195 protein-coding genes, 3 tRNA genes and 2 pseudogenes (1 of these 200 cut by a window edge) are annotated in these 230,686 nt (G+C 60.3%); 105 read left to right on the forward strand and 95 right to left on the reverse strand.

The genetic code is table 11. The annotated features are described in order from the left end of the window. Positions 1-64: 64 nt before the first annotated feature. From ACXR0M_RS09615 to ACXR0M_RS09630, 4 genes are all read right to left on the reverse strand, one after another. Positions 65-1,243 carry a PepSY-associated TM helix domain-containing protein gene (locus ACXR0M_RS09615; RefSeq protein ID WP_458831680.1) on the reverse strand — a complete coding sequence of 393 codons (1,179 nt, stop codon included), beginning with the start codon at positions 1,241-1,243 and terminating at the stop codon, positions 65-67. A 77-nt stretch (positions 1,244-1,320) separates the two neighbouring features. Further along, positions 1,321-3,822 (reverse strand): TonB-dependent siderophore receptor, encoded by a 2,502-nt coding sequence (locus ACXR0M_RS09620; protein WP_458831681.1) that lies wholly within the window; start codon positions 3,820-3,822, stop codon positions 1,321-1,323. Between the two features lie 87 nt (positions 3,823-3,909). After that, positions 3,910-4,911 carry a FecR domain-containing protein gene (locus ACXR0M_RS09625; protein ID WP_458831682.1) on the reverse strand — a complete coding sequence of 334 codons (1,002 nt, stop codon included), beginning with the start codon at positions 4,909-4,911 and terminating at the stop codon, positions 3,910-3,912. Continuing rightward, positions 4,911-5,411 (reverse strand): sigma-70 family RNA polymerase sigma factor, encoded by a 501-nt coding sequence (locus ACXR0M_RS09630; RefSeq protein ID WP_458831683.1) that lies wholly within the window; start codon positions 5,409-5,411, stop codon positions 4,911-4,913. Before ACXR0M_RS09630 ends, ACXR0M_RS09625 begins: the two co-directional genes overlap by 1 nt. Positions 5,412-5,739: 328 nt before the next feature. Here ACXR0M_RS09630 and ACXR0M_RS09635 point away from each other — a divergent pair, with 328 nt between their 5' ends. Beyond that, positions 5,740-7,620 carry a methyl-accepting chemotaxis protein gene (locus tag ACXR0M_RS09635; RefSeq protein WP_458831684.1) on the forward strand — a complete coding sequence of 627 codons (1,881 nt, stop codon included), beginning with the start codon at positions 5,740-5,742 and terminating at the stop codon, positions 7,618-7,620. Between the two features lie 135 nt (positions 7,621-7,755). On the opposite strand, the gene ACXR0M_RS09640 is transcribed toward ACXR0M_RS09635, so the two are convergent. From ACXR0M_RS09640 to ACXR0M_RS09660, 5 genes are all read right to left on the reverse strand, one after another. Then, positions 7,756-8,223, reverse strand: coding sequence for an SRPBCC family protein (locus ACXR0M_RS09640; RefSeq protein ID WP_458831685.1), 468 nt, complete (start codon positions 8,221-8,223; stop codon positions 7,756-7,758). 22 nt (positions 8,224-8,245) lie between these two features. Beyond that, positions 8,246-11,638, reverse strand: coding sequence for an amino acid adenylation domain-containing protein (locus tag ACXR0M_RS09645; RefSeq protein WP_458831686.1), 3,393 nt, complete (start codon positions 11,636-11,638; stop codon positions 8,246-8,248). 13 nt (positions 11,639-11,651) lie between these two features. Continuing rightward, entirely contained in the window at positions 11,652-12,581 is a 930-nt protein-coding gene (locus ACXR0M_RS09650) for a diiron oxygenase (protein ID WP_458831687.1), read from the reverse strand. Further along, positions 12,578-13,354 carry a DUF3050 domain-containing protein gene (locus tag ACXR0M_RS09655; RefSeq protein WP_458831688.1) on the reverse strand — a complete coding sequence of 259 codons (777 nt, stop codon included), beginning with the start codon at positions 13,352-13,354 and terminating at the stop codon, positions 12,578-12,580. The genes ACXR0M_RS09650 and ACXR0M_RS09655 overlap by 4 nt, the downstream gene beginning before the upstream one ends. A 711-nt stretch (positions 13,355-14,065) precedes the next feature. Then, a complete protein-coding gene (locus tag ACXR0M_RS09660) occupies positions 14,066-14,776 on the reverse strand; it encodes a GntR family transcriptional regulator (protein WP_458831689.1) in 711 nt (236 codons plus the stop codon). Between the two features lie 195 nt (positions 14,777-14,971). On the opposite strand from ACXR0M_RS09660, the gene lapG reads away from it, so the two are divergent. Together lapG and lapD are read left to right on the forward strand one after the other, a co-directional pair. Beyond that, entirely contained in the window at positions 14,972-15,664 is a 693-nt protein-coding gene (gene lapG / locus ACXR0M_RS09665; protein WP_458831690.1) for a cysteine protease LapG, read from the forward strand. Positions 15,665-15,678: 14 nt separating this feature from the next. Next, entirely contained in the window at positions 15,679-17,625 is a 1,947-nt protein-coding gene (lapD, locus tag ACXR0M_RS09670; protein ID WP_458831691.1) for a cyclic di-GMP receptor LapD, read from the forward strand. Between the two features lie 461 nt (positions 17,626-18,086). Here the strand turns inward: lapD and ACXR0M_RS09675 are convergent, their stop codons facing one another. Together ACXR0M_RS09675 and ACXR0M_RS09680 are read right to left on the reverse strand one after the other, a co-directional pair. Then, positions 18,087-18,425 carry a tryptophan synthase subunit beta gene (locus tag ACXR0M_RS09675; RefSeq protein ID WP_458831692.1) on the reverse strand — a complete coding sequence of 113 codons (339 nt, stop codon included), beginning with the start codon at positions 18,423-18,425 and terminating at the stop codon, positions 18,087-18,089. A 147-nt stretch (positions 18,426-18,572) separates the two neighbouring features. Continuing rightward, positions 18,573-34,205 carry a LapA family giant adhesin gene (locus ACXR0M_RS09680; protein WP_458831693.1) on the reverse strand — a complete coding sequence of 5,211 codons (15,633 nt, stop codon included), beginning with the start codon at positions 34,203-34,205 and terminating at the stop codon, positions 18,573-18,575. Between the two features lie 357 nt (positions 34,206-34,562). Between ACXR0M_RS09680 and ACXR0M_RS09685 the strand changes: the two genes are divergently transcribed. The 11 genes from ACXR0M_RS09685 to ACXR0M_RS09735 all read left to right on the forward strand — a co-directional run bounded on the left by ACXR0M_RS09685 (position 34,563) and on the right by ACXR0M_RS09735 (position 49,335). Beyond that, entirely contained in the window at positions 34,563-35,915 is a 1,353-nt protein-coding gene (locus ACXR0M_RS09685; protein ID WP_458831694.1) for a TolC family outer membrane protein, read from the forward strand. A gap of 42 nt (positions 35,916-35,957) precedes the next feature. Then, positions 35,958-38,114: a type I secretion system permease/ATPase gene (locus tag ACXR0M_RS09690; RefSeq protein WP_458831695.1), complete on the forward strand. Its 2,157-nt coding sequence runs from the start codon at positions 35,958-35,960 to the stop codon at positions 38,112-38,114. Next, positions 38,104-39,471 carry an HlyD family type I secretion periplasmic adaptor subunit gene (locus ACXR0M_RS09695; protein ID WP_458831696.1) on the forward strand — a complete coding sequence of 456 codons (1,368 nt, stop codon included), beginning with the start codon at positions 38,104-38,106 and terminating at the stop codon, positions 39,469-39,471. The genes ACXR0M_RS09690 and ACXR0M_RS09695 overlap by 11 nt, the downstream gene beginning before the upstream one ends. A gap of 589 nt (positions 39,472-40,060) precedes the next feature. Continuing rightward, positions 40,061-40,957 (forward strand): TauD/TfdA dioxygenase family protein, encoded by an 897-nt coding sequence (locus ACXR0M_RS09700; protein ID WP_458831697.1) that lies wholly within the window; start codon positions 40,061-40,063, stop codon positions 40,955-40,957. An 18-nt stretch (positions 40,958-40,975) separates the two neighbouring features. Continuing rightward, a complete protein-coding gene (locus ACXR0M_RS09705; protein ID WP_458831698.1) occupies positions 40,976-42,001 on the forward strand; it encodes an ABC transporter substrate-binding protein in 1,026 nt (341 codons plus the stop codon). Between the two features lie 5 nt (positions 42,002-42,006). After that, complete coding sequence (locus ACXR0M_RS09710; RefSeq protein WP_458831699.1) at positions 42,007-42,867, forward strand: ABC transporter ATP-binding protein; 861 nt, start codon at positions 42,007-42,009, stop codon at positions 42,865-42,867. A gap of 20 nt (positions 42,868-42,887) precedes the next feature. Further along, on the forward strand, positions 42,888-43,754 hold the full coding sequence (locus ACXR0M_RS09715) for an ABC transporter permease (protein ID WP_458831700.1): 867 nt from the start codon (positions 42,888-42,890) through the stop codon (positions 43,752-43,754). A 198-nt stretch (positions 43,755-43,952) separates the two neighbouring features. Then, positions 43,953-44,870, forward strand: coding sequence for a LysR family transcriptional regulator (locus ACXR0M_RS09720; protein WP_458831701.1), 918 nt, complete (start codon positions 43,953-43,955; stop codon positions 44,868-44,870). Between the two features lie 225 nt (positions 44,871-45,095). After that, complete coding sequence (locus ACXR0M_RS09725) at positions 45,096-46,634, forward strand: MFS transporter (protein ID WP_458831702.1); 1,539 nt, start codon at positions 45,096-45,098, stop codon at positions 46,632-46,634. A gap of 26 nt (positions 46,635-46,660) precedes the next feature. Next, positions 46,661-47,731: an HlyD family secretion protein gene (locus ACXR0M_RS09730; protein ID WP_458831703.1), complete on the forward strand. Its 1,071-nt coding sequence runs from the start codon at positions 46,661-46,663 to the stop codon at positions 47,729-47,731. After that, positions 47,728-49,335, forward strand: coding sequence for an efflux transporter outer membrane subunit (locus tag ACXR0M_RS09735; RefSeq protein ID WP_458831704.1), 1,608 nt, complete (start codon positions 47,728-47,730; stop codon positions 49,333-49,335). Before ACXR0M_RS09730 ends, ACXR0M_RS09735 begins: the two co-directional genes overlap by 4 nt. On the opposite strand, the gene ACXR0M_RS09740 is transcribed toward ACXR0M_RS09735, so the two are convergent. From ACXR0M_RS09740 to ACXR0M_RS09760, 5 genes are read right to left on the reverse strand one after another with little or no spacing between them, the layout of a single operon-like run. After that, complete coding sequence (locus ACXR0M_RS09740) at positions 49,332-51,518, reverse strand: lipase family protein (protein ID WP_458831705.1); 2,187 nt, start codon at positions 51,516-51,518, stop codon at positions 49,332-49,334. The two genes, ACXR0M_RS09735 and ACXR0M_RS09740, sit on opposite strands and share 4 nt — an antisense overlap. Before the next feature lie 12 nt (positions 51,519-51,530). Continuing rightward, on the reverse strand, positions 51,531-52,343 hold the full coding sequence (locus tag ACXR0M_RS09745; protein ID WP_458831706.1) for a hypothetical protein: 813 nt from the start codon (positions 52,341-52,343) through the stop codon (positions 51,531-51,533). 12 nt (positions 52,344-52,355) lie between these two features. Next, entirely contained in the window at positions 52,356-53,090 is a 735-nt protein-coding gene (locus ACXR0M_RS09750; RefSeq protein WP_458831707.1) for a hypothetical protein, read from the reverse strand. A gap of 35 nt (positions 53,091-53,125) precedes the next feature. Next, positions 53,126-53,977: a DUF4123 domain-containing protein gene (locus ACXR0M_RS09755; RefSeq protein ID WP_458831708.1), complete on the reverse strand. Its 852-nt coding sequence runs from the start codon at positions 53,975-53,977 to the stop codon at positions 53,126-53,128. Further along, the gene (locus ACXR0M_RS09760) at positions 53,974-56,040 is read right to left on the reverse strand and encodes a type VI secretion system Vgr family protein (RefSeq protein WP_458831709.1); all 2,067 of its coding nucleotides are present in this window, start codon (positions 56,038-56,040) and stop codon (positions 53,974-53,976) included. The genes ACXR0M_RS09755 and ACXR0M_RS09760 overlap by 4 nt, the downstream gene beginning before the upstream one ends. A 349-nt stretch (positions 56,041-56,389) precedes the next feature. Between ACXR0M_RS09760 and ACXR0M_RS09765 the strand changes: the two genes are divergently transcribed. From ACXR0M_RS09765 to pgaD, 15 genes are all read left to right on the forward strand, one after another. After that, entirely contained in the window at positions 56,390-57,985 is a 1,596-nt protein-coding gene (locus tag ACXR0M_RS09765) for a glycosyltransferase family 39 protein (protein ID WP_458831710.1), read from the forward strand. A 56-nt stretch (positions 57,986-58,041) separates the two neighbouring features. Continuing rightward, positions 58,042-58,281 carry a DUF2789 domain-containing protein gene (locus tag ACXR0M_RS09770; RefSeq protein ID WP_458831711.1) on the forward strand — a complete coding sequence of 80 codons (240 nt, stop codon included), beginning with the start codon at positions 58,042-58,044 and terminating at the stop codon, positions 58,279-58,281. Positions 58,282-58,369: 88 nt separating this feature from the next. Beyond that, the gene (locus tag ACXR0M_RS09775) at positions 58,370-58,615 is read left to right on the forward strand and encodes a type II toxin-antitoxin system Phd/YefM family antitoxin (protein ID WP_207849345.1); all 246 of its coding nucleotides are present in this window, start codon (positions 58,370-58,372) and stop codon (positions 58,613-58,615) included. Continuing rightward, positions 58,605-58,886, forward strand: coding sequence for a type II toxin-antitoxin system RelE family toxin (locus ACXR0M_RS09780; RefSeq protein ID WP_458831712.1), 282 nt, complete (start codon positions 58,605-58,607; stop codon positions 58,884-58,886). Before ACXR0M_RS09775 ends, ACXR0M_RS09780 begins: the two co-directional genes overlap by 11 nt. Positions 58,887-59,029: 143 nt before the next feature. Beyond that, entirely contained in the window at positions 59,030-59,458 is a 429-nt protein-coding gene (locus tag ACXR0M_RS09785) for a MarR family winged helix-turn-helix transcriptional regulator (protein ID WP_458831713.1), read from the forward strand. Beyond that, the gene (locus ACXR0M_RS09790) at positions 59,455-61,518 is read left to right on the forward strand and encodes an FUSC family protein (protein ID WP_458831958.1); all 2,064 of its coding nucleotides are present in this window, start codon (positions 59,455-59,457) and stop codon (positions 61,516-61,518) included. The genes ACXR0M_RS09785 and ACXR0M_RS09790 overlap by 4 nt, the downstream gene beginning before the upstream one ends. After that, entirely contained in the window at positions 61,515-61,724 is a 210-nt protein-coding gene (locus tag ACXR0M_RS09795; protein ID WP_458831714.1) for a DUF1656 domain-containing protein, read from the forward strand. The genes ACXR0M_RS09790 and ACXR0M_RS09795 overlap by 4 nt, the downstream gene beginning before the upstream one ends. Then, positions 61,721-62,608: an efflux RND transporter periplasmic adaptor subunit gene (locus ACXR0M_RS09800; RefSeq protein ID WP_458831715.1), complete on the forward strand. Its 888-nt coding sequence runs from the start codon at positions 61,721-61,723 to the stop codon at positions 62,606-62,608. The genes ACXR0M_RS09795 and ACXR0M_RS09800 overlap by 4 nt, the downstream gene beginning before the upstream one ends. Continuing rightward, on the forward strand, positions 62,605-64,047 hold the full coding sequence (locus ACXR0M_RS09805; RefSeq protein ID WP_458831716.1) for an efflux transporter outer membrane subunit: 1,443 nt from the start codon (positions 62,605-62,607) through the stop codon (positions 64,045-64,047). The genes ACXR0M_RS09800 and ACXR0M_RS09805 overlap by 4 nt, the downstream gene beginning before the upstream one ends. A gap of 93 nt (positions 64,048-64,140) precedes the next feature. Next, on the forward strand, positions 64,141-64,776 hold the full coding sequence (locus ACXR0M_RS09810; RefSeq protein ID WP_458831717.1) for an NADH:ubiquinone oxidoreductase subunit N: 636 nt from the start codon (positions 64,141-64,143) through the stop codon (positions 64,774-64,776). A gap of 317 nt (positions 64,777-65,093) precedes the next feature. After that, positions 65,094-66,599: a YdgA family protein gene (locus ACXR0M_RS09815; protein WP_458831718.1), complete on the forward strand. Its 1,506-nt coding sequence runs from the start codon at positions 65,094-65,096 to the stop codon at positions 66,597-66,599. 244 nt (positions 66,600-66,843) lie between these two features. Further along, positions 66,844-69,324 (forward strand): poly-beta-1,6 N-acetyl-D-glucosamine export porin PgaA, encoded by a 2,481-nt coding sequence (gene pgaA, locus ACXR0M_RS09820; protein ID WP_458831719.1) that lies wholly within the window; start codon positions 66,844-66,846, stop codon positions 69,322-69,324. A 12-nt stretch (positions 69,325-69,336) separates the two neighbouring features. Next, positions 69,337-71,334 carry a poly-beta-1,6-N-acetyl-D-glucosamine N-deacetylase PgaB gene (gene pgaB / locus ACXR0M_RS09825; RefSeq protein ID WP_458831720.1) on the forward strand — a complete coding sequence of 666 codons (1,998 nt, stop codon included), beginning with the start codon at positions 69,337-69,339 and terminating at the stop codon, positions 71,332-71,334. Between the two features lies 1 nt (position 71,335). Next, on the forward strand, positions 71,336-72,691 hold the full coding sequence (pgaC, locus tag ACXR0M_RS09830; RefSeq protein WP_458831721.1) for a poly-beta-1,6-N-acetyl-D-glucosamine synthase: 1,356 nt from the start codon (positions 71,336-71,338) through the stop codon (positions 72,689-72,691). Beyond that, positions 72,688-73,200 carry a poly-beta-1,6-N-acetyl-D-glucosamine biosynthesis protein PgaD gene (gene pgaD / locus ACXR0M_RS09835; protein ID WP_458831722.1) on the forward strand — a complete coding sequence of 171 codons (513 nt, stop codon included), beginning with the start codon at positions 72,688-72,690 and terminating at the stop codon, positions 73,198-73,200. Before pgaC ends, pgaD begins: the two co-directional genes overlap by 4 nt. Before the next feature lie 129 nt (positions 73,201-73,329). On the opposite strand, the gene ACXR0M_RS09840 is transcribed toward pgaD, so the two are convergent. Next, on the reverse strand, positions 73,330-74,853 hold the full coding sequence (locus tag ACXR0M_RS09840) for an FAD-dependent oxidoreductase (protein WP_458831723.1): 1,524 nt from the start codon (positions 74,851-74,853) through the stop codon (positions 73,330-73,332). Positions 74,854-74,991: 138 nt separating this feature from the next. Between ACXR0M_RS09840 and ACXR0M_RS09845 the strand changes: the two genes are divergently transcribed. The 5 genes from ACXR0M_RS09845 to ACXR0M_RS09865 all read left to right on the forward strand — a co-directional run bounded on the left by ACXR0M_RS09845 (position 74,992) and on the right by ACXR0M_RS09865 (position 78,824). Beyond that, positions 74,992-75,552 carry a YbhB/YbcL family Raf kinase inhibitor-like protein gene (locus tag ACXR0M_RS09845; RefSeq protein WP_458831724.1) on the forward strand — a complete coding sequence of 187 codons (561 nt, stop codon included), beginning with the start codon at positions 74,992-74,994 and terminating at the stop codon, positions 75,550-75,552. 88 nt (positions 75,553-75,640) lie between these two features. Further along, positions 75,641-77,326, forward strand: coding sequence for a vWA domain-containing protein (locus ACXR0M_RS09850; RefSeq protein ID WP_458831725.1), 1,686 nt, complete (start codon positions 75,641-75,643; stop codon positions 77,324-77,326). Positions 77,327-77,355: 29 nt separating this feature from the next. Continuing rightward, entirely contained in the window at positions 77,356-77,937 is a 582-nt protein-coding gene (locus ACXR0M_RS09855) for an RNA polymerase sigma factor (RefSeq protein ID WP_458831959.1), read from the forward strand. Then, positions 77,934-78,530: a hypothetical protein gene (locus ACXR0M_RS09860; protein WP_458831726.1), complete on the forward strand. Its 597-nt coding sequence runs from the start codon at positions 77,934-77,936 to the stop codon at positions 78,528-78,530. The genes ACXR0M_RS09855 and ACXR0M_RS09860 overlap by 4 nt, the downstream gene beginning before the upstream one ends. A gap of 21 nt (positions 78,531-78,551) precedes the next feature. Continuing rightward, complete coding sequence (locus ACXR0M_RS09865; protein WP_458831727.1) at positions 78,552-78,824, forward strand: hypothetical protein; 273 nt, start codon at positions 78,552-78,554, stop codon at positions 78,822-78,824. Positions 78,825-78,902: 78 nt separating this feature from the next. Here the strand turns inward: ACXR0M_RS09865 and ACXR0M_RS09870 are convergent. Continuing rightward, a tRNA-Arg gene (locus ACXR0M_RS09870) sits at positions 78,903-78,979 on the reverse strand. Between the two features lie 444 nt (positions 78,980-79,423). On the opposite strand from ACXR0M_RS09870, the gene gabD reads away from it, so the two are divergent. From gabD to ACXR0M_RS09885, 3 genes are all read left to right on the forward strand, one after another. Next, positions 79,424-80,866 (forward strand): NADP-dependent succinate-semialdehyde dehydrogenase, encoded by a 1,443-nt coding sequence (gabD, locus tag ACXR0M_RS09875; protein WP_039772984.1) that lies wholly within the window; start codon positions 79,424-79,426, stop codon positions 80,864-80,866. Between the two features lie 184 nt (positions 80,867-81,050). Next, the gene (gene gabT, locus ACXR0M_RS09880) at positions 81,051-82,328 is read left to right on the forward strand and encodes a 4-aminobutyrate--2-oxoglutarate transaminase (protein WP_458831728.1); all 1,278 of its coding nucleotides are present in this window, start codon (positions 81,051-81,053) and stop codon (positions 82,326-82,328) included. 131 nt (positions 82,329-82,459) lie between these two features. Next, positions 82,460-83,671 carry an HDOD domain-containing protein gene (locus tag ACXR0M_RS09885; RefSeq protein WP_458831729.1) on the forward strand — a complete coding sequence of 404 codons (1,212 nt, stop codon included), beginning with the start codon at positions 82,460-82,462 and terminating at the stop codon, positions 83,669-83,671. A gap of 138 nt (positions 83,672-83,809) precedes the next feature. Here ACXR0M_RS09885 and ACXR0M_RS09890 read toward each other — a convergent pair whose 3' ends face one another. Then, positions 83,810-84,799: a GGDEF domain-containing protein gene (locus ACXR0M_RS09890; RefSeq protein ID WP_458831730.1), complete on the reverse strand. Its 990-nt coding sequence runs from the start codon at positions 84,797-84,799 to the stop codon at positions 83,810-83,812. A gap of 237 nt (positions 84,800-85,036) precedes the next feature. Beyond that, entirely contained in the window at positions 85,037-86,221 is a 1,185-nt protein-coding gene (desA, locus tag ACXR0M_RS09895; RefSeq protein WP_458831731.1) for a delta-9 fatty acid desaturase DesA, read from the reverse strand. A gap of 146 nt (positions 86,222-86,367) precedes the next feature. Between desA and dibA the strand changes: the two genes are divergently transcribed. The 6 genes from dibA (at position 86,368) to ACXR0M_RS09925 (ending at position 92,829) form a co-directional block, all read left to right on the forward strand. Next, positions 86,368-88,287, forward strand: a complete 1,920-nt coding sequence (dibA, locus tag ACXR0M_RS09900; RefSeq protein ID WP_458831732.1) for a phosphodiesterase DibA — start codon at positions 86,368-86,370, stop codon at positions 88,285-88,287. A 299-nt stretch (positions 88,288-88,586) separates the two neighbouring features. Then, positions 88,587-88,769: a sulfur starvation response protein OscA gene (oscA, locus tag ACXR0M_RS09905; protein ID WP_034151822.1), complete on the forward strand. Its 183-nt coding sequence runs from the start codon at positions 88,587-88,589 to the stop codon at positions 88,767-88,769. Positions 88,770-88,900: 131 nt separating this feature from the next. Then, positions 88,901-89,914 carry a sulfate ABC transporter substrate-binding protein gene (locus ACXR0M_RS09910; RefSeq protein ID WP_226499753.1) on the forward strand — a complete coding sequence of 338 codons (1,014 nt, stop codon included), beginning with the start codon at positions 88,901-88,903 and terminating at the stop codon, positions 89,912-89,914. 217 nt (positions 89,915-90,131) lie between these two features. Next, complete coding sequence (gene cysT, locus ACXR0M_RS09915; protein ID WP_458831733.1) at positions 90,132-90,950, forward strand: sulfate ABC transporter permease subunit CysT; 819 nt, start codon at positions 90,132-90,134, stop codon at positions 90,948-90,950. A gap of 13 nt (positions 90,951-90,963) precedes the next feature. After that, positions 90,964-91,836, forward strand: a complete 873-nt coding sequence (gene cysW / locus ACXR0M_RS09920; RefSeq protein WP_458831734.1) for a sulfate ABC transporter permease subunit CysW — start codon at positions 90,964-90,966, stop codon at positions 91,834-91,836. A 3-nt stretch (positions 91,837-91,839) separates the two neighbouring features. Then, positions 91,840-92,829 (forward strand): sulfate/molybdate ABC transporter ATP-binding protein, encoded by a 990-nt coding sequence (locus ACXR0M_RS09925; RefSeq protein ID WP_458831735.1) that lies wholly within the window; start codon positions 91,840-91,842, stop codon positions 92,827-92,829. A gap of 112 nt (positions 92,830-92,941) precedes the next feature. Here ACXR0M_RS09925 and ACXR0M_RS09930 read toward each other — a convergent pair whose 3' ends face one another. Beyond that, positions 92,942-93,469, reverse strand: coding sequence for an Mpo1 family 2-hydroxy fatty acid dioxygenase (locus tag ACXR0M_RS09930; protein WP_458831736.1), 528 nt, complete (start codon positions 93,467-93,469; stop codon positions 92,942-92,944). A gap of 82 nt (positions 93,470-93,551) precedes the next feature. Between ACXR0M_RS09930 and ACXR0M_RS09935 the strand changes: the two genes are divergently transcribed. Then, entirely contained in the window at positions 93,552-94,229 is a 678-nt protein-coding gene (locus ACXR0M_RS09935) for a Crp/Fnr family transcriptional regulator (RefSeq protein WP_458831737.1), read from the forward strand. A gap of 123 nt (positions 94,230-94,352) precedes the next feature. Here ACXR0M_RS09935 and uraH read toward each other — a convergent pair whose 3' ends face one another. Continuing rightward, positions 94,353-94,763, reverse strand: a complete 411-nt coding sequence (gene uraH / locus ACXR0M_RS09940; protein WP_458831738.1) for a hydroxyisourate hydrolase — start codon at positions 94,761-94,763, stop codon at positions 94,353-94,355. Between the two features lie 11 nt (positions 94,764-94,774). Further along, positions 94,775-95,260: a GlcG/HbpS family heme-binding protein gene (locus ACXR0M_RS09945; protein ID WP_458831739.1), complete on the reverse strand. Its 486-nt coding sequence runs from the start codon at positions 95,258-95,260 to the stop codon at positions 94,775-94,777. A gap of 136 nt (positions 95,261-95,396) precedes the next feature. Between ACXR0M_RS09945 and ACXR0M_RS09950 the strand changes: the two genes are divergently transcribed. Both ACXR0M_RS09950 and ACXR0M_RS09955 read left to right on the forward strand, forming a co-directional pair. After that, on the forward strand, positions 95,397-96,077 hold the full coding sequence (locus tag ACXR0M_RS09950) for a heavy metal response regulator transcription factor (RefSeq protein WP_458831740.1): 681 nt from the start codon (positions 95,397-95,399) through the stop codon (positions 96,075-96,077). After that, positions 96,067-97,452, forward strand: coding sequence for a heavy metal sensor histidine kinase (locus ACXR0M_RS09955; protein WP_458831741.1), 1,386 nt, complete (start codon positions 96,067-96,069; stop codon positions 97,450-97,452). The genes ACXR0M_RS09950 and ACXR0M_RS09955 overlap by 11 nt, the downstream gene beginning before the upstream one ends. A 131-nt stretch (positions 97,453-97,583) precedes the next feature. Here the strand turns inward: ACXR0M_RS09955 and ACXR0M_RS09960 are convergent, their stop codons facing one another. Continuing rightward, complete coding sequence (locus ACXR0M_RS09960; RefSeq protein WP_458831742.1) at positions 97,584-98,588, reverse strand: AraC family transcriptional regulator; 1,005 nt, start codon at positions 98,586-98,588, stop codon at positions 97,584-97,586. A gap of 100 nt (positions 98,589-98,688) precedes the next feature. Between ACXR0M_RS09960 and ACXR0M_RS09965 the strand changes: the two genes are divergently transcribed. Next, positions 98,689-99,762 (forward strand): fatty acid desaturase, encoded by a 1,074-nt coding sequence (locus ACXR0M_RS09965; RefSeq protein WP_458831743.1) that lies wholly within the window; start codon positions 98,689-98,691, stop codon positions 99,760-99,762. Between the two features lie 129 nt (positions 99,763-99,891). Here the strand turns inward: ACXR0M_RS09965 and ACXR0M_RS09970 are convergent, their stop codons facing one another. Genes ACXR0M_RS09970 through ACXR0M_RS09980 form a run of 3 tightly spaced genes read right to left on the reverse strand, consistent with a single transcriptional unit; the run spans position 99,892 to position 103,927 of the window. After that, positions 99,892-101,502, reverse strand: a complete 1,611-nt coding sequence (locus tag ACXR0M_RS09970; protein ID WP_458831744.1) for an arylsulfatase — start codon at positions 101,500-101,502, stop codon at positions 99,892-99,894. Positions 101,503-101,516: 14 nt separating this feature from the next. Further along, positions 101,517-102,332 carry an ABC transporter ATP-binding protein gene (locus ACXR0M_RS09975; RefSeq protein ID WP_458831745.1) on the reverse strand — a complete coding sequence of 272 codons (816 nt, stop codon included), beginning with the start codon at positions 102,330-102,332 and terminating at the stop codon, positions 101,517-101,519. Continuing rightward, entirely contained in the window at positions 102,329-103,927 is a 1,599-nt protein-coding gene (locus tag ACXR0M_RS09980; RefSeq protein WP_458831746.1) for an ABC transporter permease, read from the reverse strand. The genes ACXR0M_RS09975 and ACXR0M_RS09980 overlap by 4 nt, the downstream gene beginning before the upstream one ends. A gap of 390 nt (positions 103,928-104,317) precedes the next feature. Here ACXR0M_RS09980 and ACXR0M_RS09985 point away from each other — a divergent pair, with 390 nt between their 5' ends. Continuing rightward, entirely contained in the window at positions 104,318-105,331 is a 1,014-nt protein-coding gene (locus ACXR0M_RS09985) for an ABC transporter substrate-binding protein (protein ID WP_458831747.1), read from the forward strand. A 122-nt stretch (positions 105,332-105,453) separates the two neighbouring features. On the opposite strand, the gene ACXR0M_RS09990 is transcribed toward ACXR0M_RS09985, so the two are convergent. Further along, positions 105,454-106,374, reverse strand: coding sequence for a LysR family transcriptional regulator (locus ACXR0M_RS09990; protein ID WP_458831748.1), 921 nt, complete (start codon positions 106,372-106,374; stop codon positions 105,454-105,456). 181 nt (positions 106,375-106,555) lie between these two features. Here ACXR0M_RS09990 and ACXR0M_RS09995 point away from each other — a divergent pair, with 181 nt between their 5' ends. Further along, the gene (locus tag ACXR0M_RS09995) at positions 106,556-107,476 is read left to right on the forward strand and encodes a TauD/TfdA dioxygenase family protein (RefSeq protein WP_458831749.1); all 921 of its coding nucleotides are present in this window, start codon (positions 106,556-106,558) and stop codon (positions 107,474-107,476) included. Between the two features lie 105 nt (positions 107,477-107,581). Here the strand turns inward: ACXR0M_RS09995 and ACXR0M_RS10000 are convergent, their stop codons facing one another. Both ACXR0M_RS10000 and ACXR0M_RS10005 read right to left on the reverse strand, forming a co-directional pair. Next, positions 107,582-109,198: an alkaline phosphatase family protein gene (locus tag ACXR0M_RS10000; protein WP_458831750.1), complete on the reverse strand. Its 1,617-nt coding sequence runs from the start codon at positions 109,196-109,198 to the stop codon at positions 107,582-107,584. Positions 109,199-109,412: 214 nt separating this feature from the next. After that, complete coding sequence (locus ACXR0M_RS10005; RefSeq protein WP_458831751.1) at positions 109,413-110,357, reverse strand: LysR family transcriptional regulator; 945 nt, start codon at positions 110,355-110,357, stop codon at positions 109,413-109,415. Between the two features lie 165 nt (positions 110,358-110,522). On the opposite strand from ACXR0M_RS10005, the gene ACXR0M_RS10010 reads away from it, so the two are divergent. Continuing rightward, positions 110,523-112,883 (forward strand): TonB-dependent receptor, encoded by a 2,361-nt coding sequence (locus ACXR0M_RS10010; protein WP_458831752.1) that lies wholly within the window; start codon positions 110,523-110,525, stop codon positions 112,881-112,883. A 17-nt stretch (positions 112,884-112,900) separates the two neighbouring features. On the opposite strand, the gene ACXR0M_RS10015 is transcribed toward ACXR0M_RS10010, so the two are convergent. Continuing rightward, positions 112,901-113,272 (reverse strand): hypothetical protein, encoded by a 372-nt coding sequence (locus ACXR0M_RS10015; RefSeq protein WP_458831753.1) that lies wholly within the window; start codon positions 113,270-113,272, stop codon positions 112,901-112,903. 191 nt (positions 113,273-113,463) lie between these two features. Here ACXR0M_RS10015 and ACXR0M_RS10020 point away from each other — a divergent pair, with 191 nt between their 5' ends. The 11 genes from ACXR0M_RS10020 (at position 113,464) to ACXR0M_RS10070 (ending at position 122,336) form a co-directional block, all read left to right on the forward strand. Continuing rightward, positions 113,464-113,619, forward strand: coding sequence for a hypothetical protein (locus ACXR0M_RS10020; protein ID WP_458831754.1), 156 nt, complete (start codon positions 113,464-113,466; stop codon positions 113,617-113,619). Positions 113,620-113,923: 304 nt separating this feature from the next. After that, on the forward strand, positions 113,924-114,724 hold the full coding sequence (locus ACXR0M_RS10025; protein WP_458831755.1) for an energy transducer TonB: 801 nt from the start codon (positions 113,924-113,926) through the stop codon (positions 114,722-114,724). Between the two features lie 45 nt (positions 114,725-114,769). Continuing rightward, complete coding sequence (locus ACXR0M_RS10030) at positions 114,770-115,495, forward strand: MotA/TolQ/ExbB proton channel family protein (RefSeq protein WP_458831756.1); 726 nt, start codon at positions 114,770-114,772, stop codon at positions 115,493-115,495. A 1-nt stretch (position 115,496) separates the two neighbouring features. Next, positions 115,497-115,898 (forward strand): ExbD/TolR family protein, encoded by a 402-nt coding sequence (locus tag ACXR0M_RS10035; protein ID WP_003220570.1) that lies wholly within the window; start codon positions 115,497-115,499, stop codon positions 115,896-115,898. 279 nt (positions 115,899-116,177) lie between these two features. Further along, positions 116,178-116,759 carry an alpha/beta hydrolase gene (locus tag ACXR0M_RS10040; protein WP_458831757.1) on the forward strand — a complete coding sequence of 194 codons (582 nt, stop codon included), beginning with the start codon at positions 116,178-116,180 and terminating at the stop codon, positions 116,757-116,759. A 57-nt stretch (positions 116,760-116,816) separates the two neighbouring features. Beyond that, a complete protein-coding gene (locus ACXR0M_RS10045) occupies positions 116,817-117,737 on the forward strand; it encodes a sigma 54-interacting transcriptional regulator (protein ID WP_458831758.1) in 921 nt (306 codons plus the stop codon). A 254-nt stretch (positions 117,738-117,991) separates the two neighbouring features. Next, on the forward strand, positions 117,992-118,789 hold the full coding sequence (locus ACXR0M_RS10050) for a MetQ/NlpA family ABC transporter substrate-binding protein (protein WP_041071133.1): 798 nt from the start codon (positions 117,992-117,994) through the stop codon (positions 118,787-118,789). A 593-nt stretch (positions 118,790-119,382) separates the two neighbouring features. Further along, positions 119,383-120,048, forward strand: coding sequence for an amino acid ABC transporter permease (locus ACXR0M_RS10055; RefSeq protein ID WP_458831759.1), 666 nt, complete (start codon positions 119,383-119,385; stop codon positions 120,046-120,048). Then, complete coding sequence (locus ACXR0M_RS10060; protein WP_458831760.1) at positions 120,029-120,688, forward strand: amino acid ABC transporter permease; 660 nt, start codon at positions 120,029-120,031, stop codon at positions 120,686-120,688. The genes ACXR0M_RS10055 and ACXR0M_RS10060 overlap by 20 nt, the downstream gene beginning before the upstream one ends. Continuing rightward, positions 120,685-121,467 carry an amino acid ABC transporter ATP-binding protein gene (locus ACXR0M_RS10065; RefSeq protein ID WP_458831761.1) on the forward strand — a complete coding sequence of 261 codons (783 nt, stop codon included), beginning with the start codon at positions 120,685-120,687 and terminating at the stop codon, positions 121,465-121,467. The genes ACXR0M_RS10060 and ACXR0M_RS10065 overlap by 4 nt, the downstream gene beginning before the upstream one ends. Continuing rightward, positions 121,464-122,336, forward strand: coding sequence for a transporter substrate-binding domain-containing protein (locus ACXR0M_RS10070; protein ID WP_458831762.1), 873 nt, complete (start codon positions 121,464-121,466; stop codon positions 122,334-122,336). Before ACXR0M_RS10065 ends, ACXR0M_RS10070 begins: the two co-directional genes overlap by 4 nt. Positions 122,337-122,435: 99 nt before the next feature. Here ACXR0M_RS10070 and ACXR0M_RS10075 read toward each other — a convergent pair whose 3' ends face one another. After that, positions 122,436-123,632, reverse strand: coding sequence for an AAA family ATPase (locus ACXR0M_RS10075; protein WP_458831763.1), 1,197 nt, complete (start codon positions 123,630-123,632; stop codon positions 122,436-122,438). A gap of 201 nt (positions 123,633-123,833) precedes the next feature. On the opposite strand from ACXR0M_RS10075, the gene ACXR0M_RS10080 reads away from it, so the two are divergent. Genes ACXR0M_RS10080 through ACXR0M_RS10090 form a run of 3 tightly spaced genes read left to right on the forward strand, consistent with a single transcriptional unit; the run spans position 123,834 to position 129,048 of the window. Further along, a complete protein-coding gene (locus ACXR0M_RS10080) occupies positions 123,834-124,937 on the forward strand; it encodes an efflux RND transporter periplasmic adaptor subunit (protein ID WP_458831764.1) in 1,104 nt (367 codons plus the stop codon). Continuing rightward, positions 124,934-125,998 (forward strand): efflux RND transporter periplasmic adaptor subunit, encoded by a 1,065-nt coding sequence (locus ACXR0M_RS10085; protein WP_458831765.1) that lies wholly within the window; start codon positions 124,934-124,936, stop codon positions 125,996-125,998. The genes ACXR0M_RS10080 and ACXR0M_RS10085 overlap by 4 nt, the downstream gene beginning before the upstream one ends. Continuing rightward, positions 125,995-129,048, forward strand: coding sequence for an efflux RND transporter permease subunit (locus tag ACXR0M_RS10090; RefSeq protein WP_458831766.1), 3,054 nt, complete (start codon positions 125,995-125,997; stop codon positions 129,046-129,048). Before ACXR0M_RS10085 ends, ACXR0M_RS10090 begins: the two co-directional genes overlap by 4 nt. Before the next feature lie 83 nt (positions 129,049-129,131). Here ACXR0M_RS10090 and ACXR0M_RS10095 read toward each other — a convergent pair whose 3' ends face one another. The 12 genes from ACXR0M_RS10095 to ACXR0M_RS10150 all read right to left on the reverse strand — a co-directional run bounded on the left by ACXR0M_RS10095 (position 129,132) and on the right by ACXR0M_RS10150 (position 141,531). Then, positions 129,132-129,761, reverse strand: a complete 630-nt coding sequence (locus ACXR0M_RS10095) for a class I SAM-dependent methyltransferase (RefSeq protein ID WP_458831767.1) — start codon at positions 129,759-129,761, stop codon at positions 129,132-129,134. A 171-nt stretch (positions 129,762-129,932) separates the two neighbouring features. After that, complete coding sequence (locus ACXR0M_RS10100; protein ID WP_458831768.1) at positions 129,933-130,577, reverse strand: methionine ABC transporter permease; 645 nt, start codon at positions 130,575-130,577, stop codon at positions 129,933-129,935. After that, a complete protein-coding gene (locus tag ACXR0M_RS10105) occupies positions 130,567-131,688 on the reverse strand; it encodes a methionine ABC transporter ATP-binding protein (RefSeq protein WP_458831769.1) in 1,122 nt (373 codons plus the stop codon). Before ACXR0M_RS10105 ends, ACXR0M_RS10100 begins: the two co-directional genes overlap by 11 nt. A 2-nt stretch (positions 131,689-131,690) precedes the next feature. After that, positions 131,691-132,500 (reverse strand): MetQ/NlpA family ABC transporter substrate-binding protein, encoded by an 810-nt coding sequence (locus tag ACXR0M_RS10110; RefSeq protein ID WP_458831770.1) that lies wholly within the window; start codon positions 132,498-132,500, stop codon positions 131,691-131,693. 126 nt (positions 132,501-132,626) lie between these two features. Further along, positions 132,627-133,979, reverse strand: coding sequence for an LLM class flavin-dependent oxidoreductase (locus ACXR0M_RS10115; RefSeq protein ID WP_458831771.1), 1,353 nt, complete (start codon positions 133,977-133,979; stop codon positions 132,627-132,629). After that, complete coding sequence (locus tag ACXR0M_RS10120; RefSeq protein ID WP_458831772.1) at positions 133,979-135,172, reverse strand: SfnB family sulfur acquisition oxidoreductase; 1,194 nt, start codon at positions 135,170-135,172, stop codon at positions 133,979-133,981. Before ACXR0M_RS10120 ends, ACXR0M_RS10115 begins: the two co-directional genes overlap by 1 nt. A gap of 22 nt (positions 135,173-135,194) precedes the next feature. Continuing rightward, the gene (locus ACXR0M_RS10125; protein ID WP_458831773.1) at positions 135,195-136,436 is read right to left on the reverse strand and encodes an SfnB family sulfur acquisition oxidoreductase; all 1,242 of its coding nucleotides are present in this window, start codon (positions 136,434-136,436) and stop codon (positions 135,195-135,197) included. A gap of 390 nt (positions 136,437-136,826) precedes the next feature. After that, positions 136,827-137,591 (reverse strand): hypothetical protein, encoded by a 765-nt coding sequence (locus tag ACXR0M_RS10130; RefSeq protein WP_458831774.1) that lies wholly within the window; start codon positions 137,589-137,591, stop codon positions 136,827-136,829. 463 nt (positions 137,592-138,054) lie between these two features. Beyond that, complete coding sequence (gene tcyN / locus ACXR0M_RS10135) at positions 138,055-138,804, reverse strand: L-cystine ABC transporter ATP-binding protein TcyN (protein ID WP_458831775.1); 750 nt, start codon at positions 138,802-138,804, stop codon at positions 138,055-138,057. Between the two features lie 4 nt (positions 138,805-138,808). Beyond that, on the reverse strand, positions 138,809-139,474 hold the full coding sequence (gene tcyL, locus ACXR0M_RS10140) for a cystine ABC transporter permease (RefSeq protein WP_458831776.1): 666 nt from the start codon (positions 139,472-139,474) through the stop codon (positions 138,809-138,811). Beyond that, entirely contained in the window at positions 139,474-140,274 is an 801-nt protein-coding gene (tcyJ, locus tag ACXR0M_RS10145; RefSeq protein WP_458831777.1) for a cystine ABC transporter substrate-binding protein, read from the reverse strand. The genes tcyL and tcyJ overlap by 1 nt, the downstream gene beginning before the upstream one ends. Positions 140,275-140,538: 264 nt before the next feature. Then, on the reverse strand, positions 140,539-141,531 hold the full coding sequence (locus ACXR0M_RS10150; protein WP_458831778.1) for a D-cysteine desulfhydrase: 993 nt from the start codon (positions 141,529-141,531) through the stop codon (positions 140,539-140,541). A 190-nt stretch (positions 141,532-141,721) separates the two neighbouring features. Between ACXR0M_RS10150 and epsC the strand changes: the two genes are divergently transcribed. Continuing rightward, positions 141,722-142,648, forward strand: coding sequence for a serine O-acetyltransferase EpsC (gene epsC / locus ACXR0M_RS10155; protein WP_458831779.1), 927 nt, complete (start codon positions 141,722-141,724; stop codon positions 142,646-142,648). 453 nt (positions 142,649-143,101) lie between these two features. Beyond that, positions 143,102-145,063, forward strand: coding sequence for a choline transporter BetT (gene betT / locus ACXR0M_RS10160; protein WP_458831960.1), 1,962 nt, complete (start codon positions 143,102-143,104; stop codon positions 145,061-145,063). 23 nt (positions 145,064-145,086) lie between these two features. Here the strand turns inward: betT and ACXR0M_RS10165 are convergent, their stop codons facing one another. Next, complete coding sequence (locus ACXR0M_RS10165) at positions 145,087-145,347, reverse strand: hypothetical protein (protein ID WP_458831780.1); 261 nt, start codon at positions 145,345-145,347, stop codon at positions 145,087-145,089. Between the two features lie 395 nt (positions 145,348-145,742). On the opposite strand from ACXR0M_RS10165, the gene ACXR0M_RS10170 reads away from it, so the two are divergent. After that, a complete protein-coding gene (locus ACXR0M_RS10170) occupies positions 145,743-145,925 on the forward strand; it encodes a type II toxin-antitoxin system HicA family toxin (protein ID WP_458831781.1) in 183 nt (60 codons plus the stop codon). Then, complete coding sequence (locus ACXR0M_RS10175; RefSeq protein ID WP_458831782.1) at positions 145,922-146,386, forward strand: type II toxin-antitoxin system HicB family antitoxin; 465 nt, start codon at positions 145,922-145,924, stop codon at positions 146,384-146,386. The genes ACXR0M_RS10170 and ACXR0M_RS10175 overlap by 4 nt, the downstream gene beginning before the upstream one ends. A 106-nt stretch (positions 146,387-146,492) precedes the next feature. On the opposite strand, the gene ACXR0M_RS10180 is transcribed toward ACXR0M_RS10175, so the two are convergent. Further along, on the reverse strand, positions 146,493-147,530 hold the full coding sequence (locus ACXR0M_RS10180) for a LacI family DNA-binding transcriptional regulator (protein ID WP_458831783.1): 1,038 nt from the start codon (positions 147,528-147,530) through the stop codon (positions 146,493-146,495). Between the two features lie 203 nt (positions 147,531-147,733). On the opposite strand from ACXR0M_RS10180, the gene ACXR0M_RS10185 reads away from it, so the two are divergent. From ACXR0M_RS10185 to mgrA, 3 genes are all read left to right on the forward strand, one after another. Continuing rightward, positions 147,734-149,956, forward strand: coding sequence for a TonB-dependent receptor (locus ACXR0M_RS10185; RefSeq protein ID WP_458831784.1), 2,223 nt, complete (start codon positions 147,734-147,736; stop codon positions 149,954-149,956). Between the two features lies 1 nt (position 149,957). Beyond that, positions 149,958-151,277, forward strand: coding sequence for an LLM class flavin-dependent oxidoreductase (locus tag ACXR0M_RS10190; protein WP_458831785.1), 1,320 nt, complete (start codon positions 149,958-149,960; stop codon positions 151,275-151,277). A 90-nt stretch (positions 151,278-151,367) separates the two neighbouring features. Next, positions 151,368-152,405 carry an L-glyceraldehyde 3-phosphate reductase gene (gene mgrA, locus ACXR0M_RS10195; protein ID WP_458831786.1) on the forward strand — a complete coding sequence of 346 codons (1,038 nt, stop codon included), beginning with the start codon at positions 151,368-151,370 and terminating at the stop codon, positions 152,403-152,405. A 159-nt stretch (positions 152,406-152,564) separates the two neighbouring features. Here the strand turns inward: mgrA and tauD are convergent, their stop codons facing one another. From tauD to ACXR0M_RS10230, 7 genes are all read right to left on the reverse strand, one after another. Next, positions 152,565-153,407, reverse strand: coding sequence for a taurine dioxygenase (gene tauD, locus ACXR0M_RS10200; protein WP_458831787.1), 843 nt, complete (start codon positions 153,405-153,407; stop codon positions 152,565-152,567). Between the two features lie 145 nt (positions 153,408-153,552). After that, positions 153,553-154,386 carry a taurine ABC transporter permease TauC gene (gene tauC, locus ACXR0M_RS10205; RefSeq protein ID WP_458831788.1) on the reverse strand — a complete coding sequence of 278 codons (834 nt, stop codon included), beginning with the start codon at positions 154,384-154,386 and terminating at the stop codon, positions 153,553-153,555. Then, positions 154,383-155,177, reverse strand: a complete 795-nt coding sequence (gene tauB, locus ACXR0M_RS10210) for a taurine ABC transporter ATP-binding subunit (protein ID WP_458831789.1) — start codon at positions 155,175-155,177, stop codon at positions 154,383-154,385. The genes tauC and tauB overlap by 4 nt, the downstream gene beginning before the upstream one ends. A 15-nt stretch (positions 155,178-155,192) precedes the next feature. After that, a complete protein-coding gene (gene tauA / locus ACXR0M_RS10215) occupies positions 155,193-156,170 on the reverse strand; it encodes a taurine ABC transporter substrate-binding protein (protein ID WP_458831790.1) in 978 nt (325 codons plus the stop codon). Positions 156,171-156,594: 424 nt separating this feature from the next. Then, positions 156,595-158,178: a glutamate--cysteine ligase gene (gene gshA / locus ACXR0M_RS10220; RefSeq protein WP_458831791.1), complete on the reverse strand. Its 1,584-nt coding sequence runs from the start codon at positions 158,176-158,178 to the stop codon at positions 156,595-156,597. A gap of 318 nt (positions 158,179-158,496) precedes the next feature. Next, a complete protein-coding gene (locus ACXR0M_RS10225) occupies positions 158,497-158,880 on the reverse strand; it encodes a PaaI family thioesterase (protein ID WP_458831792.1) in 384 nt (127 codons plus the stop codon). Further along, positions 158,880-161,204 carry a Tex family protein gene (locus tag ACXR0M_RS10230; RefSeq protein ID WP_458831793.1) on the reverse strand — a complete coding sequence of 775 codons (2,325 nt, stop codon included), beginning with the start codon at positions 161,202-161,204 and terminating at the stop codon, positions 158,880-158,882. Before ACXR0M_RS10230 ends, ACXR0M_RS10225 begins: the two co-directional genes overlap by 1 nt. Before the next feature lie 360 nt (positions 161,205-161,564). Between ACXR0M_RS10230 and ompR the strand changes: the two genes are divergently transcribed. Together ompR and ACXR0M_RS10240 are read left to right on the forward strand one after the other, a co-directional pair. Continuing rightward, a complete protein-coding gene (gene ompR / locus ACXR0M_RS10235) occupies positions 161,565-162,305 on the forward strand; it encodes an osmolarity response regulator transcription factor OmpR (protein WP_123470549.1) in 741 nt (246 codons plus the stop codon). Between the two features lie 111 nt (positions 162,306-162,416). Continuing rightward, positions 162,417-163,730 (forward strand): ATP-binding protein, encoded by a 1,314-nt coding sequence (locus ACXR0M_RS10240; RefSeq protein ID WP_458831794.1) that lies wholly within the window; start codon positions 162,417-162,419, stop codon positions 163,728-163,730. Between the two features lie 109 nt (positions 163,731-163,839). On the opposite strand, the gene rimK is transcribed toward ACXR0M_RS10240, so the two are convergent. Then, complete coding sequence (rimK, locus tag ACXR0M_RS10245; RefSeq protein ID WP_007949201.1) at positions 163,840-164,745, reverse strand: 30S ribosomal protein S6--L-glutamate ligase; 906 nt, start codon at positions 164,743-164,745, stop codon at positions 163,840-163,842. Next, positions 164,742-165,221, reverse strand: a complete 480-nt coding sequence (gene rimB, locus ACXR0M_RS10250; RefSeq protein WP_102354676.1) for a retropepsin-like aspartic endopeptidase RimB — start codon at positions 165,219-165,221, stop codon at positions 164,742-164,744. The genes rimK and rimB overlap by 4 nt, the downstream gene beginning before the upstream one ends. A gap of 217 nt (positions 165,222-165,438) precedes the next feature. Here rimB and ACXR0M_RS10255 point away from each other — a divergent pair, with 217 nt between their 5' ends. Further along, positions 165,439-165,843 carry an RNA-binding S4 domain-containing protein gene (locus ACXR0M_RS10255; protein WP_458831795.1) on the forward strand — a complete coding sequence of 135 codons (405 nt, stop codon included), beginning with the start codon at positions 165,439-165,441 and terminating at the stop codon, positions 165,841-165,843. Between the two features lie 133 nt (positions 165,844-165,976). Here the strand turns inward: ACXR0M_RS10255 and ACXR0M_RS10260 are convergent, their stop codons facing one another. Next, positions 165,977-166,777 carry a phosphatase PAP2 family protein gene (locus ACXR0M_RS10260; protein ID WP_458831796.1) on the reverse strand — a complete coding sequence of 267 codons (801 nt, stop codon included), beginning with the start codon at positions 166,775-166,777 and terminating at the stop codon, positions 165,977-165,979. A 105-nt stretch (positions 166,778-166,882) separates the two neighbouring features. Here ACXR0M_RS10260 and hslO point away from each other — a divergent pair, with 105 nt between their 5' ends. Next, complete coding sequence (gene hslO, locus ACXR0M_RS10265; RefSeq protein WP_458831797.1) at positions 166,883-167,785, forward strand: Hsp33 family molecular chaperone HslO; 903 nt, start codon at positions 166,883-166,885, stop codon at positions 167,783-167,785. Between the two features lie 181 nt (positions 167,786-167,966). Further along, positions 167,967-169,508, forward strand: a complete 1,542-nt coding sequence (locus tag ACXR0M_RS10270; RefSeq protein ID WP_458831798.1) for a phosphoenolpyruvate carboxykinase — start codon at positions 167,967-167,969, stop codon at positions 169,506-169,508. Positions 169,509-169,730: 222 nt separating this feature from the next. Here the strand turns inward: ACXR0M_RS10270 and nadS are convergent, their stop codons facing one another. The 6 genes from nadS to ACXR0M_RS10300 form a co-directional block, all read right to left on the reverse strand. Then, on the reverse strand, positions 169,731-170,018 hold the full coding sequence (gene nadS / locus ACXR0M_RS10275; protein WP_115076185.1) for a NadS family protein: 288 nt from the start codon (positions 170,016-170,018) through the stop codon (positions 169,731-169,733). 2 nt (positions 170,019-170,020) lie between these two features. After that, entirely contained in the window at positions 170,021-170,335 is a 315-nt protein-coding gene (locus ACXR0M_RS10280) for a type II toxin-antitoxin system RelE/ParE family toxin (RefSeq protein ID WP_458831799.1), read from the reverse strand. 111 nt (positions 170,336-170,446) lie between these two features. Beyond that, positions 170,447-170,743, reverse strand: a complete 297-nt coding sequence (locus tag ACXR0M_RS10285) for a hypothetical protein (RefSeq protein WP_458831800.1) — start codon at positions 170,741-170,743, stop codon at positions 170,447-170,449. A gap of 326 nt (positions 170,744-171,069) precedes the next feature. Then, entirely contained in the window at positions 171,070-171,246 is a 177-nt protein-coding gene (locus tag ACXR0M_RS10290) for an antitoxin PaaA2 family protein (protein ID WP_458831801.1), read from the reverse strand. A gap of 47 nt (positions 171,247-171,293) precedes the next feature. Continuing rightward, positions 171,294-172,421: a lipase family protein gene (locus ACXR0M_RS10295; RefSeq protein ID WP_458831802.1), complete on the reverse strand. Its 1,128-nt coding sequence runs from the start codon at positions 172,419-172,421 to the stop codon at positions 171,294-171,296. 95 nt (positions 172,422-172,516) lie between these two features. Further along, complete coding sequence (locus ACXR0M_RS10300; protein WP_458831803.1) at positions 172,517-172,804, reverse strand: hypothetical protein; 288 nt, start codon at positions 172,802-172,804, stop codon at positions 172,517-172,519. Between the two features lie 280 nt (positions 172,805-173,084). Between ACXR0M_RS10300 and ACXR0M_RS10305 the strand changes: the two genes are divergently transcribed. The 4 genes from ACXR0M_RS10305 to ACXR0M_RS10320 all read left to right on the forward strand — a co-directional run bounded on the left by ACXR0M_RS10305 (position 173,085) and on the right by ACXR0M_RS10320 (position 177,819). Then, a complete protein-coding gene (locus ACXR0M_RS10305) occupies positions 173,085-173,588 on the forward strand; it encodes a polysaccharide deacetylase (RefSeq protein WP_458831804.1) in 504 nt (167 codons plus the stop codon). Between the two features lie 393 nt (positions 173,589-173,981). Further along, the gene (locus tag ACXR0M_RS10310) at positions 173,982-175,910 is read left to right on the forward strand and encodes a RecQ family ATP-dependent DNA helicase (RefSeq protein WP_458831805.1); all 1,929 of its coding nucleotides are present in this window, start codon (positions 173,982-173,984) and stop codon (positions 175,908-175,910) included. 222 nt (positions 175,911-176,132) lie between these two features. Further along, positions 176,133-177,356, forward strand: coding sequence for a 3-hydroxyacyl-CoA dehydrogenase (locus ACXR0M_RS10315; protein WP_458831806.1), 1,224 nt, complete (start codon positions 176,133-176,135; stop codon positions 177,354-177,356). A gap of 31 nt (positions 177,357-177,387) precedes the next feature. Further along, positions 177,388-177,819, forward strand: a complete 432-nt coding sequence (locus tag ACXR0M_RS10320; protein WP_458831807.1) for an acyl-CoA thioesterase — start codon at positions 177,388-177,390, stop codon at positions 177,817-177,819. A 64-nt stretch (positions 177,820-177,883) separates the two neighbouring features. On the opposite strand, the gene ACXR0M_RS10325 is transcribed toward ACXR0M_RS10320, so the two are convergent. The 3 genes from ACXR0M_RS10325 to fdhD form a co-directional block, all read right to left on the reverse strand. Continuing rightward, on the reverse strand, positions 177,884-178,363 hold the full coding sequence (locus ACXR0M_RS10325; RefSeq protein WP_458831808.1) for a glycine zipper domain-containing protein: 480 nt from the start codon (positions 178,361-178,363) through the stop codon (positions 177,884-177,886). A gap of 290 nt (positions 178,364-178,653) precedes the next feature. Beyond that, positions 178,654-181,002: an FdhF/YdeP family oxidoreductase gene (locus ACXR0M_RS10330; RefSeq protein WP_458831809.1), complete on the reverse strand. Its 2,349-nt coding sequence runs from the start codon at positions 181,000-181,002 to the stop codon at positions 178,654-178,656. Next, positions 180,999-181,838 carry a formate dehydrogenase accessory sulfurtransferase FdhD gene (gene fdhD / locus ACXR0M_RS10335; protein ID WP_458831810.1) on the reverse strand — a complete coding sequence of 280 codons (840 nt, stop codon included), beginning with the start codon at positions 181,836-181,838 and terminating at the stop codon, positions 180,999-181,001. Before fdhD ends, ACXR0M_RS10330 begins: the two co-directional genes overlap by 4 nt. Before the next feature lie 193 nt (positions 181,839-182,031). Here fdhD and lysM point away from each other — a divergent pair, with 193 nt between their 5' ends. Continuing rightward, positions 182,032-182,472, forward strand: coding sequence for a peptidoglycan-binding protein LysM (gene lysM, locus ACXR0M_RS10340; protein WP_458831811.1), 441 nt, complete (start codon positions 182,032-182,034; stop codon positions 182,470-182,472). 102 nt (positions 182,473-182,574) lie between these two features. Here lysM and yrfG read toward each other — a convergent pair whose 3' ends face one another. Next, positions 182,575-183,237: a GMP/IMP nucleotidase gene (yrfG, locus tag ACXR0M_RS10345; protein WP_458831812.1), complete on the reverse strand. Its 663-nt coding sequence runs from the start codon at positions 183,235-183,237 to the stop codon at positions 182,575-182,577. Between the two features lie 88 nt (positions 183,238-183,325). On the opposite strand from yrfG, the gene nudE reads away from it, so the two are divergent. Together nudE and cysQ are read left to right on the forward strand one after the other, a co-directional pair. Continuing rightward, positions 183,326-183,892, forward strand: coding sequence for an ADP compounds hydrolase NudE (nudE, locus tag ACXR0M_RS10350; protein WP_458831813.1), 567 nt, complete (start codon positions 183,326-183,328; stop codon positions 183,890-183,892). A gap of 11 nt (positions 183,893-183,903) precedes the next feature. Then, positions 183,904-184,731 (forward strand): 3'(2'),5'-bisphosphate nucleotidase CysQ, encoded by an 828-nt coding sequence (gene cysQ / locus ACXR0M_RS10355; protein ID WP_458831814.1) that lies wholly within the window; start codon positions 183,904-183,906, stop codon positions 184,729-184,731. 147 nt (positions 184,732-184,878) lie between these two features. On the opposite strand, the gene ACXR0M_RS10360 is transcribed toward cysQ, so the two are convergent. From ACXR0M_RS10360 to rfbC, 4 genes are read right to left on the reverse strand one after another with little or no spacing between them, the layout of a single operon-like run. After that, a complete protein-coding gene (locus ACXR0M_RS10360) occupies positions 184,879-185,334 on the reverse strand; it encodes a thioesterase domain-containing protein (protein WP_458831815.1) in 456 nt (151 codons plus the stop codon). Continuing rightward, positions 185,331-186,716 carry a sigma-54-dependent transcriptional regulator gene (locus ACXR0M_RS10365; RefSeq protein ID WP_458831816.1) on the reverse strand — a complete coding sequence of 462 codons (1,386 nt, stop codon included), beginning with the start codon at positions 186,714-186,716 and terminating at the stop codon, positions 185,331-185,333. The genes ACXR0M_RS10360 and ACXR0M_RS10365 overlap by 4 nt, the downstream gene beginning before the upstream one ends. Continuing rightward, positions 186,713-188,521, reverse strand: a complete 1,809-nt coding sequence (locus ACXR0M_RS10370; protein ID WP_458831817.1) for a sensor histidine kinase — start codon at positions 188,519-188,521, stop codon at positions 186,713-186,715. The genes ACXR0M_RS10365 and ACXR0M_RS10370 overlap by 4 nt, the downstream gene beginning before the upstream one ends. Before the next feature lie 42 nt (positions 188,522-188,563). Further along, entirely contained in the window at positions 188,564-189,109 is a 546-nt protein-coding gene (rfbC, locus tag ACXR0M_RS10375) for a dTDP-4-dehydrorhamnose 3,5-epimerase (protein ID WP_458831818.1), read from the reverse strand. Positions 189,110-189,255: 146 nt separating this feature from the next. Here rfbC and ACXR0M_RS10380 point away from each other — a divergent pair, with 146 nt between their 5' ends. From ACXR0M_RS10380 to ACXR0M_RS10420, 9 genes are all read left to right on the forward strand, one after another. Further along, positions 189,256-192,168: an aminotransferase gene (locus ACXR0M_RS10380; protein ID WP_458831819.1), complete on the forward strand. Its 2,913-nt coding sequence runs from the start codon at positions 189,256-189,258 to the stop codon at positions 192,166-192,168. 233 nt (positions 192,169-192,401) lie between these two features. After that, positions 192,402-193,508 carry an agmatine deiminase gene (aguA, locus tag ACXR0M_RS10385; protein WP_458831820.1) on the forward strand — a complete coding sequence of 369 codons (1,107 nt, stop codon included), beginning with the start codon at positions 192,402-192,404 and terminating at the stop codon, positions 193,506-193,508. Positions 193,509-193,753: 245 nt separating this feature from the next. After that, on the forward strand, positions 193,754-193,966 hold the full coding sequence (locus tag ACXR0M_RS10390; RefSeq protein WP_458831821.1) for a hypothetical protein: 213 nt from the start codon (positions 193,754-193,756) through the stop codon (positions 193,964-193,966). A 281-nt stretch (positions 193,967-194,247) separates the two neighbouring features. Next, positions 194,248-194,916, forward strand: coding sequence for a DsbA family protein (locus ACXR0M_RS10395; RefSeq protein WP_458831822.1), 669 nt, complete (start codon positions 194,248-194,250; stop codon positions 194,914-194,916). 295 nt (positions 194,917-195,211) lie between these two features. Continuing rightward, positions 195,212-196,498 (forward strand): OprD family porin, encoded by a 1,287-nt coding sequence (locus tag ACXR0M_RS10400; RefSeq protein WP_458831823.1) that lies wholly within the window; start codon positions 195,212-195,214, stop codon positions 196,496-196,498. Between the two features lie 231 nt (positions 196,499-196,729). Further along, on the forward strand, positions 196,730-197,476 hold the full coding sequence (locus ACXR0M_RS10405; protein ID WP_458831824.1) for a 2OG-Fe dioxygenase family protein: 747 nt from the start codon (positions 196,730-196,732) through the stop codon (positions 197,474-197,476). Positions 197,477-197,555: 79 nt separating this feature from the next. Beyond that, positions 197,556-197,933, forward strand: coding sequence for a GNAT family N-acetyltransferase (locus ACXR0M_RS10410; protein ID WP_007952618.1), 378 nt, complete (start codon positions 197,556-197,558; stop codon positions 197,931-197,933). Continuing rightward, positions 197,930-198,646 (forward strand): AzlC family ABC transporter permease, encoded by a 717-nt coding sequence (locus ACXR0M_RS10415; protein WP_458831825.1) that lies wholly within the window; start codon positions 197,930-197,932, stop codon positions 198,644-198,646. The genes ACXR0M_RS10410 and ACXR0M_RS10415 overlap by 4 nt, the downstream gene beginning before the upstream one ends. Beyond that, positions 198,625-198,942, forward strand: coding sequence for an AzlD domain-containing protein (locus tag ACXR0M_RS10420; protein ID WP_003220702.1), 318 nt, complete (start codon positions 198,625-198,627; stop codon positions 198,940-198,942). The genes ACXR0M_RS10415 and ACXR0M_RS10420 overlap by 22 nt, the downstream gene beginning before the upstream one ends. Here ACXR0M_RS10420 and ACXR0M_RS10425 read toward each other — a convergent pair. After that, on the reverse strand, positions 198,859-199,785 hold the full coding sequence (locus tag ACXR0M_RS10425) for a LysR family transcriptional regulator (protein ID WP_458831826.1): 927 nt from the start codon (positions 199,783-199,785) through the stop codon (positions 198,859-198,861). The two genes, ACXR0M_RS10420 and ACXR0M_RS10425, sit on opposite strands and share 84 nt — an antisense overlap. A gap of 570 nt (positions 199,786-200,355) precedes the next feature. Here ACXR0M_RS10425 and ACXR0M_RS10430 point away from each other — a divergent pair. After that, the gene (locus tag ACXR0M_RS10430; RefSeq protein ID WP_458831827.1) at positions 200,356-200,766 is read left to right on the forward strand and encodes an MbcA/ParS/Xre antitoxin family protein; all 411 of its coding nucleotides are present in this window, start codon (positions 200,356-200,358) and stop codon (positions 200,764-200,766) included. Next, positions 200,763-201,443, forward strand: a complete 681-nt coding sequence (locus ACXR0M_RS10435) for an RES family NAD+ phosphorylase (protein ID WP_458831828.1) — start codon at positions 200,763-200,765, stop codon at positions 201,441-201,443. Before ACXR0M_RS10430 ends, ACXR0M_RS10435 begins: the two co-directional genes overlap by 4 nt. A 51-nt stretch (positions 201,444-201,494) precedes the next feature. On the opposite strand, the gene ACXR0M_RS10440 is transcribed toward ACXR0M_RS10435, so the two are convergent. Next, positions 201,495-201,770: a DUF3077 domain-containing protein gene (locus tag ACXR0M_RS10440; protein ID WP_458831829.1), complete on the reverse strand. Its 276-nt coding sequence runs from the start codon at positions 201,768-201,770 to the stop codon at positions 201,495-201,497. Positions 201,771-202,257: 487 nt separating this feature from the next. Here ACXR0M_RS10440 and ACXR0M_RS10445 point away from each other — a divergent pair, with 487 nt between their 5' ends. Both ACXR0M_RS10445 and ACXR0M_RS10450 read left to right on the forward strand, forming a co-directional pair. Next, on the forward strand, positions 202,258-202,575 hold the full coding sequence (locus tag ACXR0M_RS10445; RefSeq protein ID WP_458831830.1) for a transcriptional regulator: 318 nt from the start codon (positions 202,258-202,260) through the stop codon (positions 202,573-202,575). After that, positions 202,565-202,849, forward strand: coding sequence for a helix-turn-helix domain-containing protein (locus ACXR0M_RS10450; protein WP_186620725.1), 285 nt, complete (start codon positions 202,565-202,567; stop codon positions 202,847-202,849). Before ACXR0M_RS10445 ends, ACXR0M_RS10450 begins: the two co-directional genes overlap by 11 nt. 221 nt (positions 202,850-203,070) lie before the next feature. Here ACXR0M_RS10450 and ACXR0M_RS10455 read toward each other — a convergent pair whose 3' ends face one another. Together ACXR0M_RS10455 and ACXR0M_RS10460 are read right to left on the reverse strand one after the other, a co-directional pair. After that, the gene (locus tag ACXR0M_RS10455; protein WP_458831831.1) at positions 203,071-203,721 is read right to left on the reverse strand and encodes a hypothetical protein; all 651 of its coding nucleotides are present in this window, start codon (positions 203,719-203,721) and stop codon (positions 203,071-203,073) included. 687 nt (positions 203,722-204,408) lie between these two features. After that, positions 204,409-204,564 carry a hypothetical protein gene (locus ACXR0M_RS10460; protein ID WP_458831832.1) on the reverse strand — a complete coding sequence of 52 codons (156 nt, stop codon included), beginning with the start codon at positions 204,562-204,564 and terminating at the stop codon, positions 204,409-204,411. Between the two features lie 534 nt (positions 204,565-205,098). Here ACXR0M_RS10460 and ACXR0M_RS10465 point away from each other — a divergent pair. Further along, the gene (locus ACXR0M_RS10465; protein ID WP_458831833.1) at positions 205,099-206,916 is read left to right on the forward strand and encodes a retron Ec67 family RNA-directed DNA polymerase/endonuclease; all 1,818 of its coding nucleotides are present in this window, start codon (positions 205,099-205,101) and stop codon (positions 206,914-206,916) included. A gap of 849 nt (positions 206,917-207,765) precedes the next feature. Here ACXR0M_RS10465 and ACXR0M_RS10470 read toward each other — a convergent pair. Beyond that, complete coding sequence (locus ACXR0M_RS10470) at positions 207,766-208,587, reverse strand: hypothetical protein (protein ID WP_458831834.1); 822 nt, start codon at positions 208,585-208,587, stop codon at positions 207,766-207,768. 376 nt (positions 208,588-208,963) lie between these two features. On the opposite strand from ACXR0M_RS10470, the gene ACXR0M_RS10475 reads away from it, so the two are divergent. Beyond that, complete coding sequence (locus tag ACXR0M_RS10475) at positions 208,964-209,698, forward strand: DUF2971 domain-containing protein (RefSeq protein ID WP_458831835.1); 735 nt, start codon at positions 208,964-208,966, stop codon at positions 209,696-209,698. 87 nt (positions 209,699-209,785) lie between these two features. After that, positions 209,786-210,121: a hypothetical protein gene (locus ACXR0M_RS10480; protein ID WP_458831836.1), complete on the forward strand. Its 336-nt coding sequence runs from the start codon at positions 209,786-209,788 to the stop codon at positions 210,119-210,121. A gap of 137 nt (positions 210,122-210,258) precedes the next feature. Here the strand turns inward: ACXR0M_RS10480 and ACXR0M_RS10485 are convergent, their stop codons facing one another. The 9 genes and pseudogenes from ACXR0M_RS10485 to ACXR0M_RS10525 all read right to left on the reverse strand — a co-directional run bounded on the left by ACXR0M_RS10485 (position 210,259) and on the right by ACXR0M_RS10525 (position 217,937). Then, the gene (locus ACXR0M_RS10485) at positions 210,259-210,687 is read right to left on the reverse strand and encodes a DUF6988 family protein (protein WP_458831961.1); all 429 of its coding nucleotides are present in this window, start codon (positions 210,685-210,687) and stop codon (positions 210,259-210,261) included. Beyond that, positions 210,661-210,831, reverse strand: a pseudogene (locus tag ACXR0M_RS10490) (integrase domain-containing protein); the annotation flags it as partial. The gene ACXR0M_RS10485 and the pseudogene ACXR0M_RS10490, both read right to left, overlap by 27 nt. Before the next feature lie 905 nt (positions 210,832-211,736). Further along, positions 211,737-213,065 (reverse strand): tyrosine-type recombinase/integrase, encoded by a 1,329-nt coding sequence (locus ACXR0M_RS10495; RefSeq protein WP_458831837.1) that lies wholly within the window; start codon positions 213,063-213,065, stop codon positions 211,737-211,739. A gap of 165 nt (positions 213,066-213,230) precedes the next feature. Beyond that, positions 213,231-213,306 (reverse strand) — tRNA-Thr (locus ACXR0M_RS10500). Positions 213,307-213,725: 419 nt separating this feature from the next. Continuing rightward, entirely contained in the window at positions 213,726-214,961 is a 1,236-nt protein-coding gene (locus tag ACXR0M_RS10505) for a methyltransferase (protein WP_458831838.1), read from the reverse strand. Beyond that, complete coding sequence (locus ACXR0M_RS10510) at positions 214,942-215,631, reverse strand: ABC transporter permease (protein ID WP_003220713.1); 690 nt, start codon at positions 215,629-215,631, stop codon at positions 214,942-214,944. The genes ACXR0M_RS10505 and ACXR0M_RS10510 overlap by 20 nt, the downstream gene beginning before the upstream one ends. Beyond that, a complete protein-coding gene (locus tag ACXR0M_RS10515) occupies positions 215,628-216,323 on the reverse strand; it encodes an ABC transporter permease (RefSeq protein WP_458831839.1) in 696 nt (231 codons plus the stop codon). Before ACXR0M_RS10515 ends, ACXR0M_RS10510 begins: the two co-directional genes overlap by 4 nt. A 77-nt stretch (positions 216,324-216,400) precedes the next feature. Further along, the gene (locus ACXR0M_RS10520) at positions 216,401-217,150 is read right to left on the reverse strand and encodes an ABC transporter substrate-binding protein (RefSeq protein ID WP_458831840.1); all 750 of its coding nucleotides are present in this window, start codon (positions 217,148-217,150) and stop codon (positions 216,401-216,403) included. 13 nt (positions 217,151-217,163) lie between these two features. Next, positions 217,164-217,937, reverse strand: a complete 774-nt coding sequence (locus tag ACXR0M_RS10525; protein ID WP_458831841.1) for an ABC transporter ATP-binding protein — start codon at positions 217,935-217,937, stop codon at positions 217,164-217,166. 552 nt (positions 217,938-218,489) lie between these two features. Here ACXR0M_RS10525 and gabP point away from each other — a divergent pair. Next, complete coding sequence (gabP, locus tag ACXR0M_RS10530; protein ID WP_458831842.1) at positions 218,490-219,881, forward strand: GABA permease; 1,392 nt, start codon at positions 218,490-218,492, stop codon at positions 219,879-219,881. Positions 219,882-219,947: 66 nt separating this feature from the next. Here the strand turns inward: gabP and vapC are convergent, their stop codons facing one another. The 5 genes and pseudogenes from vapC to ACXR0M_RS10555 form a co-directional block, all read right to left on the reverse strand. Beyond that, entirely contained in the window at positions 219,948-220,358 is a 411-nt protein-coding gene (vapC, locus tag ACXR0M_RS10535) for a type II toxin-antitoxin system tRNA(fMet)-specific endonuclease VapC (RefSeq protein ID WP_458831843.1), read from the reverse strand. Beyond that, positions 220,358-220,588, reverse strand: a complete 231-nt coding sequence (gene vapB, locus ACXR0M_RS10540; RefSeq protein ID WP_458831844.1) for a type II toxin-antitoxin system VapB family antitoxin — start codon at positions 220,586-220,588, stop codon at positions 220,358-220,360. The genes vapC and vapB overlap by 1 nt, the downstream gene beginning before the upstream one ends. Before the next feature lie 164 nt (positions 220,589-220,752). Then, positions 220,753-221,205, reverse strand: coding sequence for a hypothetical protein (locus ACXR0M_RS10545; RefSeq protein ID WP_458831845.1), 453 nt, complete (start codon positions 221,203-221,205; stop codon positions 220,753-220,755). Positions 221,206-221,211: 6 nt separating this feature from the next. Further along, positions 221,212-221,625, reverse strand: a complete 414-nt coding sequence (locus ACXR0M_RS10550) for a hypothetical protein (protein ID WP_458831846.1) — start codon at positions 221,623-221,625, stop codon at positions 221,212-221,214. 28 nt (positions 221,626-221,653) lie between these two features. Continuing rightward, positions 221,654-221,774, reverse strand: a pseudogene (locus ACXR0M_RS10555) (alpha/beta hydrolase); the annotation flags it as partial. Positions 221,775-221,886: 112 nt separating this feature from the next. On the opposite strand from ACXR0M_RS10555, the gene ACXR0M_RS10560 reads away from it, so the two are divergent. Then, positions 221,887-222,336 carry a carboxypeptidase regulatory-like domain-containing protein gene (locus ACXR0M_RS10560; protein WP_458831847.1) on the forward strand — a complete coding sequence of 150 codons (450 nt, stop codon included), beginning with the start codon at positions 221,887-221,889 and terminating at the stop codon, positions 222,334-222,336. Between the two features lie 69 nt (positions 222,337-222,405). Here ACXR0M_RS10560 and ACXR0M_RS10565 read toward each other — a convergent pair whose 3' ends face one another. The 6 genes from ACXR0M_RS10565 to ACXR0M_RS10590 form a co-directional block, all read right to left on the reverse strand. Next, complete coding sequence (locus ACXR0M_RS10565; RefSeq protein WP_458831848.1) at positions 222,406-222,879, reverse strand: hypothetical protein; 474 nt, start codon at positions 222,877-222,879, stop codon at positions 222,406-222,408. A 95-nt stretch (positions 222,880-222,974) separates the two neighbouring features. After that, positions 222,975-223,050, reverse strand: a tRNA-Phe gene (locus ACXR0M_RS10570). Positions 223,051-223,153: 103 nt separating this feature from the next. Beyond that, positions 223,154-223,426, reverse strand: a complete 273-nt coding sequence (locus ACXR0M_RS10575; RefSeq protein ID WP_101156793.1) for an oxidative damage protection protein — start codon at positions 223,424-223,426, stop codon at positions 223,154-223,156. Continuing rightward, positions 223,423-224,490 carry an A/G-specific adenine glycosylase gene (mutY, locus tag ACXR0M_RS10580; RefSeq protein ID WP_458831849.1) on the reverse strand — a complete coding sequence of 356 codons (1,068 nt, stop codon included), beginning with the start codon at positions 224,488-224,490 and terminating at the stop codon, positions 223,423-223,425. The genes ACXR0M_RS10575 and mutY overlap by 4 nt, the downstream gene beginning before the upstream one ends. After that, on the reverse strand, positions 224,487-226,712 hold the full coding sequence (locus tag ACXR0M_RS10585; protein WP_458831850.1) for an AsmA family protein: 2,226 nt from the start codon (positions 226,710-226,712) through the stop codon (positions 224,487-224,489). Before ACXR0M_RS10585 ends, mutY begins: the two co-directional genes overlap by 4 nt. Positions 226,713-226,790: 78 nt before the next feature. Continuing rightward, a complete protein-coding gene (locus ACXR0M_RS10590; protein ID WP_458831962.1) occupies positions 226,791-227,195 on the reverse strand; it encodes an acetyl-CoA sensor PanZ family protein in 405 nt (134 codons plus the stop codon). A 319-nt stretch (positions 227,196-227,514) separates the two neighbouring features. Here ACXR0M_RS10590 and ACXR0M_RS10595 point away from each other — a divergent pair, with 319 nt between their 5' ends. The 4 genes from ACXR0M_RS10595 to ACXR0M_RS10610 all read left to right on the forward strand — a co-directional run. Further along, positions 227,515-229,179 (forward strand): OFA family MFS transporter, encoded by a 1,665-nt coding sequence (locus tag ACXR0M_RS10595; RefSeq protein ID WP_458831851.1) that lies wholly within the window; start codon positions 227,515-227,517, stop codon positions 229,177-229,179. A gap of 272 nt (positions 229,180-229,451) precedes the next feature. Further along, complete coding sequence (hisB, locus tag ACXR0M_RS10600; protein ID WP_007909204.1) at positions 229,452-230,045, forward strand: imidazoleglycerol-phosphate dehydratase HisB; 594 nt, start codon at positions 229,452-229,454, stop codon at positions 230,043-230,045. Further along, entirely contained in the window at positions 230,045-230,683 is a 639-nt protein-coding gene (gene hisH / locus ACXR0M_RS10605) for an imidazole glycerol phosphate synthase subunit HisH (RefSeq protein WP_458831852.1), read from the forward strand. Before hisB ends, hisH begins: the two co-directional genes overlap by 1 nt. Beyond that, positions 230,684-230,686: the start of a DUF2164 domain-containing protein gene (locus ACXR0M_RS10610; protein WP_458831853.1), read on the forward strand. 258 nt of this gene lie beyond the right edge of the window; the window shows 3 of its 261 coding nt (coding positions 1-3); its start codon is at positions 230,684-230,686; its stop codon lies beyond the right edge, outside the window.

The following is a 230,686-nucleotide window of genomic DNA, read 5'->3' on the forward strand; positions in this document are numbered from 1 at the left end:
AGAACCCCTGTCTGTTAACGCAGACAGGGGTTTTGTCGTTTCAGGGCGAGGCAAAAACCATATATCAAACTGCTTTACGAGCTTTGCTGATGCGCCGAGCCTGCCACTTGCGCCACCAGATGTAGACGCCAGTCCCAGACAGCCCCGCAATCAGAACACCCAATACAGCGATTATCACCTGCCCAGTAAAGCCAATGATCCGTCCGCCATGTATTGGTAACTGCAATCGATAAAACCGTTCTCCCAAAGTCCCTTGCCCGGCGATCTCCTGTCCTAATAATCGTCCATCCGTGCCGTGAAAGAACAACCAGGATTTGCCGTGGGCCTCAGTGTCATGCTGTCCAAACCCGGCGCCGTAGAAGTTGTACTCAAAGCTGTAATACAACTCGCCGATCGCAGCCGTCAGGCCTAACCTTTTCCCTTCCTGGATTGCCCGCTCGTACACCTGTTGATAACTCAATTGCGTCACACCCAATTCAGAAGGCGGCATTCGTCCGCGGGCCTCATAGACGCTCGGTTCAATCGGCGAAAATAACGACACCGTCGGTTTGAATACCTGACTCGGCAGGTTCATCGCCACACTGCTGACTGCAATCGGCAGCAGCAACAACCACAGCCACAATCCACCCGCCCGATGCAGATCGAAGTTGAGCCGGTACGCATGTCCGCCTTTGATCTTCCATGCGGTCGACCACTTCTTCCAGAACGGTTTACCGCGCGGTAGCGTCAACCCCAGCGCAATGAAGCAATCGATCACCCAGGCGATGGCCACCAGCCCCATCAGCCACAATCCCCAGTTCCCTGATAGCGTCAGGTTGTAGTGAAACTCGAGAATGAACGGGATGAGGTTCTCTCGCGCAAAGCAGCACTCGCCCCAGTAACGTTGCCCTTTCTGCTCGGCATTTACCGGGTCGAGATAGAACACCTGATTGCGCTCATCAAACGGTTTGCCCGTCGCCGGATCATTCCGCGGCACCGCCGCCAATAAGGCGGTATGCCCCAATTCATCCGGATACTCCATGTACCACACCTGCAACTTCGGGTGCGCGGTTTGCACGGCATCGACCAACGCCCCGGGAGGCAAGCGCTGACCTTCGGCAGCAGCTTTATAAAATTGCGGATTCAGCCACTCATCCAGCTCATGATTGAACGCCAGAATGCTTCCCGTGATCCCGGCCAGCAGCAAAAACACCGCCGTCGCCAAGCCGATATAGCGATGCAACAACACTAACAATGCGCGCATGAAAGATTCCCCACAGAGACGACAAAGCCAGCCCCTGAACATTCAGGGGCTGGCTTTTTTGTGCACAAGACAAAGACTTAGAACTGGTAGCTGACCGTAGCAGCGACGTTGCGCTCTTCGCCCATGTAGCAGAAGTTCAGACTCGCGCAGGAGGCGACGTAGGACTCGTTGGTCAGGTTGTTAGCATTCAGGCGCACGTCGACGCCCTTCAAGCCGACCTTGCCCAGGTCATAGCCGATCGATGCGTCGAACAGCGTGTAGGCCGGCACCTTAATGGTGTTCTCGGCATCTGCCCAGCTGTAACCGACGTAGCGCACACCTCCGCCGAGACGCAGGCCATCAAGTGCCGCGCTATCGAATTTGTAGTCGGCCCACAACGACGCCATGTGCCGCGGTGCCTGCGTCGGCGAGTTGCCTTTGTTCTCGATCACAGCGGTCGGCGTGCTCAGAGTGCTGACCATTGACTTCGAATACTCGATATCGGTGAAGGTATAGCTGCCAAGGACTTTCAGGTTGTCGGTCAACTGCATGTGCGCCTCCAGCTCCAGCCCCTGCGAACGCACGGCGCCGACAGCGCGGTAGAAGTTTTCCTGCGGCAGCTTGGTCGCCAGATTTTCCTGATCGATACGGAACAGCGAAGCAGTGAACAGATTGTCGGTGCCCGGAGGTTGGTACTTCAGGCCGACTTCCCATTGCGTGCCGTCAGTCGGCGGCAGCGGATTGCCGGCGCTGTCGGCATACGAGTTCGGGTTAAACGACTCGGAATAGCTGATGTACGGCGCCAGGCCGTTATCGAACAGGTACAGCGCGCCGGCGCGGCCGGTAAGTTTGGTGCGGCGGTCATTGATTTCGCTGCCAGCAGGGCGCCCTGCTTCGGCGATCCGGTTTTCGTCGGAAGTCTCGACCCAGTCCTGACGCAGGCCCAGCGAGAAGCGCCATTGGTCCATTTCGATCAAGTCCTGCAGGTACACCCCGGTCTGCTCCAGGCGCCGCAAGTAACTGGTCTCACCGTACATATCGATCGCCGAGTTACCGTAGACCGGGTTGAACGCATTGATCGGCGCCAGGCCGCCGCTGGTCCAGTCGACCACGGTCTTGCGCCGTTGATAGTCCGCGCCCATCAACACCGTGTGTTTGGTGGCACCGGTGAAGAATTCGGCCTGCAACATGTTGTCGACGATGAACGCATGCAGACGCTCATCGCCGCCGGTGTAGTAGCGGTTCAGTTCGTTACTGGTCGGCGTGGTCCAGCCGTAGGCGTAGACCTGATCCATATTTACTTTGGAGTCGAGGTAACGGAAGTTCTGACGCGCCGTGAAAACATCGTTGAAGCGATGTTCGAACTGATAGCCGAATGACTGCTGATCCCGCGAATAGCCATCAACCCCCGGCTCGCCCTCGAAGAAGTGCGGCGAGATACGATTGCCGTTGCGCTGATGAATCGTGCCGTCCGCCGGCACGCCACCGTGGTAGCCGCCATCCGGATCGTGCTGCAGATACGCCTGCAGCGTCAGCGAGGTGTCTTCGGTGAAATCGATGCTCAGGGTCGGCGCGAGGGCGAAGCGCTTTTCCTTGTTGTGGTCGAATTGCGTGTCAGACTGATCCGTCAAACCGGTCAGACGATAGGCAATGCGCTTGTCGTCATCGACCGGACCACTGAAGTCAAAACCGACCCCGCGCTGACCCTGAGTGCCGACCGTGGCCTGCACCTGATGATAAGTCTCGTACAACGGCTTTTTGCTGGTCAATGCCACCAGGCCGCCGGGGGAACTGCGGCCATACAACACCGACGAAGGACCTTTGAGGATATCCACACGCTCGAGGAAATACGGATCGACCTGCATGGTGCTGTACGTCCCGCTGTCACCCATCGACTTGAGCCCGTCGAGATAGATGTTGTCCACCGAGCCGTCGTTGAAACCGCGCATCGCCACATAATCGTAGCGATGCGTCGCGCCGTAAGGGTTGGTCAGCACGCCGGGGGTATAGCGCATCGCCTGGGAAACGGTTTGCGAGCCCTGATCGTCCATTTGCTCGCGAGTGACCACGGACACGCTTTGCGAGGTTTCCAGCAACGCGGTACTGGTCTTGGTGGCGATCTGGCTGTGGGTAGCGTTGTAGCCCTCCATGCTGCCGAGTGCGTTGCCGAGGGCGAAGCCTTTGATATCGGTGGTCGGCAGCGCCAGGGCGTTGCTGTCGCTGACGGCATGCAGGGTGTAACTGCTCCCGTCCTGACTGACCGCCTCCAGACCCGAGCCACCGAGCAGATGGCTCAGCGCCTGATCGGTAGAATATTCACCCTGCACACCCGGAGATTGCCGCCCCTGCGTTTGTTGCGGGGTCATCGACAAGGTGATGCCGGCCTGACGCGCGAACTGGTTCAGCGCTTCGCCCAGCGGGCCGGCGGCAATGCTATAGCGCTGACTGCTCGCTTCACTGGCAGTGGCCGCGAGGCTCAGGCCGGGCACTACCGCGGCGCCCAGAACAGTGGAGAGCAGGGCGGCGCGAACGGCATGGCGCAACAGGCCAGATTCGGCGGTGTAACGCAGAGATTTCTTACAGGTAATGCGGACAGTCATCGTCGGTTTCCGTGGCAAGTCGCAAAGGCTGAATTGAAGTGCTTAATGACCAAGCCGGACTTGCCGCGAAAACCCGCCAAAATAATTTCAGGTCACGGCTTCCAGCGTGACCCACCAACGGCTGCGATAGCGCAATTGCACCGGCAGCGTCTGCGGCAGAACGGCCAGCAGCTTGTCGGTGTCCTCCAGGCGGAATACCCCCGACAGACGCAGATCCGCCACGGCAGACGCACAGGACACGAAGCCCGGACGATAACGTCCGACCTCTTTGAGAAAATCGCCCAGGCGCATGTTGCGCGTCACGATCAAACCGTCGACCCACGCACCCGCGTCCATATCCAGTGGCGGCGCCGGGCGCACCTGCTGGTGATTGATCAGATAGCTCTGCCCGGCGAGCGCTTCCACCGCAGTGCCGCCGCTGCGGATGGCGACGCGCCCGCTGGTGACGCTCAGCCGCGTGCAATCACCGTCCTGGCGCAGGATGAAACGCGCATTGGTCGGCTCGTATAGGCCGTGACGGCTTAGTACGCGAAGTGGTCGGTTGAAGGTCGCGCCTTCATCGTTGCCGCCGCAGGTGACGATGATTTCGCCGCGGGTGAGTTTGATCAGCCGCTGTTGTGCGGTGTAATCCAGATCCACCGCGCTGGCCGTGTTGAGTTCGATCCGGGTGCCGTCGGGCAACTGGAAGCTGCGGCGCTCGCCGGTCACCGTGGCGTAGTCGGCGCGCCAAAGCTGCCAGGCCGCGGTGTCCTTGGCCAGCCAGGCGGCGGAACCCATGAGCAAGGCGCCGGACAACAGTTTCAAGGCCTGCCGCCTTCCGAGTCCTTGCGCGCTGTTTTCCAGGGTATTGAGCGCCACATGAGCGCCGGGCACGGCGCGCAGGTTATGGCTCAGTTCCGCCTGCAGCGACTGCACGCGCTGCCAGGCCAGTTCGTGCTCGTGATGCTCGGCACGCCAGGCTTCGCACTGGCGGCTCAGGCGCGGATTGCCGTGATTGTTGCGGAGCCGCAGCAGCCAGTGAATGGCTTGTTTGACCACCTGTTGTGGCGGCTCGGCGCGGCGTTCGGCGTAGACGTTGTCCATAGGCATCAATTGGCGTACCGCAGCACGTAGCAGTGATACAGCGCGTCGGCGACGTAACGTTCCACCGAGCGCAGCGACAAACCCATCTGCTCGGCGATCTGTTTGTGGCTCAGACCTTCGCACTGCGCCAGCAGAAACACCTGACGCACTTTCGGCCGCAAGCCCTCAAGCATGCGCGCGATGCTTTCGAGCAATTCGATGACCAGGGTGCGGGCTTCGGCACTCGGCGTTTCGGCTTCAGGCAAATGGGCGATGGCGTCGAGATAGGCGCGTTCGATTTCTTCTCGGCGCCAGTGATCGATCACCAGACCGCGAGCGATCGTACGCAAAAAAGCCCGCGGTGCCTTGAGTTCCAGACGTTCGCTGCGCTGCAACAGGCGCACGAAAGTGTCCTGCGCCAGATCCGCCGCATCCGCAGCATTGCCCAGTCGCGCCCGCAGCCAGGCGTTGAGCCAGCTGTGATGACTACTGTAAAGCGCCTGCACGGCAAACTCGGGAGAGGACATGAACGCGACAGCCTGTACGTCACAAATGATAATTAGTCGCATTTTTAACAAGGACTGCACATTTTGCAACCTTCGCTCCAATAGCAGTCCTCAATTTGCTCCTGGCGAACGCTCTGGTACGCCGTTCGGCGGGAAACCTGCACAAAGGTCATCCATTTCCCACACAGCCCTAAGCTTTCTCCGAATCGTGCCGACAGCATGGTGAGACATGCGTGCACCAAAGTAGAGCGGCCCTCAGAAAGCTGCCTGCCAGCCATTGGATATTTGGAGCTACATGGATGTTGCATCCCGAAACGCATCCCCACTTTTGCATAAGAAGTCCCATGAAATGAATCTCAAGTTCAGCCATAAAATCCTGTTGGCCGCCTCGGGCGTTGTGGTCCTGGCGTTCGCGTTGTTTACGCTCTACAACGACTATCTGCAGCGCAACACCATTCGCCAGAACCTCCAGTCTTCCGTGCAGCAGGCCGGTGATCTGACCGCCAGCAGCGTGCAGAACTGGATGAGCGGGCGAATCCTGGTGCTGGAAAACCTCGCACAGAACGTCGCCCATCAGGGCAAGGACGCGGACTTCCCTGGCCTGGTCGATCAACCAGCGTTCACCTCGAACTTCCAGTTCACCTACGTCGGTCAGGCCAACGGGGTGTTCACCCAGCGCCCGGACGCGAAGATGCCGGACGGTTACGACCCGCGTCAGCGCCCGTGGTACAAGCAGGCCGTTGCTGCTGACAAAACCATGCTGACGCCGCCTTATATGGCTGCTGTCGGCGGGCTGGTGGTGACCATCGCCATGCCGGTGAAAAAGAACGGCGAACTGCTCGGCGTCGTCGGCGGTGACCTGAGCCTGGAAACCCTGGTGAAGATCATCAACTCGGTGGACTTCGGTGGCCTGGGCCATGCATTCCTGGTCAGCGCCGACGGTCAGGTGATCGTCAGCCCGGACAAGGATCAGGTGATGAAGAACCTGAAGGACATCTATCCGAATTCCAGCGTGCGCATCGAGAAGGGCAACCAGAACGTGGTGCTCAACGGCCAGGAACGCATCCTGTCGTTCACCCCGGTCAACGATTTGCCGAATGCTCAGTGGTACATCGGTCTGTCAATCGATCACGACAAGGCCTACGCGGCTCTGAGCCAATTCCGTACCTCGGCGCTGATCGCCATGTTCGTCGCCGTCGCGGCCATCGCGCTGCTGCTGAGCCTGCTGATCAACGTTCTGATGCGTCCGCTGACCACCATGGGTCGTGCGATGCAGGACATCGCCCAGGGCGAAGGCGACCTGACCCGGCGTCTGGTGGTGACGGGCAAGGATGAGTTTGCCGTACTGGGCAGCTCGTTCAACCAGTTCGTCGAGCGCATTCACGCGTCGATTTCCGAAGTGTCGTCGGCCACCCGTCACGTGCACGATCTGTCGCAACGGGTGATGGCATCGTCCAACGCTTCGATCATCGGTTCCGACGAACAAAGCGCCCGCACCAACAGCGTGGCCGCCGCGATCAACCAGTTGGGCGCCGCCACTCAGGAAATTGCGCGCAACGCTGCCGATGCTTCGCAGCACGCCAGCGGTGCAAGCGAGCAGGCCGACGACGGTCGTCAGGTGGTGGAGCAAACCATCCAGGCGATGACCGAGCTGTCGCAGAAAATCAGCCTGTCGTGCACCCAGATCGAAACCCTCAACGCCAGCACCGACAACATCGGCCACATCCTCGATGTGATCAAAGGCATCTCGCAGCAGACCAACCTGCTGGCGCTCAACGCGGCGATTGAAGCGGCGCGTGCCGGTGAAGCCGGCCGTGGTTTTGCGGTGGTGGCGGACGAAGTGCGCAACCTCGCGCACCGCACCCAGGAGTCGGCGGAAGAGATCCACAAGATGATCACCTCGTTGCAGGTCGGTTCGCGTGAAGCGGTGACCACCATGAACGCCAGCCAGGCGTCCAGCGAAGAGAGCGTTGAAGTGGCGAACCAGGCCGGCCTGCGACTGGTCAGCGTGACCCAGCGCATCGGCGAGATCGACGGCATGAACCAGTCGGTGGCTGCCGCGACCGAAGAGCAGACCGCCGTGGTGGAAACCCTCAACGTCGACGTCAACCAGATCAACCTGTTGAACCAGCAGAGTGTGGCCAACCTCAACGAAACGTTGAAGGATTGCGATGCGTTGTCGCAGCAGGCCAACCGGTTGAAGCAGTTGGTGGACAGCTTCAAGATCTGACCGCGTTATCGTTCATCGCGGGCAAGCCCGCTCCCACAGGATTTCTGGCGTACACAACATTTGTGACCGACCTGAAACCTGTGGGAGCTGGCTTGCCAGCGAAAGCGGCGGTGCAATCACCGCAAGACGGAAGCCTTAAACAAACAGCCTCAGCACATTCCCCATCGCATCATCGGCAAAGCCCTGCACGAAGTCCTTGAACCCCGGCAGCGCCTCTTCCCCGCCTGACGCCGGCTCGGCAATGATCGTCCAGGTCGCCCGCGCCTTCCCCGTTCCCAGCGATTCCACATTCATCGCCGCCCACAGATTGGCCACCCCCAGCGTGTTGTAGATGGTGGTCCAGGTCATGCTTCGCGCCTGCTCATCGCGGGAGTTGAGCTGTTCGACCACCACATTGCCGTCCTTGAAGATTTTCTTGCGCAGCGAAGACACGCCATCGCCAGTCATTTCGGTGTGCGACAACGCCGGGATGAAACGTTCGAAAGCGCCGAAGTTGCCGACCACCGCCCAGACCTGCGCCGCGTCTGCCGGCACTTCCACCGAAGACACAACGTGGCAGCCGTGGGGGTTTTTGATCAGGGTGTCGGGTTGCAGGTTGCTCATGGTGTTGCTCCTTGTGGTTGCACTAGATGAAGTTGATCTGTTTCAGGTAATCGCAGCCGCGACGCAGCAGCGCCGGGGACTTTTCCGGGTACCGCGCACCCATCTGCCGCACGCCGGCCTGGGCGTTGGCGTGACCGATCAGGGAGATGTCGCCGATGTCTTCCTCGAAGCCGTTGAGGTAGAAACCGAGCACGCCGAACAGCGCGTTGTCGGCATCGACCCGGCCCAGTTGCTGCTGCCAGTCGGCGACGCTGACCAGCGCGAACTCGCTGCCGGTTTCGCGGAACGAAGCGACATAGGCGTCCCAGCTCAGCGGCTCGGGGTTGTGCAGGTTGAACACCGCATGCTCGGGCGAATAACGGCTGGCGTGGAAGGCGATGAAGCGGGCGAGAAAGTCCACCGGCATCAGGTCGAAATTCAGCGCGAAGGCCGGCACCTGACCGAGCTGGATCGAGCCTTTGAGCATCAGCATCAAACGGTTTTTGTGCGGCTGGCAGACGCCGCTCAGACTGTTGAAACTGATGTTGCCGGGACGGTACAGATTGACCCACACCCCGCGCTCGCGGGCGCGTTCGAGGATACGCTCGCCAACCCATTTCGACAGGTTGTAGCCGTTGCGAATGTAGATCGGCGGCGTCGCCGCGGCGGGCAATTCGAGCACTCGGCCTTCGCCATCGACGGTGCTGGAAGCCGACAGCGTCGAGACGAAGTTGAAGAGCTTTTTGCTGCGCCCTTCGCACAGACGCAACAGCTCGAAGATCGGCTCGACGTTATCCGCGGCCAGCGACTCGTAATCGAGTACGTGATTGACGTTGGCGGCGTTGTGCACCAGCGCGCCGAACTCGCGATCGAGGCGCTGATAATCGGCGCCGGCCAGGCCCAGTTGCGGGCGGCTGATGTCTGCCGAATAAACCCGCACCCGACTCAGGTCCAGATGCTCCAGACGGTTCTCGCGCACCGCTTGGGCGAAGCGCTGCGCCGCCGTTTGCCCGCCACCGTCACGCACCAGACAGGCCACTTCGCTGGCGCCCCAACCGAGCAGCGCTTCGACGATGTGCACGCCGACAAAACTGTTGGCGCCGGTGACGATTACCTTGTGCACATCGCCGAGACGACTGATTGGCAGCGGCTCGATGTCCAGCGGGCGCTCGGCATCGGCCATGGCCTGGGCGCTGAGTACCGCACTGTCATCGGTACCGCGCACCAGTGTCGCGAGCTTGCTGATGGTCGGCAGTTCGATGAAGCGATTGATCGAGATGCTGCGCCCGAACTCTTCACGCAAACGCAGCAACATCCGCGACAGCAGAATCGAGTGACCACCGAGGTTGAAGAAACTCTCGTCGGTGGAAATATCGTCGACCGGCAGCTCCAGCAATTCCGCCCAGATCTCCAGCAACAGCGCTTCATCGGCATTCGCCGGCAGGCATTTCGCGCCGCTGTGCTGCACGCTCACCGGTAGCGCCAGCAAGGCTTTGCGATCGACCTTGCCATTGCTGGCAAACGGCATCTGCGGTAACTCGGTCCAGGCCACCGGTTGCATGTAGTCCGGGAGAAACTGCCGGGCATGGGCCTTCAACGCATCGCGAGCAGCGTCTGATTGCGCCTGGGCGAGGAACGCCAGGATCCGCCGCTGACTGTCGATCACCACCGCCACCTGACGGTACAACTGGCTCTCGCGCAGGCAGCGCTCGATCTCTTCCGGCTCGACCCGGAAACCGCGGATCTTCACCTGATTGTCACGCCGTCCGCACAGCTCGATCCCGTGTTCACCCCACTTGGCCATGTCGCCGCTGCGGTAGGCGCGCAAAGTCTCGCCGTGCGGCAGTTGCAGGGTCAGATAGCGCTCGGCGGTCTGCTGCGGATTATTCAGATAACCGAGGCAGACACCGGGGCCGAGGATGAACAATTCGCCGACGCTGTGCTCCTGCACCGGTTGCAGATCATCGTCAAGAATCAGCACCTGACTGTTGGCAATCGGCGCGCCGAGGCTGCGGTTGCTGTCACCCGGTTGCAGTTGCCGGGCGGTGATCAGCACCGTGGCTTCAGTGGGGCCGTAGAGGTTGTGCAGCTTGCCCTGGCGGGTCAGTTGCTCAATGACGAAGGGCTCGCAGACATCGCCGCCGGTCATCACCTCAACCCCCTGCAATTGCTCCAGCGGCAGGATGCTCAGCAGCGCCGGCGGCAGGAACGCGTAGGTCAATTTCCGACGGCGGATCAACGCCACCAGTTGCAGCGGATCGCGGCGTTGCGTGTCGTCGGGCACCACCAGTTCGGCGCCTTTCAGCAGCGTGGGAAAGATATCGATCAGCGACGAATCGAAGCTCAGCGAAGAGAACTGCAACACCCGACTCTCGGCGCGCAACTGCACGTAATCGGCATACCACACGGTGAAGTGCGCAAGGTTCGCCTGACTCAGCAGCACGCCCTTCGGATGGCCGGTGGTGCCGGAGGTGTACAGCGCCATGCACGGCGCGTCGAGCTCGGGGCGCTGGCACATCAGCGCCTGGTCGAGATCCGCGTCGGCGCTGTCGATACGACTGACGTCCAGCCCGGGCATCGACTCGCTGAGCGGGTGCTCACCGTCGTGCAGCAACAACACCGCGCCGGCGTTTTGCAGGATGTATTGCTGGCGCTGCAACGGATGGCTCGGTTCCAGCGGCAGGTACACCGCGCCACTGCCGAGCACTGCCAGAATCGAGGCGAACAGCGCCGGACTTTTCGCCTGGCAAATGCCGACGATCCATGGCTGCGGATGCTGTTCGAGCAGCGGCAGCAACCGTTGCTGAATCGCAAGGCTTTGCGTGTGCAACTGGCGATAGCTGAGCGACTGCCCGCCCAGGTGCAGCGCCGGTCGCTCGGCATGCTCGATCAGGCTGCGTTGCAGGCGTTCGATCAGTGGCGTCTGTGCCTGTCGCAACAACGCCGGATGCGCCGTGGCGTTACGGCGATGGACGTAAGCCAGACTGTCGAGAAACAGCAGGTCTTCCACTTGTTCAAAGTCGGGCGCCTTGGCCGGCCTCGCCTGCTGCAAGTACCCGGCGTCGCGAGAGAAACGGCTGACCAGCAGCGCGACCTCGTCGACCACCTGCGTCAGCACTCGCTGGCGCAGTGCCTGGCCGTTGCCGCTCGGCTCATCGCCAATCGGCACGCGGCTGATCAGTGACGAGCCGAGGAAGCACAGCAGGTCGAGGGTTGGCAGACCGCCGATGCCCGACGCACCGATCCCCAGGCGCAGATGCAGGTGCGGGATGGCACACAGATCGCCGGCGCCGATAAAGCCGTCGTCGACGATCAGATCCACCGTCGATTGCCCCGCAGCACTGCGCAGCACGCTGTGGCCGTGGTGTTCGAGTTCCTGCGCCAGGTCGGTCATCGCCTGGCTGGCGCCAATCAGCAAAATGTCGAGACGTCTCATGTCGACCTCCTCATCAATCCAGATAGTCACGCAAGGCGTGCTGCACGCAGGGCGTATCGAGCAGCGAGCTGTTGTGGAAAAACCGCACGATGTTGCCCACCAGCGGATGGTGACGATTGATCGGGAACGCCAGCCCGGACATCTCGTCCTTCAGTGAACGGCGCACCGCATCGCTGACCGGCAAGGCGTCGATCAGGCGCAGATCGAAGGACTTCTGAATGTCGTTGGTCAGGTAATGGCCGATGAACACCGGCAGGATCTGCGCAATGGTTTCCCGGTCGGCGTCACTGGCGGTGTGCCAATAGATGCGCACCATCCGCGCCCAGAAGCTGGAGTGCCGGCCCTCGTCGAGCAGGTGGTCGGCCATCAGGCCTTTGATCGACGGCTTGACCGTATCGTCCCGGGCGAACGCCGCGACGTCACCGGTCACGGTGTTCTCGGCGATGGCCACGCAGATCAGTTCCACAGCACTGCGCAGGTGTTCCGGCGCCAGACTTACCGCTGCCGGAATCGCCCGGCTGAGTTCGATTTCAGCGGGCAGTTCGATCGGCTCGATACCGGTCATGGCCACGGTCTGCTGCATGAAATCCATCGCCACCAGCGCGTGGTAATCCTCGTCCACCACCACGGTCATGGCGTCGTAGCGACAGGCGAACGGGAAGGCCACGGCAAAGCGATTCTTGGCGATGCTGCGCGCGGTCTTGTCGACGATCTCGGTTTCGAAAATCACCACGTCGTTGATGAACTTGTACAGCGTCTGCACCAGGGCGAAATCCCGTTGTTGCGGGCACTCGCGCAGGAAGGTTTCGCTGAGTACCAGGGGCTGGCGGCTCAGCGGGTAGATCAGGCGTTCATCGTCTTCCAGCACGCGCCGTGGCCGGGTGCGGATGGTCGCGCGGCTTTCCCAGGTATCGGCGAAGGATTGGTAGTCGGCGGCGTTCATTGGGCCACCTCCGCCAGCGGCTCGTGCATGCTCAGACGCAGGCCGTCCCACAGGGCGATGCGACTCTCCACCGCCGCGATGGCGCTGGCATAGACCTCGGCTTCACGCTGCGGATCGCCATCGACCAGGCGCTCGAGCAGTTGCTCCGCCGCCGGGCCGTGATCCTCGGAGTCGACCTCGATATGGCGCTGCAGGTAATAGCGAAAGGTCGGCGCCTGTTCGATGCCGATTCCCCAGTCATCGAGAATGCGCTGGAACATCGTCGGAATGACGCTCTCCCGGCCATGCAGAAACGCCGCGGCGACGCTATGCCCCGGCGCATGCAACGCCGTGCGCAGGGTGTCGCGGACAAACTGCGCGGCGGCTGGATCGACCTCGACGCTTTGCAGGGCCACGTCGTAACTCACGCCCTCCAGCTGTAGTGCGACAAAACGCTCTACCGCTGTTGTGCTTGCCCCGATCTCACGCATGGCGTCGAGGTACAGTTCGAAATGGCTGTAATGACCCTGGCTCAGGCGATCGTCCGACTCTTCGCCGAGCACGATTTCGTTGATCAGGCGCGCGGCATGCGGATCGCGCGGCGGCAACCAGGGCAGACGCGTGCAGGTCAGCTCCTGTTGCAGGCGCTTGGTCAGTGACATGAAATCCCACACGGCGAACACGTGGGTTTCCATGAAACGACGCAATACCGGTAACGAAGTGATCTCGGAAAAGATCGGATGAATACTGAGTTCGGCTTTCTTCAGGGCGAGTTGGTTCTTAGTCGACATCATGATGTCCTTTATCATTGATATGAAATGGAACGGCTCTTTCAACTGCGCAATCAATGGGGCGATAAATGGCGGGGGGTGTCTGGGCGTGTGTTGACCTCGTTATATAGGTTGAACGGTATGTCTGATGAACTCTGTTCTATTGTCGGATATGGCAGGTGGTCCGGCCCAGCGTGGCCGGGCTTTGACTTGCCGACGGAGCAGAACTTATACGGCGAATAATTAATTAACAAGAATTAATTTGATTATTTTAAGTTGAGTGTTTTTCAAGTATGAGTTGTTCTTATAAAACTCTTTGAAGAAGTTTTATTTGGGCGTAGTTACTCCTTTCGATCAATAAAGATCAAAATCGAACAAGCAGAGTGAATGCCTCACTCGAAGTAACTTTTTACTGGCTGAAGTTAATATCTTTCATGGGGCGGAAGTTGGCCGGGAACGGCGCCGTGACTTCCTTTTTCCCGTGACAAGGCTCCTTCCGTAGGTTCCTGTTGCGGGGATTGCACCGACCGTGTGGTGCATCGCCCGTTCTATTGGGGTTGGCCGTTCAAGAGTGCGGGTAAATCGGCGCCACGGCTATGGCCGGTTTTTCATCGACAGTGAGCAGGATTCGAGCCGGCTGGCGCAGGGAGAGTAGAGCGGGGAGATCGGTCTGCCACCTTGATTCGGGGCAGACCGACGGGGGATTTGTAAGCAGGTTATTCGACGCTTGGAGCTTCAGTAAGCAGATTTGCGCGCTTGCGCGGCCGGGGTAGCGAGGTAACGGGTAATGACCTCGACGCCGCGATTGAGGTGCTGCTTGAGCAATTCGACGGAATGTTCGACATCACCTTCACGGGCGGCTTGCAGCATGGCCCGGTGGTCGTCCTGGGACAGCTTGCCCAGGCCCATGGCCTCGAGATTGAAACGCAGGAAGCGTTCCTCTTCGTTGAGCCCGTCTTCCACCAGACGCAGCAGACGCTTGTTCGGCGCCTTGCTGTACAGGGCCATGTGAAACAGGCGATTGAGCCGGCCGATCTCGGCGTAGTTGTGTTCGGTTTCAAGTTCGGCAATGTAACCGGCGGCGAGCTCGAATTCGGTGCTGGCCAGCAGCGGGATCGACTGGCGCAATGCCTCGGATTCGAGCAGGATCCGCAACTCATAGGTTTCGGTTGCATCACCCTGAATCAGCGCGGCCACTACCGCCCCTTTATGCGTGGTGACGCTCAGCAACTGCTGGGCTTCGAGCTGGCGCAGTGCCTCGCGCACCGGCATGCGGCTGACCCCGAACAGGTCGGCGAGGTCCTGCTGGCGCAGAGCGGTGCCGCACGGCAGACGACCGTCGAGGATCGCCGAGCGCAACGTCTCTTCGATGATCGAACGGGCGAGGTGTGCGGGAATCGGTCCATCGACTTTGATGCTGTCCAGCGGTTTGGGCTTCTGTGTCACGACTACGCACCCTGCCTGTCGACTGAATTTGGATCCAAATGACACTAGTGACTGCTCTACAAGATGTCAAACCGTGTAGAGGTACTCCGTCACAAAAGTTTAGCTCGATAGCGATGATCTCATGGTGCCATTGTTTTTTGGCGGGCTAAGCTTCACCATCAAACGCCTTCTTTCCTGCCTCCTGGAAAACCTGCTGTGGCGGTACGTTTCGCGATCCCCCGGACTCTGCGCTGGCTAGGCTGCGCACTGTTGCTGGCCGGCGTCATGCTGGGCGGCCTGCAGGCCGATTGGGATTTTTCCGCGATCAGCCGCAAAGCCACGGCGCTGTACGGACCGCTGGGCGCCGGCCAGCAACGGATCGATGCCTGGCAAAACCTGCTGGCCACGCAGAAACAGGTCAGCGAGATGGAAAAGCTCAAGGTGGTCAACCTGTTCTTCAACAAACAGGTACGTTATGTAGAAGATATCGATTTGTGGGGGCAGGTCGATTATTGGGAGACGCCCATCGAGGCGCTGTGGAAAGGCGCCGGCGATTGCGAAGATTATGCGATTGCCAAGTATTTCAGCCTGCGCCATCTCGGTGTTTCCAGTGACAAACTGCGCATCACCTACGTCAAGGCTCTGCGCCAGAACCGTGCGCACATGGTGCTGACGTATTACGCCACCCCCGATGCCATGCCGCTGGTGCTCGACAGCCTGATCGATCCGATCCAGCCGGCGTCGCAGCGAACCGACCTGTTGCCGGTCTACTCTTTCAATGCCGAAGGTCTGTACCTGCCGGGGGCCAAGGGCAACAAGAAGGTCGGTGACACCAAACGCCTGTCGCGCTGGCAGGATGTGCTGAAGAAAATGCAGGCCGAAGGTTTTCCGGTCGAAACGACTAACTAGGAGCACGCGCTCAGATGTCTTTGTTCAAACAGCTGTTGATCGCTATCTGTCTGTTCCTCGTGGTCGCCTTCACCGGCAGCTTCATGGTCAGTCTGGAGAGCTCGCGCACCCAGTACGTCAATCAGCTGCGCTCCCACGCCCAGGACGCCGCCACAGCTCTGGCGTTGTCACTGACACCGAATATCGACGACCCGGCGATGGTCGAGCTGTTGGTCAGCTCGATTTTCGACAGTGGCTATTACGCGAGCATCCGCGTGGTCGACCTGAAGACCGACCAGACCATCGTCGAGCGCAGCGGGATTCCGGCGGTGAGCAATGTGCCGGACTGGTTCGTCAAACTGATTGGCCTGGAACCGGCTGGCGGCGACGCGCTGGTCAGCCGTGGCTGGGAGCAGGCGGCCAGAGTCGAGGTGGTCAGCCACCCGATGTTTGCCGTGGCCAAGCTGTGGCAGAGCGCCTTGGGCAGCCTCGGCTGGCTGCTGCTGTGTGGCGCGGTCAGTGCGGTGCTCGGCGCGCTGCTGTTGCGCCGGCAATTGCGCCCGCTGGATTACATGGTCCAACAATCCCACGCCATCGCCCGCCGCGAGTTTCTCAGCCTGCCGGAGCTGCCACGGACCCCGGAATTGCGCCGCGTGGTGCAGGCGATGAATCAGATGGTCGAGAAGCTCAAGGCGCTGTTTCAGGAGCAGGCCGAACGCAGTGAAAAACTGCGTGCCGAATCCTATCAGGACAACCTCACCGGCCTGGCCAACCGACGTTATTTCGAGATGCAGCTGCACAACCGGGTGAGCAACCCGGAACAGGCCAGTTCGGGTTATCTGCTGTTGTTGCGGGTCAAGGATCTGGCCGGACTCAACCAGCGTCTGGGCGGGCAGCGCACCGATGCACTGCTCAAAGCGGTGGGCGAACAACTGTCTCGCGAATGCGCCAAATACCCGGAAACCCAGAACCTCGTCACCCGGATTCGCGGTGGTGAGTTTGCCGTGCTGGCGCCGGGGCTGGTACGCGAGGAAGCGCTGCAGCTGGCGCAGAACCTCGACAGTGCGCTGAGCAGCCTGCACGCCACCGGCGCCACCGATGTGCCGGCCGTGGCTTCCATCGGCCTCGCACCGTTCGCCCACGGCGATTCACCGCAAGCGGTGCTGACCCTCGGCGATCAGGCGCTGGCGCAGGCCGAGGGCCAGGGCGAGCAGAACTGGGCATGTATCGATCAGAGCCTGGTGGCGGAGGTCGGCGACGATCACCATGCCTGGCATCGCTTGCTCGATCAGGCGCTGAATCAACAGCGTTTCGAGCTGTTTTTCCAACCGGTGGTGGCCGCACAGGATCCGCAACTGGTGCTGCACTACAAAGTGCTGTCGCGGCTGCTGGATGATCAGGGCCAGACCATTCCGGCCGGACGTTTCCTGCCATGGCTTGAGCGTTTCGGCTGGACCGCGCGCCTGGACCGATTGATGCTCGAGCGCGTGCTGGAGCAGATGAAAGAGCACGAGGACTCGCTGGCACTGAACCTGTCCTCGGCCACCCTGGCCGATCCGCAGGCGCTGAACAAAGTCTTCGAGATCCTGCGGGCGCACTCCAACCTCGGTGAGCGTCTGACCCTGGAAATCGGCGAGGAGCAATTGCCGGAACAAGCGGTACTTGAGCAATTGACCCGGCGCCTGCGCGAATTGGGCTTCTCCCTGAGTCTGCAGCGCTTCGGCGGACGCTTCAGCATGATCGGCAACCTGGCGCGCCTGGGGCTGGCGTACCTGAAGATCGATGGCAGCTACATTCGCGCGATCGACCAGGAAAGCGACAAACGCCTGTTCATCGAGGCGATCCAGCGTGCAGCGCACAGCATTGATCTGCCGCTGATTGCCGAGCGGGTCGAGACCGAAGGGGAGTTGTCGGTGATTCGCGAGATGGGCTTGTATGGGGTGCAGGGGCAGTTGTTGGGTGAGCCCAAACCTTGGCGGTGAGTCATTGCAAAAGCAACCCTCACCCTAGCCCTCTCCCAGAGGGAGAGGGGACTGATTGGGGAATATTGACGTAATACGCCGACGTGAAAGAGCTCCGCTGAATCCACAATCGACCCGATCTCTCAGGTCGATGTATATCGCCAGCCACCTCGGTCGGCCCCTCTGCCTAAAGGCGACTGATTGGGGAATATTCAGGACGTATGCCGAGGTGAGCGATTTGTTTTGAATCCACAATCGACCCGATCTCTCAGGTCGATGTATATCGCCAGCCACCTCGGTCGGCCCCTCTGCCTCAAGGGGACTGATTGGGGGATATTCCGGCCGTACGCCGCCGTGAGCGATTGGCTTTGAATCCACAGTCGACCCGATCTCTCAGGTCGATGTATATCGCCAGCCACCTCGGTCAGCTCCCTCTCCCTCCGGGAGAGGGCTGGGGGGAGGGGCTTTTGACGTTGGCGTAATCAGATCAACCCGCTCTCTTCCTCATCAATCAACTGGCTCAACCCGCCCAGCGCTTCCCGTGCCTGGGTCCGGTCCATCAACTTGGCCTGCGCCGCCGCCGGCAGGTCGGTGACGCGGATTACGCCTTTCTGGGTCAGCACCTGAATCAGGTCGTCGAGTACCCGAATCATCTCGAAGTCGCTCTGCTTGAGCTGTTTGAGGCTGTTTTCCACGGCCGCGTTGGCGAACCACGCCTCGACTTCATAGTTGTCCGCCGGCAGCGTTTCCGTGGCTTCGGCGTAGGCCGCAGCTTCCACGCGAATCAACTGACCCTGCGCATCACGTTGCACGTAAAACATTGAGCATCCCTCAGAAAGAACCAGCGTCATGCTGTCAGCAGCATAGGCCAACTGCACGCGAGTATGCGGTGCGGCGACGAAATCGTCACCGGCCCGATAGCCGCCAACGTGACGGCCGCCCCGGAGGGCGGCCGTTTGATTCACGTATCAGCTGTTGTTGTGGTCGACCTTGATGGTCGGATCGCTGCCGGCAATCAGGTTGTGAATGTTGGCGCTCGACCAGTTGTTGCCTTCCAGTTTGATCGTCACGTCCGGCGTTGCCGCAGCGGCGTCGGCCGAGTTGAACTTGCCCGCCGTGCTGACTTGCAGCGACGACGTGCCATCGACCGTGGTGATTTTCAGGAAGTTGTCGATGGTGCTGCCGGACTCGCCCTGCAACAGATCACGCAGGTCGATGCGGTCGCCTTCGCTGGCGTTGAAGTCCTTGATCACGTCGTTACCGGTGTCGCCGGCCTTCCAGACGAAGGTATCGGCACCGGAACCACCGATCAGGATGTCGTTGCCCTGACCGCCGATCAGCGTGTCATTGCCGGAACCGCCGAGCAGGATGTCATTGCCTTTGCCGCCATCGAGCACGTCGTTGCCGCCCTGGCCGAACAGGATGTCATTGCCGGCACCGCCCAACAGGGTGTCGTTGCCGTCATGCGCGCCGGACACATCGAACAGCTGATAGTGCTCGGTGATGAACTGGTGCACGTTGCTGGTGGTGACTTTGCTGACGTCGACGCCGGTCTGCTGTGCAACGAATGCCTGCATCGCCTGGTAACCCTCGCCGGCAACGCCGTTGAAGCTCACCAGATCGCCGAACAGAATGTCGTTGCCCTCGCCACCGCTGACGGTGTCGCTGCCCGGCATTGTCGCTTCGGTGTGGCCGATGATCGAGTTGGCCAGATCCTTCGGATCGATATTGGTCTGCGGTGTGTGATCCGAGTCGTACGGTTTCAGATCGTTGAGACTGACACCGCTGTTGATGCCGATGGCCTCGACGTTCGACAGACCGCTGAGCAAGGCGAAGCCGCTGTTGGAGTTAGTCGTGGTGTAGTAGTCGGTACTGTTACCGCTGCCCGCCAGACCGGAGAACTCGTAGGTGCCGTCGCCTTGGGCGTGCAGCGTGCCGAAGTTCTGGTACGACCAGTTGTTGCCGGATTTACTCCACACCGTTACCGAACCGTTGGCGCTGATGTCGATCTGGTGCGTGCTGTCCGGGGTCAGGCTGACCGCGGTCCCCAACTTATAGTTGGCGGTGGTGATCAGGCTGTCGAGCGTCTTGTTGCCGTACAGGTACGGGTTGGTTGATTCGCCAGTCTGATAGTAGGTCGGCTGACCATCGGTGATGAAGTACGTCAGGTTCTTCGCACCGGTGTTGGCGACCGCTTCAGGGCTCTGGAAGAAGTTCGCGGTGGTCTTGAACACATCCTCATAGTTGGTGCCGCCGCCGGACGTCATCGAATCCAGCACGGCCTTGAGCTTGGTCAGCGCGTTCGGGTCGTTGAGGTTCACCGACACCGACTTGTTGACCTGGGTATCGAAGTCCACCAGGAAGATGTTCACCGTGCCCGAGTTGCCACCCATGCTCTGCTTGAGGGTGTTGAACACCGAGGTCAGCGAGTCCTTGGCGGCGTTGATCGACGTCGAGCTCATGCTGCCCGAGCTGTCGACCATGAACGCGATGTTGTAGTTGGTGCCCGGCACCACAGTCAGACCACCGATGTCGGCGACCATGATGTCGTTGCCATCGGTGCCGTTGAAGGTGTCGTCGCCTGAGGTACCGACCACGGCGTTATACACCGCCGGCACCACGCTGACCGGAATGGCCGCGGTGCTGCTGGCCGAGCCGCCGACCAGCTCGGTCGAGGTCGAAGTCACGGTCAGGTTGAACTGGCCGTTGTAGTAGGTCGGCGGGGTCACGGTCAGGCTGCCGAGGTTCCAGCCGGTGACGTTGGCCTCGCCGTTGCTCGCGGTGACGGTGAAGCTGTGGCCGTGGCCGTCGGAGAGTACCGAGCCGACCGGCGCACCGCTGATCTTCACGCTCAGGGTTTCCGAGCCGTCGGTGTCGGTCAGTGCGGTGTTGATCGCCGACAGTTTCACCGTGGTGCCTTCGGCGCCGGTGTTGAGCTTGTAGCCGTCGTAATAGCCTTCGCCGTTGGTACCGTGCAGGTCGGAGACGGTCACGCCGGAGTTCACCAGATCCTGCACGCCGGTGTAGATCGGCACGCCGGCGCTGCTCAGGTCGATTGGCGTGCTGCCGTTGACCGACAGGTTCACGTCATAGCTGCCCGGGCCGCTCTGGTTGTGGTGGTAGATGTCCAGGGTGTAGTAGCCGCTGGTGGTCGGGGTGAACGAACCGTTGATCGTGCCGCCCGCACCCCAGGTACCGGCAGCCACGTTCTTGCCGCCGATGGTGATCAGCAGGCTGTCGTCGGCCACGCCACTGAAGCTGTAGGTCTTGCCGGCTTCCAGATAGATCAGGCCCGAGGTTTTCGAGGCGGTGCCGGCGGCCACGCCGCCGTCCGACTGGACGTTGGTCACGCCGGTGCTGGAGTTCGGGGTGCCGGCGCCGTCGATCACGTTTTTCAACGTGGTCGAGTCCGCGCCGCTACCGCTGGTGCCCAGACCGGACAGGCCGGTCCAGACTTCCTTGATCAGCCCGGTGGACTTCACGCTGTTGTCGGCGACGCTGACGGTCGGCGCATCCGCCACTGGGGTGATGTCGATCTTCACCGTGCCGGTGTTGCCCAGCAGTTGACCGTCGGTTGGCTGGAACTTGAGCTGCGCGTAATCGGCCTGGTTGTTGCCCATGCCGTTACCGCCGTAGCCATTGACGCCCGACTCGTTGGCATCCGGCATGAAGCGCAGTTTGCCGGCGTCGATGTCAGCCTTGCTGAAGGTCTGGTTGTTGGCGACGTCTTTCCAGGTCGAGCCGTCCAGGTACTGCAGTTTGCCTTCGCCCGGCAGCTGGGTGATTTTCACGCCCAGGCTGCTGGCCGGGCTGTCGACGTCGGTCACCCCGAAGGTCGACCAGCCGAGGATCAGCGGGGTGTCTTCGGTGCCGGTGACGTTGACCGGGGCCGCGACCGGCGCATCGTTGACCGCCACCACGTTGACCGTGGTGGTCGCAGTGTTGGAGTAGTTGCCGCCATCGGTCACGGTCACGGTGATGATCCGCGGCACGGTGCTCGGGTCTTCACTGCTGTTGGTGAAGCTGATGTTCTTGATGGCCTGCATGTAGTCGGCCAGCGTCGCGTTGCCCGACAGAGTCAGGGTCACGGTGCCGTTGGTGCTGTTGGCATTGATGGTGATGCCATTGACGCTATTGCCCAGGTTCAGCGCATCGCCGTCCTGACGGTTGGTCAGCACGATGGTCGCGCCGGTCAGCATGGTGCTGTCCGGATCGGTGATCGTCAGGTCAGTGTCGGCAATCGACACGCCGGCGCCCGGGGTGTTTTCGGTGAAGGTCACCTTGTAGTCGGCACCGGTCGCGCCGCTGGAGTTGTTGGCGTCGAGGTCGATGACCGGTGGCGCATCGTTGTCGATGATCGAGGTGCTGACGCTGCCGTTGGTGCTGCTGACGGCCAGGTTCTCGAAGTTGCCGCCGGTGGCCGAGTCGATCTTGACCACGAAGTTTTCAGTGCCTTCGGTGATCTTGTCATCGATGGTCGCGACGTTGAACTGCGCGCTGCTGGCGCCCGCCGGAATCTTCACGGTGTACACGCCGGTGAAGTCCGAGCCGTCGGCGGCGGTGCCGCTGTAGACGATTTTCAGGGTCACGTCGGTTTGCGCCGGGTGCGTCAGGCTGACCGTGTAGCTGGCGGTCTGGCCTTCGGTCACCGAGCTGCTGCCGGTGATGCTGACGGTGGTGGTGTCGATGGTATCGGCGACGCTGGTCACCGCCGGCGTGGTGCTCGGTACCAGATTCTCGAAGTTGCCACCGCTGGCGTTGGTGATGGTTGCCTGCACGGTGCCGGCGTCTTTGTAGACGTCGTCCGCTGGCGCCGGCACGGTCACGGTGCCGGTGGTCTTGCCGGCGTCGATGGTGATCACCGAACCGTTCGACAGGGTCACGGTCACTGGCGAGCCAGCGGCGTTGCTCAGGGTCGCGGTGTAGGTGATCTGCCCACCTTCGTTCACCGCCGGGGTCGCGCTCAGCGACAGGCTGGTGGTGTCGACGGTGTCGGTCACGGTGGTGCTGACCGGAGTCTTGTCGGCTACCAGGTTCTCATAGTTACCGCCGCTGACGTTGGTGATCGAGTTGGTCAGCGGTGCATGACCGGTCAACACGTCGTTTGGCGCAATGGCGGTTACGGAGCCAGTGGTCTTGCCGATGTCGATGGTAATGGTCTGGCCGTTCGACAGACTCACGGTGACTGGCGAACCGGTGACCGGCGCGCCGACAGTGGCGGTGTAGGTGACGGTGCCACCTTCGGCCACGGTACCGGTGGCAGTGAGTTTCACGCCGGTGGTGTCGATGGTGTCGGTGACGCTGGTCACGGCTGGCGTGGTGCTCGGCACCAGATTTTCGAAGTTGCCACCGGTGGCGGACTTGATCGTTGCCTGCACGGTTCCGGCGTCTTTGTAGACGTCATCGGCTGGTGCAGGGACGGTCACGGTGCCGGTGGTTTTACCGGCGTCGATGGTGATCACGGCGCCGTTACTCAACGTCACGGTGACTGGTGAGCCGGCAGCGTTGGTCAAGGTTGCGGTGTAGATGATCGAACCGCCCTCGGCCACGGTGCCGGTCGCGGACAGCGACAGGTTGGTGGTGTCGATGGTGTCGGTTACGGTGGTGCTGACCGGAGTTTTGTCGGCTACCAGGTTTTCGTAGTTGCCGCCGCTGACGTTGGTGATCGCGTTAGTGATCGGCGCGTGGCCGGTCAGCGCATCGTTCGGCGCCGTGGTGGTCACGCTGCCGGTGGTTTTACCCACTTCGATGGTGATGTTCTGGCCGTTGGCCAGGGTCACCACAACCGGCGAACCGGTGACTGGCGCGCCGACGGTCGCGGTGTAAGTCACAGTGCCGCCTTCCGCCACCGAGGTGTCGGCGGTCAGCTTGACGGTCGAGGTGTCGATGGTGTCGGTGACGCTGGTCACGGCTGGCGTGGTGCTGGTCACCAGGTTTTCGAAGTTGCCGCCGGTAGCGGACTTGATCGTTGCCTGCACAGTGCCGGCGTCTTTGTAAACGTCGTCTGCTGGCGCTGGAACAGTCACGGTGCCGGTGGTTTTACCGGCGTCGATGGTGATCACGGCACCGTTGCTCAACGTCACGGTGACTGGTGAGCCGGCAGCGTTGGTCAGGGTCGCGGTGTAGACGATCGAGCCACCTTCAGCCACGGTACCGGTCGCGGACAGCGACAGGTTGGTGGTATCGATGGTGTCAGTGACGGTGGTGCTGACCGGAGTCTTGTCGGCGACCAGGTTTTCGTAGTTGCCGCCGCTGACATTGGTGATCGCGTTGGTGATCGGCGCATGACCGGTCAACACGTCATTTGGCGCGGTGGTGGTCACGCTGCCGGTGGTTTTACCCACTTCGATGGTGATGTTCTGGCCGTTGGCCAAGGTCACCACAACCGGCGAACCGGTGACTGGCGCACCGACAGTGGCGGTGTAAGTCACGGTCCCGCCTTCTGCTACCGAGGTGTCGGCAGTCAGTTTGACGGTCGACGTGTCGATAGTGTCGGTGACGCTGGTCACGGCCGGGGTGGTGCTCGGTACCAGATTTTCGAAGTTGCCGCCGGTGGCGGACTTGATCGTTGCCTCAACGGTGCCAGCGTCTTTGTAGACGTCATCGGCGGGTGCTGGGACGGTCACGGTGCCGGTGGTTTTGCCAGCGTCGATGGTGATTACGGCGCCGTTCGAAAGGGTCACGGTGACAGGCGAACCGGCAGCGTTGGTCAGGGTGGCGGTGTAAACGATCGAACCGCCCTCGGCGACCGAGTTGGTAGCGCTCAAGGACAGGTTGGTTGTATCGATGGTGTCGGTCACAGTAGTGCTGACCGGGGTTTTGTCAGCCACCAGGTTTTCGTAGTTGCCGCCGCTGACATTGGTGATCGCGTTGGTGATCGGCGCATGACCGGTCAGCGCATCGTTCGGTGCAGTGGTGGTCACGCTGCCGGTGGTCTTGCCGACTTCGATGGTGATGTTCTGGCCGTTGGCCAGGGTCACCACAACTGGCGAACCGGTAACCGGCGCGCCGACGGTCGCGGTGTAAGTCACGGTGCCGCCTTCTGCTACCGAGGTGTCGGCAGTCAGTTTGACGGTCGAGGTGTCGATGGTGTCGGTGACCTGAGTCACCGCCGGCACGCTGCTTGGTACCAGATTTTCGAAGTTGCCACCGGTAGCGCTGGAAATGGTCGCTTCGACTTTGCCGGCGTCCTTGTACACGTCGTCAGCCGGAGCCGGAACGGTCACGGTGCCGGTGGTTTTACCGGCGTCGATGGTAATCACCGCGCCGTTGCTCAAGGTCACGGTGACTGGAGAGCCAGCGGCGTTGGTCAGGGTCGCGGTGTAGACGATCGAACCGCCCTCGACGACCGTATTGGTGGCGCTCAGGGACAGGTTGGTGGTGTCGACAGTATCGGTGACGTTGGTCGAAACCGGAGTCTTGTCGGCGACAAGGTTTTCGTAATTACCGCCGCTCACGTCAGTGATCGCGTTGGTAATCGGCGCATGACCGGTCAACGCATCGTTCGGCGCCGTGGTGGTCACGCTGCCGGTGGTTTTACCCACTTCGATGGTGATGTTCTGACCGTTAGCCAGGGTCACCACAACCGGCGAACCGGTAACTGGCGCGCCGACAGTGGCGGTGTAGGTCACGGTCCCGCCTTCCGCTACCGAGGTGTCGGCGGTCAGTTTGACGGTCGAGGTATCGATAGTGTCGGTGACGCTGGTCACCGCCGGCGTGGTGCTCGGCACCAGGTTCTCGAAGTTGCCGCCGGTGGCGGATTTGATTGTTGCCTCAACGGTGCCGGCGTCTTTGTAGACGTCATCCGCTGGCGCTGGAACAGTCACGGTGCCGGTGGTTTTGCCGGCGTCGATGGTGATCACGGCGCCGTTGCTCAACGTCACGGTGACTGGCGAACCGGCAGCATTGGTCAGGGTCGCGGTGTAAACAATCGAGCCGCCTTCGGCCGCGGTACCGGTCGCGCTGAGCGACAGGTTTGTGGTGTCGACGGTATCGGTCACGTTAGTGCTGACCGGAGTTTTGTCAGCCACCAGATTTTCGTAGTTACCGCCGCTCACGTCAGTGATCGCGTTCGTAATCGGTGCATGACCGGTCAACGCATCGTTCGGTGCAGTGGTAGTCACGCTGCCGGTGGTTTTACCCACTTCGATGGTGATGTTCTGGCCGTTGGCCAGGGTCACTACAACTGGCGAACCGGTTACCGGAGCACCAACGGTCGCTGTGTAGGTGACGGTGCCACCCTCTGCAGCGGAATCGGTCGCGGTCAGTTTGACCGTGGTGGTATCGATGGTGTCGGTCACATTGGTGACCGCCGGAACGGTGCTTGGCACCAGATTCTCGAAGTTGCCGCCGGTAGCGGACTTGATTGTTGCCTCAACGGTGCCGGCGTCTTTGTAGACGTCGTCAGCCGGAGCCGGAACGGTCACGGTGCCGGTGGTTTTACCGGCGTCGATGGTGATCACGGCGCCGTTACTCAACGTCACGGTAACCGGCGAACCGGCAGCGTTGGTCAATGTTGCGGTGTAGATGATCGAACCGCCCTCAGCGACCGAGTTGGTGGCGCTCAGGGACAAGTTAGTGGTGTCGACAGTGTCGGTGACGTTGGTCGAAACCGGAGTCTTGTCGGCGACAAGGTTTTCGTAATTACCGCCGCTCACGTTGGTGATTGCGTTGGTGATCGGCGCGTGGCCGGTCAACGCATCGTTTGGCGCAGTGCTGGTTACGGAGCCCGTAGTCTTGCCGACTTCGATGGTGATGTTCTGACCGTTAGCCAAGGTCACCACAACCGGCGAACCGGTGACTGGCGCACCGACAGTGGCGGTGTAAGTCACGGTCCCGCCTTCTGCTACCGAGGTGTCGGCAGTCAGTTTGACGGTCGAGGTGTCGATGGTGTCGGTGACGCTGGTCACAGCTGGGGTTGTGCTGGAGACGAGATTTTCGAAGTTGCCGCCGGTAGCGGACTTGATGGTTGCCTCAACAGTGCCGGCGTCTTTGTAGACGTCATCGGCGGGTGCTGGGACGGTCACGGTGCCGGTGGTTTTACCGGCGTCGATGGTGATCACGGCGCCGTTCGACAGGGTCACGGTGACTGGCGAGCCAGCGGCGTTGGTCAGGGTAGCGGTGTAAACAATCGAGCCACCTTCGGCCACGGTACCGGTCGCGGACAGCGACAGATTGGTGGTGTCGACAGTGTCGGTGACGTTGGTCGAAACCGGAGTCTTGTCGGCGACAAGGTTTTCGTAATTACCGCCGCTCACGTCAGTGATCGCGTTGCTAATCGGCGCGTGGCCGGTCAACGCGTCATTCGGTGCGATGGTGGTCACGCTGCCGGTAGTCTTACCGATTTCGATGGTGATGTTCTGGCCGTTGGCCAGGGTCACCACAACCGGCGAACCGGTAACTGGCGCGCCGACAGTGGCGGTGTAGGTCACGGTCCCGCCTTCCGCTACCGAGGTGTCGGCGGTCAGTTTGACGGTCGAGGTATCGATAGTGTCGGTGACGCTGGTCACAGCCGGAGTGGTGCTGGTCACCAGGTTTTCGAAGTTGCCGCCGGTGGCGGACTTGATCGTTGCCTCAACGGTACCGGCGTCTTTGTAAACGTCGTCAGCTGGCGCTGGAACAGTCACGGTGCCGGTGGTTTTACCGGCGTCGATGGTGATCACGGCGCCGTTCGACAGCGTCACGGTGACTGGCGAACCGGCAGCGTTGGTCAGGGTGGCGGTGTAAACAATCGAACCGCCTTCCGCGACGGTGCCAGTGGCAGTCAGCGACAGATTGGTGGTGTCGACAGTATCGGTGACGTTGGTCGAAACCGGAGTCTTGTCGGCGACAAGGTTTTCGTAATTACCGCCGCTCACGTTAGTGATTGCATTGGTGATCGGTGCATGACCGGTCAACGCATCGTTCGGTGCGATGGTGGTCACGCTGCCGGTAGTCTTACCGACTTCGATGGTGATGTTCTGGCCGTTAGCCAAGGTCACCACGACCGGCGAACCGGTAACTGGCGCGCCAACAGTGGCGGTGTAGGTGACGGTGCCACCCTCAGCCGCAGACTCGGTCGCGGTCAGTTTGACCGTGGTGGTGTCGATGGTATCGGTCACGTTGGTGACCGCCGGAACAGTGCTTGGCACCAGGTTCTCGAAGTTGCCACCAGTAGCGCTGGAAATGGTCGCTTCGACCTTGCCCGCATCCTTGTAAACATCATCGGCCGGCGCTGGAACGGTCACGGTGCCGGAGGTCTTACCGGCCTCGATGGTGATCACCGCGCCATTGGACAGGGTCACGGTGACGGGTGTGCCGGCCGGATTGGTCAGGGTCGCGGTGTAGACGATCGAGCCACCTTCGGCCACCGAATCGCTGGCGGTCAGGTTCAGGTTGGTGGTGTCGACGGTGTCCGACACCGAGGTGTTCGCCGGGGTCTTGTCGGCCACCAGGTTTTCGTAATTGCCGCCAGCAACCTTGTCGATGGCGACGCTCAGCGAGCTGCCGCCCGCCAACGGGCTGTTCGGTGCCACGAAGTTCACGCTGCCGGTGGTTTCACCGACGGCGATGGTGATGGTCTGGCCGTTGGACAGGGTCACCACCACTGGCGCGCCGGTGACCGGTGCGGTCACGGTCGCGGTGTAGACCACGGTTTCGCCTTCGGCGACGTTGGCGGTAGCGGTCAGCGCCACGGTGGAAGTGTCGATGGTGTCGTTGACCGTGGTTACAGCCGGAGTGTTGCTGCTGACCAGGTTCTCGAAATCGCCACCGGTCGCGCCCTTGATGGTCGCTTCAACGGTGCCGGCGTCCTTGTAGACGTCATCTTTCGGCGCATCGACGGTCACGGTGCCGCTGGTCTTGCCAGCGTCGATGGTAATCACCGCGCCATTGCTCAAGGTCACGGTCACCGGAGTGCCGGCGGCGTTGGTCAGAGTGGCGGTGTAGGTGATTTGCCCGCCTTCGTTCACCGCCGGAGTCGCGCTCAGCGACAGGTTGGTGGTGTCGACGGTGTCGATGACGGTGGTGCTGACCGGCGTCTTGTCGGCGACGAGGTTCTCGTAGTTGCCGCCGCTGACGTTGGTGATCGAGTTGTTCAGCGGTTCGTGGCCGTTCAGCGCATCGTTTGGTGCAGTGGTGGTCACGGTGCCGGTGGTCTTGCCGACTTCGATGGTGATGGTCTGGCCGTTGGCCAGGGTCACCACGACAGGCGAACCGGTCACTGGTTCGCCTACGGTAGCGGTGTAGGTGACGGTGCCGCCTTCAGCCACCGAGTTATCGGCGCTGAGCTTCACGGTCGAAGTGTCGATGGTGTCGGTGACTTCGGTAACAGCCGGAACGGTGCTTGGCACCAGGTTCTCGAAGTTGCCGCCCGCAGCATCCTTGATCGTGACTTCGACCTTGCCGGCGTCTTTGTAGACGTCATCGGCGGGCGCCGGAACGGTCACGGTGCCGGTGGTTTTGCCAGCTTCGATGGTGATGATGGAGCCGTTGCTCAACGTCACGGTCACCGGAGTGCCCGCCGGATTGGTCAGGGTCGCGGTGTAGATGATCGAACCGCCTTCAGCCACGGTGCCAGTGGCGGTCAGCGACAGGTTGGTGGTGTCGACGGTGTCGGTGACAGTGGTGCTGACTGGAGTTTTATCAGCCACCAGATTTTCGTAGTTGCCACCGCTCACGTCGGTGATCGCATTAGTAATCGGCGCGTGGCCGGTCAGCGCATCGTTTGGCGCGGTGGTGGTCACGGAGCCAGTGGTTTTGCCCACTTCGATGGTGATGTTCTGACCATTGGCCAGGGTTACTACGACCGGAGAGCCGGTTACCGGCGCACCGACAGTGGCGGTGTAAGTAACGGTGCCACCTTCAGCGGCCGATTCGGTCGCGGTCAGCTTCACCGAGGTAGTGTCGATCGTGTCGGTGACTTCGGTAACAGCCGGAACGGTGCTAGGCACCAGGTTCTCGAAGTTGCCGCCGGACGCATCCTTGATGGTCACTTCAACTTTGCCGGCGTCTTTGTAGACGTCGTCGGCAGGCGCTGGAACGGTGACGGTACCGGTGGTTTTACCGGCCTCAATGGTAATTACCGAACCGTTGGACAAGGTCACTGTGACTGGCGAGCCAGCCGCGTTGGTCAAGGTCGCGGTGTAGGTGATCGAACCGCCCTCGGCGACCGAGTTGGTGGCGCTGAGCGAAAGGTTGGTGGTGTCGACGGTGTCGGTCACTGTGGTGCTGACAGGGGTTTTGTCGGCCACGAGGTTTTCGTAGTTGCCGCCCGTGACGCCGGTGATCGAGTTGGTCAATGGTTCGTGACCGGTCAGCGCATCGTTTGGCGCGGTGGTGGTCACGGAGCCAGTGGTTTTACCGACTTCGATGGTGATGTTCTGACCGTTGGCCAAGGTCACCACAACTGGCGAACCGGTTACTGGCGCGCCGACGGTCGCGGTGTAAGTCACGGTCCCGCCTTCAGCCACCGAGGTGTCGGCGGTCAGTTTGACGGTCGAGGTGTCGATGGTGTCGGTGACGTTGGTGACGGCCGGGGTGCTGCTGGTCACCAGGTTTTCGAAGTTGCCGCCGGTGGCGGACTTGATCGTTGCCTCAACGGTACCGGCGTCTTTGTAGACGTCATCCGCTGGCGCTGGAACAGTCACGGTGCCGGTGGTTTTACCGGCGTCGATGGTGATCACGGCGCCGTTCGACAGGGTCACGGTGACAGGTGAGCCGGCAGCGTTGGTCAGGGTCGCGGTGTAGACGAGCGAACCGCCTTCGGCCACGGTGCCAGTGGCACTCAGCGTCAGATTGGTGGTGTCGACGGTGTCGGTGACGGTGGTGCTGACCGGGGTTTTGTCGGCGACCAGGTTTTCGTAGTTGCCGCCAGTTACGTCAGTAATGGCGTTGGTCAATGGTTCGTGACCGTTCAACGCGTCATTCGGCGCTGCAGTGGTCACGCTGCCGGTGGTCTTGCCGACTTCGATGGTGATGGTCTGACCGTTGGCCAGAGTCACAACAACCGGCGAGCCGGTCACTGGCGCACCAACGGTAGCGGTGTAGGTGACAGTGCCGCCCTCGGCAACCGAAGTATCGGCGCTGAGCTTCACAGTCGAAGTGTCGATGGTGTCGGTGACTTCGGTAACAGCCGGAACCGTGCTCGGTACCAGATTCTCGAAGTTGCCGCCCGCAGCATCCTTGATTGTGACTTCAACTTTGCCGGCGTCCTTGTAGATGTCATCGGCTGGAGCTGGAACGGTCACGGTGCCGGTGGTTTTGCCGGCCTCGATGGTAATTACGGAGCCGTTGCTCAACGTCACGGTCACCGGAGTGCCGGCCGGGTTGGTCAGAGTGGCGGTGTAGACGATCGAGCCGCCTTCAGCCACGGTGCCAGTGGCGGTCAGCGACAGGTTGGTGGTGTCGACGGTATCGGTGACGGTGGTGCTGACCGGGGTTTTGTCGGCGACCAGATTTTCGTAGTTGCCACCGCTCACGTCAGTGATGGCGTTGGTGATCGGCGCGTGACCGTTCAACGCGTCATTCGGCGCTGCGGTGGTGACGGTGCCGGTGGTTTTGCCAACTTCAATAGTGATTGTCTGACCGTTCGCCAGAGTCACAACCACTGGCGAACCAGTCACTGGCGCTCCGACGGTTGCGGTGTAGGTGACAGTGCCGCCCTCGGCCACCGACGTATCGGCGCTCAGTTTGACGGTCGAAGTATCGATGGTGTCAGTAACCTCGGTCACGGCCGGAACGCTGCTCGGAACGAGGTTCTCGAAATTGCCACCAGTGGTACCAGTGATGCTGACTTCTACCTTGCCGGCATCTTTGTAAACGTCATCGGCAGGCGCCGGAACGGTCACGGTGCCAGTGGTTTTACCCGCTTCGATGGTAATGACGGAGCCGTTGCTCAACGTCACGGTCACCGGCGTACCGGCGGGATTGGTCAGGGTCGCGGTGTAAACGATCGAACCACCTTCAGCGACGGAGCCTGTGGCGCTCAACGTCAGGTTGGTGGTGTCGACGGTGTCAGTCACGGTGGTGGTGACTGGAGTTTTGTCGGCCACGAGGTTTTCGTAGTTGCCACCGCTCACACCCGTGATCGAATTGCTCAGCGGCGCCTGACCGTTCAACGCATCGTTCGGTGCGGTGGTGGTCACGCTGCCGGTAGTTTTGCCGACTTCAATGGTGATGGTCTGACCATTGGCCAGGGTCACGACCACCGGCGAACCTGTTACCGGCGCGCCTACGGTGGCGGTGTAAGTGACAGTGCCGCCCTCGGCTACCGAAGTGTCAGCGGACAGTTTTACCGTCGAGGTATCAATGGTGTCGGTGACTTCGGTGACAGCCGGAACGCTGCTCGGTACCAGATTCTCGAAGTTGCCGCCGGTGGCGCCGTTGATGGTTACTTCGACTTTACCGGCATCTTTGTAAACATCGTCAGCCGGGGCTGGAACGGTCACGGTGCCGGTGGTTTTACCGGCCTCGATGGTGATCACCGTGCCATTGCTCAGGGTCACGGTGACTGGCGAGCCGGCAGCGTTGGTCAGGGTCGCGGTGTAGACGATCGAACCACCTTCAGCGACGGAGTCAGTGGCGCTCAACGTCAGGTTGGTGGTGTCGATGGTATCGGTGACGGTGGTGCTGACCGGAGTTTTGTCAGCCACCAAATTCTCGTAGTTGCCCCCACTGACGTTGCTGATGGCGTTGGTCAGCGGCGGGTTGCCGGTCAACGCATCGTTCGGTGCAGTGGTGGTCACGGTGCCGGTGGTTTTGCCGACTTCGATGGTAATCGTCTGGCCGTTGGTCAGGGTCACAACCACAGGCGAACCAGTCACTGGCGCGCCAACCGTGGCGGTGTAAGTGACAGTGCCGCCCTCAGCGACCGAGGTGTCGGCGCTCAGTTTGACGGTCGAGGTGTCGATGGTGTCGGTGACTTCGGTGACAGCCGGAACGCTGCTCGGCACCAGGTTCTCGAAATTGCCGCCAGTGGTGCCGGTGATGCTGACTTCGACTTTGCCGGCGTCCTTATAGACGTCATCGGCTGGCGCCGGAACAGTCACGCTGCCGGTGGTTTTACCGGCCTCAATGGTGATCACCGAGCCGTTGCTCAACGTCACGGTCACCGGAGTGCCGGCCGGGTTGGTCAGGGTCGCGGTGTAAACGATCGAACCGCCTTCGGCCACAGTACCGGTGGCGCTCAGCGACAGGTTGGTGGTGTCGATGGAGTCGGTAACGGTGGTGGTCGCTGGCGTGGTGTTCGGCACCAGGTTTTCGAAATTGCCGCCCGTTGCGCCAGTGATCGTGGTGCTGACGGTGCCACCGTTGTTGTAGACGTCGTTCGGTGCGGTCGGCACGTTGACGGTGCCGGTAGTCTGGCCGGCTGCGATGGTGATGGTCGAGCCGTTGGACAGGGTGACGGTGACCGGCGTCTGCGCCGGGTTGGTCAGGGTCGCGGTGTAGGTGATCTGGCCACCCTCGACCACCGTGCCGGTCGCGGTCAGGGTCAGGTTGGTGGTGTCGATCGAATCGGTGATGGTGGTCACCGCTGGTGTGGTGTTCGGCACCAGGTTTTCGAAATTGCCGCCAGTGGCACCGGTGATGGTGGTGCTGACGGTGCTGCCGTTGTTGTAGACGTCATTCGGCGCGGTCGGCACGTTGACGGTGCCGGTGGTCTGGCCGGCTTCGATGGTGATGGTCGAGCCGTTGGACAGGGTGACGGTGACCGGCGTCTGCGCCGGGTTGGTCAGGGTCGCGGTGTAGGTGATCTGACCGCCTTCATTGACGCTGTTGCCAGCGGTCAGGGTGACGGTAGTGGTGTCGATGGTGTCGGTGACCTGAGTCGTCGCCGGGGTGGTCGGCGGGGTCACGGTGATGCCGTTGCCGCCGCTGGTGCCGGTGACGGTCACGTCGATCTGGGTCGGATCGTTATAAACGGTGTCGTTCGGTGCCAGCGGCACGTTGACACTGCCGGTGGTGGAGCCGGCTGGAATCACGATCACCGAGCCGTTGGACAGGGTGATGGTCAGGTCGGTCAGCGGCGCCTGGGTCAGGGTCGCGGTGTACACCAGCACGCCGCCGGCTTCGGTGATGGTCGGCGTGGCGCTGAGGCTCAGGGTCGAGTCACGCAGGGCGTTGGTGGTGGTGTCGGTGGTCTGGCCGCCAGTGATGTTCTGCGCTGCCTGCGCAGCGCCGTTGATCCCCGCAGTCGGGAAGCCAATGGTCGGGTCGACGCGGCCGGCAGTGGCGTCGAGCATCACGAAGCTGTGACCGCCCCCGGCGGCACCGCCCGTGCCTGCGGCGCTCGGGCCAGCAGCGGTGGCATCCAGCGCGGTGGTCGGGTCGGCACCGGCGGCAATGGCCTGCTGCAGCTCGGCTACAGAAGGCGCGGCTTGCGCGGTGGCTTCGGCCAGGTCAGTGCTGGAGTCGGGCGCACTGGCGCTCCACTGAGTGTCGCGACCCAGATCGAGGGTGCGGCCATCCGCCAGTTCCAGTGACACAGCGCCGGAGAGACCAGTGTCGATCTGATCGCCGACGAACAGGCGATCGCCTTCAACGAGCACGCGACGTACACCCTCAGGGGAGACCACGAATACCTGACCGACAATGCTTTTGACGATGGCAACAACACTGCTCATTGATGACTCTCCGGGGTGTTACGTTCAGTTGACTTCCATTGCCTGATGGCTTCGGTGCCGATTCAGTCTGGACGTACTTTAAAAATTTGCGAATCAAGTTTGACGCTGCTTTCCGTCAATATTTTGGCTAGATTCTTTCGTTATTAACTTTATGCCAAACTATTGACCTTATGGGTGCCATCCTAAACAATCGCCCCACTAATGTCACATTGATATTTCCGCGGCGACCCGTGCTTCAGCGTGTGATCCAGTTCCTGTTTTGAACTTTCCGACATACGGTCAATCTGGTTGCCATCATCCGACGCAGCGCCACATTCAGCTGTGACTCAAGACAAGAAGTTCTGGAAAATTCCTATCATGCGTTCGCCTTTGTTTTTCGCCGTACCCTTCGCTCTCGCCGCCTCATTTGTACAAGCACAATCCTTACCAGAAGCCATGCAGCAGGCGCTGGATGTCCATCCGGAAATCCAGGCAGGGGTCAACAGTCGTTTGGCGGCGGATTATCAGTTAAAGGCGGCCAAAGGGGGATACCTGCCCAAGGTCGATCTGCTGGGCGGTTATGGCCGTGAAGGCACCGACAGCGTGACCACTCGCGCCAATGGCGGCAGCAATCACTACGAAACCCTGACCCGTGGCGAGTCAAGTTTACGTCTCTCGCAAATGGTTTTTGACGGTTTTGCCACCTCCAGCGAGGTCGGGCGTCAACAAGCCACCGTCAACTCCCGCGCCTATTCGTTGCTGGGCACTTCCGAGCGCACCGCGCTGACCGTCGCTCAGGTGTATCTGGACGTGCTGACGCGCCGCGAATTCGTGCGTCTGGCCGAGGAAAACCTCAAGAGCCACCAGCGCATCTACGACCAGATCCAGCTGCGCACCCAGCGCGGCGTCGGCAGCGGCGCCGACCTTGATCAGGCCGAAGCGCGGATGGCCCAGGCGCGCAACAACCTGATCACCGAACAGACCAACCTCGCCGACTCCGAGACCAATTTCCTCAGCGCCGTCGGCCAGATGCCTGACCAGCTGGAACGTCCGGCGCCGTTCATGGCGATGATGCCGGCCAACCTCAATGAAGCGCGCACGCAGATGCTGGAAAACAGCCCGATCCTGCGCTCGGCCGAGTCCGACATTGCCGCCGCCGAGAAACAGTACGAAACCGCCAAGTCGACCTTCTACCCGCGTTTCGACGCCGAACTGGGTCGCACCGCCGACAACGATCTCGATGGACAGAACGGCCACAACAACGAGTGGCAGGCGATGCTGCGCATGCGCTTCAACCTTTACTCGGGTGGTAGCAACAAGGCCGATCTGGAATCCAAGTCGTACCTGTCGAACCAGGCGCTGGATATCCGCAACAACGCCCTGCGTCAGTTGAACGAAGAACTCGGCCTGGCCTGGAACGCCCTGAACAATGCGAACGCCCAGGTGCCGATCGCCCAGCAATACGTCGATCACAGCACCGCCGTGCGCACCGCCTACCAGCGTCAGTTCAGCCTCGGCGAGCGGACCCTGCTCGATTTGCTCGACAGCGAAAACGAGTTGTTCACCGCTTCGCGCCGTCTGGCCGAAATCAAGAACATTCAGTTATTTACTCAGTATCGAATCAAGGCGACCATGGGCGAGTTGCTCAAGAGCCAGGGAGTGGTCGCACCGTTGGCATCCGTCGTGCAGAACGATGTGAAGCCGAAGGTTCAACTGCCCGGTATGAATTGAGCAGAACCTTCATTGTTCAATTGTTAGCCAAGAGTGCCGAGCGTGGAATCAGAAGTCAGTCGAGTTCAACTCATTCATGATCCGCGCGCGATGCACGACGATCCGTTACTGGATGGTCTGCTCGCTCTGTGCATGCTGCACCAGAAACCTGCCAGTGCGGCGATGCTGACCACCGGTCTGCCGCTGCCCAAACAACGTCTGAGTGTCGAGTTGCTGCCCCGCGCCGCCGCTCGCGCCGGGCTGCAGGGGCGGGTGCTGCAACGCAAGCTGGAAGAGATTCCGACGATTGCCATGCCGGCGCTGTTGCTGCTCAAGGAGGGCCGCAGTGCGGTCCTGCTCGGCTGGCAAGGCGAGAATGAAGCCCGGGTGCTGCTCAGCGAAAGCGACGGCGGCGAATCACTGGTCAGCCGTGAGCTGCTGGCTGACGACTACACCGGCAAAGTGTTCTTCGCTCAGCCGCAGCACAAATTCGACGTCAACCACGGCACGCTGATCCCGCGTGCCCGCTCGTGGTTTCGCGACACCCTCAAGCGTTCGCGCTGGCTGTATGCCGATGCGATCGCCGCCAGTTTCCTGATCAACATCATCGCCATGGCCGCGCCGCTGTTCGTGATGAACGTCTACGACCGCGTGGTGCCGAACCAGGCCGAAGCGACCCTGTGGGTGCTGGCGCTGGGCATCACCGGCGCCTATCTGTTCGACCTGATCCTCAAGAGCCTGCGCAGTCTGTGCCTGGATCTGGCCGGCAAGAAAACCGACCTGATCATCTCCGCGACGCTGTTCGAACGCATCGTCGGTATGGCTATGAAGTACCGCCCGGCACGGGTCGGCAGCTTTGCGCAGAACATCCATGAGTTCCAGAGCCTGCGCGATTTCCTTGCCTCGCTGACCCTGACCAGCCTGATCGACCTGCCGTTCACCATTCTGATCTTCATCGTCATCGCCATTCTCGGCGGACACCTGGTGTGGATTCCGGTGCTGGCGTTCCCGATTGCGCTGTTGATCGGTTATGCGCTGCAAAAGCCGCTGGTAGCAACCATGGAACGCACCATGGCCCTCGGCGCCGAGCGCCAGTCGAGCCTGATCGAAACCCTCGCCGGCCTCGACGCAGTCAAGGTCAACAACGCCGAAAGCGAACGCCAATATCAGTGGGAACAGACCATCGGCACCCTCAGCCGCCTCGAGCTGCGGGTGAAGATGCTTTCCGGCCTGGCGATGAACATCACCCTGCTGATCCAGCAACTGGCCGGGGTGATCATGATCGTCTTCGGCGTGTACCAGATCATCGCCGGCAACCTGAGCATGGGTGGTCTGATTGCCTGCTACATGCTCAGTGGCCGCGCTCTCAGCCCGCTGGCCTCGCTGTCGGGTCTATTGACGCGCTACCAGCAGGCGCGGGTGACCATGACCTCGGTCGACCAGATGATGGAGCTGCCGCAGGAGCGCAATTTCGAAGAGCGCCCGCTCAGCCGCAAGGTGCTGCAGGGCGCGATCGAATGCCGCCAACTCAGCTTCACTTATCCGGAGCAACAGAACCCGGCGCTGAAGAACATAAACCTGGTAATCCGTCCCGGCGAGAAGATCGGCATCATCGGCCGCAGCGGTTCGGGCAAGAGTTCGCTGGCGAAACTGCTGGTGGGCCTGTATCAGCCGGACGACGGCGCGTTGCTGGTGGACGGTGTGGATATCCGCCAGATCGACGTCAGCGAGCTGCGCTACAACATCGGCTATGTGCCGCAGGACATCCAGCTGCTGGCCGGCACCCTGCGTGACAACTTGATTTCCGGCGCCCGTTACGTCGAAGACGAGCTGGTGCTGCAAGCCGCCGAACTGGCCGGCGTCCACGAATTCGCCCGTCTGCATCCGCAAGGCTACGAACTGCAAGTCGGCGAGCGCGGGCAGAACCTTTCCGGTGGTCAACGGCAGAACGTCGCGCTGGCCCGCGCGCTGCTGCTCAATCCGCCGATTTTGCTGATGGATGAACCCACCAGCGCGATGGACAACACCGGCGAAGAACGCCTCAAGCAACGCCTCGCGGCAGTGATTGAAAACAAGACCGTGATACTGGTCACGCACCGGGCCTCGCTGCTGTCGCTGGTCGACCGGCTGCTGGTGGTCGACCGTGGACAGATTCTCGCCGATGGCCCGAAAGCCGCCGTGATGGAAGCGTTGAAGAAGGGGCAGATCAGTGTTGCTTAAGTCGGGTGTCAAAGAGTCGATCCGTCGCTACTTCAAGGGTTCTGCGTCGCTGCAGGGCCAGCCGCTGCCGGAGGTCAACAAGGCGCTGATCGAAGACGCCCCGCGCGTCGTGCGCCTGACCATCTGGGCGATCATCGGCTTCTTCATCTTCCTGCTGCTGTGGGCCAACTTCGCCGTGATCGACGAAGTGACCAAGGGCGACGGCAAGGCGATTCCGTCGTCGAAAATCCAGAAAATCCAGAACCTCGAGGGCGGTATCGTCTCCGAAATGTTCGTCAAGGAAGGTCAGATCGTCGAGGCCGGCGCACCGCTGATTCGTCTGGACGACACGCGTTTTGTCTCCAACGTAGGCGAAACCGAGGCCGATCGCCTGTCGATGTTGCTGCGGGTCGAACGTCTGAGCGCCGAGGTCGATGACCGTCCGCTGAATTTCCCGGAAGACGTGCTCAAAGCCGTGCCGGGTCAGGCGAAAAGCGAAGAGTCGCTGTACATCAGCCGTCGCCAGCAGTTGCACGACGAGATCGGTGGTTTGCAGGAGCAGCTGATTCAGCGTCAGCAGGAGCTGCGCGAGTTCAGCTCGAAGCAGGCGCAGTATCGCCAGCAACTGGGTCTGCAACGCCAGGAAATCAACATGTCCGAGCCGCTGGTGGCGCAGGGCGCGGTCTCCCCGGTGGAAGTGCTGCGCCTCAAGCGCGCCGAAGTCGAAACCCGTGGTCAGCTCGACGCCACCACCCTGGCGATCCCCCGTGCCGAGTCGGCGATCAAGGAAGTCCAGCGCAAGATCGACGAGACGCGCGGCAAATTCCGCAGCGAAGCGCTGACCCAGCTCAACGAAGCGCGCACCGACCTCAACAAGGCCCAGGCTACCGGCAAGGCGCTGGAAGACCGGGTCAGCCGCACGCTGGTTACCTCGCCGGTGCGCGGTATCGTCAACAAGCTGCTGGTCAACACTATCGGCGGCGTGATCCAGCCCGGCAGCGACATGGTGGAAATCGTGCCGCTGGACGACACCTTGCTGGTCGAAGCCAAGATCCGTCCGCAAGACATCGCCTTCCTGCACCCGGGGCAGGAAGCGATCGTCAAGTTCACCGCGTATGACTACACCATTTATGGCGGGCTGAAGGCCAAGCTTGAGCAGATCGGTGCCGACACCATCACCGACGAAGACAAGAAAACGACCTACTACATCATCAAGGTGCGCACCGAGCGCAGCCACCTGGGCACCGATGAAAAGCCGCTGCTGATCATTCCGGGGATGGTCGCGTCGGTGGACATCATCACCGGCAAGAAGTCGGTGTTGAGTTATCTGCTCAAGCCGATCATCCGGGCGCGGGCCGAGGCATTGCACGAGCGCTAGGTCTTTCATTGGCCTTGCCGGCCTATTCGCGAGCAAGCCCGCTCCCACAGTGAATCTCGGTCGAACACAGGTTTTGTGTTCAACAAAGAACACTGTGGGATCGGGCTTGTTCGCGAAGGCGTGAGTCCATTCACTACATCACCGGCAAGAAGTCGGGTATTGAGTTATCTGCTCAAGCCGATCATCCGCGCACGGGCCGAGGCGTTGCACGAGCGCTAGGTCTTCATTGGCCTTGCCTGCCTATTCGCGAGCAAGCCCGCTCCCACAGTGAATCTCAGTCGAACACAGGTTTTGTATTCAGCAAGAACCCTGTGGGAGCGGGCTTGCTCGCGAAGGCGTCAGTCCATTCCTGCATCGCTGTCAGTAAGTGACACAAATCGTCACTCACCAAACCGTCCATTCCTCACCATCCTTCATATCGTTATTCGTTAACGGTATTTAATTTCCAGTTCTTATAGCTTTAAAGTCAATCGCCTGCGTACCTGCCGACCAATCGGCGCGCCGCACGACCTGAACCGACACGCAATCCAGCGTGAGTGTCTGATCGACGTGCGCGCCCGTGAGCGCGCCGTGCGTGGGAGATTGAGAGATGTCCGCAGCTACTGCCACCCCAAGCGCCGCGACTGCCGCGCCGCAAACCTTTGAAATCCGCCCGTTCAGCGGCGCGGTCGGTGCCGAGATCATCGGCCTTGACCTGAGCCGCCCGGTCAATGACCAGGATTTTGCGCGTATCCACCGCGCGCATCTGGATCACCATGTCGTGGTGTTCCGCGACCAGCGCATTACCCCGCAACAGCAGATCGATTTCAGCCGCCGCTTCGGCGTGTTGCAGATCCACGTGCTCAAGCAGTTCCTGCTGGCCAATCACCCGGAAATTCTCATCGTTTCCAACATCGTCGAGAACGGCCAGAACATCGGCCTCGGCGATGCCGGCAAGTTCTGGCACTCCGACCTTTCCTATAAAGAACTGCCGAGCCTCGGCTCGATGCTGCATGCCCAGGAATTGCCATCCGAGGGCGGCGACACGTTGTTTGCCGACATGCACAAAGCCTGGGACGACTTGCCCCAAGCGTTGCGCAAAGCGGTCGAGGGGCGCTCCGCCGCGCATTCCTATACCGCGCGTTACAGCGAAACCAAATTTGAAGGCAACTGGCGCCCGACGCTGACCCCGGAGCAACTGGCGCAGGTCGCCGAAGTGGTGCACCCGATCGTCCGCACCCACCCGGAAAACGGCCGCAAGGCGTTGTTCGTCAGCGAAGGTTTCACCACCCGCATCGTCGGTTTGCCGGAAGACGAAAGCCGACAACTGCTCGCCGAGCTCTACGCCCACAGCGTGCTGCCGCACAACATCTACCGCCACCAGTGGCAGGCCCACGACCTGGTGTTCTGGGACAACCGTTCGCTGATCCACCTTGCCGCCGGCTGCCCGGCGCACCTGCGCCGCAAGCTGTATCGCACGACCATCCAGGGCGACGCGCCTTTCTGATTTGCCGGAGATTCGATCATGTCCAAACGTCTTCCATTCGCGCCGCTGGCCGCTGCCATCGGCCTCGGTTTCAGCCTGATTGCCGGCAGCCTGGTGGCGCCCAAAGTAGCTCACGCCGAAGGTGAAATCCGCATCGCCGAACAGTTCGGGATTGTCTATTTATTGCTCAACGTGGTGCGCGATCAGGGCCTGATCGAGAAATACGGCAAGCAGGAGGGCCTCGACATCAAGGTCGACTGGACGCAGCTCTCGGGCGGCGCGGCGGTCAACGATGCGCTGCTGTCCGGTTCCATTGACATTGCCGGTGCCGGAGTCGGCCCGTTGCTGACCATCTGGGACCGCACCCACGGCAAGCAGAACGTCAAGGCCGTGGCCTCGTTGGGTAACTTCCCGTACTACCTGGTCAGCAACAATCCCAAGGTCAAAACCATCGCCGACTTCACCGAGAACGACCGCATAGCCGTGCCGGCAGTGGGCGTGTCGGTGCAGTCGCGCTTCCTGCAATACGCAGCGGCCAAACAGTGGGGTGACAAGGAATTCAATCGCCTCGACAAGTACACCATCGCCGTCCCGCACCCGGACGCCACTGCCGCACTGATCGCCGGCGGCACCGAGCTGACCGGGCACTTCTCCAATCCGCCGTTTCAGGATCAGGCGCTGCAGAATCCCAACGTGCACGTGGTGCTCAACTCCTACGACATCCTCGGCCCGAACTCGCCGACGGTGCTGTTCGCCACCGAGAAATTCCGCAACGACAACCCGAAGACCTACAAGGCGTTCGTCGAAGCACTGACCGAGGCTGCGCAATTCGCCCAGAACGATAAAGGCGCGGCGGCGGACACTTACATCCGCGTGACCAAGGCCAAGATCGACCGCGCCGAGCTGCTGAAGATCATCGACAACCCGCAGTTCGAATTCAGCGTCACGCCAAAAAATACTTATCCACTGGCTGAATTCCTCTACCGCGTCGGTGCGATCAAGAACAAGCCGGAATCGTGGAAGGATTACTTCTTCCAGGACGCCAAACCGCTGCAGGGGAGCTGAGCAAAATGAACGCGCCCTTGCCAGGCCACGCGGCCAGCAACCCGGTCACCCGCACGCAAGCGCTGCTGGCGGTGGATAACGTCAGCCTCGAATACCGCACCCCGCAGCGGGTGGTGCGGGCCACCCATCAGGTCAGTTTCGAAGTCGATCCGGCGGACCGTTTTGTGCTGCTCGGCCCGTCCGGCTGCGGCAAGTCCACTTTGTTGAAAGCGGCCGCCGGGTTTATCGCGCCGAGTGAGGGCGAGATTCGCCTGCAAGGCCAGCGGGTCGATGGACCGGGTCCGGACCGGATCGTGGTGTTCCAGGAGTTCGACCAGCTGCCACCGTGGAAAACCGTCAAACAGAACGTGATGTTCCCACTGCTCGCCTCGCGCACCTTGAACAAAAAAGCTGCTGAAGAGCGCGCGCTGCACTATCTGGACAAGGTCGGGCTGGCGGCGTTTGCCGATGCTTATCCACACACCTTGTCCGGCGGCATGAAGGCGCGGGTGGCGATTGCCCGGGCGCTGGCGATGCAGCCAAAAATCCTGTTGATGGACGAGCCGTTCGCCGCGCTCGATGCGCTGACCCGGCGCAAGATGCAGGAAGAGTTGCTACTGCTCTGGGAAGAGGTGCGCTTCACTTTGCTGTTCGTTACCCACTCGATCGAAGAGGCGCTGGTGGTCGGCAACCGCATCCTGCTGCTGTCGCCACACCCGGGACGGGTACGCGCCGAAGTGCACAGCCATCAATACGGTCTGCAAAGCCTCGGCGGCGTGGCGTTTCAGGAATCGGCGCGGCGCATTCATCGTCTGCTGTTCGATGAAGGGCAGGCGCCGGAAACCGAGCGTGATCATGATTTCAACGACATTCGCATCGCTTATTGAGCGTTCCGGAGGATTGCCCGATGAGCCAACCATCATCCGTACGACACGAGTTTGAAACCGTCCTTGAACCGCTGACCAGCGTGCCGCTTGAGCGTGAATTGCCGCTGGGCCAACGCCTGTGGCAACAGGGCTGGTTGCGCAAAAGCCTGATCCTGATTCTGCTGGCGATCCTCTGGGAGGTGATCGCCCGGGTGCAGAATAACGACTTGCTGCTGCCGAGTTTCCTGCAGACCGCGCATGCGCTGTACGACGGCCTGCTCAGCGGCGAGTTGCCAGGCAAGGTGTGGATATCGCTGGTGGTGCTGATCAAGGGGTATCTGATCGGCATCGTCCTGGCGTTTGCCCTGACCACGCTGGCGGTTTCGACCCAGTTTGGCCGCGACCTGCTGAGCACCCTGACCTCGATGTTCAACCCGCTGCCGGCGATCGCCTTGCTGCCGTTGGCCTTGCTCTGGTTCGGGCTGGGGCAGAACAGCCTGATCTTCGTGCTGGTGCATTCGGTGCTGTGGGCGCTGGCATTGAACACCTACGCCGGTTTCCTCGGCGTCTCGGAAACCCTGCGCATGGCCGGGCGCAACTATGGGCTGAAGGGCATGCGGTTTGTGCTGTTCATCCTGATCCCGGCGGCGCTGCCGTCGATTCTTGCCGGGCTGAAAATCGGCTGGGCGTTTGCCTGGCGCACGCTAATTGCTGCCGAACTGGTATTTGGCGCGACCAGTGGCAAGGGCGGTCTGGGTTGGTACATCTTTCAGAATCGCAATGAGCTGTACACCGACAAGGTGTTTGCCGGGCTGGCGGTGGTGATCCTGATCGGGTTACTGGTGGAGAATCTGGTGTTTGATACGTTGGAGCGGGTGACGGTGAAGCGTTGGGGGATGCAGCGCTGAGGTGTATTGACTGAGCTGGCCCCATCGCTGGCAAGCCAGCTCCCACAGGGGGATGGGGTGCGTACAGATTCTGTGACCGCCGAAAATCCTGTGGGAGCTGGCTTGCCAGCGATGACTTACTTATGACCACCGCCAAACTTGAGGGATGTTTGCTAGCATTGCACCCGGATCAATCCAGATCAGCCACGAGTGCTCTGCATGCAACTCCCGGACATGAATCTCCTGGTCGCCCTCGACGCCTTGCTCGACGAGGGCAGTGTGGTCGGCGCCGCGCGGCGGATGAATCTCAGCCCCGCTGCCATGAGTCGCACCCTGACGCGGATTCGCGACGCCATCGGCGATCCGATCCTGGTGCGCGCCGGCCGTGGCCTGGTGCCAACCCCCAAGGCGCTGGAATTGCGCGAGCAGGTGCGTGACGTGGTCGAGCAGGCGGCGCTGCTGTTCCGCTCCGCCGACAGTGTGGAATTGGGCACGCTGCGTCGGCGCTTCAGCATCCGCGCCAACGATTTTTTCATCGGCGTGTATGGCGGCAAACTGTTCGATACCCTCGATCAGCAAGCGCCGCACTGCGAGCTGCGCTTCGTCCCCGAAGGCGATGGCGACGATGAGGCGCTGCGCGAAGGGCGCATCGACCTGAGCGTCAGCAATACCCGCCCGGTGACCCCGGAAGTCAAAGTGCAGAACCTGTTCTCCACGCATTTCGTCGGTCTGGTGCGTGAGGATCATCCGCTGCTCGACGGCGAAATCACCGCCGAGCGCTATGCCGGCTATTCGCATATCAGCATGTCGCGCCGAGGCATTGCCCGTGGCCCCATCGATACTGCGCTGAACGCCTTGGGCCTGGAGCGCCGGGTCGCGGTGATCGCGCCGAGCTTCCACGCGGCGATGTTTGCCTTGCCCGATTCCGATCTGATTCTGCCGGTGCCCAAGGAGGCGCTGCTCAGCGTGCGCCGGCTGGGTCTCAAGTTGCGTTCGTTCAACCTGCCGATCCCGTTGCCGACGCTGATGCTGACCCAGGCTTGGCACCCGCGCTTCGACAAGGATCCGGCGCATCGCTGGCTGCGCGAAACACTCAAGGCCTGTTGCGACGAAACCTGGCTGGCCGCTCAACCTTAATCCCCAGCCAACACCCCCCCCCTGTGGGAGCGGGCTTGCTCGCGAAAGCGGTGGGTCAGTCGGCAATGATGTTGACTGAATTGACGCTTTCGCGAGCAAGCCCGCTCCCACAAGGGTTCTTCATTGCTGCACGAAATGCACTTATAACCTGCCAATAAGTCAATTTTCGTCAGTATCAAGCCCGACTAATATGCTCCGGTATTTTTCCCTCCGGAGTGTGCATTCATGACTTCCCTGACCGTCCCGGCGCCGAGCGCTGCGGCCAGTCCGGCGACGACGGCCGCGCCACCGGTGTTCGGTGCGCGGATCATCACTGGCCTGGTCGGTGTGCTGCTGGCGGTGCTGGTTTCGGGTCTCAACGAGATGGTGACCAAAGTCGCCCTCGCCGATATCCGTGGCGCGCTGAACATCGGTTACGACGAAGGCACCTGGCTGGTCGCCTGCTACGCCGCGACTTCGGTGGCGGCGATGGCTTTTGCGCCGTGGTGCTCGGTGACCTTCTCGCTGCGCCGTTTCACCCTCGGCGCGATCAGCCTGTTCACCCTGCTCGGCGTGCTGTGCCCGTTCGCCCCGAATTACGAAAGCCTGCTGCTGATGCGCACGCTGCAAGGGCTGGCCGGCGGCGCGCTGCCACCGATGCTGATGACCGTGGCCCTGCGTTTTCTGCCAGCCAATTTCAAACTCTATGGCCTCGCCGGTTACGCGCTGACGGCGACGTTCGGCCCCGGTCTCGGCACCCCGCTGGCCGGATTGTGGAGCGAGTACGTCGGCTGGCAGTGGACGTTCTGGCAAATCATCGTGCCGTGCCTGATTGCCATGGCGATGATCGCCTGGGGTATTCCGCAGGATCCGCTGCGCCTGGAGCGCCTCAGGACGTTCAACTGGAAGGGCCTGCTGCTCGGCTTCCCGGCAATCTGCATGCTGGTGATCGGCTTGTTGCAAGGCAATCGGCTGGACTGGTTCGAGTCGGACCTGATCTGTGCGCTGCTCGGCGCCGGCTCGTTGCTGCTGCTGGCGTTTCTGATCAACGAGTGGTCGCAGCCGATTCCGTTTTTCAAGCTGCAGATGCTCGGCATCCGCAACCTGTCGTTCGCATTGCTGACCCTGGCTGGGGTGCTGGTGGTGCTGCAGGCGGTGGTGCTGATTCCATCGAGCTATCTGGCGCAGGTCCAGGGTTATCGCCCGGTGCAGACCGCGCCGATCATGCTGATCGCGGCGTTGCCGCAGTTGCTGGCGCTGCCGCTGGTGGCGGCGTTGTGCAACCTGCGCTGGGTCGATTGCCGCTGGGTACTGGGCATCGGTTTGAGCATGCTGGTGCTGTCCTGCCTCGGCGGTTCGCTGCTGACCTCGGAGTGGATTCGCGACAATTTCTACGCCCTGCAATGGCTGCAGATTTTCGGTCAGCCGATGTCGGTGCTGCCGCTGTTGATGTTGTCCACCGGCAGCATTCAACCGCAGGACGGACCGTTCGCCTCCGCCTGGTTCAACACGGTGAAAGGCCTTGCGGCAGTGGTCGCCACCGGAGTGATCGAAGCGCTGACCACCGCGCGCCTGCATTTCCACTCGACCATGTTGATCGACAACCTCGGCAACTCACCGTTGGCCGATCACAGCGATCCGGGTCTCGCCCATCGCCTGCACGAACAGGCCGTGGTGCTGACCTCCTCAGATCTTTATGTGTGCATGGCCGGCGTCGCGGTGACGCTGATCCTGCTGATTTTCTGGTTGCCGACGCGGATTTTTCCGCCGCGCGCGCCGACCTGACAGCTGTACTGAAACTGAAGGTTTTTATGACGACTCAAGCGAAGCAAAAACTCGCGGTGGCCGTGGCCGCCGCACTGGCGGTCGGCGTGCTGCTGTACCTGGCGATGCCCGGCCTGTTCGGCAAACGCACTCAGCAAAACACCAACGACGCGTACGTCTCGGCTGACTACACCCTGGTGGTGCCGCGCGTGGCCGGGTTCATCAAAGAAGTGCTGGTGGAAGACAACCAGCAGGTCAAGGCCGGACAGTTGCTGGCGCTGATCGATGACCGCGACTTGCGTGCCGCAGCGGACGCCGCCGATGCGCAAACCCTGGTCGCCCGCGCTCAGTTGCAGAACGCCAAGGCAACCCTGGAACGGCAGACCTCGGTGATCGCCCAGGCCCAGGCCGCGGTGGTCTCGGCCAAGGCGGAAATGGCGTTTGCCCAGCAGGAACTCAATCGCTACAACCACCTGGCCGGTGTCGGCGCCGGTACGGTGCAGAACGCGCAGCAGGCGCGAACCCGCATCGATCAGGCTAGCGCACGGCTGGACACCGCCAGCGCGAAACTGGCGGCCGAGCGCAAGCAGGTAGACATTCTCACCGCGCAGCGTGATGCCGCCGAAGGCAGTTTGAAGCACGCGCAGGCGGCGCTGGAAATCGCCAGTTTCGAGCTGTCCTACACGCGCATCATCGCGCCGCAGGACGGCATGATCGGCGAGCGTGCGGTGCGTGTCGGCGCCTACGTCACGCCGGGCAGCAAGTTGCTGGCGGTGGTGCCGTTGCGCCAGGCCTATGTGGTCGCCAACTTTCAGGAAACCCAACTTACTGACGTGCAGACGGGGCAGGCTGTCGAAGTGCGGGTCGACAGCCTCGGCGGTGAGGCCTTGAGCGGTCGCGTGGAGAGCATTGCGCCGGCGACCGGGGTGACCTTTGCCGCCGTCAAACCGGACAACGCCACCGGCAATTTCACCAAGGTCGTGCAGCGGATTCCGGTGAAGATCCTGCTCGAGCCGGGTCAGCCTTTGGCCGAGCGGTTGCGGGTGGGGATGTCGGTCGAGGCGAGTATTGATACCCGCCGTTCGGCGCCGGCAGTGCATGAGGTGACGCAGCGATGATCAATGTTGAAGCGGCTGGCGCCATCGCTGGCAAGCCAGCTCCCACAGGGGCTTCACAAACTGCAGGGAGTCTCTGTTTCAAACAGAAATCCCTGTGGGAGCTGGCTTGCCAGCGAAGAGGCCAGTGGCAGCAACTCACCTTCGCTGCCTTACTCGCTCTTGGCCTCACCGCCTGCACCGTCGGCCCGGACTTCCAAAAGCCCGAAGCCGCGCAAATCAGCGATTGGACCAAAGCCGGCAAATCCGCCCCGAGCCAGGCGGTCAGTGAACCGCTGAACGAGCGCTGGTGGGAGGTGTTCCACGATGCGCAGCTCTCGGCGCTCACTCAGCGCGCGATGCAGAGCAACCTCGATCTGCAACTGGCCAGCAGCCGTCTGCAACAAAGCCGCGCCGCGCGCCAGGTGATCACTGCGGATCGCTACCCGAACACCGCCGCCACCGGCAGCTACGCCCGCCAACGCAACAGCGGCAAAGGCCTGAGCGATCCGTCCGGGCACAACGGCGATTCCGCCTTCAATCTGTGGGACGCCGGTTTCTCCGCCTCGTGGGAACTGGATGTCTGGGGTCGCGTGCGCCGGGAAACCGAGGCCGCCGACGCCAACCTTGAAGTCGCCGAAAACGACCGGCGCGGGGTGTTGCTGGCGGTCCTCGCTGACACCGCGCAGAACTACATTCAGTTGCGCGGCGTGCAGAACACGCGGGCAGTTACCGAGCAAAACCTCGACGTCGCCCGGCACAGCCTCAAACTCTCGCAACTGCGCCTCAACGATGGCGTGGCGACCGATCTGGACGTCGCCGAAGCTGCGGCACAGGTCGCAGCCATCGAGTCGCGGCTGCCTGCGCTGGAACAGCGCCAGGCACAACTGATCAACGCGATCAGCCTGCTGATGGGCGAACCGCCACAAGCCTTGGCCAAAGAGTTATCCACAGACGCGGCGGTGCCGCAGTCGCCGCTGCAAGTTGCCATCGGCCTGCCGTCGCAACTGGCCGAGCGCCGTCCGGACATCCGTCAGGCCGAGGCGCGCTTGCACGCCGCCACCGCCAGCATCGGCGTGGCCCAAGGCGATTTCTATCCGCGCATCACCCTGTCCGGCAACCTCGGTTCACAGGCGATGCAACTCAGTGATCTCGGCTCCTGGGGTTCACGCGCTTTCGGTATCGGCCCGCAATTCAGCCTGCCGCTGTTCGACGGCGGACGCCTGCGCGGCATGTTGCAACTGCGCGAAGCCGAGCAACAGGAAGCGGCCATCGCCTACCAGCAGACCGTACTGCGCGCCTGGCATGAAATCGACGATCAACTGACCGCCTACAACGCCAGCCAGCGCCGCCGCGACAGCCTCGCCGAAGCCGTGCGGCAGAACCAGATCGCGCTGCGCACCGCGCAGCAGCAATACGTCGAAGGCGTGGTCGATTTCGTCAACGTCCTCACCGTGCAGAGTGCACTGCTCGCGACCCAGGAGCAGTGGGTGGAGAGCTCGACCGGGGTATCGCTGGCGATGGTCGGGTTGTACAAGGCGTTGGGTGGCGGATGGCAGTCGGTGTATCCGGCGGGCGAGGTGGCACAGGGGCTCACCTCTGCGCCATCGCCGCGTCCGGTGCATTAAATGATCGAGTCGATATCCAGCGTATGCGGCGCGCCGATCGGGTGCCCGTAAAGGGCGGTCAGCAGCGCATCGTGGCTGGCGTTATCCGGCGCCTGCGCCAGTTGTTCGTCCTTGCGGTTTTCCGCGTGCGTGCGCCAGCGTTTTAGACTTTCGGCAAGCAGCTCCGGCTGTTCGGCGAGCAGGCCGTAGACGTCCGAGGCTCTGACCCGTTTATGCCGCAAAACGCTCAGACGCGCGTGGGAGGTTTCGATGCGGCTGACCTCGTGGCTGATCGCCTCAATCGTCCGCTCCTGGGTGCGCACATAGGCCTCTGGCCGGGCCAGCAGATCTTGGCGGGCGCTGCGCAATTGCCGGGTAATGCGCACCAGCGCCTGCTCGACCCATTCAAATTCGGCGTCAGTGACCCGCGTGCGATTGGTTTCATGCGCCTGTTGCCAGCGGCGCAAGGCCGCCCAGCACGCCGGAACATAGCCGCCGACCATCGAGTGATGCCCGGCATTGAAGATCTGCCGCAACAACCCCGGGCGATCCGGCAGACCGTTTTTCTGCTGCAGCGCGAGGGTGCAGGCGGCGTGCTGGGTAATGGTGTCGCAGCCTGGCTCCCACAGAATCGATGACGCCTGCTGACGCCCGAACTCCACCGGCATCGCATGATGCAAGGTGCCATGGTGGTCGTAGGCTTCCCCCGTCCAGTTGGTAATCCCCGCGACAAACACCGACAGCCCGACCGGCACATTGGTAAACATCAACGCCGCCCCCGTGCCATACACCCCGGCCTTGGTGTTCATCCAGCTGCCCGGCACGCTCGGCACCGGATCGTTGTGATTGACCATGCGGTAATGCACCAGCGGAGCGGCGGCCTGAGTGAAGACGGTGTCGCCGGCGCGGGGGGCGCCGTAGGTGTAGAGCTGGATGTCGTAAGTGAAATTCGCTCGGCGGCGCAGCATTTCCGCGAGCAGCAGGGTGATTGCGCCGCCGAGGCTGTGGCCACCGATGAGTAGTTTTTGGCCGGCGTAGAATCGGTCCAAATAGTCTGTAGCGAAAGCGGCTGCTTTTTTGGCAGCTTCATAAAAGCCGCGATGCACTTTGCCCTCACCTTCGTCAAAAGGTACTTGGAAGGCATCGGCATCGCGCAAACCATCCGGAAGAATTTCAAAAGTGCCGCGTACAGCGATCAGGATCAATTCATCATTGTGAGTAATGAATGCCTGGGTATCTGTCGCTTCTTTACCAAGGTGCCTATCGTCGAGAAAGTGAACCTTCTCGGGATGCTCCTGATCCTCTGCAAGAGCCGGATCATTGACTTCATAAAGTGCTGGATCGAACGGTACGATTTCCAGCCTTTTGGAATACGCTACATCTTCGTACAAAGGGTAATAGGCTTTACTTTGCTCAGCGTCGACGCGCCACAACTCGTCGGACTTGGCCAGGGCATCGGCGAACCAGTTACCCACGCTGGGTTGTTCGGGGAAGTTCACCCGGGGCTCCTGGATCGGAGCGGTGGCGGGCTTCTGGCCAAAAGGGCAATAACTCAGGGTTGCCATCAGTGCCAGCTGGTAGAGGTTGAGTACGCAGAATTCCGGCGCTGTCGATAGCATCGGGCGCAAGGCCCGCAACGGGCGTACTTCCAGCACCGTATGTTTGCGCGAGGCGAGGGCGACGCCGACCTCGGCATGCTTGCCCATGATCAGCGACAGGCCGCTGTCGGCGGGATAGTGCCGGTAGACCTCGGGCGGCAGGTGAGCGACATGTCTGACCAGATGACGCACCTCCACTTGTATGTATTCGTCGCCGTCCGCAACGGGTTGTTCGCGATTACGAGTTGCGTCCGGATTGCGGTAACGGGTTTGTTCGGCGCGGACCTGGAGTTCGGTGATTTTCAGGGGGTAGTGGGGCCGTTCCATAACGCGTAAATAAACTTTTTCCTGCCCTTCGTAAGCCTGTTCGAAACGTAAGGCAATCGGGCCTGCGCAATAGTTGTCGACTTTGCCAATCCCGTTGGCATCCAGATATCCATTGAATGCTTGTCCCTCTGAATCGACCGCAACATAGGCCAGTCCCCCATAAGCCTCGCCTGAGCCAAACTCATCGACCAGTCGAAAGCCGCACCAGTTGCCTAGCGCTGGGCAGCTCAGCACGCGGCTGTTAAGTGGAGATTGCAGGTCCTTTTCAAGTGACGTCATGTGGAACACTCCTTATTCCGTGCAGCCGGGATAGATGGTGCAGATCCGGCCATCGACCATCTGGAAGGTGCTGAAGTCGGTGTGGTTACCGAAGCAGAAGGCATCTTGGTCTTCGAAGTTGTCGCCCATGCAGCGCTTCCAGCCGTTAGGTACCTTGACCCAAGTCTTGCCGATGGCCGGCCTTTCCTCCGCCGCCAACTCGATCTTCATCCGCACAGTTTTTCCCGGCAGTTGATCGAGGGTGTAGGCGGCAAACGGGCGGCCTCTTGTGAGCGCGCCGAGCTCATCGGTTTTTTTGCAGTCGAGGAGTTTCACGATGCGGCGGTAAGGTCCCATCGTGCGGAACATCCACTGACACTGGCCGTAAAAGCGGCTTTCAGCGTCAGCGTTGAAGACACCTTTGTAACGAGCCTCCAGCTCTTCGCGTACAACCACCGCTGCGAAGTCTCCACTCTTGTCTCCCCAGTCCTTTCCATAGGCAGACCTGATCACCAGATCGATCTTCGAGATCACCAGCGGGCACCCTTTGACCGTTCTGTGGATCGCAATTTCTGAAACCGGCTCGTAGCGTTCGCGCCACTTCAGGTTGTAGCCAACCGCCGTATTGCGCCCGTCCGGGACGGTGCAGGTTTCTCCTTTGGCGGGTACGTATTTGGCGATGGCTTCATAGGCAAACCCCGGCGGCAGATCCGCCGTGAAGGTGAAGCTGTTGGGCGGATTGCTTTTGCAGCCAGCCAGAACAACGAAGCAACCGCCCAGCACCGCCATGCCTCGCAAGCGAGGCGCGGTTAGAGCGGTGTGCAGGTCCTTTGCAAGTGATGTCATGTGGAACACTCCTTATTCCGTGCAGCCGGGATAGATGGTGCAGATACGGCCATCGACCATCTGGAAGGTGCTGAAGTCGGTGTGGTTACCGAAGCAGAAGGCGTACTGGTCTTCGAAGTTGTCGCCCATGCAGCGCTTCCAGCCGTTAGGTACCTTGACCCAGGTCTTGCCGATGGCCGGCTTTTCTTCCGCTGCCAACTCGATCTTCATCCGCACGGTTTTTCCCGGCAGTTGATCGAGGGTGTAGGAGGCAAACGGGCGGCCTCTTGCGAGCGCGCCGAGCTCATCGGTTTTTTTGCAGTCGAGAAGTTTTCGCAGGATGCGAGGCTTGCCAATGGTGCGAAACAGCCATTGGCATTGGCCATAGAAAGTGCTTTCGCCAGAGCGGTCAAAAACACCCTTGTACTTCGCCTCCAGATTATCGCGGAGGGCAATAACGGCACTGTCACCACTGGAGTCTCTTCGGCTTTTGCCGTATGCAGCCCTGATCTCAATATCAATCTTCCAGATCACCAGCGGGCACCCTTTGACCGTTCTATGAATCGCAATTTCTGAAACCGGCTCGTAGCGTTCGCGCCACTTCAGGTTGTAGCCAACCGCCGTATTGCGCCCGTCCGGGACGGTGCAGGTTTCTCCTTTGGCGGGGACGTATTTGGCGATGGCTTCATAGGCGAACCCCGGCGGCAGATCCGCCGTAAAGGTGAAGCTGTCAGCCGGACGCGCTACACACCCCAACAACGCCCCCATGCAACCCACCAACGCGACCTGTCGAAAAAACCCGTTCACTGCTCTGCCTCTCCGCCCAGCGTTTCCACCCAATGCTTCACCCGTTCGAAATGCTCCTGCGGTGTCTCTCCCGGGCGCGCTGGCCATTGCGCGTCGATCCCGTGAGCGGGCCTGCGCAAGCTGTGGATCAGCAGAAACTCCAGCTGCTGCGGGGTGTGCCAACCCCAGGCATCCGCCTGTTCGAGGCGTTCGCGCAGCCAGATTTGCGGTGGGCGTGTTCGTGCGAGGTCGGCGTAGGCCTGTTCGTGTTCGGCCAGCAGAAAACGGTGGGCGTTGCGTTGGCGAATCTCGCGGGTCTGCTCTGCAGGTGCGGGTGTTTGCAGCCACGGCGGCGACTGCGGCACGGGGTAACGGCCCGGTGCCGGGTTGTCGTGGCTCGCCCATCGCGCGCCTTGCCAGTAACACACGCTGAGGGTCGGGCCGAGGTAGGTGGGGATATCTTCGCCGGGCAGATGCGCCAGCGTTCGGCTGAGCACGCGGTTGTCGTGAAAGCGGTACAGCGCCTGATGCGGCCGGTTGCCGATCAGCAGCCGTTGCTGCCAGTGTTCGACCCACGCGCAGAGGGATGTTTGAGGCAGGCTGAACAGCCAGCCCCAGTTGTCTTCCGGACGGGCGAGCAGCGGTGCGATGCGTTTGTCGTCATAGCGCTCAAGGGCGAAAACGAACGGTCCGTTGTCCGCCAGTTCAGCGACGGGCGTGTCTTTGTAGAGGATGCGGTAATGCTCGAAGTCGCTGCTTTGCAGCATCAACCGCCGAACTTCCTGCTGTTGCGAGTCGAGCAGCAGGTACAGGCCATGCCCGCAGGCGAATTGGTGGGTCATCCAGCGGCGCGGGAAGTCTTCGCTCATGCGGCGCTCTCCCGTGGCAGGCAGACGCCATCGCGGCAGGCTTCACACAGCGGGCAGAAGGTCGCGCCCATGGCATGGCTGGCCGTCAGCAGTGCGAGTTGGGTGGGCGCCAGCACCGCCGGCAATGCCGCTGGCGCTGCCAGGTCGTCGATGCCATCGGGCATGGCGGGGCGCGCCGCCGCCACTGGCATGGGGCTGCCGCCGACCTGGATGGCACTGCTGCTGAAAATGCCGCCGTGACCGATCACCAGGTGCTCGCCGCCGACCGTCAGGCTGATGCTTTTACCAGCGTTGAGCACCAGATGATCGCCGGCATTGAGGTGGATCTGCCGGCCGGCTTCGATCACCTGTAACTGATCGACATGGCTGTGACTGTCACCGCTGACGTGCAAGTGGTCGCTGGCCTGCAACCGGGTTTTGCGCGCGCCGTGCACGGTGCGGTGTTCCTCGGCCTGCAACAGGCTGATGCTGTGACCCTTGATGATTTCGTGACGCTGGTTGCCAACCTCCAGACGGCTGTCGTGTTCCACCTTGTGTTCGAGGTCGCGTTGGGCACGCAGGTAAATCAGCTCGCGACCGGCGCGATCTTCCACGTGCAATTCGTTGAAGCCGCCGTTGTCCGGCGAACTGCGCGAGCGAAACACGCTGCGGGTCTTGTGCTCCGGCAGATCGTAGGGGGCGGGGTTGGCGCTGTTGACCAGGCAGCCACTGACCACCGGGTGGTCCGGGTCGCCGTCAAGAAAACTGACCAGCACCTCCATGCCGACCCGCGGCAGTATCACGCTGCCATGGGCGTTGCCGGCCCAGTTCGCGGCCAGCCGCAGCCAAGAACTGCTGTGATCGTCGTGCTGGCCATGGCGATCCCAGTAGAACTGCACCTTGACCCGGCCATAGGCATCGCAGTGGATCTCTTCGCCGGCGGGGCCGGTAACCACTGCAGTCTGACTGCCGAAAATCCGTGGCTTCACGAAGGCTTGCGGCGGCCGGTAGATCACGTCCCAGGGCGTGGCGGCAAAGTCGTTGCAGTAGCCTTCAACGAAGCCGTCGTCAGCGCCGGCGCTGGCCTCACCCAGCGTTTCTTCCAGCACGGCGGGCTGTTTGCCGCGATGGTTGACCTCGGTCAGCAGCCACAGTCCGTTGTTTTCCTCGCAGGCATGTTCGGTGATCGACAGGAAATGGCCCGACACCAGGCCGGGCTGATCACTGTGGCCATGGGCCTGCCGATAGTCGGCGCGATGGCTTTCGAGGGCGCGGTGGGTCAGTTGCCTGCCCCGTGCGCCGTCGGTGAAGAGTCCCGGATAGCGGTAATCCTCCAGCGCCGGCCGCGCCGCGTCGCTGTCGGGGCGATGGCTCGCCTCCAACAGAAAACGCGCCTTACGAAAATCATGGTCGCGGCGCGCAGTCGCGGTGGGGCGAGTCTCGACACGCACCTGCAATTGCTGGATCGCCGGCGTTTCGGCAACCATGCCATTGTCCTGGCGGTAAGGCGTGGGGCGCGCCAGCTGCGGGAACACCGTCTGATCGTCGCCCAGCACCAACAGGTGTTGTTCCCGGCTGTGCTGGAAGTGGTAGTGAATGCCCTCTTCCTGACACAGGCGCTGGATGAAGTGCAGATCCGACTCCGACTGGACGCAGTATTCGCGCGGCGGATAATCAGCCCCGAGATGAAACCGGTACAGGTCCCGTTGAATGCCGTTGTCCGCGAGAATCCGGGTGATGATCTCGGGCACGCTGATCTGCTGGAAAATTCGCTGATTGAAACGATGCTGCAGATACGCAAGGCGCGGAATCAGGCTCAGGCTGTAGCGCGTCAGACGGCTGCCACTGTCGCCACGGGCGACGCGATCGACCACACCGTGGATGCCATGGCCTTCGAGGTCGAAGGCCAGAAACGCCTGCTGGTGCATCAGGCTTTCAAGGTTCAGGTTCGCTCGTTCGCTGACCAGTTCGACCTCGAAGCGGTAGGGCTGGCTGATGGATTCGTGACCGGTGAAGGACAGAACTTGCAGGTCGTGTTTAACATCGTTGAGCGAGAGGCTGAAGCAGGCATGGGCGGTCGGCATCCTTTATTCCTTGTCCTGTGACGGGGTACAGGCTCGCGGACGTCGATCCAGGGTGTGCGCGCAGACCGTCCCTGGTCTGGCGCGCAACAAACGTCGCGGAACCCGTTTCGTGTAACGCTAACAAGGCCGCCGGGGAATTGATGTCAGACGCTTCCCAAATTGCAGTTACACATTAATCGACGCGTGAAATGCACTCAGCCGATGGCGGCCCGACCGGGGCCATCTCGAGCGGGTTGCCGGATGTCGTGAAAGCGCACGGCAGCATCGACGGCGTCAGGTGGCTGACCTAAAGTGACGGACAGCTTCGGAGCCTTCCGTTCGAGATATTCCGGCACAGCAAGAGGGTGTAATGGCGGTACACAGAGAAACGCCGGTTGGCGATACGCAGGATCCACGCGCTGTCCCCGGAGCATGGCTGGTGGCCCTGCGGCTGATGCGCTGGGCCCGGGAACACTGGCTGTTGCCGATCATGCTGCTGGCGGCAGTGGTGCGGTTTTACGACCTGTCGGCGGCGTCGATCTGGTTCGATGAAGGTTCCAGTGTCCTGCTCAGCCAGTTTTCGCTGGCGGACATCTGGCGGCATGCGGCTCATGACGTGCATCCGCCGCTGTATTTCATGCTGCTGCACGGCTGGATCGGTCTGTTCGGCGACGGCATCCTGTTCATCCGCCTGATGAGTGCGTTGCCAGGGATCATCACCGTCGGGCTTGGTGTATGGCTGGTGGATCTGCTCGCCACCCGCCGCGCCGCGCTGCTGGCCGGGCTGTTGCTGGCGCTGTTGCCCACGGCGGTGCGCTACAGCCAGGAAGTGCGTATGTATTCGCTGCTCGGCCTGTGGCTGATTGGCGCGACCATTGCCCTGGTCTACTGGGTGCGCCAGCCGCGCCGGCATCGCTATCTGGTGGCCTACGCGTTGCTGATGACGGCGGCGTTCTACACCCATTACTTCACCGCGCTGTGCGTGCTCAGTCACTGGCTGTATCTGGCGGCAGTTCGCCTGCAGCCGGGGTATCGGTTGCGACATATCCAGCGTCCGGCGTGGTGGCTGGCCAACCTGAGCATCGCCTTGCTCTATCTGCCGTGGCTGCCCAATCTGCTTGAACTGCTGCAGCACATCCCCGAACTCAAGGCCAGCAACGACATTGGCTGGGAAGACCCGGTCAGTCTCGGTTCCTTGCCGTCGATGGTCTGGTCGTTGCTGACGCAGGACGACGGCATGACCTTGCCGGGGTGGCTGTTTTTGCTCCTGCCGTTGACGTTGGTGGGCGTGATCGGCATTGCCCTGCGCCGTGACCGCAGCGTATTTCGCGGCAGCCTGCTGTTGCTGTTCTACAGCGTGCTGCCGATTCTGCTGGTATACGGCGTGTCGTTTATCTCGCCGGTGTTCATCGAACGTTATGTGACGGCTTACGCCCTGGGGCTGCCGATGCTGGTGGCGCTGGCGGTTGATCGCTTGTACGCAGGCTCCCGCGTGCTGGCGCTGGCGATTCTGCTGCTGTTCGTCGGGGTCGAGCTGGTGGGTGTGAAGAACAACGCCACGGTGGACAGCAATGACCAGTTCAGCGTGCTGGTCGACTACGTCAACCGCCACTTCGCCGAGGGTGATCGCATCGTCACCAGCGACATGATGTGGTACCTCAGCTACATCTATTACAACCGCACCGACGCACCGATTCGTCTGTACACGCCACCGACGGCGGACGGGCGCTCCACACGTCCCAACGCTTACGGGTTCGGCACGCTGGTCGGCGAAGCGGTGTATCTAGATCAGCTTGGCGAGCTTTCCAGTGGCGGCGCGCGGTTGTGGCTGATCGGCACGCTGGATGAGCCCGACGAGTTTGCCGCGTTGCCCAAAGACTGGCAGCGGCAGAGCGATGTCCATGCCGGCGGCGCTTTTGCGCGCTTGTACGTGAGGGCGCCAGGCCCCGGTAAACCGGGTGGATGATCGCTACGTCAGAGCGAATGACCTTCCAGCCGCCACTTTCTTCCAGGAGTCCAGCCATGGAACAACCCACCCATAGCCTTCCGTCCCTGTTCAAACAACTGGGACTGGCCAACGACCCGACCAGCATCGAGCAATTCATCGCCAGCCATTCACCGCTCAAACCGGAGCTGCGCCTGGCGGACGCGTTTTTCTGGAGCAAAAGCCAGGCGGATTTTCTGCGAAACGAGATTCTTGAGGATGCGGATTGGGCGGAGGTCGTGGATCAGTTGGATGTGATGTTGCGTAAGGGGCGGTAGGGTTAACCGTTTAGCGGCCGATTGTTTTTGCGGTTGTCTGGGAGGTGCAAATAGACCAGTATAACGACCTCAATTGAGGTCTTTTATTATGCAAAGTGTTCTTGCCGATATGGCAGTCAGTGTTTCCGAATTGAAGAAAAATCCATCAGCGGTGCTGAGCGGCGCACATGGCGGAGCGGTGGCCGTGCTGAACCATAATCGCGTTATGGGCTACATGGTGCCAGCCGATGTTTACGAAGCGATGATGGAGCGGCTTGATGATTTGGAACTGGCCGAAATTATTCGTTCCCGCAGTCATGAAACACCCATTTCGGTAAGCCTGGATGACCTATAAGCTCGAGTTTCTCCCGTCTGCGCATAAAGAGTGGAACAAGCTGGGTCATACGCTACGCGATCAATTCAAGAAAAAGCTCGCCGAAAGATTGGCGCTGCCGAGGGTGTCGGCTGATGCGCTCCATGGAATGCCTGACTGCTACAAAATCAAACTGAAAGCCTCTGGTTACCGACTGGTCTATCAAGTGATAGAAGAGCGAATCGTCATTTCGGTAGTCGCTGTGGGAAAGCGCGAGCGCAGCAGTGTTTACGAGAAAGCCAAAAAACGCTGAGTCGTCCGGAGGTCGGCGTTTCTCTTCTCCCGACCACCCATTTGTTTCAAAACTTGACTGAAATTCCCCACCAATGCGATATTGATAGTTAGCAAACTAACAGTGTGCATTGTCCCGTGCCCGATTCCCTCGACGCTCTCCAGATGAACATCAGCAGTGCCATGGTGGTGGCCGCCCGGCATTGGCGGAAGATCTGCCAGAGCACACTGGTCAACTACGGCATTTCCGAAGCCTGCGCCGTGCCGTTGCTGATGATCGGGCGGCTGGGCGAGGGCGTGCGCCAGGTGCAGGTGGCGCAGGCGGCCGGGATGGAGAGTCCGTCGCTGGTGCGTCTGCTCGATCAGTTGTGCCACGCCGGCTATGTCTGCCGCACCGAAGACGCGCAGGATCGCCGGGCCAAGTGCCTGAGCCTGACCGACACCGGCCGCGAGCTGGTGCAGGCGGTGGAAGCCGAGCTGGTGCGCCTGCGTCACGAAGTGCTAGACGGCATCGACCAGAATGATCTGGAAGCTACGCTTCGGGTACTGCGAGCTTTTGAGGCGGCCAATCCGCCTGTGGTGATCAATTGTTGAACGGTTTTTTCTCTGGCATTCCGCCGGCCCGGGACTGGTTCTACGGGGTGCGTACCTTTGCCGCGTCGATGATCGCGCTGTACATCGCCTTGCTCATGCAAATGCCGCGTCCGTATTGGGCGATGGCCACGGTGTACATCGTCTCCAGTCCGTTTCTCGGCCCGACCAGCTCCAAAGCGCTGTACCGCGCCATCGGTACCTTTCTCGGCGCGGCGGCGGCAGTGCTGTTCGTGCCGATGTTCGTGCAGAGCCCGTACGTGCTGGTGGTGGTCATCGCCTTGTGGACGGGGATCTTGCTGTTCCTGTCGCTGCACCTGCGTACCGCCAATAACTACGCGCTGATGCTGGCCGGCTACACCTTGCCGCTGATTGCCTTGCCGACGGTGGATAACCCGCTGGCGGTGTGGGACGTGGCCGAAGCGCGCACCGAAGAGATTTTTCTCGGTATCGCCGTGGCGGCGGTGGTCGGTGCGATGTTCTGGCCACGCCGACTGGCGCCGGTGTTCAACGACGCGGTGGGCAAGTGGTTCGCCGATGCCAGCACCTACAGCCTGAAGTTTCTCAGTCGCGACGTGCAGCCGGAGCAAGTCACCGCCCTGCGCATGGCCATGGTCGCCAACTTCAACAGCCTGGAATTGATGATCGGCCAGTTGCCCCACGAAGGCGCGCGGCCGCAAACCGTGCGTAACACCAAGGAGCTGCGCGGGCGGATGATCCACCTGTTGCCGGTGATCGACGCCCTTGAAGACGCGCTCTACGCCTTGGAACGGCGTACCCCGGAACTGGTGGAAAAGTTTGCCCCGCTGCTGACTGCGACTCAGGAGTGGCTTGCGCATAACGACGCCGATCTGCCGCGTTGGCAGGCTCTCAAGGATCAGTTGCAAGCCCTGCAGCCCAGCTGCGAAGCACTGGAAGAACGCAAGCAACTGCTGTTCTCCAACGCGCTGTATCGTCTCGGCGAATTCATCGATCTGTGGCAGGACTGCCGCAGCCTGCAGGATGCGATTCTCTGCGAGCGCCAGGACAGCTGGCGCGCGGTCTACCGGCACTGGCGCCTCGGGCGGCTGACGCCGTTCATTGACCGTGGGTTGATGCTGTATTCGGTGGTCTCGACCATTCTGGCGATCATCGTCGCCTCGACCCTGTGGATTCTGCTGGGTTGGCCGGACGGCGGCAGCGCGGTGATTCTGGCGGCGGTGGCCTGCAGTTTCTTCGCCTCGATGGACGACCCGGCGCCGCAGATCTACCGGTTCTTTTTCTGGACCGGGATGTCGGTGCTGTTCGCCAGCCTCTATCTGTTTCTGATTCTGCCGAACCTGCACGATTTTCCGATGCTGGTGCTGGCGTTTGCGATCCCGTTCATCTGCGTCGGCACCCTGACCGTGCAGCCGCGTTTCTACCTCGGCATGCTGCTGACGCTGGTCAACACCTCGTCGTTCATCAGCATTCAGGGCGCCTACGATGCGGACTTCTTCGCCTTCGTCAATTCCAACCTGGCCGGCCCGCTGGGCCTGTTGTTCGCGTTCATCTGGACCCTGATCGCCCGTCCGTTCGGTGTCGAGCTGGCGGCCAAGCGTCTGACCCGCTTCAGCTGGAAAGACATCGTGCGCATGACCGAACCGGCCAACCTCGCCGAACACCGGCAACTGGGCGTGCAGTTGCTCGACCGCTTGATGCAGCACCTGCCGCGACTGGCCATGACCGGCCAGGACACCGGCATCGCCATGCGCGAAGTGCGCGTGGGCCTGAACCTGCTCGATCTGTTGGCCTACACCCCGCGTGTGACGGGTGCGCCGAATGCCCTGCTGCAGCAAGTGGTGGCCGAGGTCGGCGAGTACTTCCGCGCGTGTCTGAAGGCCGGTGAACGCTTGCCGGCACCGAGTCCTCTACTGATGACGATGGACCGTGCGCGCCGCGCGCTCAAAGGCCACGGCGACGAAGAAACCCGGCTAAACCTGTTGCATGCCTTGAGCGGTTTGCGCCTGGCGCTGTTGCCTGGCGTGGAATTTGTCAGCACCGGCGATGCCGAAGAACCGCTGCCCGATGGAGCGCCTCTATGATCGGTGATCTGGATATCAGCGGCATTTTTCTGCCGACCCTGCTGGTGCTGATGGGCATCACCTACGTGTTGTTTGTGCTGGTGCATGGCGTGCTCACGCGTGTGCACTTTTACCGTCTGGTCTGGCACCGGGCATTGTTCAACGTGGCTCTCTACGCCGTGCTGTTGTACGGCGTGGACTCACTCAGTCGATACCTGATGACATGAAAAAACCGTTTCTGACCATCGGTCGCGTGGTCCTGACCCTGCTGATCGTGACATTCGCTGTCGTCCTCGTCTGGCGCATGGTGATGTATTACATGTTCGCCCCGTGGACCCGCGACGGCCACATTCGCGCCGACATCATCCAGATCGCCCCGGACGTGTCCGGACTGATTCAGCAGGTCGAGGTCAAGGACAACCAGTTGATCAAGCGCGGCCAGGTGCTGTTCAGCATCGACCAGGACCGCTTCAAACTGGCCCTGCGTCAGGCCAAGGCCGCAGTCGCCGATCGCGAAGAAACCCTCGCCCAGGCGCAGCGTGAAGCCAAGCGTAATCGTGGCCTGGGCAACCTGGTGCCGGCCGAACAGCTGGAAGAAAGCCAGTCGAAAGTCGCCCGTGCGCAATCGGCACTGGCCGAAGCGCTGGTGGCGGTGGACAGCGCCCAGCTCAACCTCGACCGTTCAGTGATCCGCAGCCCGGTGGACGGCTACGTCAACGACCGCGCGCCACGGGTGCAAGAGTTCGTCACCGCCGGGCGTCCGGTGTTGTCGGTGGTCGACAGCAATTCGTTTCACATCGACGGCTATTTCGAAGAAACCAAACTCGACGGCATTCATGTCGGCCAGTCGGTGGATATCCGCGTGATCGGCGATAAAGCCAGACTGCGCGGGCATGTCGAAAGCATCGTCGCCGGCATCGAAGACCGCGACCGCACCAGCGGCAATAACCTGCTGCCCAACGTCAATCCGGCGTTCAGTTGGGTGCGTCTGGCGCAACGGATTCCGGTGCGCATCGCCTTCGACGATGTGCCGCCAGACTTCCGCATGATCGCCGGGCGCACCGCCACCGTGTCGATCATCGACGAGCAAACCCGGGAGCCGGCGCAATGAACCGGCTGCTGCTGATCGCCGGGTTGGGCGCGATGCTCTCGGCGTGTCAGATGGTCGGTCCGGACTATCAACTGCCAGCTGACGCCGCGGTGCAGCGCAAGGACTTGCGGGGCGATCTGGCAGTGGCGGGCAAACCGGTGGTGTCGGCGCCGGTGCCAGCGGACTGGTGGCGCTTGTATCAGGATCCGCGTCTGGATCAGTTGGTGCAGCAGGCCATGGCCTCCAACACCGATTTGCGCGTGGCGGCGGCGAACCTGTCGCGGGCCCGCGCCCAGGTCGATGAAGCGGAAGCGGCCGGTGGCTGGAGCGGCGGAGTGAAGATGGGCGCGCAGCGCTTGCAGGAATCCGGTCAGGCGTTCCTGCTGCCGGAAAAAGTGCCGGTGGCCAATGTCGCCGACATCGGCATCAGCGCCTCCTACCAGTTTGACCTGTGGGGCACGCTGCAACGCGGCATCGAAGCGGCGAAAGCCAATGCCGATGCCACGCAAGCGGCCGCCGACACTGCGCGCATCACCCTGGTCGCGGACGTGGTGCGCGCCTACACCCAGGTGTGCGCAGCCAATGAAGAACGGGAAATCGCCGAGCATTCCCTCGACCTGCAATCGCAAAGCACCACGCTGATCCAGCGCCTGCGCGATGCTGGCCGTGGCGACGAAACCCAAGTCACCCGTTCGCAAACCCAATTCAAATCGTTGCGCGCCGACCTGCCGCGTTATGAAGCGGCGCGTCAGGCCGGGCTGTTCCGCCTGTCGATGCTGCTGGCGAAGCCGGTCGAGCAATTGCCGGCCGGCACCGCCACCTGCGCCGAACTGCCGAAAATCGCCCAGTTGGTGCCGGTGGGCGATGGCGCGGCGCTGCTCAAGCGCCGGCCCGATGTGCGCCAGGCCGAACGTCGGCTGGCCGCTGCCACGGCCGGCATCGGCATCGCCACCGGCGAGCTGTACCCGGACATCAGCATCGGCGCGACCATCGGCACCGTCGGCATTGTTTCCGACCTCGGCGATCCGTCGACCAACCGCTGGGGCTTCGGCCCGTCGCTGAGCTGGAAAGTGCCGACCAACGGCGCCCGCGCGCGCATCCGCGAAGCCGAAGCCAATAGCCAGGGCGCGCTGGCGCATTTTGACGGCGTGGTGCTCAACGCCATCCGCGAAACCCAGACCGGCCTGGCCCAGTACAGCGCGCTGCTGGAACGCCGCGACGCCTTGGCCGACGCCGAGCAGTCGGCGAAACTGGCGGCTGAGCAGACCCATCGCTTCTTCCAGGCCGGGCGTGAGTCGTTCCTCGCCGACCTGCAGGCGACCCGCACCTACACCGACGTTACCGCGCAACTGGCCGCTGCCAACACCCAGGTCGCGATGAGCCAGATCGATTTGTTCCTCGCGCTGGGCGGCGGTTGGGAAAGCGGACGAACGCAAGCCCCAAGCGCCAGCAAACCCTGAAGCCGTTGCTATGCTTTGAAGTGTTGGAAGGGTGCCCCGTGCAACGCACCCTTTCAGCGCACATTGCTAGCGCTGGTCTAGGGGAATCCAATAATGAAAAACCCTTATGCTCTCGGCTTCTGGTGCGCCCTGGTAGCCCTGGTGCTGCTGTCGGCAACCTACTTCTACGGCATCATGCTGGCCCACCAGATCGACAAGGCCATGGTGTTCCTCGACAGCGTCACCGCGTTGATCGCGGTAATGGCCATCGTCGTCGTGGCCTGGGCCTCGATCCAGGTGCAGCGAGTCAAGAAAAGACAGCTTGAACAAGGCCGGACCCTGGTGCTGATCTGGGACACCAAAGTCGCCCTGCGCCGGGTCGAAACCGTGTTCGATCGCTACTTCTGGGGCAGCTACTGGCAACCGGGGCGCACCTTCGCCGAAGTCATGGGCGAACTCACCGGCACGCCGCTGGAAAAAAGCCTCGAAGCGCTGAAAAAACAATGCCTGGAACTCGACAAGCAGATCGAGGATGACGACTGGCACTGGCTCAACAACGCCCGCGAACTGTCGGATGTCGCCACAGCCATGGCCCGCGAACGCTATCAACTGGACTTCTGCGACCCCAAGGCCGACGGGCGTGGTGGGGCGGTGATCGATCGCGACTTTGAAGTGCTGGTGTATACGTGGACGGCGCGACTGAAGAGTTTTGATCATCAACTGGACGAGATCGAGGTTCAGTATTCCTGAGCTTCTTTGAATCCAGCGGCCTCATCGCTGGCAAGCCAGCTCCCACAGTTTTTGCAGTGTTCCACAATTTTGTGAACGCGAGCTAATCCTGTGGGAGCTGGCTTGCCAGCGATGGCGTCTGCAATAACAGCGAAACTCTCATTGTCTGCACACTGTCCACACTCCCCATAGACACTCTTTAACCTTTAAACATTGGGCCGCCTCGCGCTGCCAGTGCTAATCTCCACCGCTAATTTAAGCGGAGTCGAGCCGCAACCCGGTCACGGGTTCAGGGAAGACGACCACACTTTCAGCCACGGACATTGATCAGGTCATTCATGAATAAATCAGCAGGCGTGCTTCTCGGAATTGTTGTTGCCATCGGTGCGATCAGTGCCGGCGGGGCCTGGTACACCGGGACCAAAATCGAAGGCGTGCTCAACGACGCCGTGGCCAACGCCAACAAAGAGCTGCAGACCGCGATGGCCGGCTCCAATGGCAGCGCCTCGCTGGAGCTGGTGTCGCTGGAGCGTCACACCTTCACCAGTACCGCGCACTACCGCCTCAAGGGCGAAGGCGAGATGTTCGGTGACAAGCCGGTCGAGCTGCTGTTCGTCGACCACATCGAGCACGGCCCGCTGCCGTTCTCGCGTCTGGTGTCGCTGAAGTGGCTGCCGGTCATGGCCACCAGCAACTACGAACTGGAAAAGAGCGCGGCCACCGAAAAATGGTTTGCCGCCGCCAAGGGCGCCGCGCCGCTCAAAGGCGTGACCAACATCGGCTACGACGAGTCCACCACCAGCAGCCTCGAATTGCTGCCGCTGGAAACCGCGCTGGACGAGCAGTCGAGCCTGAAATTCTCCGGCCTGACCATGAACATCTCCGCCAGTGCCAAGGCGCAGAAGGTCAAGGCCGACGGCTACATGGACAACCTGAAACTGGTCACCGTGGCGCAGGACCAGGCACCGGTGCAGGTCGAACTCAACGGTCTGACCCTGGCCAGCAACCTGAGCAAAAGCAGCTACGGCTATTACACCGGGGAAAACACCCTCGAGCTGACCAATAGCAAAACCACTTTCGGGTCCAAGCAGGCGGTGCTCGGCGTGAAGAACTTCGAAATGAAGAACCTCACCGAAGAAAACGGCAGCAACGCTTCGGGCCGTGCCGACTACAAGATTGGCGAAGTGACCCTCAACGACAAGAAAATCGGTTCGGCCAGCATGGCCATGAGCCTGAAGAACCTCGATATTCCGTCGACGATGTCGCTGATGCAGATCTATCAGACCAAACTGCAGCCGTACGAGAAGGAAGCGGCCGCCGCGGCCGAAGCTGGCCTGCCGGCACCGGAGCTGAACCTGACCGAAGCCGAGTCGGCGCAGGTCAAGGCCGATCTGCAGAAACTGCTGGGCGCCGGTCCGCAGATCGCCCTGGAAAACCTGTCGCTGAAGACCGCCAACGGTGAAAGTCGCGCCAGTCTGGTGATCGACCTGACCAAACCGCAGTCGATGGACCTGCCGCCGGATCAACTGGGCAAACAGTTGATCGCGCTGCTGGACCTGAATGTGCAGGTGTCCAAGCCGATGCTGATCGATCTGCTCAGCGTGCAGGCGCAACTCGACGGTCAGACCGACGCCAAAGCCATTGTTGATCAGGCAAGCGCCGGTGCCGACATGTTCGCCGGCATGGCGGTCGGGTCGCAGCTGGCGACCATCGACGGCACCAACGTCGTGACCAAGCTGCATTACGCCGCCAATCAGGTGGAATTCAACGGCCAGAAAATGACCGTCGAGCAGTTCGTCGGCTTCCTCATGAGCAAGTTCGCCGGCGTCACGCAAGTGCAGTAATCCTGCGCTCTAAATAGAAACGCCCGGCCTCTGTATCCCGCAGACGCCGGGCGTTTTGCTGTCTGGCGTTCGGGTTTCGGCTGAACCGGGACCACGATTCTGAACAATTATTGTGATCGGGATACTCGACTGCGCATGCGTGCAAAACTGCCCGACTAAGCTTGGCTGGGCCTTTGGCCTGGCCGCCGTTACGAATGGGCAAGGGGGCATTGCGACCCGGCTGGCCATGTAAGGATGCTGAAGAATGCCGCGTATTGATGTTCCCGTTTTACATCGTGGTTTACGCCCGTTGTTTCGCGTAGCGCTGTGCAGCCAGTTGCTCTGGCCGGCGTTGGCGTTTGCCGATACGCCCTATGATCAGATGGTCCGCGATGCCCGTGCCGGCCACACCACGCCAGCGCTGAAACTGCTGCGTCAGGTTCCGCCCGGCCAGGCCACCAGCGGGCAGGTCAGCGATCACCTGCAGATTGCCAGTTGGGCCGGTCTCGATGCCGAAGTGGTGCAGGTCTATGAAACCCAGGGCCGTGACTTGCTCCTGCCGGTGCAGGCGCTGACCGCCACCGCGCGCGCCTATCGCAATCTCAAGCGCTGGGATCAGGCGACCGAGGTCTACCACAAGGCCCTGGCGCTGGAGCCGGACAACACCGACCTGCAACTGGGCCTGGCCCTGACCCAGGCCGACTCGGGCAAACCCGACGAAGCCGTGACCCGCGCCAAAGCGCTGGTGGTCGCCAAACCGGATGACCCTTCCCGTCGTCTGGCGCTGGGCTATGCCCTGACCCGCGCCGGCCAGCAGTACGACGCGCTGTTTGAATACGATCAGGCGTTTATCCGTGCCGGCAGCAAGCCCGAGGTCGCCCGGGAATACGTGGTCGCCCTGCAAAAGGCCCGTCTGCCGGAGCCGGCGCTGCGCCTGGCCAGTCAACGTCCCGGGCTGATCGACCCGGTCACCCAGCGCCGCCTCGAAGGCGATCTGGCCGCCGAGCGCGTGCGTCTGGCCGAACTCGCCTCGCGCAGCGAACAGGAACGCTACGTGATCGCCGACCGCGCGCTGGCCGATTACGACAAGTTGCTCGCCACCTGGACGCCGGACGCCACTGCTCACGATGACGTGATTCGCTGGCGCATTGACCGCATGGGCGCGCTCAAGGCGAGGGCGCGTACCGCCGAGGTGATCAGCGAATACCAAAAACTGCTGGCCGAAGGCGTGAAGATTCCGACTTACGCCCTGCGCTGGGTCGCGGCGTCGCATCTGGATCAGCGTCAGCCGGAAGTCGCCACCGACCTGTATCGCCAGGTGTTGGCGGCGCCGGACGCGGATGTCGGTGATCGCCTTGAAGACACCACGGCGCTGTACTACTCGCTGCTGGAAAGCGACCGCGCCGACGACGCGCGCAAGGTCGCCGAGGATCTGGCCAAAAGTCAGAAGCCGCGGGTCGAACTCAAGGGCTTGCCCATCGGCAACCCCAACGATGAATGGATGGACGCCCAGCAACTCGCGGCGCAGGCCGGCGCTTACGGTTCTGACTTGCCGCATGGCGAGGAACGTCTGCAGACGCTGGTCGATCAGGCGCCGGGCAACGTTGGTCTGCGCCTGGCCCAGGCCGATCTGTATTTGGCCCGGCAATGGCCGCGCCGCGCCGAAAACCAGCTCAAGGAAACCGAGAGCATGGTGCCGCGCGACCGCGGTCTGGAAGTGGCGCAGGCCCGTACGGCGATGGCCCTGCAGGAATGGCGGCAGATGGATGCGCTGACCGATGACGTGGTCGAGCGCTTCCCGGACAACCGCCAGGTGCAGCGCGCCGCCCGTGAGCGCGAAGTTCACGACATGTCCGAACTGCGCGTCGAAGCCTATGGCGGCAAGGCCAATGGCGGCGGCAACAGCGGCGCGGGGGCGGTCAGTGGCAGCCGCGATTTCGGCATCCAGAGCACCCTGTACAGTCCGCCGATCGATGAAGACTGGCGGGTGTTCGTCGGTGCCGGCTACGCCACCGGTGACTTCGCCGAAGGCACCGGCACCGACCGCTTCCAGCGCGTCGGTCTGGAGCGGCGCACCCGCGACATGAGCCTCGAAGCCGAAGTCTCCAATCACGATTACGGTTACGGCGCCAAACAGGGCGCACGGATCGCGATTGCCCGCGACATCAACGATAACTGGCAGTACGGCGGCAGCTTCGCCTACCTGTCGGCCGAAACCCCGTTGCGTGCGCTCAACAGCGACATCAAGGCCAATGGCGGCAACGCCTTCATCCGCTGGCGCGCCAACGAAAGCCGCGAGTGGCGGCTGTCGGTCAGCCCGTCGCATTTCAGCGACGGCAACAACCGCGTCGAGGCCTTGCTGACCGGGCGCGAGGGCGTTTACAGCGCACCGAACGTGCAGGTCGATGCCGGTCTGGAAGTCGGCAGCAGCCACAATTCCAAGTCCGATGATGTGCCGTACTTCAACCCGAAGTCGGACTTCAGCGTCATGCCCACGGTCAACGTCAATCACGTGCTGTACCACCGTTACGAAACCTCGTGGAGCCAGCAGTTCCAGGCCGGGGCGGGTACCTACAGCCAGCGTGATCACGGCACCGGCGGCATGGCGATGCTCGGTTACGGCCAGCGTTATGCCTGGAACGACGTGTTCGAGGTGGGCGGCCTGCTCAGTGTGATCAACCGGCCCTACGACGGTGATCGGGAAACCGATCTGCGGCTGCTCGTCGACCTCACTTTCCGCTTCTAGAAGAGTTTGAAAATGCCTTTGATGACGCGTTTCATCCTGCTGCTGGGAGTGCTGCTGGTCAGCGCCTGCGCCCAGCAAGCCCCGGCCTTCACGCCGCCGTCGCAACGTCCGGTGGCAGCCAATGAAAAACCGTGGCCGAAAAACCACGTGCTGGGCATCGCCTATCACGACGTCGAAGACCGTGACCCCGATCAGGCCGTGGTGGCGGTGCGCACCGAGCGCATGATCGAGCAACTGGCGTGGCTGCGCGAGAACGGCTACAAACCGGTCACCGTCGATCAGATCATGGCCGCGCGCAAGGGCGGTCCGGAGCTGCCGGCGAAAGCGATTCTGCTCAGCTTCGACGACGGTTATTCGAGCTTCTACACCCGCGTGCTGCCGGTGCTGCGCGCCTACAACTGGCATGCCTTGCTGGCGCCGGTCGGCGTGTGGATCGATACCCCGCTGAATCAGCCGGTGGATTTTGCCGGTGCACCGCGTGCGCGTTCCGACTTCCTGACCTGGGACCAGGTGCGCGAGATCTCGCAGTCCGGTCTGGTGGAAATCGCCGCCCACACCGATGCCAGCCACAAAGGCATCCTCGCCAACCCGCAGGGTAACCTGCAGCCGGCAGCGGCGACCCGTCGCTACGACCCGGTGAGCAAACGCTATGAGTCCGAAGAGGATTTCCGCGCCCGGATCCGCACCGATGTCGCGACCATCTCGGAAAAAATCCGCAAGGTCACCGGCAAGAAACCGCGTATCTGGGTCTGGCCGTACGGCGCCGCGGACGGCACTTCACTGGCGGTAGTCGGCGAGCAGGGCTACGAAATGGCCCTGACCCTGGACGACGGTCTCGACGGCCTCGACAACCTGATGAGCAGTCCGCGCTTCCTGGTAGCCTCTGATCCGGATGGCGAGCATTTCGCCAACAGCATCGTCGCCGCGCAAACCGACTTCACCATGCGCGTGGTGCACGTCGATCTCGACAACGTCTATGACCCGGATCCGGCGCAGCAGGAAATCAACCTCGGCAAGCTGATCCAGCGCATGGCCGACATGGGCGCCAACACCGTGTTCCTGCAGGCCTTCGCCGATCCGAAGGGCGATGGTCTGGTGCACTCGCTGTATTTCCCCAACCGCCATCTGCCGGTGCGCGCTGACATCTTCGACCGCGTCGCCTGGCAACTGCGTACCCGCGCGCATGTGAAGGTATTCGCCTGGATGCCGGTGCTCAGTTTCGGCCTCGACGCCAAGCTGCCGCGCGTGACCCGCTGGGATCCGCAAACCGGCAGCACTTCGATCGATCCGGATCAGTACCAACGCCTGTCGCCGTTCGATCCGCAGGTGCGGCAAATCATTGGCGAGATTTACGAAGACGTGGCGCGGCTGACCTCGGTCGACGGCATTCTCTACCACGACGATGCAGTGCTTTCGGACTTCGAAGATGCCAGCCCGGAAGCCTTGAAGGCGTATGCCGCGCAAGGCTTGCCGGGGTCGATTGCCGCACTGCGCGCTGATCCGGCCGCGATGCAACGCTGGACGCGTTTCAAGAGCCAGTACCTGATCGATTTCACCAACGAACTGACCGCCAAGGTCCGGGCGATCCGTGGTCCGCAGCTGCTGACCGCGCGCAATATCTTTGCCGAACCGATCCTCAACCCCGCCAGCGAAGCCTGGTTTGCGCAGAACCTCGACGACTTCCTCGTGACCTACGACTGGACGGCGCCGATGGCCATGCCGCTGATGGAGAAACAGACCTACGCGCAATCCGGGCCGTGGCTCGAAGCGTTGGTGGCGAAGATCAAGCAGCGCCCCGGTGCACTGGAGCGCACGGTGTTCGAATTGCAGGCCCGTGACTGGACGAAAAAAGATCAGACCGACATCGACGGCGCGCAACTGGCCGACTGGATGGGCCGGCTCAAGCGCCAGGGCGCGACCAGTTTCGGCTACTACCCGGACAACTTCCTCGACAACCTGCCGGACCTGAAAACCGTAAGGCCTGCGCTCTCCGACAAATGGAACCCATGACATGCTGGATAGACTGTTAGCCCTGCTTGTTCTGGCGCTCGTCCTTGGCGTGCCGCTGGGCCTGATCTTTCTGGTCACCGGGCAGTTTCTGATGGACTTCGTGTTCTTCTACCCGTTGTTCATGTCCGGCCTGTGGATCGCCGGCGGCCTGTATTTCTGGCTGCACTGGGAACGCCACTGGCCGTGGCAGGACGACACCCTGCCGCCGCCGCTGGAAGGCGAGCCGCTGATCTCGATCCTGATCCCTTGCTACAACGAGGGCGAAAACGCCGCCGACACGATTCACGCGGCGCTGGCCCAGCACTACCCGAACATCGAAGTCATCGCGATCAACGACGGCTCGAAGGACAACACCGCCGAAGTCCTCGACCGACTGGCTCAGGAAGATCCACGGTTGCGGGTTCTGCATCTGGCCGAGAACCAGGGCAAGGCCGTGGCCTTGCGCATGGGCGCCATCGCGGCGCGCAGCGAATATCTGGTGTGCATCGACGGTGATGCGCTGCTGGCGCCGAACACGGCGGCCTATCTGGTGGCGCCGATGCTCGACAATGCGCGGCTCGGTGCGGTGACCGGCAACCCACGGATTCGCACGCGCTCGACGCTGGTCGGGCGGGTGCAGGTCGGTGAGTTCTCCTCGATCATCGGCTTGATCAAGCGCACGCAGCGGGTGTTCGGGCGGATCTTTACCGTGTCCGGGGTGATCGTCGCGTTCCGTCGCACCGCGTTGAACCGGGTGGGCTACTGGAGCCCGGACATGATCACCGAAGACATCGACATCAGCTGGAAGCTGCAACTCGATCACTGGAGCATCTTCTACGAGCCGCGGGCGCTGTGCTGGATTCTGATGCCGGAAACCCTGCGCGGCCTGTGGAAGCAGCGTCTGCGCTGGGCTCAGGGCGGGGCCGAGGTGCTGTTCAAGAACATCCGTGGGATCTGGCAGTACCGCCATCGGTACCTGTGGCCGTTGCTGTTCGAATACTGCCTGTCCACCGGTTGGGCCTTCACCTTCCTGCTGTCGGTGATTTTCTGGGCGGTGGGCAAGTTTGTGGTCATGCCGGAATCGATTGCCGTGCATCACCTGATGCCGCCGGCGTTCACCGGGCTGTTGCTGGCGGTGGTCTGCCTGGTGCAGTTCGCGGTCAGTATCGTCATTGACCGGCGTTACGAACCGGGTCTGGGCCGAACCATGTTCTGGGTGGTCTGGTACCCGATCGCGTTCTGGCTGGTCAGTCTGCTCACCACCCTGGTCAGTTTCCCCAAGGTCCTGTTTGGCCAGCACCAGCAGCGTGCGCGCTGGGTCAGCCCGGACCGTGGCATCAAGCCGATCGGCGACGATGAAGAGGAGGTCATCAAATGAAAATTATCCGGACCCGCCAGCGGCCGTTCCTGGTCGTGATCGACGTGTTCCTGACCATCGTGGCCTGGATCGGCCTGCTGTTTCTGCTGATACGCGGGCTGTGGCCGTTGCTCGAGACAGCCGGCGGCCCACGGATCGACAACCCGGCATTCGACGCCCTCGGGACGTTGCAGATCTATATGTGGGTGGCGCTGGTCAACGCGGTGATCCTGATCGGCTGGGCGCGTTATCAGCAGCGTAAAAGCCGCAGCTTCGCCCAGCGCCGCCTGCCGGCGCCGGTGGTCGATGATGACGGGCTGACCAAGAGCTTTCGCCTGTGCGATGACCGGTTGCAGAAACTGCGCACCCCTGGAGTGATGACCATCCACAACGATCAGGACGGTGACATCAGCCATGTGGTGCTGAATTTTCGTCCGTTGGAGCCGGCGGAATTGCCGTCACCGCTGGCGCCGCTGGAGCATCCCCGCGTGATCTTTCTGCACGCCGAAGACGACAACCGCCCCGCCTGAACAACGTTCCCCTGTAGGAGCTGCCGAAGGCTCGGGCCGCGTTCGGACGATCTTTTGATTTTGTTTTTGAAGATCAAAAGATCGCAGCCTCCGGCAGCTCCTACAGTGTGCAGCGTCAGCGTTCAGCGTTCAGTTGCGGATAAGGCGCCACGCTTCTTCCATCGCCAGCGGCTGTTTCATCCGCTCGGCCAGCAGCGCCATGGCTCGCTGTTCGTCGCAGGCCACGGCGGCGACCACGATGCCGTTTTGACCGAACAGGCCGATAAAGGGCGGGTGCTCCGGTTCGCCCTTGAACTCGACTTGATCCCACTGAGTGGCGTGGCCGAGGTAGTCGTAATTCCGGCCGAAGTGCCAGGTCCAGAAAAACGGCACATCCAGATAATGCTCATCGGCGCCGAGCATGTTGGCGGCAGCGATGCGCGCGTGTTGCTGGGCCAGGCGCCAGTGTTCGATGCGTTGCGGCTGGCCGCTGAGGGGGAATGTGGCGATATCGCCAATCGCCCACAGGCCTTCGAAAACACGCAGTCCGGCATCGACGCGCAGTGACTGATCTTCTTCCCGGGGCAGGGCTGCGAAAGGTTCGGTGGCCGGATGCACACCGACCCCCGCCAGCACCAGATCTGCCGACAGCCGCAAGCCGTTGTCCAGCAACACCGACTCCACTCTGCCGTCTCCGGTAATCTCCCGGGCCTCGTGGTCGGTGATGAATTTCACCCCGTGTTCCTCATGCAGCGCACGGATCGCCTTGCCCACCGCTTCACCGAATTGCGCAGCAAACGGCACGGCATGGCGGGCGATGACCGTGACATCGAGGCCGAACTGGCGCAGCGCCGAGGCGCATTCCAGGGCGATGAAGCTGTCACCGATGATCACCGCACGCTGGTCGGGTCTGGCGGCTTGCATGATCTGCTCGGCCTGAGCTTTGGAGCGCAGGACAAACACCTGCGGCAAGTCGGCGCCAGGCAGTTGCAGCGCATTGGGCTCGCCGCCGGTGGCGAGCACTGCCGCGTCGTAGCGCAGGGATTGGCCGTCACTTAAATGCAGGGTTTTCGCCGAGGCGTCGAGGGCGGTGACTTCGCCTTGCCGGCGTTCGATGCGTTGTTCCTGATAAAAATCCTCATCGCGCAGCGGCGGGGTTTCCTGAGCGGCCATCTCACCGGCGAGGACAAATTTGCTCAGTACCGTGCGGTCGTAACCGGCATCGGCTTCGCGGTCGATCATCACGATACGGCCACCAAAACCTTTCTCGCGCAGGGCCGCGGCACAGGCGGTGCCGGCTGCACCGGCACCGACAATCACAAAGGTGCGCGGATCATCCGCCGGCGGCGTGTGCGCATCCGGCAACGGCTGATCATCGACCCAGACCTCATCGCCACGGATCTCCAGTGGATAACGCTTGAGGCTGTCGAGGGCCGGCGGTTCGCACAAAGCACCGTCTTCGGCGCGAAACGTAGCCTTGTGCCACGGGCAGATCAGGCGTCCGTGGCACAACGCGCCGTCAGCCAGCGGCGCCCCGGCATGTGGGCATTCGCCCTGAAACGCGCGCAATTGGCCGTTGGCGCGCAGCAGGACAATCTTGCAGTCGCCGATCTCGACGGGCAGGCCACGGTCTTCAGGCACATCGGCGAAACGGGCGACACGGTGCAGGGGCATGTTCGGCTTCCTCGCGGGTATTTCTCTTACGAGTTTGTCGAGCAATGCGAGGTTCAGCCAATTGCTACTGCCACGGCACCAACGGTACGGCTATAGTTTGCAGGCCGACGAAGGCCCAACTGCACAAGGTGTTCCGGAATGACCCGATTGACCTCTCTCAACCCTTGGCTGGCGGCCGTTGCTGTCGCCCTTTGCGTGCAGTTTCCGGCGCAGGCGGCCGAGCGCTTCACCCTCGACATCCCCGGGGTTTCCGACAACCGCCTGTTCACCTCGGCAGCGGCCAGCGATGCCAACGGTTGCGGCGGCAAGAACCAGTCCCCGGCACTGGCCTGGAACGCCGGGCCTGCCGGCACCCTGAGCTACGCGATCGTCATGCACGACCCGGACGGCCAGAAAGGTGCCGGCGTCGATCACTGGATTCATTACGGGATCAAGGCCAGCACCCGGCAGATCCCTGCTGGTGTTGGCGCCAAGTCCAACTTCGAAGGCGTGGGCGGCACCAACAGCAAAGGCACGACCAACTACGTCGGGCCGTGCCCGCCGGTTGGCGACAGCGCGCACCACTACGTCATCCAGATCTACGCCCTCGACCTGGCCCCGGACGCGTTGCCCGCCGGCCTGAGCCGCGCCGAACTGCTGGACAAGATCAAAGGCCACGTCCTGCGTAACAGCAGCGTGGTGCGGCGTTATCACCGCTGAAAATAATTTTCGCGGCGCATAACCCGAACTGCCGAGGCTGCCCGTCTCAAGGGATGAATGGATCACTTTCATCCCGAGGTCAGCCCCCATGTCCCGTTCTCTGCCTTTCCTGCGACCGGTTGCGGTCGGTGTCTTGTTGACCGTCGCCGGTTGCGGCGTGTCGTCCAGTCCGGAGCCCGCTGCCGTGCCGGCGCCAGTCCAACCGCAGGCTTCGGTCGAGCACGAAGCGCTCAGGGCCGATAGCGTCATGGCCAAAAGCAGCGCGCGCCCGGCGCCGATGGAGAGTTTCGCGGCGATGCCGGCCCCGGAAAGTTATCCACAGGGCTACCGCGACGAACAGCGTGAGCAATATCAGACGCTGGCTGACAACCCGATCCACAGCGTCGCCGAATCTCCGGTCTCGACCTTCAGCGCCGATGTCGATACCGGCGCCTACGGCAACGTCCGGCGTTTGCTCAATCAGGGACGTCTGCCGCCGGAAGGCGCGGTGCGGCTGGAAGAGCTGGTCAATTACTTTCCCTACGATTACGCGCTGCCCGGCGATGGCTCGCCGTTCGGCGTCACCACCGAACTGGCTGCCACCCCGTGGAACCCGCATACGCGCCTGCTGCGCATCGGCATCAAGGCTTCCGACCGCGCTGTCGCCGAGCTGGCCCCGGCGAATCTGGTGTTTCTGGTGGATGTGTCCGGCTCGATGGATCGCCGCGAAGGGCTGCCGTTGGTGAAAAGCACGCTGAAATTGCTGGTCGATCAGTTGCGCGAGCAGGATCGGGTGTCGCTGGTGGTGTATGCCGGTGAATCCCGCGTAGTGCTGGAGCCCACTTCCGGACGCGAGAAAGCGAAAATTCGCACAGCCATCGAGCAATTGACTGCCGGCGGTTCCACCGCTGGCGCATCGGGCATCGAACTGGCCTATCAAATGGCCCAGCAGGCCTTTATCCCCAACGGCATCAACCGCATCCTGCTGGCCACCGACGGTGACTTCAACGTCGGCATCAGTGACTTCGACAGCCTCAAGCAACTGGCTGTGGATAAACGCAAGACCGGGATTTCCCTGACCACCCTGGGTTTCGGTGTGGATAACTACAATGAACACCTGATGGAGCAACTGGCCGACGCCGGTGACGGCAACTACGCCTACATCGACAACCTGCGCGAAGCGCGCAAGGTGCTGGTGGATCAACTCGGCTCGACCCTCGCGGTGGTGGCGAAAAACGTCAAACTCCAGGTGGAATTCAACCCGGCGCAGGTCAGTGAATATCGCCTGCTTGGCTACGAGAACCGTGCTTTGAAACGTGAGGACTTCAGCAATGACAAGGTCGATGCTGGCGAAATCGGTGCAGGACACACGGTGACCGCGCTGTATGAAATTGTCCCGGCGGGAGAGAAGGGCTGGCTGGAACCGCTGCGCTACGCTAAATCCGACGAGGCTGTTTCCGAGAAGAGCGGAGAATTGGCGATGCTGCGTGTGCGTTATCAACAGCCTGCAGGTGGGAAAAGTCTGCTGCTTGAGCGACCGATTGCCAATCAGGTCGGTCCGGCCAGCGAGGATCTGCGCTTTGCCGCGGCGGTCGCGGCGTTTGCCCAGCAACTCAAGGACGGCCGCTACACCGGCGATTTCAGCCTCAAGGATACCGAGGCATTAGCCCGTGGTGCACGCGGCGATGACCGCTTCGGCTTGCGCAACGAGTTCGTGCAACTGGTAGAACTGACGCAGAGCCTGCGCACCACAAGCGCATCGAATGCGCTGCCCACTGAGCGACGGATCGAATAGTGAGCCGCCTGCAAGGCTTCATCAGTCAGCTGTTTGGGACGTCAGACAGCCCGGCCGCCAGCAGCGATGAAGCGCTGCTGGCGCGTTATCGCGAGGGCGACGGCGCGGCGTTCGAGATTCTGTACGCCCGCCATCGTCAGGGGTTGTATCGCTTTCTGCTGGGGTTGAGCGGTAAGCCGGAACTGGCGGACGAGGTGTTTCAGGATACCTGGCTGAGCCTGATCCGCAGCGCCAGTCAGCCACAGGGACGGGCGACGTTTCGTACGTGGCTGTTCCAGATTGCGCGCAATCGCCTGATCGATCACTGGCGCAAGCACGGTGCTCAACAGCCGCTGCACGACAGCTACGATGAACAGCTGCATGCGATTGGCGACGACAGCAACGACCCCGAACAACTGCTCAACCTCAGCCGCGACAGCCAACGCCTGGAAAGCGCTTTGCAAACCCTGCCCGCCGACCAGCGCGAAGTGTTCCTGCTGCGCGCCCACGGTGACCTCGATCTGGCGCAAATCGCCAGCCTCACCGAAACACCGCTGGAAACCGTCAAGAGCCGCTTGCGTTACGCCCAGCAAAAACTGCGTCGGCTGCTGGCCGAGGAGGTACTGACATGACTGACGCCCGCCAGACACCGGAAGAGCAACTGCTCAAGCACGTGCGCGAACAGCACGACACCGAACCGCCGGCGCATCTCGACGCGCTGATCCTCAACGCCGCCCGCCTTGAAACCCCGGCGCCACGGCAGAGCCTGTGGCAACGCTGGCTCAAGGCCTGCCAGACACCACGCTATCAGGTCGCTTTTGCCAGCCTGGTCGGTGTGGCACTCATGTTGTCGCTGGTGCAGCGCGCACCCGAGCCACAGTCTCAATTCGATTTCGCCCCGGCGGCCAAACCCACCGCACCATCGGCGCGCAAGCAAGCCCCCGAAGCGCAATCACTGGCGGCCCCCGCTGCCGCCATGCCGGCCCCCGCGCCCATGCTGGAAAGGGCGGCACCGATGCAAAGTGAGGCAAACAGCGCCGATGAAGCCAGACTCAGCAAACGCGCCGCCGCCCCGGCCAACGGTCTCGATGCGCAACTGCGCGAAGTCCTGCGCCTGCGCGAGTCCGGCCAGTCACAAGCCGCCGATGCGCTGTACAACAACCTGCACAAACGCTACCCCGGCGCGGACCTCGACCGGCAACTCGAAAAAATCCGCCAGAACTGACCGCCCAGGCCACTCAGCCATTTGGCATTGCCCGGCAAAAACGCGCACTATCGGGCCATAGCTGAAGCGCTGGAGAACACCGTGGCACCAAAAATCGACCGCATCGCCCAACTCCTCAACTGCCCGCAAAAGGGCGAGGAGATGCGGCGCGCGATTACTGAAGCGCGTAAGGAGTTTCTGCTGAACCAGCAGGAAGAGGATGTGCTTGAGGAAGACGACGTCTTTGAGGAGGAGGTTGCGGAGGCAGACGACGAGGATGGGGATTACGATGAGTTTGACTGGACCACGGAGTGATCGTCGTGGCATGAAAAACCACCGCCCACAAAAAAAGCCCCGAACCATCACAGTCCGGGGCTTTCTCGTTTGAATCAATGGCGCACCAGGCGGGATTCGAACCCACGACCCCTGCCTTCGGAGGGCAGTACTCTATCCAGCTGAGCTACTGGTGCAGCGGGCGACATCATACCTAGGTCGGCTCGGGGCGTCCATGCCGGGTTTTGGCCGGTTTTGTCAGGGCGCGTGTCGGCTGCAATCGCTGCATTCCTTAAAGCTGTAACGTCCTGCAAAACCCTCGCTTGGCGCTTTTGCCGGGCTGATCTAAGGTTTCGCTGTGGCCGGGTATTTTTGTGCGTTGATCTGAAAAAACCGCCAAACAATGGCTTTTTGTTCTTTTTTTCGAACGACCTATTGTCCTTTAACCCCTTTGCTCCTACGATCCGTTTGAGATTTCAAACGCTCTTTGATCGGGTACCGAGCCGCATGTGTTTGCCACCGTGCGCCATTCACAGACTTCAGCCCGGTCGATGATTTCCCTGACGGCAGCCTTGCGAGGCGCCTTTCTACAATCATAATTTTGCTCCGCGCTGGCCGCGGTGCTGTTAAGGAAAGCCGACATGCAGCTTAAAGACACCCAGTTGTTCCGCCAGCAAGCCTTCATTGATGGCGCTTGGGTCGATGCGGACAACGGTCAGACGATCAAGGTCAACAACCCGGCCACCGGTGAAATCCTCGGTACCGTGCCGAAAATGGGCGCCGCGGAAACCCGCCGCGCCATCGAAGCCGCTGATAAAGCGCTGCCGGCCTGGCGTGCACTGACCGCCAAGGAGCGTGCAGGCAAGCTGCGTCGCTGGTTCGAACTGATGATCGAGAACCAGGACGACCTCGCACGCCTGATGACCCTCGAGCAGGGCAAGCCGCTGGCCGAAGCCAAGGGCGAAATCGTTTACGCCGCGTCGTTTATCGAGTGGTTCGCTGAAGAAGCCAAGCGCATCTACGGTGACGTGATTCCGGGCCACCAGCCGGACAAGCGTCTGATCGTGATCAAGCAGCCGATCGGCGTTACCGCAGCCATCACTCCGTGGAATTTCCCGGCGGCAATGATCACCCGCAAAGCCGGCCCTGCGCTGGCCGCCGGTTGCACCATGGTGCTCAAGCCGGCTTCGCAAACCCCATTCTCCGCGTTCGCCCTGGCTGAACTGGCGCAGCGCGCCGGCATTCCGAAAGGCGTGTTCAGCGTGGTTTCCGGCAGTGCTGGCGACATCGGCAGCGAGCTGACCAGCAACCCGATCGTGCGCAAACTGTCCTTCACCGGCTCCACCGAAATCGGTCGTCAGCTGATGTCGGAATGCGCCAAGGACATCAAGAAAGTCTCGCTGGAACTGGGCGGCAACGCGCCTTTCATCGTGTTCGACGACGCGGACCTGGACAAGGCCGTCGAAGGCGCGATCATCTCCAAATACCGCAACAACGGTCAGACCTGCGTCTGCGCCAACCGTCTGTACATTCAGGATTCGGTCTACGACGCGTTCGCCGAGAAGCTGAAAGTGGCCGTGGCCAAACTGAAGATCGGCAACGGTCTGGAAGAAGGCACCACCACTGGCCCGCTGATCGACGAAAAAGCTGTGGCCAAGGTTCAGGAGCACATCGCTGACGCCGTCTCCAAAGGCGCTACCGTGCTGGCGGGTGGCAAACCGATGGAAGGCAACTTCTTCGAACCGACCATCCTCACCAACGTGCCGAAAGACGCGGCTGTCGCCAAGGAAGAAACCTTCGGTCCGCTGGCGCCGCTGTTCCGCTTCAAAGACGAAGCCGAAGTGATCGCGATGTCCAACGACACCGAGTTCGGTCTGGCCTCCTACTTCTACGCTCGCGACCTCGGCCGTGTGTTCCGTGTGGCCGAAGCCCTGGAATACGGCATGGTCGGCGTCAACACCGGGCTGATCTCCAACGAAGTCGCGCCGTTCGGCGGCATCAAGGCCTCGGGCCTGGGCCGTGAAGGCTCCAAGTACGGCATCGAAGATTACCTGGAAATCAAATACCTCTGCCTGGGCATCTAAGCCGGGAAGGGATCGCTGCAAACGCAAAGGGCACGAGAGCGCTGTCCCTTTGCGTCGTTTCAAACCGGAATTTTCTCAGCGGCCGGAAACGCCGTGGCAGTCGATCATCGCATGCTGCCACCGCCGATTTCTCCCGCTTAATCCTTGAACCACGCCGCCCGATGAGCGGTGAATGAGGACTGTAATGAGCAAGACTAACGCTGACTTGATGGCCCGCCGTACCGCTGCTGTTCCACGTGGTGTCGGCCAGATTCACCCGATCTTTGCCGAATCGGCGAAGAACGCTACCGTGACTGACGTTGAAGGTCGTGAATTCATCGACTTCGCCGGCGGTATCGCGGTACTGAACACCGGCCACGTGCACCCGAAAATCATCGCCGCCGTGACCGAACAGCTGAACAAGCTGACCCACACCTGTTTCCAGGTACTGGCCTACGAGCCTTACGTTGAGCTGTGCGAAAAGATCAACGCCAAGGTGCCAGGTGATTTCGCCAAGAAAACCCTGCTGGTGACCACCGGTTCCGAAGCCGTGGAAAACGCTGTGAAAATCGCCCGTGCTGCCACTGGCCGTGCCGGCGTGATCGCCTTCACCGGCGCCTACCACGGTCGCACCATGATGACCCTGGGCCTGACCGGTAAGGTCGTGCCTTACTCGGCCGGCATGGGCCTGATGCCAGGCGGCATCTTCCGCGCGCTGTACCCGAACGAACTGCACGGCGTGAGCATCGACGATTCGATCGCTTCCATCGAACGCATCTTCAAGAACGACGCCGAACCGAAAGACATCGCCGCGATCATCATCGAGCCGGTGCAGGGTGAAGGTGGTTTCTACGTCGCGCCGAAAGAATTCATGAAGCGTCTGCGCGCCCTGTGCGACCAGCACGGCATCCTGCTGATCGCTGACGAAGTGCAAACTGGCGCTGGCCGTACCGGCACCTTCTTCGCCATGGAACAGATGGGCGTTGCTGCCGACCTGACCACCTTCGCCAAATCCATCGCCGGTGGCTTCCCGCTGGCCGGTGTCTGCGGCAAGGCCGAGTACATGGACGCCATCGCTCCCGGCGGCCTGGGTGGCACCTATGCAGGTAGCCCGATCGCTTGCGCCGCAGCGCTGGCGGTGATGGAAGTGTTCGAAGAAGAAAACCTGCTGGACCGCTGCAAGGCCGTCGGCGAGCGTCTGGTCACCGGTCTGAAAGCCATCCAGGCCAAATACCCGGTGATCGGCGAAGTGCGTGCCCTGGGCGCGATGATCGCGGTCGAGCTGTTTGAAAACGGCGACAGCCACAAGCCCAACCCGACTGCTGTTGCAGCTGTGGTGGCCAAGGCGCGTGACAAGGGCCTGATCCTGCTGTCCTGCGGCACCTACGGCAACGTGCTGCGCGTGCTGGTCCCGCTGACCTCGCCGGACGAGCAACTGGACAAAGGTCTGGCGATCATCGAAGAGTGCTTCTCGGAGCTGTAAGCCCTGGCGCTGTGTGATCGGATAGACAAAAAACCCGCTTCGGCGGGTTTTTTTACGCCTCTGCAACCCTTTTGCGCTGTATCGAAAGGCCAGCATTGGCTAAGGTTCAAGCATTGCAAGGGAGAGCGCGCATGACCGCCGTTGATTTACCCGCCGTACCCCGAGTGCTGATTGCCGAGGCCGATCCGTGGTCCCGGGACCTGCTTAAACAAGTGCTGCTCAACGTCCGCTGTGATGCGCGCCTGGACCTGTGTGCCGACGGCCAGCAAGCGCTGTCACTGCTCAGCGAAGTGCCGTATGACCTGGCGGTCGTCGATTGGGAATTGCCCGGGGTCGACGGCTTGAGCGTGCTGCGCAGCGTGCGTCAGCGCAAACGCAATCCGCCGCTGCCATTCATCCTGATGAGCAGCCGCAGCGACAGCGCCAGCGTGCGCGAAGCCATACCGCTGGCGCCCACGGCCTACCTGACCAAACCCTTGAACATGGAAGGCCTGACCGAGCGCTTGCAGGGGTTGCTGGTCAATGCTGGCGAAGAAGTGTTCTGCGAGGTGCCGGCTCTGGCGCCGGGCATGACCCTCGCGGTGTTTCTCGAGCGTCGCCGTGAGCAGGCCGACGGCGCACCGCTGATGACCGACGTGCAAGTGGCGGTCAAGCGCAGCCTCAATCCGGATGGCCTTGACCTGAAATTGCTGGAAGAAGAAATCCGCACCGATCCGCAGATCACTGCGGTGCTGATCGCCGCGGCCAACAGCGCGGCGCAGCATCATGGTGCGCCGGTGCAGACCCTTGGCCAGGCCCTGCATCGGCTCGGCACCGGGCAGAGCATGAACTTGATCCTCGGTCTGGCGCTCAAGCGCAGCGCCAGACTCAGCGACCCGTACCTGGCGGATTACGCCGAACGCTATTGGGGCCTGTCGCTGCACACCGCCGAATACGCCCGCACCCTGGCGCGTCTGCTTGATCTGGATCAGGAGCGCTGCTATTGCGCCGGTATGTTGCATCGCCTAGGCGATCTGGCGTTGTTGCGCTGTTTGCAGGAGTGGAAGCAGGCCGGCGGCGAGCTGGATGACTGGGAAGAGGTCGGCGATGCGCTGGCGGAGTTTGGCGCGGGCTATGGGTCGGCGTTGCGCACACGCTGGCGTCTGCCGCTGGAGTTGCGAGAGCTGATCGCGTCGGTCTACCAGCTCGGTGGCGGGGTGTATTCCCGTGAGGCGCTGGTGATGAACATGGCGGCGCAAATGGCTCGCCTCACCGAGCGTGAGGGCGTCGAGGAACTGGCTAAAAGTCGCACGGCGCGGCTGCTGAAGATCGGGCTGCCGGAATTGGTGCGGATGCGTAAATAACCGAAGTTTTACCAAACCCTGTGGGAGCGGGCTTGCTCGCGAAGGCGGTGCATCAGGCAACACAATCGTTGAATGCCACACCGCCTTCGCGAGCAAGCCCGCTCCCACATTGGATCTGCGGATGGCTGAAATCCGGGTTCAGACAGAAATGATCCGGTTCTTGCCCTGGCGCTTGGCCTCGTACATCGCCGCATCCGCCCGGGCGAACAGGCTGTCGAGGCTGTCATCGCCGTCTCTGAGGCTGGTCAGGCCCTGGCTGACGGTGATGCCGAAGGTCTGCCCGTCATGACTGAAACTCAAGCGCTGAATTTCCTGCTGCAGGCGCTCGGCCACTTGCATCGCCATGTCCGGTGCGCAACCGGGGAACACGGCGGCGAACTCTTCGCCGCCAATGCGTCCAAACAGATCGCCCCGGCGTAACGAGCTGCGTCCGCAGTCGGCGATGCGCTGCAACACGTTGTCGCCCTCCGGGTGACCGTAGCTGTCGTTGATCAACTTGAAGTCATCGATGTCCAGCAGCAGGAAGGCCAGCGGCGCACCTTGCAGGCGCGCCTCCTCGAACTCGCGGTGGGCGCATTCGAAAAAATGCCGGCGGTTGCTGCTCTGGGTCAGCACGTCGGTGGTGGCCAGCCGATGCAGCTCGGTTTCCATGTGCTTTTTGTCGGTGATGTCTTCGGCGATGCCGACAATGATCACCGGTTGCCCGGGTTCGTCCTGACGATTGATGAAGCATTTGTCGCTGAGCCAGCGGACCTGGCCGTCGGCGTCGATGATTCGGTATTCGCGGTCTTCCACCGCGCCTTTGTGCAGCACTTCGGCAAGGCTGCGCTCGGCGTAATCGAGATCGTCGGGGTAGATGCTGTCGCGCCACTGGTTGTAGTCGGCGAGCAACAGCCCGGCAGAGCGTCCGAAGATCCGCTCATACGCGGGGCTGACGTATAGCACCTGACGGGTTTCCCAGTTGAAGGCCCACAGCACGGCGTTGACGCTCACCAGCAGCGAGCTGAACAGCTGCTCGCGCTCGCTGAGCCGGGCGACTTCGCCCTGAGCGTGCATCAGCGCCATCAGCGTTTGCGCGGCCTCGGGCCACTGGGTAAGGGATGATTCTGGTTGATTGTTGTTGGCCATCGGCACATATCTCAAAGGGCGCGCCGCGATTTCGACAACGGCCACAGTACTGCCCGCCGGGGTGGCGAAGTGTCTTTGAGATAGGGGAATAGTGGCGAAGTTCCCAGCCGGAGAGGGGTTCTGCTGGGCGGTAGAGGCGAACCGTTTCAGCAATGAGAACGGGTCGTCGGATTGGCGGTAGCTGCGCTACCGATCGGGGATGAATCCCCTCGCCACAAGGGGATTCAATCAGTGACTTCAGGCCGTTGCAGGGCGCAACGAGTAGGTTTTCAACTGGTCGGCGAATTCACGCAGGGACTGGATGCCGCTGGCCTCGGCCTCGTGCACCCATTCCTTGATGGCGGCGAGCATGTCGTGGCCATTGGCGCTGGTCTTGACCCAGATCTGCTGCAGGGCCAGGCGTTTCTCGTAAATTACCTTCAGCGCCTGGCTGTGCTCGAGCATGTTCTGAATGCGCAAGTGATGGCGGTCTTCCAGCAGGCTGGTTTCCCGCGACAACAGGCGTTTGGCCCGATGGAATTGATGGCGTACCGAATGATCGACCTTGTCCAGTTCCTGCTTGACCAGCGGGGCGATCACCAATTTGCGGTACTGGGCCATGATCTGGAAGCGGTTGTTGAGGATCGCCATCGCGGTGTCCATGTCCAGATGGCCCTTGCCTTCGACGCGGTGGGCAATCGGCGCCACGCGCTGCACCTTGGCCAGACGCAGGAAGCAGAAGACCTTGATCCACGCCCAGCCGAGATCGAATTCCCACTTCTTCACCGACAGCTTGGCCGAATTCGGGTAGGTGTGATGGTTGTTGTGCAGTTCTTCGCCGCCGATCAGGATGCCCCACGGCACCAGATTGGTCGCCGCATCGCGGCATTCGAAGTTGCGGTAGCCAATGGCATGGCCCAGGCCATTGACCACGCCGGCGGCCCAGACCGGGATCCACATCATCTGGATCGCCCAGATGGTGATGCCGATGGTGCCGAACAGCAGCAGGTCGATGACGCCCATGATCGCCACGCCCAGCAGCGGATAGCGGCTGTAGAGATTGCGCTCGATCCAGTCTTCGGGGCAGTTCTTGCCGTAGATGCGCAGGGTCTCCGGGTTCTCGGCTTCGGCGCGATACAGCTCGGCGCCTTTGCGCAGCACGGTGGACAAGCCCTTGACGACCGGGCTGTGCGGGTCATCTTCGGTTTCGCATTTGGCATGGTGCTTACGGTGGATGGCGGTCCACTCGCGGGTGTTCTGCGCCGTGGTCAGCCACAGCCAGAAGCGGAAAAAGTGTTTCAGGCCGGCATTCAGCTCAAGCGAGCGATGGGCCGAGTAACGGTGCAGATAGACCGTGACGGCGACAATTGTCACGTGGGTCATCAGCAGGGTGACGGCGACCAGTGACCAGGCCGACAAACCAAGAAAACCTTCGTACCACATAGGCTATAGGGCCCTCGAAAAAGAAAAGAACAGCCGTTGCATTATCAACAAGCACACAGATAAAACCAGTCGCCCTTTCAGATAAGAGTCGCTGGATGTTTCTTGACCTATAATTCCAACCTTTTTGTAGGGACATGGACAGCCGAATGCCTGCCACTTACCGCGATGCCTTGCGTGCAGCGCTGCTTTACCTGGTGCTAGCTGTCATCTGGCTCCAGGGCACTGGTTACTTATTGAACAGTTTCTTGGATGAATCTGTCGATCTGCAGCGATGGCAACTGATCAACGGTTACCTCTGGGCGGCTGTCAGTGCCGGCCTGATCTTTCTGGCGCGGGCCAGGTTGTGCAAATTTCTCGGCATCGGGGCGCGCCTGCGTGAGCGCCAGACTGACCGCGAACGCCTGCGTCAGGCCGCGGCAGTCTTCGACTGTACTCGCGAAGGGGTGCTGGTCACCAACCGCGAAGGCCTGATCGTGCACGTCAACCGCGCGTTCATGGAGATCACCGGCTACCAGTATGAAGAAGTCCTCGGCCAGCAGCCGAGCCTGTTCAAGTCCGGCCATCATCCGCCGGGCTTCTATCAGGCGATGTTCGCCACGCTGCAGGCCGACGGCGAGTGGAGCGGGGAGATCTGGAACCGGCGCAAGAGCGGCGAGATTTATCCACAGTGGCAGACCATTCGCGTGATTCGCGATGATCAGGGCCGTCTCAGCCAATACGTTGCGGTGTTTTCCGATATCAGTGCGATCAAGGATTCCGAACACGAACTCAAGCACCTCGCCCATCACGACCCGCTGACCGATCTGCCCAATCGCTTGCTGTTCAGCGACCGTGCCGAGCAGGCGCTGGCGTCGGCGCAGAACCACAAGCGCGGCTGCGCCTTGCTGTTGATCGATCTCGATCACTTCAAGCTGATCAACGACAGCCTCGGACACAACGTCGGCGATCGCTTGCTCAAAGCGGTGGCGGCGCGTCTGCAGGCGCTGTTCGGCCCCGGGATTACCCTGGCGCGGCTTGGCGGTGATGAGTTCGCGGTGCTGGCGGAAAGTTGTCCACAGCTGGTTCAGGCGGCGGCGTTGGCGCAGCGCATTCTCGATGCGTTGAAGGAACCGTTCGGCATCGAGCAGCATGAGCTGTTTATCAACGCCAGCATCGGTATCAGCCTGTTCCCCAGCGACGCACTGAGCGCCGACCAACTGCTGCGCAATGCCGACGCCGCGCTGTTCAAGGCCAAGAGCAGCGGGCGCAACGGTTATGCGTTGTACACCGAAGAACTGACCGCGCATGCGCAGCAACGGGTCGAGATCGCCTTCGAACTGCGCCGCGCACTGGAGCAACAGGAGCTGCGGGTTTACTACCAGCCGGTGCACGATTTGCCCAGCGGTCGGCTGATCGGCGTCGAAGCGCTGGTGCGCTGGCAGCATCCGCAACGGGGGCTGGTGTCGCCGGCGGAATTCATTCCGATCGCCGAGCGCACCGGGCTGATTGCCGAAATCGACGCCTGGGTGATGCGCCAGGCGTGTTCACAGATGTGCCAATGGCAGCAGGCCGGGATTGTTCTGTCGTTTGTCGCGGTGAACGTGTCGTCGCGGCTGTTTGCCCGCCGCGAGCTGTATCAGCAGGTGGCGCAGGTCCTGAATGACACCGGGCTGGATCCGGCCTATCTGGAGCTGGAGGTCACCGAAAGCGCGGTGATGGACGACCCGGAAGTGGCGCTGGAGCAGATGCATCGCTTACGTGAACTGGGGATCCGCCTGGCGATTGACGACTTCGGCACCGGTTATTCGTCATTGCTGCGGCTCAAGCGCCTCCCGGTGCAGAAACTCAAGATCGATCAGGGCTTTGTCGCCGGGTTGCCGTGGGACGAGGACGATGTCGCGATCGTGCGGGTGATTATCGCGCTGGCCCGCAGCATGGGCATGCAGGTACACGCCGAAGGCATCGAGCAGGTGGAGCAGGCGGCGTTTCTGCTGGAGCAGGCATGTGATCTGGGGCAGGGCTACTGGTTTGGACGGCCGGTGCCGGCGGGGGAGATTGATTGGGCGAAAACACCTGTTATCGGTTAACAGTCCTGTTATGGCTGACATAAGGCCTGTGGCGAGGGGATTTATCCCCGATGGACTGCGCAGCAGTCCCAAAATGTTCAGGGTCGCTTCGCAACCCATCGGGGATAAATCCCCTCGCCACAGGGTTATCTGTCAGTCCCGAATCTGCGCAAACCCTTGCTCCGTCACATAATTGTTTCTGGTTATATAAACATTCTTAAATAGTCTTTTTAAGAATATCTGCGTCTCTCTTATATTGCTCCCACGCCGAACGCAGTGCCGTGCACTGCCAGGCACATCCCATTCAAAGGAGCAGCACCATGAGCGCATCCCTTCGCAGCGTTGACGGTCAGGACGAAACCACCATCTTGCGTGAAATCCAGAGCGCCCTGCGCGATCTGCGGTTTGGCGCGGTGGAGATCACTGTGCACAACGCGCAGGTCGTACAGATCGAACGCAAAGAGAAATTCCGTTTGCAGCAACCGGGTAAACAACCGGGCTGAGTTGAAGATCAAAAGATCGCAGCCTGCGGCAGCTCCTACAGGGGGCTGTGTGCAGGAGCTGCCGCAGGCTGCGATGCGGATTCCAAAATACATAAGAAAAAGCCACCACCCGAATTCCAGGAGCTTTCACCATGTCGTCGATTCGCCGTTACGCTTTGGCCGCCCTGGCCAGCGCTGTGTTTGCCGGTTCCGCGGTTGCCAAGGACTACGAACTGCTCAACGTGTCGTACGACCCGACGCGCGAGCTGTATCAGGACTACAACGCTGAATTCATCAAGTTCTGGCAGAAAGATCACGCCGGCGACACCGTGAAAATCCAGCAGTCCCACGGCGGTTCGGGCAAACAGGGCCGGGCGGTGATCGACGGTCTGCGTGCCGACGTAGTGACCCTGGCGCTGGCCGGTGACATCGACGAAATCGCCAAACTCGGCAAGACCCTGCCGGCCGACTGGCAGAAGCGTCTGCCGGATGCCAGTACGCCGTACACCTCGACCATCGTGTTCCTGGTGCGCAAAGGCAACCCGAAAGGCATCAAGGACTGGGGCGACCTGGTCAAGAACGACGTGTCGGTGATCACCCCGAACCCAAAAACCTCCGGCGGTGCCCGCTGGAACTTTCTCGCCGCGTGGGCCTATGGCCTGAAAGCCAACGGCGGCAACGAAGAAAAAGCCAAAGAGTACGTACAGACCCTGTTCAAGCACGTTCCGGTACTGGACACCGGCGCCCGTGGCTCGACCATCACCTTCGTCAACAACGGTCAGGGTGACGTGTTGCTGGCCTGGGAAAACGAAGCGTTCCTGGCGCTGAAAGAAGACGGTGGCGCCGACAAGTTCGACATCGTCGTGCCGTCGCTGTCGATCCTCGCCGAACCACCGGTGGCCGTGGTCGACAAGAACGCCGAGAAGAAGGGCAACGAGCAGATCGCCGAAGCCTATCTCAAGCACCTGTACAGCCCGGCCGGTCAGGAGATCGCCGCGAAGAACTTCTACCGCCCGCGTGACAAGGACGTGGCGGCGAAGTACGCCCAGCAGTTCCCGAAACTGGAACTGGTGACCATCGACAAGGACTTCGGCGGCTGGAAATCCGCGCAGCCGAAATTCTTCAACGACGGTGGCGTGTTCGACCAGATTTATCAGGCGCAGTAATCTGTCTGCAAACTGTGGAGCAAGCCCTTGTGGCGAGGGGATTTATCCCCGATGGGCTACGCAGTAGCCCCAGAATCGGCAAATGCGGAAAACCAGATACACCGTATGTGATGGTTTCGGGGCTGCTGCGCAACCCATCGGGGCGGTGCGACGTTTCGCTAAATCCCCTCACCACAGGCTCGCTTCCACATTGATGCGTTTTTAACCAGGGACTTTTATGTCGCGTCGTATCTCCCCCGTCATACCCGGCTTCGGGCTGACGCTGGGTTACACCTTGGTGTACCTCAGTCTGATTGTGCTGATCCCGCTGGCGGCGATGTTCGTCCACGCCGCCCAACTTACCTGGGAGCAGTTCTGGACGATCATTTCCGCTCCGCGGGTGCTGGCCGCGTTGAAGCTGAGCTTCGGCACCGCGCTGTGTGCAGCGATCATCAACGGCATCATCGGTACGCTGCTGGCCTGGGTGCTGGTGCGCTACACCTTCCCCGGGCGCAAGGTGATCGACGCGATGATCGACCTGCCGTTCGCCCTGCCCACGGCGGTGGCCGGTATCGCCCTGACTGCGCTGTACACGCCGACCGGTCTGGTCGGGCAGTTCGCCGCCGACCTCGGTTTCAAGATCGCCTACACCCCGCTGGGCATCACCCTTGCGCTGACCTTCGTGACCCTGCCGTTCGTGGTGCGCACGGTGCAGCCGGTGCTGGCCGATATCCCCCGTGAAGTCGAAGAAGCCGCCGCCTGCCTCGGTGCAAAACCGCTGCAGGTGTTCCGCCATATTCTGCTGCCGGCACTGTTGCCAGCATGGCTGACCGGTTTTGCCCTGGCGTTTGCTCGCGGGGTTGGCGAGTACGGTTCGGTGATTTTCATTGCCGGCAACATGCCGATGAAAACCGAGATTCTGCCGCTGCTGATCATGGTCAAGCTCGACCAGTACGATTACACCGGCGCCACCTCCATCGGCGTGCTGATGCTGGTGGTTTCCTTCGTCCTGTTGCTGCTGATCAACTTGCTGCAGCGGCGCATCGAAACCCCATAAGGAGGCGCGAACCATGTCCCAATCGTCTATTGCGGCCGCGTCCTCGGCCAACGCTGCGCGCCGTGGCAGCGCCACTTCGCGCCGAATCCTGATCGGTCTTGGCTGGCTGGTGTTCTTTCTGTTTCTGCTGTTGCCGCTGTTCATCGTGGTGTCGCAGGGACTGAAGAACGGCCTCGGCGCGTTCTTCACTGCGATCTTTGAACCGGACGCGCTGTCGGCACTGAAACTGACGGTGATCGCCGTGCTGATTTCGGTGCCGCTGAACCTGGTGTTCGGCGTCAGCGCCGCATGGTGCGTGAGCAAATACTCGTTCCGGGGCAAGAGCATGCTGGTGACGCTAATCGACCTGCCGTTCTCGGTGTCGCCAGTGATCGCCGGTCTGGTCTACGTGCTGATGTTCGGCGCCCAGGGCCTGTTCGGGCCGTGGTTGCAGGATCACGACATCCAGATCGTCTTTGCCTTGCCGGGTATTGTGCTGGCAACGATCTTCGTCACCGTGCCGTTCGTGGCCCGTGAGCTGATTCCGCTGATGCAGGAGCAAGGCACGCAGGAAGAGGAAGCCGCGCGGCTGCTCGGCGCCAACGGCTGGCAGATGTTCTGGCATGTCACCGTGCCCAACATCAAGTGGGGCCTGATCTACGGCGTAGTGCTGTGTACCGCGCGGGCCATGGGTGAGTTCGGTGCGGTGTCGGTGGTTTCCGGGCACATTCGCGGGGTGACCAACACCTTGCCGCTGCACGTCGAGATCCTCTACAACGAATACAACCACGTGGCCGCGTTCGCCGTGGCGAGCCTGTTGCTGATCCTGGCGCTCTTCATCCTGCTGCTCAAGCAGTGGAGCGAAAACCGTATCAACCGCCTGCGCGCCAGCGCCGCGGAGGAATAATTCATGTCGATCGAAGTGCGTAACGTCAGCAAGAATTTCAACGCGTTCAAGGCGCTGGACAACATCAGCCTGGACATCCACAGCGGTGAGCTGGTGGCGCTGCTCGGCCCGTCCGGCTGCGGCAAAACCACGCTGCTGCGGATTATTGCCGGCCTGGAAACCCCGGATCAGGGCAACATCGTCTTTCACGGTGAAGACGTCTCCGGCCATGACGTGCGCGATCGCAACGTCGGTTTCGTGTTCCAGCACTACGCGCTGTTCCGCCACATGACGGTGTTCGACAACGTCGCGTTCGGCCTGCGCATGAAACCGAAAAACCAGCGCCCGAACGAAAGCCAGATCGCAACCAAGGTTCACGAACTGCTGAACATGGTGCAACTGGACTGGCTGTCGGATCGTTATCCGGAGCAGTTGTCCGGCGGTCAGCGTCAGCGTATCGCCCTGGCCCGTGCCTTGGCGGTGGAACCAAAAGTGCTGTTGCTCGACGAGCCATTCGGTGCCCTCGACGCCAAGGTTCGCAAAGAGCTGCGCCGCTGGCTCGCACGCCTGCACGAAGACATCAACCTGACCTCGGTATTCGTGACCCACGACCAGGAAGAAGCGATGGAAGTCGCCGACCGCATCGTGGTGATGAACAAGGGCGTGATCGAGCAGATCGGCTCGCCGGGCGACGTCTACGAGAACCCGGCCAGTGATTTCGTCTATCACTTCCTCGGCGACTCGAACCGCCTGCTGCTCAGCGACGACAACCACGTGTTGTTCCGCCCGCACGAAGTGTCGTTGTCCAGGCATGAGCTGGAAGATCACCACGCCGCTGAGGTGCGCGATATTCGCCCGTTGGGCGCGACCACGCGGGTGACGCTGAAGGTGGAAGGGCAGACGGATCTGATCGAGGCCGAAGTGGTGAAAGACCATGACAGCCTGATCGGTCTGGCCAAGGGTGAAACGTTGTTCTTCAAGCCGAAGGTTTGGCAGAAAGTCGCCGATCTGTAAAAGCAAAAGATCGCAGCCTGCGGCAGCTCCTACAGGGGTTTCAGTTGGTCACACATTTGTGATCGACCAAACCCCCTGTAGGAGCTGCCGAAGGCCGCGATCTTCAAGCGGCCTAAGCCGCCGCCTTACGATGCGGATTGACCCGCACCACCCCCGCCCGCGCCTCGATCTGCTCTTTCAACTCCAGCCGCAGCCCGAGCATGAACGCCAGCTCGGCCACGACAAACAACGGTCCGACAATCAGCCCGCTCAGGTCATCGACAAACGCCGGTTTGCGCCCTTCATAGTGGTGCCCGACAAACTGGATCACCCAGCCGATTACGAACATCCCCAGCCCGCTGCCGAGCCAGACCATGGTGCTCTGCTGCGCCAGCGCATGTCCGGCCCAGACCGACAGCGCCATCAGCAGCGTCATCAGAACCCCCAGCTTCAGTTCCAGGCGCAGATAAAACCACGCCGAGGCTAGCGCCAGCAGCACCGCCGGCGAAATCCACAAACCGCCCAGCACCCATTCTGGCCGCGACAACAACACGGCCACGGCCACCACGATCAGCGGAATACCGATAAAGTGGCTGGCGATGTTGCGCGGATCACGGTGGTAGGCGGCGTATTGACTCAAATGCTCGACGAGGCTTTTCATTGTTGTTCCTCCTGTAGGGTGAGCGCAGCATGCCTCGGGTTCGGCGTTCGCTCTGTCAGGCAGGCGACAATTGGGAGTGTTCATGGACAAGCGTGCACAGCTGCTGACCGGGCAATGGTTCAGTCATCTGCCGACCTCTTTTCAGAATAGTCTGCTGGCGGCCGGTCGCGAGCGGCGGCTGACGGCGGGGCAGCGGCTGTTTCAGCGGGGCGATGCGCCGTGCGGGTTGTACGCGGTGCTCGATGGCGCGATCCGCATCGGCGCGGTGAGCGAGCAGGGCAAGGAAGCGTTGCTGAGCCTGGTGGAAGCGCCGCACTGGTTTGGCGAGATCTGCCTGTTCGACGGCCAGCCACGTACCCATGATGCCTACGCCGTCGGGTCGTGCACCTTGCTGAATGTCCCGCAGAACGCCCTGCTCAAACTGCTTGATGAACAGCCGGTGTACTGGCGACATCTGGCGCTGCTGATGAGCCAGAAACTGCGCCTGACCTTCATCAACCTCGAACAGCTGAGCCTGCTGCCGGCCCCGGCACGTCTGGCCCATCGGCTGCTGCTGATCGCCGAAGGCTATGGCGAACTCGACCCGCCGCGCCGGGTGTTGCAACTGCCGCAGGAGCAGCTGGCGGCGATGCTGTCGCTGTCGCGACAGACCACCAATCAGATCCTCAAGGATTTGCAGGGGCAGGGGATTATCGGGCTGGGGTATGGCGAGATCGAGATCCTTGATGCAGAGCGGTTGCGTGCCCTGGCCACGATCTGACGGTCACCTGAAATCCCCTGTGGGAGCGAGCTTGCTCGCGAATGCGATTTAACATTCAACATGATTGTTGACTGATACACCGTCTTCGCGAGCAAGCCCGCTCCCACAGGGGCAGTGTTGAATTCAGGAACCGCGATAGGTCGAGAAGCCGTAAGGGCTGAGCAGCAGCGGGATGTGGTAGTGCTGGTCGGTCTGCTTGACCTGGAAGATCACCGGGATTTCCGGGAAGAAGGTGTCGTGTTTGCTCTTCTCGAAATATTCGCCGGTCTTGAACACCACGCGGTATTCGCCGGCCTCGAACGGCTGTCTGGCCGGGAACAGTTCGGCGATGCGTCCCTGTTCGTTGGTAGTGCCCTGGGCCAGTGGCTGCCATTCCTGGCCGACGTGTTTTTCCAGGGTCACGTGGATCCCGGGCGACGGCAGGCCGTTTTCCAGATTGAGCACGTGCACGCTCAGTGGATTGCCGGCGGCCAGTGCCAGGCTGGAAACGGCGCTCAGGCCGAGTGCGGCGAAGGTCATGCGCAGGGTGGTCATGGTCAGTCTCCTTATTGGGAACGGGTGAGGGTCAGGCCGGCCTTTTCAGCGGCCTTGATGGCGCAGCGTTCGTCTTGTTCACCGCCACCGGAACCGGCCACGCCGATGGCGCCGACCAGTTCATTGCCGGCGAACAACGGAATCCCGCCGCCGAGCAGCAACAGTTCGTCGAGGGTGTTGAGATTGGCGGTGTCCGGGTTGCTGCGGGCGCGCTCGGCGAACAGCCGGGTCGCGGTTTTCGTCGACAGCGCGGTGTAGGCCTTGCGTTGGCTGGCGGCGGTGTTGTGCGGGCCGATGCCATCGCCGCGCAGGGTCACCAACAGGTTGCCGCCTCGGTCGAGCACTGACACCGTGCCGCTGCAGCTGGCCATGGCGGTATCGGCCAGCAGCCGCGCGGTGTTCAGGTCGAGGTCGGCGTGATGTGGCAGTTCAGGGCTGGCAACCGCGGCGCCACTGAGGCCGATCATCAGGCTGGCAAGAAGGTATTTGACGGTCATGGACAGGCTCCGAAAGCGAAGGCCGCCACCTTAGCCGGCGGTCTTCGTCAGAACCCCGTCAATCGGATTACAAGTTTGTAATGGGCAACCGCGCCGAAGACGCCTAGCCTGTGTAGCTGATCAATCGAGGTGTGCCATGCGTTTGCTGGTTGTAGAAGATGAAGCCAAAACCGCGAACTTTCTGGCCAAAGGCCTGGGCGAATCGGGTTTTGTCGTGGACGTGGCCCTCAATGGCCTCGACGGGCGCTATTTCATCGAGCAGCAGGACTACGACCTGATCATCCTCGACGTGATGTTGCCGGGCCTCAACGGCTGGCAATTGCTGCAACTGATCCGCCAACGCGGCGCCACGCCGGTGCTGTTCCTGACCGCCAAGGACGCCATCGAAGACCGCGTTCGCGGCCTCGAACTGGGCGCCGATGATTACCTGCTCAAGCCCTTCGCCTTCGCCGAATTGCTCGCGCGAGTGCGCACGCTGCTGCGCCGCGGGCCGCTGCGCGAGGCCGAGTCCTACAGCATTGCTGACCTGGAAATCGACGTGCTGCGCCGTCGCGTCAGTCGCGGCGGCCAGCGCATCGCCCTGACCAACAAGGAATTTGCACTGCTGCAATTGCTCGCCAGTCGTCAGGGCGAAGTGTTGTCGCGCACGCTGATCGCCTCGCAGGTGTGGAACCTGAATTTCGACAGCGACACCAACATGGTCGAAGTCGCGGTGCGCCGCTTGCGGGCCAAGGTCGATGACCCGTTCATGCCGAAACTGATCCACACCGTGCGCGGCGTCGGCTATCAGCTGGAAGCGCCCGACGATGCGCGCTAGGTCGATCGCCTGGCGTCTGGCGCTGGCCTTCGCCGTGGTCTGCGCCTTGGTACTCAGTGCGATTGGCGTGTTTCTTTACCGCTCGCTCGCCTCGGAGATCGCTTATCGCGATGACCTGGCGCTGCTCGGTCGACTCGAACAAGTGCGCGCGTTGCTCGCCGACAGCGACAGCCTCGACGCCTTGCAGGCGCGGCCACGGCTGTATCAGAACATGCTCGGTAACCTCGACTGCCTGCTGCTGGTACGGCGTGCCGACGGCTCCAGCGTGATCGCCATCAATCCTCGGCAGCGCGAATGGCCTGCGTTGAAGGCGATCCCCCGCGAGCAAATGCCGCAGCGCCACGACGTGCTGACCTGGCAGGCGCCGGACGGTGCCGAGCTGGCGCTGCTGTCCGGCGAGGCCCAAGGGCCGAACGGCGAACCACTGACGGTGATTGCCGGCAAGGTACTCACTGAGCGTGAGCAGATGCTCGGCAGTTATCGCATGCGCCTGTATCTGGCGGTCGGGCTTGGCGCGTTGCTAGCGTTTGCATTGGGCCTGGTCCTGCTGCGCCGCGGTCTGCAACCGTTGCGGCAATTGAGCGAAGCGGTGCGCGGGATCGACCTGCGCAGCCTTGATCAGCGTTTGTCGACCACCCATACGCCGGCAGAGCTGCTCGAACCGGTGCAGGCGCTCAACGGCATGCTCGCGCGGCTGGACGACAGCGTGCAGCGCCTCTCGCAGTTTTCGGCCGACCTCGCGCACGAAATCCGCACGCCGCTGCACACCTTGCTGGCGAGCAACGGCCAGGCGCTGAATCACCCACGCAGCACCGCCGAGTATCAGGAGCTGCTGGCGTCGAACATGGAGGAATTCGAACGTCTCAAACGTATGGCGGAAAACCTGATGTTCCTCGCTCGCGCCGAACAGGCGGAACGTGCGCTCGACCGGCGACAGCTGGATCTGCACAGCGTCGGCAGCGAGCTCTGCGACTATTTCGAAGCGCTGGCCGATGACCGCGAATTGCGCCTGGATAACCAGTTGCACGGCGAAATGTTCGCCGATCAACAACTGCTGCAGCGCGCGCTTGGCAACCTGTTGGCCAATGCGGTGCGCCATGCGGATGCAGGAACGTTGATCAGCCTGCGTCGGCGTGATGAACCCGGCATGTGCTGGTTGCAGGTGCATAACCACGGCCCGGCCATCGCGCCGCAGCATCTGGGCAAACTGTTTGATCGCTTTTACCGGGTCGATCCTTCGCGGGCGGAGCCGGGTGATTCCGGTGGGTTGGGGCTGGCGATTGTGCAGTCGATCATGCAGTTGCATGGGGGGCGGGTGCGGGTGAGCAGTGATGTCAGTGGCACTGTGTTTGAGTTGGGCTTCGAGGTGTTCTGACTGACGCCTTCGCGGGCAAGCCCGCTCCCACAGTGATCAAGGAGTGACACAGATTTGTATACGTCGCGGATCCTGTGGGAGCGGGCTTGCCCGCGAAGAGGCCGGTCGATTCACCCTGCATTGTGGATCAATCAACGCAACTGATCGCGAAACTGCCCCGGCGTCATCCCGGTCCAGCGCTTGAACGCCCGGCTGAAGCTGCTGGTGTCAGCAAACCCCAGCAGATAACTGACCTCACTCAACGAACACTGCGGGTCGCGCAGGTGCAGCAGTGCCAGATTTTCCCGGCTCTCGTTGAGCAGTGTGTCGAAGCGGCAGCCTTCATCCGCCAGGTGGCGTTGCAGGCTGCGCAGGCTCAGGTGCAAGGCCTGGGCGATGCGTTCGGCGCTGGGTTCGCCTTCGGGCAATTGTTCTTCGATGGCGTCGCGCACCTTGCGCTCCCAGGTCAGCGGTTTGAGCTGGGCGAGGGTGCGCTTGAGCACCGCTTCGTTGTGTTCGGCCAGTTCCGGGTTGGCGTCGTCGAGGTGGCTGTCGAAGTCGGCGAGGGCGAACTCCAGGCGATCCTCTGCTGAGGAAAAGTGCAGCGGTGCGCGGAAGACTTTGTGCCACTGGTGCGCATCGTCCGGCTCCGGACGGCGCAGGTAAACCGCCAGCGGCGCGTAGTCGCGGCCGAGGCGATTGCGGCAGGTGCGTACGTAGATCGCGGCGAAGGCGTCGATGGCTTCGAAGGCCGGCGACGGATTGTCTGGCGGAATCTTCAGACGAAATTGATAGCGGTCATCTGCGCGCTGCAATTCCAGCTCCAGCGCATCGCTGACCACCGGGTGGTAACGCACGATGCGCTCGAACACCTCGCGCAGGCTGCCGCTGGCCACCAGTGCATAACCGAGTGCGTGAAACGTGGTCGGGCTGACGAAGCGCGAAACCCGCAGGCCGATCGCCGGATCGCCGCTGGCCTGCACCGCCAATTGCCACAGGCGCGTGGTGCCGGACAGCGGATAGCGCGCGTTGGGGTCGTCCATCAATTGCGGGTCGAGGCCGGCCTGTTGGCACAGGGCGATGCTGTCCAGCCCCAGCGCATCGAGTTGCTTGCGCAAGGCGCGGGTCCAGCTGGCGAGGGAGGTCGGTTCCGTCATGCTGATTGGCGCTTCCGGTCAACAGGTTGGCGTGCTCGGCTAGCATGTTCGGCAACGGCACAGGGCAGGATGCGAACATCGATAACCAGAGGATGGAAGCATGGACGGTACTTCTGCAAGTCCCCAGCGACACAATGCAGCCCAGCGATCAGCGCATATTCGCCAAGTGGTGCTGGCCAAGGGCGTCGAATTGCGTGAGCGCTACCCGATCCTGCAGCATCAGGATGCGCTGGGTGCCGGCATTCTGGCTTTTGCCCTGATCGGGATGATCGGCTCGGCGGCGCTGTACATCACGGGTCATATGGCGTGGTGGGTTTGCCTGCTGCTCAACGCGTTTTTCGCCTCGTTGACCCATGAACTGGAACACGACCTGATCCACAGCATGTACTTCCGCAAACAGCGCGTGCCGCACAACCTGATGATGGGCCTGGTCTGGCTGGCGCGGCCAAGCACGATCAACCCGTGGGTCCGGCGGCATCTGCACCTCAATCACCACAAGGTCTCCGGCACCGAAACCGACATGGAAGAACGCGCGATCACCAATGGCGAGCCGTGGGGTTTTGCACGGCTGCTGATGGTCGGCGACAACCTGATGTCGGCGTTTATCCGCATGCTGCGGGCCAAAACCTGGGCACACAAAATCAGCATCCTCAAACGCGTCTTCAAGGTTTACGCGCCGTTGGCGTTGCTGCATTGGGGCGCGTGGTATGTGTTTCTCGGCTTCCACGCAGCGAATGGCGTCGCCCACCTGCTGGGGTCGCCGATTGAATGGTCGGCGACCACGCTGTCGGTGATGCAGGTGATCGACATCGCGGCGGTGGTGATCATCGGTCCGAATGTACTGCGCACCTTTTGCCTGCACTTCATCAGTTCGAACATGCACTACTACGGCGACGTCGAGCCGGGCAATGTGCTGCAGCAATGCCAGGTGCTGAACCCGTGGTGGTTGTGGCCGTTGCAGGCGTTCTGCTTCAACTTCGGCAGCAGCCACGGGATTCACCATTTTGTGGTCAAGGAGCCGTTCTACATTCGCCAGATGACCGTGCCGGTGGCGCACAAGGTGATGCGTGAGATGGGCGTGCGGTTCAATGATTTCGGGACGTTTGGGCGGGCGAACCGGTTTGTGCGCAAGGATGAGGTGGTGCAGGAAGAGGTGTGTGCTGCACGGGTTTGACGGGTGCTTTGAGGGCCTCATCGCTGGCAAGCCAGCTCCCACAGGTTTCTGTGTCGTTCAAAGACTGTGTGAACGACATTGCACCTTGTGGGAGCTGGCTTGCCAGCGATAGCGGTGGTTCAGACAACCTCAATCCGGCTGAAACGGCGAAGCACTGAGAATCACCCCGGTCTCCTCCACATATTTCTGCCAATGCCCGATCAAGCTGCTGAGCTTGTCCGGCTGACTTGCTGCCAGATCATGAATCTCCCCCGGATCACTGCTCAAGTCATACAGCTGCCAGGTCGCTGGCCCGACCGGCCCGGGGATCCACACCGCTTTCCACGACCCTTGGCGAATCGCCCGGCGCCCGAACAATTCCCAACCGGTCACGGTGTGTTCGTCATGCACTTGCGGTGTCTCGCCGGACAGGAAGCCCAGCCACGATTTACCCCGCAGTGGCGCCACCGGTTTGCCCTGCCATTGCTTGCCCGGGTGTCGCACGCCGGCCAGATCGAGAATGGTCGGGGTGATGTCCATCACCGTGCCGAAGCCATGGCTGATCTGGCCTTTGATCGGCAATGGCGGGTAGTGCAGCAGTGCCGGCACACGGATCCCGCCCTCGGTGGTGAAGGCCTTGAACAGCCGTGACGGCGCGGTCGCCACCTGCGCCCAGTTCGGCCCGTACCACACGTAAGAGTTGGCCCGGCCGATGTTATCCAGGCTGTTGTCGTAATGCTGGTTCAGGTAGGTCAGCAACTCCGGGCCGAACTTGGGAAAGGCTTCGAGCAGCGCGCCCTCGGCACCGTTGTCGGACATGAACAGGATGAAGGTGTTATCGAGCTGCCCCTGCTGGCGCAGGTAATCGACCACCCGGCCGATGTTCCAGTCCATGCGCTCGACCATCGCCGCGTAGACCTCCATCGCCCGCGCGGAAATCTGCTTCTGTTCTTCGCTCAGCGCATCCCACTGGGCGCTGAGCTGGATCAGCGGGTGCGGTTCGACATCCGCTTCGATCAGCCCAAGGGTCTTGAGTTTTTCCAGGCGTTCCAGACGCAGCACCTCCGGGCCGGCGTCATAGCGGCCACGGTATTTTTCGACGATGTCAGCCGGCGCCTGCAGCGGCCAGTGCGGTGCGGAGAAGGGCAGATAGGCGAAGAACGGCCGGCTCTGATCGCGCTCCTTGAGGTACTGCAGCAGCTTGTCGCCGAAGGCATCGGACGAATAGAAATCCTTGGGCAACTCGTCGAGGAAGGTGTCGTCTTCGATGTACAGCGCCGGGGTCGATTTCAGCAGGCCCGGGGTGTGCTCATCGTAGGTCGGTTCGAATCCGTAGTGGTTGGCCGCTCCCGGCAGCAGCGAGAACGAACGCTCGAAACCGCGAGCGTGAGGCGCCTGTTCAGCCTTCAGGCCCAGATGCCATTTGCCGCTCATCAAGGTCTGGTAACCGGCCTCGCGCAGCAGCTCGGGCAGGGCGACGACGCGGTCGTTCAAGTAACCTTCGTAGCCCGGTTTGCCGATCAGCTCCGGGGTCAGGGCTTCGGCCATGGTGCCGATGCCGGCGATGTGGTGATCGGTGCCGGTCAGCAGCATCGAACGGGTCGGCGAGCAGGTCGGTGCGGTGTGGAAATCGGTCAGGCGCAAGCCGTTGTTGGCCAGGGCATCAAGGTTCGGCGTGGCGATTTCGCCGCCGAAGGCGCCGAGGTCGGAGAACCCCAGGTCGTCAGCCAGAATCACCAGAAAGTTGGGACGTTGCGGCATCGATACAGCTCCTCTCAGCAAGCAATGAACGATAGCGGCAGATCGCGGATCTGCGCCGGCAGGCTCGGTTGGTAATGGTCGTCACTGGTCAGTTCGTGCAGCAGCTCTTCGCGCAACTGATGGAAGTCGAAACTGCTGCGCTGGCGCGGATGTGCCAGGGCAATGTCGACTACCTGTTTGATCCGGCCCGGACGCGGCTCCATCACCACCACGCGATCGGCGAGAAAGATCGCTTCCTCGACGTCATGGGTGACCAGAATCGTGGTGATTTTTGCCCGGTCACGAATCGCCAGCAGCTCGTCCTGCATCTGCTGGCGGGTCAGTGCATCAAGCGCGCCGAAGGGCTCGTCGAGCAGCAGAATCCGCGGGCTGGCGACCAGCCCGCGAGCAATCGCCACGCGCTGCGCCATGCCGCCGGAGAGCTGATGTGGATAGGCGCGGGTGAAGTCGCGCAGGCCGACCAGCTCGATGAAGTCGTTGATGCGCTGCTGCTTTTGCGCAGCGCTGAGTGGCTCGTTGACCAAGCCCAAGCCGATATTGTCGGCCACGCTCAGCCACGGAAACAGACGGTGCTCCTGAAACACGATACCGCGCTCGCCGCCGATGCCGCTGACGGCTTTGCCGTCCACCGTGATCTGCCCGCGAAATTGCGTGTCGAGGCCGACCAGCAAGCGCAGCAGGGTGGATTTGCCGCAACCGCTGGAGCCGACGATGGCGACGAATTCGCCCTCGGCAATGTCCAGATTGAATTCGCGAATCGCCTCCAGTTCAAAACCGTCGACGTCGAAGGATTTGCCTACGTGGGTGAAGCTGACAATCGGTGCGTTCATGCGTGTCTCCAGCGAGTGGCGCGAATTTCCAGGCGTTGGCCGATAAGGTTGAGCAGGGCACCGGTGAGGCCGACCAGCAGCATCCCGGCCATGATCAGGTCCATGCGCAGCAGCTGTTGCGCGCCGATCATCTGGCTGCCGATGCCGCCGTTGGACGGCATGAAATATTCCGCGCCGATGGTGCCGAGCCAGGCGTAGATCAGGCTCAGGCGCAGCCCGGCAAAAATTCCCGGCGCCGCCCCCGGCAGCACCAGACGGCGCAGGCGCTGGGCCAGGCTCAGGCGCAGCACTTGCGCGGCTTCGTTGAGCTGTGGCGAGAGGTGGGCGACGCTGCGTTGGGTGGCGATGAACAGCGGGAAAAACGCGGCGAGGGCGACGAACACCGACTTCGCCAGTTCACCGAGGCCGAACCACGCGGTGAGCAGCGGCACCCAGGCGAAAATCGCGATCTGCCGCAGCGCGGCGAGGGTCGGCCCGAGCAGGCGCTCGCTGGTGCGCGACAGGCCGAGCAGCAGGCCGAGGGCGAAACCGAGTCCGCCACCGAGCAACAAACCGCCGACGGTGCGGCCGAGGCTCAGGGCCATGCCGCCGATCAGCGAGCCGTCGAGCAAACCGTTTCTGGTCGCTTCCAGCACCGCCAGCGGGCTGACCAGAATATTCGCGTCGACCCACTGTTGATCGCTCGCCACTTGCCACACACCGAGCAGGCCCAGCGGCAGCAGCCACGGTTGCAGACGTTGCCAGCCCTCATAACGTGGGCCACGACGGATTTCCGCAGTAGCCGGGTGCGGCCAGTGCACCAGTTTGCGGTCGAGCCAGCCGATGCTGCGATCCATCGCCACACCGAGCAGGCCGATGACCACAATGCACACGAACACGATGTCGAGCATGAACAGCTGCCGCGCCCAGACCATCAGGTAACCGATGCCTTCGCTGGAGGCCAGCAACTCGACGGCCAGCAACGAGGTCCAGCCGGCAGCCAGCGCCAGACGCACGCCGGCCATGAACGCCGGCAGCGCGGCGGGCAGCACCAGGCGGCGGATCAGCAAGTAGGGAGGCAAGCGCAACACGGCGGCGGCTTCGCGCAGTTTCGGTTGTGCGTCGCGCACGCCGACCAGCGTATGCAGGGTCACCGGGACCACGATGGCCTTGATCAGCACCACCAGCTTCAGCACTTCGCCGATGCCGAAAAACACCATGAACAGCGGAATCCACGCCAGCGTCGGCACCTGAGCCAGAGCGGCGAATGTCGGAAATACCAGCCGTTCAAGACGCCGGCTGAAACCCAGTGCGGCACCCAATACGGCGCCAGCGGAGATTCCTGCCAGCAAACCCCAGAGCAGGCGTTGCAGGCTGATCCACAGGTGACTCCACAACTCGCCTTGGGACAACTCGATGGCGCTGCTCCACACCAGCGACGGCGCCGGCAGGATCTGCTCGCTCATCCATTGATTGCGTGCGGCCAGCCACCACAGGGCGAACAGACTGATCGGCAATAGCCAGGGCAACAGGCGTTGATTCAGGCCTGGCCACGCCCGCCGGGGTTTGAGTGGCGGCGCGGGCAGCGGCAGGCTGAGCAGGGAATCACGGGCCATGGGTGACCTCCGTTGTCGGGTTGGATCAAGATCAAAAGATCGCAGCCTTCGGCAGCTCCTACAGAAGAGCGCGTCCCTGAGTTCACCCTGTAGGAGCTGCCGAAGGCTGCGATCTTTAGCGGTATTAGCTAAAAACAAATAGTTATAAATGCTAGATAAAAAGATACATTTAGAGATAAGCAGCGCCATTTAAGGCCTCCGACTCGACGCGCATCCAATGCATTCGAAGAATATTTTCCATGCTGCTGATGCATACACCGCCGCAAGCCGCGTGATTACTTGCTTAGCGTTAAAGGCTATAAAAATGTGCGTTTATAGTATTTAAGTGAGGGTCGTATTTCGGCCTACTTTCGGCTCCTCAATGCCCGTCGTGATCAAGGAGCTGCACCCATGAACCTCCCCTTCAAACGTGTTTTCAGCCTGTTGGCCATGCCGGCGCTGGCGGGGCTGCTGGCCTTTACTGCGCACGCCGACGAGCTCAAGGAAATCCGGATCGCCGTGCCCGACCTGAGCGCCGGCACCCAGCACAGCGGTGGCGGGGTGGTGGATGTGCTGCGTGATCGGCAAATTTTCGAAAAGGCCTTTGCCGATCAAGGCATCAAGATCCAGTGGAGTTTCTTCAAAGGCGCCGGGCCGGTGATCAATGAGGCGTTTGCCAACGGTCAGGTCGATCTGGCGTATCTGGGCGATCTGGCGGCGATCATCGGCAAGTCCAATGGCCTCGACACGCGCTTGCTCAGCGCCAGTGCGCGCGGGGTGAAGCAGTATCTGGGCGTGGTGCCGGGGTCGGGGATCAAGACCTTGCAGGATCTCAAGGGCAAGCGCGTGGCGATCTTCCGCGGTACCGCGACGCAGTTGTCGTTTGACGCGGCGCTGGCCAGTCAGGGCCTGAGCGAGAAGGACCTGAAAGTCATCAATCTGGATTTCAATGCCGCGGTTGCAGCGTTGGCAGCCAAGCAGATCGATGCCTCATGGGGCAGCTCCGGGCTGACCGCGTTGCAGGCAAAAGGCTTGGCCGAATTGCCGCTCAACACCAAGGACCTTGGTGGTGCAGGCAGCGTGCAATCGGTATTGGTCGGCACGGGCAAGTTTGTCGACGCGCATCCCGAAGTCGTGGCGAAGTTGCTCAAGGCGCAGCAGCAGGCGGTGGAGTGGTTGACCCAGGACAGCAACAAGGCCGCTTACGTGCAACTGGTGTCGGGGCTGGCGAGTTATCCAGCGGTGATCCTGACCCAGGATCTGCACGATCAGAAATTGAGCGAAGTGTTCCAGTCGACGCTGGACCCGGTGTTCCTCGGCAAGTTGCAGGACTCGGTGGATCTGGCGGCGCAGCAGAAGCTGATTCGCAAGCCGTTCAAGGTCAGTGATTGGGTGGCGCCTGAACTGGCGGCGGCCAAGCTCTGAATCTTTAATGTCTGGACGGGCCTCTTCGCGAGCAAGCCCGCTCCCACAGGGGATCGCTGTTGAATACAAAATCTGTGTTCACTGACGATTACCTGTGGGAGCGGGCTTGCTCGCGAAAGGGCCTAAACAGCGACGCTGATCTCCCGCTTATCCACCGCCACCAACGTCTCGATCATCGCCCGCGCCGCCGGTGACAACCTGAATCCGGTCCGACTGACAATACCGCAGCGCGCATTCATGCTCTCCAGATTTTGCGGCAGGTTGCGCCAGTGCAGCAGCGCCAGGGAGCCTTGGGCAACGTCTTCGTAGAATGCCTCTTCCGTGCCGATGCCTATGGCATTGGATTGCAGTACCACCTTCACCAGCGCCGGGAAATGCTCAGTCTCGATGGTCGGGGAAAAATCGATGCGGCCACTGAGGTTCGCCAGCAATTTGCGGATCCCCGGAGGGATCAGCGTGGTCGCCAGCGGGTAGTCGAACATGTCGTTGGTCGACAGGCTTTCCTTGGCCAGCAACGGGTGCCCCGGACGACAGAAAAACACTCCACGCTTGGGCGTCAGGGCCTGGGTCTGGAAGTTCGGATCGGCCTCGAAATGGCGAATATCGGCGATGAAGAATTCGATCTCTTCGCGACTCAGCGCGCGGCTGAGTTTTTCCCAGTTATCCACCTGAAAACAGGTGCGTACTTTCGGGTGCGCGTTGATGAATTGTGCGACCGCATCCGGCACCAGTTTCACCGCCGGCGCCGGGCCGCAACCGAAGTGCAGCTCACCGGCATCGAGCTTGGTCATCTGCGTCACCTCGGCGCTGAGCAGCGCCGCGCCCTGCACCAGGGTCAGTGCGTGTTGCAGCACCACCTGGCCTTCCGGCGTCGGGCGCAGATCCTTGTTGCCGCGATCCACCAGCACGCAGCCGAACTCCTGCTCCAGCCCCTGAATGCTGCGGCTGAACGCCGGTTGGGTGATGCCCATCGCGTCCGCCGCGCGGACAAAACTGCGGTGTTCGTTGAGGGCGATGAAGTAACGCAACTGGCGAAGATCCATATGCTTTTCCGGCATCCTAAAAATAGCGCGAAGGCATTTGCGACGAGGGTTGCTTGAGGTTTTAAATGCAAGCTCTTATTCCGTCAACGAAGCATGTGAATATCTATTAGATGTAAAAGGAATATAGATAGAGCGATGTTTCGCTGCCGCCCAACCGCAAGCAGTCGATGAGGGTCTACCCATGAGCAATGCCGCACTCGCTGTAAAACCCGCTGTCCATGCGCTGGAAATCCATCCGGTGGCCGGTCGTATCGGCGCCGAGATTCGTGGCGTGCATCTGTCCGGTGAGCTGGACGCCGCCACGGTCGAAGCCATCCAGCAGGCGCTGATCCAGTACAAGGTCGTGTTCTTCCGCGAGCAGACCCAACTCGACGATCAGCGCCAGGAAGCCTTCGCTCATTTGCTCGGCGAACCGGTGGCGCATCCGACCGTGCCGTCGCGAGAAGGCACGCGGTATCTGCTGGAACTGGACGGTGCCGAAGGTCAGCGCGCCAATTCCTGGCACACCGATGTGACCTTCGTTGATGCCTACCCGAAAGCCTCGATCCTGCGCTCGGTGGTGGCCCCGGCCTTCGGTGGCGACACCCTGTGGGCCAACACCGCAACGGCGTACAACGGCTTGCCGACTGAGCTGCGTGACCTGGCCGACAAATTGGTCGCCGTGCACAGCAACGAATACGACTACGCCGGGGCCAAGCCGGACGTCTCGGCGGAGAAGCTTGAGCGCTATCGCAAGGTCTTCACCTCCACCGTCTACGAGACCGAGCACCCGGTGGTGCGCGTGCACCCGATCAGCGGTGAGAAAAGCTTGCTGCTGGGACATTTCGTCAAGCGCATCAAGGGTTACTCGCAGGCCGATTCGGCGCATCTGTTCGGGCTGTTGCAGAGCCATGTGATCCGCCAGGAAAACACCGTGCGCTGGCGCTGGAAGGCCGGTGACGTGGCGATCTGGGATAACCGCTCGACCCAGCATTATGCGATTGACGATTACGGGACTCAGGATCGGGTGGTGCGGCGGGTGACGCTCAAGGGCGAGGTGCCGGTGGGGGTGAATGGGCAGCGTAGTCAGACCATCAAGGGCGCGGATATCGTCGGCGTCTGATCGGGACCCGGTACCTGTAGGAGCTGTCGAGTGAAGCGAGGCTGCGATCTTTTGATTTGAAGATCAGGATCAAAAGATCGCAGCGTGCCGCAGCTCCTACAGGGATTACCAAACGCCGATTTGAACAACCTTCGCGGTTTCCGGCTCGCCATAGCGAAACCGCTGCCCGCGCAGATCAATCTCCTGATGACTGATCGTCGTCCGCCGCTTCAACCCCCGCACCCACTCAAACAAATACCCCGCATGCTCCTCGCGCACCGCCGCATATGTCGGGTCATCACCCAGATCACGCAGTTCCTGTGGGTCATTCTGCAAGTCAAACAACTGCGGCCGGAAGCCGTCGTACGCCAGGTATTTCCAGCGTTCGCTGCGCACCATGGTCATGCGGCAACTGTCGATCGGCTGGCCCAGACGCTCGCGCGCCGGGGCCTGGAAGGCGTAGTCGTATTCGCTGATCGCATAGCGGCGCCATTCCGGATGTTCACCATGCAGCAGCGGGATCAGCGAGCGTCCTTCCAGTCGATGTTCAGCCCCCGGCAAACCCAGTGCCTGCAGAAACGTCGGCAACGCGTCGATGGTTTCTGCCAAGCGCTCATCCACGGTGCCCCGCGTGATGTCCGCCGCCGCGCGCGGGTCGCGCACTATCAGCGGCACGCCCACTGCTTGTTCAAGCAAAAACTCTTTCTCGCCCAGCCAGTGATCGCCAAGAAAGTCGCCGTGATCGCTGGTGAACACGATCAAGGTGTCCTCCCAGCGCCCGTTGCTCTGCAAAAAGTCGAACAGCCGTCCGAGCTGATCATCCACTTGCTTGATCAGGCCCATGTAGGTGGGGATTACATTCAATCGTACTGAATCGCGGGAGAAGTTGAGGCTTTCCTCGTGTTGACGAAACGCCGTGTATACGGGGTGATTGCTGGCTTCGGAGGGCGTCGCTCGGACCGCTTCTAGAATCGATTTCGTACTGTACAGCGCGTGGTACGGAGCCGGTACGATGTAGGGCCAATGCGGTTTGATGTAGGAAAGGTGTAAACACCACGATTTCTCGCCTTGCTCGGTGATGAAGTCGATGGCTCGATTTGTAGTGTAGACAGTCTCTGAAAATTGCTCGGGAATTCGTGCTGGCAAATGCGCATGACGCATCTGCCAGCCGCTGAGGATTTCGCCGTGCTCGCCTGCGGCGGCGTTGGCCCAGTCGTGCCAGGGGTTGCGGCCAGCGAAACCCTGCTCGCGCAGGTAATGGGTGTAGGGCGCGGATTCGCGCTTGTCGTCGAACAGCGGATCGTCAGGAAAAACTCCGTCGTGGCGAAAGTACGGCTCGAAACCGACCTCGTTGAGCACCTTGGCCTCTGCGCTGTCCGGGTTGATTGCCAGGCGCTGCAGGGCATCGACATTGGCCGTGGCGTGGGTCTTGCCGACCAGCGCCGTGCGGATGCCGTGCGGGCGCAGGTAGTCGCCAATCGTCAGCTCTTCCAGCGGCAACGGCACCGCGTTCCATGCCACCTGGTGGCTGCTGACATACCGCCCGGTATACGCCGACATGCGCGACGGCCCGCAGATCGTGCCCTGGGTATAGGCACGGCTGAAACGTACTCCGGCGGCGGCCAGGCGATCGATGTTCGGCGTGTGCAGATGCGGGTGGCCGTAGCAGGACAGGTAATCGCGGCGCAGTTGATCGCACATGATGTACAGCACGTTGCGCACGGGGTTTTGCGGGTTCGACATGGAGTTCACCGGTCAGAGAGACAGGTGGCGGTTTTCGCTTTCGGCGGGGGTGTTCGGCAAGTGCATTTGGGGAATGGGTTTTATGCAGTGGATGCATCGGTGTGGGCGGCACCGCCTTCGCTGGCAAGCCAGCTCCCACAGGATTTGCGCCAGGCACAAATGATGTGAACACCCTGAACCTTGTGGGAGCTGGCTTGCCAGCGATGGCGGCGGATCAGACAGCGATCCCATCGAGCGAACACACCTCCTCATCCCCCGCATCAATCGCCTTGATCTGCTCAATCATGGCCTGCGCCAACGGCGATAACCGATAGCCCGCGCGGCTGACAATCCCGTAACGGGTGTACAGCTCTTCCAGATCATCCGCCAGACCCTCGACTTTCAAACACACCAGCTCACCCTTGGCCTGATGCAGCGCGTCCGAGTACGCCCCCACAATCCCAATCGCCTCCGACCGCAGTACCACACCGAGCAGGCTGGCGCTGTTTTCGCATTCCACATTCGGGGTGAAGTCCGGGCGGCCGCTGAGGTCGACGATGACCTTGCGCAGGTTCGGCGGGCGGATGCTCACCGCCAGTGGATAACTCATCAGTTGCTCGGCGCTCACCCGTTCAAAAACGCTCAGCGGATGTCCGGCACGGCAGCAGAAATGCCATTTACGTGGGCGCAAGCGATAGGTGAGGTAATCCGGGTCGGCCTCGAAGTGCCGAGTGTCGGCGACGAAGAATTCGAACTCCTCGCTGAGCAGGCGTTTGCTCAGGCTTTGCCAGTCATCGACCTGAAACTGCACCCGCGCTTTGGGGTAGCGGCCGATGAACGCGCCGATCGCACGCGGGATCAATCCCGCTGCCGGCGCCGGGCCGCAACCGAAACGCAACTCCCCGGCCTCCAGACCATTGAACTGGCTGATCTCGTTGACCATCTGCTGCGCGCCGCTGACCAGCCGCCGCGCATGTTCGAGCAGCACCTGGCCCTGTTTGGTCGGCGGCAAATCCTTGCGCCCGCGATCGACCAACTGGCAGCCGACGCTGTGTTCCAGCGCCTGAATGCTGCGGCTGAACGCCGACTGCGACAGGTTCACCGCCTGCGCGCCGGCGACGAAGCTGCGTTGTTCGGCGAGGGCGATGAAGTGACGTAACTGGCGCAAGTCGATATGCATTTTTCACATAAAAAATATCCGGGAAATGCATTGGATATGCATTAGGTCGACTCCTTATAAAGGCAATCTCTTATGCAGTAAATATTTGTAAATCCATAAATAAATAACTTAAAAGAATATGCAGCACTGATGATGTCTGTGTGTTTTTTGACCAGGAGCCGCGCCATGAGTCCGTTGAACCTTGCGTCACCCTTAACGCCACGACGGCTCAAACGCCTGCCTCTGGCGCTGTTGCTCGCGGGGAGCGCCGGTTGGACACACGGCTACGCCGCCGAGACAGAAAACCCGCCGCCAGCACCGGCCGGCAAGCCGGCGGCCAACAGTTCGCAACTGGAAACCGTGACCGTCACCACCCGCCGCCGCGAAGAAAGTTCGCAAGACGTGCCGACGCCCATGAGCGTGGTCAGCGGGCAGACTTTGGAGACGCAACGGGTTTACCGGATTCAGGACTTGCAGCAACTGGTACCCAGCGTCAACGTCGCCTACATGCACGCGCGCCAGTCCAGCGTGTCGATTCGCGGCCTGGGCAACAACCCGGCCAGCGATGGCCTGGAAGGCAGTGTCGGTCTGTACATCGACAACGTTTACCTGGGCCGTCCGGGGATGGCGGTGTTCGACCTGATGGACATCGAGCAACTCGAAGTCCTGCGCGGGCCGCAGGGCACGCTGTTCGGCAAGAACACCACCGCCGGGGTGATCAACATCAGCACCCGTGCACCTACTTTTACCCCGGAACGCAGCATCGAAACCTCGGTCGGCGAGGACGGCTATTTCCAGACCAAGGGCACCATTTCCGGGCCGCTCAACGATCAACTGGCCGGGCGCTTTTCGGCCTATCGCACGCGCAGCGACGGCGACATCAAGAACGAATACAACGGCCATGACCTGAATGGCGGATCCCGCGACGGCTTCCGTGCGCAATTGCTGTTCAAGCCCAACGAAGATTTCAATCTGCGCTGGATCGGCGACTACAACGAAGAAGATTCCAGCGCCGGTACCCGTGTGCTGTACAACACCGGGCCGACCATCAACGGCGTCAATCTTTACCAGTCACGCGCCAATGCCGCCGGCGCGACGCTGGTCAACGGTTCGCACCGCAAGGTCAATCTGGACAACGACCAGCACGTCACCGTGCATCAGGGCGGCACGTCGGTCGAGGCCAACTGGACGTTGCCAAGCGACTTCACCCTGACCTCGATCAGCTCTTACCGCTTCTGGAATTTCACCCCGGCCAACGACGATGGCCTCAACGTGGCAGCAACTTATAACGCCGGCGTCTCGGTGGAAGACAAACAGTATTCACAGGAATTTCGCCTCGCTTCACCCAAGGGCGAGTTCTTCGATTACGTGGTGGGCGCGTACTACTTCGGCTCGGATCTGGATAACAAATCCTTCGCCTATTACGGCCCGCAGGCCGACATCTGGAATGGCACGCCGCGCGGCGCCCTGGCCAATGTCGGTAGCGTCGGCAACGGCCATATCAAGACCGACAGTTTCGCGCTGTTCGCTCAAGGTACCTGGCACCTCACCGAGCGGCTGGATTTCACCGCCGGGGTGCGCGGCACTTATGAAGAGAAAAACGCCTGGGTCACTCGTGATGCACCGGTCGGTGGTGCCACTGTCACCGGCGCGGCGGCCACTGCACGACGCGGACGTACCGGCGCTTACGACTCTGGCGATCTCAACCAGTACAGCTCCAGCCCTTCCGGATTGCTCAACCTCAGCTATCGCATCACCGATGATCTGCTCGGTTACGCCACGCTGTCTCATGGTGAAAAATCCGGCGGGGTCAACCTCGTGGTCGGTTCCGCTCCGACCGCTGGCGCCGACTCGTTGCTGATCGGCACCGAGCGCGCCAACAATGCCGAGCTCGGTTTCAAAAGCACCCTGTGGGACCGGCGGCTGCAGCTCAACGCCAACCTGTTCTGGACCCAGGTCAACGCCTACCAGACCAATGCCTACGACGACGTCAACCGCGTGCAATACCTGACCAACGCCGGCTCCGTGCGCTCCCGTGGTGTCGAGTTCGAGAGCACGGTGATCCCCCTACGCGGCCTGACTTTGAACTTCAACGGCTCGTTCAACGACGTCAGCTACCTCTCGTATAAGGACGCGCCGTGCCCGCCGGAAGTCAGCCAGGCACCGGGCGCGCCAGCCTCTTGCGACCTCAGCGGGCACCAGGTGGTCGGTGCTTCGAAATGGATCGGCAACGCCAACGGCAAATACGAATGGAATCTGGCCAACGGGCTGCAACCTTACGTCACCGGCAGCTACGCATTTCGCTCCAAAGCCGTGGGCACCGTCGAAGATTCCGACTACGGGCAGATCCCGAGTTACGTGGTAGTCAATCTCTCCACCGGCCTGCGCGGCGATTTCAATCAGGGACAGTGGGATGTCTCGCTGTGGCTGAAAAATGCCTTCGACAAAACCTACTACACAACGCTGTGGACCGGCGGCAATGGCGGCTATGAAGGTCTGCTCGGCACGCCGCGCACCCTCGGCGTTACTGGTCGCTACGATTTCTGATGAGGGCCGCTAAAGCGTCATTGCACAATCAGGCAGAAACTCGCTGGACATCTTTTGCCACGGCCTTCGAAGTTGACGAATTTAATGCCGGATTCTTTTTGGGTCGTGGACAAGGTTACGATCCCGTTCGCGTAGTCCAGATCTTTGCTTTCCTTCGACGCGACTGTGTATTTGGAGCCTTGTTGTATGGCGTAAATGGGATCGCTGGAATTATTGAGCACCTTCAACGAGGTGCTCGTTTCAGCCACAGGGCCTTGCGCTTGAGCGGGTGCGATGAAAATCTGACCGGTAGAAATATCGTTTTGGCTGTTTTCTGCGTCGGCATGAGTGATCGGCAGATAAACAGCGAAAAGGAGGGCTATTGAGACAGACAATGGGTTGGCGTTCATTTCAGGATCCTTTTGAAAAGTCAGGCGTCTGGGTCATTGGTTGTTCAGTGTTGGTTTCAAACGCTTCGATTAAGCTCGCGCATCTCCCGTCAGTCACCTGTAAGAACTTACAGTTGCCAGGTACCTGTTTAGATGAATCAGTCATCGCTTGGTGCTCAGCGAAGTAATGCTCGACCAGTCGGGAATCAGCGATGAGCGAATTGAATAGGACTTATTGCAAGCCCGTCATTAACTTGCACGGACAATATGTGAGCGTCAAACCGCAAAAAATATCAGTCGAGCAGGTAAACAAGCCGGTGCATGAAAGTGCATCGGCTTTTTTTATTGTTGACGATAACGCGGGCTGATATCGGCTTCGTGGCAGTGGCCCGGTAATCCCGATCAGGCGAAACCAATGCGTTGCGTGAATACTTTTAATGCCTGAAAAGCATGTGTTTTTCAGCCCCTCGCTACATCCCTTGTGAGGCGCGGCTTTGGCGGAATTGATCAATTCTTATATTCCATAACGGCCTAGGCATAACAAAAAAAATTACTTTCAGAGATAAGCAACAAGCCCAATGATTCACCCAACGATTTGCCGCGGGGGATTCAACAAACGGCAGATCGGCAGTTTGTTGTAGAGAACGCAAAAAGACCGCAGGGAGTGAATCAATGGGCAATGTCCAGACCGCCGCCAGCACACAGCCATTGCTGTGGCGCGAAACGCCGGGGGGCGAATTGGTCGATCTGGGCCGGCCGCATCGTGTGCCGTTGGGGCAACTGCGTTTGCAGCGTGCACCCAAAGGCATTCTGAGCCGGCGCGAGACGATCCTGCTCGGTGTGCTGGCGCTGGTGGTGCACGGCGCGGTGATCTACTGGATCAATCAGCACCCGACCCCGGCGCTGCCGATCGTGCCGCCGGAAATTCCGCCGATGACCATCGAGTTTTCGCGGCCGGCGCCACCTGCGCCCCCCGTGGTCGAACCGCCGCCGCCGGCGCCAGTCGTTGAGCCGCCACCGCCAGTGGAAGACGAGCTGGCGGTAAAACCGCCGCCGCCAAAACCAGTTCCGAAACCCAAGCCGGTGATCAAGCAGGTGCCCAAGCCGGCGCCGAAAGCTGTCCAACAGCCGCCCGCACCACCACAACCGGCCGCTCCGGTCGCCGCGCCAGCGCCACCGGCCCCGGCGCCCGTGACACCGGCCTCAGCCAACGCTGCGTATCTGAAGAACCCGGCGCCGGAATACCCGTCGCTGGCCCAGCGTCGCGGTTGGGAGGGCACGGTGATGTTGAGGGTGCAGGTGTTGGCCAATGGCAAGCCGGGCGAGATCCAGATCCAGAAAAGCAGTGGCCGGCAACAGCTCGATGACGCGGCGCTGAATGCCGTGAAGCGCTGGAGTTTCGTTCCGGCCAAGCAGGGTGATGTCGCCCAGGACGGCTGGGTCAGCGTGCCCATCGATTTCAAAATTCACTAAACCGCAACCAAATTCGCGCGAAATGTTTACACGAGGGAACACATCATGACGTTACTGGCATCTCCACTGGAATCCATCGAAAGCGCGGTGATCTGGCTGCTGGTGGTTTTTTCCGTTGCCACTTGGGGGCTGGCGCTGCTCAAGGCTGTGCAGTTCGCTCGTCTGAAAGCGCAGGATCGCCGGTTTCATAAACGCTTCTGGGCGGCGTCGAGTCTGGATGCCGCCGCCGAGTTGAGCGAAACCCAGCCCGGCGCGGCAGCGCGAGTGGCGCAGGCCGGTTACGCGGCGATCCAGGTGGGAGAGGGGCCGCAGGCCAATGACCTGAGCCAGGCGATCAACCATCAGGATCGTCTGGAGCGGGCCTTGCGGCAGCAGATCGTGCGTGAACGCCGTTCGCTGGAAACCGGTCTGGCGGTGGTCGCGAGTATTGGCAGCACCTCGCCGTTCATTGGCCTGTTCGGCACGGTGTGGGGAATCATGGAAGCGTTGAAGGGCATCAGCGCCGCTGGCTCGGCGAGCCTGGAAACCGTGGCCGGCCCGATCGGTGCGGCACTGGTCGCCACCGGTGTGGGGATCGCTGTCGCGGTGCCGGCGGTGCTGGTTTACAACTACTTTTTGCGGCGCCTGAAACTGACCGCTGCGGACCTGGATGACTTCGCCCACGACTTCTACAGCCTGGCGCAGAAGAGCGCGTTCCGCGTGCTGATCCACCCGACGGCCAACAAGGCAGTGGCGCCGGGCCACGCAGCAAAAGTGAAGGAGGCGTCCTGATATGGCCTTCTCCACGCAAGACAGCGACGAGGTGCTGAGCGAGATCAACGTGACGCCGCTGGTGGATGTGATGCTGGTGCTGCTGGTGGTGTTTATCGTCACCGCGCCGCTGCTGACCAACGCCATACCGATCAACCTGCCGAAGACCGAAGCGGTGGCGCCGGTCGAGCAGAAAGACCCGCTGGTGGTGAGCATCGACGGCGCCGGCAAACTGTTTATCAACAAGGATGAAATACAGCCCGACCTGCTGGAATTCAACCTCAAGTCGGCCAAGGCCAAGGACCCGGAAGTGCGCGTGCAACTGCAGGCCGACGACGGGGTGAACTACGGCGAAGTGGCGCGGGCCATGGCTTCGATCGAGCGGGCGGGGATTACCAAGTTGTCGGTGATCACCGCGCGCTGACAGGATTTTCGTTTTTACGGGGCCGTCTCCTTGGCAGGGTGCGGCCCTTTTTTTATCCCGCAAAACGGCCCTGTGTAGGAGCTGCCGAAGGCTGCGATCTTTTGATTTTGATCTGGGATCGTGAAAAGCAAGATCAAAAGATCGCAGCCTTCGGCAGCTCCTACACAAAGCGACTTATATTCGTTTCGGGTCTTAATAAATAGCTTCTTATTCCTTAACGAATATAAATCCCCTCCTTATACTCGATCAGGAACAGACACGACGCAGGAGAGCTCCCCCATGCGCAACGAATCAATCCGCTATCTGATTGTGCCGGGCTGGCAAGGATCGCCAGAAGATCATTGGCAAACCCATTGGCAAAACAGCCTGCCCAACAGCGCCCGGGTGGAGCAGGCCGACTGGCTGACGCCGCGCCGTGAAGACTGGGTTGCCGCGCTGGCCGAGGCGATTGCTGCCGACAGCACACCGGTGATCCTGATCGCTCACAGCCTCGGTTGTGTCACCGTTGCGCACTGGGCCGCGACCGCGCCGCTGCAGTATCTGCGTCAGGTACGCGGGGCGTTGCTGGTTGCGCCGGCAGATGTCGAGCGTCCTGCGTGTGCGCCGGCGTTGCGCAATTTCGCCCCGATCCCGACGGATCTGTTGCCGTTCCCCAGCCAAGTGGTCGCCTCCGATAACGACGCTGCTGTCAGCGCCCCGCGTGCGCTGGAGTTGGCGCGCAACTGGGGCGCCGAGGCAGGGATTCTCGCGGGTGCCGGGCACATCAACGTCAAATCCGGGCATCAGCGCTGGGAGCAGGGTTTCGCCTACCTCTACCGCCTGCAGAACCGCCTGGAAGATCACGCCCGGCGTCGCGCGTGAGTGCCAATTTCTTTTTGATCGCCTCCGTCTCCCGGCGGTTGTGGGCGGGAGTCTGCCATGAGTTTTGAAACCTTCGGTCAGCCGTTGCTGACCTTTCCCGATGCGGAAAAAAGTCCCCTGAGCATCCGTGCCAAGGCACTGGTGTTCGTCGATCCCCGTTCGCGGCAATTGCGCGAAGAGCTGGAGCAACTGGCGCCACGGGCAATCTCGGTGTTGATCCGTGGCGAGACCGGTACCGGTAAAGAGTTGCTCGCCCGCCACATCCACCGGGCCAGTGACCGCAGCGGTCTGTTCGTCTCGGTCAATTGCGGCGCGATCAGCCCGACCTACGCCGATGCCGAACTGTTCGGCTATGCCGCCGGCAGTTACAGCGGCTCGGCCAGCAGTCGCGCCGGCTGGTTCGGTTCGGCCAATGGCGGCACCTTGTACCTGGACGAGATTGGCGACTTGCCGCTGCCGATCCAGATCAAGTTGCTCGCCGCCCTGGAAAACCACGAAGTCACCCGCGTCGGCGCCCATCAGCCGAGCCCGGTGGACGTACGCCTGGTGGCGGCGACCAGCATCGATCTGGCGCAAGCGGTGGACGCGGGAAAATTTCACGAACGGCTGTATCACTACCTCAGCGAAGGCCAGCTGGAATTGCCGGCGCTGCGCGAGCGGATCGGCGACATCCTGTCGCTGGCCGAATATTTCCTCGGCATCTACAGCCAGCGTCTCGACCTGCCGGTGCCATTGATCAGTGAAGCCGCGCAGCATGTGCTCGAACAACACAGTTGGCCGGGCAACACCCGCGAACTGGAAAACGTCATCCACTTTGCGCTGCTGGTCAGCACTGGCGATGAAATCCTCCCGGAACACCTGAATCTGCCTCCCACGCTGGTGCGGATCGAAAGCCAGATCAAACAGCTCCTCGCCAACGGCAGCGCCGCCGACCAGCAAGCACTCAAGCAGCTACTGAAAAACACCGGCCTCCTGTAGGAGCTGCCGCAGGCTGCGATCTTTGCTCTTCAGCGATTTCAAGCTATTGAAAATCAAAAGATCGCAGCCTGCGGCAGCGCCTACACGTCTAGTCTGCGTGTATGAACAAAATGGAATATCAAAGTGAATAAACGTTATTGTCGGGGAATAAAAAATCCCGGTATTGTCCGCTTCACGCCAGAGATAGCACTTCACTGGCACTCGTACTAATAGCCGTCGCCATCGGCGATCGTGATTCTCGATAAGGACACTGCATGAAAAAGGTTCTGTTGTTTACCGCATTGGCGGCTGCTCTGACTGCTTCGCTGGCCCAAGCCGGTGAGAAACTGGTGGTCGCGGCGACCCCGGTGCCGCACGCCGAGATTCTCGAGCTGATCAAACCGACCCTGGCCAAAGAAGGCGTGGACCTGGAAATCAAGGTCTTCACCGACTACGTGCAGCCGAACGTACAGGTTGGCGAGAAGCGTCTGGATGCCAACTACTTCCAGACCAAGCCTTACCTGGACAGCTTCAACGCCGGCAAATACAAGGACGACAAGGCCAAGTACCTGGTGACTGTGCAAGGCGTGCACGTTGAACCGTTCGGGGGCTACTCGAGCAAGTACAAGAAACTGGCTGATCTGCCGGACGGCGCGACCATCGCCATCCCCAACGAAGGCAGCAACAGCGGTCGTGCGCTGATCCTGCTGCAGAAGGCCGGCCTGATCGAACTGAAAGATCCGAAAAACGCCCTGGCAACGCCGAAAGACATCGCCAAGAACCCGCACAACTTCAAGTTCAAGGAACTGGAATCGGCCCTGCTGCCACGCGTGCTGAAAGAAGTCGATCTGGACATGATCAACACCAACTACGCCTTGGAAGCCAAGCTGAACCCGACCAAGGATGCGCTGGTGATCGAAGGTGCCGACTCGCCTTACGTGAACTTCCTGGTTGCCCGTGAGGACAACAAGAACAGCGATGCCATCAAGAAACTGGCCGCTGCCCTGACCAGCCCGGAAGTCAAAGCGTTCATCGAGAAGAAGTACAACGGCGCGGTACTGCCGGCGTTCTGATCCGACGTTTGAACCCACCCTTCAAGGTATGAAAACGCCGATGGCCAGTGATGGTCATCGGCGTTTTTGTGTGCGCGTTTTGTGGGATCGACATCCCTTGCACAAGATCTACAGCCAGAAGCAAAAGATCGCAGCCTGCGGCAGCTCCTACAGGGGAGTGCGATCTTCTTCTGTAGGAGCTGCCGCAGGCTGCGATCTTTTGATCTTGATGTGTGTCACTCAGGCCACCTGAGTCTTCAACGCCCGGCGCAACGCCACGAGCAATTTCACGATGTCCTGCGGATCCAGTCGCTGCGGCACTTTTACGTCCATGTTGTCTTCCTTGTAATGGTTCGGCCGGGAGAGTCTGGCCAAAAGCTGTTCGTCCTTGGAGGGCCTTCGCACAAAAAAGACCTTTCCTACAGCGCAAAGGAAAATAGCCTTCTTATTCCTTCCCCGCAAACCTGCAGGATAGTTTTTTGGGTGATATCAATATGCTTTAACGGTATTTAAATTATGATTTTTATACCTATAAAGTCAGTTCCTGCCGAACAGCCACCCGCTGTTCGTGGACTGCACCACCGTCGCTTACCGAGCGGCGTCCAGGACGTCACATGACTTTCGATTACGCATTTATCCTCAGCACCCTGCCGGCGTTTCTCAAAGCCGTGGGCGTGACGCTGCAGGTCGGTTTGATTGCCATCGGCACCTCGCTGCTGGTGGCGCTGCTCAACGCGACGATCCTGGTGTTTCGCACGCCTTACCTGCGGCGCGCGGTCGGCCTGTATGTGGAACTGGCGCGCAACACGCCGCTGCTGATTCAACTGTTCTTCGTCTACTTCGCCTTGCCAGCCGTCGGCATCCAGGTGTCCGGTTTCACCGCAGCGATCATCACCATGACGTTTCTCGGCGGTGCCTACCTCACCGAAGTGCTGCGTGCCGGTGTCGATGCGGTGCCGCAGGCGCAACTGGAATCGGGGCGTTCCATCGGCCTGTCCCATGGTCAGTTGCTGCGTTACGTGATCCTGCCGCAAGCGGGGATCCTCAGCCTGCCGTCGCTGTTCGCCAATTTCATTTTCCTGCTCAAAGAAACCACCGTGGTCTCGGCGGTGGCGGTGCCGGAAATCCTCTACACCACCAAGAGCTACATCGCGCTCTACTACAAAACCTACGAAATGCTCGCCGTGTTGACCCTGATCTGCGTGCTGTTGTTCCTGCCGCTGTCGCTGTTGCTCAGCCGTCTGGAAAGGAGGTTGCAGCATGGCCAGTTCGGGTCTTGAACTGCTCTGGGTGTCGTTGCCGCAACTGGCAAAGGGCGCCGGGCAAACCCTGTCGATCTCGTTCCTGAGCATCGCCATCAGCACCGTCGGTGGCGTGCTCCACGGTGTGCTGCGCACGCTGAACGTGACGTGGCTGAGCGCGATACTGCGGGTCTATCTGGAGCTGTTCCGGGCGATCCCGGTGCTGGTCTGGTTGTACCTGCTGTTTTTCGGCCTGCCGATTTTCTTCGGCCTGAGCCTGCCGAGCTTCTGGTGCGCGGTGCTGGTGCTGTCGCTGTGGGGTGCCAGCGAGGTCGGCGAGGTGGCGCGCGGTGCGTTGCACTCGTTGCCGCGCGGGCAGCGTGAAGCGGGGCTGTCGATCGGCCTGAACGCTGCGCAGCTCTACGGCTACGTGCTGCTGCCGCAAGCGCTGAAGCGCATGACGCCGCCGACCATCAACGTCTACACGCGGATCATCAAGACCAGTTCGCTGGCGGTGCTGATCGGCGTGGTCGATGTGATCAAGGTTGGACAGCAGATCATCGAGCGCACCTACGAATCGGTGCTGATCTACGGCGCACTGTTCCTGTTTTTCTTTTTTATTTGCTACCCGCTGTCGGCCGCCTCGCGCGTGCTGGAGCGGCGCTGGACGCAAGCATGAGCGCATTGATCGAGTTTCACGGTTTCAACAAATTCTACGGCGAGCAGCAGGTACTCAAGGGTATTGATCTGCAAGTGCGCAGCGGCGAAGTGCTCGTCATTCTCGGCCCCAGCGGCTGCGGCAAAAGCACCCTGCTGCGCTGCCTCAACGGCCTGGAAAGCGCGCACAGCGGCAGCTTGAAGTTTGTCGGCCGCGAGCTGCTGGACAAGGCCACCGACTGGCGCGAGATCCGCCAGCAGATCGGCATGGTGTTCCAGAGTTATCACCTGTTCCCGCACATGAGCGTGCTCGACAATCTGCTGCTCGGTCCGCTCAAGGTGCAGAAGCGCCAGCGCCGCGAAGCGCAGCAGCAGGCCGAAGCCCTGCTCGAGCGCGTCGGCCTGGCGGACAAGCGCGATGCATTCCCGCGCCAGCTCTCCGGTGGTCAGCAGCAACGCATCGCCATCGTCCGCTCGTTGTGCATGAACCCGCGGGTCATGCTCTTCGACGAAGTCACCGCCGCCCTCGACCCGGAGATGGTCAAGGAAGTGCTGCAAGTGATTCAGGGTCTGGCGCGCGAGGGCATGACCCTGCTGATCGTCACCCATGAAATGGCCTTCGCCCGCGCGGTGGCCGATCGCATCGTGTTCATGGATGCCGGGCGCATCCTTGAACAGCACCCGCCCGAGATTTTCTTTACGAACCCGCAAACCGCACGCGCGCAGCAGTTTCTGGAGAAGTTCTCCTTCGTTGCAACACTGCCAAAAACGAATCCGACAAAGGAACTGGAGCTGTTATGAAAACTGCCGCTTTTTTACTGCCCTTACTCAGCCTTGCACTGCTTGCCGGTTGCGGCAAAACCGAAGAACCGCCGAAGCCGAAAGTCGCCAGTGAAAGTACCGCGCCGGCGGGTTACTTGGACAAGATCAAGGCTCGCGACAAACTGATCGTCGGTGTGTTCACCGACAAGCCGCCGTTCGGCTTCGTCGACGAGGCCGGGCGCTACGTCGGCTTCGACACCGACATCGGGCGACGCTTCGCCAAGGATCTGCTCGGCGATGAAAACAAGGTCGAGTTCGTTGCCGTGGAGCCGGCAAGTCGCATTCCGTTTCTGCAAAGCGACAAGGTCGACCTGATCCTGGCCAACATGACCGTGACCCCGGAGCGCAAGGAAGCGGTGGAGTTCACCAACCCGAACCTCAAGGTCGCGGTGCAGGCGCTGGTGCCGCAAGGCAGCTCGGTGAAAAACCTCGATGACCTGGCGACCCGCACCACCATCGTCACCACCGGGACCACGGCCGATATCTGGCTGACCAAAAATCACCCGGACTGGAAATTGCTGAAATTCGAGAAAAACTCCGAGTCGCTGCAAGCCTTGGCCAACGGCCGTGGCGATGCCTACGCGCAGGACAATCTGGTGCTGTTCAGCTGGGCCAAGCAGAACCCGGGCTACCGCGTGCTGGACGAAAAACTCGGCGCCGAGGCACCGATTGCGCCGGCCGTGAAGAAGGGCAACGTCGAACTGCGCGACTGGGTGAATAGCGAGCTGGCGAAGTTGGGCGAAGAGAAGTACCTGCGCAAGCTGTACGACCAATATGTGCGCAAGGAACTGAGCGATGACACCCGGCCTGAGAGCGTGATTGTTGAAGGCGGCAAGTGGCAGGGGTGATTGACTAAGGGCAAAAGATCGCAGCCTGCGGCAGCTCCTACAGGACAGCATCTCAGGCGAAACCTGTAGGAGCTGCCGCAGGCTGCGATCTTTTCGCTTTCAATCCGGCCAGTTCCACGCCGGCTCATCCAGCACCCGCTGCCCGACGATCCCGGTCTGCCCCAGGTTCTTCTCCAGCACGATGCAATTGCACTGCGCATCTTCCTGTAGCGCTGAAATCAATCTGCGCGCATGCGACACCACCCACACCTGACACTCCTGCGACGCACGGATGATCAAGCGTGCCAACGCCGGCAGCAGGTCCGGGTGCAGACTGGTTTCCGGTTCGTTCAGCACCATCAGCGTCGGTGGACGTGGCGTCAGCAATGCCGCGATCAGCAGCAGGTAACGCAAGGTCCCGTCCGACAACTCCGCTGCCGACAACGGTCGCAACAACCCCTCCTGATAAAACTCGATGGCAAAGCGGCCGCCGGCCAGCGGCGCGATGTTCAGCCGTGCGCCGGGAAACGCGTCGCTGATTGCTGCCTGCAACGCCTCGGGGTCGCCGATCTCCATGATGGTCTGCAACGCTGCCGCCAGATCGCGGCCGTCGTGGTGCAGCACCGGCGTGCGGGTGCCCAGTTGCGGTTGGCGCGCCGGGGCGTCGGCGTCGCTGCGAAAGTGATCGTAGAAACGCCAGCGGCGGATGAACTCGCGCATCTGGAACACTTCCGGCGAACTGCGCAGGCTGCCGACCTGATCGAACAGGCTGTCGAAGTTCGGCGTGTGCTGCGCCAGCACGTCCCAACTGCGCCCTTCGCGGGCGCGGATCATTGGGCCGTTGCGGTCCACCAGCAGGCTGGCCGGGCGATACAGCGGGCCGGCCCAGATGCATTCGCGCTTGATCTGCGGATCGAGGCTGAAGCGCGAGGGGCTGGGATGGCTGTCCCCCGGCACCATGAAATGTCCGTTGGAGTCAGGCAGCCCGAGGCTGATGGAGTAGCTGAAATCCTCGCCGGCAAAGCCCAGGCGCAGGCGTTTGACACCCTGACGCACCGTCGCCTCGACCGCCACTTCGCCGCTGCGCATGCGCCGGCTGAGGGTTTCCGGGCCGGCCCAGAACGTCGAATCCAGCCCGCCCTCGCGCGCCAGCGCATTCACCACGCCGCCCTGAGCGGTCTCCGCCAGCAGGCGCAAGGCCCGATAAAGATTGGACTTGCCGCTGCCGTTGGGGCCGGTGATCAGGTTCAGCCGGCCCAGCGGAATCACCAGTTTGTTGATCGAGCGGTAATTGGCCACGGCCAGGGTCTTGAGCATGAAAATCCTTCTCTTGAGGCGACCACTGTAGGAGCTGCCGCAGGCTGCGATCTTTTGATCTTGCTTTTATAAAGTCTAAAGATCGCAGCCTGCGGCAGCTCCTACAGGGAAAAATCGAGATCGCGCGAGCGAACGTTGAACCCTGTTCTAAGCTCACAGTCGTATCGTCACTTGCACGTTCGTACACAGGAAGGAGTCTGCATGGCGAGTCCCGGATTGAAAACAGTTGTCGTGCTGAGCCTGTTCACCTTGCTGACCGCTTGCGGCAAGAAGGACGCTCCGGCGGAGTACCTGCCACGGGTCTTTGTGCAAGAGGTCAAACCGGCCAATTACGCGGCCGCCGTGACCCTCACCGGCGACGTGCAGGCCCGGGTGCAGACCGAACTGTCGTTCCGCGTCGGTGGCAAGATCATCCAGCGCATGGTCGATGTCGGCGACCGGGTCAGCGCCAAGCAGGTGCTGGCCAGACTCGATCCCAAGGATTTGCAGACCAACGTCGATTCCGCTCAGGCCCAGGTCATTGCCGAGCAGGCGCGGGTCAAACAGAGCGCGGCGGCGTTCGTGCGGCAGCAGAAACTGTTGCCCAAGGGCTACACCAGCCAGAGTGAATTCGATTCCGCGCAAGCCGCGTTGCGCAGCAGCCAGAGCGCACTGAGCGCGGCGCAGGCGCAATTGGCCAACGCCAAGGACCAGTTGAGCTACACCGCACTGATCGCTGATGCACCGGGGGTTATCACCGAGCGTCAGGCCGAAGTCGGGCAAGTGGTCCAGGCCACCGCGCCAATGTTCAAACTGGCCCGCGATGGCGAGCGCGACGCGGTGTTCAACGTTTATGAGTCGCTGCTGGCCGAGCGTCCGGCGGATCCTTCGATTGTCGTCAGCCTGCTGGATAACCCGGAGATCAAGACCACCGGCACGGTGCGCGAAATCACCCCGGCGGTGTCGGCGCAGTCCGGCACCGTGCAAGTCAAGGTCAGCCTCGACAGCCTGCCGCCGGGCATGCAACTGGGCTCGGTGGTCAGCGCCACGGCCAAGGGCAGCGGCAAATCGGCAGTGGAGTTGCCATGGTCGGCGCTGACCAAAAGCATCAGCGATCCGGCGGTGTGGATGGTCGACGACAAAGGTGAAGCGCAGCTGCACAACGTCACCGTCGGCCGCTACCTGATCGGCAAGGTCATCATCAGCGACGGTCTCAAGGGCGGCGAGAAAGTGATTGTCGCCGGTGGGCAACTTTTGCACCCGGGCATGAAAGTCGAAATTGCCGAAAACACTTACGAAGGTCTGCAGCCGGGAGCACAGCCATGAAGCGTCTGGGGCTGTTATCCATCGGTGTGCTGCTGGCCGCCTGCTCGAAAAACGAGCCACCACCGGAGCCGGTACGGCCGGTGCTGTCGATAAAAGTCCAGGCGCTGAACGAGGAAACCCTCGGGCGCTTCGCCGGCAGCATTCAGGCGCGTTACGAGAGCAACACCGGGTTCCGCGTCGGCGGACGTATCGCCAGCCGTAACGTCGATGTCGGCGCCGAAGTGCAGAAGGGCACGCTGCTGGCGACCCTCGACCCGTCCGATCAGCAGAACCAGTTGCGCTCGGCGCAAGGCGATCTGGCCCGGGTCCAGGCACAACTGATCAACGCCCAGGCCAACGCCCGCCGGCAGCAGGCGCTGTTTGATCGCGGGGTTGGCGCGCAGGCGCAACTGGACATCGCCACCACCGACCTGAAAACCACCCAGGCCTCGCTTGAGCAGGCGCGGGCGGCGGTCAATCAAAGCCAGGATCAACTGAGCTACACCGAACTGCGTTCCGACCACAAAGCCGTAGTCACCGCATGGAACGCCGAGGCCGGGCAAGTGGTGACGGCGGGGCAGCAAGTGGTGACCCTGGCGCAACCGGACATCAAGGAAGCGGTGATCGATCTGCCGGCCGGCCTGGTCGATCAGATCCCGTCCGATGTAGTGTTTCTGGTGGCCGGGCAACTCGACCGGAGCATCAACACCACCGCAACCATTCGCGAAATCGAACCACAGGCGCAAAGCGCCACGCGCACCCGCCGCGCGCGGCTGACCCTGGCCAGTACCCCGGAGGGTTTCCGCCTCGGCACCGCGATCAGCGTGACCCTCAGTTCGGCGATCAAACCGCGCATCGAATTGCCCGCCACTGCTCTGCAGGAAGCCGACGGCAAGACCCGCATCTGGGTGATCGACACCCAAAGCAAAACCGTCGCCCCGCGTGACGTCAACGTGATCAGCCGTACCGACGGCACCGTGGTGCTGGCCGGCGGGGTCAAATCCGGCGAGCGAGTGGTCAGTGCCGGCGTCAACAGTCTCAAACCCGGACAAGCCGTGAAACTCGACGAGGACAGTCAATGAAAGGCTCTTTCAACCTCTCCGAATGGGCCCTCAAGCATCAGTCGTTCGTCTGGTACCTGATGTTCGTCGCGTTGCTGATGGGGGTGTTCTCCTACTTCAATCTGGGGCGTGAAGAAGACCCGTCGTTCACCATCAAGACCATGGTGATCCAGACCAAATGGCCGGGCGCGACCCAGGAGGAAACCCTCAAGCAGGTCACCGACCGCATCGAGAAAAAACTCGAAGAGCTCGACTCTCTCGACTACGTGAAAAGTTACACGCGCCCCGGCGAATCGACGGTGTACGTGTACCTGCGCGACACCACCAGCGCCAAGGACATCCCGGAAATCTGGTACCAGGTGCGCAAGAAGATCGATGACATTCGTGGCCAGTTTCCCCAAGGCATTCAAGGGCCGGGATTCAACGACGAGTTCGGTGATGTGTACGGCTCGGTCTACGCATTCACCGCCGACGGCCTGACCATGCGCCAGCTGCGCGATTACGTCGAACAGGCCCGCGCTGAGATCCGCAACGTTCCGGGGCTGGGCAAGATCGAGATGATCGGCCAGCAGGACGAAGTGATTTACCTGAACTTCTCCACGCGCAAACTTGCGGCACTGGGCATCGACCAGCGCCAGGTGGTGCAAAGCCTGCAATCGCAGAACGCCGTGACCCCGGCGGGGGTGATCGAGGCCGGCCCGGAGCGCATTTCGGTGCGCACCTCGGGCCAGTTCGCTTCGGAAAAAGATCTGGGCGAGGTCAATCTCAAGCTCAATGACCGCTTCTATCGTCTGGCGGATATCGCCGATATCAGCCGCGGTTACGTCGACCCCGCCACCCCGGAATTCCGCTTCGACGGCAAACCGGCGATCGGCCTGGCGATTGCCATGCAGAAGGGTGGCAACGTCCAGGAATTCGGCAAGGCGTTGCATGCACGTATCGATCAGGTCACCGCGGATCTGCCGGTGGGCGTTGGCGTGCACACCGTGTCCGATCAGGCCGTGGTGGTCGAAGAGGCGGTCGGCGGCTTCACCAGTGCGCTGTTCGAAGCGGTGGTGATCGTGCTGGTGGTCAGCTTCATCAGCCTTGGCGTACGCGCCGGGCTGGTGGTGGCGTGCTCGATTCCGCTGGTGCTGGCGATGGTCTTTGTGTTCATGGAATACAGCGGCATCACCATGCAGCGGATTTCCCTCGGTGCGCTGATCATCGCCCTCGGCCTGTTGGTGGACGACGCGATGATCACCGTGGAAATGATGGTCACGCGCCTGGAAATGGGCGAGAGCAAGGAGCAGGCGGCGACATTCGCCTACACCTCGACGGCATTCCCGATGCTCACCGGTACCCTGGTGACCGTGGCCGGTTTTGTGCCCATCGGCCTCAACGCCAGTTCTGCCGGCGAGTACACCTTCACTCTGTTCGCGGTGATCGCGGTGGCGATGCTGGTGTCGTGGGTGGTGGCGGTGTTCTTTGCCCCGGTGATCGGCGTGCACATCCTCAGCACCAACGTGAAACCGCATGACGCCGAGCCGGGGCGCATCGGTCGCGCGTTCAACAGCGGTTTGCTGTGGAGCATGCGCAATCGCTGGTGGGCCATCGGCATTACCGTGCTGCTGTTTGTGCTGGCGGTGTTCTGCATGCGCTTTGTGCAGAACCAGTTCTTCCCGTCCTCGGACCGCCCGGAAATCCTCGTCGACCTGAACCTGCCGCAAAACGCTTCGATCGACGAAACCCGCAAGGCCGTCGACAAGCTCGAAGCGACGCTCAAGGGTGATCCGGACATCGTGCGCTGGAGCACCTATATCGGTCAGGGCGCGATCCGTTTTTACCTGCCCCTCGACCAGCAACTGCAGAATCCGTACTACGCGCAACTGGTGATCGTCAGCAAAGACTTCGAGGCCCGCGAAGCCCTGAGCCAGCGCCTGCGTGAGCGCTTGCACAAGGACTTCGTCGGCATCGGCAGTTACGTGCAGGCCCTGGAAATGGGCCCGCCGGTAGGGCGGCCGATCCAGTACCGGATCAGCGGCAAGGATATCGATCAGGTGCGCCGGCACGCCATCGACCTGGCCACCGAGCTGGACAAGAATGAGCACATCGGCGAGATCATTTACGACTGGAACGAGCCGGGCAAAGTCCTGCGCATCGACATCGCCCAGGACAAGGCGCGCCAGCTCGGGCTGTCGTCCGAAGACGTGGCGAAACTGATGAACAGCATCGTCAGCGGTGCGCCGCTGACCCAGGTCAACGACGACATCTACCTGATCAACGTGGTTGGCCGGGCGGTGAATTCCGAACGCGGGACGCCGGAAACCCTGCAGAACCTGCAGATCGTCACGCCCAATGGCACGTCGATTCCGCTGCTGGCGTTCGCCACCGTGCGTTACGAGCTGGAGCAGCCGCTGGTGTGGCGCCGCGACCGCTTGCCGACCATCACCATCAAGGCCTCGGTGCGCGACGAGATCCAGCCGACCGATCTGGTGAAACTGCTCAAGCCGAGCATTGATGCCTTCGCCGAAAAACTGCCGGTCGGCTACAAAGTCGCCACCGGCGGTACGGTCGAGGAAAGCGGCAAGGCCCAAGGCCCGATTGCCAAGGTCCTGCCGTTGATGCTGTTCCTGATGGCGACTTTCCTGATGATCCAGTTGCACAGCGTGCAGAAGATGTTCCTGGTGGCGAGTGTCGCGCCGCTGGGGCTGATCGGCGTGGTGCTGGCGCTGGTGCCGACCGGTACGCCGATGGGCTTCGTCGCGATCCTCGGGATTCTGGCGCTGATCGGCATCATCATCCGCAACTCGGTGATCCTCGTGACGCAGATCGACGAGTTCGAGAAAAACGGCTCCGCGCCGTGGGATGCGGTGGTGGAGGCGACCGAGCACCGGCGCCGGCCGATCCTGCTGACCGCCGCGGCGGCGAGCATGGGCATGATCCCGATTGCCCGCGAAGTGTTCTGGGGTCCGATGGCCTACGCGATGATCGGCGGGATTGTGGTCGCGACGCTGCTGACGCTGCTGTTTTTGCCGGCGCTGTATGTGGCCTGGTACAAGATTCGCGAGCCGCAGAAAGATAACGCGTAAAGCAAAAGCAAAGATCGCAGCCTGCGGCAGCTCCTACACGGGATTACCTGTAGGAGCTACCGCAGGCTGCGATCTTTTGCGCTTCAACCAACCCGCCGCCAGACACTGGCCAGCCAAGGCTGCTGCTCGCGCGGCAACCCCGCCGGCCGGTAGTAATGCTCAAGCTCCACGAACCTTGCCGCTGTCAGCAACCCGCGCCATGCCTTCAGGTCGTGATACGAACCATAGCGCGGCCCGTTCCAGCCCTCACGGTTATCCCCACGCGGATTGGAGCTGAACAACACCCCACCGGGTTTCAGCGTGCCGTGCAGTTGCTGGAGCACCCGTGGCAACTCCTGCAACGGCACATGAAACAGCACCGCATTGGCGAAGATGCCGTCGAAGCGCTCAGTCGGCAGATCGAGTTTGAGAAAGTCCTGACACCACACTTCACAGCCACTGTCTGCACGCGCCATCTGTGCAAATTTTTCCGCGCCATCGAGGCCGACGGCGGTGTGCCCCAGGCGGGTGAACGTCTGCAAATCACGGCCCGGACCACAGCCGAAATCGAGAATGTTGAATGGCGCATGGCCGTGGATATGCCGCAGCAGCGCGTCGATATTCTGGCTGACATCGTGATCGCGGGTGCCTTCGCGGAAGTCTTCGGCGACCGCGTTGTAGTGGCCGAGGGTGGTGGCGGTGATCTGCTGCAGATCGGTAGGCGTCTGTTTCATGGTCGAGGGCTGCGCGGCATCTGAGATGTGCCGAATATACGCCATCGGGTTCAGGGCTGCTGTGCAGCCATTCGCGAGCAAGCCCGCTCCCACAGGGGACGCATTCCAAATGTGGGAGCGGGTTTGCTCGCGAAAGCGCTTTCACAGGCGCAGCATGACTCCAGATCAGACTCAGCGCTTGTTCAAACCCCGCGCCAGACGATCCCCACCCAACTGAATCACCGCCACCAACGCCACCAGCAACACAATCACTGTCAGCATGATCTGGCTGTCAAAACGCTGATAGCCATAGCGGTAAGCGATATCGCCCAGACCACCCGCGCCAATCGCCCCGGCCATGGCCGACGAGTTGATCATCGTCACCAGAGTAATGGTGAACCCGCCGACAATCCCCGGCAGTGCTTCAGGCAGCAGCACGTGCCAGACGATGTGCCAGCGCCGGCAGCCCATCGCCTGCGCGGCTTCGATCAGACCATGATCGACTTCGCGCAAACTCACTTCGGCAATTCGCGCAAAGAACGGCGTCGCGGCAATCGTCAGCGGCACCACGGCCGCCCACACGCCGTAGGTGGTGCCGACAATCAGCCGGGTGAACGGAATCAGCGCGACCATCAGAATCAGGAACGGGATCGAACGAAACAGGTTCACGAACGCGCCCAACGCGCGGTTGAGCACGGGCGCGGCGTAGATCCCGCCCTTGTCGCTGGTGACCAGAATCACCGCCATCGGAATTCCCGCCAGCAAAGCGATCAGCGACGACACGCCGACCATCAGAAAGGTGTCGATGAAACCCTGCAGCAAGCGATCAAACCACATAACCCAGCACCTCCACCCGTTGCGCCCATTGCCCGGCGCGCTCGCGCAATTGCTCGGCGCTAAACGCCGAGCCACTGACGGCCAGCAATAATTGCCCCAGCGCATGCCCCTGAATCCGTTCCACACCGCCCTGCAGCAACTTCACCCGGCCACCGAGGGCAGCGAACAACGCCGCCAGATCCGGCTCATCGTTGGCACTGCCGGTGAACTGCAAACGCAATACCACGGCGGCATCGGAGGAGGGCGCTTGCGTATGCAAGCGGCTCTGCAGTTCTTCCGGCAACGCGTGTTGCAGCGGTGCGAGCAAGGTCTGGCTGACTTCGTGTTGCGGATTGCCGAACACTTCCCAGACCGGGCCTTGCTCGACGATCCGTCCATGCTCCAGCACCACCACGCGGTGGCAGATCTCGCGGATCACTGCCATCTCATGAGTGATCAACACGATGGTCAGGCCCAGGCGCTGGTTGATCTCGCGCAACAGGCCGAGGATCGACTGGGTGGTCTCCGGATCCAGCGCCGAGGTCGCTTCGTCGCACAACAGAATGTCCGGGTCATGCACCAGCGCGCGGGCAATGCCGACACGCTGTTTCTGCCCGCCGGAAAGCTGTGCCGGATAAGCCTTGTGTTTGGTTTGCAGACCGACCAGTTCGAGCAGTTCGCGGACTTTTTTCTCGCGTTGTTCCTTCGGCACGCCAGCGACTTTCAGCGGCAGCTCGACGTTCTGCCTCACGGTCTTGGCCGACATCAGGTTGAAGTGCTGGAAGATCATGCCGATGCGTCGACGCAGAGCAACCAGGCGGTCCTCATCGAACTCGCCGATGTCGACCTGATCGATCAGCACACGCCCCGACGTCGGCTGTTCCAGCCGATTGATGGTGCGGATCAGCGACGACTTGCCGGCGCCGCTGCGGCCGATGATGCCGAACACCTCACCGCGCTGGATCGCCAGATCAATGCCTTGCAGCGCCGCGACCGGGCCTTGGCGGCCGTCGTAGGTTTTGCCCAGACCGATGAAGCGCACATGGGCGCGATTCAGTTCGGGATGCAGTTCGGTTTTTTCAGCGGTTTTTGGCTCTGGAGTCTCCAGTCGCCGTTGGATCGCGGCCGTCATGCTCAGCTTTCCCAACCGGGCTGATACAGCTTGCCGTGGGCTTTATCCAGCGCGGCGCGCACGGCCGGCGAATGCTGGTAGATGTCGACGAATTTGATCAGGCGCGGATCGTTTTTGCTCTTGGGCTGGATGACGAACTGGATCACGTATTCCTTGTGGTCGAGGCCGTCGAACAGCAACGCCGAGCCGGAATCAAAAGTCTTCGCCAGACGGATGTAGGCCGGGTAGCCCTGTACCAGATCGGCGTCGTCATAGGCGCGCACCAGTTGCACGGCTTCGACCTGAAGGATTTTGATTTTCTTCGGATTGGCGACGATGTCGTCTTCGGTGGCCTTGTAGCCGACGCCGGGTTTGAGGGTGATCAGGCCAGCCTTGGCCAGCAGCTGCAGGCCGCGCCCGCTGTTGATCGGGTCATTGGCGATGGCGACGCTGGCGCCCTCGGGCAACTCATCGAAGCTTTTGTATTTCTTCGAGTAGAGGCCGACGTTGTTGATGATCCCCGGGGCGAACGGCACCAGGTCAAAACCGGCGGCGGCCTTGGCGTTCTCGAGGAACGGGATGTGCTGGAAATAGTTCACGTCAATGTCGCCGGCGGCGAGGCTGACATTCGGCGCGATCCAGTCGGTGAACTCCACCAGCTCGACTTTCAGGCCTTGTTTGGACGCTTCTTCGACGGCGGCTTCCAGCGGAATGGCGAACGCCGCGGTGGTGCCGATTTTCAACGGCGCATCGGCGGCGAACACCGCCGAGCTGAACAGGCCGAAGGCCAGGGCCAGTGCTTTGACTGGGTGGGTGAGGAATTTCTGGGTCATGGTGGTTTTTCCAGTCAGTGCATAAGGTTTGTGGTGTCTGTTTGGGCCTCATCGCTGGCAAGCCAGCTCCCACAGGGATGTACGGTGTTCACAAACCCTTTGGGAGCTGGCTTGCCAGCGATGCTTTTAGCGGCGGAACGAAGAACCGGTGTGTTGTTCCGGTAACTGTGCCGCCCCGTGAAACAGTTTTTCGCGCAAGCTGCCGCTGTCATACGCCGTCTTGTACGACCCACGCCGCTGCAACTCCGGAATCACCCGATCAATGAAATCGACGTAGCTTTCCGGGGTGACGATGCGGGTCAGGTTGAAGCCGTCCAGGCCGGTTTCGGCGATCCACGATTCCAGTTCGTCCGCCACTTGCTCAGGCGAGCCGACCACGGTGATGTAGCGGCCACCGAGGGCGTGCTGATCGAGCAGTTTGCGTCGGGTCCAATCGTTGTTCTGCAGATTTTTGGTCGCGGACTGGATGGCGTTGCTCTTGACGTACTGGATCGGTTCGTCGATTTCGTATTGGGAAAAGTCGATGCCAGTGGACGCCGAAAAGTGCGCCACGCCGGCCTCGGCACTGGCGTAGCTCAGGTACTCGGCGTGCTTGGCCCAGGCCGCTTCTTCGGTCTCGCCGACAATCACGTTGAGGCCCATGAACACCTTGATGTCTTCGGCTTTGCGCCCGGCTTCAACGGCGCTGGCGCGGACCTTGTCCACTTGCACCTTCGTCGACGGTTTGTTCTGGCCGCTGATGAACACGCACTCGGCGTGGCGTCCGGCGAACAGCAGGCCGCGATCGGAACTGCCAGCCTGGAACAGCACGGGCGTGCGCTGCGGTGACGGCTCGCAGAGGTGATAACCCTCGACCTGGTAGAACTCGCCCTTGTGCTCGACCTTGTGCACTTTTTCCGGGTTGGCGTAGATCCGCTGTTCGCGATCGTTGAGCACTGCGCCGTTTCCCCAACTGCCTTCCCAGAGTTTGTACAGCACCTGCAGGTACTCGTCGGCCTGGTCATAGCGGCGGTCATGCTCGACCTGTTCGCTGAGGCCCATCGCCTTGGCGGCGCTGTCCAGATAACCGGTAACGATGTTCCAGCCGACCCGCCCGCGGCTCAGATGATCGAGCGTCGACATGCGTCGGGCGAACAGATACGGCGGCTCGTAGGTGAGGTTGGCGGTGAGGCCGAAGCCGAGGTTTTTCGTCACCGCGGCCATCGCCGAGACCAGCAGCAGCGGATCATTGACCGGCAACTGGATCGACTCTTTCAGCGTGACATCCACCGAGTTCTGGTAGACGTCGTACACGCCGACGATGTCGGCGATGAACAGGCCGTCGAACAGCCCGCGCTCCAGCAACTGCGCCAGTTCGGTCCAGTACTCAATGGTGTTGTAACGCGTCGAGGTGTCGCGCGGATGCGTCCACATGCCGTGATTGATGTGGCCGATGCAGTTCATGTTGAACGCGTTGAGCAGGATCTTTTTCTTGCTCATCAGATGGTGCCCCGCAGTGGCGGTTTTTCATCGTTGAGGTAGTAATTGCCCACCGCGTGATACTTCCAGCGCACCGGGTCGTGCAGGGTGTGCACCCGGGCATTGCGCCAGTGACGGTCGAGGCCGTGCTCGCTCAGGGTCGCCTGGCTGCCGGCCAGTTCGAACAGCGTGCTGCCGGCGGCGAGGGAGATTTCGGTGCTGATGGCCCGCGCTTCGGCAACCGCAATCGAGGCGGCGGCGACAGTCTCGGCATTCGGTTCGGCTTGCGCGGCGTCAAGAAATTCACCGGCGCGTTCAAGCAGCGCTTCGGTGGCGTGCAGGCGAATGCTCAAGTGGCCGAAGCTTTTCAGGGTCAACGGGTCTTCGGTGGCCTTGTCGTTGCCGGAGTCGATCCACGGACGGGTTTTGCTGCGCACAAAGTGCAGCGCGTCTTCATAGGCGGCGCGGGCGATGCCGGTGTCGATGGCGGCGTGAAGGATCTGCGCCAGCGGGCCGACCGTGGTCGGGCGCTCGAACGCGCTCTGGAACGGGATCACGTCTTCGGCGGCGACGTACACATCTTCGAACACCACCGAACCGCTGCCGGTGGTGCGCTGGCCGAAGCCGCTCCAGTCGTCGATCACGGTCAGGCCTTGACTGTCTCGCGGGACGAACGCCAGTTGCTGCACGCCGTTTTCATCGACCACCGAGGTCGGGATGCGCTGCGCGTAGATCGCCCCGGTCGCATAAAACTTGCGACCGTTGATGCGGTAACCATCGCCGTCACGTTTGAGGCTGGTGACACGATCATGGGCGGTTTTGGTCCCGAGTTCCGCCAGGGCGTTGCCGAAACGCTGGCCGGCCAGTACCTCGGCGTACAGGCGTTGTTGCTGCTCGTGGCTGCCGTTTACCCGCAGCACTTCGAGCGCATAGAAATGGTTCTGCGGAATCTGCCCGAGGGAGCCATCGGCCTGGGCGATCAGGGCGATGACTTTGGCCAGGGTCACATTGGATACACCGGCGCCGCCGTAGGCCTTGGGCACGCTGATGCCCCACAGGCCGGAGCGGGAAAACACATCGAGTTCGGGCAGCGGCAGGCGGCGTTCGCGGTCGCGCACGGCGCTGTCGCGCTTGAAATCTTCGGCCAGGTCGCTGGCGACGATCAGGGCTTGCTCATCGCTGGTGATGACCGCGACGGGATGGGAAAAAGTCATAGGTTTCTCTCCAGAGGTCTGGTCAGATCCAGGAATGGCGGGCCGGCAACGTACCGTTGAGGCGATAGGCGCCCACCGCGTGATATTTCCAGCGCACCGGGTCGTGCAGGGTGTGCACCCGGGCGTTGCGCCAGTGGCGGTCGAGATTGAATTCGGCGAGGGTCGCGCGGCTGCCGGCCAGTTCGAAGAGTTTTTCGCTGGCCAGCAGCGAGATTTCGGTGGTCAGCACTTTGGCTTCGGCCACGGCAATCGAGGCGCGGGCGGCGGACTCGGCGGTGAGCGGCGCGGCGTGCACCTGATCCAGCACTTGCCCGGCCTTGCGCAGCAGCGCTTCGGCGGCGTGCAGTTCGATTTTCAGTTTGCCGATGTCGGCGATCACGTAGAGGTCATCGCTGGCACGTTCGACCTTGGCGTCGATCCACGGCCGCGCGCGGGTTTTGACGAATTCGATGGCATCGTCGATGGCGCCACGGGCGATGCCGGCGTCGATTGCCGCTTGAATCAGTTGCGACACTGCGCCTTGGGTATTCGGCTTTTCGTTGATCTTCCAGTTGTCGATTACCAGGCTCGATTCAACCCGCACGTTGTTCAGCAGAATCGTGCCGCTGGCGGTGGTGCGCTGACCGAAGCCCGACCAGTCATCAACAATGCGCAATCCCGGTGTACCGCGGCGGACGAAGGCCAGCACCTGCTTGCCTTCATCGTTGAGCGCCTTGACGGCAACCCAGTGCGCGAACAGCGCGCCGGTGGAATAGAACTTCTGGCCGTTGATCACGTAATCATCGCCGTCGGCAGTGATCCGCGCTTTCAATTCCAGGGTGTTTTTGGTGCCGCGTTCCGGGCCGGCATTGCCGATCCGCCAGCCTTCCAGAACGCTTTGGAACAGCTGCTTTTTCTGCGCTTCGGTGGCGCTGCCGAGCACCAGATTGATGATGCCGAACTGGTTTTGCGGAATCTGTCCCAGCGCCGGGTCGGCGGCGGAAATGATCGCGAACACCTCGGCCAGGGTGACGAACGAAACCTGCGGGCCGCCGTACTCACGCGGAATGGCAATGCTGCCGAGGCCGCTGCGGGTGAACTGTTCGATTTCCGACCATGGCAGCTTGCGCTGGCGGTCACGTTTGGCCGCCTGCACGCGGGCGACTTGCGCCAGTTCGTGGGCGGCCTTGAGGGCCTGGGCGTCGTTGCGCAGGATCTGCGCAGGCAACAACAACGGGGCGATGTCCAGATCCGACTGGAGGTTTGCGTCTGCCAGACTGGACATCAGTGCCACTCCCTGGCTGCACGCAATGCCCTGGCGATCTGCACTGGGGTGATTGTGTTCCGGACCATGGTACCTACCTCACATCTCATGAAAAACGCCGCGAAGTGCGGCGAACGAAAGAATGTCCGGTGGTCCGGTGTATATACCCTAAGCGTGTATAAAAATTAAATAAACTAACTTTTAGGAATATGTATAGAAGAGGTGGTGGTCGCGTAATTAATGGTTTTTCGAAGCTCGAGCGATTCCGTGGCGAGGGAGCTTGCTCCCGCTGGGCGGCGAAGCGCCCCGGAAACCTGCACGTCCGGTCCTTTCAGTTAAACCGCAGTGTCCGTGTTGCGACTGCTGCGCAGCCGAGCGGGAGCAAGCTCCCTCGCCACAAAGCATTGAGGTTCAGTCGTTGCGTGATTCGGCGGCCTTGAGTTCGGGGTGCAGACGCACCTTCAGGTAAGGATTGGCGCAGCCAATCTTCAACGTCCGGGGCGGCGCCCAGCGCGAGTTGTTGCCGACCCAGTCGAGGATGCAATACGTCACATCCAGCCGCAGATCCTCGCCACCCTCAAGGATGATCGCCGGCGGCACCCAGACCTGGATTGGCTGCCCGACATCGGCTGCGCTGATCTTCGGCAGGTCCATGCGCGCATCGCCCCAACGCAACGTGATTTCGTCGTCCTCGGCCATGTTCGGGTAAGGCTCGATGGTCAGCGGCACGCCGCGTTTGATCTGGTTGGGATTCACACCATGGCGGCGGATGGTCTCGGGCAGCATGACCGGCGCCAGTTGCTGATTCTCGTCACCGCACAACGCTGAAGGCTGGCCGCCGGGGCAGTCGAGTTTGACTTGCACCCGGGTGGCCGCCGACAGCGCCGGCCCCTGACCGACCTGCATCACCCGGTAGTGAATGCGTGCGGTGCCACTGGCGATGAAACTCTCCGGAACCCGCAGGCTGACCGCGCTGCCGAGGTCTTCGCTGATCAGCACCCGCGAGGCGACGTAGCAGTTGTTCCAGAACAGTTCGATCAGGTCGCCGTTGTCCATGCCTTTGTAGGGCAGGACATCGATCAGCAAGTGCGCCGCTGCGGCCAGGTTGATGGCGTTGTTTTGCACGCAGGCCAGGGTCGGCGCTGCCAGTTCGGGGGTAGACGAAGTACGGGGCATCGGGTTCTCTCCTTGAAATCCTGCGGCGAATTCCGTTTCTTAAAAAAAACAAAAGGCGTGGTGAATCGCTAACACAACCAGAACTTTTTATTCGGGCTGAGTACAGAGCGATTCAACTAAATAGTGCCGGTTGGCGACTAGATAAGAGGGTGCGGGAAAGTGTGTCAATGGTCGGGCTTAGTTAATCCGTAAATTACGAATTAATCAGAAGCTTCCTACGCTGATGAGGCAGATGGCCTAGCACTGTTGGCGAATAAAGCTACGGTTTCTGTGGATTTTTAGCGATTCCGGGCAGGCGTGTTTGGACCCGTATATATATATAAAAAGGTATATCGCAGATCGTTCGTATCTGTAGCCAAGCATTAAGATGCTGTATGAGAAGTTTGATGTTAAAAAGTTTTTTCGACGGGAGAGGTGAAAATAACTTCCATCCATGGAAGTTAATGGTCCTGCATCAAGTTGCTCAGGCGTGATTCAGAAACTTGCTGAGAAACTGTCGGGTACGTTCTTCTTTCGGGTTGGCGAACAACGCCTTGGCGTCGCCTTGCTCGACGATCACGCCTTTGTCGAAAAACACCACTCGGTTGGCCACGTCACGGGCAAAGCCCATTTCGTGGGTGACGATGACCATGGTGCGTTTTTCCTCAGCGAGGCCGCGAATGGTCGCCAGTACTTCGCCCACCAGTTCCGGGTCGAGGGCCGAGGTCGGCTCGTCGAACAGGATCACTTCGGGCTCCATCGCCAGCGCCCGGGCAATCGCCACGCGCTGTTGCTGACCGCCGGACAGGCGACGCGGATAAGCATCTTCCTTGCCCGCCAGACCGACTTTGGCCAACAGCTTCATGCCCAAGGCAGTGGCTTGCTCGCGGGGCATCTTCTTGACCACGATCGGCCCTTCGATGACGTTTTCCAGCGCGGTACGGTGCGGGAACAGGTTGAAGTTCTGGAACACGAAACCCACGTGCTGGCGCAGGTTGCGCACCAGGCTCTGCTGCTGGTTCAGCGGGCGGCGGGTATCGATTTCGATATCGCCGACCTTGATCCGGCCGCTGGTGGGCTGCTCAAGGAAGTTCAGGCAGCGCAGGAACGTGGTCTTGCCCGAGCCGCTGGGGCCGATGATCGCCACGACCTCGCCTTCCTTCACCTCAAGATCGATGCCTTTGAGCACCTCTTGACCCTTGAACTGCTTGGTCAGTTTTTCCACGACAATCATGGGGTCAGGACTCCTGGTCGTGCCGATTGACCCGCTCTTCCAGCTTGTTCTGCAGGTGCGACAGCACCGTGGCAAGAATCCAGTAAAGCAGTGCGGCGCTAAGGTACATGGTGAAAATTTCGAAGTTTCGGGCACTGATCAACTGTGCCTGACGTAGTAACTCCGGCACTTGGATGGTGGCAGCCTGTGCAGTGTCCTTGACCAGTGAAATAAAGCTGTTGCCCAGCGCCGGTAATGCTGTACGCATTGCCTGCGGCAGAATGGCCCGCCGCAGGGTTTGCGCACGAGTCATGCCAATGCTCGCAGCGGCCTCCCACTGACCGCGCTCGATCGAACTGATCGACGAGCGCAGGATTTCACAAATGTAAGCCGCCATGTTCAGCGAAAGACCGATCAGGGCGGCCGGGATCGGATCGAGCTCGATCCCCACCTGTGGCAAGCCAAAATAGATCACGAAAAGTTGCACCAGCAACGGCGTGCCGCGAAAAAACGACACGTAGATGCGCGCAATCCAGTTCGCCACTTTCAGGCGCGACAGGCGCATCAACGCCAGGCTGAAGCCGAGCAGGAAGCCGAAGAACATGCCACCCAGGCTGAGGATGACGGTGAAGTACATGCCCTTGAGCAAAAAGGGCATGGCCTCCCGTACGATTTGGAAAGTTGCTTCCATTATTTAGTGACGTCAGCGCTGAAGTATTTTTCCGAGAGCTTGGCCAATGTGCCGTCGGCGCGCAGCTTGTCGATGGCCTTGTTGATTGCAGCCAACAGTTCAGGCTCGCCTTTGCGCAGGGTCACGCCAGCTTCCTGGCGGGAAAACGCCTCGCCGGCGGCGGTGGTGTCCTTGGCTTTCTTGGCATATTCAAGCGCAGCCAGACGGTCGATAAGGATGGCGTCAATGCGGCCTACACGCAGGTCCTGAAACTTGGTCGGATCATCTTCATAGGTGCGCACGTCAGCGGTCGGCACGTTGGCTTTGACCCATTCCTCGTAGTTGGTGCCCAGGCCCACGCCGACTTTCTTGCCACCAAGATCGGCGGCGGATTTGATGTTCAGGTCGGCGGCTTTCTTGGTCAGCACCAGAGCCTGAATCCCGGAGACGGTGTACGGCTCGGAGAAGTCATACTTCTTCTTGCGCTCTTCGGAAATGGTCACCTGGTTGATCACAACGTCCAGACGCTTGGATTCAAGTGCCGCGAGGATGCCGTCCCATTTGGTCGTCTGAAGCTTGACCTTCACACCCAGCTCCTTGGCCAGTGCTTCAGAGAATTCGACTTCGAACCCGGACAGCTTGCCGTTCTCGTCAACGAAGCTGAACGGTGGGTAAGTGCCTTCCAGGCCGACGTTGATAACGCCTTTGTCCTTGATCTGCTGCAGCTCTTCACCGGCGGTCGCCTGGCTGATCAGGCCGGCGCTCAGTGCCAGACCCAGCGAACCGACCAGCAGATTGCGACGTAGTGCGGAAAAATTCATGACAAGCCCCTGTGTTTTCTTATGGAAGACGCTTAAGGAAAGTTGGCGAATCCGGGATTTCAATGACTGCAGTATCGTGCCCTAAAGCAGCTTATGCGTCTTGCCCGAAATTCGCCTGCGGCGCGACTATAAGATGCCTGCTTTAGACTTGAAAATACTTAATGCTACAAATGTAATTCAATTTTGGAATATGTAGTTTTTGTTGAAAAATCGCAGCCTGCCCCTGTAGGAGCTGCCGCAGGCTGCGATCTTTTGATCTTCCGCTTACAGAAAATCCCTATAGGCGAACAAAGCCGGCGCCCCACCGGTATGCAGAAAAATGATCGGCCCCTCATCGAAACGCTGCCGCCCGATGCCATCGAGCAAACCGGCCATCGCCTTGCCGGTATAAACCGGATCCAGCAGCACCGCTTCCTGACTCGCCAGAAGCTTCACCGCTGCCAACGTCCCGGCATTCGGCTCGCCATAACGCGGACCAAAATATTCGTCCCACAACTCGACCTTGAAACTGGCCGGCAGTTCGACGCCAAGCAGCTCTGCCGTGCGTTCCGCCAGGCCCTGCACCTTCGGCCGCTGATCTTCTTCACTGCGCGAAACCGTCACGCCGATCACCGGCAATTGCGGCAGCACTTCGCTCAACGCCAAGGCCAGACCACTGTGCGTCCCGGCACTGCCCGAGGCCAACACCACGGCGGCGAAATCAAGGCCGGTGTCCTTGATCTGCTCGGCCAGCTCCAGACCGGCGCGCACATAGCCCAATGCACCGAGGGCATTCGAGCCGCCAATCGGCACCAGATAAGGTTTTTTGCCGTTGCTGCGCAGGCGCACGGCGAGGGCGGCCAATTGTTCGTCGGCGTTATCCAGGTTGTCGACCAGTTCGACCTTGGTGTCGAACAGATCCAGCAGCAGGCGGTTGCCGTTGCCGGTGTAATTGCTGTCGTCGGTGCCCAGCGGATTTTCCAGCAGCGCCACGCAACCCAGGCCCAGTCTGGCCGCCAGCGCGGCGGTCTGGCGCACGTGGTTCGATTGCAGGGCGCCGGCGGTGATCAGCGTGTCGGCACCCTGGGCGAGGGCATCGGCGGCGAGGTATTCGAGTTTGCGCAGTTTGTTGCCGCCCATGGCCAGCGGCGTCAGATCATCGCGCTTAATGTAGATGTCGCGGCCGAGCCAGGCGGACAGGCGTTCGAGTTTTTCCAGCGGCGTGGATTGTCCGAGCAGGTCGAGACGGTTAAAGCGTTCCAGCTGTTGTTTGATCATGAGTCCGTACTGGCGCAGAAAGATGCAAGGACTATAGGCACGCGGTTTTACCGGGGCAACCGCCAATCGCTTATAGCCAAACGTGCTTAAGCCAGTACTATCGGTTCTTAATTCGCCCTCATGGGTGTGCCGTAAAGTAGTCGCCATTAACGCGGCCAGACCGTCCGGCCGCCCGTGAGGAGTCTTTACCGTGAGTGAGCGTTCCAGCCATTGGCAACTGCAGACCATCGTCAGCCAACTGCGCAGTGCGCGGGATCAGTGGCGCGCACAAAATGGCCGCGCCTCCGGCGAGCAGGGTGGCCGGGAGTTGCCGTCCCGGGCGGCGATGGCGGAGATTCTCGAGGCGTTGTGTGGCGCGCTGTTCCCGATGCGCCTGGGGCCGGTGGATTTGCGTGAGGAGAGTGAAGACTTCTATGTCGGTCACACCCTCGACACGGCGCTGAATGCCTTGTTGGCGCAAGCCCGACTGGAATTGCGCTACATCGCCCGCCATAGCGCGCAGGATGACAGCGACGTCGAGAAGCAGGCGATCCGCATCATCCAGGACTTCGCCCTGGCCTTGCCGGGCCTGCGCAGCCTGCTCGACACCGACGTGCTGGCGGCCTATCAAGGTGACCCGGCGGCGCGCAGCGTCGATGAAGTGCTGCTGTGCTATCCGGGGATTCTCGCGGTGATCCACCATCGTCTGGCGCACCATCTGTATCGCGCCGGATTGCCGTTGCTGGCGCGGATCAGCGCGGAGATTGCGCACTCGGCGACCGGTATCGATATTCACCCGGGCGCGCAGATCGGCCGCAGTTTCTTCATCGATCATGGCACGGGCGTGGTGATCGGCGAGACCGCGATCATTGGTGAGCGCGTGCGGATCTATCAGGCGGTCACCCTGGGCGCCAAGCGCTTTCCGGCGGATGAGGACGGGCAGTTGCAGAAGGGCCATCCCCGCCATCCGATTGTCGAGGATGATGTGGTGATCTACGCCGGGGCGACGATCCTTGGGCGGATCACCATCGGCAAGGGCTCGACCATCGGCGGTAACGTCTGGCTGACCCGCAGTGTGCCGGCTGGGAGCAACCTGACCCAGGCCAATCTGCAGCATGATGACGGGACGCAGAAGTAGGGCTTTAACGGCTTACCCTCACCCCAGCCCTCTCCCCGAGGGAGAGGGGGCCGACCGAAGTGTCTTGCGTCATACATCGACCTGAAATATCGGGGTGATTATGGATTCGGCACAGCAAGATCACGTCGGCGTATCTCTCAAATATTCCCCAATCAGTCCCCTCTCCCTTTGGGAGAGGGTTAGGGTGAGGGGCTATTGAACGAATCCCCGTAAACCAGCGTCATACCCCTCCTCAAGCCAGTGTGGGAAAGCTACCGCCTGGCCGTGCGATTAGTCCTTGGCGCCCTATCCATGTTTAACTTGAACGTTCATTCAAGTTAAACCGGTGGTTCGCTGCCCGCTCACAACAGGAGGCTTGCCTTTGCTGAGTCCGATCATTTCAGCCACGTTTCAACCCCTCGAGGTGCACCGTTCATGAGTGCATCGTCTACCCCCGCCAGCGGTCTGGTGCGCATGAATCCGCCGGTGTTCTACTTCGCTGCGACGGTCATTCTGCTGTTTGGTCTGGTTGTCATCGGCATGCCGCAACAGGCCGGAGCCTGGTTGCTGGCCGCGCAAAACTGGGCGGCCAATACGGTCGGCTGGTACTACATGCTGGCGATGACCCTGTATCTGGTCTTCGTGGTGGTCACCGCGTTATCGGGCTACGGCAAGATAAAACTCGGTGCCGACCACGACGAGCCCGAATTCAGTTACCTGTCCTGGGCCGGCATGCTGTTCGCCGCCGGTATCAGTATCACGCTGTTTTTTTTCTGCGTCTCCGAACCGCTGACCCACATGCTGCAGCCGCCGCAAGGCGAGGCCGGCACGGCGGACGCGGCGCGCCAGGCGATGCAGATTCTGTTTCTGCACTGGGGCCTGCACGGCTGGGGCGTGTTCGCCTTCGTCGGCATGGCCCTGGCGTATTTCGCCTACCGACATAACCTGCCGCTGGCCCTGCGTTCGGCGCTGTACCCGCTGATCGGCAAACGCATCAATGGCCCGATCGGTTACGCGGTGGATGGCTTCGGCATCATCGCCACGGTGTTCGGCCTCGGTGCCGACATGGGCTTCGGTGTGTTGCACCTCAATTCCGGCCTGGACTATTTGTTCGGCATTGCCCATACCCAGTGGATTCAGGTTGGCCTGATCACGCTAATGATGGGCGCGGCGATCATCGTCGCCGTCTCCGGCGTTGATAAGGGCGTGCGGGTGATGTCCGACATCAACATGCTGCTGGCCTGTGCGCTGCTGCTGTTCGTGTTATTCGCCGGCCCGACCCAACACCTGTTGAACACTCTGATCCAGAACCTCGGCGACTACCTCGGCGCCTTGCCGATGAAGAGCTTCGACCTCTACGCCTACGACAAGCCGAGCGACTGGCTCGGTGGCTGGACGGTGTTCTACTGGGCCTGGTGGATTGCATGGTCGCCATTCGTGGGCCTGTTCATCGCACGGATCTCCCGTGGTCGCACCATCCGCGAATTCGTCTTCGGCGTGCTGCTGATTCCGCTCGGTTTCACCCTGGCGTGGATGTCGATCTTCGGCAACAGCGCCATTGATCAGGTGCTCAACCACGGCATGTCGGCACTGGGCATGTCGGCCCTCGACAATCCGTCGATGAGCCTTTACCTGCTGCTGGAAACCTACCCGTGGAGCAAAACCGTGATCGCGGTGACGGTGTTCATCAGCTTCGTGTTCTTCGTCACCTCCGCTGACTCCGGCACTGTGGTGCTCTCGACCCTGTCGGCCAAGGGCGGCAATCCGGACGAAGACGGGCCGAAATGGCTGCGGGTGTTCTGGGGCGCGATGACGGCGCTGATCACCAGTGCGCTGCTGTTCTCCGGGAGCATCGATGCGCTGAAGTCGGCGGTGGTGCTGACCTCGTTGCCGTTTTCGATGATCCTGTTGTTGATGATGTGGGGCCTGCACAAGGCGTTCTATCTGGAGTCGCAGAAACAGATCGCGCAGTTGCATTCGCTGGCCCCGGTTTCCGGTTCACGCCGTGGCACGGGCGGCTGGCGTCAGCGCCTGAGCCAGGCCGTGCACTTCCCGTCGCGCGACGAGGTGTATCGCTTCATGGACAGCACCGTGCGCCCTGCGATTGAAGAAGTGACGGCGGTGTTCGTCGAAAAAGGCCTGAATGTGGTCACCCAGCCGGATCCGGCGCATGACAACGTCAGCCTGGAAATCGGTCACGGTGAATTGCACCCGTTCATCTATCAGGTGCAGATGCGCGGCTACTTCACGCCGTCGTTCGCCCGCGGCGGCATGGGCTCCAAGCAACTCAACAACCGCCGCTACTACCGTGCCGAAGTGCACTTGAGCGAAGGCAGTCAGGACTACGATCTGGTGGGTTACACCAAGGAACAGATCATCAACGACATCCTCGACCAGTACGAGCGCCACATGCAGTTCCTGCATCTGGTGCGTTGATCGGCCGCTGGGCGCCGGGACGTTTACGACTCGGCGCTCAGCACCATGAACAACACCATCGCCGCCACCGGCACCCCGAATACCGCACTGCCCACCGCGAATTCCGACCCCAGCGGCTGCCCGGCATGCACCACCCCCACCGCGCCATTGATCACCGTCAACGCCAGCCATAGCGCGGCGAAGCTGTAGGCCAGAGTCTGCCGACTGAAGCCGACGCGCTCGCCGATATAGAGCATCAGGGCGAGCAGGATCAGACCGAAGAAAATGATGATGGTGGTGTGCATGGCTTTGCCTACGGGATATGCGGTGCTTGACCGGCCGCCTTCGCGGGCAAGCCCGCTCCCACAGGTTTTTGGGTTGAGCACAGACTTTGTGAACGACACGAAACCCTGTGGGAGCGGGTTTGCCCGCGAAGGCGCCACCTCGGTGTTTACTAGAGCATAGCCAAGCCAGCCCACATCAATACAAGCCAGGCTTTTGCTCAGACACATTTCGAGACTCGTTCAAACAGTTCTGGTCGTCGAGGCATTTGCTTGCCGGCCCGCGCCTGCCATCGGTCTAACCGATAACGGAGTGAACATCTCGTCAGCTAATATTTGTCTGAGTGTGTACTGTGTGTATAAATAAACTGTGCACGCCCTAAATTAACCAGCTCATGGTGTTGAACAGGGCGAAGGAAATGCGTAGTCGGGAAATGATCAGGATGATCGAGGAGGACGGTTGGTATCTCGTTGCAACGAAGGGCAGCCACCATCAATACAAACATCCGCACAAGTCGGGTCGGGTGACGGTAAAGCACCCGGATTCAGATCTACCCAAAGGGACCATCAACAGCATTTTGAAACAGGCGGGTTTGAAATGAGGCCCGTTATTGGCAATGAAAGTCCTGTTATAGACATGTCAGAGGAAGGGTTCACATCTATGAAATTCCCGGTCGTTCTGCATAAGGATGCCGATTCAGACTACGGCGTGATTGTCCCGGATGTGCCGGGATGCTTCTCCGCAGGTACTTCGGTAGCCGAAGCGTTTGAAAACACTCAGGAGGCTCTGGCCTTGCACTATGAGGGACTGGTGGCCGATGGCGCACCGTTGCCCCGGGTACAGGGCATTGATGCACATCTCGACAATCCGGATTACGCGGGTGGAATCTGGGGTGTTGTCGACTTTGATATCACGCCCTATTTCGGCAAGTCGGTACGCTTCAACGCCTCGCTGCCCGAACAACTGCTTGAGCGTATCGATCAGACAGTCCGGCGGGATCAGCGCTACAGTTCCCGTTCCGGGTTTCTGGCCGCTGCGGCATTGCGCGAATTGTCGGCATAACGAAGACCCTGTAGGGCTGCCGCAGGCTGCGATCTTTTGCTTTTGTTTTTTAGAAGCAAGATCAAAAGATCGCAGCCTGCGGCAGCTCCTACAGGGGGGCGTTGGTTCAGGTGCTTTCGCGCTCGATCACTTCGCACTGCAGCAAATTCAGGCGCTGTACCTCATCGCTCGGCAAAACCCCAAGGCTTTCCAATACCCGCGTTGCCGCCAGCACGCCAATCTCCAATGCCGGTGGTTTGATCGTGCTCAGGCTCGGCAGCAGCATTTCGGCAAACGGGTAATCGCCGAAACCGAGTACGGCGCAGTCTTCGGGGATTTTCAGGCCTGCGCGTTGCCCGGCGAGCAGGCCGCCGGCGGCGAGGTTGTCGTTGGCGAAGATTATTGCGTCGGGGCGGGGGGCAGCGTTCATCAGCGCTGCCATTGCCTGTTTGCCGGCTTCGAATGGCGCGCGATCGGCGTCGGGGGCGAACACCCAGGGCTCCAGGCCGGACGCTCTTAAGGTCGTCGCGTAACCGTCGCGGCGTTCCAAAGCGCTGTAGTCGCCAGGCGCACTGTTTTGTACAAACGCAATGCGTCGATAGCCTTTTCCCAGCAGATATTTCACTGCCTTCACGCCCACTTCAAAATGCGAAAAGCCGATCTGCATCGGCTCGCGATCCGGTTGGTAATCCCAGGTTTCGATCAGCGGAATCTCCGCCTCGGCGAGCATCTTTTCCGTGCCGGCACTGTGGAAGTGACTGGTCAGCACCAGTGCCGCTGGCGACCAGCCGAGAAACGCGCGCACGGCGTTTTCTTCCTGCTCGGTGCTGAAGTAACTCGACGCCAGCAGCAACTGATAACCGTGACGGCTGAGGGTGTCGCTGAAGCCCTGAATAGTGTTGGCAAAGATCGGCCCGGAGATATTCGGGATCACCATGCCGACGATTTTGCCCCGCGCCGAAGCCAGCCCTCCGGCCACCAGATTCGGTACGTAACCCAACTCGGCAACTACCGCCGCAATCCGTTCGCGGCGTTCGGCCGAGACCGACTCCGGTTGATTGAAGTAGCGCGACACGGTGATCGCTGACACACCGGCCTGGCGCGCCACCGCATTCAGGGTCACACGTCCGGCGCCACGGCGCTTGCGGGTTTTTTCCTGGTTCAACTCACGATCCTTTCTAAAAACCAAAACGCATATAAACGTAATTTTTCAGTATTGGACGCTCTATGGGCGGCTTGCCAATATTAGCGATGTTAGCGCTAACAAAGCGCGCTGTCTGCTACTCGCTCGAGCGAATGCCCAAGACACCGATTCAGGCGCTGCCCGCAGAACGGCAGCGGTTCAGGGGCAATTTCGAGCGGGCAACCATGCACAACATTCCTGGGGCAACAAACAAACTGGCGCAATCGATCCGCGCCGCGGGCTGGATTTTCACCGGGCTGGCGGCATTGCCGCTGGCCGACGCGCTGGCAGCGGACAGCGAACAAGAGCCGACGCTCAAGTCGGTGACGGTCACCGCGACCCGCCGCGAAGAGTCGCTGCAAAAGGTCCCGGTGGCGGTCTCGGTGATCGACGGCGAACAACTGGAACGCGACAACCGCAACGGCGTGGCCAGCATCGTCCAGCAAGTGCCATCGCTGAATTTCCGCACCGGTGCATCGAACAAGGACACTTCGTTGTTCGTGCGTGGCGTCGGCACCATTTCCACTTCGCCCGGTGTCGAGCCAACGGTGGCCACGGTGATCGATGGCGTGGTCTACGCGCGTCCCGGTCAATCGACCCTCGATCTGCTGGATCTGGAGCGAGTCGAAGTGCTGCGTGGCCCGCAAGGCACGCTGTTCGGCAAGAACGCCTCGGCCGGTGTGCTCAACATCACCAGCAAGGCGCCGACCAACGAGACCCATGGCTACATCGATCAGTCGTACTACAGCGGCAACGAAAGCCGCACCCGCTTTGGCATCGGCGGCAGCCTGATTCCGGACACGCTCAAGGGTTCGATCAGCACCCTGTTCGGCACGTACGACGGCAACGTCGACAACAAGAACAACGGGCAGGAGGTCAACGGTTACAACCATCGCGGCGTGCGCGGCAAACTCGAATTCACCCCGAACGATGACGTCACCTTCACCCTGATCGCCGACTACATGCAGGCCCACGACGACGGCCCCAACGGGGTGGTCAGCCAGTCGCTGACGCCGGCATTCGCCAACGCGCTGAGCCCGGTCTACGCCAGCAGCCACAACCGCGACATCAACACCGACACCCGCAGCCACGTCGAGGACACCAACAAAGGTCTGTCCGGCCAGCTTGACTGGCAATTGGGCGATTACACCCTGACCTCGATTACCGCGTGGCGCGGCTGGGACAACACGCAGTATCAGGACGGCGATCGCCTGGGCACGATAACCCCGGCGTTCCCCGGTACTGCCGACAAAGGCGATCTGGCCTTCGATCAATACTCGCAGGAGCTGCGTCTGGCCTCGCCGAAAGGTGAATTCCTCGAATACGTCGGCGGCCTGTTCTACATGCACGGCAAGGACGACGAGACCTATCAGCGCACCTTGACCACCACCACGCGCACTGACCGTGGCGTTGCCGACTACAGCACCACCAGCGACAGCTACGCCGCGTTCGGCGAAACCACGCTGAACTTCACCTCGGACTTCCGCGGCATCGCCGGTCTGCGCTACACCCACGATGAGCTGGAATACGATCACCGCCGCGTCTCGACCTCGGCGACCACGGTCAGCGGCATTCAACCGGCGACCCGCAGTTCCGGTTCGGTGGACGAGGACGGCTGGTCCGGTCGGCTCGGCGTGCAGTACGACCTCAGCGATGCCGTCACTACTTACCTGACCTATTCGCGCGGCTACAAAGGCCCGGCCTACAACGTGTTCTTCAACATGCAGCCGCGTGACACCGAGGCGCTGAAACCGGAAACCTCCAACACCTGGGAAGTCGGAATCAAAGCCACCAGCTGGAACAACCGCCTGACCACCAACCTTGCGGTATTCCACAGCGACTACGACAACTACCAGGCGAATTTTTTCGACACGGTCGCCGGGCAAGTGGTGACGCGGCTGATCAACGCCGGCAGCGTCAGCACCGAAGGCGTCGAACTCGACTACGCCTTGCAGGCGACCCAGCAATTGAAGTTCTCCGGCGCGCTGGCTTACACCCGCGCCCGCATCGATCAATTCAGCTGCCCGGCAGGCGCGGCGGCGTCGTGCAACGTCAACGGCAAACCGCTGCCGTTCAGCCCGGACTGGAAAAGCTACGTGCGCGCTGATTACAGCATCCCGCTGGAAAACGGCCTGGATATCGAACTCGGTACTGACTACAGCTGGCAGAGCGAAGTGCAGTACGACATCAGCCAGAACCCCGACACCAAACAAGGCGCCTATGGCATCTGGAACGCCAGCGTCGCGTTGGCCGATTACAGTAACGGCTGGCGCGTGGCACTGTTGGGCAAGAACCTCGCCGACAAGTCCTATTCGCCGCTGCTCGCCAGCGGCGGCAGCTACATCTACCGTGCCGTGCCAAGGGATGACGAGCGCTACTTCGGCGTGCAACTGCGCAAGGATTTCTGAGATGAGCAGACAGTTGAAACTGGGCGCATTCCTGATGGCCACCGGGCACCATGTGGCGGCGTGGCGTCATCCTGATGTGCCGGCCAATGCCGGTCTGGATTTCGCCCATTACAAGCGTCTGGCGCAGATTGCCGAGGCGGCAAAATTCGACACGCTGTTTGTCGCCGACAGTGTGGCCGCGCCGACGCAGGCCATCGCCAGTCGCATGGCGCGCTCCGATCACTTCGAGCCGCTGACCTTGCTCTCGGCGCTGAGCGCGGTCACCGAGCACATCGGCCTGATCGCCACGGCCACAACCAGTTACAACGAGCCGTACCACGTGGCGCGCAAGTTCGCTTCGCTCGATCACCTTTCCGGAGGGCGAGCGGGGTGGAATCTGGTGACCTCGGACAACGCCGCTGAAGCGCTGAATTTCGGCCGTGCCGAGCACATCGGCCATGCCGAACGCTACAGCCGCGCGCGCGAGTTTCATCAGGTGGTCACCGGACTGTGGGACAGCTGGGAGGACGATGCGTTTGTGCGCGACAAGGCCAGCGGCGCGTATTACCACCCGGCGAAGCTGCATGTGCTGGATCATGTCGGCGAGCACTTTCGGGTGAAAGGTCCGCTGAATATTGCGCGCTCGCCGCAGGGTCAACCGGTGATCGTGCAGGCCGGTTCATCAGAGACCGGGCGTGAACTGGCGGCGCAGACCGCTGAGGTGGTGTTCACCGCGCAAACCTCGCTGGCTAATGCGCAGACGTTCTACGCCGACCTCAAGGGCCGTTTGGCCCAATACGGACGCCATGCCGATTCGCTGAAAATCATGCCGGGGGTGTTTGTCGTCGTCGGGCAATCGGAAGCCGAAGCGCAGGAAAAATGTGAAACGTTTCAGCAATTGGTCGAACCGGAGGTTGGCGTCGCCTTGCTTGGGCGTATGCTGGGCAACTTCGATTTGTCGAAGTACCCGCTGGACGGCCCGTTGCCCGAGCTGCCGCTGACCGATAGCGGCCAGCAGAGCCGGCAGAAATTGCTGACTGAACTGGCGGGGCGCGAGCGTCTTTCGCTGGCCGAATTGGGCCGCAGGATTGCCGGCGGACGCGGGCATTACAGCCTGGTCGGTACTCCGGTGCAGATCGCCGATCGCTTGCAGGAATGGTTCGAACAGGGCGCGGCGGATGGCTTCAACGTGCTGGTGCCGCACCTGCCCGGCGGGCTCGAAGACTTCGCCCTCGGCGTGGTTCCGGAACTGCAGCGGCGTGGGCTGTTCAGAACCGAGTATGAGGGCCGGACCTTGCGCGAGCACCTGGGCCTGGCCCGGCCTGTAAATCGCTTTGCATGATAGATAGAGCTTTTGTGGTGAGGGGATAAATCCCCTCACCACAAAGGTGCCCGGTTACAGATGACTAAAAGACCAACAAGAGAGGATTCGATGACTTACACCGCTGCCGAAAACCGCTACGACTCCATCCCTTACCGCCGCGTCGGCCGCAGCGGTCTGGTGCTGCCGGCGCTCTCGCTGGGCCTGTGGCACAACTTTGGCGACAGCACGCCGATCGCCACCCAGCGCGCCTTGCTGCGCACCGCGTTCGATCTGGGCATCAACCACTTCGACCTCGCCAACAACTACGGCCCGCCGTACGGCAGCGCCGAGATCAATTTCGGCCGCCTGCTGCGCGAAGATTTCAAGCAATATCGCGATGAGTTGATCATCTCCAGCAAGGCCGGTTGGGACATGTGGCCAGGCCCCTACGGCCAGGGCGGCGGCTCGCGCAAATACGTGCTGGCCAGCCTCGACCAGAGCCTGCAGCGCCTGGGCCTCGACTATGTGGACATCTTCTATTCGCACCGCTTCGATCCCGATACGCCGCTGGAAGAAACCGCCAGCGCTCTGGCCACGGCGGTGCAACAGGGCAAGGCGTTGTACATCGGCATTTCGTCGTACTCCGGGGTGAAAACCCGTGAGATGGCTGCGCTGCTCAAAGAGTGGAAAGTGCCGTTGCTGATTCACCAGCCGGCGTACAACCTGCTCAATCGCTGGGTGGAAAAAGACCTGCTCGACACCACCGACGAACTCGGCACGGGCGTCATCGCCTTCACCCCGCTGGCGCAAGGTCTGCTGACCGACAAATACCTTAACGGCGTGCCGGCGGATGCGCGGGTCAACCGTCCGGGCGGCGGTTCGCTGCAGGCATCGCACCTTTCCGAGGCCAACATCGCCCACGTGCGCGCGTTGAACGAAATCGCCAAGCGTCGCGGCCAGAGTCTGGCGCAACTGGCACTGGCCTGGACCTTGCGTGATCCACGGGTGACCTCGGCACTGATCGGCGCGAGCCGGCCGGAGCAGATTATCGAGAACGTTGGCGCGTTGAAGAATTTGAGTTTCAGCGCGGAGGAGCTGGCGGAGATTGACCGGTTTGCCCAGGAGGGCGGGATCAATCTTTGGGAGAAGCCTTCGACGGCGGAATAGGTGATTGGCGCCGATTTGTTCGGCGCCTGCTCTGACGCCTTCGCGGGCAAGCCCGCTCCCACAGGGTTCGAGTCGTACACAACATTGGCGAACGCCACGGTAACTGTGGGAGCGGGCTTGCCCGCGAAGGCGTCAGTTCAGACAACAAAAGAACCGGTCTCACCTGAAAAACGGCACATCCCCCAACACCGTCGCCCGCTGCATCACCCGCCGTGCAGGGCGGTAATCATCCACCGCGTAATGCTGGGTCACGCGGTTGTCCCAGAAGGCGATGTCGTCTTTCTGCCAGCGCCAGCGAATGGTGAATTCCGGGCGTGTCGCGTGGGCGAACAGGAATTTCAGAATCGCCTCGCTCTCGGTTTCCGCCAGCTCGTTGATCTTCGAAGTGAAGCCTTCGTTGACGAACAGCGAGCGGCGGCCGCTCACCGGATGGGTGCGGATCACCGGGTGTGACAGCGGCGGATTCTTGCGCCGTGCCTCTTCCCACTGCGCCAGCGCTTGCGGTGTGTTGCCGTAGCGCTCCAGCGGAAACGAACGGGTGAAATCGTGCGTGGCGGTCAACCCTTCAAGCAGGGTCTTCATCGGTGCCGACAGCGCTTCATACGCGGCAATTCCGCTGGCCCACAAGGTGTCGCCGCCGAACTCCGGCAGCAGCTTGGCGCTGAGTACTGCGCCCATCGCCGGGGTCGGCAGAAAGGTCACGTCGGTGTGCCAGATCGCGTTGTCGCGCACGTCAGTGACGGCGGTGTCGAGGATCAGCACTTCGGGCTGCTCCGGCACATTCGGGTAGATCGGGTGAATGTGCAGGTCGCCAAAATAAGCGGCGAAACGTGCCTGTTGCGCTGGCTCGATCGGCTGATTGCGGAAGAACAGCACCTGATATTTGAGCAGCGCCTGCTCTATGGCGTCGCGCTGTTCGAGGTTCAACGGCTGGCTGACATCGATGCCGCTGATCTGTGCGCCGAGGGCCGAGCTTAAGGGAGTGATGGTCAGGCTGCTCATGGTGGTTCTCTACCGTCTCGGGAGTGCTTTGCTTTTGGTGGGAGCGGGCTTGCTCGCGAAGACGGTGTGTCAGAACACATAGCTGTGACTGACACACAGTCCTCGCGAGCAAGCCCGCTCCCACAGGGGAATTTCACATGGCGACTTAGTGCGCCTGGCCGTGCCACGGCACCAATTTGCGCTGCAGGGAGCGCAGGCCCATTTCCATGGCGAAGGCGATCAGGGCAATCACCAGAATCCCCAGCACCACCACATCGGTGACCAGGAACTGCGCGGCCGACTGCACCATGAAACCCAAACCGCTGGTGGCAGCGATCAGCTCGGCAGCGACCAACGTTGACCAGCCAACACCCAGACCAATGCGCACACCGGTAAGAATGTCCGGCAGGGCGCTGGGCAAAATCACGTGGCGGATCAGCTGTGCGCGAGTGGCACCGAGCGATTGCGCCGCACGCAGTTTCGCCGGGTCAACGGTGCGCACGCCGGTCGCGGTAGCAATGGCAATCGGCGCGAAAATCGCCAAGTAGATCAGCAGAACTTTCGACAACTCACCAATGCCACACCAGATCACGATCAGCGGCAGATACGCCAGCGGTGGAATCGGCCGGTAGAACTCGATCAGCGGATCGAGCACGCCACGGGCGATGCGGTTGGCGCCGATGGCAATGCCCACCGGCACTGCGGTCAGAATCGCGAAGCCGAGGCCCAGGCCGATCCGGCTCAGGCTCGCGCCCAAGTGCTGCCACAGGGTCGAATCCATGTAGCCGCTGGTCGCCAGCAACCAGCCTTTTTGCAGCACGGCTGATGGTGGCGGCAGGAACAGCGGTTCGATCAAGCCCGTGGCGGTCACTGCCCACCAGATCACCAGCAAGGCAAACAAGGTCAGCAGACTGATCCAGCGCGTGCTGAGGCTGCGCCGCACGGGAATCGCCACCGATGGGGTTTTTACTGCCGGGGCGGAAACGTCGTAACTGCTCATGCGCGCTCCTGCCGTTGAACGGCGCTGCGTTGCGAGAACACTTTGCTCAGCACGTGCTCGCGGGTTTCGATAAAACGCGGGTCGGACTTGATCGCCCGCGCCGACTCGCCGGCGGCGTAACGCTGGCCGAAGTCCAGGTGCAGACGTTCGACGATCTGCCCCGGATTCGGTGCCAGCAGAATCAGGTCAGTGGCGAGGAACACCGCTTCCTCGATGTCGTGGGTAATCAGGAACACCGGTTTGGCGGTGCGCTGCCAGACTTGCAGCAACAGCTCCTGCATCTGTTCGCGGGTGAACGCGTCGAGGGCGCCGAAGGGTTCGTCCATCAGCAACACGCGCGGATCGGCGGCGAGCGCTCGAGCGAGGCCGACGCGCTGTTTCTGGCCGCCGGAGAGTTGCCAGATGCGGCGACTTTCGAAGCCCGAGAGATCAACCAGCGCGAGCATTTCCCGGGCGATCTTTTCGCGCTTGTCCCTGGTCACACCGGCCAGTTCCAGACCGAAGGCAACGTTCGCCAGCACGTCTTGCCACGGCAGCAGGGCGTCGTCCTGAAATACCACGCCACGTTCGGCGCTCGGGCCGTTGACCGGCACGCCGTCGAGGGTGATGCGCCCGGCGCTGGGTTCGACGAAGCCGGCAATCAGGTTCAACAGCGAGGTCTTGCCACTGCCGGACGGGCCGAGCGCAACCAGCAATTGCTGAGGCCCGAGGGTCAGGGAAATGTCCGCCAGCACCGGCTCGGGGCTGCCCGGGTACTGTGCGCTGATGCGCTCCAGCTGTAGCAAGGCCATCGCGGTCACTCCCGATCAGTTAGTGATGTATTTGGCGCTGACGTACGGCGCGTAGTCCGGCAGCACGGCTTCGACCTTGCCCTGCTCCTTGAGGAACGCAGCGGTGTCGGTGATGGCCTTGGTGGTCGGCGCGCCGAGGCTGAGCACTTGATCAGCCGCCAACGGGTAGACGTTGCCTTGCAGCAGCAAAGGAATGTCGCTGGCCTTGGCCCCGGAGAGCTTCACCAGTTTGTCGACATTGCTCTGATTGGCCAGCCAGGCTTTGGGATCCTTGCGGTAATCGGCGTAGGCGTCGAGGGTGACCTTGGCGAACGCGGTAACGATTTCCGGGTGCTTCTCGGCGAAGTCCTTGCGCACGATCCACGCATCGAACGTCGGCGCGCCGAACTTGGCCAGTTCGCCGGAGGTGATCAGCACCTTGCCGTTTTCCTTGGCCACGCCAAGCGCCGGATCCCACACGTAGGTGGCGTCGATGTCACCGCGTTTCCACGCGGCGATGATCGCCGGCGGGGCGAGGTTGAGCACGGTGACTTTCGACGGATCGATGTTCCAGTGCTTCAGCGCCGCGAGCAGGCTGTAGTGACCGGTGGAGACGAACGGCACGGCGATTTTCTTGCCAACCAGATCCTGTGGCGTGTTGATCCCGGAGCCGTCACGCGCGACCAGTGCTTCGGCGGCGCCGATCTGCGTAGCGATGAGGAAGGTTTCCACCGGCACCTTGCGGGTGATCGCTGCGGTCAGCGGGCTGGAACCGAGGTAACCGATCTGCACGTCACCGGAGGCGATGGCGGCGATGATGTCGGCGCCGTTATCGAACTTGCGCCAGCTGATGTCGGTCTTGGTGCCTTTTTCGTAAGCGCCGTCAGCTTGGGCGACTTTCGCCGGGTCAACGGTGGTCTGGTAAGCGACCGTGAGGTCGGCGGCCTGCGCCAGAAAGCTTGCGGCCGCCAGCGAAGCCACGGCCAGCAGGCGAAGCGGGAAATTCAGTTTCATGGGGGAGTGCTCCAAATCAGGCGACCGGTGATCGGCGTGAAAGGAGACTAAATGATCTAAGAAACTAAAAATAAATAACTTTTTAGACTTAGCTTATGAGCGGAAAAATCTAAGGGAAGGGGGTGTTTCGGCTTTTTCATTCGACGTGAGATCTTTCCCCCTCACCCCAGCCCTCTCCCCCAAGGGGGCGAGGGGAAAGGGAGCCGATCGTGGGCTTTTCAAATCCGGAGTTCGACTCGGTATTTCATGTCGGCGTACCTCGAACTGACAACACGGTCAGTCCCCTCTCCCAAGGGGACCAGGGTGCCGATCTCTGTGCTTTTCAGGGCCTGAGTTCGACTCGGTATTTCACGTCGGCGTACCTCGAACTGACAACACGGTCAGTCCCCTCTCCCTCCGGGAGAGGGTTAGGGTGAGGGGCTTCTCAGTTGCTGATCGCCAGAATACTCGCCTGATACGAACCGACAAACACGTCGAAATCACCGACTTCGTTCTGCTCCAGCTCCGCCTGTTGCGCCAGCGACGAACGCGCCAGCTCTTCAAACTTCGCCTGCTCATCCGCCGCCAACGGCTCGCTGCGGAAAAACTCGGCATGCGCCTGGCTTTGGCGCAGGGAGAACTGCGCGAAGCTTTCCTTGTGCTCGGCCATCGCGGCCAGCACCTGCGCCGATGGGGTCAGGGACGGGTCGCTGACCTTGGCCAGTTGCGCGTCCAGCGCCTTGCTGTGCGCGTCGCCGCCATGGCTCTGATCGAGCAGGGCGGCCAGCGGTGCGATGTTTTCCAGCAACTCGGTCGCCCATTGCTTGAGTTCGACCGGCTGACCGTCGCGCTGCAATTGCAGGCCCGGACGGCGACCTTCCTTGACCACGCTGAGGAAATTCGAAGTGGCGTTGCCGCACGAGGTATTGGTCAGCAGCGGGCTGTCGTTCAGCGCGCAGTACAGCAGGAATGCGTCGAGGAAGCGCGACTCGGTGAGGTCGATGCCCATCGGCAGGAACGGGTTGATGTCCAGGCAACGTACTTCAACGTACTGGATGCCCCGGGCCATCAGCGCCTGGATCGGCCGTTCGCCAGTGTAGGTCACGCGCTTCGGACGGATGTTGGAGTAGTACTCGTTTTCGATCTGCAGGATGTTGGTGTTGAGCTGAACCCATTCGCCATCCTGATGCGTGCCGACTTCAACGTAAGGCTGGTACGGCGTGGCCACGGCTTTGCGCAGGCTGTCGGTGTAGCTCGCCAGATCGTTGTAGCAAGGCGTCAGACCGGCCTGGGCGTTGCTCTGATAACCGAGGTCGCTCATGCGCAGGCTGGTGGCGTACGGCAGGTACAGGGTGTCCGGGTCCAGCTGTTCGAGCTGGTGCGAACGGCCGCGCAGGAAACCTGCGTCGAGTGCCGGCGAAGCACCGAACAGGTACATCAGCAGCCAGCTGTAGCGGCGGAAATTACGGATCAGCGCGATGTACGACGTCGACTGGAAGTCGCGGTCGGTACCGACGAAACCTTCGGCTTCGCGCAGCAGCGGCCAGAGTTTTTCCGGCAGGGAAAAGTTGTAGTGAATCCCGGCGATGCACTGCATGGTCTTGCCGTAGCGCAGGGCCAGCCCCTTGCGATAGACATACTTGAGCTGACCGATGTTGGAGGTGCCGTAATAGGCGATCGGGATGTCTTCCTCGGCCGGCAACGGGCACGGCATCGATGGACTCCACAGGTACTCGTTGCCGAGCTTGCTGTAGGCAAAGCGATGAATCTTGTCCAGGCTCGCCAGGGTGTCGGCGGGGTCGGGCAGGGCGGGCGTGATGAATTCCAGCAGCGACTCGGAATAGTCGGTGGTGATCTGTTCATTGGTCAGCGCGGAACCCAAGGCTTCCGGGTGCGGCGTTTGCGCCAGTCGACCGTCGCTGGTCACGCGCAGGCATTCACGTTCGATACCGTGGAGGCACTGTTCGAGCAGAGAGAGGTGGGCGCGCTCGCCGAGCAGAGCCAGGCGGCGGTTGAGTAGTTCGCTCAATTTGGATTCCTTCACGCGTCAGTCGCCCCAATATGGGGGTGGGCAGGACGGTCTACAAGGGTGAAGTTGAAACTGGCGTTTTCGCCTGGTTTTTTGGGCTCACAAAGCCCCTTTCGAACCGCCGACTTCAATCCCTGAATCTGGCAGATGCAGGCGAAGATTATGCGTTCCGTGTGGGAGCGGGCTTGCTCGCGAAGAGGGCGTATCAGTCAACATCAAGTTGCCTGATACACCGCCTTCGCGAGCAAGCCCGCTCCCACAGAAAAGCTCGACGCTGCGATCACAGCGCCGAAATTAACTCAAATTGATGACCAGTAGCTACAGGACAGCGAACGTGCCTTGCGCTTTTGCGACCAGTTTGTCGCCCTGCATCACCTCGGCTTCGACCACCAGTGTGCGGCGGCCCGGGTGGATTACCCGGGCGGTGCATATTACTTCGCCGTCGGAAACGGCGCGGATATAGTTGATCTTGCACTCGATGGTCGCGCTCTGCTGATCGAAACCGTGGGTGCTGGAACAGGCCAGCCCCATGGCGATGTCGACCAGGCTGAACAGCGCGCCACCGTGCAACTTGCCGCCGCGGTTGCGCAGTTCGGGTTCCAGCACCAGGGCGACTTGCGCCACCCCGGTTTCCAGGCTGTGCAGGCGGCAGCCCAGCAGCTTGAAAAACGCGCTCTCGACGAGCCCGGCCGGAATTTCCATCAGCGTTTCTTCAACTGCTTGGCGTTGGCAAACAGCGAGGCCATGGCGTTGTTCGCCGGGGCGGCGGTCGCCGTTTCCTTGCGCGGCGCGTTGCCCGAAGACTGGCGTGGCGCCGAGCCCGGACGCGAGCCACGGGCACCGTCGATCTTCTCGCCCGGGGTGTCGCTCATGCGCATCGACAGACCCACGCGTTTGCGCGGGATATCGACTTCCATGACCTTCACCTTCACCACGTCACCGGCCTTCACCGCTTCGCGCGGATCCTTGATGAACTTCTCCGACAGCGCCGAGATGTGCACCAGGCCATCCTGATGCACGCCGATGTCGACGAACGCGCCGAACGCGGTCACGTTGGTCACCACGCCTTCGAGGATCATCCCCAGTTGCAGGTCCTTCAGGTCTTCGACGCCTTCCTGAAACTCGGCGGTCTTGAACTCCGGACGCGGGTCGCGACCGGGTTTTTCCAGTTCCTGCAGGATGTCGGTGACGGTGGGCAGACCGAAAGTCTCATCGGTGAATTTCTTCGGGTCCAGACGCTTGAGGAACGCGGCGTCGCCAATCAGCGAGCGGATGTCGCGGTCGGTTTCAGCGGCAATGCGCTGCACCAGCGGATAGGCTTCCGGGTGCACCGCCGAAGAGTCCAGCGGGTTGTCGCCGTTCATCACGCGCAGGAAACCGGCGGCCTGTTCGAAGGTTTTTTCGCCCAGACGCGCGACTTTCTTCAGCGCTGCACGGGTCTTGAACGCACCGTGTTCGTCGCGATGGGCGACGATATTTTGCGCCAGGGTCGCGTTGAGGCCGGAAATCCGCGCCAGCAATGCCACCGAAGCGGTGTTCACATCGACGCCCACGGCGTTCACGCAATCCTCGACCACCGCATCCAGCCCGCGCGCCAGTTTCAGCTGCGAGACGTCGTGCTGGTACTGGCCGACGCCAATGGATTTCGGATCGATCTTCACCAGCTCTGCCAATGGGTCCTGCAGGCGACGGGCAATCGATACCGCGCCACGGATCGACACGTCGAGATCGGGGAATTCCTTGGCTGCCAGTTCCGACGCCGAGTACACCGATGCGCCGGCCTCGGAGACCATGACTTTGGTCATCTTCATTGCCGGGTATTTCTTGATCAGCTCGATCGCCAGTTTGTCGGTTTCGCGGCTGGCGGTGCCGTTGCCGATGGCGATCAGGTCAACCGAGTGCTTGGCGCACAGCGCGGCCAGAATGGCGATGGTCTGATCCCATTTGTTGTGCGGCACATGCGGGTAAACCGTGGTGTGATCGAGCAGTTTGCCGGTGGCGTCGACCACCGCGACCTTGCAGCCAGTACGCAGGCCCGGGTCGAGGCCCAAGGTGGCGCGCGGGCCGGCCGGGGCGGCCAGCAGCAGGTCGTGCAGGTTGTGGGCGAAGACGTTGATCGCTTCGGCTTCGGCGCCGTCGCGCAGCTCGCCCAGCAGGTCGGTTTCCAGGTGGGTGTAGAGCTTGACCTTCCAGGTCCAGCGCACCACTTCGCCAAGCCATTTGTCGGCCGGACGGTTCTGATTCTGGATGCCGAATTGCTGACCGATCATGCCTTCGCACGGGTGCATGGTGCCCGGCAGTTCGTCGCCGACTTTCAGCGCTGAACTGAGGATGCCTTCGTTGCGGCCACGGAAAATCGCCAGCGCGCGGTGCGACGGCATGCTTTTCAGCGGTTCGTCGTGTTCGAAGTAGTCGCGGAACTTGGCGCCTTCTTCTTCCTTGCCGGCGATGACACGGGCGCTGATGGTGGCTTCCTGCTTGAGGAAGTTACGCAGCTTTTCCAGCAGGCTGGCGTCTTCGGCGAAGCGCTCCATCAGAATGTACTTGGCGCCTTCGAGCGCGGCTTTCACATCGGCCACGCCTTTTTCGGCGTCGACGAAACGCGCGGCTTCGGCTTCCGGGCTCAGATTCGGGTCGTTGAACAGGCCGTCGGCCAGCTCGCCGAGGCCGGCTTCCAGGGCGATCTGGCCCTTGGTGCGGCGCTTCTGCTTGTACGGCAGGTACAAGTCTTCGAGGCGAGTCTTGGTGTCGGCAAGCTTGATGTCGCGCTCAAGGGCCGGGGTGAGTTTGCCTTGCTCTTCAATGCTGGCGAGGATGCTGATACGCCGTTCGTCGAGTTCTCGCAGGTAGCGCAGGCGCTCTTCCAGATGACGCAACTGAGTGTCATCGAGGCTGCCGGTGACTTCTTTGCGGTAACGGGCGATGAAGGGAACGGTAGAGCCTTCATCGAGTAGCGCGACGGCCGCTTCGACCTGTTGCGGGCGTACGCCGAGTTCCTCGGCGATGCGGCTGTTGATGCTGTCCATAAAAACCACCTGACATAGTGTGAAAGCAGGCTCGCAGGCACGGAAACAGAGGCCCGGAGTCTGGTTGAGCGGCTAGAAAATTGCCGCTGCCTGGGTCAAAAAGGCACCCCATTGACCCGTGAAATCGAACAATTACTGCGCAGGCCGGGTAAATAGGGCGGCCACCTGCGGTAACGATTCAGACGTTGCCTGGCACAAAACGCCGCGCATTATAACCAGCGTTCTGTCATTCGGGGGTGTAGCAGTCTGTAGGCATAAACCCCGGTTTTCTGGCAGTGAAGGAAAAATCTGCTAACAATGCACACGGTGCGTATAACGGCAGCTACGCCATAATGCGCGCCGAGCTAAAAGGAGCATCCAATGAGCAGCACTGTAAATAATGCTGAAGGCGAAAAAATTCTTATTGTTGACGACGATCCGGGGCTGAGCAGCCTGCTGGAACGTTTTTTCGTCAGCAAGGGCTACCGTGCCCGCACCGTACCGAACACCGAGCAGATGGATCGTCTGCTGTCGCGTGAAGTGTTCAACCTGGTTGTCCTCGACCTGATGCTGCCGGGCGAAGATGGCCTGACCGCGTGCCGTCGCTTGCGGGCCGCGAACAATCAGATTCCGATCATCATGCTCACCGCCAAGGGCGATGAGATGAGCCGCATCAAGGGCCTGGAACTGGGCGCCGACGACTATCTGGCCAAACCGTTCAACCCGGACGAGTTGATGGCCCGGGTCAAGGCCGTCCTGCGACGTCAGGCCGCGCCGGTGCCGGGCGCGCCAGGCAGTGAAGACGAGAACGTTACCTTCGGTGATTACGTGTTGTCGCTGGCGACCCGTGAACTGAAACGTGGCGACGAAGTGCACATGCTCACCACCGGTGAGTTCGCGGTACTCAAGGCACTGGTGATGAACGCGCGTCAGCCGCTGACCCGCGACAAACTGATGAACCTGGCCCGTGGCCGCGAATGGGATGCGCTGGAGCGTTCCATCGACGTGCAGATTTCCCGTCTGCGCCGGATGATCGAGCCCGATCCGTCGAAGCCGCGCTATATCCAGACCGTCTGGGGCGTGGGCTACGTGTTTGTACCGGATGGTGCCGCCACCAAGTGATCGGTGATTTGTAGGAGCGGGTCTGCAGGGTGGTCCGATGGCTATGCCCACAGACTCGCAATCCGCAATATGCGAGCATGGCTCGCTCCTGCAAGTGTGTAGCGGTTATAGATGAAAACGCCCGTCTGGTTCCCCCAAAGTTTTTTCTCCCGCACCCTCTGGCTGGTGCTTATTGTCGTGCTGTTTTCCAAGGCGCTGACCCTGGTTTATCTGTTGATGAACGAGGACGTGCTGGTGGATCGCCAATACAGCCACGGCGTCGCCCTGACGCTGCGCGCCTATTGGGCCGCCGATGAAGAAAACCGCGCGAAGATTGCCGATGCAGCGACCCTGATCCGGGTGGTCGGCGCCGGCGTGCCGGAAGGCGAACAGCATTGGCCATACAGTGAAATCTATCAGCGGCAGATGCAGGCGGAACTGGGCGCCGACACCGAAGTGCGTTTGCGCATGCATTCGCCGCCGGCGCTGTGGGTGCGCGCGCCGAGTCTCGGGGATGGCTGGCTGAAAGTCCCGCTGTACCCGCATCCGCTGCGCGGACAGAAAATCTGGAACGTACTCGGCTGGTTCCTCGCCATCGGGTTGTTGTCGACGGCCTCGGCGTGGATTTTCGTCAGTCAGCTCAACCAGCCGTTGAAACGCCTGGTTTTTGCCGCGCGGCAACTCGGTCAGGGCCGCAGCGTGCGCCTGCCAATCAGCGACACACCGAGCGAAATGACCGAGGTTTACCGCGCCTTCAACCAGATGGCCGAAGACGTCGAACAGGCCGGTCGCGAGCGCGAGCTGATGCTGGCGGGGGTATCCCATGACTTGCGCACGCCGTTGACCCGCTTGCGTCTGTCGCTGGAGTTGATGGGCGATCGCAATGACCTGACCGATGACATGGTGCGCGACATCGAAGACATGGACGCGATTCTCGACCAGTTCCTCGCGTTCATTCGTGACGGTCGCGACGAGTCGGTGGAGGAGGTGGACCTGAGCGATCTGGTGCGTGAGGTGGCAGCGCCGTACAACCAGAATGAAGAAAAAGTGCGCCTGCGTCTGGAGCCGATTCAGCCGTTTCCGCTGAGGCGGGTGTCGATGAAGCGGCTGCTCAACAACCTGATCGGCAATGCCTTGAACCATGCCGGCGGCAACGTCGAGGTCGCGGCCTATGTGTCCGGCGACACCAGCGCGCCGTATGTGGTGCTGAGCGTGATGGACCGTGGTGCGGGCATTGATCCGGCGGAGCTCGAGGCGATTTTCAACCCGTTCACCCGTGGCGACCGCGCCCGGGGCGGCAAAGGTACCGGGTTGGGATTGGCGATCGTGAAGCGGATTGCTTCGATGCATGGCGGCAATGTCGAGCTGCGCAACCGCTCCGGGGGCGGACTGGAGGCGCGGGTACGGTTGCCGTTGGGGTTGATGTTGCCGCGGGATGCGGTATAGATGCAGCTACAAGCTACAAGCTACAAGCTACAAGCTACAAGCTACAAGCTACAAGCTATACGCAGTAGCCTTTACTTGTCGCTTGCAGCTGACAGCTTGAAGCTGCTTTCTAGCCCTTGCCCTTGGTGCGGGTCATGTTCGGCCCGCCATTCTTCTCAAGGTGTTCGATGATGATCCCCGCCACGTTCTTGCCGGTAGTGGTCTCGATCCCTTCCAGACCCGGCGACGAATTCACTTCCATCACCAATGGCCCGTGATTGGAACGCAGGATATCCACACCCGCGACGGCCAGGCCCATCACCTTGGCTGCGCGCAAGGCGGTCATGCGTTCTTCCGGGGTGATCTTGATCAGGCTGGCGCTGCCACCGCGATGCAGGTTGGAGCGGAACTCACCGGGTTTGGCCTGACGCTTCATCGCCGCGATCACCTTGTCGCCGACCACGAAGCAGCGGATGTCGGCACCGCCCGCCTCCTTGATGTATTCCTGGACCATGATGTTCTGCTTCAGGCCCATGAACGCCTCGATCACCGACTCCGCCGCCGTCGCCGTTTCGCACAGCACCACACCGATGCCCTGGGTGCCTTCCAGCACCTTGATCACCAGCGGCGCGCCGTTGACCATGTCGATCAGGTCTGGGATGTCGTCCGGCGAGTGAGCGAAGCCGGTCACCGGCAGGCCGATGCCGCGCCGCGACAGCAATTGCAGCGAACGCAACTTGTCTCGCGAACGGGCGATGGCCACCGATTCGTTCAGCGGAAACACCCCCATCATTTCAAACTGGCGCAACACCGCGCAGCCATAGAACGTCACCGACGCGCCGATCCGCGGGATCACTGCATCGAAGCCTTCCAGCGGTTTACCACGATAGTGGATCTGCGGCTTGTGGCTGGCGATGTTCATGTAGGCGCGCAGAGTGTCGATCACCACCATTTCATGCCCGCGTTCGGTGCCGGCTTCGACCAGACGACGGGTGGAATACAGACGCGGATTGCGCGACAGCACAGCGATCTTCATGCAACACCTGTGGAGGAGGTAGATACCGGGAACACCGGCTTGTCTTGTACATATTTGATGCCCGGATTGACCACCAGTTGGCCGTCAATCAGGGCTTTGGAGCCGAGCAACAGGCGATAGCGCATGGACTTGCGGCAGGCGAGGGTGAACTCGACCGCCCAGACCCGATCACCGAGGGCCAGCGTGGTGCTGATCACATAACGCACCTGGGCTTGGCCGTTAGAGCTTTTAATGGTTTTGCGGGTCACCAGCGGTGCTTCGCAGCGCCGATGACGCAACTGCACCACCGTGCCCAGGTGCGCGGTGAAACGCACCCACTTCTCGCCGTTGCGTTCGAATGGCTCGATGTCGGTGGCGTGCAGGCTGGAGGTGCTGGCGCCGGTGTCGATTTTCGCGCGCAGGCCGGCCACTCCCAGATCCGGGAGCGCCACCCACTCGCGCAGACCGACAACGGTCAAATGATCAAATGTCTTCAAAAAAGTGCTCAACCGTGACAACCGCTCAGCCCGCACGGGGCCGGATTCGCGGTATTCACGCAGAATAATGGTTAAAAGGCGACAGATATCTACAGCCCGAATCACCGACGCCAGCAGCAGGCGTCGGATGCTGCGTAGTGTAATCCGGGACGGCGTAATTCATGGCACGACAGAAACGGTAGTACAGTTCATCAATATTTCAGAATGAGGAAATTCCATGGCACAAAAAAGCGAAGAGGACGACAAGGTCCGTCTCGATAAGTGGTTGTGGGCGGCGCGTTTTTATAAAACCCGGGCCTTGGCCAAAGCCGCGATCGAGAGTGGCAAGGTGCATTGTCGAGGCGAGCGCTGCAAGCCTGGCAAAGAGCCACGTATTGGCGATGAGTTCGAGATTCGCACCGGCTTCGAAGTGCGCACGGTGAAGGTCGAGGTCTTGTCGATCATACGGCGCGGCGCACCCGAAGCGCAGACGTTATATTCCGAGACTGAAGCCAGTGTGGCCAAACGGGAAGCTGCTGCGGCGATGCGCAAGGCCGGCGCGCTGGGTGTGAGCACCGACGGCAAACCGAGCAAGAAGCAACGACGGGATCTGTTTAAATTTCGTGGGAACAGCAGCGACTAGGATGATTGCTTGAAGTTGTTTGTGCTGAAGCCATCGCGGGCAAGCCACGCTCCCACAGGTTTTCGGTGTCCACGATCTGTGGGTTTACTGAAGATCACTGTGGGAGCGTGGCTCGCCAGACTTGATGCGATAATCAGACGCTACGCACCACACTCATCCGCGAAACCACCGGCAACTTGCCCAGCAAACGGAAAATCGGCGCTGTGACCTTCAGCCAGAAATTCGCCGCGTGATAGGCGAACGGCGTGTAATAACCCCAGCCCAACGCCCACACCGCCAGCAGCATACCGCCGATGTAATCGTCCTGACCCCAATGCGCGCCGGCTACCAGACGCGGCAACATGAACAGCAGCGCCAGGCCCCAAATCGTGAGGAACTGACCGCGGGTGCGGCTGAACACGCCCATGAACAGCGCCCAGATCAGCAACACCGACGCGTGGTCACCGGGGAAACTCTGACTCGAGCGATCCTTCAGCTCCCAGGCCTTTTCCAGGTGCGGGAAGTAGTCACTCAGATGGACAGCGCCTTCCAGCACCATCGATGGGCTGCTGTGTTGCCAGTCCATGTGGTCGGCGAACTTGGAAAACAGTGCGCGGATGATCACCATCAGCAGCAGAATCGAGAAAAAACCGAAGAAGGCGCGACGCACGTCAATCGCCTTGAACACCCAGTCGCCCTTGATCAGCAGCGTCAGCAGGATCAGACCGACGACGATATCGAACGGACGCAGACTTGCAATTGCCCAGGTGTGGAGCCATATGGGGTTGCTGGCCAGTGGTGCATTGAGCGAGCGAAACAGCCACTCGTCGAAAATCACACACAGCATCTGGCCCGTAGGCCATAACCAGAAAGCCAGTAGTGCCAGTGGCACCACATTACACAGAACCAGCCGGCCGAGGTTCCACCTTGATTGGAACAAACCCGGATTGTTCATAAAATGCCTCCCGTGGCTGAACATGTCGCACCCCATGGGGTGCGCAGAAGCGCGGGATTTTCATCTTTTGTAACCATTTTGTCATCAATTCAGATACCCAGACCTATGACCGACCTAGCGGATACCGATTTCACCCAACGCTTCATCTTCGATGACAGCGACACTCGCGGCGAGCTGGTGGCGCTGGAACGCAGCTACGCCGAAGTTCTTGCCAAGCACCCGTACCCGGAGCCGGTCGCGCAGTTGCTGGGCGAACTGATGGCGGCCGCCTCGTTGCTGGTGGGCACTCTGAAGTTCGACGGCTTGCTGATTCTGCAGGCGCGCTCTGAAGGGCCGATTCCGATGTTGATGATCGAGTGCTCAAGCGAGCGTGAAATCCGTGGCCTGGCCCGTTATCACGCCGACCAGATCGCCCCGGATGCGACCCTCGCGGACCTGATGCCGAACGGCGTGCTTGCTCTGACGATCGACCCGAATGTAGGCCAGCGCTATCAGGGCATTGTCGACCTGGATGGGGAAAACCTTTCCGAGTGCTTCACCAACTACTTCGTCATGTCGCAACAGGTCGGGACGCGCTTCTGGTTGTACGCCGACGGCCGTCGCGCCCGTGGCATGCTCCTGCAACAACTGCCGGCCGACCGGCTGAAAGACGAAGATGAACGCGCCGCCAGCTGGCAGCACCTCACCGCATTGGCCAGCACCTTGACTGCCGATGAGTTGTTGAGCCTGGACAACGAAACCGTCCTGCACCGCCTTTACCATGAAGAGCAAGTGCGCCTGTTCGATGTGCAGAACCTGCGCTTCCGTTGCAGCTGCTCGCGGGAACGCTCGGGCAATGCGCTGGTCAGTCTGGGTCTGGAAGATGCGCAGGCGCTGGTGGTCGAACGCGGTGGGGAAATCGAGATCGATTGCCAGTTCTGCAACCAGCAGTACCTGTTCGATGCGACTGATGTTGCTCAATTGTTCGCTGGCGCAGGCGTCGACACCCCGTCAGATACCCGGCACTAAAACGGTTCAGCGCAGGTAAATTCACTGCGTAACGACGGAATTTCGCCGTTACGACGGGAGGACCCTACTCTTTTTGGGCTTTTCTGGCATAATCCGGCCCACTTTTTTCGCGGTAGTAGTGCACGACTTTCTACTACAAAACGTTTGGAGCACACTCGGCCGCTGGCCGACGGGGAACCTCATGACGCAAGCCAATAACGCCGTGTACACCGATCTGAGTGTTGATGATCTGGTAAAAGAAGCCCTGAACCGCGGTGAGGGCGAGCTTGCCGATACCGGCGCGCTGGTTGTTCGCACCGGTCACCGCACCGGTCGTTCGCCGGTTGACCGTTTCATCGTTGAAGAGCCTTCCACCCAGGCCGCTATCGCCTGGGGCCCGATCAACCGCAAGTTCCCGGCCGACAAGTTCGACGCGCTGTGGGCTCGTGTCGAGGCGTTCAACAACGCGCAAGAGCACTTTGTTTCCCACGTGCATGTAGGCGCGGCGGAAGATCACTACCTGGCCGTGAAAATGACCACCCAGACTGCCTGGCAGAACCTGTTCGGTCGTTGCCTGTTCATCAACCCGGCGCAGTACAACCCGGCCGGGCGTGAAGAGTGGCAAGTGCTCAACGTGGCCAACTTCGAGTGCGTGCCTGAGCGTGACGGCACCAACTCCGACGGTTGCGTGATCATCAACTTCGCGCAGAAGAAAGTGCTGATCGCCGGCATGCGTTACGCCGGTGAAATGAAGAAAGCCATGTTCTCCGTGCAGAACTTCCTGCTGCCGGCCGCTGACGTGCTGCCAATGCACTGCGCTGCCAACATCGGCGAAGAAGGCGACGTAACCCTGTTCTTCGGTCTGTCGGGCACCGGTAAAACCACCCTCTCGGCCGATGAAAGCCGTTACCTGATCGGTGACGACGAACACGGCTGGGGCGAAGGCGTGGTGTTCAACATCGAAGGCGGTTGCTATGCCAAGTGCATCGACTTGTCCGAGAAGAACGAGCCGGTCATCTGGAAAGCCATCAAGCACGGTGCGGTGCTGGAAAACGTGGTCATCGACGACGCCAAGCACGCCGACTACGCCGATGTCAGCCTGACCCAGAACAGCCGCGCGGCCTACCCGCTGGAGCACGTTGCCAAGCGTTCCGAGAAGAACCTGGGCGGCGAGCCAAATGCGGTGATCTTCCTGACCTGCGACCTGACCGGCGTGCTGCCGCCAGTGTCGATCCTCAACGAAGAACAAGCGGCGTACCACTTCCTGTCCGGCTACACCGCATTGGTGGGCTCGACTGAAATGGGTTCGGGCAGCGGCATCAAGTCAACCTTCTCCACCTGCTTCGGCGCACCGTTTTTCCCGCGTCCGGCTGGCGAATACGCCGAGCTGCTGATCAAGCGCATCCGCGGCTTCGGTTCCAAGGTCTACCTGGTCAACACCGGCTGGACCGGCGGTGGCTACGGCGTCGGCAAACGCTTCAACATCCCGACCACCCGTGCCGTGATCGCTGCGATCCAGAGCGGCGCGTTGATCGGTGCCGCTACCGAACACCTGGACACCATCAACCTCGACGTGCCGCTGGCCGTACCGGGCGTGGAAACCAACCTGCTCAACCCACGCAACACCTGGGCTGACAAGGCTGCGTACGACGAAGCTGCCAAGGCTCTGGCCGGTCTGTTCATCGAGAACTTCAAGAAGTTCGAAGTGAGCGATGCGATCAAGGTTGCCGGGCCTAAGTTGTAAGACTGAATTGTAGCGAATGAAAAAGCCGCCTCTTGGGGCGGCTTTTTCATTCACACTTTTTTATCGCGTTTAGTCGTGTGATAGCAATTTTGCATGTCGCAATTTGCGTGAGATATAAGACTAGTGATTTGCTGCTCGTTTCGATCGAATAGATTGTTAGGAAGGGGTGAGGAGGGGGCCCCTGGCTGACGATGCCAGACGAAAGCAACAATGCATCCTTGCTTAGCAGGCCAGCGCATTCAGTACGTGAACCGGGTCGTTATGAATGGCTTTTAGCAAGGCTTTGGCAGGCCCTGTTGGCTCACGACGACCCTGTTCCCAATTTCGTAGAGTGCCGAGCTGGACGTCGATCAGTGCCGCAAATTTGGCCTGGGTCAAACCGGTAGCTTTACGAATTTCTTTGACCTGCAATGCATCAACGTGGAATTCGCGAGAAGGTGTGCGCTCGCCTCGTACGATCTCGTCCATCTCTTGCACACTTTCCATCAGCTCATCAAAAAATTTGCTCATGGTCATCTCCATTTTTCGATCAAGACCTTGAGTGCTTTACGCTCATCGTTGGACAGATCGTGTTGTTCATTTTTAGGGTAGATCATCAATAACCCGATTTGTGACGCCGAAACGAAGTGGTAGTAAATAACCCGTGCTCCGCCTCGCTTGCCGTGTCCTTTCGCTGCGATTCGGGTTTTGCGAATCCCGCCTGTGCCTTCAATTACATCGCCAATCGAAGGGCTTACAACCAGTTGCCTCTGAAAAGCGGCGTACGTGTCATCGTCCAGAAGCTCTTTTACTCGGCGGGTAAAGATCCGAGTCTCAATAAAAATCATCGTGAATGTACGCCATTGGCTTACCTTCCAGCAATGCTGAAGGGATTTGAGTAGATGACTGGTAAGTGATCGTTCTCATGTCGAACATGGGAACGATCTGATCACTCAACCTCAGACTGGAGCTTTCCAGTTGAGCATTCGTTGCTGGGCGACCTGTAACAGGTCAAAGCCGTCTTTGGTCAGCAGATAAAGGGCGTGGGTGATGTGCGGTATGTCTTCGTCGGCGTGTTTGAAGCAGAGGCAGTAGAGAGTTTGGAGCAGGTCGCTTGAGGCGCGCAAGCGCTGGACGGCGCATTCGAGGATGTCTTGCGGGTTGGCTTCGGTGTCGATGATCAGGGGCTTGGTGTCGGTGAGGTTGGTATCAAGTGGGCGGTAGCGATCGTTGGGGAACTGGTTCCATGATTTCATTGGTTAGACTCTCTCAAGTATCCGAAGAACCGCCAACATCATGACCAAACGATAGGAGGCGGACTGTGTTCGGGTTGGTCAACCAGAGAGAGAGAACTCCAGGTACGCCGAAGCGTCCCAAACACAGCCGCCATAAAGCGTGCCGCATGAATCAGGCGGCAAGCATACAAGGGCATGCGAAGTTTCTCTCTAATTTTCAGGTGACCAAACCCGAGTCGCTGATTTGGCAGCGACAGTCACGACTATAGATTTGAGCTAACAAACGGCGATAGCCGATAAGGCATCACTTCATGTAGGACGCGGACGAAGATCCAATAGGCTCATTCCTACGGATTTTTGCGTGTTCTCAACAGTTCACGTTTCGCCGCCATCAAGCGTCTCGACTCTTCATCGGGGATGCTTGGCCGGGGATCATCAATGCTTTTCCGAACTTGCCGAGTGATCCATTCTTTGTAGCTCTCCTCGTCGTAGTGAGGTTCAATTCCGTCAGTGAATATATCCATCGTTTAACTCTCCCGTGATTGCGTTTACGCCTGTTGCCAGCCCCGTCTCAACGAATCGCCCGATACCCTTCAACATCCAGCACACTCGTAGTCAGCCCGGTCGCCGGAGTGTAGATCGTGCCTTTCACCGTCGAGAACGGCACGCCTTTGCTGCCCAGCGAAACGTAGCGCTCGCCTTGATCCAGCTCGGTGAACCAGGTGTAGGAGCACTTTTCCATGGCCTTGTATTTCGCTGCGGCGTTGACGATGGCGGCGGTGTGGTTGCGAAGGTCGGCGTCGGTGAGGTTGAGGTTCTTTTCGAGGGCGGTGCCCCAGCGTTTCAGGCAGACCTCGGCAAAGTGGCGGACGATGAGGCCGGGTTCGGCCAGCACTTTTGGACCACTGTTGCCGTCGGCAGAAGCGTTACCGACCAGGGTGGCGTGACGGCCGGGTATGGGGAAGATGCTGGTTTTGGTGCCGGTGGCGGTTTGCGGAATGACACAGCTGAAGCCTTTCGAGCGCTCATCGCGGGCGTAGAAACCGACATACTCTTTGACGTTGGCATTGAGTTTGACGCGATGTGCCTGGAAGTTGCCGATGCCGGGTACCGGGTCAATGGCGAAGATATTTACCGGAATGTTCTTCAAGGCACTGTCTTTAAACATCGCGTTGGCCAGCATGTGGCAACTGATACCGCCACGGCTCCAACCGACCAGATTCACTTTGGTTGGAAGAATGCCGTCTTTGCGGAATGTCTTGATGATTTGCTCCTGCAACTTCTGTTGGGTGATGCTGCGTTCGCCGTAGTTGTAGTTGCGCCAGAACCAGGAGCCTTCGGCTTTAACATCTTCTATGGGAATGCCGGCGGCTTTCAGGCGGTTGTATTCCGCTTCGGTCAGTTGCTTGCGTTCCCAGTCGCATTTGCCTTTGATGATGTTCATCGCATGCAGCACGTTTTCCTCCCAGCCCTTGCCGAACAGCGTGCCGCTGAGGCCATAGTCGGAGGACTTGGTGAACAGCTCATCAGCTTGCAGGTTACTGGTACCGGGTCCATCGATCACAATCCATTCCGCGAACTCGCGGCCAGCGTGGTGCGAAGCGAGGGTGGATACCAGTTCGCCGTTCCAGTAGTTGGCATTGGTTGTATCGAACTTGGTGGAGCCGGTGCCGCAAAAGAAAATAGTTAGTGTGGTCATGATACTGCTCTTGATGAATGTAAGAGCAAGCAGGCTAGTTCTGAATATTATTGATTTAAAGCTATTAGTTGTTGCGTTGTTTGTGCATACAAGACTTACGAGTGATTTGAAAGTTGTAGTTTTGCCACTTCGAGAATTTCACAGCCGTCTTGAGTCAATAAATACAAGGCGTTGACGATATTAGGGATGTCTTTGACATCGGCCTGTTTGAAACACAAACAGTAAAGAGTCTCCAGCAAATCGCTGGCGGCACGCAGACGTTGATGCGCCGCGTCGAGCAGATCGCCATGACTGGCCTGGGTATCGATGGTCAGTACCGGATGATCGTTGTAGTTGCTTTTGAGGGGATGAAAACGAGGGGGCAGCGGGTCGTGCATATTCATGGTGAGGCGTGTCCTGTGCGAAGTCGTTCAGCCGCGCCGGCCACTATAGAAGTGCGTGGCGAGGCGTCACAAGAGCACCGCGATGGACAGAGTTCGTAGGGGTTTTTCCGGGATTCGGGCATTTGCCCTACATGATTTCCTGGCTTTTTCGAGGTGAAACCCTTAGCGCCGACATTTCCCACGCAATTCACAGGCGTTTCATGGGAAACCTCTGTATTGTGCGCGCCAGAATCTGTAGGGCGTTTCCAAACGTCCGATACGCGCTTGAAGGGAATTGAGTATGCAGTGGCTAAGAATGGCCTCGATTTTATTGCTATGGGCCAGTGGTTGCCGTTTGGCTGGGGCCTCTGATCCTGGCAACGGCTGGATATTTGTCGACCTGCAGCGCACCGGCTGGCCCGATGCACTTTCCAGTCAGGCCAGCATCGATACCGCGTCACGCGCCGAGGTATTGATATTCGCCAAGGCTCTGTTGGCGAGCGAAGCGCTGGATGAGGGTGGGCTGCAACGGCAGTTGGGTGTGCCGCATGTGCAGCTCAAGTCGGTTCGCCAGGTGCGCGAGGGGCTGTGGGATCGTTTGCTCAGCGTCTATCGCAATGCCAGTCGGGACTGTGACGAACAGCTGTTCTGTCCGCGAGTACGCAGCGTAGCGGATCTGCGGCAACTGGCAGCAGCGTTCACCGGCGACATCAGTCCGGCCCATGCACAGTGGGCAAGCAGGAGTCGGGGCGTGCATGAGCAGGAATTGAATGCGCAACTTCGGGTGGCCGTGCTACGTCCATAGCCGGCCGTAACCCAAACTCACGTGGTGGCCACCTGATCTGCGGTGGCGCACATTGCGAGCGGCGGAAGATCATCGGGCACTTGCATGCATCCTCCCAGCAACAGCGATGCGAGAGTGAGGATGACGAGGGATTTCGGTCTGGCGGGCATGTTCATTCCTTGAGTTGATCCACATGGGTCGGCCGTCCTGGCGCGACGCTCGTTTCGTGGCTGCGGTGCACGTTACCTTCGTTGCTGTCAGGCCTGCGAGCAGCAAATTGTTTCCTTTGTTGATCCGGTGGCACCCAGCCCGGCGCTGTATCATCCCGTATCGAATTGACCCCGTCCTTTTCTCGACGCGCTGCGATCGCCCGCTAGGCTGTTGGCATCACAGCGGTCAACGGAGTGACAGCGCATGTACCACACCCTGGAACAGGTTTTCGGTTATCCACAGTTTCGACCCGGACAGGAAGCGGCGATAAGTGCCGTACTGGCCGGGCGCTCGGCGGCAGCGATTTTTCCCACTGGTTCCGGTAAGTCGTTGTGCTATCAAGTACCGGCATTGTTGCTGCCACACCTGACTCTGGTGGTGTCGCCGCTGCTGGCGCTGATGCAGGATCAACTGGCCTTCCTCAAGCGTCACGGCATCAGTGCCGGCAGCATCGATTCGGCGCAAAGCCGTGATGACGCCAATGACGTCATGACGCGTGCCCGTTCGGGTGATTTGAAGATTCTGATGATCTCGGTGGAGCGCTTGAAGAACGAGCGCTTTCGCCACTTCTTGCAGCAGGTGCCGATTTCGCTGCTGGTGGTCGACGAGGCCCACTGCATCTCGGAATGGGGTCACAACTTCCGTCCTGACTACCTGAAGCTGCCGGACTACCAGCGCCAGTTCAACATCCCGCAAACCTTGCTGCTGACAGCCACGGCCACACCGAAAGTGATTGCCGACATGCAGGCCAGGTTCGCCGTCGCCGAAGCGGATGTGGTGACCACCGGTTTCTATCGGCCCAACCTCAACCTGCTGGTGGAACCGGTTCGCGGCCAGGACAAACGCCGGCGTCTGGTGCAGTGGATGAGCGAGCGTCCAGGCCAGCCGAGCATCGTCTACGTCACCCTGCAGAAAACCGCCGAACACATCGCGGAGCATCTGGAACGAAACGGCATTCAGGCCGAGGCTTATCACGCCGGTTTGCCCAACGATCAGCGCGAGGCAATCCAGAAGCGTTTCATGGCCGGGCAATCCAATTGCATCGTCGCCACCATTGCCTTCGGCATGGGCATCGACAAGAGCGACATCCGCAACGTGGTGCATTTCGACCTGCCCAAATCCATCGAAAACTACAGTCAGGAAATCGGCCGTGCCGGGCGCGACGGGCAGCCCTCGGACTGTCTGGTACTGGCCAACCGTGACAGCCTCAGCGTGCTGGAAAACTTCGTCTACGGCGATACTCCGGAGCTTGAGGGGATTCGTTGCGTGCTGGAGGAAATGCAGGCCGCCGCGCCTGAGGGGCAGTGGGAGTTTCTGCTCGGACCGCTGGCCGATCAGAGCAACATTCGCGCGCTGCCGTTGAAGACGCTGCTGGTGCAACTGGAACTGCGCAGCTTGATCGCGCCGCGCTATGCGTATTACGCCGAATACCGGTTCAAATACCTGCTGGAGCCGGAGGCGCTGCTCGAACGTTTCGAGGGTGAGCGCAGGGATTTTGTCGCGGCCATTATCCAGACATCGAGCCGTGCACGGACCTGGGCCACGGTGAATTTCGAAGCGATGTACACGCAGTATTCGGCTGAACGCAGCCGGGTGGTCAAGGCGCTGGATTACTTCCAGGAGAAGGGCTGGGTCGAGCTTGAGAGCAAGCAGATGACCGAGGTCTACAACGTGCTGTGCAGCGATTTCGACAGCGCTGCTTTGGGCGCTGAGTTGCACGAATACTTCACCCGGCATGAACAGGCGGAAATCACCCGGATTCACGCGATGCTCGAGTTGTTCGCCACCGAGCGCTGCCTGGGCTATCGCCTGGCCGAATACTTCGGCGACCACAATGCGCCCGAGCGCTGCGGGCACTGTTCGGTGTGTAACGGGGAGGTGGCGCACTTGCCGCCTCCTCCGGAGTTGCCAGCGCTTGTGGATGAAAACTTTGCGGCGTTATGCAGTGATTTTATCCACAGGCATGAACAGCACACTGGCAGTGCAGCGACTGCCGAGCGCCTGACGCGCTTTCTCTGCGGGATCAGCGTGCCGCTGTTCACAAAGCTGAAGGCACGGACGATCTCCGGGTATGCGGCGCTGGAGGAGTATCCCTACGCCCTAGTCCGCAGCTGGAGCCAAGAACACCTCTGACCCCTGTAGGAGCTGCCGAAGGCTGCGATCTTTTGATTTTGATTTTCAAAAACAACGGTGCGCGTCAAAACCCAGAAACAAAGATCGCAGCCTTCGGCAGCTCCTGCACGATGTGGGCTTTATCCATCCGCTGAATATCACTCATCACGGTAATAAACTTCAAAAACACCCAAGGCCTGACTATGGTGAAGGCTGTCTTCGGATCGCCAACAAGAGAACAACATGAGCCAGACAGCTTTCGATATTCAGCAAGCCGCCGTGATCGGCGCGGGCACCATGGGTCGCGGGATTGTCATGTGCCTGGCCAATGCCGGCATCGCCGTGCAATGGGTGGATAACAATCCACAGATGCTTGAACAGGCACTGCAGACAGTCGCGGACACTTATGCCCACAACGTACGCCAGGGTCGGATTGACCGGACCGAAGCGGATGCACGGATTGCCCGGATCAGCGCCGCGGCGGATTACCCGGCGATCCGTAATGTCGATCTGGTAATCGAAGCGGTGTACGAAAACCTTGAACTCAAGCAACAGATCTTTCGCGAACTGGATGGCCTGCTCAGGCCTGAAGCGTTGTTGGCGAGCAACACCTCGGCGCTGGATATCGACGCGATTGCCGCTGTCACCAGACGTCCAACGCAAGTGCTTGGCCTGCATTTCTTCAGCCCTGCGCACATCATGAAGCTACTGGAAGTCGTTCGCGGCGCGCAGACCTCGCCTGCAGTTCTGGAGGCCGCACTGGCCTTGGGCAAACGCATGGGCAAGGTCAGCGTAGTGTCGGGCAACTGTCACGGTTTTATCGGCAACCGCATGCTGCATCCGTATGTGCTGGAGGCGCGCAAGATGCTGCTCGAAGGCGCTTATCCACAGCAGGTTGATGCAGTGCTGCAAGGGTTCGGCTTCGCCATGGGGCCGTTCCGAATGTATGACGTCGTCGGGATCGATCTGGAATGGCGCGCTCGCGAGCTGGCCGGCGAAGGGCAGGATGCGCCAGAGGTTCAGGTGGACAACCGCCTGTGTGAGCTGGGTCGCTTCGGGCAGAAGTCCGGCAACGGTTATTACCACTATGAGCCGGGCAGTCGTCAGGCCGAGCATGATCCTGAGGTCGATGCGCTGGTGTTGAGCGTCAGCCAAGGTCTGGGGTTTCATCGCCGTGAGATCGGGTCCGAGGAGATCCTTGAGCGCTGTCTCCTGGCGTTGGTCAACGAGGGCGCAAAGATTCTGCAGGAAGGCATCGCCGAGTCGGCGCATGACATCGATCAGGTGTACCTAAATGGCTATGGTTTTCCGGCAGAGCGAGGCGGGCCGATGGCCTGGGCGGATGATCAGGGTCTGGCAGACATTCATAAACGCCTGCTGGCGCTGGAGACCCGGCAGGGTGATCAATGGCGGCCGGCACAATTGATCGGCGAGTTGGCGGCACGAGGCAAGGGTTTTTACCTTTAGACTGGGCAGATAACTCAAGGAATCGACACTGATGTCCAACCCGATGCCGCAACGCGCCGATTACCCGCATTTCCAGCCGATTACCACCCGTTGGCATGACAACGATGCCTACGGCCACGTCAACAACGTTACCTACTACAGCTTCTTCGACACGGCAGTGAACACCTACCTGATTCAGGTGGGTGGCCTGGATATCCACAATGGCGAGGTGGTGGGGTTTGTCGTCAGTTCGGCTTGCGACTATTTCGCCTCGATTGCCTTTCCGGACCTGATCGAAGTGGGTTTGCGGGTCGGCAAACTGGGCAACAGTTCAGTGCAATACGAACTTGCGGTGTTCAAGGCTGGCGAGCAGGAAGCCTGCGCGGCGGGGCGCTTTGTGCATGTATTCGTTGATCGTGCATCGAACCAGCCGGTGGCGATCCCGGCAGGTTTGCGCGCGGCACTGGAGCGACTCGCGATTTGACCGGCAAAAAAAATCGCAGCTCGGGGGAGCTGCGATCTGGCTGTACCGGCAACGAGGTCAGGCCTCAGTCGCGGTAGTAACGGTGATGCTTGCGGTGACCATAAGCGTGGCCACGGCCCGGGTGACGGTCGCGGTAGTAGCGACGATCATCGCGGCCACGATCGTAATGGCGGTCTTCGCGATTGCTTTCGTTACCCATGTAGTTACCCAGTGCGCCACCGGCGCCGCCACCTGCGGCAGCGCCAATCAGGCTGCCGGTGGTGCCGCCCATGCTGCGGCCGACCACGTTACCGCCGGCTGCGCCCAGTGCACCACCGATGGCTGCTTCGCCACGGCTATGCTTGTTGGCGCCAACCGCACTACCACCCGCGCCGCCCAGGGCCGCGCCAATGGTTGAACCTGTGCTGCCGCCTAAAGACTGACCGACGACCGAGCCAAGAACCCCGCCCAATGCGCCGCCCACACCTGCTTCGGTGGTGCCTCCGGCAGAAGCGAAGCCACTGACCAGGCCAAGGGACAACAAGAGAATCGAGGAGAACTTCATAGAGGAGCCTCAAAGGGATGACGGCGCCGATCCTGAGGCCGTGTAACAAGGCTGACAATCGAAATCCGACGAATAGCACGACCTGTATACAATTTTGCAAGTTACTGTTTTGTATGCGGAACTTAAGCGATTTTCGCCGGTCTTTAGCTACTTCGGACAGGCCGCTTTTGTGAAAAAGCGGCCTTTTTTGTGGGCGTTTGAAAAGCACAAGCGAAAAGATCGCAGCCTGCGCCAGCTCCTACAGGGATCGATGTAGGAGCTGGCGCAGGCTGCGATCTTTTGATTTTCAATTAAGCAGATTTAGCCATGATCAGCCCAGTCTCGCTCGCCGCTTCCAGGCGGATCGCAATGAACTTCGACGTCGGTGTATGGCTGCCATCCCCGGTGCTCTCCAGCGGCACCAGCGGGTTCACTTCGGGGTAATACGCCGCTGCCTGCCCTGCCGGAATATCGAACGCCAACAAGGTGAAGCCCTTTACCCGACGCTCACGGCCATCGTCCCACAGCGACACGATGTCGGCCTTCTGCCCCGGACGGAAGCCCAGGCGAATGATGTCGGCCTCGTTGGCGAACAGCACGTCGCGCTGGCCTTTGACCCCGCGATAACGGTCATCAAGGCCATAGATCGTGGTGTTGTACTGATCGTGGGAGCGCATCGATTGCAGGATCAGGTCCGGCAGTTGCCCGGTGGCACGGGTGCGTTCGTGCACCAGATCCTTGGGCAATTGGTTGGCGCGGAAATTGGCGCGGCCCGACGGGGTGTTCCACTTGCGGGCGCCGGCGCTGTTGCCGAGGTAGAAGCCGCCCGGATTCTTGATCTTCTCATTGAAGTCTTTGAAGTTCGGGATGGTGTCGGCGATCAGCTCACGAATGCGCCCGTAATCGGCCACCAGCCAGTTCCAGTCCACCGGTTTGCTGCCCAGCGTGGCGGCGGCGATCCCGGCGATAATCGCCGGCTCCGAGCGCATCTGGTTCGACAGTGGCTGCAACTGGCCGTTGGAGGCGTGGACCATGCTGAACGAGTCTTCCACGGTGACCGCTTGCGGGCCTTCGGACTGGATGTCGATGTCGGTCCGGCCCAGGCACGGCAGGATCAAGGCGTCTTTACCGTGGGCCAGGTGGCTGCGGTTGAGCTTGGTGCTGATCTGCACGGTGAGGTCGCAGTTGCTCAGCGCCGCGAAGGTGCGCGGGCTGTCCGGCGTGGCCTGGGCGAAGTTGCCGCCCAGACCGATGAAGACCTTGGCGCGGCCTTCGGCCATGGCGTGAATCGCCTCGACCACGTTGTGCCCGTTTTCACGCGGCACCTTGAACTGGAAGCGCCGCTCCAGCGAATCGAGAAACGCCACTGGCGGCCGCTCGTTGATGCCCATGGTGCGGTCGCCCTGCACGTTACTGTGGCCGCGCACCGGGCACAGGCCGGCGCCAGGCTTGCCGATGTTGCCGCGCAGCAGCATCAGGTTGGCGATTTCCTGAATGGTCGGCACCGAATGACGATGCTGGGTGATGCCCATCGCCCAGCACATGATCACGTTCTTGCCCTTGGCGTACATGCGCGCGGCTTGTTCGATCTCGACCAGCGTCAGTCCGGATTGCTCGATGATCTGCTCCCACGGCGTGTCATCCACCACGCCCAGATACTCCAGCACGTTGGCGCTGTGGGCGTTGAGGAAGTCATGATCGAACACCGCCGGCTCACCCGCTTTCTGCGCATCGCGCTCCCACTGCAGCAGGAACTTGGCCATGCCGCGCAGCAGCGCCATGTCGCCGCCCAGCGCCGGACGGAAATACGCGGTGTTGGTCGGCTTGTCGCCGTTGGTGAGCATTTCCAGCGGATGTTGTGGATGCTGGAAGCGCTCCAGACCGCGCTCTTTCAGCGGGTTGATGCACACCACTTGCGCGCCACGTTTCACCGCTTCGCGCAGTGGTTCGAGCATCCGTGGGTGGTTGGTGCCGGGGTTCTGGCCCCAGACGAAAATCGCATCGGCGTGTTCGAAATCGTCGAAGGTCACGGTGCCTTTGCCGACGCCAACACTCTGCGCCAGGGCCACACCGCTGGCCTCATGGCACATGTTCGAGCAGTCGGGGAAATTGTTGGTGCCGAAAGCGCGCACGAACAGTTGGTACAGATACGCCGCTTCGTTGCTGGCACGACCCGAGGTGTAGAACTCGGCCTGGTCCGGACTCGACAGCGCTCGCAGGTGCTTGCCGATCAGGGCGAAGGCATCGTCCCAGGCGATCGGCTTGTAGCGGTCGGTCTGGGCGTCGTAGACCATTGGCTCGGTCAGGCGGCCCTGATATTCCAGCCAGTAGTCGCTCTGCTCCAGCAACGAGGTGACGCTGTGCTTGGCGAAGAATTTGCCGTCCACCCGGCGCTTGGTCGCTTCCCAGTTCACCGCTTTGGCGCCGTTCTCGCAGAACTTGACCATGCCGCTTTCCGGCGAGTCGCCCCAGGCGCAACCCGGGCAGTCGAAGCCGCCGTTCTGGTTGGTCTTGAGCATCATGCGCAGGTTTTTCAGCGCGTTGTCGCTGGTCAACCAGGCCTGGGCCACGCTGATCAGGGCGCCCCAGCCGCCGGCAGGACCCTTGTAGGGCTTGTAGCGCGGGACGGGTTTCTGGTCGGCTTGATGATGTTGGCTCACGCTTGGTTCTCCATCGCTGGGCTGTAGACCCGCGGCGCATTCTTCTGCGGCAGGTGGATGAGATTGAGGTTGTGGCGCCGGGCCCATTGCACGGCAAGGCCGGTAGGTGCGGACAGGCTGACCAGGGTCTGGATGCCAGCGCGCAGGACTTTCTGGATCAATTCGAGGCTGCAACGGCTGGTGACGATTGCCAGGCCGCCGTCTGTGGCTATCTTCTGGCGGATCAGGCCGCCGATCAGTTTGTCGAGGGCGTTGTGTCGGCCGATGTCTTCGCGGCCCAGCAGCAATTCACCGCTGGCGTTCATGAACACTGCCGCATGAACTGCGCCGCAATGCTGGCCGAGTGGCTGAAACGCGCCGATGCGCTGGCGCAGGCCGTCGAGCCATGCAGCAGGCGGCAAGGGTGCGCCGGGAAGGACGTTCAGATCGGGTAACGCTTGCTCGACTGCTTCAACTCCGCACAACCCACAGCCGCTGGTGCCGGCCAGTTGCCGACGTTGTTGCTTGAGATTCCAGAAGGCGCGGTTGGCGATGGTCACTTGCGCGTATTGCGCGGAGCCTGCGCCGGTCAACTGCAGGTCATAGATGTCGCTGGGGTCCTCGATGATGCCGCTGCCGAGGCTGAAGCCGACGATGAAGTCTTCGAGGTCGGTCGGGGTCACCAGCATCACCGCCTGGCTGATACCGTTGTAGGCAATCGCCAGCGCGACTTCCTCGGCGAGCGCGGTGCTGGCCGATTCCACGAGGGGCAGATCGCTGTAGCTGTAGGTCTGGCTGGCGGCGGGCGCAGGCGTTTCGAGTGCAGGCGCCGCGCAGGCCGGGCGCTTGGCGTTCATGGCATCACCGACGGATTGATCAACGTTAAGCCTAGGCGCGGCAACTTGTCGCGTCTAATCGTTACTGTCGATCTAATGATAGACGCCGTCGATGAAGGTTCTGCAATTCAAGGTCATTGGTCGGTCTGGAACCGCGTGTGTATGGCGTGGTCTAGGCTTTGACGTCTGGAACCCAAATCAAGGAGTGTGCGCAATGAGTCTTTTAAGCTTTGTGAAAGAGGCCGGCGAAAAATTGATCGACCTGCTGACCCCGGGCAACGCCAATGCCAGCGAGCAGTTGAAGGAACATATCAGCAAGGTCGGCTTGGGCAATCCGAATGTTCAAGCCACCGTGGACGGCGACAAGGTCACGGTCACCGGTGAAGTGGCGAGCCAGGAGGAGAAAGAAAAGATTCTTCTGGCGGTGGGTAACATTGCCGGTGTAGGCAGCGTTGATGATCAGATCACCGTGACCGGTCCGGTGGTAGTGGCTGCCGAGTTTGTTGAAGTCAAAGCCGGGGACACGCTCAGTGCGATCTCGTTGCGGGTTTACGGCAACGCCAACCAATACCAGAAAATCTTCGAAGCCAACAAACCGATGCTCAAGGATGTGAACAAGATTTATCCAGGGCAGAAGCTGCGTATTCCGAAGTAACACAAAACTCTGTAGGAGCTGCCGCAGGTTGCGATCTTTTGACTTTGATTATTAAAAACAAGATCAAAAGATCGCAGCCTGCGGCAGCTCCTACAGTTGTAATCAAAGGCCTGCGATCAACTCGCGATAATCCTCAACTGCTGCAAACTCGGCGGTGTCCTTCGGCCCTTTGCGGCTGTCCGGCTCCTTGACCGCCAGCAGGTGCGCTACGCCAAAGTTCCGTGCACTGCGCAGGATCGGCAAGGTGTCATCAATGAACAGACTGCGCACCGGATCAAACCCGATATCCGCCTGCAAGGCCTCCCAGAACTGCGGGTTCTCTTTGGGGAAACCGTAATCGTGGGAGCTGATCAGCCGTTCGAAATACGGCGCCAGCTCGATCCGCTCCAGTTTCAACGATAGCGAATCGCGGTGGGCGTTGGTGATCATGATCACTCGTTTGCCGGCGTTTTTGATCGCTTGCAGAAAGGTGTCGGCATCCGGGCGCAGGGCGATCAGGTGCGCGGTTTCCAGCTTCAGTTCACGCACCGAAAGCTGCAGTTCGCTGCTCCAGAAATCCAGGCAGTACCACTGCAACTGACCGGCGTGGCGCTCGAACAGCGGCTGCAATTCCATGTCGGCCATGGCCCGGCTCACCCCGTGCAATTCGGCGTAGCGTTGCGGCAGATGTTCCAGCCAGAAATGGTTGTCGAAATGCAGGTCCAGCAGGGTACCGTCCATGTCCAGCAGGACGGTATCGATGTCAGACCAGGGTAAAGAAGGCATGGCAACGTCTCGAGCGGTAGAAAGATATCCGACACAAACAATCGGGAAAGCCGCGTTATAGTAGCGCGTTCACGCCAAGGAGCTTTGCATGCGCCAGAAACCCACTGTACTCGCCCGCGAGATTGTCGCCACCAGTCGCCTGTTTTGCGTCGAAGAACTGAAGCTGCGTTTTTCCAATGGCGTGGAGCGCACCTACGAGCGTCTGGTCGGCAAGGGTGCGGGATATGGCGCGGTGATGATCGTGGCCATGCTCGATAACGAGCACGCGGTGCTGGTCGAGGAATACTGTGGCGGCACCGATGAGTACGAACTGTCCCTGCCCAAAGGCTTGATCGAGCCGGGCGAGGACGTGCTGGCGGCGGCCGAGCGCGAGCTCAAGGAAGAGGCCGGGTTCGGCGCTCGCCAGCTGGAACATCTGACCGAGCTGTCGCTGTCGCCCGGTTACATGAGCCAGAAGATCCAGGTGGTGCTGGCCACCGATCTCTACGAAGAACGTCTGGAGGGCGACGAGCCGGAGCCGATGCGGGTCGACAAGGTCAACCTGAGAGAGCTGTCTGCGCTGGCGCAAAACCCGCAATTTTCCGAAGGGCGCGCCTTGGCAGCGTTGTACCTGACTCGCGATCTGCTGACACAACGCGGGTTCTTTCAGGCATGAGTGAGACGTCGATGAATTATCCCCATCCGTTGATGGCGCCGGTGGTTGAGCTGGCATTGCGCGCTGGCGAGGCGATCCTGCCATTCTGGCGCGTCGGTGTTGAAGTCACCGCGAAGTCCGATGATTCCCCGGTGACGGCCGCGGACATCGCCGCACACAACGTGATTGTTGCCGGGTTGACTGCGCTGGACTCGAGCATTCCGATCCTGTCCGAAGAAGACGCCAACATCCCACAGAGTGTGCGCGCCGGGTGGCAGCGCTGGTGGCTGGTGGATCCGCTGGATGGCACCAAGGAGTTCATCAGTGGCAGCGAAGAGTACACCGTCAACATCGCCCTGATCGAAAACGGTCGGGTGGTATTTGGCGTGGTGTCGATGCCGACCAATGGCCGGTTCTATGTCGGCGGTGCCGGACTTGGCGCATGGCGCGGCGACCAGGGCGCAACGCCGGTCGCGATCCAGGTGCGGGATGTGCTCGCGCCGGGTCAAGCGTTCACCGTGGTGGCCAGTCGTCGGCATTCCAGCCCGGAGCAGGAGCGTTTGCTCGCGGGGCTCAGTGCCAGCCTGGGCGAGCTGCAACTGGCGAACATCGGCAGCTCCCTGAAGTTCTGCCTGTTGGCGGAAGGGGCGGCGGATTGTTATCCACGGCTGGCGCCGACTTCGCAGTGGGACACGGCGGCGGCGCAAGGTGTGCTTGAGGGCGCGGGTGGCGAGGTGCTGGATCTGCGGGGTGAGGCGTTCTGTTATCCCGCGCGTGAATCGTTACTGAATGAGTTCTTTTTGGCGTTGCCGGCGAAGGCGGCTTGGCGGTCGAGACTGTTGGAATTGGCGCGCTCCTGAGTCATGCACAGCGCATTGTGGCGAGGGGATTTATCCCCGATGGACTGCGTAGCGGTCCCAATCCATGTACGACACGAATCGCGACTGCTGCGCAGTCGATCGGGGATAAATCCCCTCGCCACAAGTGAATGGTGCATCACTGAAGACTCAGCGGTGCAAAACGTATTGCCCGCTGAACGTGACCGCATCCTCATCACTACCGGTATTGACGATCCGCGTCTCAAGCGTCAACCGCGCCCGCCCGTAGCGTTGATACATCGCCACAAATTTTTTCCACACCGCTGCCGGTGGCGCCGGGCAAATCGCCGTGGCATCGCCGGTCACCGGTAGCGGATAGCTGATCTGGCCTTCCTGAATCACGATGTGTCCGTCTTCGATGCCTTGCTCTTTCAGGCGCAAATGCAGCCAGCCCCAACCCGACAGCACTGCGCCGCAGTAAAGGCTGCCGCCGAACATGGTGCTCTTGTGATTGACGTTGGGCGCCAGCGGCAGGTGCAGGCTCAGTTGTTGCTCGTGCCAGTCGAGGACTTTGAGGCCCATCTCGCGGGTCAGCGGAATGTCGTGATGCAGAACCGATTCCAGATAACGGCTGTCGCGGTTCATTCGGCTTCATCTCCGTGGGCGTTGCTGTCGGCGAAGCTCAAGCCGTGCTTGCGCAGTTTGTCATGCAGGGTTTTGCGCGGAATGCCCAGGGCTTCGGCGAGGCTGCGCACCGAGCTGTGCGGGCGTGCCAGCTCGGCGGCGATCAAGGATTTTTCAAAGTTTTCCACTTGCTCACTGAGGCCGCCGCTGATGACTTCCACAGTGGTGCCGCCACCTTCGACGCCACTGTTATCCAGCGCCAGTTCCAGGCCAAGGGCGAAACGCTCGGCGGCGTTCTGCAGTTCGCGCACGTTGCCCGGCCAGGTGTGACGCAGCAGCACCGCGCGTTGCGCCGGTTGCAGTTCATGCGGCGGTAAACCATGGCGAGCGCTGGCTTCATCGGCGTAATGCTGGAACAACACCAGTGCATCTTCGCCGCGTTCGCGCAGTGGCGGAATGCGCAGCGGTGCGACGTTGAGGCGGTAATACAAGTCGGCGCGGAAGCGTCCTTGATCAGCCGCCTGGCGCAGGTCTTCCTTGGTCGCGGCGATGACGCGAATGTCCAGCGGGATCAACTGATTGCCACCCAGCCGCTCGACCACCCGCTCTTGCAACATGCGCAGCAGTTTCACCTGCACGTCCATGCTCATGCTTTCGATTTCATCGAGGAACAACGTGCCGCCGTTGGCGAATTCGAACTTGCCGATCCGGCGTTTCTGCGCGCCGGTGAAGGCGCCCGGCTCATGCCCGAACAGTTCGCTTTCGACCACCGATTCGGCCAGCGCCCCGGCGTTGATTGCCACGAACGGGCCGTTACGCCGGCTCGACAAGTCGTGCAGCGCACGGGCCACGACCTCTTTGCCGGCGCCGGTTTCACCGAGAATCAGCACGTCAGCCTTGGTCGCCGCCAGTGCGCCGATCTGCTCGCGAAGGCGCAACATCGGCGCCGAATGGCCGACCAGCCGCGCGCTTAATTCATTGCGATCGCTCAAGGCCAGGCGCAGGCTGCGGTTGTCCAGCACCAGGCGGCGCAGGGCCAAAGCGCGGCGCACGCTATCGAGCAGCGCGTCACTGGCGAACGGTTTTTCCAGGAAGTCATAAGCGCCGGCACGCATCGCCTGGACCGCCAGTGGCACGTCGCCGTGGCCGGTGATCAGTAGCACCGGCAACTCCGGATCCTGCGCGTGCAACTCGCTCAACAGTTCGAGGCCGTCCATACCCGGCATGCGGATGTCACTGACCACCACGCCGGGCCAGTCACGCTCCAGTTGTCCGGCGAGTCCCTTGGCTTCGGACAACGAAAGGATTTTCAGGCCCGCCAGGTCCAGGGTCTGGCCGAGGGCCTGACGCAGGTGCGGATCGTCGTCGATCAACACCACCTGAATGCGATTGTCGATGGTCATGCACTTCGATCCTCGGGCGGTTGCAGGCTGACCCCGGGTGCGCCGGCGCGCAACCGCAGGGTGATCAAGGCGCCGCCTTGCTTGTGGTTGGCGAACGACAGTTCACCACCGAAGGCGCGCATCAGGGTTTCGCAAATTGCCAGCCCCAGTCCGAGGCCCTGAGTGCGGGTCTTGGTGGTGTAGAAGGGCTCGCTGGCGCGGCCAAGGGCTTCCATGCAGAACCCCGGGCCGTTGTCGCGAATGTACAGATTGACGCCGTCGGCGATGGATTCGGCACTCAGCCACAGTTTGCGCGGCGGACCTTTTTCGGTGAGTGCATCAAGAGCGTTGGCCAGCAGGTTGCCGAGCACCTGGCGCAGACGGGTTTCCCCGGCTTCGACCCACAAGGTCGCGGCCGGCAGATCGCGGATCAGCTCGACTTCCATACTGCGTCGACGTTTGGCCAGAAGCGCCAGCGCATCGTCCAGCGCCGGTTGCAGGGCGACGCTTTCCGGGGCATGCCGATCGCGGCGGGCGAAGGCGCGCAAATGGGCGATGATCGAGGCCATGCGCCCGGTCAGTTCGCTGATCAGTTTGAGGTTGCCGCGAGCATCGTCGGTGCGTTGGTGATCGAGCAGCACTTCGGCGTTTTCCGCGTAGCTGCGAATCGCCGCCAGCGGCTGATTGAGTTCGTGGCTGATGCTCGCCGACATGGTGCCCAGTGCCGAGAGTTTGCCGGCCTGGACCAGATCATCCTGCGCGCGCACCAATTCCTGCTGGGCCTGTTCACGCTCCAGCACTTCCTGCTTGAGGCGCCGGTTGAGGCCTTCCAGGTCACTGGTGCGCTCGGCTACCCGACCTTCCAGTTCACGGCGGGCCTTGGCTTCGAAGGCGATGCGCTCCAGGTAATGCCGGCGGCGCTGCATCATCAGCCCCAGCAACAGCATCACCACCAACAGCGTGGCACCGCCGATCGCGACAACGGTGCGCACCGGGCGATCGATCAGCGTGCGCGGGGCAAGGATGCTGACGCTCCAGCCGGTTTCGGCAATGTTCACGGTCTGCGTCAGCCAGGCGTCGGGGCTGAGATTCAGCGGGCGCGGCTCGCGGGTCGGGTAGGGCAGGATGGCGGTGATCGCCGAGCGCTCGCTGTCGCTCAAGATGCGGGTCGAACGGAAGCGCCATTCCGGGCGCGAAGTGAGGATGACCACGCCGTTGTGATCAGTCACCAGCAGCTGTTCCGGGGTCTTGCCCCACAGGCTTTCGGTATGGTCGAGGTCGACCTTGATCACCAGCACACCAATGATTTTTTCGCCATTGCGCACGGCGGCGGCGAAAAAGTAACCACGCTTGGCCGAGGTGGTACCGAGGCCGAAGAAACGTCCGAGACGTCCGGCCATGGCTTCACTGAAATACGGACGGAAAGCGAAATTGCGCCCGACGAAACTGTCATGTTTGTCCCAGTTCGACGCCGCCAGGGTCTGGCCGCTGGTGTCCATCAGGTACATGACTTCGGCGCCGGTCTGCGCCGCGATGTTTTTCAGCAGGCGATTGGCGTTGCCTTGGCTGACGCCGTCGTCCGGTGCGCCGAGCACAGCGCGCAGGGCCGGCAGGTCGCCGAGAATCTGCGGCAGCACTTCGTAACGGTGCAGCGTGCCAAGCAGGTTGGCGACGTAGAGATCGAGGGTCTGGCGATTTTGCCCGGCCAGTTCACTGCGGTAATAACGTTCGGCCAGATGTTCCAGCGGCCACAGCAGCGGTGCCAGGCACAGCGCCAACAGGGCGAGGCTGCGCCAGCGAGGTCTGCGGGGAAGAGTCGGTTTCATGAGCCGGATGCGCCTGAGTGAACAGGCGCATTATGCCCAGGCTCAGGCGAAGACGTCAGCGTCCTTGAACAGTGCACCGACCTGATCCTTGGCCGACAGCTTTGGCGCTTCGTCCAGTTGCCAGTCGATGCCCAGAGCAGGGTCGTCCCAGCGAATGCTGCGCTCGGACGATGGATCGTAATAGTTGGTGGTCTTGTAGAGGAATTCGGCGAACTCGCTCAGCACCACAAAACCATGTGCAAAACCTTCTGGCACCCACAGTTGGCGATGGTTGTCAGCCGACAGGCGCACCGCAACCCATTTGCCGAAATGCGGCGAACTGCGGCGGATGTCCACGGCGACGTCGAGCACTTCACCAGCGGTTACCCGCACCAGTTTGCCTTGGGTGTTCTGCAGTTGGTAATGCAGGCCACGCAGCACGCCTTTCTGCGAGCGCGAATGGTTGTCCTGCACGAATTGGGTGTCCAGCCCCGTCGCATCCCGGAATGCCTTGGCGTTGAAGCTCTCGTAGAAGTAGCCGCGCTCGTCACCAAATACCTTGGGTTCGATGATCAGAACACCGGGCAGATCGGTGGTGATTACATTCATGAGGTTTTTCCGGATAGAGGTGAATGACCGACATTCTTGCGCAAAGCGCCGGAGGATGCGAGCGCTTGAATAAGCGCAATCGGGGGTTGCGCATCCTCTGTAGCAATGGCGATATAGGCGCCTAATAAAATTTCAGGGGTCGTTTCATGTCGCTCGCCACGTTGATCCATCGCACCCGTTTGCCCAGCCCGAAAGTCTCCGAGGCGCTGGCCCGAGAGTGGCTGGCGGAGCATTACGGGCTCAGCGGCACGTTGCAGGCGCTGGGCAGTCAGCAGGACCTGAACTTTAGGGTCGACAGTGAGCGCGGGCGCTTCGTGATGAAAATCTGCCGTGGCGACTATTCGCTGCTGGAGTTGCAGGCGCAGCACGCCGGCCTCAACTACCTCACCGCGCATTCGACCGTCCATGTGCCGCGCGTGATCGCGGCCAGTAACGGTGAAGACCTGTTGACGCTGTTGGCCGATGGCGAAACGGTGCATGTCCGTCTGCTCGATTACATCGAAGGCCAGTCGCTGACCCATCTGGATCACCTTGGCCATGACGTGGTGGCGGGGTTTGGCCGGCTCTGCGGTGAAATGGATCTGGCGCTGAGCGGTTTCGATCACCCGGGGCTTGAACGCATTCTGCAATGGGACGCGCGCCACGCCAGTGCGCTGATCAGCCATTTACTGCCGGTGATCAAGGACGCGCATCAGCGCACCTTGATCGCTGACGCCGCCGCACAGGCCGAACGCCGTTTGCAGCCGTTGCTCAACAAACTGCCGGTGCAGGCGATCCACATGGACATCACCGACGATAACGTGGTCTGGCAACGGGATGCCCAGCGCCATTGGCAATTGCAGGGCGTGATTGATTTCGGCGACCTGATCCGCACCTGGCGGATCACCGATCTGTCGGTGACCTGCGCCGCGTTGCTGCACCATGCGGCAGGCGATCCGTTTGTCATTCTGCCGGCGGTGCAGGCATATCACGCGGTCAATCCGCTGCAACCCGCAGAACTGCTGGCGCTGTGGCCATTGATTGTCGCGCGGGCGGCGGTGCTGGTGCTCAGTGGCGAGCAGCAGGTGAGCATCGATCCTGGTAATACCTACAGCCGCGACAACCTCACGCACGAGTGGGAAATCTTCCGTGTCGCCACGTCCGTGCCGCAGGCCTTGATGGAAGCGGCGATTCTGACGGCGACCGGTCAGTCTCTGCCGGCCATCGACAGCGAAGGTTTCGCGCCGCTGTTGCCAGAGTTGGTCGGGCGCGAGTTTGCGTTGATCGATCTGGGGGTGCTCAGTCCGCATTTCGAGGCGGGCAACTGGGAGCAGGACGGCATCGATCAGCAACTGTTGACGCAGGCCGCCGCCGCGCATGGCCTGGCGGCGAGTCGTTACGGGCAATATCGCTTGTCACAGACGCGCGTGGACACCGCCGTCGAGCCTGAGACTTTCCCGCTGCACGTCGAGTTGCGCGTGCCGCAGGGCACAGCCGTGGAAGCGCCATTTGCCGGCGTCCTGCATCACGCGGCGGACGGTGTGCTGCAACTCGACGGGCCGCAGCTCAGTGTGCGCCTGTGGGGCGTGAGTACCTCTTTGCACGGCGGCGCGGCGCTGGTCAAAGGTCAGGTGCTGGGTTCGGTCGGCGGGCCGTTGAAAGTGCAATTGAGCCGGGTAGCTGCGTTGGACGCGCCGTTGTTCTGCAGCCCCTCGCGTGCGCCAGCGTGGCAGGCGTTGTGCCCGTCACCCGCGGCGCTGCTGTGTCTGGCCTGCGATGCCGAGCCGGAGCTGGACGGCAAAACCTTGCTCGAACGGCGTGACGCGAGCTTCGCCCGCACGCAAAAACACTATTACGTCGACCCGCCACGCATCGAGCGTGGCTGGCGCAATCACCTGATCGACATGCAGGGCCGTTCCTATCTCGACATGCTCAACAACGTTGCGGTGCTCGGCCATGGCCATCCGCGCATGGCGCAGGTCGCGGCACGGCAGTGGTCGCTGCTCAACACCAACTCACGTTTCAACTACGCGGCGGTGGCGGAGTTCTCCGAACGCTTGCTGAAACTGGCGCCGGAAGGCATGGATCGGGTGTTTCTGGTCAATAGCGGCAGCGAGGCCAACGACCTGGCGATCCGTCTGGCCTGGGCCTACAGCGGCAGCCGCGACATGCTCAGCGTGCTGGAGGCCTATCACGGCTGGACGGTCGGTGCCGACGCGGTCTCCACCTCGGTGGCCGACAACCCGCGTGCGCTGGAAAGCCGTCCAGACTGGGTGCATCCGGTGACCGCGCCGAATACGTATCGCGGCGAATTCCGCGGCCCTGATTCTGCGTCGGACTATGTGCGCAGCGTCGAAGCGCAACTGGCGCATATCGCCGCGCAGCAACGGCAACTGGCCGGGTTCATCTGTGAACCGGTATATGGCAATGCCGGCGGTATCTCGCTGCCGCCGAACTATCTGAAGCAGGTCTATGCGCTGGTGCGGGCGCAGGGCGGGGTGTGCATCGCCGACGAAGTGCAGGTCGGTTATGGGCGCATGGGCCACTTTTTCTGGGGTTTCGAAGAGCAGGGCGTGGTGCCGGACATCATCACCATGGCCAAGGGCATGGGCAACGGTCAGCCACTCGGCGCGGTCATTACCCGCCGGGAAATCGCCGAAGCGCTGGAAGCCGAAGGCTATTTCTTCTCGTCTGCCGGCGGCAGCCCGGTGAGTTGCCAGATCGGCATGGCGGTGCTGGATGTGATGGAAGAGGAAAAGCTCTGGGAAAATGCCCAGGTCGTCGGCGGCCATTTCAAGGCGCGTCTGCAAGCCTTGATCGATAAACATCCGCTGGTGGGGGCCGTGCACGGATCCGGGTTCTATCTGGGCCTGGAGCTGATCCGCAATCGTGAAACGCTGGAGCCGGCGACAGAGGAAACCATGTTGTTGTGCGATCGTCTGCGCGAATTGGGGATCTTTATGCAGCCGACCGGCGATGGCCTGAACATTCTCAAGATCAAACCGCCAATGGTCACCTCGCGCCGCAGTGTGGACTTCTTTGTCGACATGCTGGACCAGGTGCTTCAGGAAGGTCTCTAACCCGGACCCTGTAGGAGCTGCCGCAGGCTGCGATCTTTTGACTTTTTCTTTGAAAAGCCAGATCAAAAGATCGCAGCCTGCGGCAGCTCCTACATGGAATCGGATTTATATCGATGATATTTGCGTGATTTTAGATAAGAGGTTGGCTATTGGCTTTTAACGCCGATATTTATCGGTTATAAAGTCGCCATTGCATTGAAACCCTCTCGATGGTTCCCAGGAGTCCTGATCCGATGACCACTTTGAAAAGCACACCGCGTGACGATGGCTTCTATATGCCGGCCGAGTGGGCGCCGCAGACCCAGACCTGGATGATCTGGCCCGAGCGCCCGGACAACTGGCGCCTGGGTGGCAAGCCGGCACAGGCCGCGCATGTTGCCGTGGCCAAGGCCATCGCCCGTTTTGAACCGGTGACCGTTGCCGTGTCGGCTGGTCAGTACGAAAACGCCCGCGCGCGCCTCGATGTGCCGAATATTCGTGTGGTCGAGATGTCCAGCGATGATGCCTGGGTACGGGATACCGGCCCGACATTCGTGATCAACAACAGCGGCGAAGTGCGCGGTGTGAACTGGGACTTCAATTCCTGGGGCGGTTTTGAAGGCGGTCTGTATTCGCCGTGGAACCGCGATTTGCAGGTCGGCGGCAAGATCCTCGAAATCGAGCGCAGCCCGCGTTATCGCACCGAAGGTTTTGTGCTCGAGGGCGGTTCGATTCACGTCGACGGCGAAGGCACGCTGATCACCACCGAAGAGTGCCTGCTCAATCACAACCGCAACCCGCACCTGAACCGCGACCAGATTGAAGCGGTACTGCGCGACAATCTGTCGGTGGATAAGATCATCTGGCTGCCGGATGGCCTGTTCAACGACGAAACCGACGGCCATGTGGATAACTTCTGCTGCTACGTGCGTCCGGGCGAAGTGCTGCTGGCGTGGACCGATGATCCGCAGGATCCGAACTACCCGCGCTGCCAGGCGGCAATGAACGTGCTGCAAAGCAGCACCGACGCCAAGGGTCGCCCGTTCACGGTGCACAAGATGCCGATTCCGGGGCCGCTGTACGCCACCGAAGAAGAGTGCGCCGGTGTCGATCCGGTCGATGGTACGCAGGAGCGCAACCCGTCCGTGCGTCTGGCGGGCTCCTACGTGAACTTCCTGATCGTCAACGGCGGCATCATCGCGCCAAGCTTCGACGATCCGATGGATGCACCGGCGCGGGAAATCCTGCAGAAGCTGTTCCCGCAGCACGAAGTGGTGATGGTGCCTGGTCGTGAACTGTTACTGGGCGGCGGCAATATCCACTGCCTTACCCAACAGCAACCCGCGCCGCACAAAGAGTGAGTTAAGACGTAACAGCTTGAGTTGATTGATAAATCGGCGGAGCGAAAATCAGCTCGCTATTGAAATGAACAAGCCCGCGGCCCTGTTGGACCGCGGGCTTGTTTGTATCCGCTGGTCGAAAATTCGGACGCCTTGGCATAGCTCTTGTATCGAACGAAGTGCACTAGGGAGGGAAGGGAACTTCAACAGTTCTGTCATATACCTTGGATAACGTAGCCGCTCACTAACGGGGAGAGAGCGCTGAAATGAACGCCGAAGTGAACGTAGTCAGCGAGCGGACTTTGCATCCCATGGTCGTAACCGGAGAATCGCTCCAGATTGTCGCGCACTTTTTGAAATCCAACGGAACGCGTCAGATCAGGGAACCTGATCCGCGCCGGATGATGATCGAGCGCTATCCCGCTGGCCTGTTCAGCGAGGCCGAACTGGAAGCGTTGTGGGCTGTGATGGAAGGATAAGAAAAACAACAGGGATTGGTAAAAGCGCTGCCGGGATGGCGGCGCTTTTTTATGCACGAAACAAAACCACTGTAGGAGCGAGCTTGCTCGCGATAGCGGAGAAACAGGCAACGAATCTGTTGAATGTTGGAGAGTCATCGCGAGCAGGCTCACTCCTACAGGTCCGCGATCATTCGACCGATTCACGAAACAGTCTGAAAGCCATTCCGGCGTTTTTCCCCAATGCGCAGAGGCATAGTCTGCCGCCATCGATTTTCTTACTTGGCGACAGGAGTTTTCCCATGGTCCTTCACTACATCTATGACCCATTGTGTGGCTGGTGCTACGGCGCCAAACCGCTGGTACAGGCGGCGCAGCAAGTGTTGCCGGTGGTGGCTCATGCGGGCGGAATGATGAGTGGACCGAACCGCCAGCAGGTCTCAGCGCAATTGCGCAATTACGTCATGCCCCACGACCGGCGCATTGCTGAATACACCGATCAGCCGTTTGGCGAGGCATATTTCGAAGGTCTGCTGCGCGATCACTCGGCGGTTTTCGACTCGACGCCACCCATTGCCGCAGTGATGGCCGCAGAAGCTATCGATGGACGCGGCCTGCAGATGCTCGGGCGCTTGCAGACGGCGCATTACGTGGAAGGGCAGCGGATTGCCGACGAGTCTGTGCTGTTCGACGTCGCGGGACAGATGGATTACGCGCAGGAGGCTTTCGCGACTGCGTTTAAAGACGTTGATACCCAGGCCCATGTGAAAGCCAGCCGGGCATTGCTGGCCCGACTCGGCGGACAGGGATTTCCGACCTTCGCACTGGAACAGGGCGGGCAATTCACTTTGATCGACATCAGCCCATGGCTGGGTAAACCGCAGGCCTTCGCTGACTGGCTTGGGCAAGCGAGTGCCGCTGACGGGGCTGCTAGATCGCCCGCGCAGTGTGGTCTGGACGGCTGCGCGTAACCGCGCGGAAATCACTGGCGAAGCGTATTTCAGAGCAATGCGCTATCGCAAAATTTACGTTTTTTAGACGATTTTCAGCTATTTAAAGACGATTCTTGAAATTGACACATTATTGAGGGCGCGGCTACGATTCGGCCCAACGCCTGTGACTAACCGCCATGACTCAAATAATAAGAAGGCCCGCCATGACTTTTGTCGTGGGTGGGTCTTTTTGTTTCGGGGTGAAAAAAGAGTGCATTAGCGCCATTTCAGCCGTTCGACACAGCGCGTTTCAACCCGTAATAAGGAAAACAAAATGTTGAACAAGCGAATCAGCCTGATCGCACTGGGGATGTTGAGTGCCACACAGGCCATGGCTGATGGCCAAGCCGAATCCAAGGGTTTTGTCGAAGACAGCAGCCTCAAAGTGCTGCTGCGCAATGCTTACATCAATCGTGATTACAAAGACGGCAACCCGGACAGAGCCGAGTGGGGCCAAGCGGCCATCGGTACCTTCTCGTCCGGCTTCACCCAAGGCACTGTCGGTGTAGGTGTGGATGCTTTCGGTCTGTACGCACTGCGTCTGGATGGCGGCAAGGGCCGCAGCGGTGCCGGTGGTATCGACTTCTTCAAGCAGGGTGACAGCGGCAACGCAGCTGACGACCTGTCCAAGGGTGGCGCAGCGGTCAAATTCCGTCTGTCCAACACTGTGCTGACCTACGGCGACCAGATGCCGGCCCTGCCGGTGCTGAACTATGACAACTCGCGTCTGCTGCCGGAAAGCTACACCGGTACCCTGGTCACTTCCAAAGAGATCAAAGGTCTGCAACTGGACGCCGGTCGTTTCACCGCCGAATCGCGCAAAAGCGCTGAAGGCCGTGACAGCGGTGGCCTGAAGTCGATCAACGTATTGGGCGGTAGCTACCAGTTCACCGAACAGTTCAAGGCAGCGCTGTACGCTTCCGACGTTGAAGACGTCATGAAGAAGCAGTACGTGAATGCCAACTACGTGTTCCCGATCGACAAGGATCAGTCCCTGACCCTGGACTTCAACGGTTATCGCACCAAGCTCGACAAGTCCTACGCCGACATCAAGAACAGCGGTGGGCAGGACAACAAGATCTGGAGCCTGGCGGCCACCTTCGCCACCGGCCCGCACTCGTTCACCGTAGCTCACCAGCGCAGCACCGGTGACAGCAATCTGGGTTATCCGTATGGCGGTTACCAGAATGATGGTCGTCGTCAGGGCGACGGCGGCAACACCATCTATCTGGCCAACTCCTACTGGTCGGACTTCAACGCTGAAGACGAACGCAGCTGGCAACTGGGTTACGGCCTGGACTTCGGTGCGTTCGGCGTACCGGGCCTGAGCTATAACTTCGCTTACGTGCGTGGTGACAACATCACTACCGACACCAGCAGCGGCGGCACCGAGCGCGAGATCTTCAACCAGGTCAAATACGTCGTGCAAAGCGGTCCGGCCAAAGACCTGAGCGTGAAGCTGCGCAGCTCGATCCTGCGCGTGTCGCAGAAATCTGCTGACTACAACAGCAGCGGCAACGAAGTGCGTGTATTCGTCGACTACCCGATCAACATCTTCTGATGATTGTTCAGGTGTAGGTAACCAGGAAAAACCCCGAATCTATCGGGGTTTTTTTTCGCCGTTTTTTCGATAAAAGGCGTAAAAATCCCGTGTTTTTGTCACGCGAAAGTGGTTTTGAACCACCTTCAAGTACCGTTTCAAACAAGGCTTTAAATGCCTGAAATTCTTTCTCATGGACGCAAATTCTCCACCTAATAGATTAGGCCGCTCAACGCAGCGGAGAATTTGGTAATGATCGTTTTGAACAGAGAAGTGGGCGAATCGCTACGGCGCGACAAATACGTCAACGTCCAGGGTGGTGACTTCAATCTCTACGGTCATTTTTCCGACTTCGTCAGACTGACCAAAAGTTGGGAAAACATGGAGCCAGACAGTTATTACGGTCAGGCCGAAGCCGGTATGCGTTACCGTCGTTACAGCGACTTCGAATACAACCCGAAAACGCGTGAATTGAAGCAACTCGAGCATCGCGCCTACGTGCAGTCGAAAGAGAACAACGCCTATGTGGGTGGTGTTGTGCGGCACTTTCAGGACTTCTCCGATGAAGTGATTACTTCGCCGGTGATGCGCAGCCTGATCGACACCGATTTCGAAGTGTACAAAAGCGTGCTCCCGGAAGAGCTGCACGATGAAATCTGGCAGTGCCAGATCCATCAGATCCGCATCGAGATCAAACCCGGCAAGCAGCTGGAAATCACTCCGGAAGGGATTCACTGCGACGGCTATCCGTTCAGCGGCGTGCACTTCTGGGGGCGCAGCAATGTCGAGGGGGCGGAGAGCCGTCTGTACGACATCCACGAGCAGCAACTGGCGTCGACTACCTACCAGGAAATCCTCGACACCACCTACTTTCTGGATCGTGACATGCGCCACTACGTGACACCGGCGCGCAACACTCACACCCATGCCATGGCGTATCGGCAGATTCTGGCGATTTCCTTCTCGCGGCCCGGGACCGCTTTCGACATTGTTCGCTAATCAGATCACCCCAATCGACGGCGTCGAATGTTCGACGCCGGTGGTGCTGCGACGTGCCACCGCCAAGGACGCGCAGCGCATGGAGCGCTTCTTCCGCCAGTTCGACGAAGTGTCGTTCTGCGAGTGGCAGGACGCCAAATGCCTGCGCGGTGTATTGATCCAGAAGACCACCACGGCCTACCTGGCCTTCGATGTCGAAGGCGAAATCGTCGGTGCGGTGCTCGGCGGCATGCTCGGCAGTCGCGGCACCATCAACCATCTGGCGGTCAGCCTGCGCTATCGCAGCCAGGGTGTCGGCCAGCGGCTGGTGGAAGCGGCCTCGGCCGACATGAAACGGGTCGGTGTATTGCGGATGTTTCTGTTCGTCGACGATGCTAACCTCGCGGGCAAGCGATTCTGGACTGCCCAGGGTTTTTGCGAACCCCACGGCGAGCGGACATTTGAGAGGGATCTATGAATGAAACGTCCGGCAGTGCGCCGCTGATGGCTGCCCAGCAGCCATCGCGCACGTTTGCCGAAGCCAGCCCGGTGGTGGCCGGTTACTTCACGGTGTCGTTCGTGTTCGGGCTGATGGCGGTCAATGCCGGGCTGCCGATGTGGCTACCGGTGGCGATGTGCTTGTTCGTCTATGCCGGGGCTTCGCAGTTCGCCGCGCTGGCGCTGATCTCCAGCGGCGCGTCGCTGACCACCATCGTGCTGACCACGTTTCTGATCAACGCGCGGCACATGCTGATGTCGGTGTACATGGCCAAGGCCCTGCGCGCATTGGGCCTCAGCCGTATGGAACGCTGGGCCTACGCCGGTGGGCTGACTGACGAGTCCTTCGCGTTTCACAGCGTAAAACTCGGTACTGGCGCGCCGGTCAACATCCGTTACCTGATCGGTTTCAACCTGTTCTGCCACACCTCATGGGTGCTGGGCGGACTGCTCGGCGCGGTCTGCGCGCAATACGCGTCGCACCTGATCAAATATCAGCTCGACTACGCACTGACTGCGATGATGCTCTATGTGCTGGTGTCGCTGTGCAACACCCGCAACAAACTCATCGCTGCAGGGGCGGCCGTAGCCTGCATGGGCGCGCTGAGCCTGGTCGGCACTTCGCCTTTCAACGTATTCATCGCCACGTTTGTGGGCTGCGGAGTGGGTGTATGCCTGACCAGACGTTCCTGATTCTGGTGGTCGCGCTGATGATGGCTGTGACCTTCCTGCCACGCGCGCTGCCGCTGCAGGTCAACACCGAGCACTGGCCGCCGTTCGTTGCGCGGGCGCTGGAATACCTGCCAGTGGCGATCGTCGCTGCCATCAGCCTGACACCCTTGTTGATCAAGGATCAGCACCTGCAGCTCGATCGCCCGGAATTCTATGCCGCGATTCCGACGTTGTTATGTGCGTATTTCAGCAAAAACCTCTTTCTCAGTGTGGCGGTTGGGACGGCTGCGTACATTGCGCTCGGTTCGTTCATGTAGCGGCAGATCGACCACGTCGCTCAAAGCCTGGCCGGACAGGTTCGGATTGTTCACCGCCAGGCGCACTTCGAGGAAATCCTCGAACCCGGGGAAAATCGTCAGGCCGTTCTTCTGTGCGGCCTCACGGGAAACCATGCCGACTGCGTCCATCTGCGTGATCAGCGACAACGTCAGGGTCTCGCTGCAGGAATAAACCATGCGTTGACCATTCTCGTGATTGCCCAGACCGGCGTCGAGAAAACGCAGGAAGCTGTGGGAATACGGACAATCTTCCGCAGGACGCACCTGAAACTTGTTGCCCAGTAACGTCAGTGGATCGTTTTCCTGCCCGCAATGGGCACCGACCACCTGCACCTGCACATCCGGCAGGACAATACTCGGCAGCCCCGGCCGCTGTGGGCCGATCAGCACCGCCAAGTCAAAGTCTTCGTTTTTCAGCTTGCTGAGATTTTCCATCGACTCGGCGTAGCTGAATTCCATCTGATAATCGGGAAACACCTCGATCAGGCGTCCGATCATTCGTCGGTTGAAGTCAGCCGACAAGGTGTTGTTCAACGCCACCTTCAACGTACGCTGGCCCGGCACCTTCAGCGCCTCGACCTTTTCTTCCATCTGTCGCGTGGCAATCAGCACTTTGTCGATGTACGGCGTCAGCTCGGTGCCTTGCGGCGTCAGCGTCAGCCCTTTGTTGGAACGACGAAACAAGCGGAAACCGAACTGCTCTTCGACCTTGTTCAACTGCGCGGCCAGGGCCTGCACGGTCAGGCACGAATGCTCGGCCGCGGCCGACAACGAGCCGGTCTGCACGATGCGCATGAGGTTGCGTAAGGTTCTGCTATCCATGGGTAATGCCCTCTGAAGTGGGCTGGGTATTGTTGTTTACGAGACTGCCGGTCAGGCGCCATATGCTGGCTATATTCCTGTACCTGAGCATAGTTGTCGCGGATTTAGTAGCGAATTGATGTCCCTGCCGATGGCTGGAAGCTGACACAGGATCGGGATTTTTGATGACGTGGGGGTGATAGGGGTCAAGAAAAGTGCGTGGTTTTGGTGCGCAGGGTAGGTTTTTCGGGAGGAAACGGCTTACGGCCTCCGTCAACAGTTCGACTTGGCAGATGAAATGTTCAAGTAAGGCGGCAATAAAAAACCGACATCGCTGTCGGTTTTTTATCCCCTTGAACAGGGGAAGAGGTCTCACCCGAGCGCTGATTTTCAGGTCATCAACGGGGTTCCTAACGCCGACTATCGCCACCTGATAGCAGTCGGTTTCGCGCTCTTGAGGCAGATCCTCTGCCACGAACATTGAGGTGTCAATTCAGGAATTCGAAGCGTTGATCCGCATGCGAATAAATTTATAGAAAGCATTCATATTTGTACTACGCTAAGGAAGCACAGCCGCTACGAAGGACAAACATGTCGATCTCCTCCCCATTCCTCAGCCCACGCGAACAACTCGACGTCCCCGAAGCCGGGCGCGTTGCGTTGAAGTTCTTCTTCAACCTCATGGAGCGCTGGGGCTGCAACGCCGAGCAGCAGCGCACGCTGCTGGGGGGCGTCGGCAATACGACGTTCTACAAGTACAAACACCTGCCGCCGAACATTCGCCTGCCGCATGACACGCTCGAACGCATTTCGTATCTGATGGGCATTCACAAGGCGTTGAGCATCATCTTCAGCAACAGCCGCGAGCGCGCCTACACGTGGGTCAGCAGCCCAAATACAGCTGCGCCATTCAATGGCCGAACGGCGCTGGATTACATGCTGGCGGGCAGGGTGGTCGACATCGCCGACGTGCGCCGCTACCTCGACGGTGTGCGCGGTTGAAGGTCCCGCCGCTGGCCGAGCCGCAATGGCCAAAAGCCTATCGGATCGTCAACAGCAGCTTCCCGCCGATCGCGCTGTTCGAAGACGTACTCGATCCCGAAGACCTGGAAATCGCCTACGCGCTGGAAGCATTGACCAACGATCGCCTGATCGAACAGGCCGGCGTCCTCGCCCGCGTGCGCCCCGAAGACCGACTCTCCGGCCCCGGCTCAACCCCGGTCATGGCCGCGTTCACCCACATTGGCAAAAGCAGCCGCTTCACCGATGGCACCTTTGGCGTCTACTACGCTGCCAGCAGCCAGGCTGCCGCCATTGCCGAAACCTGCTTTCACCAGGAGCGTTTCCTCGCAGCCACCAACGAAGCGGATCTTGAACTGACCATGCGCACTTACGTCAATCGCGTGGTCAAGCCACTGCACGATGTGCGTCACGACTTTCCCGATCTGCATCAACCCGATCCAGACGCGTATGGCCCATCCCAGGCATTTGCCCGACAACTCCGTGAATCTGAATCCTGGGGTCTACTCTACAGCAGCGTTCGCCTGCCGGGCCATGAGTGCGTCGCCGCGTTCCGGCCGCCGGCGGTGTCGACTCCGAAACAGGGCAAGCATCTGCGCTATGTGTGGAGTGCGAGTCAGCGCAGGATTTCGTTTGTGTTTGAGATCAGTCAGGTTTGAAACGCAAAAAGCCCTCGCGGTGCAGCGAGGGCTTGGTATTGGCGGTTTACGTTAATGGCTGGCTGTCGGCGCATCCAGCACTTTCACCACGTCGTCGATCAGCGCCTTGCTTAACTCCTGTAGATACTGCGAGGCGTAAGCATGAAGGTCAGGATCGCGGGAAACTGTGGAGTCGGCGGTCAGTAGCTTGGAGATGTGCAGCAAGTGTGAGGCGTGCGAGAGCGCGGCGATTACTGGCACACCACGATTGGTGCGGAACAGCGCTTGATTGGCCTGGAAGGAAAAGTGCGTGAGGCCTGGGGTCTTCAAATCGAGGTAGTCGGTCATTTCGCTTCACCTGCCGAACGTCAGGAAGTGGAGTGAGGTGACCGGTGCAGCCGCGCGGCTGATTACGGATGGATCAATGGCATTCATTTGTGAACTCCCTGTATCAAATGAGAGCTGCCGATTCGTTATCAGGCGAATGGGTGGCAGCTATGCGCGGGCTGATAAACCGGAGATACAGGAACCCGGCAGACCCGAAGGTCTCCCACGCACAGCCGCCATTGCACGGAAATGCTGACACAAAAAATGCGCCGACAAACGTGATTTGGGGCGCTGGTGCGCCTGTATCTTACCCGGGTTATCAGGCCCGGTCGCTGAATTGGCAGCGACGGGTTTGACGGTAGCTTTGCGAGGGGGGAATGAGCAACGGTGGCTAGTAGTGGCTTTTCGTTACAACAGGTTTCCCAAAGCTTCGCGCCATGCATTTCGTCGATCTGCCTCCAAAAGCGTTTATGGTTTGTTTATACGGCGTAGCCGTATAGTCCGGTTCATGTATACAATCATCGAAACGGAAATATTCAAGCGCTATGCCGACGCCATATGGGTCGATGGTGAGCGCCATGAATTTATAAATTGGCTTGCTGCAAACCCTCTGGCTGGTGACGTTGTGCCTGGTAGTGGAGGTATGCGCAAAGTGCGGTGGACTCGCAGTGGCATGGGCAAGCGAGGCGGTACACGCGTCATTTATTACAACACGCTTTCTGAAGGCTCGATTTGGTTGCTCATTGCCTACACCAAGGCAAAGCTCGACAACTTGCCCGTAGCCTTTCTTAAGCAACTGAAGGAGGAAATCAGCGATGGTCGATGAACTGGAGCAATTCCAGCAGGACTTGCTGGAATCTGTACGTCAGATGAAGGCCGGAAAAGCCGCGCGCGTAACGCAGGTGCCGCTCTCTGCGGCAGCAGAAGCGCGTGCGAAGGTGGGCGTTTCACAAAGTGCGTTTGCCAAACTTATCGGTGTGAGTCTGCGGACCTTGCAGGATTGGGAGCAGGGTCGGAGACAGCCGACTGGTGCAGCGCAAACCCTCTTAAGGGTGGCTAGACAACATCCGGAAGCGTTGCGGGATTTGCACCCTGCTTGAATCTGCTTAAAGCCTTGAAGCTTATTTCTGTTACAGAAACAACGAAGCCGCTGCATTTCTGCAGGGGCTTCGCTTTGTGTGGCCTCGGTACTGATATCGTAAAAATAATTCAGGCTGCGACTCTCTCTATTAATTGAAAAGTGTGGTCTGTCCCCAATTCTGCTGGTTTCGATTACTACGAGTTCATGGGAAGCAGTGCACACATCTGCCAAGCGTGCGGATCAAGGAGAGGGAGGGGCCTGTAGCCGCGCGAGGAAATTCGCGATATCAGGTGGCTTATTGAACACGTCAATAAGCTTTTTGGTCGCTATTAAGATATCTATGAACGCTGGTTTTCCTACATCTGCCTCTTTTGCAATTTTATAATCACTGTAGTGAACCGTATTTCCGACAAGCATTAAATGGAAACAATCACTTGCACTGTCGAGATATTCGATGCCACAGCCCGTTGTAGTCTTGCCAGCAATGCCGTGTTTTTTTCGGTCTTTGAAACGATCATCGAGATGCGTTAGGAAGTTCCGAAAATCCCTAAGCTTGCCTAATTCAGCGTGAAGGTTGTCTATAGGTACTTCTATGTTGCCGATCTGCAAGCCTTTCAAGCATTTTGTGACGCAAAATGCGTCACCAGTGATGCTTATGGCAGACCGCAAAAGCATATGTTCACCGGGGGACTGGGTGAAGTTGATGCTCGTGGTGCCCGTCCCGCCAAGGCGCATTCCCGCCATACCTAAGTTAGACCAAGTGTCAGGCATGTTGTGAACAACAACTTCGAGCGACTGCATAAGCTCTATTAAATAAGGCGCAAGGTTTGTAACCTCATGGTCAATTCCATTGTTTCCACACCATTCATGTATGGCTGAGGCGATGTGCATATCGGTCCCTTCCTAGAAAGTGCTTACAGATTCTCAATGTCGCTTTACGTCATCTTACGAGCATTAGCTTAGCGGGACCGAACTGAGTCGCGTCCTCGTCTTCGCCTTTCGATAAGCAAGAATCACTTGTCGCCAGTCTTCAGTGTATCTAACGCGAGCAGATTTCACAGGAATGGGGGAGGAGAATACCGTGTAATTTTACGTCTAATTTTACGTATTGCAGAAACAACAAGGCCCCGCATTGCTGCGAGGCCTTGTTTTGTATGGTGCCGGCACCAGACGAACGGTATGTTTCGGCGAGAGTAGGTTTTTCGGGCATCTGGAGTTCGCTGGAAAATTCGGCGTACCCCAACTAGTAACTATAAACAAATCAGCTAGTTATGGCGTTCGGTGGAATCGAACTCGGGATTTTTTAGATGTCAGCACGTTGTCGGTCTGCAAGTAATTCAGAGCCGCATACGGAATGGTAAACCTCCCGAATTCGAACGTTGTTGATCATCCCCTCCGTCGAGAATAGGTAGGAATCCGCCAAAAGCTGCCGTGGCGACAGGCAGCAGACGGCCGATTCTGTTGAAAAAGTCGGTTTGCCCAAAACGCTCGAATACTGATGGGTAAAAACACCTCTTTTGCGTGCTGCTACGTGAAATCCGAGTCGTGAACCTTCTGCCCAAAGCACAGATTTCAATCTCAGGCGCGAACTTTTCTGCTGTGGAAACCGAAGCCGACTTTTTCAACAGAATCGGCCAATAACGGACACTGGATGATGACTACTTCGCATCCTGCGCCGCCAAGATAACCCGCCACCGCCACCGCCTTGGCGATCTTCGAAATAAGTGCGGCCATCGAAACGCCTCAGAATCGACCATAGAAGAGGTTGGGAAACTGATCGACGGCGTGGCAAAGGTCATCAATTCCATTTTCTGACGCAACCAGGGCTCGCTTAGCTCATCCCTATGACCTCAATGTAATACCAGTCCAACACTGACGGCGAGACGGTGGAACCGTCGGTACTTACGAGGCAGCAAGCATCGGTCAGAAGGTTTTATATTTCTCACCCGTGATCGCGGAGTGGAAAATTGGCTGCGGCGGTTGGCTTGCACGATCAACGGCGGCGCAGCTTCGATGCAGGTAGTTGCGCAGCAGTTGCTAACCTCGCCAAGCCAATGCCGTGAAAAGAAAAAATGACAGCCCCATAGATGAGCGGTACTATTCAATCGGGTTTATAGACAGATTTTTTATCGCGAATCGCGATATGTGACATCAACGGTAGTATGCATTGCTACTTAACGTTACTCGAAGTCTCAAACTGAGGCACATCGGCAGGTTGCAAATGAGTGTCTATAAACCCAACTCTTACCACATACATGATCACTGCACATGTCAGAGCTAATCAAATTAAAAAAAACAAACTCTCTTAGTGATCTCGCACTTTATTTAGGTTACAAGCCAAAATCGCTATCTTATATACTCTACAAAAAGCCAAAAGAAGAGCTATATCGAAGCTTTGAGATACCGAAGAAAACAGGTGGTTCTCGGACAATATCAGCCCCATGTAAAGAATTGAAACTTTTGCAGAGCAAGCTGTTAGAGAAACTCCAAGCCTGCATCAATGAAATACAATCATTAAAGAAACTAAGAAAGACACTCACGCAACCGTTCAAAACAGAAAAAAACACATCGCTATCTCACGGATTCAAACCCGGCTACTCGATAATAACCAATGCAAGGCAACATAGACACAAGCGCCACGTATTAAATATTGATCTGGAAAACTTCTTTGGCAGCATTCATTTTGGCCGCGTTCGTGGCTTTTTTATAAAAAATCAAGACTTCAATCTACACCCAAAGATTGCAACCATACTGGCTCAAATTGCGTGTCATGATAACGTTCTTCCACAAGGTAGCCCCTGCTCGCCGTTGATTTCGAATTTAGTAGCACATGTTCTCGATATTCGCTTGGCGGAACTAGCTAAAAAGAATGATTGCACATACTCTCGCTACGCAGACGACATAACTTTTTCTACGAATGAAAAAAACTTTCCGAATAGCTTGGCAGTCTGTGTCTGTGAAGAAGATCATATTTGGATCGCAGGAAAAACATTAGTTGACCTAGTGAAAAAATGCTGGTTCTCAATTAACCATGCTAAAACTCGGCTTCAATACAAAGACTCTAGGCAAGAAGTCACAGGCCTGATTGTCAATTCTAAAGTAAATGTACGAGCCGAATATCATCGCACTGCGAAAGCGATGGCTCATCGCCTATTTCATAGCGGAAAGTATGAAACTCTCGGCTTCGATAAAGATGGGCTTAGCAAAAAGGTACCAGGTAGCGTAAATCAACTGAGCGGCGTCTTTAGCTTTATATACATGGTAAACAAATACAATCGCAATCTTAGAACTATCAATCCGCTAGAAAAATTCCCTAACCTACAACCGAAGCTTAAATCGATAGAAGAAACACACAGAAAGCTTTTGTTCTATAAAGATTTTTACGCAAATGAAGTCCCTACTATCATGTGCGAAGGGAAAACTGACAATGTATATCTAAGGACCGCAATTCGAAGTCTCTCGGAAAAATTTCCAGCGCTTATTGAAAAGGATAAAGATGGCGAAAAACGCCTTAAATTAAAAATATTCAACTACACAGATCAAGTCAAATATTTGATGCATCTTACTGGTGGCACTGGGGATATGGTCAAATTCACGTCCAACTACCCCAAAGAATGCAGCTTCTATAAATCTAAAGGAGGGCTCAAGCCAGTAATTCTTGTCGTAGATAATGATCAAGGAGCCAGTGATCTGTATACCCGAATCCAAAAGTTCGGCAAGATGCCTGTAAAACCGGATGGATCAAAACCTTTCTACTTCTATAGTAACAACCTGTATATCGTACCAACTCCGTTGACTCCAGACGGAAAGCAAACCATGATTGAAAATCTCTTTGATCCTGAGTTGCTAAAGACTGAGCTGGACGGCAAGACGTTCAATCCTGACGAAAAAACTGCAACAGCGTCAAATTACAGCAAAAATCATTTTGCTGAGTACGTAGTTAAAGCCAATCAGAAAACCATCGATTTCTCTGGATTTGAGCCGCTGCTAGCGACAATCTCAAAAATAATCCAAGACCATGAAAGACTTTCTGCACTAGCCACATTGCCACTAGCTACAGCAAGCCATAAAGTTGCCGAAGCTTAAAAAATGCATTAAAGCGAATAACAGACAATCACAGATCTGCCCGCGCCAGAAACACGCCGGGGACCCTGGCGATTTGGTCGAAGGACGGGTGCGAAGACTCGAGAAAATTCGTTAGCGGCACTCCGCCAAAGTTAGTTAACTGGTTAACTCGGTGGTTAACTGGGCTGAAAGCCTTATGGTCCGTGGCCTGTAGCCCGGTTAACTAAGCACTGACCTGGTTAACTCAGCCATTCACCAGTCTCTAGCGGTGATAGCTCGCGCTCGCTTTCAAATTTTAAACGCGGAGGTGATCCGTCATTCCATCTCGACCAATGACAGCGGGAATATAAGGGGTGTCATTCCTCAAAACGCCCCCACCAACACGAGACTGTTCGCCATTTTTGGTCTGCTGATCAGTTGCTTTCTCAGCCGATCTTTCCGCCGATCTGGCTGTTGCTGTTCCCCCGTTCCCCCGTTTTTTGAAATCAGTCACACATTGAATGACGGACTATCGCGACAGGTAGAGTGGCCGCATTGCGCTTGTAGCGAGGGGTTGCAATCGACCCTATATAGACCGTGGCGACAGGCAGAAATCGGCCACAAGCGGACTTTCGCTTAGGTAGCCCTTCGTGAGAGCAATGAGTTCAAAGGCCAGACCGTTGGGAGCGTCCAGGAGTCCAATACGCTGAGTACCCTGCTCGCAGCGCAGGAAGCCACCAAGGCAGCCAGGAAGAAATTCCGGGATGTGGAAGTAGTAAAGGTTGAGACTATGTAAAGAAATAACGATAAAGGGTGATTTTATCCTTATTGAAGGCATATGCAGGCGTCTATAAAATTCTTTTGTCAAATGATTATTAGGGTATCTCTGGCCTACTGCTTGGTGGCTTCGTGTTTCGCTCTTATTTCAGCGGTTTGTATTGCTAGCTTTCCCTTTATCTCTGCTTCGTAATTCGCAAAAATACTCAGCTGGGCAAACATAGGGGTTTTCTCAAACTCAAATGTGTTGATCAATACTCGACCCTGGATTTTGAAAAGCTCAGCTAGCGCCCTATGTATGGATTTTCCTATAAGAAGCTCGAAGCGTAGGCCGGGTACATAAAAAGTGTGTAGTACGCCACCAAACTCCTTCCGAGCGGTAGGAAGGCTCATTAGAGAGTCATACCTGCTATTGGAATTAACACTGACCATTAGGTACGTATCAGTGATGTCGCCCTTTTTGAGAAGGAATGACCTGAACATTTCGGAGTACTTTGCCCCAAGCGCTCTTCCATAACTGTGATCCCCCCCCCAATCCCACATTTGTGCACGCCAGAAGACGCTGATGGCAAAATAAAATAAATTATCTAAATGTTCTATCTCATTGGCATTATAAGCAGTGACGTGACGCTTTGAGGCAACGGGCTTGAGCTTATGTAAACTGTCTCTTAATGCAAATCCGCTCTTAGTGCTCCAAAGCTTTCCTAGTTGGCGTTCTCCATTTTTTGAAAATAAGTCTTCGCATTCCTTGCACAAAAGAAACTGAGTAACCTGAGCATCTGACGAAAAGGCTGTTCCTCTCGATTGATTAAGGATTACTGGGCTTTGCCGCCCTGCAATTTCCCCCCTAATTTGCTTATACGCAGATTTTGGCAATAAGTGGCTATCAATTAGTTTGCTCTGTTCCCTGCAAAGCCCGCACAAACCAGTTGCCATTTAACTCTCCAAACGAAATTCACCAAATTCACGTGCTATAAATTAACATGCAACTAAGGCTGAAGGCTATGGATTGTTGGAGATATTGGGTCGCGGCGCGGCTTCTGGGTTACGAAACTTTGGCACAAAGCGGGCGGCCGAGATAAAAAGGCAATTGCAGCTAGCACTGTGATCAGCAGGAGAGTCACGTGCCAGCCGAACGTTTCGATCATCAAGCCGGAGCCGACAGGGTCAATTGAAACTGCGAGTCAATGGCGTATAATAATGCGTTTAAATCGTGCGATTCGCTCACTGGAGCCGGCTAAAGCGGGCGCCTTAGCTTAACCGCTATAAAGCATAATTAATGCGCCAAAGTCATTATTAAGTAAGGATTATTTTGAACTTTTTTAAGTATTACAGCGCCAATCAAAAAGCCACTCTTGAGGAGGTGATGGCACCTCTAAATTATCATTCTCTAAGATATGTTTCTGCGGATCAATTCAACGACCCATATGATAGCAAGTGTTTTTTTGAAACATTGGATGGTGAACGAAAGGATGCATTTTCCGATGTCATAAATCGGCATCTCAGAATCGCGTGCATGAGCCGAAACCCAAGCTCGCCAATAATGTGGTCTCATTATTCCACTCAGCACGCAGGGTATGTTATTGAATATAGTCTTCCGCAAGCCGCGCATAAAAAAGTTGATTATGAAGAGATTAAGCCATTTTATTTCTCAACTAAAAAAATCCAACAATCAATCCTTCGTAAAACACCAGACATTTCCGAGTCAGAAATTGAGGACAGAATAAAAGAGCTTTTGTTATCTGATGAATCTTATGTGGACAGTTTGAAGAAGGCGATTTTCACAAAGCACTCTGACTGGAGGTATGAAGAGGAGTATCGCTTCATTGACTTCAATGAAGAAGGAATTGCTGATAAGTACATCGACGTAAATATTGGTGCTCAAAATGTCAACTCAATAATTTTAGGTTTCAGGTTTGACCATGCCAAATATGATGGAGAGTTGAGGCGTATAATTGATAGCAATTATGAGGGGGTATTAACAGTATACAAGGCAGAACCAAGCCTTGATGAATATCTTATGAAAATCAAGCCTTATAAGATCTGACGCAGCAGTTTATAACAAGAAAATCCAGGTGACGCCTACGGCGCATCTGATTCAGGTGTTAAATGATACGTAAAGGCTTTCAGGCATATGAAGACTAAGCAAGAAAGGTTGGGGATAATTTTTGAAAGATTAAGATCTAAGCCTCCTGTCTCGGATAGGAATCAAGCAAATGATCTTATTTGTAAAGTTGTAAACGAAGTCGAAGATGAAGAAACGGGTTTGCCATTGGACTTCAATTCTAATTCTGGGCGAATGTTTTTCTATAGCTTTTCTATCGATCAATGGGAGAACTTAGACTCCGATCCTGCTCGTCTAGATCTAAATGGTAAGCATATCGTTGAACTATATAATAACGGAAGTATAGTAATATTTAGTAAGCGCTATGATCAGGTTTCAGAAATCTTCCGCAAGAATGGTATTTAACAAGTCAATAGACTTCGCGCCTAGGCTTGAGCATGTTCTGTCATAAGCGGTTCGTCATGGGCGGTAGCTTTCGGCTAGAAGCAAGCAGTCGCACCATGACCAGCTGCTTCTGGCCGAAAACTGACTGTTCTGAACGGTCAATGAGCCGGCTCGGCCGTACGGTTGTATGGTGGGTTATTCGCAGGGAAGCAGTCTTGGAACTCCTTGTAGATGCCTGCCATCGTTCCTGCCTCCGGCGGTACACCACTCAGGACCAGAAGCAGATTGCCTGCGATTCCGAGCAGACCATTCGAGTGCTGGACCTCTGCTAAAACCAGTTCTGGTGGAAACCCCCTTCCGTAACGATTGACTGCATGGATACCTCCATGCACGTAGGAGCTCAAAGGTCTCCAAGAGTAGTGCTTAAACTCCTTTAGGTGAGCTACCGGAGCGTGCGGAGCTTTCACCTCAATCTCCTCCAACATTTGGCTGAGCATAGGAATTTTGCCTGCCTGCTTTGCCGTCTCTTGTGTGAGTTCAGCAAGCATCAATTCCACCTGGCCGTCCTCCGACCGACACCAGCGCACGAACGTCTGCCAACGATCACTGTGTGCTTTGACCGTCCCGTAATGCCCACCGCCAAACAGGTCTTTCAGTGCCTGCGGCCCGGCATAGCTCAATTGCCGGCCGTAGCCAAAATTACGCCCCTCCCGTCTACCGACCAATCCCATGACCAAACTCCTCTGTAAGCCACACTTGTAAAACCTTCCCCACGTCATCCCGCCAAGAATGTTGAGTGTTATCAGGGATCAAGGCCCCTGCGACCTGTGAGGGTTGTCCACTAACGCGGGACTGGCGGCTCCTTACGACCGGGAGCTTGGGCATCTCATGATCTGGCCTCCTGAACACTTCCGAAGGAGTGGGCGGGTGGAGGCTGCACTGGCTGACGAGACCGGCGCGGCGAGATCCTGAGTGAGAGAAGGCAGTGATGCGATGACCGGGGCATGCCTGACTGTCAGCCAGGTGCAGTCCATTCCTGAGGCTGCGGCACCATCATCTGCATCGCTGTTGCTGGTGACATCGGTGTTTGTCACGCCGATTGTCACGAGGGGGAATGCCGCAAAGCCTTGTACGAGTTGGGCTGCAGCAGCGGTAGGAGCGCCCGTCTCTTTCCGGGAGAAAGAGACGGGCGCAGGTTGGCGCAATGAAATGGCCAAGCGGATAGGTTGCTGCAGGGCAGCTATGAAAGGGGATGAGTTGCCGCAGTGGGCACTCTGGTAGAAGTAGGCATCCATCACATCGCTGTGACCGTGCGAGCCGCCGGACGCTAATCGCACTTTGGGAGAACCACCACGGTGTGGCGTAGCCTCAAAGGTTCTGGCTACCTGGGGTTGCTGTCGACGACAGCGCTTTGCCCGATCTTTTCTACGCCTGTGGATAATTTGGGTCAAGGCTCGAACTTTCGGGGATTCTGCGGCTGTGGATGAAATTATCCACCGGTGGAAATCTATGGTTTTCCACAGACAATTTGCGTGGGCTTTAGATTTTTTAAATGAGGTCCATCCAAGCAGGGCGGCTTTGCAGCCCCGCTTGGATGGACCCGCGTGGAAGGGCGGACTGCGGTGATCTTATTGGCTTACCCACGTTTGGATGCGCCACGGCTATTTTGTAGGGCGGTAATGTTGTCGCCGACCGGGTGAGCGAATTCGTGGGGCGTCACATGCCCATGGCGGTTGGCGTCGATGTAGTTGCTCCACCACGCCATGATCAGTCTGCGCTGTTCGAGGAATTCGGCCTTGTGGATATACGCGGCGCGCACGCGGTTGCGTTCCTTGTGGCTCATTTGTCTTTCGATGGCTGCGTCGGTCCATAACCCTGATTCCAGCAGGGCGCTACAGGCCATGGTCCTGAAGCCGTGACCGCACACGTCCTTGCTGGTGTCATAGCCGACGTTACGGAGCATGGTGTTCACGGTGTTCTCGGACATGGGCTTCCAGTACTTGTGGTCGCCCGGTAGCACTAACTCTGAAAAGCGACTGAGGCTGCGCAGGCGCTCCAGTACTTCGATGACCTGCGGCGACAGCGGGACCATTTGAATGTCGCCGTTCATCTTGGTCCCGCGTGTGGAGTTGCGTACCCCTTCAATCGGTGCGCGCGTATCGGGGATTTCCCACATGGCGCGTTGGAAGTCGAACTCACTCCATCGAGCGAAGCGCAACTCGCTGGAGCGGACGAACACATGCAGAGTCAGCAGCACGGCAAGGCGCGTCAGCTCGCGGCCGTTGTAGTTGTCGATTCGGTGTAGCAGTTCGGGTAGGCGGTTGAGGGAGAGGGCCGGGCGATGGACTGTGCGCGGCGCGTGAATCGAGCCTGCCAAATCCAGTGCAGGATTCATGGTGATCTGCCGAGCTCTTTTGGCCCCGCGCATGATGGTGGATAAGTAGTTCTGTACCCTTAACGCCACATCCATGGTGCCGCGTTCCTTGATGCGCTGGGTGATTTCTAGCAGGTCATGGGTATCGAGTTCAGCGATGGGGCGTTGGCCGATCAGCGGGAAGACGTGGGTGCGCAGTCGGCTCATTACGGTTTTTGCGTGGCCTTCGGTCCAGCGGCGTGACATGTCGGCGTGCCACTCCAGAGCAACGGTTTCGAAAAGCAGTGCCGCCCGTTGGGCTACGATCTTGGCCTTTTTCTTTTCTTCCATTGGGTCGAGGTTGTCGAGCAGCAACGCCTTGGCTTCGTCTCGCTTACGTCGTGCGACGGAAAGGGTAACGATGGGGTAATTGCCGATGATGAGCGTGCCTTCCTTGCCGCTGGGCTTGGTGTACTTCAAGCGCCAGGTCTTCACGCCATTGGGTTTGACGAAAAGGTACATGCCTCCGCCGTCGAACAGTTTGTAGGCGCGTTCGCGGGTTTTGGCCGTGCGGCATTGCAGGTCGCTGAGGGGGATCGCTAGACGTGGCATAGGGGGTACGCGCTCCTGACCGGGAAATCGCAGTACCCCTAACATACCCTCGGGGAAGGGGGATTTTGTTGGATCCCGACAGAGGGTCCTGGAACGAAAAAACCCGCCAAAGGGCGGGTTTTCGGGGCTTCCAGAGCATTCAGTAGAATGCAATGGAGCCTAATGTGGTGCCGGCACCAGGAGTCGAACCCGGGACCTACTGATTACAAGTCAGTTGCTCTACCAACTGAGCTATACCGGCGTGTGGGCGACGATTATAGCGACTGGGCGGGTTCTGTAAACCCCTGAATTCAGACTATTTTTAAGCAGGTGCTGGATCAGGCGCGGCGTAGGCTTTGTCGCTTGGTTTTGAGCCATGAAATCAGGGGGTTTGCCCTCTGTATTCAGCCAGATTGGAATTACCGATTTCCGTGCTTTGTATACACCCCTTTACCCGTTTATGTCCTTTTGATTGGAAGCTTATGCACAACGGCTCGGCGCAACGGCAGGGTTGCAGGGGATTTCGCGGACCCATTCTCATTTTGTGCGCAAAGCCCTGTTTTACAGATTATTTATCTATATGAACAAAAAATGACCAATGCTGTTTTCACCCTGCAATGGCCGAACTTATTGGATCCACGCAAAAACCATCAACAGAGTTATCCACAGGCTGTAAAGAATTTACCTGCGTTCCGCCAGCAGCAGAAAATTGCGCGGGGTCAGCGAGCTATCGCAAAAGGTACCGAGGCGTACGACGTATCCCTGTTCGCTGAGGAAAATCGCTCGATCAAGGTTCAGCCAAAGCTCCAGCGGCCGTCGGAACAATCCACGGAGTAATTCAAGGTTGCGAACTTCGGCCAACCGCTGCCAACCGGCGGCTTCCAGCGCCTGCCAGTCTGGCGTGCCCATTGTGGATAACTCTTTCAGCGCGGCCAGATCGCGACAGTAGTCAGGGAAGGGCTTGTCCAGCCAAGCGCTGGGCAGGGATGGCGTGGGCAGGTATTCATCGATGCCGCGCACTTGCCGTTGCAGCAAGTCGAAAGCCAAACGTCGGGCCATCGACGTGTCACGCTGACGTCGGACTCTAGCACCGGCGGTGACGGTTTCGCTCATGGGCAGCGCCAGATCTTCGAGCGACAGCTGTAGGGCGGATCGCAGACCTGCTGAGGACAATGCCTGGTAGTTGCTGCGGTTGATCCGGTTGTAGCAGCACGGAGCAATAGCCATCTGCTGACATCCGGCAGCGCTTGCCAGTTGCATCAAGCGCACATGCAGATCCCCGCAGGCGTGCAGGGCGACGGGAGTGTGTTGCGCGCTCAGAACGCTTGCGGCGTCTGCGGCCAGCACATTCTGCTCGACATGCAAGGCGTGCAAATGGTGACGCTGACTCAGCGCCTCACCGCTGGCGACCAACGCCGGGTCGTACTCAACGCAAGTCAGTTGTTGTCCTGCAGCCAACAGACGTCGGCCCAAATGCCCCTTGCCCGAACACCAATCCAGCCAATGCCTTGGTTCAGAGGCAAAAGACAACCGGCTGGCGAACGCTTCGATCTGTTGCCACTTGCGCCCCGGAACGTCGACATTCAAGCGATGCCCGGCAGCTTCCAGCGTATGCCCCGGCAACTCACCGACTGCGCTCAGTTCAGCCGCCAACGCCGCCAGCGAAGCGAACGGCTCCGGGGCATCGATCAGATCTGCAGGATGGTTGTGTGCGCGCTCTGCATCTTCCAGCGACCGCCCGCGTAGCCACGAAGCCAAGTCGGCGTAGGCGGTTTCCCATGGCAGCGAAAGATGAGTGAACGGCCGAGGTTTCCACAGCGCCTGATGTTCAATCAAAAAAGCATCCAGCGCGGTGAAGCGGGCGAGTAGCTCCTCGCCCGTCAGCACGTGGGAAGTTTCAGCGCCCTTGGCAGGCATCGACGCGCAGCCAGCGCTCCAGCAGCTTGAAGCCGCGCACCAGCACGTAGGACATCAGCAGATAGAACACGCCGGCGGCGAAGAAGATTTCCACCGGCAGGTAGGTGCGGGCGATGATCGTGCGGGCCATGCCGGTCAGTTCCAGCAGGGTCACGGTGCTCGCCAGTGCGCTGGCCTTGAGCATCAGGATCACTTCGTTGCTGTACGCCGGCAGGCCGATGCGCGCGGCACGCGGCAGCATGATGTAGAACATCGCCTTGGGTTTGGACATGCCCAGTGCCCGCGCCGCCTCGATTTCCCCGGGCGGAATCGCCTGGATTGCACCGCGCAGGATCTCGGCGATGTAGGCCGCGGTGTGCAGGGTCATGGTCGCGGTGGTACACCAGAACGGATCGCGCAGGTATGGCCACAGCGCGCTGCTGCGCACCGCATCGAACTGCGCCAGGCCGTAGTAGACCAGGAACAATTGCACCAACAACGGCGTGCCACGGAAAAAGAAGATGTAGGCGTAGGGCAGGGCGCGCACGTACCACAGCTTCGAAGAGCGGGCGATGCCCAGCGGAATCGCCAGCAAAAGACCGGCAATCACGGCAATCGCCACCAGCTCCAGGGTCAGGGTCGCGCCTTGTGCCAGCTTCGGCAGCCACTTGATGATCACTTCCCAGTTCATGACGCGCTCCTCGTGAAGCCGCGAGCGGCGCGTTTTTCCAGTAAGTGCATGCCGCTCATCGCCAGCACGGTGAGGCCCAGGTACATGACCGCCGCCACCAGATAGAAGGTGAATGGCTGTTTCGAGACGGTTACGCCGATCTGCGCGTGACGCATGATCTCTTCGAGGCCGATCACCGACACCAGCGCAGTGTCTTTCATCAGGATCATGAACAGATTGCCCAGGCCCGGCAGGGCGATGCGCCACATCTGCGGCAGAATCAGCCGGGTGAAGATCCGCCCTTTCGACAGGCCCAGCGCCACGCCGGCTTCACGATGGCCCTTGGGGATGGCGAGGATCGCGCCACGAAACACTTCCGTGGCATAGGCGCCGAAGCACAGGCCCAGCGCAATGACGCCAGCGGCGAAGGCGCTGAGTTGCAGGTCGGGGTTGCCGAAGAACTCACCGAGGCTGCGCATCAGGTTGACCGTACCGAAGTAGATCAACAGCACCCAGAGCAATTCCGGGACACCGCGCACCAAAGTCGAATAAGTACCGCCAAGCCACTGCAGCGGCTTGTACGGGGACGTCTTGGCCAAGGCGCCGAGCAGACCGAGCACCAGTCCCAGGCACAGGGCTGTCAGCGCCAGTTTGACGGTCATCAGCGCACCGGCAGCGAGGGCCGGGCCGAATCCGTAGAGGTCGATAATCATGGATTTCTGTTCAAATTGCGGCAGGCAAAGTCGGGAGCCGGCGCCGCTGCATCACGGCGCCAGTCCCACAGGTCAGATCAATAGATGCTGAACGGGAAGTACTTGTCGTTGATCTTCTTGTAGGTACCGTCGGCGACGATTTCCTTCAGCGCGGCGTTCAACTTCTCACGCAGCGGATCGCCTTTGCGCACAGCGATGCCGATCTTGTCGCTTTCAACGACTGCATCGCCTTTGAACTCGTAATTCTTGCCAGCTTCGCTTTTCAGCCAGTCGTAGTTGGCGTACTTGTCGGCGAGGATTGCGTCGACGCGACCGGAAGTCAGGTCCAGGTAGGCGTTTTCCTGGGTGTCGTAGAGGCTGACTTTGATGTCATCGGCGTAGGTGTCCTCAAGCCAGGTACCGGCGAGGGTGGCGCGCTGGGTACCGATGGTCTTGCCCTTGAGCGAGTCCTTGTCGGTTTTGAAGTCGACGTTTTTCGGCGCGATGAACTGCAGCTTGTTCGAGTAGTACGGGTCGGTGAAGTCCACCGCGCCCTTGCGCTCTTCGGTGATCGACAGCGAGGAGATCAGGAAGTCGAACTTCTTGGCGTTCAGCGCTGGGATGATGCCGTCCCAATCGGAAGTGACCACCGTGCATTCGACTTTCATCTTCGCGCACAGGGCGTCGCCGATGTCTTTGTCGAAACCGACCACGTTGCCGCTGGCGTCTTTATTGTTGAACGGCGGGTAAGCCGCTTCGATGCCCATCTTCAGGGTCTCGGCCATGGCACCGGCGCTGAACGCGAGGGTGACGGCGGCGGCCAGGAAGACCTTTTTAAAATTCTGCATGCATGTTGCTCCGTTAGCGGTTGCTGGACATGAATTGTTTGCAGCGCGCCGAAAGCGGGTTTTCGAACACCTGCTGAGGCGATCCTTGTTCTTCCACCAGCCCCTGGTGGAGGAACACCACTTCGCTGGAGACCTGACGGGCAAAGCCCATTTCGTGGGTCACCAACAACATGGTGCGGCCTTCTTCGGCCAGTGCGCGGATGACACTAAGTACTTCCTGAACCATTTCCGGGTCAAGGGCGGAGGTGGGCTCGTCGAACAGAATCACCTTCGGTTGCATCGCAAGCGTACGGGCGATCGCCGCGCGCTGTTGCTGACCACCGGACAGCTGTGACGGATAGGCGTGGCGCTTGTCGGCAATGCCGACCTTGGCCAGCAGCGCTTCGGCAACTTCGATCGCCTCGGCCTTGCTCTGGCCGAGCACACGGCGCGGGGCTTCGATGATGTTGTCGAGCACGCTCATGTGCGGCCACAGATTAAAGTTTTGAAACACAAAACCAATCTCGGAGCGCAGGCGGTTGATCTGTTTGCTGTCGGCGGCTACCAGCTCACCATTTTTGGCGGGCTTGAGCTTGAGCTCTTCACCGGCCACCAGAATCTGCCCCTGATGCGGGTTTTCCAACAGGTTGATGCAGCGCAGGAACGTGGACTTGCCGGAACCGGAGGAACCGAGGATCGAGATCACATCGCCGTCGCGGGCGGTCAGCGAGATGCCTTTGAGCACCTCAAGCTGTCCGTAGCGTTTGTGCAAGTTGCGGATTTCAAGCGCGGGCGTGGCCTCAGCCATGTGCGTTCCTCATATATGTTGCGCTCCTGCTGTTGGCGGGCCTTCCTGACGAGGCGGCCACGCTAGCATAGCGTTTCAATGGCAGCCAACAGCGCTACGAGCGGTAAGCGGATGGCCTGTGGCAGGTTGTCGCATCGGCACAGCAGACTGTCGCCCCATCAACAACCGAACGGGTGTTTGATCATGCAAACCCGTGGGTGTCGCGTAAAAAAAGGCGCGATGTTGCCAGCTTTGGCGGGGTGTTGGAAGCGCTATCCGGCCGAACGTTCCGGATTTGCCCTTTTATTGTGCATCCCACACTTTTTCCGTGTGTTTCTGGTGCGCTCGTTCGTTTTAAAAGTGGGTCGCAGGGTAACGCTTTGGCAAATTGCCATTAACTTTAAGGACTTACGATGACTGTCCGGTCGCGAGCAAAACCGCGGGCCAGAAGACTTTGAAACATTTTGGCGCATTTATTGCGTGCAGAATCTGGAACGCCCCGTTGGTTTCTTTTTACGAGAAGGAAATCCAGACAGGACGGACGCAATCGCTTTCCTCGCAAAGGTAGTTCCGATGAGCAGTTCTCCAAGCTCCAATGGCCTCGAACAGGGGCTCAAACCGCGTCATGTGACCATGTTGTCGATCGCCGGTGTTATCGGCGCCGGTCTGTTCGTTGGCTCCGGCCACGCGATCGCTGCCGCCGGCCCTGCCGTGCTGCTGGCTTACGCCGCCGCCGGTACCCTGGTGGTACTGGTCATGCGCATGCTCGGTGAAATGGCCGTCGCGTCTCCCGACACCGGTTCGTTCTCGACTTACGCCGACCGTGCCATCGGGCATTGGGCCGGTTTCACCATCGGCTGGTTGTACTGGTGGTTCTGGGTATTGGTGATCCCGCTGGAAGCCAACGCCGCCGCGACCATCCTCCACGCGTGGTTCCCGGGCGTCGACATCTGGGCCTTTGCTTTGGTCATCACCATGCTTCTCACAGTGACCAACCTGTTCAGCGTGAAAAACTACGGTGAATTCGAGTTCTGGTTCGCCCTGATCAAAGTGCTGGCGATCATCGGCTTCATCGCCCTGGGCCTCGCGGCAGTGTTCGGCTTCCTGCCGACCAGTCAGGTCAGCGGTGTTTCGCACCTGTTTGATTCCGGCGGCTTCCTGCCTAACGGCATGGGCGCGGTACTGGGCGCGATCCTCACTACGATGTTCTCGTTCATGGGCACCGAAATCGTGACCATTGCGGCCGCAGAATCGAAGAACCCGGGCAAGCAGATCTCCAAGGCCACTAACTCGGTGATCTGGCGGATCGGCCTGTTCTACCTCGTGTCGATCTTCATCGTCGTTGCCTTGGTGCCTTGGAACGATCCTGCGCTGGCTAACCTGGGCTCCTACCAGACCGTGCTGGAACGCATGGGCATTCCTAACGCGAAAATGATCGTCGACATCGTGGTTCTGGTTGCCGTGACCAGTTGCCTGAACTCGGCGCTGTACACTTCGTCGCGCATGCTGTTCTCGCTCGGCAAGCGCGGTGATGCACCGGCCATGTCGACCCGCACCAACAAAAGCGGCACGCCTTACTGGGCGGTGATGCTGTCCACCGGCGCGGCATTCCTGTGCACCTTCGCCAACTACGTGGCGCCGGCGGCGGTGTTCGAATTCCTGCTGGCCAGCTCCGGCGCCATCGCGCTGCTGGTGTACCTGGTGATCGCGTTCTCGCAACTGCGCATGCGCAAACAGCGGATTGCCCGTGGCGAGAAAATCGAATTCAGCATGTGGCTGTTTCCGGGCCTGACCTACGCGGTGATCATCTTCATCGTCGCGGCCCTGACCATCATGCTGTTCCAGGAAGCCCACCGCGTGGAAATCCTCGCGACCGGCCTGCTGAGCCTTATGGTGGTGGCTACCGGCCTGCTGGTGGCACGCCGTCGGAAGATGGAAAAGCGTGGTGCGGTGGTGTTGAGCTGATCCGTAGCGCGTAATGCAAAACGGCCGCTGTCAGTGATGACGAGCGGCCGTTTTTATTAGGGAGCGTTAATCAATTGGATGAACCCAGTCCTCAATACGCAATCCGGAAACGCGTTCAAATTCCCGCACATTGTTCGTGACCACGATAAGTCCAAGTGACCGGGCGTGACCTGCGATCATTTGGTCGTACGGCCCAATCGGTGTCCCCGCTTTCGCGAGTTCAGAGCGAATCATCCCGGTCTGTGCTGCTGCGTCATTGTCGAAGGGTAAGACTTCCAAGCGCGCAACGAACCCTTCTACAACCGCAAGATTCTTTTCTGGAGATGCTGACTTTTCAGCACCGTAAATAAGCTCCATGAGAGTGATAGCGCTGATGCACAACTGCCCGGAGTGTCGATTGAAAGCTCCCCGGACAATTTGTGGTTTGTTCTTGATGGTGAAGATACAGATGTTGGTATCCAGCATGTATTTGATCATCAGAACGACTCGCGCTCCTGATCCGCGGGTTGCTCACGGTCAGCCATGAAATCAGGGGTGACGTTGTCGCCATCAAACCAGCTATCCCAGCTTTCTCCAGCAGGCGTGATAACGCGTGTTCTGCCAATCGCAATGACTTCTACTCGTTTAACATCGCCGGGCATCGCAACTGCTTTTGGCAACCGAACTGCCTGACTTCTATTGCTCATGAAAATTGTGGTCTGTTCCATATTTGAACTCCCAAGTCTGTTCCTGTAGGAGATCAAGGATAAGTTGTGCATTGGATATGTCAACGGGATATACATTTTCATCGGACGAAGGGCAATCAAGGAGTCCGAGCAAAAACGGCCGCTGTCAGTGATGACGAGCGGCCGTTTTTGTTGGTGAGCGGGGTTTATTCGCTCTTGTCTTCCTGCGTGTCCACCGACTTGCCATAAGTATCCAGCGCAATCCCGAAATCGGTGATGAACTGCGGCTCGCTGAGCCAGGCCTGGGCGGTTTCGATGTCCATGCCGTCGGCCCACATGCGGTAGTCGATCAGCATGTCGGCGGCCAGGTGGGTGGCGGCCATGCCTTCGTTTTCAGCGTTTTCCATGTCCAGCAGTTCCGGGTGGTCAACGATGATGAACGCCAGTTCGCGCAGCAGCGTCAGCAGCATCTCGTTGCGGCTGACGGCTTCGGCATCGCGCATTTTGCTGAACATCGCCAAGGTGTAGTCCGGGATCGGCTCGGCCAGATGACCGAGGTCGTCGTCCTGTTCCAGCGGTTTGCGGCCGACCATGCGGATCTGCTTGGCTTTGGCCTTGGCGCGTTTGGCGCGTTTCTGTTGCTTGTTCAGGGATGCCATGGGAACTCAGTTCTTCGGTTGGGTTTGGGCGGCGATCGCGTCGGACGCGGCCACATAGTCAGCCTGGAAGGCCGGGGATTCGATCCAGGCCAGCGCGCCGGCCTCGTCGGTTTCCTGCGACCACTGGCGATACTCGATCAGCGCGGCGAGGATGAAATCCATCGCGCCCTCTTCGCCTTCCTGCTCGTACACCAGCTCCAGCAGCGGATCTTCGAGGAACGCGGTGCACATCGCTTGCTGGCTGATCTTCTCGGCGTCGATCATTTTCTTGAACAGCTCGGTCAGGTCCACTGACTCGAAATCGATGCGGTCATCGTTCGGGTCCAGTTCGACCGGTGCCTCGGCGCGTTTGGTGCGGTTCTGCCTGGCCTTGGTCTTGGCCCGGGCGGCGCGTTTTTGCTGCTTGTTGGCGGAGGCCATGGTGTGTTCCGTCGTACGTTGAAAGGGCTCAGCTGCGCGGCACTGTCCGCCCGGGTGTGTCGGGGGCCAGCTCGCCGGTGCAGTCAGGTCGGAGCGATGGGCCATAGTGTGGCTTGGTATGCGCTGCGAAAAAAGGCGAAATGTCGAATCAGTCACTTTCGGACTTTGGCCAAGCTCCAATCATTCTAAAACACATGCTTCTCTGGCCGGATCAAACAAGGAGTAACGGTTGGGCTCTGCAAGAGCCCGGGAGTCGTGCTCATGAAACGCGTTCTATCATTGCTGCTACCCATTGCAGCGGTTGCCGCATTGGTATTTCCGGCGATGCTGCAGGCTGCCAGCCTGGATCCGGTCGACAGTGCCGGCGTGCAAGTCCGGCAACAGCAGCAAAACGGCGTCAACTACCTGGCCGGAGGGATCGGTCTGGACGAGTCAAAAGCCATTCAACAATCCATCGGTTACAACCTGCACATGACCTTCGCTGTGGGTGCACAAGATCAGTACACCGCTGATGTCGATGTGCTGATTCAAAAGTCGACCGGACAAACCGTACTGACCCTCACCCGGACGGGGCCGCTGGTGTACGTGCAATTGCCGCCCGGCAAGTACACGGTGATCGCCACTCGCAATGGCGAAACGCGGCGCGATGTGACAGACGTTGGCAGCGGCACTGCACGCAATCTGGTATTCCACTGGAATGACGCGGGATAACTTTGGTGCGTTGGAAAATCGTGCGCGGGCACCACAGCCCGCGCCTTTTGTGATGCCATCAACGCCCTGTTACCGCTGCGCGCGCTTGCCGTTCTTTTTGTCACTGGGCTCTCGTGCCATCCGGTGCATCCATAATCCGATCCAGCCGACGGCTATCAGGAACACAGTGCCGACGCACTGCGACACGATCTCGAACCAGAACATTCGCGGTTGCAGCGCGAGGGTGTAGGTGTGACGCGGACCCGAGCGGTTCCAGGTGGTGATCGAGCCGCTGCTCAGGCTGTGAGCAATCAGGTATATCGATGCGCCGATAAGGAAGGCGATCAATACGCCGACGAGAACCATCAGCCAGAATGAAATCCGGCTCTGGCGATAGGGCGGCGGATGGGGCAGGGGTACGCGGGTTCGTTTCTGATTCATCGAGTGGATGACCTTCTTCCTTAAGGTGCGGCCAAAGTAGCGCGGATTGCCGTTGGCCGAAACCCGTCGACGCCGATAGCTCAGTGCGCGATCAAGACATCGTGATGTGCCGGAAGGATTCACGGGGTTTACTGGCGGCGCAAAAGGCCGGATTGAGTCGCCATCAAATCGCAGGCATAAAAAAACCCTGAATCTTGCGATTCAGGGTTTTCGGTATTTGGTGCCCAGAGACGGAATCGAACCGCCGACACGGGGATTTTCAATCCCCTGCTCTACCGACTGAGCTATCTGGGCAACGGGGCGCATTAAAAGCGTTTTTCAGGGTTCCGTCAACGAATTTTTTAAAATTTCTTAAATTAATTCCGTCGCTTACGATCCGAGCCCCGATTTGCAGGGTTTACTCTGCAGGCGGAACGTAGCCTTCGGCCTTGGCGTATTCCTCGCCGGAGAAGTACTTGTCCATTTCGCCCTGAAGATATTTGCGGTCTTCGGCGTTCATCATGTTCAGACGCTTTTCGTTGATCAGCAGGGTCTGGTGTTTCTGCCAGTCAGCCCAGGCCTTGGCCGAGACGTGGTCAAAGATGTCCTGGCCTTTGGCGCCCGGGAAAGGAGCGCGTTCCAGCGCGGGCAGTTGTTCTTTGTACTTGCGGCACATTACGGTGCGGGTCATGGCGACTCTCCTGCATTCAAGACGGCGGCCGCGCGTTCGAGCAAGGTTTTGACCGGGGCGGCGAGGCCCAGGCGCGGCGGGGTGGCGAGGTTATACCAGAGCCAGTCGGCCTCGGCCACGTGATGGCTGGCCTCCTGCACTTGAACCAGCCAGGGTTCGATGGACAACTGAAAGTGGCTGAAGGTGTGGACAAGGCTTGGCAGCGCCTGCTGCTCGCCCATGGTCAGCGAGTGCTGCGCGGCGAGATGTTGCAGATCGTCGAGGTCGTCGAGTTCCGGCAGGCTCCACAAACCGCCCCACAGGCCGCTGGACGGGCGGCGATAAAGCAGAATCGCGCCTTCGCCATTGGCCAGCATCGGCATCAGCGTGCGTTTTTGCGGAATGGCTTTGCGCGGCTTGGGGATCGGGTAGCGCGTCTCCAGGCCGAGCATGTGCGCTTCGCAGCCGCTTTTCAGCGGGCACAGCAGGCAGCTCGGTTTGCTGCGGGTGCACAGTGTGGCGCCGAGATCCATCATTGCCTGGGTGTAGGCGTTGACCCGATCGTGCGGGGTGAAACGCTCCGCGCTGGCCCACAGCTGTTTGGCGACCTTCGGTTCACCCGGGTAGCCCTCTTGCGCAGTAAAACGCGCCAGAACGCGTTTGACGTTGCCGTCGAGGATCGGCGCGCGCAGGCCCATGCTGATGCTGGCGATTGCGCCAGCGGTGGACAGGCCGATGCCCGGCAGATCCGTCAGCTTTTCGACGTCGCGGGGAAACTCGCCGCCGTACTGGCTGACGACGATCTTCGCGGTCTTCTGCAGATTGCGTGCGCGGGTGTAGTAACCGAGCCCGGTCCACAGGTGCAGGACTTCGTCCTCCGGTGCTTCGGCCAGCGCTTGCACCGTCGGCAGCGCGGTCATGAAGCGCTCGAAGTAATTGAGCACGGTGCTGACCTGAGTCTGCTGCAACATGATCTCCGAGACCCACACCCGATACGGATTGATGTCCTGCTGCCAAGGCAAATCGTGGCGGCCGTGGCGGTCGAACCATTCCAGCACCGCCGTGGAAAACTGCTCGGCTGTCATCGCTTGAACAGCCCCTTCAATGCGTTTTTCAATTCCGGGCTGACCTTGTCGCCGAGTTTTTCATCGATCTTCTCGCTGAGCTTGTCGCCGGCCATTTTGCTTGCGACCTGACCCAGGCGTTCGTTGTCCACGCGGCAGGCCTTGGCCCCCAGTTCCAGCGGACCACGGCAGCGCAGCGGCCACTCGATGCCGACGAATTTCTCGCCGACCTGACAGGCCGGATCCGGCATGGCGCTGGTGTCCCCCTCGACGATGATGCCGACACGGTAATCCATGCCCAGCACGCGCAGGTCGATGTCGCCGTCACCGTTGATGCTCATGCCCGGTATGCGCACTTTCAGGTCCGGGTTGCTGGCGACGCCGTTACGGAAAGTCAGGTTGCCCTTGAGTTCCTGGAACGGCGTGTCCTTGCCGCGCGGCTCGCCGCTGAGGGTTTTGCGGTTCAGGGTGGCGATGCCTTTGCACAGTTGCTGTTCAAGGTTGGCGTTGAGCAGCACGCCGTTGTTGATCACGAAACTGGCGTTGCCGTTGAGGGTATCGATCAGCGCCTGCTGGCTGTTGCCGCTGCCGGTGATGCTGCTGGTCAGCGTCACCAAGCCTTTGACGGGCGGGTTCTTGCCCTGGCTTTCGAGGATTTTCTCCACCGGCACGCGATTGATCCGGGTTTGCAGATTCAACACTGGCGCGCTCGGGCGCACGTCGAGGGTGCCCTTGGCTTCGAAGTCGCCGTTATACAGACCGCCGCGCAGGTTCTCCAGGGTCAGCAGGCCGCCCTGGCCGGTGGCTTTGAGTGCAGCGTTCTGGATCGGCAGTTTGTCGAGGGTCAGTTGGCCGAAGCTCAGATCGGCGTCGACGTCGAGTTTGGCCAGGCGTTCGACTGGCAGCAGGCGCTCGGTGCTCCAGGCACTTTTGCTCGGCTTGTCCGGCAGCGGCGTGGAACCGGCACCGGCCATCGCATCGGCTTCGGTGCTGGCGACTTCGGCTTGACGCGCTTGTGTGGCGTTTTTCGCCTTGTCCGATTTCGGCGGCAGGTAGCGGTCGACGTCGAACGTGTCAGCCTTGAGGATCGCGCGCAGCGACTGCTTGGCGAAATCTTCCACGGCAATGCGCCCGCTGAAGCTGCTGTCGTCGAGTTTCAGGTTGATATTGTCAAAGGCGACGCTGGTTGGCGTGGCGGCGATGCGGCTGACCAGCTCGACCTTGCTCAGGCTGCCGGGCGCCATCGCTGGCAGCGTCTGGCCGATGCTGTCGACGAATTTCGCCAGATCGAACTGGGCGATCGAGAGGCCGCCAGTGATCTGCGGGGTCTTGTCGAGGTTGTTGGCCTTCAGCTCGCCGAGCGCGCGCAACTGGTTGGCGGAAATCTTGATACCGGTCCATTCGGCGATGTTCGCCGCTTTGTCCAGCAAAACCTGGCCTTGTGCGGAGAAGGTCATGGCCTTGCCCTGCAGCGGATCGCCAGTCAGTTCACCGGACAATTTCATGTCTTCGAACTTGTAGCGTTGCAGGGCGCGCTCGATGCGCAGCTCACCGTTGAGCTCGGTGCGCACGCGCAGTACCGGCTGATTGGTGCTGAGGAACGCGGTGGCTTTCAGCGGAATATTGGTCGAATCGTGTACCGCGCCGGTGCTCAGTTGAATACTTTCGGCGCTGTACTGCTTGCCGGTCTGCTCGTCGTTGTATTCAACGCGGGCGTTGTTGACGGTCAGGCTGTCGATGTCGAGGCGGATTGGCTGCGGCGGTTTTTCCGGCTGGGCGGTGGCCTCTGCAGCGGGAGCGCTGGCGGGCGTCGGGCTGCCGGCGGGCGTGGCGGGAGGCGGCAGCTTGCCGATGTCTTCCCAGTTGCCGTGGCCGTTCTTGTCGCGTTTGAGGCGCAGGTTCAGGCCTTCGACCCGCACGTCGCTCATCTGCACTTCGCGGCGCAACAGCGGCAGCACGCGCACCGACAGGCCGAGCATTTGCAGATCGGCATAGGGTTCGGTCGGATTGATCAGCGTGGCGACGCTGGCCTCATGCAGTTCCAGGCCGAGCCACGGGAACAGGCTCCAGCCGATATCGCCATTGAGCGTCAGCTCGATGTGGGCCTTGTCGCGGGCTATCTGGCGAATTTCTTCTTTGTAGTCGTTGGGATCAAACAGGTGAGTCAGGGCAAAGCCCGCTCCCACAATGATCAGCAACAGCCCGAGAAGCACCAGACCCAGGATTTTGCCGAACGCTTTCATGGGCGAGTCCTTGTAGTTAGTCGAATTCGTAATTTAGCCGGGGAGTATAGCGCTGCATCCACCCGGTTCGGGACACCGTCATTCAGCGCTGACCTGCAGCGGTACCCGCAGTTTTGCGGCCAGCGCCTGGGTTTCAAGGTGTCCGGCAGGGGCCAGCAGGCGCAGTTGTGCACCCGCTTGCGACGCCATTTTCTGCGCTTGGTTCACCAGCCGCTCGGCCACCCCACGGCGCCGGGTGACTTTTCGCACACATAAATGCGACAAGTACCAGACCGCGTCGTGCCTTGTCAGGCGCGCCGCACCGAGCAGGCGATCATTGAAACGTCCTGCAATCAAAGAGCCGTCAGCCAAGCAGCTTTCGATCAGTTGAGAGTCCCCGGAATAGGGTGCGAACAGCCATTGCGGGGCGTCACGATAGATTTTCTGCAGATCCTGTTGATCCTGGTAGCTGGCGTCTTCAAGCACTTGAACGATGACAGGCATGATTTTTCCATTTGTGAGGCTCTCTGTAGGAGCTGCCGCAGGCTGCGATCTTTTGATGCTGGCGATTTCAAAAAAGGTCAAAAGATCGCAGCGTTCCGCAGCTCCTACAGGTAAGAAGATCAGGTGACACGAAAAAGGTGATATCAGTTTGGTTTTTCTGTCACGTGCAAATGGTAACCTTTGCCAGTTCGTCCGTCCTTCTGCGACTTAACGTCGCGCCATCAAGGAGCTTCACCTACAAAAACGGTCATGCCTGCGTGCATAAAGGCCGAGGGTGAGCAGTGGCTGGCGAACCATACTAATAATTGGGGGAAACACCATGAGCACAAGCATCACGGCGGACGGCCTTCGCGCCGACCAGCCTGCGTTCCTGTCCAAGGAGCGCATCATCGCCAAACCCGGTTTCAACCGCTGGCTGGTGCCACCGGCCGCGCTGGCCATCCACCTGTGCATCGGCATGGCCTACGGCTTCTCGGTGTTCTGGTTGCCGCTGTCCAAGGCGCTGGGCGTCACCGCTCCGGTGGCTTGCGCACCGGACATGAGCTTCATCGCACAAGTGTTCTCGTCGCAATGCGACTGGCCGATCTCGATGCTCGGCTGGATCTACACCCTGTTCTTCATCTTCCTCGGCTGCTCGGCAGCGATCTGGGGTGGCTGGCTGGAACACGCCGGGCCACGCAAGGCCGGTGTGGTATCGGCATTGTGCTGGTGCGGTGGTCTGCTGATCTCGGCGCTGGGTATTTATACCCACCAGATCTGGCTGATGTGGCTTGGTTCGGGCGTGATCGGCGGTATCGGTCTGGGCCTGGGCTACATTTCGCCGGTTTCGACCCTGATCAAGTGGTTCCCGGACAAGCGCGGCATGGCCACCGGCATGGCAATCATGGGCTTCGGTGGCGGCGCGATGGTCGGTGCACCACTGGCCACTGCGCTGATGAGCCACTTCGCTTCGCCGAGCGGCGTCGGCGTCTGGCAGAGCTTCGTCGCCATGGCCGCGATCTACTTCGTGTTCATGATCGGTGGCGCACTGGCCTACCGCGTGCCGCCAACCGGCTGGAAGCCTGAAGGCTGGACCGCGCCGGCGAAGAAAGCCTCGAACGCGATGATCACCCACCGTCACGTGCACGTGAATGTGGCGTGGAAAACCCCGCAATTCCGTCTGGTGTGGCTGGTGCTGTGCCTGAACGTGTCCGCCGGTATCGGCATCCTCGGCATGGCTTCGCCACTGCTGCAGGAAGTGTTCGGCGGCAAGCTGCTGGGCGTTGACGTGCCGTTTGGTCAACTCGATGCCGGGCAACTGGCTTCGATTGCCGCGATTGCTGCCGGTTTCACCGGTCTGCTGAGCCTGTTCAACATCGGTGGCCGATTCTTCTGGGCTTCGTTCTCGGACTACCTGGGACGCAAAAACACCTACTTCGTGTTCTTCGCCCTGGGTTTTGCCCTGTACGCGCTGATCCCGAACATGGGGCACCTGGGCAACGTTGCGCTGTTCGTGGCGGCGTTCTGCATCATCCTGTCGATGTACGGTGGTGGTTTCGCGACCGTTCCGGCCTATCTGGCCGACCTGTTCGGTACGCAAATGGTCGGTGCGATCCATGGGCGTCTGCTGACGGCCTGGGCGGCGGCCGGCGTGCTCGGCCCGGTGCTGGTCAACTACCTGCGTGAGTATCAGTTGAGCATTGGCGTTGAACGCGCTGCCGCTTACGACATCACCCTGTACATCCTCGCCGGCTTGCTGGTGCTGGGCTTCCTGTGCAACCTGATGGTGCGTCCGGTGGCCGACAAGTACTTCATGACCGACGCCGAACTGGCTGCCGAACAGGCACTGGGTCATGACAAAGGTGCCGACAGCAGCACCGTGCTGGAGTGGAAAGCCGCGCCGGGCAGCAAGCCGCTGGCGATCGCCGCGTGGCTGGTGGTCGGTATTCCGCTGGCGTGGGGTGTGTGGGTGACCTTGCAGAAGACGGCGGTCCTGTTTCACTAAGGTGTTAGCTGGATAAACACCGACCCTGTGGGAGCGAGCTTGCTCGCGAAGGCGCAGTGTCAGTCGACGGCAATGTTGGCTGATCGACCGCTTTCGCGAGCAAGCCCGCTCCCACATTTGTTTTCGGCTGCCTGTCATGGCTTGTATGGACATGTCTACCCGCGACAGCCGGGGCTTCTGTCCGTCAGCCATATCACCTCTCGTGTTTCTGTTTACGCCCCGCGTGCCTATAATGGCTGCCTTTTTCGCCCAATGATTTTGCGGAGCTGGTGATGGCCGAACGTAAGGCGTCTGTCGAGCGCGACACTCTGGAAACCCAGATCAAAGCCTCGATCAACCTTGATGGCACCGGAAAGGCCCGATTCGATATCGGCGTTCCTTTTCTTGAGCACATGCTGGATCAGATCGCCCGTCACGGGTTGATCGACCTGGATATCGAATGCAAGGGCGATCTGCATATCGACGACCACCATACGGTGGAAGACGTCGGTATCACCCTCGGCCAGGCCTTCGCCAAAGCCATCGGCGACAAGAAAGGCATCCGTCGCTACGGCCACGCCTACGTGCCGCTCGATGAAGCGCTGTCGCGTGTGGTGATCGACTTCTCCGGCCGTCCAGGCCTGCAGATGCACGTGCCGTACACCCGCGCCACCGTGGGCGGCTTCGACGTTGACCTGTTCCAGGAATTCTTCCAGGGCTTCGTCAATCACGCGCTGGTCAGCCTGCACATCGACAACCTGCGAGGCACCAACACCCACCACCAGATCGAAACCGTGTTCAAGGCTTTCGGCCGCGCCCTGCGCATGGCGGTGGAGCTGGATGAGCGCATGGCCGGGCAAATGCCATCGACCAAAGGCGTTCTGTAATGCAGACGGTTGCAGTTATCGACTACGGCATGGGCAACCTGCACTCGGTGGCCAAAGCCCTCGAGCACGTGGGTGCCGGCAAGGTGCTGATCACCAGCGACGCGGCCGTAATCCGCGAAGCCGACCGTGTGGTATTTCCCGGTGTGGGCGCGATTCGCGATTGCATGGCGGAGATCCGCCGGCTCGGTTTCGATTCGCTGGTGCGTGAAGTCAGCCAGGACCGTCCGTTTCTCGGCATCTGCGTCGGCATGCAGGCCTTGCTCGACAGCAGCGAAGAGAACGACGGCGTCGACTGCATCGGCCTGTTTCCGGGTGCGGTGAAGTTCTTCGGCAAAGACCTGCATGAAGACGGCGAGCACCTGAAAGTCCCGCACATGGGCTGGAACCAGGTGCAGCAGAAGGTCGATCACCCGCTGTGGCACGACATTCCGGACCTGGCGCGTTTCTACTTCGTGCACAGCTACTACATCGCCGCCGCCAACGCGCGGCAGGTGGTGGGCAGCGGTCATTACGGGGTCGATTTCGCCGCAGCGCTGGCCGACGGCTCGCGTTTCGCCGTGCAGTTCCACCCGGAGAAGAGCCATACCCATGGCCTGCAATTGCTGCAGAACTTCGCCGCGTGGGACGGTCGCTGGTAAATG

The organism is Pseudomonas sp. Eth.TT006 (assembly GCF_054456575.1).

Excerpts from the sequence above, each read along its gene's own strand:
- ACXR0M_RS10585 (WP_458831850.1), bottom strand. The coding sequence starts at position 226,712 with ATGAAAGCGTTCGGCAAAATCCTGGGTCTGGTGCTTCTCGGGCTGTTG.
- ACXR0M_RS09845 (WP_458831724.1), top strand. The coding sequence starts at position 74,992 with ATGACCCGATTGACCTCTCTCAACCCTTGGCTGGCGGCCGTTGCTGTC.
- ACXR0M_RS10055 (WP_458831759.1), top strand. The coding sequence starts at position 119,383 with ATGACTTTCGATTACGCATTTATCCTCAGCACCCTGCCGGCGTTTCTC.
- ACXR0M_RS10035 (WP_003220570.1), top strand. The coding sequence starts at position 115,497 with ATGGCCTTCTCCACGCAAGACAGCGACGAGGTGCTGAGCGAGATCAAC.
- ACXR0M_RS09750 (WP_458831707.1), bottom strand. The coding sequence starts at position 53,090 with ATGGGGGCGTTGTTGGGGTGTGTAGCGCGTCCGGCTGACAGCTTCACC.
- ACXR0M_RS10060 (WP_458831760.1), top strand. The coding sequence starts at position 120,029 with ATGGCCAGTTCGGGTCTTGAACTGCTCTGGGTGTCGTTGCCGCAACTG.
- mgrA (WP_458831786.1), top strand. The coding sequence starts at position 151,368 with ATGACTTACACCGCTGCCGAAAACCGCTACGACTCCATCCCTTACCGC.
- ACXR0M_RS10410 (WP_007952618.1), top strand. The coding sequence starts at position 197,556 with ATGGAGCGCTTCTTCCGCCAGTTCGACGAAGTGTCGTTCTGCGAGTGG.
- ACXR0M_RS10075 (WP_458831763.1), bottom strand. The coding sequence starts at position 123,632 with ATGCTCAAGACCCTGGCCGTGGCCAATTACCGCTCGATCAACAAACTG.
- ACXR0M_RS09805 (WP_458831716.1), top strand. The coding sequence starts at position 62,605 with ATGAACCGGCTGCTGCTGATCGCCGGGTTGGGCGCGATGCTCTCGGCG.
- hslO (WP_458831797.1), top strand. The coding sequence starts at position 166,883 with ATGACCGACCTAGCGGATACCGATTTCACCCAACGCTTCATCTTCGAT.
- hisH (WP_458831852.1), top strand. The coding sequence starts at position 230,045 with ATGCAGACGGTTGCAGTTATCGACTACGGCATGGGCAACCTGCACTCG.
- ACXR0M_RS09810 (WP_458831717.1), top strand. The coding sequence starts at position 64,141 with ATGAAAAACCCTTATGCTCTCGGCTTCTGGTGCGCCCTGGTAGCCCTG.
- ACXR0M_RS10115 (WP_458831771.1), bottom strand. The coding sequence starts at position 133,979 with ATGAGCAAGAAAAAGATCCTGCTCAACGCGTTCAACATGAACTGCATC.
- lapD (WP_458831691.1), top strand. The coding sequence starts at position 15,679 with ATGTCTTTGTTCAAACAGCTGTTGATCGCTATCTGTCTGTTCCTCGTG.
- ACXR0M_RS09710 (WP_458831699.1), top strand. The coding sequence starts at position 42,007 with ATGAACGCGCCCTTGCCAGGCCACGCGGCCAGCAACCCGGTCACCCGC.
- ACXR0M_RS10090 (WP_458831766.1), top strand. The coding sequence starts at position 125,995 with ATGAAAGGCTCTTTCAACCTCTCCGAATGGGCCCTCAAGCATCAGTCG.
- ACXR0M_RS09890 (WP_458831730.1), bottom strand. The coding sequence starts at position 84,799 with ATGGCCAACAACAATCAACCAGAATCATCCCTTACCCAGTGGCCCGAG.
- ACXR0M_RS09655 (WP_458831688.1), bottom strand. The coding sequence starts at position 13,354 with ATGATGTCGACTAAGAACCAACTCGCCCTGAAGAAAGCCGAACTCAGT.
- rimK (WP_007949201.1), bottom strand. The coding sequence starts at position 164,745 with ATGAAGATCGCTGTGCTGTCGCGCAATCCGCGTCTGTATTCCACCCGT.
- ACXR0M_RS10045 (WP_458831758.1), top strand. The coding sequence starts at position 116,817 with ATGAGTTTTGAAACCTTCGGTCAGCCGTTGCTGACCTTTCCCGATGCG.
- tauA (WP_458831790.1), bottom strand. The coding sequence starts at position 156,170 with ATGAAACTGAATTTCCCGCTTCGCCTGCTGGCCGTGGCTTCGCTGGCG.
- ACXR0M_RS09630 (WP_458831683.1), bottom strand. The coding sequence starts at position 5,411 with ATGTCCTCTCCCGAGTTTGCCGTGCAGGCGCTTTACAGTAGTCATCAC.
- ACXR0M_RS09700 (WP_458831697.1), top strand. The coding sequence starts at position 40,061 with ATGTCCGCAGCTACTGCCACCCCAAGCGCCGCGACTGCCGCGCCGCAA.
- ACXR0M_RS10170 (WP_458831781.1), top strand. The coding sequence starts at position 145,743 with ATGCGTAGTCGGGAAATGATCAGGATGATCGAGGAGGACGGTTGGTAT.
- ACXR0M_RS10465 (WP_458831833.1), top strand. The coding sequence starts at position 205,099 with ATGTCAGAGCTAATCAAATTAAAAAAAACAAACTCTCTTAGTGATCTC.
- ACXR0M_RS09930 (WP_458831736.1), bottom strand. The coding sequence starts at position 93,469 with ATGAAAAGCCTCGTCGAGCATTTGAGTCAATACGCCGCCTACCACCGT.
- ACXR0M_RS10165 (WP_458831780.1), bottom strand. The coding sequence starts at position 145,347 with ATGCACACCACCATCATCATTTTCTTCGGTCTGATCCTGCTCGCCCTG.
- ACXR0M_RS10100 (WP_458831768.1), bottom strand. The coding sequence starts at position 130,577 with ATGTGGTTTGATCGCTTGCTGCAGGGTTTCATCGACACCTTTCTGATG.
- ACXR0M_RS10150 (WP_458831778.1), bottom strand. The coding sequence starts at position 141,531 with ATGATCAAACAACAGCTGGAACGCTTTAACCGTCTCGACCTGCTCGGA.
- ACXR0M_RS10005 (WP_458831751.1), bottom strand. The coding sequence starts at position 110,357 with ATGCATATCGACTTGCGCCAGTTACGTCACTTCATCGCCCTCGCCGAA.
- ACXR0M_RS09625 (WP_458831682.1), bottom strand. The coding sequence starts at position 4,911 with ATGCCTATGGACAACGTCTACGCCGAACGCCGCGCCGAGCCGCCACAA.
- ACXR0M_RS09980 (WP_458831746.1), bottom strand. The coding sequence starts at position 103,927 with ATGGCCCGTGATTCCCTGCTCAGCCTGCCGCTGCCCGCGCCGCCACTC.
- ACXR0M_RS09840 (WP_458831723.1), bottom strand. The coding sequence starts at position 74,853 with ATGCCCCTGCACCGTGTCGCCCGTTTCGCCGATGTGCCTGAAGACCGT.
- ACXR0M_RS09995 (WP_458831749.1), top strand. The coding sequence starts at position 106,556 with ATGAGCAATGCCGCACTCGCTGTAAAACCCGCTGTCCATGCGCTGGAA.
- ACXR0M_RS09945 (WP_458831739.1), bottom strand. The coding sequence starts at position 95,260 with ATGACCGTCAAATACCTTCTTGCCAGCCTGATGATCGGCCTCAGTGGC.
- ACXR0M_RS09850 (WP_458831725.1), top strand. The coding sequence starts at position 75,641 with ATGTCCCGTTCTCTGCCTTTCCTGCGACCGGTTGCGGTCGGTGTCTTG.
- gabD (WP_039772984.1), top strand. The coding sequence starts at position 79,424 with ATGCAGCTTAAAGACACCCAGTTGTTCCGCCAGCAAGCCTTCATTGAT.
- ACXR0M_RS10020 (WP_458831754.1), top strand. The coding sequence starts at position 113,464 with ATGAGCGAATTGAATAGGACTTATTGCAAGCCCGTCATTAACTTGCAC.
- gabP (WP_458831842.1), top strand. The coding sequence starts at position 218,490 with ATGAGCAGTTCTCCAAGCTCCAATGGCCTCGAACAGGGGCTCAAACCG.
- ACXR0M_RS09620 (WP_458831681.1), bottom strand. The coding sequence starts at position 3,822 with ATGACTGTCCGCATTACCTGTAAGAAATCTCTGCGTTACACCGCCGAA.
- ACXR0M_RS10400 (WP_458831823.1), top strand. The coding sequence starts at position 195,212 with ATGTTGAACAAGCGAATCAGCCTGATCGCACTGGGGATGTTGAGTGCC.
- ACXR0M_RS10525 (WP_458831841.1), bottom strand. The coding sequence starts at position 217,937 with ATGGCTGAGGCCACGCCCGCGCTTGAAATCCGCAACTTGCACAAACGC.
- vapB (WP_458831844.1), bottom strand. The coding sequence starts at position 220,588 with ATGGAACAGACCACAATTTTCATGAGCAATAGAAGTCAGGCAGTTCGG.
- pgaC (WP_458831721.1), top strand. The coding sequence starts at position 71,336 with ATGCTGGATAGACTGTTAGCCCTGCTTGTTCTGGCGCTCGTCCTTGGC.
- ACXR0M_RS09765 (WP_458831710.1), top strand. The coding sequence starts at position 56,390 with ATGGCGGTACACAGAGAAACGCCGGTTGGCGATACGCAGGATCCACGC.
- ACXR0M_RS10230 (WP_458831793.1), bottom strand. The coding sequence starts at position 161,204 with ATGGACAGCATCAACAGCCGCATCGCCGAGGAACTCGGCGTACGCCCG.
- gabT (WP_458831728.1), top strand. The coding sequence starts at position 81,051 with ATGAGCAAGACTAACGCTGACTTGATGGCCCGCCGTACCGCTGCTGTT.
- ACXR0M_RS10370 (WP_458831817.1), bottom strand. The coding sequence starts at position 188,521 with ATGAAACCGACTCTTCCCCGCAGACCTCGCTGGCGCAGCCTCGCCCTG.
- ACXR0M_RS10095 (WP_458831767.1), bottom strand. The coding sequence starts at position 129,761 with ATGAAACAGACGCCTACCGATCTGCAGCAGATCACCGCCACCACCCTC.
- ACXR0M_RS10425 (WP_458831826.1), bottom strand. The coding sequence starts at position 199,785 with ATGGATAGCAGAACCTTACGCAACCTCATGCGCATCGTGCAGACCGGC.
- ACXR0M_RS09685 (WP_458831694.1), top strand. The coding sequence starts at position 34,563 with ATGCGTTCGCCTTTGTTTTTCGCCGTACCCTTCGCTCTCGCCGCCTCA.
- tcyL (WP_458831776.1), bottom strand. The coding sequence starts at position 139,474 with ATGGAAGCAACTTTCCAAATCGTACGGGAGGCCATGCCCTTTTTGCTC.
- ACXR0M_RS09955 (WP_458831741.1), top strand. The coding sequence starts at position 96,067 with ATGCGCGCTAGGTCGATCGCCTGGCGTCTGGCGCTGGCCTTCGCCGTG.
- ACXR0M_RS10380 (WP_458831819.1), top strand. The coding sequence starts at position 189,256 with ATGTCGCTCGCCACGTTGATCCATCGCACCCGTTTGCCCAGCCCGAAA.
- ACXR0M_RS10065 (WP_458831761.1), top strand. The coding sequence starts at position 120,685 with ATGAGCGCATTGATCGAGTTTCACGGTTTCAACAAATTCTACGGCGAG.
- ACXR0M_RS10445 (WP_458831830.1), top strand. The coding sequence starts at position 202,258 with ATGTATACAATCATCGAAACGGAAATATTCAAGCGCTATGCCGACGCC.
- ACXR0M_RS10310 (WP_458831805.1), top strand. The coding sequence starts at position 173,982 with ATGTACCACACCCTGGAACAGGTTTTCGGTTATCCACAGTTTCGACCC.
- ACXR0M_RS10315 (WP_458831806.1), top strand. The coding sequence starts at position 176,133 with ATGAGCCAGACAGCTTTCGATATTCAGCAAGCCGCCGTGATCGGCGCG.
- ACXR0M_RS09970 (WP_458831744.1), bottom strand. The coding sequence starts at position 101,502 with ATGCCGCAACGTCCCAACTTTCTGGTGATTCTGGCTGACGACCTGGGG.
- ACXR0M_RS09965 (WP_458831743.1), top strand. The coding sequence starts at position 98,689 with ATGGACGGTACTTCTGCAAGTCCCCAGCGACACAATGCAGCCCAGCGA.
- ACXR0M_RS10130 (WP_458831774.1), bottom strand. The coding sequence starts at position 137,591 with ATGCCCCGTACTTCGTCTACCCCCGAACTGGCAGCGCCGACCCTGGCC.
- ACXR0M_RS09975 (WP_458831745.1), bottom strand. The coding sequence starts at position 102,332 with ATGAACGCACCGATTGTCAGCTTCACCCACGTAGGCAAATCCTTCGAC.
- ACXR0M_RS09935 (WP_458831737.1), top strand. The coding sequence starts at position 93,552 with ATGGACAAGCGTGCACAGCTGCTGACCGGGCAATGGTTCAGTCATCTG.
- ACXR0M_RS10480 (WP_458831836.1), top strand. The coding sequence starts at position 209,786 with ATGAAGACTAAGCAAGAAAGGTTGGGGATAATTTTTGAAAGATTAAGA.
- ACXR0M_RS10505 (WP_458831838.1), bottom strand. The coding sequence starts at position 214,961 with ATGCCTGCCAAGGGCGCTGAAACTTCCCACGTGCTGACGGGCGAGGAG.
- ACXR0M_RS09925 (WP_458831735.1), top strand. The coding sequence starts at position 91,840 with ATGTCGATCGAAGTGCGTAACGTCAGCAAGAATTTCAACGCGTTCAAG.
- ACXR0M_RS10070 (WP_458831762.1), top strand. The coding sequence starts at position 121,464 with ATGAAAACTGCCGCTTTTTTACTGCCCTTACTCAGCCTTGCACTGCTT.
- oscA (WP_034151822.1), top strand. The coding sequence starts at position 88,587 with ATGAGCGCATCCCTTCGCAGCGTTGACGGTCAGGACGAAACCACCATC.
- ACXR0M_RS10545 (WP_458831845.1), bottom strand. The coding sequence starts at position 221,205 with ATGGCATCCCTGAACAAGCAACAGAAACGCGCCAAACGCGCCAAGGCC.
- ACXR0M_RS10520 (WP_458831840.1), bottom strand. The coding sequence starts at position 217,150 with ATGCAGAATTTTAAAAAGGTCTTCCTGGCCGCCGCCGTCACCCTCGCG.
- ACXR0M_RS10050 (WP_041071133.1), top strand. The coding sequence starts at position 117,992 with ATGAAAAAGGTTCTGTTGTTTACCGCATTGGCGGCTGCTCTGACTGCT.
- ACXR0M_RS09640 (WP_458831685.1), bottom strand. The coding sequence starts at position 8,223 with ATGAGCAACCTGCAACCCGACACCCTGATCAAAAACCCCCACGGCTGC.
- tauD (WP_458831787.1), bottom strand. The coding sequence starts at position 153,407 with ATGAGCAGCCTGACCATCACTCCCTTAAGCTCGGCCCTCGGCGCACAG.
- betT (WP_458831960.1), top strand. The coding sequence starts at position 143,102 with ATGAATCCGCCGGTGTTCTACTTCGCTGCGACGGTCATTCTGCTGTTT.
- ACXR0M_RS09985 (WP_458831747.1), top strand. The coding sequence starts at position 104,318 with ATGAACCTCCCCTTCAAACGTGTTTTCAGCCTGTTGGCCATGCCGGCG.
- ACXR0M_RS10290 (WP_458831801.1), bottom strand. The coding sequence starts at position 171,246 with ATGGATATATTCACTGACGGAATTGAACCTCACTACGACGAGGAGAGC.
- pgaA (WP_458831719.1), top strand. The coding sequence starts at position 66,844 with ATGCCGCGTATTGATGTTCCCGTTTTACATCGTGGTTTACGCCCGTTG.
- ACXR0M_RS10120 (WP_458831772.1), bottom strand. The coding sequence starts at position 135,172 with ATGACTTTTTCCCATCCCGTCGCGGTCATCACCAGCGATGAGCAAGCC.
- vapC (WP_458831843.1), bottom strand. The coding sequence starts at position 220,358 with ATGATCAAATACATGCTGGATACCAACATCTGTATCTTCACCATCAAG.
- ACXR0M_RS10430 (WP_458831827.1), top strand. The coding sequence starts at position 200,356 with ATGTCGATCTCCTCCCCATTCCTCAGCCCACGCGAACAACTCGACGTC.
- ACXR0M_RS09795 (WP_458831714.1), top strand. The coding sequence starts at position 61,515 with ATGATCGGTGATCTGGATATCAGCGGCATTTTTCTGCCGACCCTGCTG.
- ACXR0M_RS10110 (WP_458831770.1), bottom strand. The coding sequence starts at position 132,500 with ATGACCCAGAAATTCCTCACCCACCCAGTCAAAGCACTGGCCCTGGCC.
- ACXR0M_RS10010 (WP_458831752.1), top strand. The coding sequence starts at position 110,523 with ATGAGTCCGTTGAACCTTGCGTCACCCTTAACGCCACGACGGCTCAAA.
- ACXR0M_RS10025 (WP_458831755.1), top strand. The coding sequence starts at position 113,924 with ATGGGCAATGTCCAGACCGCCGCCAGCACACAGCCATTGCTGTGGCGC.
- ACXR0M_RS09760 (WP_458831709.1), bottom strand. The coding sequence starts at position 56,040 with ATGCCGACCGCCCATGCCTGCTTCAGCCTCTCGCTCAACGATGTTAAA.
- ACXR0M_RS10295 (WP_458831802.1), bottom strand. The coding sequence starts at position 172,421 with ATGACCACACTAACTATTTTCTTTTGCGGCACCGGCTCCACCAAGTTC.
- ACXR0M_RS10365 (WP_458831816.1), bottom strand. The coding sequence starts at position 186,716 with ATGACCATCGACAATCGCATTCAGGTGGTGTTGATCGACGACGATCCG.
- ACXR0M_RS10440 (WP_458831829.1), bottom strand. The coding sequence starts at position 201,770 with ATGACCGACTACCTCGATTTGAAGACCCCAGGCCTCACGCACTTTTCC.
- ACXR0M_RS09785 (WP_458831713.1), top strand. The coding sequence starts at position 59,030 with ATGAACATCAGCAGTGCCATGGTGGTGGCCGCCCGGCATTGGCGGAAG.
- ACXR0M_RS09725 (WP_458831702.1), top strand. The coding sequence starts at position 45,096 with ATGACTTCCCTGACCGTCCCGGCGCCGAGCGCTGCGGCCAGTCCGGCG.
- mutY (WP_458831849.1), bottom strand. The coding sequence starts at position 224,490 with ATGACAGCCGAGCAGTTTTCCACGGCGGTGCTGGAATGGTTCGACCGC.
- ACXR0M_RS10190 (WP_458831785.1), top strand. The coding sequence starts at position 149,958 with ATGAGCAGACAGTTGAAACTGGGCGCATTCCTGATGGCCACCGGGCAC.
- ACXR0M_RS10590 (WP_458831962.1), bottom strand. The coding sequence starts at position 227,195 with ATGCCTGTCATCGTTCAAGTGCTTGAAGACGCCAGCTACCAGGATCAA.
- ACXR0M_RS09950 (WP_458831740.1), top strand. The coding sequence starts at position 95,397 with ATGCGTTTGCTGGTTGTAGAAGATGAAGCCAAAACCGCGAACTTTCTG.
- ACXR0M_RS10510 (WP_003220713.1), bottom strand. The coding sequence starts at position 215,631 with ATGAACTGGGAAGTGATCATCAAGTGGCTGCCGAAGCTGGCACAAGGC.
- ACXR0M_RS09705 (WP_458831698.1), top strand. The coding sequence starts at position 40,976 with ATGTCCAAACGTCTTCCATTCGCGCCGCTGGCCGCTGCCATCGGCCTC.
- cysT (WP_458831733.1), top strand. The coding sequence starts at position 90,132 with ATGTCGCGTCGTATCTCCCCCGTCATACCCGGCTTCGGGCTGACGCTG.
- ACXR0M_RS09680 (WP_458831693.1), bottom strand. The coding sequence starts at position 34,205 with ATGAGCAGTGTTGTTGCCATCGTCAAAAGCATTGTCGGTCAGGTATTC.
- ACXR0M_RS10415 (WP_458831825.1), top strand. The coding sequence starts at position 197,930 with ATGAATGAAACGTCCGGCAGTGCGCCGCTGATGGCTGCCCAGCAGCCA.
- uraH (WP_458831738.1), bottom strand. The coding sequence starts at position 94,763 with ATGACCACCCTGCGCATGACCTTCGCCGCACTCGGCCTGAGCGCCGTT.
- ACXR0M_RS09860 (WP_458831726.1), top strand. The coding sequence starts at position 77,934 with ATGACTGACGCCCGCCAGACACCGGAAGAGCAACTGCTCAAGCACGTG.
- fdhD (WP_458831810.1), bottom strand. The coding sequence starts at position 181,838 with ATGAACGCCAAGCGCCCGGCCTGCGCGGCGCCTGCACTCGAAACGCCT.
- cysW (WP_458831734.1), top strand. The coding sequence starts at position 90,964 with ATGTCCCAATCGTCTATTGCGGCCGCGTCCTCGGCCAACGCTGCGCGC.
- ACXR0M_RS09645 (WP_458831686.1), bottom strand. The coding sequence starts at position 11,638 with ATGAGACGTCTCGACATTTTGCTGATTGGCGCCAGCCAGGCGATGACC.
- ACXR0M_RS09800 (WP_458831715.1), top strand. The coding sequence starts at position 61,721 with ATGAAAAAACCGTTTCTGACCATCGGTCGCGTGGTCCTGACCCTGCTG.
- ACXR0M_RS10455 (WP_458831831.1), bottom strand. The coding sequence starts at position 203,721 with ATGCACATCGCCTCAGCCATACATGAATGGTGTGGAAACAATGGAATT.
- ACXR0M_RS09720 (WP_458831701.1), top strand. The coding sequence starts at position 43,953 with ATGCAACTCCCGGACATGAATCTCCTGGTCGCCCTCGACGCCTTGCTC.
- lysM (WP_458831811.1), top strand. The coding sequence starts at position 182,032 with ATGAGTCTTTTAAGCTTTGTGAAAGAGGCCGGCGAAAAATTGATCGAC.
- ACXR0M_RS10260 (WP_458831796.1), bottom strand. The coding sequence starts at position 166,777 with ATGAACAATCCGGGTTTGTTCCAATCAAGGTGGAACCTCGGCCGGCTG.
- ACXR0M_RS09675 (WP_458831692.1), bottom strand. The coding sequence starts at position 18,425 with ATGTTTTACGTGCAACGTGATGCGCAGGGTCAGTTGATTCGCGTGGAA.
- ACXR0M_RS10300 (WP_458831803.1), bottom strand. The coding sequence starts at position 172,804 with ATGAATATGCACGACCCGCTGCCCCCTCGTTTTCATCCCCTCAAAAGC.
- ACXR0M_RS09715 (WP_458831700.1), top strand. The coding sequence starts at position 42,888 with ATGAGCCAACCATCATCCGTACGACACGAGTTTGAAACCGTCCTTGAA.
- ACXR0M_RS09635 (WP_458831684.1), top strand. The coding sequence starts at position 5,740 with ATGAATCTCAAGTTCAGCCATAAAATCCTGTTGGCCGCCTCGGGCGTT.
- ACXR0M_RS10470 (WP_458831834.1), bottom strand. The coding sequence starts at position 208,587 with ATGGCAACTGGTTTGTGCGGGCTTTGCAGGGAACAGAGCAAACTAATT.
- ACXR0M_RS10175 (WP_458831782.1), top strand. The coding sequence starts at position 145,922 with ATGAGGCCCGTTATTGGCAATGAAAGTCCTGTTATAGACATGTCAGAG.
- hisB (WP_007909204.1), top strand. The coding sequence starts at position 229,452 with ATGGCCGAACGTAAGGCGTCTGTCGAGCGCGACACTCTGGAAACCCAG.
- ACXR0M_RS10560 (WP_458831847.1), top strand. The coding sequence starts at position 221,887 with ATGAAACGCGTTCTATCATTGCTGCTACCCATTGCAGCGGTTGCCGCA.
- aguA (WP_458831820.1), top strand. The coding sequence starts at position 192,402 with ATGACCACTTTGAAAAGCACACCGCGTGACGATGGCTTCTATATGCCG.
- ACXR0M_RS10360 (WP_458831815.1), bottom strand. The coding sequence starts at position 185,334 with ATGAACCGCGACAGCCGTTATCTGGAATCGGTTCTGCATCACGACATT.
- ACXR0M_RS10285 (WP_458831800.1), bottom strand. The coding sequence starts at position 170,743 with ATGAAATCATGGAACCAGTTCCCCAACGATCGCTACCGCCCACTTGAT.
- ACXR0M_RS10240 (WP_458831794.1), top strand. The coding sequence starts at position 162,417 with ATGAAAACGCCCGTCTGGTTCCCCCAAAGTTTTTTCTCCCGCACCCTC.
- pgaB (WP_458831720.1), top strand. The coding sequence starts at position 69,337 with ATGCCTTTGATGACGCGTTTCATCCTGCTGCTGGGAGTGCTGCTGGTC.
- tcyN (WP_458831775.1), bottom strand. The coding sequence starts at position 138,804 with ATGATTGTCGTGGAAAAACTGACCAAGCAGTTCAAGGGTCAAGAGGTG.
- ACXR0M_RS10495 (WP_458831837.1), bottom strand. The coding sequence starts at position 213,065 with ATGCCACGTCTAGCGATCCCCCTCAGCGACCTGCAATGCCGCACGGCC.
- ACXR0M_RS10085 (WP_458831765.1), top strand. The coding sequence starts at position 124,934 with ATGAAGCGTCTGGGGCTGTTATCCATCGGTGTGCTGCTGGCCGCCTGC.
- ACXR0M_RS10105 (WP_458831769.1), bottom strand. The coding sequence starts at position 131,688 with ATGACGGCCGCGATCCAACGGCGACTGGAGACTCCAGAGCCAAAAACC.
- ACXR0M_RS10550 (WP_458831846.1), bottom strand. The coding sequence starts at position 221,625 with ATGGCCTCCGCCAACAAGCAGCAAAAACGCGCCGCCCGGGCCAAGACC.
- tauB (WP_458831789.1), bottom strand. The coding sequence starts at position 155,177 with ATGGCCTTGCTACAGCTGGAGCGCATCAGCGCACAGTACCCGGGCAGC.
- ACXR0M_RS09815 (WP_458831718.1), top strand. The coding sequence starts at position 65,094 with ATGAATAAATCAGCAGGCGTGCTTCTCGGAATTGTTGTTGCCATCGGT.
- ACXR0M_RS09735 (WP_458831704.1), top strand. The coding sequence starts at position 47,728 with ATGATCAATGTTGAAGCGGCTGGCGCCATCGCTGGCAAGCCAGCTCCC.
- ACXR0M_RS10390 (WP_458831821.1), top strand. The coding sequence starts at position 193,754 with ATGAACGCCGAAGTGAACGTAGTCAGCGAGCGGACTTTGCATCCCATG.
- ACXR0M_RS10325 (WP_458831808.1), bottom strand. The coding sequence starts at position 178,363 with ATGAAGTTCTCCTCGATTCTCTTGTTGTCCCTTGGCCTGGTCAGTGGC.
- ACXR0M_RS10405 (WP_458831824.1), top strand. The coding sequence starts at position 196,730 with ATGATCGTTTTGAACAGAGAAGTGGGCGAATCGCTACGGCGCGACAAA.
- nadS (WP_115076185.1), bottom strand. The coding sequence starts at position 170,018 with ATGAGCAAATTTTTTGATGAGCTGATGGAAAGTGTGCAAGAGATGGAC.
- ompR (WP_123470549.1), top strand. The coding sequence starts at position 161,565 with ATGAGCAGCACTGTAAATAATGCTGAAGGCGAAAAAATTCTTATTGTT.
- ACXR0M_RS10000 (WP_458831750.1), bottom strand. The coding sequence starts at position 109,198 with ATGTCGAACCCGCAAAACCCCGTGCGCAACGTGCTGTACATCATGTGC.
- ACXR0M_RS09960 (WP_458831742.1), bottom strand. The coding sequence starts at position 98,588 with ATGACGGAACCGACCTCCCTCGCCAGCTGGACCCGCGCCTTGCGCAAG.
- pgaD (WP_458831722.1), top strand. The coding sequence starts at position 72,688 with ATGAAAATTATCCGGACCCGCCAGCGGCCGTTCCTGGTCGTGATCGAC.
- ACXR0M_RS10450 (WP_186620725.1), top strand. The coding sequence starts at position 202,565 with ATGGTCGATGAACTGGAGCAATTCCAGCAGGACTTGCTGGAATCTGTA.
- ACXR0M_RS09775 (WP_207849345.1), top strand. The coding sequence starts at position 58,370 with ATGCAAAGTGTTCTTGCCGATATGGCAGTCAGTGTTTCCGAATTGAAG.
- ACXR0M_RS09990 (WP_458831748.1), bottom strand. The coding sequence starts at position 106,374 with ATGGATCTTCGCCAGTTGCGTTACTTCATCGCCCTCAACGAACACCGC.
- ACXR0M_RS09770 (WP_458831711.1), top strand. The coding sequence starts at position 58,042 with ATGGAACAACCCACCCATAGCCTTCCGTCCCTGTTCAAACAACTGGGA.
- ACXR0M_RS10305 (WP_458831804.1), top strand. The coding sequence starts at position 173,085 with ATGCAGTGGCTAAGAATGGCCTCGATTTTATTGCTATGGGCCAGTGGT.
- ACXR0M_RS09615 (WP_458831680.1), bottom strand. The coding sequence starts at position 1,243 with ATGCGCGCATTGTTAGTGTTGTTGCATCGCTATATCGGCTTGGCGACG.
- ACXR0M_RS10040 (WP_458831757.1), top strand. The coding sequence starts at position 116,178 with ATGCGCAACGAATCAATCCGCTATCTGATTGTGCCGGGCTGGCAAGGA.
- ACXR0M_RS10015 (WP_458831753.1), bottom strand. The coding sequence starts at position 113,272 with ATGAACGCCAACCCATTGTCTGTCTCAATAGCCCTCCTTTTCGCTGTT.
- ACXR0M_RS10595 (WP_458831851.1), top strand. The coding sequence starts at position 227,515 with ATGAGCACAAGCATCACGGCGGACGGCCTTCGCGCCGACCAGCCTGCG.
- ACXR0M_RS09910 (WP_226499753.1), top strand. The coding sequence starts at position 88,901 with ATGTCGTCGATTCGCCGTTACGCTTTGGCCGCCCTGGCCAGCGCTGTG.
- ACXR0M_RS09740 (WP_458831705.1), bottom strand. The coding sequence starts at position 51,518 with ATGACGTCACTTGAAAAGGACCTGCAATCTCCACTTAACAGCCGCGTG.
- rfbC (WP_458831818.1), bottom strand. The coding sequence starts at position 189,109 with ATGAATGTAATCACCACCGATCTGCCCGGTGTTCTGATCATCGAACCC.
- nudE (WP_458831813.1), top strand. The coding sequence starts at position 183,326 with ATGCGCCAGAAACCCACTGTACTCGCCCGCGAGATTGTCGCCACCAGT.
- ACXR0M_RS09650 (WP_458831687.1), bottom strand. The coding sequence starts at position 12,581 with ATGAACGCCGCCGACTACCAATCCTTCGCCGATACCTGGGAAAGCCGC.
- ACXR0M_RS10255 (WP_458831795.1), top strand. The coding sequence starts at position 165,439 with ATGGCACAAAAAAGCGAAGAGGACGACAAGGTCCGTCTCGATAAGTGG.
- yrfG (WP_458831812.1), bottom strand. The coding sequence starts at position 183,237 with ATGCCTTCTTTACCCTGGTCTGACATCGATACCGTCCTGCTGGACATG.
- ACXR0M_RS10320 (WP_458831807.1), top strand. The coding sequence starts at position 177,388 with ATGTCCAACCCGATGCCGCAACGCGCCGATTACCCGCATTTCCAGCCG.
- tcyJ (WP_458831777.1), bottom strand. The coding sequence starts at position 140,274 with ATGAATTTTTCCGCACTACGTCGCAATCTGCTGGTCGGTTCGCTGGGT.
- ACXR0M_RS09780 (WP_458831712.1), top strand. The coding sequence starts at position 58,605 with ATGACCTATAAGCTCGAGTTTCTCCCGTCTGCGCATAAAGAGTGGAAC.
- ACXR0M_RS09730 (WP_458831703.1), top strand. The coding sequence starts at position 46,661 with ATGACGACTCAAGCGAAGCAAAAACTCGCGGTGGCCGTGGCCGCCGCA.
- ACXR0M_RS09885 (WP_458831729.1), top strand. The coding sequence starts at position 82,460 with ATGACCGCCGTTGATTTACCCGCCGTACCCCGAGTGCTGATTGCCGAG.
- ACXR0M_RS10270 (WP_458831798.1), top strand. The coding sequence starts at position 167,967 with ATGACGCAAGCCAATAACGCCGTGTACACCGATCTGAGTGTTGATGAT.
- ACXR0M_RS10225 (WP_458831792.1), bottom strand. The coding sequence starts at position 158,880 with ATGGAAATTCCGGCCGGGCTCGTCGAGAGCGCGTTTTTCAAGCTGCTG.
- ACXR0M_RS10125 (WP_458831773.1), bottom strand. The coding sequence starts at position 136,436 with ATGTCCAGTCTGGCAGACGCAAACCTCCAGTCGGATCTGGACATCGCC.
- ACXR0M_RS10395 (WP_458831822.1), top strand. The coding sequence starts at position 194,248 with ATGGTCCTTCACTACATCTATGACCCATTGTGTGGCTGGTGCTACGGC.
- tauC (WP_458831788.1), bottom strand. The coding sequence starts at position 154,386 with ATGAGCAGTTACGACGTTTCCGCCCCGGCAGTAAAAACCCCATCGGTG.
- ACXR0M_RS10280 (WP_458831799.1), bottom strand. The coding sequence starts at position 170,335 with ATGATTTTTATTGAGACTCGGATCTTTACCCGCCGAGTAAAAGAGCTT.
- ACXR0M_RS10460 (WP_458831832.1), bottom strand. The coding sequence starts at position 204,564 with ATGGCCGCACTTATTTCGAAGATCGCCAAGGCGGTGGCGGTGGCGGGT.
- ACXR0M_RS10030 (WP_458831756.1), top strand. The coding sequence starts at position 114,770 with ATGACGTTACTGGCATCTCCACTGGAATCCATCGAAAGCGCGGTGATC.
- ACXR0M_RS10420 (WP_003220702.1), top strand. The coding sequence starts at position 198,625 with ATGCCTGACCAGACGTTCCTGATTCTGGTGGTCGCGCTGATGATGGCT.
- ACXR0M_RS10575 (WP_101156793.1), bottom strand. The coding sequence starts at position 223,426 with ATGACCCGCACCGTAATGTGCCGCAAGTACAAAGAACAACTGCCCGCG.
- cysQ (WP_458831814.1), top strand. The coding sequence starts at position 183,904 with ATGAATTATCCCCATCCGTTGATGGCGCCGGTGGTTGAGCTGGCATTG.
- ACXR0M_RS10515 (WP_458831839.1), bottom strand. The coding sequence starts at position 216,323 with ATGATTATCGACCTCTACGGATTCGGCCCGGCCCTCGCTGCCGGTGCG.
- ACXR0M_RS09745 (WP_458831706.1), bottom strand. The coding sequence starts at position 52,343 with ATGACATCACTTGCAAAGGACCTGCACACCGCTCTAACCGCGCCTCGC.
- ACXR0M_RS10185 (WP_458831784.1), top strand. The coding sequence starts at position 147,734 with ATGCACAACATTCCTGGGGCAACAAACAAACTGGCGCAATCGATCCGC.
- ACXR0M_RS09755 (WP_458831708.1), bottom strand. The coding sequence starts at position 53,977 with ATGAGCGAAGACTTCCCGCGCCGCTGGATGACCCACCAATTCGCCTGC.
- desA (WP_458831731.1), bottom strand. The coding sequence starts at position 86,221 with ATGTGGTACGAAGGTTTTCTTGGTTTGTCGGCCTGGTCACTGGTCGCC.
- ACXR0M_RS10080 (WP_458831764.1), top strand. The coding sequence starts at position 123,834 with ATGGCGAGTCCCGGATTGAAAACAGTTGTCGTGCTGAGCCTGTTCACC.
- dibA (WP_458831732.1), top strand. The coding sequence starts at position 86,368 with ATGCCTGCCACTTACCGCGATGCCTTGCGTGCAGCGCTGCTTTACCTG.